The sequence below is a fragment of the Micromonospora carbonacea genome, assembly GCF_014205165.1.
Classification (GTDB): Bacteria; Actinomycetota; Actinomycetes; order Mycobacteriales; family Micromonosporaceae; genus Micromonospora; species Micromonospora carbonacea.
In genome coordinates this window covers 7,338,898-7,522,500 of the sequence record NZ_JACHMZ010000001.1, presented here as the reverse complement: position 1 = coordinate 7,522,500, position 183,603 = coordinate 7,338,898, and the positions used below count along the sequence as shown (strand labels likewise).

Sequence of the window (183,603 nt, the reverse complement as noted above, 5' to 3'; positions counted from 1 at the left end):
ACGGCGAACCGGGGCCAGATCACCCACGTCCACCCGCCGACCCCGACGAGGAAGAGCGCCCAGCCGCGCGAGAGCACCATGGTCCGCGAGTATGCCAGCGACCCCGCGCCGCGTACCCCGTTTCGGTCCGGGAGGGGCGCACGGACGGCGGCCCGGCGGTCTATCGTGGAGGCGTGGTCCGGCCCTGCACCCGCACGCTGGAGGGCGTCGACACCGTTGACGGTCTCCCCGTGGGTGCCGCTCCGGTGCCACCCGGCAGCTCCGGCGACGGCCGCGAGCGCATCCTGGACGTCCTGCGTGCCGGCGGAATGCGGTTCCGCGCCGGCGGGCGATGGCGCACCGGCTCCCTGATCTGACGAGCCGATCCAACCGACCTCCGACGGGCCTTCGCCCGAGGTCGGCGCGCGCCCGCGCGTCTCCCACCGCTTCCACGGCACGAAAGGCACATCGCCATGTCCGTCGCACGCATGCTCACCGGTGACCGCCCGACCGGGCGGCTGCACCTCGGCCACTACGTCGGCAGCATCGCCAACCGGGTGCGCCTGCACCAGCGCTACGAGAGCTTCTTCATCATCGCCGACCTGCACATGCTGACCACCCGCAACACCCGCGAGGACATCGCCGCGGTGTCCCGCAACGCCCGGGAGATGGTCACCGACGTCCTCGCCGCCGGGGTCGACCCGGCGCGGGCCACGTTCTACCTCCAGTCGGCCATCCCCGAGGTCGGCGACCTGAACACCCTGTTGCAGAACCTGGTGACCGTGCCCCGGCTGGAACGGGTGCCGTCGCTCAAGGACATGGCCCGGGCCGCCGGCAAGGAGGAGATGCCGTACGGGCTGCTCGGCTATCCCGTCCTCCAGGCCGCCGACATCCTCTGCGTGAAGGGGCAGGTGGTGCCCGTCGGGAAGGACAACGCGGCACACGTCGAGGTGACCCGGGAGATCGCCCGCCGGTTCAACCACCTCTACGGGGAGGTCTTCCCCGTGCCGGAGACGATCGTCGCCGAGACGCCGTCGCTGGTCGGCACGGACGGGCAGCGGAAGATGAGCAAGAGCCTGGGCAACGCGATCTCGCTCTCCGCCGACGCGGCCACCGTCCGCCGGGCGGTCATGGGGATGTACACCGACCCGAACCGGGTGCGCGCGGACGTGCCGGGCACGGTGGAGGGGAACCCGGTGTTCGCGTACCACGACGTGTTCAACGCCGACCGGGCGCAGGTGGCGGACCTGAAGGAGCGGTACCGGGCCGGGCGGGTCGGCGACGTCGAGGTCAAGGAGCAGCTCGCGGAGGCGCTGAACCGGTTCCTCGACCCGATCCGCGAGCGGCGGGCCCGGATCGAGGCCGAACCCGGCCTGGTCGACCAGCTCATCGTCGACGGCACGGAGCGGACCAGGGCCGAGGTGCGGCGCACCCTGGCCGAGGTCCGCCGGGCGATGGGGCTCACGGGGGCGTACCAGCAGGTGCGGCGGCGGGCCGAGCGCGCCCGCCGGGCCGCGGGCACCCGGACCTGACCCGTCGGGTACGCCGGGAGCGTCGGAGAGCGCGGCGGTCAGTCCTCCGGGTCGGGGTTGTCCCTGAGGATGCCGTTGAGGTAGAGCGACTCGCGGCAGGTGGTGGCGCGGGGGGCGTTGGCGGGGGTGCCGGGGCGGCGGCAGACGACCGTGAGGGTCACCCGGCCCCGGGCGGGTATCCGGATCGGGGTGACGGAGTGGTAGTCCTGGTTGCGGAAGTTCTCCAGGGCGTAGGTGACCACCCGCACCTGGTTCGCGGTGACCGTCAGCGTGCCCTCGTCGCCCTGCACGTTGTCGACCAGGAAGTCGGTGAGCAGGAACGTCTTCCCGGCCGGGACGGTGTAGCCGCGCTCCGCCGAGCCGTTCGGGCTGGTGCGGAAGGTGACGGCGACGGAGAACTGCTCGCCGCCCGCGCCCCCGGCGCCGGCGGGGCCGCCGGTCCCGCCGCCGTCGGTGCCGCCGTCGTCGGTGCTGCCGTCGCCCGGGGTCCCGCCGCCGGGCGGGGCCGTCGTCGGGGCCGGGTTCGGTGCGGCGCTGGGCACCGGCTCGCCCCGCGCGACCTGCCGGGCCTGCTCCGCCTCCACCGCCTCCCGGGCGGCGGTCTCCACCTGCGGGCGCAGCAGCCCGAACCAGAGGGCCAGCAGCGCCAGGAGCAGCGCGAGCAGGGCCGCCAGCAGCTTCAGCAGCCCGGCTGAGATGACCGGGCGCTGGACGAAGACGGCGTCGAGGCCACGGGCCCGGCCGTCCGAGGCGCGCAGCTCGACGGCGAACGGGTACTCCTTCGGTGCGCCCCACCACAGCAGCCGGCGGGCGCGTACCCGCAGCGGGGTCTCGGCGCGGGTGCCGTTGGGCACGGTGACCGGCTCGGCGGGCAGCGCGAACGTCACCTGGTCGGTGCCCTCGGCGGCGACGAGGCCGACCTGCTCGGTCAGGTTGCCGAGGTTGTCGGTGTCGATGCGGTAGCGGGCCCCGCGCAGCCCGCTGCGCGACGGCGGCTGCACCTGCGCGGCCAGCTCGGTGAACGGCTCGACGGTGAGGACGCCCTCCTCCACCACGGCGGAGTCGGGGTATTCGGCGGGGATCACCCGGACGCCGAAGGGCCGGTCGCCGGCGTCCACCCGGGCGGAGCGGGGCGGGCGGAAGGTGACGGTGACGGTGTCCGAGCCCGCCGGGTAGAGGTTGAGGGTGGGCGGCTGCACGGTCACCCACTCGTCCGGCACGCCGAGGACCTCGAACCGGTACGCCTCGACCGTGTCACCGGCGTTCCGCACGGTGACCGGGACCTCGACCTCGCCGCCGGGGGCGACGCTCACGGAGGTGCTGGCCAGATTCGCCGATGCGCGCATCTGCTGGAGCGTAGGAGCGCCACTGGGGCCTGTCAGGGGCCATCGGGGTACGACGACGGGCAGAGGTCGCTGCCCGCCGGGCGACGTTAAGTACACGCAAAGACAGCGCACCCATACTCGCCGTGCCGGCGGCGCGCGGACCGTCGGCACGGGGAGAGGAGGCGAGGATGCAGCGGATACCGGTCTACGTGCACGCGACCGATCCGATCTCGTGGACGGGGGTGACGGGCCAGCTCACCGGTCGTCCCGAGGTCAGGGTCCTGGCCCAGGCGGAGGCCGCCGACGCGGCGGTGACCCTGGTCGTCGTGGACAGCCTGACCCCGCCGGTGGCGCAGGTCCTGCGGCGGCTGCGCCGGGAGCAGAACCGGCTGGTGCTGGTGCCGGCCACCATCGACGACGCCCAGCTGTCGGCCGCCGTCGAGTGCGGGGTGGTGGGGGTGGTACGCCGCGGCGAGGCGTCCGCCGGCCGCCTGGTCGAGGTGATCCTGTCGGCGGCGCGGGGCGAGGGGAGCGTCCCCGCCGACCTGCTCGGCCGGCTGCTGAACCAGATGCGCCGGCTCCAGCGGGAGGTCCTCGACCCGCGCGGGTTGAGCCTGGGCGGGCTCAGCTCGCGGGAGGTGGACGTGCTGCGGCTGGTCGCCGACGGGTTCGAGACGCGGGAGATCGCGGCGAAGCTGTCGTACTCGGAGCGGACGGTGAAGAACGTGGTGCACGGCATGACGACCCGGCTGCACCTGCGCAACCGGGCGCACGCGGTGGCGTACGCGCTGCGGCACGACCTGATCTGAGCGCGCCGGGGTCCGAGCCGCGTCGGGGGCCGGCCGGGCGGGGGACCGGGGCCGCCGGTGCGGCGGGCGTTGCCCGTACCGGCGGCGGTTCTGCCCCCGTCCCTGGCCGGCGGGCCCTGTGCCCGGCGGTGGCGGGCGGCCACGATGGCCCTCTGGGCCGTGCGCGACGTGGCCGCCCGCCGTCTCCCGTCGAGGTGTCGATTGCGTCCCACCCGAAGGTCCCCCCTCGTCGCCGCCGCGACGGCGGTCGCCGCCTTGCTGGGCGCGTGGGCGCTGGCCGTCCCGCCCGACCGGGCGTCGTACGCCGAGCCGGCGGACCTGCCGCCGGTCACCGACCTGCGGGTGGCCTACCTGGGCACCGGGCACCGCAGCATCGGCGTGGTCTCCGGCACCGGGGCGGAGGCGACCGCGCCGCCGCTGTTCGGCGGCGGGCCGGCGCACTTCGACGACGAGGTGTCCGCCACGGGCGACGTGGTCGTCTGGGTCAGCCGGCGCGCGTCGGAGCTGGCCCAGCTCTGGGTGCGCCGCGGCGCGGAGGAGCCGACCTGCCTGGTCGACGACCCGGCGCAGGTGGCCGGCTCGCCGGCGGTGTCGCCGGACGGCACCCGGGTCGCCTTCGAGCAGACCCGGGAGGGCGTGGGGAGCTGGCACGACATCTTCGTGGTCGGCGTCGACGGCACCGGGCTGCGGCAGGTCACCGACGGCACCAACGACAACCGCCGGCCCACCTGGTCACCCGACGGCACGACGCTGGCGTTCGAGCGGCGCGACGACGCGGGCGTGCCGCAGGTGCACCGGGCGTCGGTGGACGGCGGGCCGGTGACCGCGCTGACCGCCCGGCCGGAGGGGGCCGGGGAGCCGGCGTGGGACCCGGACCCGACGCACGACCGGATCGCGTACACGGCCGCGCCGCAGGACCCGGACGCCCGGCAGATCCACCTGATCAACACCGTCGGGGGCGACGACCGGCTGCTGCTCGCCCCGTCGTGGGACAGCCACCAGCCGAGCTGGTCGCCGGACGGGACGACCCTGGCGTTCCTGAGTCGCACCACCACCGACGGCACGCGGGGGGCGGCCGACCTGGTCTACACGGGGGTGCCGCGCCCCGACTGGTGCCCGTGCGAGGCGGTGCTCCGCCTCGCCGAGGACCGCCTCGTCGGCGACCCCGCCTGGTACGTCCCGCCGGGTGCGGGCACGCCGGTGCTGGTGGTCAGCCGGACGAGCGCGCCGGACCGGTACACGGTGACGTTGCAGGACGTCCGCCCCGACGCCACCGACCCCCGTGACCTCGGGCTGACCGTGCTGCGGGAGGACCCGGGGGCGGCGACGGACCCGGACCTGCTGTGGCGGCCCGTCGACGGCGACCCGTGGACGGCCCGCCCCGACTACTCGCCGGACGGCCGGCGGATCGTGGTGAACCGGTTCGAGACCGTGGGCGGCAACCGGGTGTCCCGCCTCTGGATCGTCGACGCCGACGGCGGCGATCCCCGGTTGCTTCCCCTCGCCGGTCGCGGGGACACCGACATCGAGACCGACCCGGCGTGGTCGCCGGACGGCACCCGCGTCGCGTACGCGCTCGCCGGGCCGGGCGGGCCCAGCCGGGTGGTGGTGGCAAACGTGACCACCGGGGAGCACCTGCTCACCGTCGGGTCGGGCGGCGACCCGGACCGCTCCGACAGCCAGCCGGCCTGGTCGCCGGACGGGTCGAGGCTGGCCCTGGTGCGCGGGCAGCCGGAGGGGGCGGCCGCCGACAGCCACGTCTGGACGGTCGACGCCCGCGACGGCAGCGGGCAGCGGGACCTGACCGACGCCGGCTGCCCCGGGTGTGTCGGGGCGGACTACGGCCCGAGCTTCTCCCCGGACGGCGGCCGGATCGCGTTCGGCCGGGGCCCCGACGGGCTGGTCGTCACCGGCACCGACGGCGACGACTGCCAGGTGCTCGCGCCGCAGACCCCCGGGGTGGACTGCGCCGGCCCGCTGGTCGCTCCGCCGGACGGGCCGCACCGGCCGCGCGACGTCGCCTGGTCGCCGGACGGGCACCGGCTCGCCCTCAACTCGCGCCGGTACACCGAGCCGGCCAGCCCCGAGTACGTCAAGACGTACGACTTCGACACCGCCGTCTTCGACGGGCTGACCTGGGAGTTCCCCGGCCGGCACCGCAAGCCGACCTGGCAGCGGTCGGTGGACCTGGCCACGGCCGTCGAGCAACCGCCGGCACCGGTGCGGGTCGGCGAGCGCACCACGCTGACGCTGACGGTGACCGACCGGGGGCCGACCCCGGCGGCGAACGTCCGCCTCGACCTGCGGGTGCCCGCCGGGGTCCGGGTCACCGCGCTGGCACCGGAGGTGGGCTCCTGCCAGCTCGCCCCGCCGGGCTGCGACCTGGGCCCGGTCGGGCTGGGCAACACGGTGCGGGTCCGCGTGGAGCTGACCGGGGTGACCGCCGGGACGTACCCGCTGGAGTGGACGGTGGGGGGCTGGACGGCCGACGCCCGGCCCTCGGACAACACGGCGTCGGTGCCGGTGACGGTCGTCCCGGTCCCGCCGCCGACGACCACCCCGCCCCCGGCCACCCCGACGCCGACCCCGACGGCCACGCCGACGCCGACGGGCCCGCCGCCCACCGGCCCCCCGCCGGCGGGCCTCGACATCACGGTCACGGTCGACCCCGTCCCGGCGTACGTGGGTGGGACGGTCACGGTGACCTACACGGTCCGCAACACCGGCGGCCTGCCGGCGACCGGGGTCCGGATCACCCCCGCCCTGCCGGCCGGGGTGCCGGTGCGCACCCGGCCGGCGGGGTGCACCGCGACCTCCTGCCCGGTCCCCGACCTCGCCCCGGGCGCCGGCCGGTCCCTGGAGTTCGTGCTGGCCCCGGACGAGGCGACGGCGACGACGGTGCGCGGCACGGTGGCCGCCGACGGCGGTCTCGACGACACCGCCCAGGCGCCGCTGCGGGTGCTGCGACCCCGGATCGTCGCCGTGCCGGCCATCGGGCCGCCCGGCTTCGTCACCTCCGTGCGGGGCACCGACTTCCCGCCCGGCGTGCCGGTGCGGCTGGCCTGGGACGTCGGCCTGACCTCGGCGGCGAACCCGGCCGTGCCGGCGGCCGACGGCACGTTCGCCGCGCAGCTGCTGGTGGTGCCGCGCGACCAGCTCGGGCCCCGCCGGATCCTGGCCACCGGCCCGGGTTTCGGCACCGTCCGCGCCGACTTCCGGGTGATCCTGCCCGCCCAGCAGCCGCCCGGCCTGCTGTTCCGCGGCTGGTGAGGGGACGACGATGATCCACGAGGTGGACGAGGCGCTGCACGCGCTGCTGACCGACGAGATGCTCGCCGGCACCGACGTGCTGCTCGCCTTCGACGCGCCGACCCGGGAGTGGGAGGCCCGGCGCAACGCCCCGACGGTGAACCTGTTCCTCTACGACGTCCGCGAGGAGCTGACCCACCGCCGGGAGGGTCGGGTCGAGGAGTACGACTCCGCCGGCGCGGTCGTCGCGGAGCACCGCCCGCCCCGGTACTTCGCCCTGTCGTACCTGGTGACGGCGTGGACGGCGCAGCCGCAGGACGAGCACCGGCTGCTGTCGGTGCTGCTGGCCGGGCTGGTCGTGCACGACGTGCTGCCGCCGTCCCGGCTGGTCGGCGGGCTGGCCGCGCTGGGCCTGACCGTGCCGATGAGCGTCGCGGTGCCGCCGTCGCGGGACCGGGGGCTGGCCGACATCTGGTCGGCCCTCGGGGGTTCGCTGAAGCCGTCGCTGGACCTGGTGGTGACCACGCCGATCGCGGCGTCCGCGACCTTCGCTGCCCAGCCCGTCACCGACGGCCTCCGGCTGCGCGCCGGGGACCGGGCCGGTGGCGGGCCGGCGGGGCGGGCCGCGGAGGTCGAGGCCCGGCGGCTGCGCTACCCGGATCCCGCCGACGGCGTCACCCCCGTCGGGGTACGCCGGGCGCGGGGCACCGCCGCCGAGCGGCAGCGCCGGGAGGGCACCGGCGGGCCGATCCGGGGCGACCGCCGGTGACCGCCACCGTCGACGCGGATGCCCGACGCGGCTCCGACGACCCGGTGAGCGACGCGGATGCCCGACGCGGCTCCGGTGACCCGGTGAGCGACGCGCCGACCGCCGGCCCCTCGCTTGCCGGGCCGGAGGCGGCACGCGCCGAGCCGCCCGGCACCGCGTACCTGCGGGCCCGGTTGTTCCTGGCGGAGCAGCGGGTCCGGCGGGCCGTGCAGGCCGCGCGGGCGACCGACCCGGCCCCGGACGACCCGCTGCGCGGGCTGCGCGTCTCCGACGACGACGCCTGGCGGCTCGTGGACGGTCCCGCCCCGCCCGCCCCCGACGAGATCGCCGCCGAGGCGGTGGCGGCCGCCGACCGGTGGGCCGGTCGGGCCCGGGCGGCGGGCGCGCGGGTGCCGCTGGCGGAGCTGGCGGCGGACTTCGCGCTGGCCCCGCTGGACGTCGAGCTGCTGCTGATCGCGCTCCTGCCCGACCTGGACCGGCGCTACGAGAAGCTCTACGGCTACCTCAACGACGACGTGACCCGCCCCCGGGCGACGACCGGGCTGGCCCTGTCGCTCTGCGGCGTGGCCCCCGTCGCCGGGCCGGGGCGGGCGCGGCTCACCCCCGACGGGCCGCTGGTGGCCGGGGGCCTGCTCCTGGTCGAGGAGGCCGACCGGCCCTTCCTGACCCGCACCCTGCGGGTCCCCGACCGGGTCACCGGTCACCTGCTCGGCTCGGACGCCGCCGACGGGCGGGTCGACGGCCTGCTCCGCCGGCCGCCCGGGGTCGCGCCCGACGGGCCGGGCCCGGAGCCGGGGCGGGGTCGGTCGGCCGTCGGCGGGTTGGCGGCGGCGATCCGCGCCGGTGACCGGCTGGCCTACCTGCGGGAGGAGCCCGGCGGGACGGCCGAGGGGCTGGCCTGCGCCGCCCTCGCCGCCGCCGGCTGGTCGGTCCTGCTCCTCGACCTCGACGCGCTGGGCGGCAACCCGACGCCGCCGGAGTCCCTCGCCGCCGTGGTCCGGGAGGCCCGGCTGCGCCGGGCGGGACTCGTCGCCGGCCCGGTCGACGCCCTGGACCCGGCGGCGGGCCCGGCCCACGTCCGGCTCCTGCGCCGGCTCACGGCGCTGCCCGTGCCGGTGCTGCTCACGGGCCGGTTGCGCTGGGATCCGGACTGGGCCGAGGAGTCCCCGCTGCTGGTGACCGCCGCCCCGGTCGGCGCGCCGGAACGGGCCCGGCTGTGGCGGGACGCGTTGGCCGGGCGGCCGGTGAGGGTGGCCACCGACGTCGACCCGGAGCGGGAACTGGCCGCGTACGTGCTGACACCCGGCCAGGTGCGGCGGGCGGCGGTCGCGGCGGCGCAGCACGCGGTCCTCGACGGCGTCGACCGGGTCGCCGCGCGGCACGTGCGGGCGGGGGTGCGCTCGCAGAACGCGGCGGCGCTGGAGCGGCTGGCCCGGCGGGTGGAGCCCGCCGTCGGCTGGGACGACCTGGTCCTACCCGCCCCGGTCCGGGAGCAGCTCGCCGAGCTGGCGCTGCGGGTGCGGCACCGGGAGCAGGTGCTGGGCGGGTGGCGGCTGCGCCCCGGCGGGGGCCGGGGGCGCGGGGTGACCGCCCTGTTCGCCGGGGACTCCGGCACGGGCAAGACGATGTCGGCCGAGGTGGTCGCCGCCGACCTGGGGCTCGACCTGTACGTGGTGGACCTGTCCACGGTGGTCGACAAGTACGTCGGCCAGACCGAGAAGAACCTGGAGCGGATCTTCACCGAGGCGGCCGGGGTCAACGGGCTGCTCCTGTTCGACGAGGCGGACGCGATCTTCGGGAAGCGTTCCGAGGTCAGCGACGCGCACGACCGGTACGCCAACCTGGAGAGCGCGTACCTGTTGCAGCGGATGGAGTCGTTCGACGGGGTGGCCGTGCTGACCACGAACCTGCGGGCCAACCTGGACGAGGCGTTCCTGCGCCGGCTCGACGTGATCGTCGACTTCCCGGTGCCGGACGTGACGCAGCGGCGGGCGTTGTGGGACCGCTGCCTCGGCACCGAGCTGCCCCGGGCCGCCGACGTCGACCTGGACCGGTGCGCCCTGGACTTCGAGCTGAGCGGGGGCGGCATCCGGGCCTGCGCGGTCAGCGCCGGCTACCTGGCCGCCGCGGCGGGCGGCCCGGTGACGATGGCGATGGTGACGGCCGCCGCCCAACGCGAGTATCGCAAGCTGGGCCGGCTGGTCCTGCCGGCCGCGCCCCGAAACGGCGTGCGGCCCCGCCGGGCCTGACGGGTGCCGTGCGGCCGGGTCCCCCGGCGGCCCCGTCAGCCCTCCGTTCGCTGGTGGTCAGGTGCGCGGGGACGCCCACCCGGCTAGGTGGTCCCGTCCGCCAGCACCCGGGACGCGGTCGCCTCAGCCTCTCGTTCGAACCGGTCGCCGGGGTCGCTGACCCGCAGCCCGGTGCCGTCGTCGGTGCCCGCGACCGGGCCCAGTCGCTGCTGGATGACGTGGGTCAGCTCGTGTGCCAGGGTGTGCCGGTCGGCGCCGCCCTCGCCGAGCACCACATGGTTGCCGGAGGTGTACGCCCGCGCGCCCAGCTCCGCCGCCGACGTGCGCGCTGCCGCGTCGTCGTGGACCCGCACGTCGGAGAAGTCCGCCCCGAGCCGGCCCTCCATGTCGACCCGGGTCGTCTCGTCCAGTGGACGGCCTCCGCCGCGCAGCACCTCGTGGGCGGTGGAACGCTGGACGGCGGGGGCGTCGTGGCCGCAGCCGGGGGCGTGCCCGTGCCGATCCTGCTCGATCAGCCGGGCCACCGCCCGGTTGCCCATCGTCCGTTGCAGGCCGGCGAGTTCCTCCGGGCCGGTCCCGCCGGCCGGTGCGGGCGCGCCGGTGTGCCGGGTAGCCGGTGGGGCGGGGCGGGCCGGCTGCTGCTCCCGCGCGTCGGAGTCCTGGCCGGGCCGGATGCGGTGCATGTCGGGGACCTTCCTCGTCGCAGTCGGCGGCGGGACCGTATCGAGCCGCTGGCCTAGCCGCCGAGGCGGATGGTGAGGGTGAAACGGCCGGGAAACCGGCCCTCCCAGTCCCACTCGCGGTGAAAGCTCTGCTCGGGGTCGGCTGTGCCGTACATCTGGAAGTACCACTGTGGGTCGCCGGAGCTGAGTGTGGCGGTGCTCTCGTGCCGGGCGAAGTTCTCCATCGTGACGTAGTCGGTCCCGCTACGGGCGACGACGCCCGCGAAGTGGAAGTCCAACTCGCCCGAGCTGGCGTCCCGCTCCAAAGACTTGATCATGAGGACGTCGCCGATCTGCGGCGGCGGGGTGAACGCGTTCAGACCGAAGCGGCTGACCAGGTCCGGGAAGCGTTCGTCGGCCCGGAGGTCCATCACGGCGCCGATCTGGGCGGCGTACACAGCCGAGAGGGCGCTCACGTTCGCGGCGCTGGCGTCCCTGCTCGCCGCGGCTTTGGCCGCCTGCACCTGCTGCCGGTACGCGGCTGCCGACGTCGGGGTCAGCGCACCGAGGAGCCGGGCGATGGCGTCGAAGTAGCGCTCCTCCCCCTCGACGGCCAGGCCCTGTCGATTGGTCACCGCCGTGGCCATCTCGTTGCACCGCTGGGCGAGCCGAACATCGAGGCCCCGGCCCATCTCCACTCCCCCGACCGAGTAGCGAACCGGCTCGACCTGCCAGAGGGTCTGCTCCTGCTCGCCGATCTTGACCTTGAGGAACCGCCGGGTCCGCCGCAGCTCCAGGTAGTCGCTGCCGGCCTCGAACCGGACCCGCCCCTTCAGATTGGCGTTGGCCTCGGCTATGCGCCGCTCGGTGGCGAAGAAGGTCTTGGCCTGCCGCCAGGAGCCTCCGGTGTCCTCGATGGCCAGGTCGAGCTTGTCCGAGATCCGCAGGGGCGCCTGCCCCAGGTATTCGACGTGCAGCGAGCCGTCCGGCCCCACGTAGCTGTCGTCGACGGGCACCTGGGCGGGGAAGAAGTTCGGGTTCGGGGTGTCCGATTCCGCGGTGCCGAGCTGCGGGTACTCGGCCGCCCCGGGGGCGACGGTGAGGTACCGCTGGATCGGGGTCGGCGCGTCGTCGCGGCCCGCCACCGGGCTGCCGAGCCGCTGCTGGACGGCGTGGGTCAGCTCGTGCGCCAGGGCGTGCCGGTCGCCGCCGTCCGCCCCGCGCCGGGCCTCTGTGCCCGTCGGTGTGACGTGCCCGCACCCCGCGCCGTGCTCGTGCTGGTCCCACCCAATCGACCGGCCCACCGCGCGGTTTCCCACCGTCCGCTGCAACGCGACGACCTGCGCCGGGTCGTTTCCGGGGGCGTCCCGCCCCGGCATCGTGGCCTCGTCGCGCCGGCTGTCGGGGGACGGGGGCGGGCCCGGCCGCCGGTGTTCCTCGGGCCCCGGCGTCAGCTCGGTGCGGTGACGGCGCATGTGCTGGCACCTCCTCGTGACGCGGGTCCGAGTGGTACGCGGACGTCCGGTGGCGAGCGCGGGCTCAGCGTACGAGAGCTTCCGGACGCCCGGGGAGGACCACGCGGCCAGGAAGACGGCCCGCGCCCCTGGGCGGGGCAACGGGGTGCCCCTGCGGTGCGGGACTCTGCCCCCGCGTAGCCCGTAGGGACCTTCCCGCCGGTTCCCCGGCCGAGCAGGCTGGCCAGCGTCCGCCGACCTGGCAGAGGAGCTTGCATGCCGACGTACCTGTCCCCGGGCGTGTACGTGGAGGAGGTGCAGAGCGGTTCGCGTCCCATCGAGGGCGTCGGGACCGCGGTCACCGCCTTCCTGGGATTCGCCGAGAAGGGGCCCTTCCACGCGCCGACCCTGGTCACCAACTGGAGCCAGTACGTCCAGCTCTTCGGCGGGATGGTCGAGGGCGCCTACCTGGCGCACGCGGTGTACGGGTACTTCGCCAACGGCGGGGGCGTCTGCTACGTCGTGCGGATCGGCGACCCGTCGACCGGCCGGACGACCGGCGGCCGGGGCGGGCAGAAGGCGCTGCCCGCCGGGGAGCCGTCGGCGCTCGGCACGTTCCGGGTCGCCGCCCTCCCGACCGGCGGCGGCGGCGAGATCACCGTGGAGGTCGCCGACGTCGAGGGCGAGGGGGCCGGCGAGGACCGGTTCCGGCTCGTCGTGCACCGGGACGGCCAGGTGGCCGAGGAGTACGACGGCTCGTTCCGGCGCAACAGCAAGACCTCGGTGGTCAGCCAGGTCCGCGAGCGGTCCCACCTGATCACCATGGAGGAGGTCGGCCCGGCCAACGGGCTGGCCCGGCCCGCCAACCAGACCGTCGCCCTGGCCCCGGCCACCGCCCCCGGCGACGCCGTGCCGGCCGCCCTCACCGCCGGCGAGTTCGCCGGGGACGTCGACTCCCGCACCGGCCTGGCCGGGCTGGAGGCCATCGACGAGATCACCATGGTCGCCGCGCCGGACCTGATGGGTGCGTACCAGCAGGGGGTCGTCGACCTGGAGGCGGTCAAGGCCGCCCAGCTCGCCCTGATCTCGCACTGCGAGCAGATGGGCGACCGGATGGCCCTGCTCGACCCGCCGCCGGAGCTGACCGCCCAGCAGGTGCGCGCCTGGCGGCAGGACGAGGCCGGCTACGACTCCCGGTACGCGGCCCTCTACTACCCCTGGGTGAAGGTGTTCGACCCGAGCACCGGCCGGGCCGTGTTCCTGCCGCCGAGCGGGCACCTCGCCGGCCTCTGGTCGCGCAACGACACCGAGCGGGGCGTGCACAAGGCCCCCGCCAACGAGGTGGTCCGGGGCGTGGTCGACCTGCAGAACAACGTCACCAAGGGCGAGCAGGACCTGCTCAACCCGATCGGGGTCAACTGCATCCGGGCGTTCCCCGGGCGCGGCGTCCGGGTCTGGGGCGCGCGCACGCTCTCCTCCGACCCGGCGTGGCGCTACATCAACGTCCGGCGGCTGTTCAACTACGTCGAGGAGTCCATCCTCCTCGGCACGCAGTGGGTGGTGTTCGAGCCGAACGACCAGCGGCTGTGGGGCACGATCCGGCGCAACATCACCGCCTTCCTCACCGAGGAGTGGCGGCGGGGCGCCCTGTTCGGGGCGACGGCCGCCGAGGCCTTCTACGTCAAGTGCGACCAGGAGACCAACCCCCCGGAGGTGATCGACCGGGGCCAGGTGGTGTGCGAGATCGGCATCTGCCCGGTCAAGCCCGCCGAGTTCGTCGTCTTCCGGCTGGCGCAGTTCTCCGACAGCACCAGCCTGGTCAGCGACTGACCGGGCCAACCCTGACGAAAGGCGGCCACGATGGCCAGTGGTGACACCCTTATCGTGCACAGCTTCCAGGTGGAGCTGGGCGGCATCCAGGTGGAGCTGGTGCAGGAGGTCAGCGGCCTGACCGTCGAGCTGGACTCGATCGAGGTCAAGTCGGTCACCGCCACCGGCGAGCTGATCATCCGGAAGATCCCGGGAGCCCGGAAGGCCGGCGAGGTCACCATCACCCGGGGGCTCGACAAGAGCAGCGCCTTCACCGACTGGATCAAGGAGACGTTCCTGAAGGGCGCGGTGGAGGCGGCCCGGCAGAACATCAGCATCATCCTCAACAACGCCGACAAGTCCGAGACGCGGCGCTTCGACCTGTCCAACGCCTGGGTGAGCAAGTGGGAGGGGCCAGGGCTGAAGGCCGGCGACCCGACGGCGGCGACCGAGAAGGTCACCGTGGTCTACGAGGAGATCAGCGCGCAATGAGACGCCGTGGTGTCTCGGCCGGGGGCCTCGACACCCTCGTCGACCCGGCCGCCGGCCCGCAGGAGGCCGCCGCGCCGGTGGTCGCGCCGGCCGCGCCCGTCCGGCTCCAGACGGAGTTCACCTTCCAACTGCCCCGGGGGTACGTCGACGAGGACGGCACCGTGCACCGGGACGGCAGCATGCGGCTGGCGACCGCCCGCGACGAGCTGGCGCCCCTGGTGGACCTGCGGGTCAAGCAGAACCCGGCGTACCTGTCGATCGTGCTGCTCAGCCTGGTGATCACCCGGTTGGGCACGATCACCCAGGTGCGGGCGGAGGTCGTCGAACGCCTCTTCGCCTCCGACCTGGCGTTCCTCCAGGACCTGTACCGGCGGATCAACGCCGAGGGGCACACCCTCGCCGAGGTCACCTGCCCCGCGTGCGAGTCGGTCTTCGAGGTGGACCTGGCCGGTGGTCGCCCGGGGGAATCGTGACGTACGGGGCCGACCGGCTCCACGAGGAGGTCTCGTACGTCGCCTACCACTTCCACTGGCCGCGTACCGAGATCCTCGACCTCACCCACGCCGAGCGGGCCCGGTACGTGGCGGAGATCGCCCGCATCAACACCCGGATGAACGAAGGTCAGTGAGGCGTGATGGGGCTACGCGACAGGATGCGGCGGCTGGCCGCCGGCACCCGCGCCCGGGTGGCGGGCCCCGCCTCCGACGCCCGCCCGTCCTCCGCCCCGGCCGGGCCGACGGGCCCGACGCCGCCGCCCACCACCACCGCCACCGCCGATACCGGTGCTACCGGTGATCCCGGGTGGCGGGCGCTGCCGCCGCTGCGGCGGGCGGTGTCCACGGGGCCGCTCCAGGTCGCCGACCTGCCCCGGTTCACCGACCGGCTCGCCACCTACCGCGACCCGACCCTGCGTACGCCGCTCGACCACCTGGTCAGCGACCAGGCGCCGCTCGGGGTCGTGCACGACCTGGCCCGGCCCCGCCCGGCCCGGCCGGACGCCGGGCGGCCGGCTCCGCACCTGCCCGCCGTCCAGCGGAGGGTCGCCGGTCTCCCCGCCGGCGACCCGGGTGCGGGCCGCCCGGCCGCCGAGCCGGCCCCCGGCGGCGGCGACGCGCCGACCGTGCCGCCGCGTGCGCCGGGCCCGCCCGTGACGCTGGCACCGCAGCCGGCAACGGCCGCGCCCTCGGCGGCCCGGCCCCCGGTGCCGGCCTCGGCGTCGGCCCCGACCTTGGCGGCGGCCCCACCCCTGGCCCCGGCCCCGCAGCCGGCTGCGGCACCGGCGGACGCTGCGGCACCGGCGGACGCTACGGCACCGGCGGACGCTACGGCACCGGCGGACGCTACGGCACCGGCGGACGCTACGGGCCTGCCGCTGGCGGCGGCCCCAAAGCCGTCCGCGACCGCGTCGGCGGCACGGGCGGGGGCGCTGGTCAGCGCGCCGTCGCCGGGCCCGCTCCGCAGGCTGGCCGGCACGCCGCGCCCCGCCGTGCCGGCCCGTCCGCCGGTCACGATCCAGCGGGCCGCGCCGTCCGCGCCGGCGACCGCCGTCCCCCCTCCGACGGGCCGTGGCCCATCGGCCGCCGAGCCGCGCCCCGCCGGCCCCGCCGCACCGACCGGCGGCCGGACCCGCACCGTTCCGGCCGCCCCCGACCCCGCACCCGCCGACGCCGACGCCGACGCCGCCCAGCGCACCGGCCCGCCGCCCGGCGGTGCCGCCGGCAGCGCGCCGTCCAGCCGACCGGGTGCCACGGCTCCACCCGCCAGCGACCTACCGTCGGACGCCCCGGGCGGCGGGCCGGTGCCGCCCGCCGTCCCCGGTGGAGCCCCTCGGGGACACGGCGGGCCGCCGCCGGTGCGCCGTGCCGGCCGGCTGGGCCTCGGCGAACCGCTGCCCGCGCTGCCCGAGACCGCCCGGCCCAGCGCGGCCGGGCGGCCGGCCGTCCCCGGTGCCACCGCCGGCAGCCGGACGGGCCGGGAGCCCTCCGGCCCCCCGCCGACGGTGCAGCGCACGCCGGCCGCCCGGGAGCCGGCCGCCCCGAGCGCCGGCCCGGACGCCCCGCCGGGCGGCGATCAGCGTCGATCGGCCGACCCCGGGGAGCGCCGGCCCGTTCGCGCGGGCCTGGGGCCGTCGCTGCCCGCAGACGGTCCACCCCCGGTGGTACGCCCGACCCCGCCGGCCCGCTCCGGCGCGCGCCCGGAGGGTGCCCGACCGTCGCCGGCCCCGACGGCCGGCCCGCGTCGCGCCACGGGAGACGACCCGGGCCGCGCCCTGCCCCGACCGCCGCGTGCGCCGGTCCGGCCCCCGCTCGCCGGCGCGGCCGGGGGTGCCGCCGGGGCCTCGTCGCGGCCGGTGGTGCAGCGGCTCCGGTGGCGGCCCGCGCACCTGCCCGGGGCGGCAGCCGGCCCGCCGACGGCGGTCGCCCCGGCCGGCAGCTCCGGCCCGGGTGCCGCCGCCCGCGCCGTGCCGCCCACCCCGCCACCGCAGGACGTGTCGCCGGCCGGCATCGCGCCGCCCGCCGGGTTCGCCCCGCAGGACGCACCGCCGCCCGCGCCGGCCCGGCCCCGCGCCGCGCCGACGGCCCGGGCTCCGCAGGACCCACCGCCCGCCCCCGCTGCCCAGGACGCGCCGCCCGCCTCCCCTGCACGGGGCGCGGCCGTCCCGCGCCGGGCCCCGTTGCTGGCCGAACGCGGGCTGTCCCTGGTGACCGGGGCACCGGAGCCAGCCGTTGCGGCCCCGGCCGGCGCGCGGGCCGGGGTGCCGGTGACCTGGCGAACGCGCGGCGCGGACGACCCCGGCCCGGCCTCCGCAGGGCCGTCCGGCGGGGCGGGACCGTCGTCCGGCGGGGCGGGACCGTCGTCCGGCGGGGCGGGACCGTCGTCCGGCGGCCCGGTCGCCGTCCAGCGGTCCCCCCGGGCCGGCACGGGCGGCACGCCCCGTCCGGCGGTCACGGCCGACGGACGGCACGGCGGGGGGAATCCGGCCCGAGCCGGTCGGCACCGGCCGGGACCGGCCGGCGGGGGCGGGTCGGCCGGGGCCGGGGGCGGTCGGACACCGGGCGGGCCCGGCCCGGTCGGGTCCGGCGGGACCGGGCCCGACGACCGGGCCAGGCCGGGAGGGCCGGGCGCACAGGCGGGCGGTGGATCGAGCGCCGGGCGGGGCTCGGCTCCCGTGCTCCTCCTCGCCGGGCCGGCCACCCCGGCACCGCACGGGTCGCCGGGCACGTCGCGGCGGCCGGCCGGCTTCGCGGGCGTACCGCTGCCGACGCGGCGGGCGGCGGGCCCGGCGGCGGCCGGCGGACCGGACGACGCCACGGGCCCGGCGCGGCGGACGACCACGGTGAACGGCCCCTCCGGCGGCGCACCGGCGGTCCTCCAGCGGGCCACGGCCCGACCGGACGCGGCGACCGGCACCGGGACGACGCCCGGCACCGGGAGCCGGGCGGAGGACGACGGGCCCGCGCGGCGGGCCGCCCCGCCGGCCGCCGGGGTCGTCCAGCGGCGGACCGCCACCGGGACCACGGGAACCACCGGGGCCACCGCGACCGCCGGGACCGGGACCGCCGGGACCGCCCCGGAGCGGGACCCCGGGCTGGACCCGGAAACCCTGCTGCGGGGCTTCGACCGGCGGCACCTGGACGCCCTGGCCCACCGCCTCGTCGAGCCGGTGGGCCGACTGGTCCGGGCCGACCTGCGGGCCGCCCGGGAACGGACCGGCCGGTGGCGGGACGGCACCCGATGAGCCGGCGCACGGATCAGCACGAGAGGGGGGACGGCGATGGCCGGTGACGACCCGGGGACGAGCGTCCACTTCCGGCTCCAGATCGACGGCATCGACCTGGGCAACTGGAGCGGCTGCGACGGGCTCGGCTGTGAGGTCGAGCTGGAGCAGTACCAGGAGGGCGGCAACAACGAGTTCGTCTGGCAGCTGCCGTCGCGGCTGCGCTACTCCAACGTCACCCTGACCCGCCCGCTGACCCGGGACACCGCCAAGGTCTCCAGCTATCTCGCGCAACTGCCCAGCGGGGTGCGCCGGGGCACCGCGCAGATCGCGGCGCTCCGGCCCGACCTGGCGATGCTGGTGCAGTGGGGCCTGGCCGACGTGGTCCTGGTGCGGTGGTCCGGGCCGTCGTTCGACCCGAACCGCTCGGAGGTGGCCAGCGAGAGCATCGAGCTGGCGTACCACGGCTTCCTGGAGGTCGGCGGATGAGATCACGGGCCGGGAAGGTGGCGGCGAACCTGCAGCGGTACCAGCCGCCCACCTCGGGCGGGAACCAGCCGGGCGGGGCCCTCGGCGGGCCGATCACCTTCATGTTCAACCCGCAGCAGCTCGCGCTGACCAAGTCGGCCAACTGGATCCCGCACGTGGTACGCGGGGCGGCGGACGTCGGGGTCGCCGAGTTCAGCGGCTCCGGGCCCCGGACGCTGAGCCTGGAGGTCTTCCTCGACGCCACGGACACCCACTCCCGCACCGTCCAGGACCGGGTCGACGCCCTGCTCACCTGCTGCGTGCCGACCAAGGCGAGCATCGCGGCGAAGGCGCCGTCCCCACCGTGGGTGAAGTTCGCCTGGGGGCAGTTCCAGACGGTGTCGTTCTACTCGTACGTCAGCCAGGTCAACGCCACCTACAGCCTGTTCGACCCGGACGGCACCCCGCTGCGGGCGACCTGCTCGCTGACGCTCAACGAGGTCAGCGGCTCCACCCCGGGGCAGAACCCGACGTCGGGCAGCCGCACCGCCCGCCGGGTGCACCGGCTGGTCGCCGGGGACTCCCTGGAGCTGCTGGCCCACCGCGAGTACGGCGACCCGACCGCGTGGCGGGTCATCGCGGAGGCCAACGACATCGACGACCCGGTCCGGCTGCGCCCCGGCCGTCAGCTCCTGCTGCCCGCGCCGGAGGAACTGCGTACCGGGGAGGGCTTCGATGTCCAGCGGTGACCACACCAACAACCTGGTGGTGGGCCTGCCCGGCGCGCTGCCCCGGGCCTGGGCCGACCGGCTGGTGTCGGCGGTGGTGGAGGACAGCACGAACCTGGCCGCCACCGCGACCCTGCGCTTCCGCGACCAGCAGAGCCGGTTCCTGCGGGACAACGGGGTGACCATCGGCACGGACCTGACCGTCCGGGTCCGCACCGGCCGCGACGCCGCCCCGCTGCCGCTGTTCGCCGGGGAGGTGGTGACGCTGGAGTCGGAGTACGACGGGGTCGGCACCTTCACCACCGTCCGGGCCCTGGACCTGTCGCACCGGCTGATGCGGGGGCAGCGGGTGCGCAGCTTCGTCAACCGCAAGGCCTCCGACATCGCCCGGGAGGTCGCCGCCGCCGCCGGGATCCCGGTGGGCCGGGTCGACCCCACCCCCACCGTGTACGAGACGGTCACCCAGCCAAACGTCGACGACTGGGAGTTCCTCAAGATGCTCGCGGTCGACAACGACGCGGAGGTGGTGGTCGTCGACGGCCGGTTCTTCTTCCGCCGCTCGGTGCGGGCCGCCGCCGCGCCGGGGGCGGGGATCACCGCCGAGCAGAGCCCGTTCGTGGTGGAGATGAACGAGAACCTGCTGTCGGTGCGCTCCACCGTCACCTCCGTGGGTCAGGTGGCCGGGGTGACGGTGCGCGGCTGGGACGTGCGGGCGAAGCGGCCGGTGCGCACGGAGGTCGCCACCGACGCCAGCGACGAGGTGCAGATCGGCACCACCCCGGCGAAGGTGGCCCAGCCGTTCGGCACGGCCCGGCTCTGCGTGGCGGACGTGCCCTACCGGACGGCGGCCGAGACGCGGGCGGTGGCCGGGGCGGTGGCGGCCGACGTGACGGCGGCCTTCGCGGAGCTGGAGGTGGGGATCCGGGGCAACCCCCGGCTGCGGGCCGGGGTGCCGCTGTCGTTGCAGCAGGTGGGTGCCCCGTTCGAGGGGAAGTACACGATCACGGCGAGCCGGCACGTCTTCGGCCCCGCCCAGCTCTACGAGACGTGGCTGACGGTCAGCGGCCGGCAGGACCGGTCGACGTGGGGCCTGACCACGGGGGCCACCGCCCCCGCGCGGGCGGCCCGGATCCCGGGGCTGGCCGTCGCGATCGTCACCAACACCAAGGCCGACGTGGACCGCCGGCACCCCGAGCGGGTCGGCCAGGGCTGGGTGCGGCTGCGCTTCCCGTGGCTGACCGACGCGCCGGACTACGAGACGGACTGGGTGCGTACGGTGCAGCTCGGCGGCGTCGGCGGGGGCGGGGTGTTCTGCCCGGAGGTCAACGACGAGGTCCTCGTGGGCTTCGAGCAGGGGTTGCTGGACCGCCCGTACGTCATCGGGGGGCTCTACAACGGGGTGGACAAGCCGTCGGTGCACGAGGGCGCGCTGGTGGACGGCTCGTCGGGGCGGATCAACCGGCGCTCGCTGGCCTCGCGCCGCGGGGACCGGATCGAGTTCCTGGAGTCGGCGCTGCCCTCCGGCCCGCGCGGGATCCGGCTGACCACGGCCCGGGACCGGCTGACCGTGCACCTCGACGACCGGCGCACGGCCGTGGTGGTGCACAGCGACGGCAGCGTGGAGATCGAGGCCCGGCAGCAGGTCACGGTGAAGGGGCGGGGCATCACCCTCGACGCCGGGGCGGGCGAGCTGACCCTGAAGGGCCGGTCGGTGAGCATCGACGGCGGCACCCAGGTCGACATCCAGGCACCACTCGTGAAGCTCAACTGACCGGAGGGACGCTCATGCCGCCGGCCGCGCGCATCGGTGACAAGATCAGCCACCTGGCCACCGGGGTCACCCCGGGGCCGCCCACGGGGACCATCGGGCCGCCGGGCGGGCAGGCCCTGCCGCCGGGCACGCCCGGCGCCCCGCTGCTCGGGGTGTCCAGCGTGCTCATCGCCGGCAAGCCGGCCGCCGTGGTCGGCACGGTCTGCGTCTGCGAGAAGCCACCGCAGCACGCCGTGCTCCTGCTGACCAACCGGATCGTGCCGGCGGTGCCGCCGCCGCTGCGCCGGGTGCTGATCGGCGGACACCAGGCGGCCCGGCGCGGCGACGCCACCACCTGCAAGGCCGTGGTGAGCACCGGGGCGACGACCGTGCTGATCGGCGGGTGAGGCGGCGGTGGCCGAGCAGTTCATCGGGGCGGGCTGGGCGTTCCCGCTGCGCACCGACGCCACCGGCGGGATCGCCCTGGTGGACCGGGAACGGGAGATCGTCGAGGCGATCGGGCTCATCCTCGGCACCGCGCCGGGCGAGCGGCCGATGCGGCCGGAGTTCGGCTGCGGGGTGCACGACTACGTCTTCGCCCCGGCCGACGAGAACACCGCCGGGCGGATCGCCTTCGAGGTGCGCCGGGCGCTGGACCGGTGGGAGCCGCGCATCGACGTCACCGACGTGGTGATCAACTTCGACGCCGAGGACGCCGGCCTGCTCTACATCGACGTCCGCTACTCGATCCGGGGCACCAACGACCCGCGCAACCTGGTCTTCCCGTTCTATGTCATCCCCTCCCACGAGGAGAGCGCCCGCTCGCCCGGGGGAAGCAACCACGAGGAAAGCGCCGCCTGATGCCGCTGCCCGCGCCCAACCTGGACGACCGCCGCTTCCAGCAGCTCGTCGACGAGGCGAAACGCTTCATCCAGCAGCGCTGCCCGGAGTGGAGCGACCACAACGTCTCCGACCCCGGGGTGACCCTCGTCGAGACGTTCGCCCACATGGTCGACCAGTTGCTCTACCGGCTCAACCGGGTGCCGGAGAAGAACTACCTGGCGTTCCTCGACCTGATCGGGGTGCGGCCGTTCCCGCCCACCGCCGCCCGGGGTGACGTCACGTTCTGGCTGTCGGGCCCGCAGACGCAGCCGGTGGTGCTGCGCGCCGGCACGGAGGTCGGCACCGAACGCACCCAGACCGACGAGGCCGTCGTGTTCACCACCGCGGCGGACCTGGCGGTGGTGCCCTGCGAGCTGGCCCGGCTGCGCAGCCACCCCGCCGAGGGCCCGCCGGCGGACCGGACGGAGGAACTGCTCGACGGCCGGGACGTGTCCTGCTTCCCCGCCGTCCCGTCGGTGGGCGACGCCATGCTCGTCGGCCTCTCCGCCGCCGTGCCGTCCTGCGCGGTGCTGCTGCGGATGGACAGCCGGGTGGAGGGCGTGGGCGTCGACCCACGCCAGCCGCCGCTGGTGTGGGAGGCGTGGACGGGTGAGGGCTGGTCGCCGTGCGTCGTCGACCACGACGACACCGGCGGGCTGAACCGGCCCGGCGAGGTGGTGCTGCACGTGCCCGCCGCCCACGTCACCTCCGTGGTGGCCGGGCAGCGGGCCGGCTGGCTGCGGTGCCGGCTGGTGGCGGCCCGTCCCGGCCAGCCGTTCTACGCCGCGTCGCCGACGGTGCGTTCGGTGGAGGCGGCCACGATCGGCGGCACGGTCGGCGCCGTGCACGCCGAGACGGTCCTCGGCGAGCAGGTCGGCGAGGCGGAGGGGGTGCCCGGCCAGCGGCTGACGGTGGCCCGGCCGCCCATCGTCCCCGACGACCACCCGCTGGTGGTGGAGAGCAGCGACGGCACCGGGTGGCTGGAGTGGACGGAGGTGGAGACCTTCGGCGGATCCGGGCCGGGCGACCGGCACGTCGTCGTCGACCGCACCGCCGGGGAGATCCTGTTCGGTCCGGCGGTCCGGCAGCCCGACGGCACCCTGCGCCGCTACGGTGCCGTGCCGACGGCCGGTTCCCGGATCCGGGTGCGGCGCTACCGCACCGGGGGCGGGCACAGCGGCAACGTCGCCCGGGGCGCCCTGGCCGTGCTGCGCAGCTCGATGCCGTACGTGTCGCGGGTGGAGAACCGGGCCCCCGCCACCGGCGGCGTCGACGGGGAGACCGTCGCGGAGGCCCGGCTGCGCGGGCCGGTGCAGCTGCGGGCCCAGGACCGGGCGGTCACCGCCCGCGACTACGAGCTGCTGGCAAGGCAGGCGTGCCCGGCCGCCGCCCGGGTCCGGTGCCTGCCCGCCGGTGACGGCAGCGCGGCCGGCGGCGTACGCCTGCTGGTGGTGCCGGAGGCCGTCGCCGACGAGGAGGGCCGCCTCCACTTCGAGGACCTCGTCCCCCCGGACGGGATGCTCGCCACCATCGCCGAGCACCTGGACGCCCGCCGCCCGATCGGGGCGCGGCTGGTCGTGGAGCCGCCCTTCTACCAGGGCGTCACGGTCGTCGCCCGGCTCGTCCCCCGCCCCGACACCGCCGTCGCCCAGCTCCGGGCCGAAGCGACGGCCACCCTCTACCGCTATCTCGACCCGGTGCGCGGCGGGCCGGAGGGGACCGGCTGGCCGTTCGGGCGGCAGGTGCACTCCGGCGAGGTCTTCGGGGTCCTGCAACGGCTGCCGGGGGTCGAGGTCGTCGAGGAGGTACGCATGTTCCCCGCCGACCCGCTGACGGGCCGCCGGGGCGAGCAGGTGACCCGGATCGAGCTGGACCGGCACGCCCTCGTCTTCTCCCACCAGCACCAGGTCCGCGTCGACGAGCACCGGTCGGGTGCCTGAGCAGGAGGGGGCTCGCATGCGCGCCGCCGTCGAGGGGCTGGCCACGCCCGATCCGCTGGGCCGGCGGCTGCCCGCCGTCTACGCCGCCGACGACCTGGCCCAGCGCCTGACCGGCGCGTACGACCAGGTGATCGCGCCGGTGCACGTCACCCTGGACAGCCTGTGGGCGTACTTCGACCCGGCGCTGGCCCCGCCCGACTTCGTGGACTGGCTGGGCGGCTGGGTCGCCGCCGGTGGCCCGCCCGACGGGGCCGGCGACGGCCGTCGGCGGGTGGTCGCCGGTGCGGTCGCCCGGCACCGCGTACGCGGCACGGCCGCCGCGCTCGCCGAGGAGGTGCGACTCGCCACGGGACTCGCCGCGGAGATCGTCGAGAGCGGCGGCACCACCTGGTCGGCCACCCCCGGCGGCGAGCTGCCCGGCTCCCCCGAGCCGGCCCTGACGGTGCGGATCCGCGTCGCCGAGCCGGGCCCGGCCCTCGCAGCGCGGCTGCGGGCGGTCATCGAGGCGAACCGGCCGGCGCACGTGCCGTACACGGTGGAGGTGCTGCCGCCCGACGGCGGCGCGGCGACGGGCGGGGCGCGATGAGGACCTGCGACAACTGCGGCGCCGAGGTGACGCCCGGCGACGGTTTCTGCGGCAACTGCGGCGCGTTCCTCGCCTGGAACGACCCCGTGCCGCCGCCCGCCCCGGCGGCCACGGCCACCGCCGTCGGGGCGCCTGCGGCGCGGGACACCGCGACCGACGCCGCCCGGGACACCGGGGCCGGGGACGCCGGGGCCGGGGCCGGGGAGAGCGTGGCCGGGGACACCGCCGGGCCCGGCGCGGACACCGCCGCCGCGCCCGGCACCGCCGCCGAGGACACCGCCGCGCGGCGGGCCGCCGCGCTCGTCGTGCCGGTGCCTCCCGTCGACGACGACGGGCCCGACCGGTCCGATCCGGTGCCCGCGGCGGCCCCCGCCGAGCCGCCGCCCGCCGCCGACCAGCCCCGTGCGGTGCGGCCCGGGCTGCCCGTGGCCCCCGCGCCGGTGGTCCGCGACTTCGCCGGGGACGCCGCCGGCGCGCCCGACGACGTGGTCTGCCCGGCCTGCGGCACCGGCAACCCGGCCGGCCGGTCGTTCTGCCGCCGCTGCGGCGGGCCGCTGGCCGCGCCGGCGGGCCCGGCGGCGGCCGTGCCGTGGTGGCGTCGCCTGCGCTGGCCCCGGCGGCGGCCCGGCCGGGGCGGGCTGCGCCGGCTGCTCGCGGTGCTCCTCGTCCTGGCTCTGCTCGCCGCGGCGGCCTGGGCGGCGGTCCGGTTCGGCCCCCGGGCCGTCGACGCGGTCCGCGACCGCACGGCGACGCCCGAGGCCGTCCTGCCCAGCGCCGTGGTGGCCTCCAGCGAGGCGCGCGGGCATCCCGCCCGGTCCCTGGTGGACGGCCTCAACAACCGGTACTGGGCGCCCGCCGCCGACCGGCCCGCCACCGGGCAGTACGTGGAGCTGACCTTCGACCCGCCGATCCGGCTGATGGACCTGATCGTGCACACCGGGGCGTCGCCGCAGCAGGACGTCTTCGTGCGGCAGGCGCGGCCGGCCGAGCTGACGCTGACCCTGTGGACCGGGGACGGCCCGAGCAGCACCCGGCAGCTGCGCCTGAGCGACCGGCCGGGGCCGCAGACCTTCCACCACGTCGTCGGCGGGGTGACCCGGCTCCGGTTGACCATCGACGCCAGCTACGGTGCGCAGCGGGGACGGGAGGTGGCGCTGGCCGAGGTGGAGGTGTTCAGGCGGCCGTGACGTGCACGGGCCGCACGCCCGCCGGGCGGGGCACGCCCAGCGACCGGAGCACCCGCTCGTACGTCTGCTGGCTGCGCCGGGACGCGGCCACGTCGCCGGCCCGGCGCTGTGCGGCCACGAGCAGCCGCCAGCCGTCGTCGTGGTAGCCGTCCAGCTCCAGTGCCCGCCGGGCGGCCAGCGCCGCCGCCCGCGCCCGCCCCTGGTCCAGTTCCACCCGCGCGAGCAGCGCCGCCGCCTCCGTCGCCCGCGCGCGGTACCGCTCCCGGTCCGCGACCACCCATTCGGCGGTCCCGTCCTCCGGCAGCAGGTCACCCGTGTAGTGGTCGAGTGCGCCGCGCAGCGCCCCGGTGACCGCCGTGGCGTCGCCGGTCGGCCCGGCGCGCCGGGCGATGGCCAGCGCCGCCTCGAAGGCCAGCACGTCGCTGCCGCCGCCCGGCCCGGGGTCCAGCAGGTAGGAGGCCCCGTCCCGCACGACGAACCGGGACGCGCCCCGGGCCACCCCGGGCTCCAGGAAGGTGCGCAGGGTCGACACGCTCACGTGCAGGTTGTTGACGGCGGCCCGCTCCGGCAGCTCCGGCCAGAGCGCTGCCATGATCCGCTCCCGGTGCACGGGCCGGCCGGCCTCGGCCGCCAGGTAGCGCATCAGCGTCCGGACCCGGGGCCGGACGCCCGACCAGCCGACCGGGACGCCGTCCAGCTCCAGCCGGAACCCGCCGAAGCACCGCAGCCACAGGCCCGGATGTGCCGCCGGATCGATCGGGCGCTCCCTCGAAGTCATGTGATCCGTCTCCCTTGTCGCCACGGCGACGCCGACCGCGCGCCGGTCCGCGCCGGACGCCGGCACCGGGCCGCGCAGGCGACGACGCCGGGACGGCGCGGGCGGGACGGCCGATGATGGGAGGTGGCGACGTCGACGCCGCGGGGGACAGTGTGCGCGGCGCGCGGGGGACATGGACAGCCGTCATTTTGGGGACTTCTCCGGCATCTACCATCGGTAGCGCTCGGTACCCGCCGGGGTCCGGGCGTCCCTCCTTCCCGGGAGCAACCTGATGCCGACCGTCGATCCGCCCGACGCCGGCCCCGCGCCGGTCGTCGTCCGGTGGGACCGCCTGAGCGGCGAACGCTGGCCGGAACTGGCCGCGCTCACCGCCGACGGGCTGGTGCTGCTCGTGCTGCCCCGCGCCACGACGGTCGACCCGCTGGCGTTGCTCGCCGCCGGGGCCCGGGCCGTCCTGCGCGACGGCGACGGCGTCGACGAGCTGGAGCTGGCCCGCTCGGCGGTGCTCACCGGCGGGTCGTACCTGTCGCGGAGCGTGGCGACGCTGGTCGGCGGCCGGACCGACGGCGGCGGGTGGGCGGCCCCAGGCGCGCCGGAGGTGTCGCTGGGCCCCCGGGAGGTGGAGACGCTGCGGTGCATCGCGCAGGGCCTCACCCACCGGCAGGTCGCCCACCGCCTCGGCGTCACGGAGCAGACCGTCAACACGTACGCCAAGCGGCTGCGCCGCAAGCTCGGGGCCGCCAACAAGGCGGAGCTGACCCGGCGGGCGGTGGAACTCGGCTACCTGTCGGCGTGACGGGCGTTCTTGCCGGTCGTCTTGCCTCGCCCCGCCACCCGCAGCGTAGTTGACTGCTCACCGAGAGGTGGGCGATGTTCGACGTGTGTGTGGTGGTGGCCGAGCCGCTGGCCCGGCGCGGGGTGCGCCAGCTCATCGACGGCAACGACCGGGTGCGGAGCCTGCGCACCGTCGACGCGGTGAGCGAGGTGGCGGCCGGGACGGGGACGGTCGTCGTCCTGGTCGACCCGCCGGAGCAGGTGCTCCGCTGGTCCTGCGCCCGGCACCCCACGCTGGTGATGGTGCCGGAGTCCGCGAAGGGCGCGACACTGGACGCGATCCGGGCCGGCGCGCGGTCGGTGGTGAGCACCGCGACCGAGCGTACCCAGCTGGGGATCGCCCTCGACGTGGCGGCGGCCGGCGGGTTCTACCTGTGCCCGACGCTGTCCGCCCGGCTCCGGGCCTGCGCGGCCGGCCCGGACCCGGCGCGGCCGGCGGCCGGCGGCGCTCGGGGCCCGGCCGGCGGGGGGCCCACCTGCGCGCCGGGGCCGGGCCTCGGTCGCGACCGGGCACGTCTCCGGCCGCCCGGCCGGCCCGCGCTCGCTCCCCGCGAGGCCGCGACGCTGACGCTGATCGCCCAGGGGCTGACGCACGCGCAGGCCGCCCGCCGGCTCGGCATCTCCGAGGCGACGGTGAACACCTACCTCACCCGGATCAGGTCCAAGCTGGACGTCGGCAACAAGGCCGAACTGACCCGCGAGGCGATCACCCTCGGCCTGGTGCGGCGTCGACCGGGCAGCGCCGACCCGGTCACTTGAGGGGGTCGGCCCCCTCGGCCAGCGCGCCCCGGCTGCGCAGGTGGGCCGCCAGCCGGCACCGGGCCGCCTCCCGCTCCCCGATGGCCTCGTCACCGGCGAGCCGCTCGGCGGCGAAGAGCGCCAGCAGCGGGTGCAGGACGTAGCGGCCGGGGGCGGTGCCGACGCCGAGCATCCCCGCGTCGACCAGCCTGTCGAGCCGGTCCTCGGCGACCGGCACCGGCTCGCCGGACAGCGCCGCGGCCACCGGCGCGGTGTACTGCGCCAGCGGGGCCGCGCCCAGCAGCCGGAACGTGCGCCGGACGGCCGGGTCGAGCAGCCGGTACGACCGTTCGAACGCGCCGCGTACCTGGATGTCGCCGGCCCGCAGCAGGTCGAGCCGGCGGCGCTCGTCGCGGAGCCGCTCCACGAAGCACTGCGCGCTCCACTCGGGCCGGACCGCGAGCCGGTTCACGGCCGCCCGGAGGGCGAGCGGCAGCCCGCCGCAGAGCCGGCCCAGTTCCGCCGCCGCCTGGCTGTCGACGGCGATCCGCCCGCCGCCCACCGACGCGGCGAGCAGGGCGCGCGTCTCGGCGTCGGACAGCACGCCCAGCGGCATCCGGTCCGCCCCGACCAGCCCGGCCAGCGCGTTGCGGCTGGACACCAGCACCAGCCAGCCCGGTCCGCCCGGCAGCAGGGGCCGTACCTGCGCCTCGTCCCGCGCGTCGTCCAGCACCAGCAGGCCGCGCCGGTCGGCCGCGAGCGTGCGCCAGAGGGTCAGCCCGGCATCCGTGGAGGGCGGTGCGGCGGTCACCCCGAGGGCGGTCAGCAACTGGTCGAGGGCCTGCGCCAGGGTCGTCGGCTCGTCGTCCATGCCCCGCAGGTCCACGAACAGGGGCCCACCCGGGAAGCGGTGCGCCTGCTCGTGGGCGGCGTGCACCACCAGGCTGGACTTGCCGACCCCGGGCACGCCGCTGACGACCACGACCCGGCTGACCCCGGCCCGCCCGGCCGCCTCGGCCGCGCCGGCCAGCCGGCGCAGTTCCCCGGCCCGGCCGGCGAAGTCGGCCAGGTCACCGGGGAGGGAGCCCGCCCCGTCGTCCCACCCGCCCCCACGGGCGGCGGTGAGCAGCCGGGAACGGTCCGGCTCGGAGAGGCGGAGTCGGTCGGCCAGTTCCTGCACGGTGCGACGCTGCGGCCGGGCGACGCGGCCGAGCTCCAGGTTGCGCACCGTCCGCACGGCGACGCCCGCGAGGTCGGCCAGTTCCTCCTGGGTCAGGCCGGCGGCCGCGCGGTGCCGCCGCAGCAGGGCCCCCAGCCGACCGGTCATCCCGGCGCCCCCGGGACGCCGACCTCATCCGTGAACGTCACCCCACGGATAGTTACAGAAACCGCGGGCCGCTGCCCAACCCCGGCCTCGCCGACGGGGTCAGCAGGACGCCACGGACTCGGGCGGGCGCCACGCCCCGGCCCGTACCGTGGCCTGACCGCGCAGCCGGAGCCGGGCGGCGAACGCCGCCTGTCCGCGCGGTTCCCCGTGCACCAGCATCACCTCCGCCGCCCCGATGTCGGCGGCGATGGTGACCAACTCGTCCGCCGAGGCGTGCGCGCCCAGCCCGTAGCGGCCGATGTGCGCCGCGACCTCCACCGTGGCCGGCTGGTCGTCGCCGGATCCCGGCAGCTCGAACCGCCCGCCACCGGCGTCGGCGAGCGCGAGCAGCCGGCCGCCGGGCGAGTCCTCGTCCTGGTAGCCGACGACCATCAGCCCCGCCGAGGCGTCGGGCAACAGCTCCCGCGCCCAGGTCAGGGCGGGACCCGCGGTCAGCATCCCGGAGGTCGCGATCACCACGCCGGTACGCAGCCGCGCCAGCTCGGCCCGGGTCCCGCCGGGCGGCACCGCGCGCACCCGCGCCCCGAAGATCCGCAACGGGGCGCCCTCCGGCCCGGGGAACTGCTCGTACACCGTCGCGACGTCCCGGGCCAGCCCGTCGATCACCACGTCGACGTCCGGCAGGTGCTCGGCCAGCACGAGCGCGGCCTCCTGCGCCCGTCCGAGGGCGAAGGCGGGGATCAGCACCCGGCCACCGCCGGAGGTGACCGCCGCCACGTCGGCGACGAACCGCGCGATCGCCGCGTCCCGGGGCGTCAGCCGCCCGGCACCGGCGTACGTCGACTCCAGCAGCAGCAGGTCGGCGCCGCGGGCCGACTCCGGCACGACCACCCCGCCGACCGTGAGCTGCCCGGAACGCGACACGTCGCCGGAGACCACGACGCGGCGGTCGCCCGCGTGGACGACCACACCGGCGGCGCCGACGATGTGACCGGCGGGGAACAGCTCCACGTCGAGGACGCCCACCCGACGCCGTTGCCCGTACGCCGTCGTGGTCAGCCGCGACAGCGCGTGCCGTACGTCGTCGTGGGTGTAGGCCGGCGCGGTGACGGATGCCCCCTCGACGCCGGCGGCCCCACGCCGGGTGAGCACCTTGGCGGTGTCGTGCCACATGGTCGCGAGCAGGGCCGCGGTCGCCTCGGTGGCGAGGACGGGCACGTGGGGCTGCTGCCGCAGCAGCGCGGGCACCCACCCGGCGTGGTCGTTGTGCGCGTGGGTGACCACGACCGCGTCGATCCGGTCGGCGAGCGCCTCGGCGATCCTCGGCGGAGCCAGGCTCCCGGCGTCGGTGCCACCCGGCCGGCTGCCGGCGTCGACGAGGAGCCGGACGCCTCCGGCAGTGACGAGCACGCACGATGCCCCGATCTCCTGCCCGCCGCCGAGCACGTCGACCCGCAACCCCAGGTCGACGGTCCGGCTGACCGGCCGGGGCGGGGCCGCGTAGGCCCCCAGCAGGACCGGCAGCCACGCGTCGACGGTTCGCACCTGGTCGGCGGGGAGGCCGGCCGTGCGCGCGGCGGCCGCCCAGCGGTCGGGGTCCCTCATGACCGACGTCACCCCGCGCGCGGGGTCCACCCGCTGCGGTTCGCCCGGCCCGACGCCCCGCTGGTCGACGGCGCGGCCAGCCACCGGGGCGGGGGCGAGCGCGGCGGCCAGCGCGGCGGCCAGGAGCGTCGGATCGTTGGTGGCCCGCCGGGCCACGACCAGCCGGGCTTCGGCGGCCTCGGCCCGGCCGGTCAACGTCGCCACGTCCTCGGTGAGGTCGGCGAGGCGGGCCCGGAGTGCGGCGGCCTCCGCCTCCGCGTGGGCAGCGGCGGCCCGGGCGCGGTCACGGGCGGCGCGGGCCTCGGCCAGCCGCCGCGCCTCCCGGTCCCCCTTCCGCTGGTCGAGGTCGGGCCGCTCCGCGCGGGCCGCCTGGCGGGCCTCCCGCCGTACGCCACGGCGGGCGTCGTCGAGCAGCCGCCGGACGGCGAGCGCGCCGCGCGCCGCGGTCCCCGGATCGGCGGCGGTGAGCTGCGCGGCGAGGCCGTCGACGGGCCCGACGGGCAGGCTGGCACGCACCGCCGCCCGCAGCCCGGCGGAGCACTCGACCAGGCGGAGCAGCTCCGTCACGCCAGCCGGTTCCGCGACGACCCGCTCCGGCACGATCTGTTCGGCGGCACGCCGCGAGACGACCTGCGCGGCGGCCAGCAGCACCGCCCGCACGGGCTCCGGCAGCGCGGCGGCCACCGCCGTGGCCCGGTCGGTCATTCCTCGCGCACCGCGGCGGCGAGCACCGGCTCGGGACGCAGCCTCCCGTCCTCCGTCACCACGAGGCAGCCAAGGGCGACGAGGGTGTCGACGACCTCGTGCAGCGACCCGTAGCCCGCCTCGGCGGCCAGCCCCGTCAGGCGATCGTCGTCGAGTGCGAGCAGTTCGGCGAGGTCGCGCGGATCCTCCCCCGTCGAGGCGGTCAACGTCGCCGCGCTGGCGAACGCCGCCGCCAGGGCGGGCTGTGTCGGGCCGACGCCGGCGTCGGCGACCAGCTCGGCCCGGCCGGGGCCGGCCAGCCACTGCTCGACGTCGGCAAGGATGCGGCCGCTGCTCGCGGTCGGGGGCGAGGCGGCCACGCGCGCCACGACGGTGGGCCATCCGCCGGTGGCGACGAGCAGCCGGCTCCGCGCCTCGTCGTCGCGGAACGGCAGATTGTCCTCGTCGCACAGGAGGCGCATCCCGGCGCTGTCGACCCGGGCGAGCTCGATGCGCTGCGCCCGGGCGATCCACGCCGCAGCCCCGGCGACCCCGGCGCACACGGCGACGGTGACGTCGGGCCTGGCCAGCCGCACGGCCTCCGCCGCTGCGGTGAGGATCCCGTCCAGCGCCGGGGCGGACAACCTGCGTCCGTCCACCACGATCAGCGTTCCGTCACCCGCCGCCCGCCCGACGGCTGCCCGTACCCCCTCCGGGGTGGCGCTGCCGCAGTGCCGCAGCGTCCGGATCCGGGCGGCGCCCTCCTTCTCGGCGGTCTCGATCGCCGCGAGGACGGCGTCGATGCCGAGCACGGCCGATCCGGTGATCGGCACGACCGCGCGCCGCGCGGAGAACAGCTGGCCGAACTGCCGCTCGGTCAGCGGCGACCGGGTCGCCTTCCCCAGCCGGCGGCGGTAGGCCCCGCCGTCGGACGCGGACGGGACCGTGAGCCGCTCCGGTGCCGTGTACAGGGTCTCCAGCACCTCCTCCTCGGTGCCGAGCAGGCGCAGCACGGTGGGCGTCCGAAGGCGGTACCGGCCACCGTCGATGGCGAGCACCCCGAGGTCGACGCACTCCGTGACCAGTCCCCGGAACACGTCCGCGCCGCAGCTGCCGAACCCGGCGGGCCACCACATGCGACACGCCTCGGACAGCTCGACCATGGACAGGCTCGCGTCGATTCCCCGCTCGTGGGCCGCCTCCGCGACGCTGTAAGCGATCACCAGATACCGGTGGTCGAGGTTGAGGGTGAGCACGTACTTGTCACGGAACGCCTCGCGAAGCTCCGCGTCGTTGAACACCGCGTCGACGTCGGCCTGGGTGATCTGCTGCGGCGGGCCGTCGGTGGGCAGCGGCTGAGCGGTCAGGTGCGCGACGAGGGCGGCACCGAACAGTTGCAGCAGTGCCGGCATGTTGTTGGCCATCGCCAGGATCCGGGCCGGCAGCGCCTTGGGGTCCGCGAAGGTGAACCCCAGCGCCGCCAGGGGGCGGGCCAGCAGGTCGCAGGCGTGCTGCGGTCGCAGCGGCCCGACGGTGATCGGCCGGCCGAGGTGGGACAGCGGTTGGTTCGGCAGCGTCTCGAAGCGGGCGGTCCGGTGCAGCCCGGCGAAGACCATCTTGGCGCGGCGGCCCGAGTCGAGCATGATCCGGCGGCACCAGTCGACGTGCGTGAACCGGTTGCCGGCCGCGTCGGCGTCGAGGAAGGCGTCCGCCTCGTCGAGGAGGACGAGCAACGCCCGCGTCCGGTCGGCGTCGAGCCAGCGCAGGATCGCACCGTGCACGACCGCGGCGATGTCGGCGGCGGGTGGCGGCCCGTCGACGATCTCCCGGCCCTTCAGCAGGGGCCACAACGCATACCACAACCGCTCGGGGTCTCCGTCGCCACCGACCGTGAACACCGAGGTGAGGACTGCCTCGTGCTGCGGGCCGTCGCCGCGGAACCGGCGCTCGGCGGCGCGCAGCAGCGCCGACTTGCCGAGCTGGCGACCGCCCGAGACGAAGGACGGACCGTTGAGGTCGATGACCGCCGCGAGTTCCTCCGTACGGCCGTAGAACATCTCTGGCGGCGTGTCACCGGGCGTGTCCCGGTACGGGCTAGCGGCGGTGAACGGAAGCGAGGTCAGGGCGAACGTGCTGCGCCTCGGCTCGGACTGGCAGGCGAGGTAGACCAGCGCGGCCACGTCGAGCAGGAGCAGCGGCGGCCGGGGCCGGCCCCGGGCGGCGTTCGTGATGGCCCGGCGGTCGTCGGGTGACAGCGGGCCGACGAGCCACAACGCCAGGACGGTCTGGTGGTTCGGTTCGCCGCTCAGCCACTCGATCACAGTCGCGGGCGTCGGCGCGTTGTAGACCAGCAGGACGCGCAGGGTCGCCCCGTCGGTGCTCATGTCGGAGCCCAGCGTCGGGGTGACGGCCTGCCCGGTGCCGCGTACCCCGCTGATGCTCAACCAGCGTCGGCCCGGCTGGCCGCGCTCGGCCTGCTGGAGTTGGAGATCCGTGAACTCGAGGCCGGCCTGGGCGAGGACCGCGCGCAGCGCCGTCGCCACGTCCACCTTCTTGCCCCGGACGCTGGCGGCGAGGGCCGACCACGCCCCGATTGCGTGCCGGCCCGCCTCCCGCCGGGCCGCGGACAGGTGCGCCACGGCGACGCCGGTGCCGACGAGCGCGTCGACGGCGGCCCCGGCCGGTTCGCCGGAGAGCGCCGCGTGCAGCTCCTCCAGCAGGCGCGGATGCGTGGTCGCGATCCGGGGGACGGCGGGGAAGAACTGCCGCAGGTGATCGGTGTCGTCGGCGAAGTCGGGCAGCGCGCCGCCGGTGAGGGCCTGCTCGAGGTACTCCTCGGCGCTGGCGATCTCGCCCCGGCGGGCCAGCTCGGTGAGGAGTTCGGCGGCGTCCGCGACCACGGCGCTGTCCTGCGCGCGTTCGGCGATCCGGTCGATCGTCTCGTCGATCTTGCGCTGCTGCCAGACGTCGAGATCCGCGCTGATCTCGGCGGCGAGTTCCCGGATCCGGCCGAAGTCGCGACGGGTCAGGTCGTGCAGCCGTTCGGTGCGTGCCGCGAGGGCGGCCCACGGGTGGTCGTCGAGCGCGCCGGCCAGCCGGCGGGTGTCGATCCGGTTGCGGAGTGCGGTGATCTCGTCGTCGACCTCCCCGTGGGTGGCCAGGACGTCGGCGGTCCGCTGCCGGTCGAGCCCTGCGGCGACAGCCGGGTCGACGGCGCGGACCCCGGCGATGAGCACCGCCGTCAGGTCGTGGTCGCCGCGTTCGGCGCGGAACGCGTACGCCTCGTCCGCCGGCACGGGATCGGCGGCGGCGAGGTCCAGCAGCACGCCGACGTGTTGCGGGGTCAACCCGTCGTTCGGCAGCAGCGAGTCGGCGTTCAGCGGCAGCGGCGCGGCGAGCAGCTCGGCGTGTGCGGCGAACTCGGGCGGCGCCTCCTCCCCGGCCGGGGCGACACCGTCGCAGACCGCGAACGCGTCGGCGAAGAGCTGGCTCGCCGCCTCGACGGCCGCCGCGTCGGCCCGGTCCCCGGCGGCCTGTGCCGCGAGTTCGGCCGGCACGGCGTCGCGGACGGCGGCGAGCCGGTGCCGGAGCTTCGCCAGCGGCCCGGCCTGCCAGGCCCCGGCGTGCATGGCCGCGGCGTTCTCCGTCATCTGCTCGGCGTGCCTGGCCCAGCGGTCGGCCAGCTCGATCACCTCGTCCCAGCGGGCCACCAGCGAGCTGCGGGCACCGGCCCTGATCTGGTTGGAGCGGTTGTGCCGCTGGGCGGCGAAGGTCGTGTCGATCGCCTTGCTGGCCCGCCCCCGCAACCCGACTACCTCGTCACGCACCATGGGCACGGCGGAGACGTCGTTCGCGGCGACGAGGGCGAGCAGCTTGCCGAGCGGGCCGGAGCCGGCGAGCCAGGCCTGGTAGACGCCGTTGGCCGGGATGTACTTGATCGGCCGACGGCCGCTGGAGTCGAGCAGGCGGGCGGCGGCGCGGGCGGCATCGGCGGCGGCGGTCTCGGCGGCGGCCAGGGTGCCGACGACGTCGGCCGCCTCCGGCAGGACGACGATCCCGGCGCGACTGGCGTCGGCGAACGCGGCGGTCGCCTCCGACAGCGCCGGCTGGTCGCTCACGCACGGGGCGAGGTCGAGCAGCAGCGCCGCCGGGCCGGCCGACGGGGCCAGCAGCGCGATCCGCGCGGCGGCGGCCAGCGCGAGCAGCTGCCCCTCGCGGTCGTCGCCGAGGCCGTCGCGGCTCACCTCGGTCGCCAGCTGCGCGATGGCGGCGGCGATCGGGCCGGTGGGGGTGCGCACCGCCGAGGCGTAGGCGGCGAGACGGCGGGCCGCGACGGAGGCCGGGGACGCCCCGACGACTGCCATCAGGTCGGCGGCGAGGCCGAATCGCCGCGCGGAGAGCAGCGCGGTGAGGGCAGCGTGGGCCCGGTCGGCCGTCCCCCCTTCGCCGGCCCGGCCGGCGGTCACGTCGTCGGCTGCCGGCGCGACGGGCGCGGTGCGCTGGGCCGGGGCGAGCCGGCGGCGGGTGCCGCTCACGGCGGCGAGCGTGGCGGCGGCGCCTGCCGACAGGAGCCGGTCGAGATCGTCCAGGTCGGTGGCCGACCCGTCGCCGTCCTGCGGTGCCGCCTGTCCCTGGCCGGTCACGGCGACGCGCCGTGGGCCGGGGTCGGCCGGTCCGCCGTCCGCGTCGCCCTCGGGCGGGCCGAGGGCCACCGGTGCGGATCCGGTACCGACGGAGGGCTCGGGCCCGACGTCGGCTGCTCCGGCGGCGGCACCGGCCTCGGGGGCGGCGCTCTCGGCGGCGGCGGCGCTCTCGGCGGCGGCCCCGGAATCGGCGGCGGCCCGGTCCGGGTGGTGGTCGCGCCGGCCCTCGGCCCCCAGCCCTGCCGTCACGCTGGGGAAGGTCAGGGAATCGGACGACGGTTCGGCCGGTTCCGCCGGCGCCTCCTCCGGCAGGGCGAGCGCACCGTGCGCCGCGGCGGCCACCAGCGCCGCCGCGTGCGGCCATGCCGTGTTCGCGAGGTGTTGGGCGGCGGCGAGCGCGGTGAAGTCGACCGACGCACCACGCCGAGCCGCACCGGCAACCTCGATCAGGTCGCGCAACGCCACGAGCGGGTCGCGCGGGAGATCGGGATCGGCGAGCGCAGCGAGCGCGGCGACGCGCACCTCGGCCAGGCATCCGGCCAGCTCGACCGGCCCGGCCAGCTCGACGAGCCGCCCCAGCCAGTCGGCATCGGGGTCGGGCCGGGTGGTGAGCCGGTCCAGACCGGCGGAGAGCGCGGTACGGGTGGCGGGCACGTCCGTGCCGAGGTGGCGGCTCAGGTAGCCGGCCGCTACGGTGGCCGCAGTCGCGTGCAGGGAGAGCAGCTGGATCGCCCGGGCCGGTGGCACCTCGCCCCCACGGAGCCGCTCGGCGACGTCGTCTGCGGTGGCGACCATGCCGTCCCAACTGTCGAGCACCTGCTCCGTCCCGACTGCCACCGTCTCGTCGTCGAGCGGCCCCGGACCCACCAGCGGCCAGTCGGTCGCCTCGGGCCACGCCGACCCGTATCCGTCCGGGCTGCGGAAACCGTCGTCGGGGAGCGTCGCGACCACCTCGTCCTCCGTGTCGTCCTCCGCTGACGGCAGGTCGGCGATCCGCTCCAGCAGTAGCTTGAGCCTCTCCTCCGTGACCGGCGCGTCCTGCGGCAGCTCGCCGAGCGAGACGAACCGGGCGACCGGTCCCACCTCGGTCAGCGGACCGGCCGAGATCGGCGGCAGCGCGGGAAACCTCACCGCCAGCGCGGCGTGTGCGGTCGCGGCGGTGGCGTCCTCCCCCGCCAGCAGGGCCAGCGCGAGCGCAGCCCCGGGCCCGCCTGCGGCGATGCCGGAGGCGAGCGCAGCCCGCAGCAGGGCCGGCGCGTACTGTTGTGCGATGTCCGCCACCCTGGCGGCGATCTCGGGATGATCGGCGTACGCATCGAGCGCCGCCACGGTGTCCCGACCGAACATGGACGTCCACGGCACCGGTGCGACGACGTGGTCGAGCAGATCCCGCACGGGGATGGCGATGTCGTAGAGCAGCATGCCGGACGCGCCGCCGGGGTCGGCGCGGAGTCGGGCGAGCAGTTGCGCGGCCGTTCCCCGGTCGACGGTCACCGCCGAGCGCGGGCCGAGTGCACTGAGGACATACTGCCGATGGCGTGGCGGCATGCTCCGCAGCACGGAGAACATGTCGTCGGCTGTCGCCTCGGCGAGGGCCGCGGCGGCGACGGCGTCGAGATCGCACACCGCGGCGACGTCGGTGCTGGTCGGCCACGGGAGGACCACCGGGGAGACCGTGCCCGGATTGAGCTGCCTGGTCCGGGCCCGGACGGCACGACGCCGACGCTGACTACCCATCTGGGCCTCCTGGGGTGTGGACGCCGCTACGACGACGAGCGCCGCACGAGGGTTGCCGGTCTCGTCCAGTGGACTGCTCGCCGTACGGGCTTGCGGGCGGCTTGGTGTGGCAGATCCTAATCGCCGTGTCCCACGGCACTCCACTATCCACCGAACGCAATTCCTTGCCTGGGGAAAGATCGGACGATCGGCGCGGCGTCCGCAGCCCTTTGGTCACCCGAACCGCGCACGCCTGCTGTCGGATTCCCGTCACGGTGCCAATTCGACGCCGCATTGGCTGCCCCGGAGGGACCGACTGTGATGTGATTGCCGATCGCCCGGAAATCCCAGCTCACATCCGGGTTTCGACCGGCGCACCGGAGCAGGTCCGGGCTGACGCAACGGCCTTTCCCGCGACCGCTGCCGCCATTCGGGCCATTGCCGCCCATTCGGCGATTGCCCCGACCACAACAGCATCGGGTCGCCCCAGCCGAATCAGCGACGGATCCGTGGCCCGGATCCGGGTCGGCGGCATGCCACCCACCGGCCGGCGCGCGGGGTCCTCCGGGAATCGGCCCCGGAGCGCGACGGGGCCAGCGAACAGTGGGCCCGGAAAAATCGACCACGACTTATAGTGTGGCCATGGCCTGGCAACCGGTGATGGCGATCGACGAGGCGCGGGCGTGGCTCGCCGAGATCCTGGCCGGCGCCGACCGGCTCCGGGTGGAGGCGGTCGACGGCGGCCGGGTGGTCTGCGCCGCCGGGCCCGACGGGCTCGAACGCCGCATCGACGGGGCGCTGTCCGGGCCGGCGATGTTCTGGGCGATCGACCTGGCCGGCTTCGTCGCGGTGAACGTGCTGGTCGGGCCGACGCCCGCGATGGCGCTGGCCAACAGCAGCATCAGCTTCCTGGAGCCGGCCGAGCCCGGCGTGCTGCGGGTCGCCGCGGAGGTGGTCAGCCTCGCCAGCCGCTCGGCGGTCGTGGACGCGCGGGCCACGGACCACCGTGGCCGGCTGGTCGCCCTGGCCACGCTGCACTTCGCGCTGCCGTCGCGGGCCGCCCGGGCGGCCACGCTCGCCGCCCGGGCCGGGGCGTAGCCGCCCACCGGCGGCGGCAGGTGGCCGGCCGGGCCGGAGCGAAGCCGACCGGGCCCGAGCCGGGCGGAGGTGCCGGCCGGGGCGGTCAGGCCGGGGCGGAGAGGTAGGTGCCGCGCTGCCACGGGTAGCCGGGCAGCGAGACGACCGCCCGGCCGGGCGGGACCGGCACCGGCTCGTCCGCGCCGAGCGCCCGCACGGCCGGGTGGGTCTCGCCCGCGGCCAGGGCCGCCAGCGCCGTCGCCGCGCCGCCCGGGTCCGCCGCCTCGACCCACACCGCGTGCTTGAGCCGGGTACGGCCGCCGGTGGCGGTCGAGGCGAACGCCGGGTAGTCCGCCCCGGGCAGGGCGGCCAGGTGCGCCGCGTACCGGCCGGCGAGCTCGGCGAGCGCGCCCGGGGTGGCGGCCGACACGGGGAAGCCGCGCGGGGCGGGCACGGCGGCGCCCGGCTCGGGCGGCGGTGCCGGGGACAGCACCGCGAAGGCGTTGGTGCCGCTCATCCCGTACGAGCTCGTCGACGCGCAGGGGCCCAGCCGGTCGTCCCACGGCACCGGCGACCCCGGGATCTCGATGCCGGTGCCCGACAGGTCGACGCGCGGGTTGAGCGCCCGGTAGTTGGCCTGCGGGGCGATCGTGCGGTGGTGCAGGCACAGCACGGCCTTCACCAGCCCGAGCACCCCGGCGGCCGACTCGGTGTGCCCGAGGTTGCCCTTGACCGAGCCCACGTACAGCGGGCGGCCGTCGCGGCGGCCGAGCGCGGCCACGACCGCCTCCAGCTCGGCGGGGTCGCCCAGCGGGGTGCCCGTGCCGTGCGCCTCGTGGTAGCCGACGTCCCGCGCGGACACGCCGGCCGCCGCGAGGACGGTGTCGATGAGCCCCGCCTGCGCGGACACGTTCGGCGTCGTGAACGTCGCCGTGCGCCCGTCGTGGTTGATGCCGGTGCCGCCGATCACAGCGAGGACACGGTCGCGGTCCCGGCGGGCGTCGGCGAGCCGCTTGAGCAGCAGCAGGCCACAGCCCTCGCCCCGGACGAACCCGTTCGCGTCGGCGTCGAACGGGCGGGAGCGGCCCTGCGGCGACAGCGCGCCGGTCTGCGCCACCGCCCGGGTGGTGCCTGGGGCGAGGACCAGGTTGACGCCGCCCGCGAGGGCCATGTCGCAGTCGTCGGCGGCCAGCGCCCGGCACGCGGTGTGCACGGACACCAGCGACGACGAGCACGCCGTGTCCAGCGCGAACACCGGACCCCCCAACCCCAGGGTGTACGCGACCCGGCCGGCGGCGAAGGCGTGGCCGTTGCCGATGGTCCAGTAGGAGTTGGGGTCGCCGGAGAGCCACTGCCAGTAGTCCCGGCCGGTGATGCCGACGAACACGCCGGTGGACGCGGCGACGGCGGCGACGGGGATCGCCGCGTGCTCGAACGCCTCCCAGGCGACCTCCAGCAGCAGCCGGTGCTGCGGGTCGAGCACCCGGGCCTCCTTCGGCGCGATGCCGAAGAACTTCGGGTCGAAGTCGAACGCCGCGTCGAGGTAACCGCCCCGGGTGACCATGCCGTCCCACGCCGCGCCGAACGCGTCGCGCCGGTCGGCCGGCAGGTCGCCGGTGAGGTCGCGGGCGTGCAGGATGGCCGACCAGTACGCGTCGAGGTCGGCGATGCCGCCCGGCGCGCGGACGGCCATCCCGACCACCGCGATCGGTGTGCCCACTACAGGACCCGGTGCATCCAGCCGTGGGTGTCCTCGGCCCGGCCGTACTGGATGTCGAGCAGGTGGGTGCGGAACTGGCGGGTGTACTTGCCGGGGGTGCCGTCGCCGACCTCGGCGGCGAACTCCTCGCTCTTGAACCCGATGATCGGGGTGATCACGGCGGCGGTGCCGGCCGCGAACGCCTCCGTGACCGTGCCGTCGGCGAGCCCGTCGCGGATCTCGTCCATGCCGATCGACCGCTCCACCGGGTCGAGGCCGTGCTCGGCGGCCAGCGTCAGCACGCTGTCGCGGGTCACCCCGTCGAGGATCGTGCCGAGGCTCGGGGTGACGAGCTGCTGGTCGCGGGTCACGAAGAAGACGTTCATGGTGCCCGACTCGTCGATGTCGCGGCGCTGCTCGCCGCCCAGGTAGAGCACCTGCTCGCAGCCGTGCCCCAGCGCCTCGCGCTGCGGGGCGAGGCTCGCGGCGTAGTTGCCGCCGCACTTGGCCGCGCCGGTGCCGCCGATCGACGCCCGGCTGTACTTCGTGGAGATCCACAGCGTCACGCCGGTGACCCCGTTGGGGAAGTACGACCCGGCCGGGCAGGCGATCACGCAGTAGGTGACCTGCTGCGCCGGCCGCACCCCGAGGAACGCCTCCGCGGCGAACATGAACGGGCGCAGGTAGAGGCTCTGCTCCCCGCCGTACGGCGGCACCCACGCCTCGTCGGCGCGGACCAGCGCGGCGACGCTCTCGACGAAGGTCTCCTCGTCCAGCTCGGGCAGGACCATCCGGTCGGCGGACGCGGCGAACCGGCGCGCGTTGAGGCCGGGCCGGAACAGCCAGATGCTGCCGTCGGCGCGGCGGAACGCCTTGAGCCCTTCGAGGATCTCCTGCGCGTAGTGCAGGACGGCCGCGCCGGGGTGCAGGGTGAACGGGGCCAGCGCGGTGACCTGGTGGTCGTGCCAGCCCGCGTCGGGCGTCCACGTCACGGTGACCATGTGGTCGGTGAAGTGCCGGCCGAACCCGGGGTCGGCGAGGATCTCCTCCCGCGCCTGCGGGGAAGTCGGGTGGTCGGTTCGCCGCAACCGGAACTCGGCGGTCATCTGGGCTCTCCTCGGGACGGTGGCGCGGTGAAGACGGCGACGCAGTTCTGCCCGCCGAAGCCGAAGGCGTTGGTGAGCGCGGCCCGCACGGGCATCTCCCTGGCCTGGTGCGGCACGTAGTCCAGGTCGCACTCCGGGTCCGGCTCGTGCAGGTTGATCGTGGGCGGCACGACCTGCTCGCGGATCGCCATGGCGCACACCATCGCGCCGAGCGCCCCGGCCGCGCCGATCAGGTGGCCGAGCATCGACTTGGGCGCGCTGACCGCCACCCGGTCGGCGGCATCGCCGAACGCGGCGCGGATCGCCACGGTCTCCGTGCGGTCGTTGGCCTTCGTCGAGGTGCCGTGGGCGCAGATGTAGTCGACGTCGTCGGGGCGCAGCCCGGAGCGGGCCACGGCCTGCCGGATCGCGGCGGCGGCGTGCACGCCGCCCGGGGCGGGGGCGCTCACGTGGAACGCGTCGCTGGTCAACGCGCCACCGGCGAGGGTGGCGTAGGGGGTGGCCCCCCGGCGGCGGGCGTGCTCGGCCGACTCCAGGACCAGCACCACCGCGCCCTCGCCGAAGACGAAGCCGTCGCGGTCGGCGGCGAACGGCCGGCTGGCGCCGGCCGGGTCGGCGTTGCGCTCGGACATCGCGCCCATGCTCACCAGGCCGGCGAACATGGCCGGGGTGATCGCCGCGTCGGTGCCGCCGCAGACGACCACGTCCGCCTCGCCGCTGAGGATCAGGCGGCGGGCGTCGAGCAGCGCGTACGCGCCGCTGGCGCAGGCCAGGGCGCTGGCGTTGACGGGCCCGTGCGCGCCCAGGTCGATGGCGATCTCGCAGGCCGGCATGTTGGTCAGGGAGGACGGCACGAACTGGGCGCTGGGCGCGGACGGCACGGGCGCGAGGAGCCCCCGGGTGGCCGCCTCGACGGTGTCGAAACCGGCGACGGCCGCGTTGACCACCACGCCCACCCGGTCGGCGTGCTCGGGGTCGACGGCCAGCCGCGCGTCGGCGACCGCCTCCCGCGCGGCGACGACCGCGAACTGGCTGAACCGCGCCATCCGGCGGGCCCGCTTCGGGGTGAAGTGCGCCGCCGGGTCGAAGCCCCGCACCTCGGCGGCGATGCGGGTGGGCAGGTCGGCGGCGTCGAACGCGGTGATCGCGCCGACGCCGGACTTGCCGGCCAGCAGGCCGTGCCAGGTGCTCTCCCGGTCGAGGCCGAGCGGCGTGACGGCGCCGATGCCGGTGATGACGACGTCGCCCCCTACCATCCCGCCACGGCCCCACTTCTCAGGCATCGAACGACCCACCGCAGACTATCAATCGCCGTGTCCGCGCGGCAGTTGTCCGCACGGCGGTCGCCACCCACGCCACCCCTCCCGCCGGTCGCGCCAGCCCTCCCGCCGGTCGCCCGGACGGCCCCGCCGGTCATGCCGGCCGCCCCGGGCCACGCGCCACGACGGGCACGCCCCGCCAGGCGTCGGGCCCGGCCCCGGCGGGCGGGGCCGCCGCGCAGGCGACGTACCCGTCGGGCGCGGCCACGCCCGTGCGGCCCGGCAGCAGGTCCAGCACGCGCCGGTGCAACTCCTCGGGTACGGCCGACGCGTCGGCGACGTACGCCGTCAGCCCGGTGCCCGGCGCGGGCCCGGCGGGGAGGACGGCGACCTCGACGCCCCCGGCCGCCTCGCGGACCAGCTCCGCCACGTCGGCGGGGCGCACCCAGCCGGCGGGGGTACGCACCCAGTCCGCGCCCCGCACGGCGGGGGCGAGGCCGATCCGGCCGGGGATCTCGGCGACGCCGACCTCCTCGGCGACCGCGTCGCACAGCAGCGTCTCGATGCCCCGCACGATGGTCTCGCCGAGCGCGCCCGGCAGGTACGTCGTGTCCACCAGCAGGCCGAGGCGGCAGACGCCCGCGCCGCCGTTGCTGGCGGCGACCATGAACTTCATGTCGCTGCGCGGCAACGGGTCCAGCCGCGTGTAGCGGGACTCGCGGCGCAGCTCGGCGAGCCGGTCCGGCCCCGGTTCCGGGCCGGTGACCGCCCAGTCGTTGCCCCGGTGGCCGTTGTTGAAGTAGGTGGAGAGGTCGAACGACACGCCCCGCCGCCGGCCCGACTCCTCGACCACCGTCGCGACGGCGCGCGGGTCGCACTGCGCCCGGCGGTACGCGTCGAACGCGGGGCGGTGGGTCTGCCGGATGGCGGTGAGCAGGTCCACGTCGCGCGGCACGGTGAACGCCAGTAGCGCGTCCAGGGTGTTCAGCGCGATCAGGTCGCGGCTGCGCCGGTCGAGCCGGTTGCCCGTGATCAGCTTGAGCACGGCGGTGTCATGGCCGTTGTAGGCGGTCAGCACGAGCGTGGTGAGGCAGAGCAGCACGGTCGAGAACGACGTGCGGGTCCGCGCCGCGAGGGTCGCCGCCGCCGCGGCGACCGCCGCCGAGTCGAGCAGGTGCCGCTCGATGGGCTGGTCGCCGGTTGCCGCGCGCGGCAGGTCGAACATGGACGCCGGCGCGGTGGACAGGCCCTGTTCCCAGTGCCGCAGCCCGAGCCGGCTCTGCTGCTGACCGGCGGGTGAGCCCTCGAAGGCGGCCTGCTCCAGCGCCTGCGGCACGCCGGCGCCGGCCGACGGCTCGGCACCGGCGGGCGGCTCGACACCGGCGGGCGGCTCGACACCGGCGGGCGACGCCGGCTGCTCGGAATCGCCGCTGAGCCCGGCGCGCAGGAGGTCGACGAACGTGTTGAACGCCCAGCCGTCGAACGCCAGGTGCGACCCGACGAGCGCCACGGCGGTGACCCGGCGCTCCCCGTCGACGACGCAGCCGACCCGCAGCGGCCACTCGGCCTCGTGGTCGAACGCGGTCTCCGCCAGCCGCCCGGCCAGCTCCCCCGCGACGCGCGCCGGGTCGTCGTGCCCGTCGGCCACCGCCACGTCGTACCGCCCCGTGGCGTGGACCTCCTGGCGGGGCTGGCCCGACCGGGCCACGTACCGGGTCCGCAGCGTCTGGTGCGCCTCGACCAGGCCCCGCAGGGAAGCGAGCAGCCGGGCCTGCCCGACGGGCTCGGCGAGCACGAGGGGCTGGCCGATGTTGAACTGGTTCGCCTCCTTGCCGAACCACTGCATCGCGTCCCACATCACGCTCTGCGCCCAGGTCAACGGCCCCGACGCGGCCTCGCCCACGGCGAACGGCAGGTCGAGCACGGCCGGGTCCGGCGGGCCGCCGGTGGTCGCGTCACGCACGGTGCCCCCCGTTCACCGGCGCGGCGGCCGGGCGACCGCCCTTCGGGGTGAGGCGCAGCGGCAGGTGGTCGAGCCCCCGGAACGCCGGGCTGGGGATCTTGACCAGCTCGCCGATCAGCTCGATGTCGTCGGTGCGCTCGATGAGCAGGCGCAGGAACGTCGCCGCCTGGAGGCGGGCCAGGTGCATGCCGACGCAGGTGTGGATACCCGCCCCGAACCCCAGGTGCCCGTCGGTGCGGCGGTCGATCCGGTAGGCGTCGGGGTCGGGGAACTTGCGCGGGTCGCGGTTGGCCGCCGCGAACGACAGCTCGACCCGGGCGTCCCTCGGGATGGTGGTGTTGCCGACGACGACGTCGGTCGTGGCGGTGCGGAAGACGTTCTGCACGGGCGGGTAGAAGCGGGCCGTCTCCTCGATCGTCGCCGGGATCAGCTCGGGCCGGTCGCGCACCAGGCGGAACTGGTCGGGGTGGTTCAGCAGCGCGTCCAGCATGTTGCCCAGGAAGTGCGTCATGGTCTCCTGGCCGCCGACGAGCAGGGTGAGGCAGAGCCAGAGGATCTCGTTCTCGGTCACCCCGCCCTTCTCGGCGGCGGCGAACAGCTTCGACACCACGTCGCTGCGGGGCGGCTGCGTCCGGCGCTCCTCCAGCAGCCCGCCGAGGAACGTGGACAGGCCGGCGACGGAGGAGAGCGCGGACTTGGCGGCCCGCAGCCGCAGCGCGTTCTCGTCGGGGTCGTCCGGGGCGTCCTCGCCGACCTTGGCGTTGGCGATGAAGCTCTCCAGCACCCCGGCGGTCAGCTTGAGCTTGGCGAGGTTGTCGCTGGGCACCCCGACGATCGTGGTGACCACCTTGACGGGCAGCAGGATGATCGCCTGCTGGACGAGGTCGATGTCGCCGGTGGCGACGGCCTCGTCGAGCAGCTCGCCGCAGACCTGCTCGATGAACGGCCGCCAGAACTGCACGCCACGGGGCGAGAAGTCGTGCCGGATCAGGCCGCGCATCCGGGTGTGGTCGGGCTGGTCGAGCCCGAACAGCACGGGCAGCGTGGACCGGTGGTAGGCGATCCCCTCGGCGGAGGACAGCCCGCCGTGGTCCTTCGCCGCCGCGCGCACGTGGTCGTACCGGATGACCAGCCACATGTCGCGGTCGGCCAGGTACAGCGGCTCCTCGTGGCGCAGCAGCTCGGCGTACGCGGGATAGGGGTCGTCCATGGCGCTCGGGGAGAAGGGGTCGAACTCTGCGGTGTGCGTCGCGCTGGTCACTGACGGGTCCTCCGGACTTCGCTGTGGCTGGTGGGCCGGACCTCGGCGTCCGCCCCGGTCACCGGTACGCCCTCGCCTGTAGCTCGAACATCTCCGCGTAGAGGCCGTCGGCGGCGATCAGGTCGGCGTGGCAGCCCAGCTCGGCGACCCGGCCGTCGGCGAGCACCACGATCAGGTCGGCGAGCTGGACGGTGGAGAAGCGGTGCGACACGAACACGCTGACCGCGCCGGTGGCCGCGGCGACCCGGGCGGCCTGGAGCCGGTACCGCTCGAACATGGCGTGTTCGGCCTCGGCGTCGAGGGCGGCGGCGGGCTCGTCGAGGACGACCAGCAGGGGGTCGTCGCGCATGAACGCCCGGCCGAGGGCGAGCTTCTGCCACTGGCCGCCGGAGAGCTCGGCCCCGTCGGCGTACTCGCGGCCGAGCGGGGTGTCCAGGCCGGCTTCGAGCTGCCCGACGAGGTCGTCCGCGCCGGCACGCCCCAACGCGGCACGCACCGCCGGCTCGTCGTCGAGCCGGGGCAGGTCGCCGACGCCGACGGTCCGCCGGGCCGGCAGTTCGAGGCGTACGAAGTCCTGGAAGCCGGCCGCGATCCGGGCCCGCCACCCGGGCAGCGACAGGTCGGTCAGGTCGACGCCGTCGACGAGCACCCGGCCGGCGGTCGGGCGCAGCAGCCCGCAGACGAGCTTGACGAGGGTGGTCTTGCCGGCGCCGTTGTCGCCGACGATCGCCACGGTCGCGCCCGCCGGCAGGTGCAGGTCGAGCCCGGCGAGCACCGGCTGCTCCCCGCCGGGATAGCGCAGCTCGACGCCGACGAGCCGGATGCCGTGGCGCAGCCGCACCGGTGCCGGCGCGGCCGAACCGGCGGGGCCGGTCGGGTCGCCGGGGCCGGCGGGCAGGGCCCCGGGCCGGTCGGCGCGCTCCCCGGCCCGGACCAGCCCGTGCACCTCGTCGAGCCGCTGGTAGACGCTGCGCAGCCGCTGGAGGTCCTGGAGGACGCCGACCGCGGCCGCCACCTGCTGATTGACCTGCGCCGCGATGGTGATGACCAGGATGACGTCGCCCACGCCCCGGCGGCCGGCGACGGCGTCGCGCAGGATCAGGAGCACGGCGGCGATGTAGCCGCCCGCGAACGCCAGTTGCCCGAGCATGCGGACGAGGCTCGCCACGGCCTGCGTGCGCCACAGCCGCCGGGTGGCGTCCTGCCAGAACAGGCCGTGCCGGCGGCGCACCTCCTGCTCCAGGCCGAAGACCCGCAGCTCCTTGCCGGACGCGGCGTGGGTGGCGAGGCGGAACAGGCCCAGGGCCCGGCGGGTGGACTCGGCGCTGGCCTCCCGCGACCGGTCGACCATGCGCTCCGCCCACCGACCGGCCAGCAGCGGCGGCACGGCGACCAGCGGCAGCAACAGCAGCAGCGGGTGCAGCGAGGCGAGCACCGCCGTCGTCAGCGTCATGGCGACGGCCAGGCCGACGCCGGTCAGCACGGCCTGGAGGCCGACGCGGAGCTGCTCGACGTCCTCCTCCAGGATCCTGACCTTGTCGGCGAACTCGGGCTGCTCGAAGTGGGCCATCCCGGCCGAGCCGTTGGTGGCGTCCATCAGCTCCTGGTGCAGGTGCAGGACGTCCAGCTCCGACAGCTCGAAGTAGGCGATGTGCGCGAAGTGGCCGAGGGTCAGGCCGGCGATCAGCAGCACCGCCACGGCGACCCCGGCGAGGCTCGCGGCGACCGGCCGCCCGGCGTTCGCGGCCTCGAACAGGACGCGCAGCATGATCGCCACCAGGGGCCACGCCGCCGCGCCGGCGACGACGAGGACCAGCGCCGTGACGGCCTTGCGCCGGTCCTGACGCAGCGAGGTCCGCCACAGCGACCAGGCAGCCGACAACAGTCCACGACTCATCCGGGGCTCCGCTCCTGTCCGATCTCCACCGGCCCGCCGTCGCCGTCCGGGCGGTCCGGGTCGTCGCCGGCCGGGCGGTCGTCGAGGAACCGGGCCGCCTGCAACTCGAACAGCCGGGCGTACCGGCCGCCGTGGCGCAGCAGCTCGTCGTGCGAGCCCTGCTCGGCGACCCGCCCCTCGGCCAGCACGACGATGTGGTCGGCGCGGCGCACGGTGGCGAACCGGTGCGAGATGAGAACCGTGGTGACGCCCGCCGTGGCGGCGATGATCTCGTCGAAGAACCGCGCCTCGGCGCGGACGTCCAGGCTGGCCGTCGGCTCGTCGAGGACGAGCACCGACGCGCCGTGGCGGACGGCGAACAACGCCCGGGCGATGGCGAGCCGCTGCCACTGGCCGCCGGAGAGGTCCACCCCGCCGCGCAGCTGCCCGGACAGCGGGGTGTCCAGCCCCTGCGGCAGCGCGTCGAGCGTGTCCAGGATGCCCGCCGCCTCGGCTGCCGCCCGGATGCCGGCGAGGTCACCGGCGTGTCCGGCGGCACCGAGCGCGATGTTGTCGGCGGCGCTGGCCTCGTACCGCAGGTAGTCCTGGAAGATCACGGCGAGGTTGCCGCGCCACCGCGCCACGGGCAGGGCGTCGACGGGCTGCCCGCCCGCGGTGATCCGGCCCGACGTCGGGGTCGCCAGCCGGGCGAGCAGCTTGACCAGGGTGGTCTTGCCCGCGCCGTTGAGCCCCACGATCGCGGTGCACCTGCCCGGGGGCAGGGTGAGGTCCAGGTCGGTGAACACGGGCGCGGACCGGTGCGGGTAGCGGTAGGACACCGCCTCGAACCGGATCGCCGTCGGGGAGCGGGGGGTAAGCGTCTCCAGCCCCGACACGGCGGCGGGCGGCGGCGCGCCCGGCTCCCCGGCGGGGCGCGGCGCGGGCGGGAGCGCGGGTGCCGACGCCGGTGCGGGGGCGGGAACAAGAGCGGGGGCCGGAGCAGAGGCGGGGGCGAGGGCGGATCGGGCCCGCATGCCGGCGCGGAACTCGTCGACCGCCCGGTAGGCGTTCATGCCGAACTGGGTCTGCACGTCGGCCTCGGGATAGAACTCGCCGAGCTGGATCGCCGCCAGGATCGCCTGGATGACCAGCGCCAGCCGGGTGAGGTCGACCTCCCGCTGCCCGCCGGCCACGCCCAGCGCGGCGAGGACCGCGACGAGCACCACCAGCCCGAGGGCCGTGTAGCCGAAGTAGGGCCGCAGGTAGACGCGGCGGCGCTCGGCCCAGACCGGGCGCATCCAGTCCAGGTAGGCCGCCGCGTACTGCTCGCGCAGCCACGGCAGGAGACCGAAGACGCGGATCTCCTTGGCCGCCGGCCTGCCGGTGGCGACGGAGCGGAAGTACGTCAGCCGGCGCACCCGGGCCACGATCGTGCCGTAGATCGCCGCGTACTTGCGCAGGCCGCCGCGCTGGCCGTGGCGGAACGCCAGGACGGCGGCGAGCAGGCCCACGCCCGCGAGCCAGGAGAACACGACGCCGACGACCACCGCGTACCCGGTGAGCTGGCCGTAGCGGGCGAGCAACGCCAGCATCCCGGCGCAGGCGGCCCCGGGGCTCTGGATGCCCTGCTCCACCTCGCGGGACGCCTCGCTGAGCCGGTCGGTCAGCGCCCGGTCGTCGAGCGGTTCCATGCCCGGGCTGCTCAGCGCGGCGGCCATCAGCTCGTCGGCGACCCACCCGTCGACGCGGCGCTGGACCAACAGCCCGGTGGTGAGCTGGAGCTGGGCCAGCAGTTGCTGCGCGCTGAGCGCGGCGGCGGCGACGACGAAGGCGGTCACCAGCCGCCCGAACGCGGGCGAGTCCACCCCCTCACGGACGGCGGCGGGCAGCCGCCCGACGAGCAGGCTCGTCATCACGATGAACAGCACCGGCGCGGCGGCCAGCAGCACGTTGTTGACGACGGCGGCGGTCACCGCCGCCCAGCCCGCGCGCGGCAACAGCCGCACGATGCGCCACCGGTCCACGGCGGTGCGCCGCAGCACGCCGAGCGCGGGAAAGCGTTCCGGCCCGTCGACGGTCATACCCGTTCCTCGATCCCCGCGAGTTGGCCGGCGCGGTCCTGCCCGCGCCGGAACGCCTCCGCCGCCGCCGCGCCCTCGGCGAAGGCCCGCACCGCGTCCAGCCCGGCGGTGTCCCGCGCGCCGCCGACGACGTGGTGCCAGACGCCGGCCGCGCGCACCGTCGCCACGAGGCCGTCGTCGGGCACCTGCCCGGCGGCGATCACCACCGTGTCGGCGGGCACGGTGCGCGGCCGCCCCTCGGCGTCGGCGAAGCGCACCCCGGCCGGGCTGATCCGCAGGTCACGCACGCCGGGCACGACGTCGACCCGCTGCCGCCGCAGCTCGGCGAGCACCGCCCACCGGGTCGAGCGCCCCAGTCGGGCCCCGAGCCGGCGGCCCCGGTGCAGCACCGTGACCCGCCGCGCCGGACCGGCCGGGTCGCTGGCCAGGTGCGCCACGTCCACGGCGACGCCGCCTCCGCCGATGACGACGACGCGTTCCCCCAGCGCGCCGTCGGCGAAGGCCGCCGGGTAGCCGAGCACGTGCGGCAGGTCGACGCCGGGGATCGACGCGGGCCGGGGCAGCACGCCGGTGGCCACGACCACCCCGGCGTAGCCGCCGAGCAGGTCCCGGTCGGCGGCGGTGATCCGGCGGCCGGTGTGCAGCGCGACGCCGAGCCGGGACAGCTCGGCGACGAGGAAGCCGACCGCCGCCAGGTAGTCGGACTTGCCGGGCACCCGGCCCGCCAGCCGGAACTGGCCGCCGGGCTCGTCGTCGGCCTCGTACACGGTGACCCGGTGCCCGGCCAGCGCAAGCCCGTGGGCGGCCTTGAGGCCCGCCGGGCCGGCCCCGACGACGGCGACCCGGCGGGGCGACGCGGCGGGCGTCGCCGCCGGCTCGTGCTCGCGCCCGACGCGGGGGTTGACCATGCAGGACACCGGCTCGTCGGCCAGCGACCGGTCGATGCAGGCCTGGTTGCAGGCCACGCAGACGTTCACCGGCCGGCCGGCGCGGGCGTTGGCGACCAGCGCCGGGTCGGCGAGGAACGGCCGCGCCATGGACACCAGGTCCAGCGGCGTGCCGGCGAGGACGGCCTCGGCCTGCGACAGCCGGTTGATCCGGTTGCTGGCCAGCACGGGGAGCGCGCCGACGGCCGCCTTGACCGCCGCCGCCACCGGCACCCAGTGCCCGGGCGGGACCACGGCCTGCACGGTGGGGACCGGGGACTCGTGCCAGCCGACCCCGACGTTGAGGGCGTCCGCGCCGGCGGCGGCGAGCGCGCGGGCGTACGCCAGCACGTCGTCGCGGGTGGTGCCGCCGGCCAGCAGGTCGTCGCCGGTCATCCGCATGATCACCGGGAAGTCCGCGCCGACGGCCGCGCGCACCGCGTGGAGCACCGCCACCGGGAAGCGGGACCGCCGCTGCGGGTCGCCGCCCCACTCGTCGTCGCGGAGGTTGGTCAGCGGGGAGAGGAACTGGTCGAGCAGGTAGCCCTCGGAGCCCATGATCTCCACGGCGGCGAAGCCGAGGTCGCGGGCGTGGGCGGCCCCCCGGGCGAAGTCCGCGACCGCACGCGCGATGCCGGCGGCGTCGAGCGCGGTCGGGGTGTGCCGGGAGAACGCGCTGTAGACGGCGGACGGGGCGACCGGGTGGGGGCCGCCCGCCGGGGGCCGGGCGTACCGCCCGGCGTGGAACAGTTGCAGGGCGAGCAGCCCCCCGGCGGCGCGCACCTCGGCGGCGACGCGCCGCAGCCGGGCCCGGAACCGGGCGTCGTCGAGCACGCCGTAGCCCGGCCCCCCGGCGCCCTCCGGGCTGACGGCCGCGCCGCCGGTGACCATCAACCCGGCCCCGCCCCGGGCCCGCTCGACGTAGAACGCCGCCAGCGCCGCGCCGCCGTCGTCGCGGGCCTCCCAGCCCAGGTGCATGGCCCCGGTGACGACGCGGTGCGGCAGCGCCAGCCGGCCGATTCGGCCGGGGCGCAGCACGTGCTCCAGGCCGGTCGTCATGTCAGGGGGGCGGTCAGGTCCTGGACGAACGGCGGCGAGACGATCGACAGGCCGCCGTCGGCGACGATGGTCTGCCCGGTGATGTACTCGGCCGCCGGGGAGAGCAGGAACGCGACGACGTCGGCGATCTCCTGGGCGGTGCCCATCCGCCCCTTGGGGATCTTGGGCAGCACCGTGGACAGCGGGGCCATCCCGGGCACGTCGTAGAAGTACTGCGACGACTCGGTCTCGATGATGCCGCCGTTGACCGCGTTGACGTTGATGCCGCGTTCGCCGAACTCCAGGGCCATGTAGCGCACCCACGCCTCGATCGCGGCCTTGGCCGCGCCGAGGTTCGCGTACGTGGGGTAGGCGCGGATGCTGCCGTAGCTGGACAGGGCCACGATCCGGCCGCCGTCGGGCATCAGCCGCACCGCGTGCTGGCAGCCGAGCACGAACGCGCGCAGGTTCATCGCGTACGAGCGGTCGAGGTGGTGCACCTTCAGGTCCATGATGTTCTTGAACGAGCTGGCCGCCGCGTTGCAGACGAAGTAGTCGAGGGTGCCGAACTCCTGCTCGGCGGCGGCGAACAGCCGGTCGATCTCCTCGGGCTGCTCGACGTCGGCGGCCACGGTGAGCGCCCGGCCGCCGAGCTGCTCGATCTCCTTGCGGACCTGGTCGGCCAGCTCCGCGTTCTTCTTGTAGTTGACGACGACCGAGCCGCCGCCCCGGGCCAGGGTGAGCGCGAGGGCCCGCCCGATGCCCCGGGAGCTGCCGGTGATCAGTGCGGTCTTGCCGTGGTAGCTCGTCACCGTTGCCCCGCCAGGATCTCTCGTGCGATGACCGTCTTCTGGATCTCGTTGGTGCCTTCCTCGAAGCGCTGGGCGCGGGCGTCCCGGTAGACGCGCTCGATGGGGCTGCCCTCCCAGTAGCCGATGCCGCCGTGCGCCTGCAACGCCTTGTCGGTGACCCGGGTCAGCATGTCCACGGCGACCAGCTTGGCCATCGAGGACAGCGCGTCCGCGTCGGCGGCCCCCGCCTCCCACCGCCGCGCCGCGTGCAGGGTGAGCTGCCGGGCGGCCTCGATGTCGGCGGCGTTCTCGGCGAGCGCGAAGGCGATCGCCTGACGGGCGGTCAGCGGCTTGCCGAAGGTGACCCGGCGGCGCGCGTGGGCGACCGCCAGCTCCTGGGCGCGGCGGGCCAGGCCGACGCAGGTCATGGCGACGCCGATGCGGCTGGGCGTCAGGAAGCCGCCGAGGGCGACCGCGAGGCCCGCGCCCTCCTCGCCGAGCCGGTTGGCCACCGGCACCGGGGCCCCGTCGAAGATCAGGTGGGCGTGGTCGGTGCCGCGTACCCCCATGGTGTCGGCCATCGGCTCGACCCGGACGCCCGAAACGTGCCGGTCCACCATGAGCGCGACGGTGCCGTCCTTGCCGGTGGTGCCGGCGAGCCGGGCGAACAGCAGCCAGTAGTCGCAGCTCACCCCGAAGGTGATCAGGTGCTTCTCGCCGGAGAGGAGATAGCTGTCGCCGTCGCGGACCACGCTGGCGCGCAGGTCGGCCCCGGTGCCGGCGGTGGGCTCGGTGAGGGTGAACGCCACCCGCAGGTCGCCGGCCACCTGCGGGAGCACGAACCGCTTGCGCTGCTCGTCGGTGGCGAACTGGTCCATCGCCCGCCAGACGCCGTTGCAGACGTGCACGATCATCCGCAGCGACGCGTGGGACATGGAGAAGAGTTCGAGCAGCCGCAGGTACTGCGTGAAGGAGAGCCCGGCGCCGCCGTACTCGGCCGGGGCGGCCAGCCGCAGGTAGCCACGGTCGCGCAGGTCGTCCCAGAGCTGCGGCGGCACCGCCCGGGTGCGCTCGATGGTCTCGGCGTACTCCTCGCCGGGCCCGCGGACGAACGCCTCGACCTCGCGGGCGAGCGTCGCGAACGCCTCGCCGTCGTCGTCGGTCACGTGGCCTCCTTGCTGATGATCTGCTTGAGCTGGTCTCGCAGCACGAACTTCTGCACCTTGCCGACCACGTTGCGGGGCAGCTCGGGCACGGTCTCCAGCCGCTCGGGCCAGTACTGCTTGGCGACCTTGCGCCCGTCCAGGAACCGCCGCATCCCGTCGAGCGTGAGCGGTTCCGGCGCACTCCCCGGCCCGGCCGCCGCCGGTCCGGTCGCCGCCGCCGGTCCGGTTGCCTCCGGTGCCGGCTGCGGCACGACGAAGGCGCAGGCCCGCTCGCCCAGGCGCGGGTCCGGCATCGCGACGATCGCCACGTCGCGGACGGCCGGGTGGGTGTGCAGGAGCTGCTCCACCTCGGCCACCGGGATCTTCTCCCCGCCCCGGTTGATGACGTCGCGCACCCGGCCGGTGATCCGGACGAACCCGGCCTCGTCGATGACCGCCAGGTCCCCGCTGCGGTACCAGCCGTCGGGCGTCAGGGCGGCGGCCGTCCACTCGGGATGGTCGAGGTAGCCGGCGAAGAGGCAGTCGCCGCCGACCTCGAAGTTGCCCTCCGTGCCGGCGGGCAGGACGGTGCCGTCGTCGTCGGTGACCCGGATCCGCACGCCGCGCAGCGCGCGGCCGTCCGTGCCCCAGGCGCGGGCCGGCTCGTCGGTCGGCGCGGCGAGCGTGCCGAGGCAGGACTCGGTGGAGCCCCACGCGCCGCAGACCACCGCCCCCAGGGTGCGGGTGGCCCGCTCGGCGAGGGCGCGGGGCACCGCCGCGCCGGTGGCGACGAAGACGCGCAGCGCCTCGGGCGGCCCGCCGCCGGCCTCGACGGCGTCCACCAGGTCGGCGAGGAACGGCGTGGCGGCCTGGACGAAGGTCGCGCCGGTGCGGTGCAGGGTGGCCAGGGCGGCGGGGCCGCTCCAGATCGGCTCCAGCACGACCGGCGCGCCGAGGACGAAGCCGACCCACATGCCGTAGAGGAAGCCGGTCTGGTGCGCCAGGGGCGACGGCACGTACAACCGGTCGGCCGCCGTGAGCCCGAGGTGGCGGGCCTGCATGGCCGCCGCGCGGGTCAGCGTGTCGGCGCGGTGCAGCACGCCCTTGGGCTGGCCGGACGTGCCCGAGGTGAACATGAGCTGGGCGAGGGCGTCCGGGGCGGGCCGGCGGGCGGCCAGGGCCGCCGCGTCGGGGCGCTGGCGGGCGAGGGCCGCGCCGAACCGCTGCCACCGCGCGGCCGGGCGGCCCGCCGGTGCCGGACCGGGCGACGCCGGGCCCGCCGGCTGCGGCCCCGGGGACGCCGGGCCCGCCGGCAGCGGGCCGTCGCCGCCGACGACGAGGACGTGCGCCACGGCCGGCGCGCCGGGGGCGGCCAGCACCGCCGCGGTCTCGGCGACGTGGTCGCGCCCGCGGAAGGCGGCGGGCACCACGAACACCCGCGCCCGCGAGCGGCGCAGCAGGTCGTCGACCTCCCGCTCGCGGAAGAACGGCATCATCGGGCAGCAGACCGCGCCGACGCGCAGGGTGGCGAGGGTGAGCACGACGAACTCGTGCCAGTTGGGCAGCTGCCAGGCGACCACCTCGCCCGGGGCGACGCCCATCTCCAGCAGCAGCGCCGCCGCGGCGTCCGCGCGCCGGTCCAGCTCCCCCCAGGCGAGCACGCCGCCCGGCCGCCCCGGCGAGGCGGCCTCGATCACGGCGGCGGCGTCGGGGCGGGCGTGGGCGTGCCGGCGCACCAGGTCGGCGGGGCCGGTGGCGGCCAGCCGGGCCGGGGACGGCAGCGCCGCCGGCCGGGCCGGCTCCCGGTCGGCCGGCTCCCGGTCGGCCGGCGGCCTGTCGACCGGTGCCCGGTCGACGGACATGTTCAGGCCGACCGCGTTCATCTGGTCGAGGAACTGCGGGTAGGAGATCCGGTGGGCGTTGGGGTAGGTGAGCCGGCTCTCGCCGGAGGCCCGGGACGCGGCCACGGCCAGGGCCATCAGCACCCGGTGGTCGTTGAACGACGACAGGTCGGCCTCCCGCAGCCGGTCCACGCCGTCGCAGACGAGCCGGTCGGCGTCCAGCCGCACCCGCCCGCCCATCCGGTTGAGCTGGAGCATCGCGGCCACCCGGTCGGACTCCTTGAGCCGGACGTGCGCCACGTTCTCCAGGACGGTGCTGCCCCGGGCGTGGGCCCCGAGCACGCTGAGCACCGGGAGCATGTCGGGCACGGCGCGGCAGTCGACGCGTACGCCGGCCAGCCGGGACCCGTCGTGCCGCACCCGGGTCCAGCCGGTGGCCGGGTCGCGCAGCAGCGGCAGGCCCATCTCGCGCAGGTGGTCCAGCAGGTCGGCCTCGGGGTGGTCGACCTCGCCCGACGGGCCGGCCGGCAACCCCCGGAAGAGGACGTCGGACGGGTGCAGGGCCGCCGCCGCCAGGCCGAAGGCCGCCGCGCCGACGTCGGGCGGCAGGTGGATCTCGGCGGGGGTGGCCCGCTGCCCCGGCTCGATCTCGAACCGCCGCCCGTCCGCGCCGACGCTCACGTGCAGGCCGAACCGCCGCATCATCGCGATGGTCAGGTCGACATAGGAGCGTTCGTTGAACGGGCCGACGACGTCGACCACGGTCGGGCCCGTGGCGAACGGGCCGACCAGCAGCAGGCTGGAGATCCACTGCGAGAGGGTGCCCGGGATCTCCACCCGGCCCCCGGTCGGCGGGCGGGCCGGGACCCGGATCGGCAGGAGCCCGCCGGTGGACCCGATCTCCACGCCGATGCCGGCCAGCGCGTCGAGCAGCGGGCCGATGGGCCGCCGCCGGAAGTACTTCTGGCCGGTGATGGTGACCGGCGACCCGGCCAGCGCGGCCAGCCCGGTCAGGAAGTAGAGCGTCGTGCCGGAGCTGCCGACCGAAACCTCCGGCCGGACCGGCCGGTAGGGGCCGCCCCGCACCACGAACGTGTCGTCGTCGACGGTGATCGACGTGCCGAGGTCACGCAGGGCGCCGATGGTGTGGCGCACGTGGCCGGCGCCGCAGGCGCCGTGGATGCGGCTCGTCCCGTCGGCGAGCGACGCCAGCATCAGCGCGCGGTGGGCATGGTATTTCGATGCCGGTATGTCGAGTTCCCCCACGAGGGGTTCGCTGGTCCCCTTGATGACAAGACGCACGGTCGCTCCCCGCAGTGTGTGTCAGCCGGTCGCGGTCTCGCCGCGCGACGCCGTCGTCCCGCCGGCCGGTGCCGTCGCGGCGGGGGGCACGCCGGTGCCCGTCGCCGGCGACACGCCGACCCCGCCGAAGACGGCGTGCATGCCGCCGTCGGCGTGCACCACCTGCCCCGTGGTGTGCCGGGACAGGTCCGACAGCAGGAACAGGACCGCGCCGACGACGCGCGCCGGGTCGGCGCGGTCCCAGCCCAGCGGGGCCCACCGCTCGTACTGGTCGGCCAGCTCGGCGAAGGTGCGCACCCCGCGCGCCGACACGGTCTCGACCGGGCCGGCGGCGACCAGGTTGACCCGGATGCCGGACGGCCCGAGGTGCAGCGCGAGGTAGCGGGCGACGGCCTCCAGCGCCGATTTGTAGACCCCCATCCAGCCGTAGCCGGGCAGGGCGCGGGTGGAGTCGACGGTCAGGCCGACCGCCGCGCCGCCGCCCGGCGCGCGCGCGAGCAGCGGCGCGAGCGCGGTGGTGAGCTGCTGGAAGGAGTACGCCGACGCCCGGAACCCGTCGAGCACGCCGCTGGCCGGCGCGCTGACGAAGCCCGGGCCCAGCGCGTCGGGCGGCGCGGCGGCGATGCTGTGCAGCACGCCGTCGAGCTGCCCCCACCGGCTCTCGATCTGCTCGGCCAGGGACGCGACGCTCTCGTCGGACATGACGTCCAGGTCGAGCACCTCGGCCGGGGACGGCAGCAGGTCGGCCACCTTGCGGGTGATGCGGGCCACCCGACCGAACGAGGTCAGGACGACCTCGCAGCCCTCCCGTTGCAGGGCCGCCGCCACGTGCCAGGCGATCGACTCGTTGTTGAGGACGCCGGTGACGAGGTAGCGGCGCTTGTCCAGGCTGAGCAGGGAGGTCAATGTGACGCGCCCGCGACGATCCGCGTGACGAGTTGCCCGATGGTGACGTCGGCCAGCTCGCTGCGCGGGATCTCCACCTTGAACTCCTTGACGACCATGGCCATCAGGTCGGCGACGTCCAGCGAGTCGATGTCGAGCTGGTCGAACTTGGCGTCCGGGGTGATCGCCTCCTCGTTGACGCCGAGGTCGATCAGCTCGACGCGGAGCCGGTCGGCGACGACGGACTCGGTGATCGGGGCAGAGGGGGAAGACATGCGGGGCGCTCCTTCGATCGGATGGGTTGGCTACGCGGCCAGCGGCGCGCGGCGGGCGAAGTTGGCGTGGTGCCGCTGCGCCCAGTACCACTGCCGCCAGTAGCTCTCCGCCAGGTCCAGCCAGGTCTCCAGCCGGCCGACGTCGTCGAGGAACCGGTTGGCGCTGACCAGGAGCCAGCTGTAGACGCCCTGGCTGTCGCGGCAGTCGGCGCAGTTGCCGGACGTGCAGCAGAACTGGAGGGTCTGGTAGTCGGCGCCGTAGACGGCGAAGCCGTCCAGGACGGGGTTGCCGTTGGCGATCCGGTCGGCGTGGTCGGGGTGCTCGACGCTGATGCTCGGGCAGACGTCGTAGCCGAACTGGCCGCCCCAGTGGCTGCGCCCGGTGATCAGCGTCTCGATGAAGTACGGGTGGCTGACCACCGTCTCCGGGTACTTCTCCTTGATCCGCAGCGCCTCGGCGAGGGTGCGCTGCTCGTTGTCGATCCGCAGGGCGTGGTCGCTGCCGTGGTCGGAGTAGAAGTTGAAGGTGACCTGGTTGCCGTTGTCCTGGATGGCCCGCACCGTCGGCTCGACGTACTGCAGGCCCTCCTCGGACAACGCGTACACGAAGATGACGCGCGGGTCGTTGCGGTAGTGCCCGAGGGCGGTCTCGAAGAGCCCGGTGAACGCCGACCCGTTCGGGCGGTAGCCGCGCAGGGAGTCGTCGAGCGGGCCGCCGCCGAACAGGCTGATCGCCACCGCGACGGCCTCGAACCCGGCGCGCGGCAGCGGCCGGATCCCGTTGGTGGAGATCGTGACGTACGGGAGCCGCTCGACGAACGGCACGACCCGGTTGAGCACGAGCGTGGGCTCGCCGCCGATGAGCGTCGCCTGGGTGACGCCCCGGGCGACGAGCGAGTCGACGAAGTCGGAGATGACGACGGGGTCCGACGTCTCCGGGACGGCCGCGTCGAAGCCTCCCTCGAAGTACCAGCAGCCCTTGCAGCGGATGTTGCACGTGGTGGTCAGGTGGACCTCGGACGCGGTGACCCGCAGGCCCATGTCCCGGACGGCGGCGAGCCGCGCGGCCAGGTCGGGGCGGCCGGCGAGCAGCGCCTGGAGCCGGGCCTTGGCCTCCTTGCGGGACGGCGGGCGTGGATTGATGGCGACAGGGGTGGGCATGACGCGGTCGTCCCTTCCGTCAGTCCGGTACGACGAGCCCGAGGGAGTGGATGCGGGGCGTGACCGTCTGCAACCACTTCTCCAGGGCCTCGCGGTTGGTCGTCCGGCGCAGGCCGAACCGGACCGCCCGCTTGGAGCGCTCGGAGTCCGGCGTGCCGAAGAGGCCCTGGAACACCGGCCACAGGCGGTCGAGGCCCGCCTGGAGCTGCTCGCGGCCCTCGTCGGTGGTGGCCAGGTTGCGGCAGACGCGCGCGCCGTGGGCGATGTGGATCTTCTCGTCGAGGATGATCGTGCGGACGGCGTCGGCCCAGGGCTTGTAGCTGCTCTCGGCGAACTCCCTGATCATCAGCAGGGCGCTCTCCTCGCCGATGTAGGAGTAGATCCCGCGCTCGGCCCACGTGGTGCACTGGTGCAGGCGCTTGTCGGAGAAGAGCCGCCGCTCCTCGATCGTCTGCTCCTCCATGTAGGTCGTGTCGATGCCGATCTCGGCGAGGACCCGCTTGCCGATCTTGTAGTGGTCGTACTCCTCCGCCGCCCGCTCGGCGCACACCTGGCGTTCCTCGGCGTTGGGGGCCAGCGGGATGAACATCATGGTGTAGTCGTCGCCGCCGGAGAGCTCACCCTCCGTATTGATCATGACCTGGCTGATGAGTGCCTTCTGGTACGCCCGGGGCATGCGCTTGAACTCTTCGGGGGTGCGCACCACGACTTCCTCGTCGTCGAGGATCTCGACTGACATGACAAACCACCTCCTGTCGACTAAAGCCCGAATGGTGCCGGCCGGAAAGAATGGGATCTGCCGCACCGTTACGGCATTCCCGCCGAATCGCGTGGAGTTCTGGTGGCCCGAATCAGGTCCGGATCGGTGCAAGGCTGTCGACCGCCAGCCGCTGCACTTCCGGCCGCTGGATCTTCCCGAGCGGGGTACGCGGAAAGGCGTCGACGCCGATCTCCTTGAGCGCGACGAACCTGCGCGGCACCTTGAACGGGCTCAGGAACCGCAGCAGCGTCGCGCGCCAGGCGTCGTCGTCGGCGACGGCGCCGGGCAGCAGCGTGTAGACGAGGATCAGCTCCACGCCCGTGACCGGGTGCGGCAGCGCCGCGACGACGGCGTCCTCGACGCCCGCCAGGTGGGGCACGGCGTTCTCGATCTCGGCGGGGTAGACGTTCTCGCCGCTGACGATGACCATGCTGTCGATCCGGTCGACGATGGACAGCTCGCCGCGCTCGTCGAGGTGCCCCAGGTCGCCGCTGCGCACCCAGCCGTCGTCGAGCCGCTTCGCGGTGAGCTCCGGCGCGGCCTCGTAGCGGGTGAAGATGCTCGGGCCGCTGAGCAGGACCTCGCCGTTCTCGCCCGGCGGGGCGTCCCGCCCGTCCGGGCCGACCACACGCACCCGGGCGAACGGCACCGGCAGCCCGGCGGTGCGGCGCTCCCCCGGCCGGCGGTCGCGCGGCTCCACCGTCGTCAGGGAGGTCATCTCCGTCATGCCGTAGACCTGGTGGACGCGGATGCCGAAGGTGTCCTCGAAGCGGTGGATCAGCTCCGGGCCGAGCGCCGAGCCACCGGCGAGGACGCCCTTGAGGCTGCCGGTCGCCGGCCGCTCCGGCCGCTCCACCAGGTTGGCCAGGTAGGCGTTGACGACCAGCGTCCACGTCGGGCGGTGCCGGTCGACGTAGTGCCAGAACCGCACCAGCGCCGTCTCGGACCGCACGCAGACCGACCGACCGCCGCTCCACAGCGGCGTGAGCGTCGGGAACCCCTGCCCACCGGCGTGGAACAACGGGACGACGTTGAGGAAGACGTCGTCGGGGCCCGCGTCGGCCCACTTCACCATGGCCAGGGAGTTGGCGAGCAGGCTGCGGTGCGACAGCACGACGCCCTTGGGGACCCCGGTCGAGCCGGAGGTGTAGACGATCTCCGCGTCGCCCGCCCCGCCGTCGCGGGGCGCGGCCAGCTCCCCCCGGTACGCCGCGCCGCGCGCCAGCACGTCGGCCAGGAGCGCCTCGGCGTCGTCCACGGCGACCCGGCGCGGCCCCGGGCCGATCTTCGCGAGGACCGGCGTGGGGGCGAGCACCAGCGCGGGCGCGCAGTGCCCGAGCAACGCGTCCAGCTCGCCGGGACCCGACTTCGGGTTGAGCGGCACGAGCACGCGCTGCGCGGCGATGACGCCGATGAACAGCAGCGCCGTCAGCGAGGTGTTGTGCATGACGACCGCCACCCGGCCGCCCGGCGGCACGCCGTGCTCGTCGAGCAGGGCGGCGCAGCCCCGGGTGAAGGTCAGGACGTCGGCGAAGCTCGCCGTCCGGCCGCCCGGCTCGGCGGGGACCAGGTAAGGGCGGTCGCCGTGCCGCTCGGCGGCGGCGCGGACGAGGTCGAGCAGGTTCGTGGTGACCGCGAGATCCGGCTCGTCGAGCGGACTAGGCATGTGTGCTGTCGCTGCCGGCGGCGGCCCCCACCAGGTCACAGAGGCGGTTCACCGTGGGGTTGTCGAAGATGACGTCGACGACGTCGACCCCGTAGGCCGTCTCGACGCGGGTCACGATCTCCACCGCCGCGACCGAATCCATGCCCAGCGCGACGAGGTCCTCGTCCGGGCCGAGGGTGGAACGGTTCAGCACGTCGGCGCAGATGGATGTCATCTTCAGTTGCAAATCGGTCATAGTCACTGAAGCGGCCTCCATGTCAATGTGATTCCACGGGCCACCGCGACCTTGCAGCAGCGAGCGAATCCCACGCTTGGGAACTCGTCGGGACCATACCCAGGGGGGCTGACGCTGTCCAGAAGGGACATCGATTCGTCCCACCACCTGCGACGTCCGGATATCTGCGCCACAAATTCGTTTACATATATGTACGATCGGCCGCATGGGGGGAAGAGGTCGGCCGAAGGCCGAGCTGATGCTGAGCGACGAGGAGCGGGCACGGCTGGCGCGGGGCGCCCGGGCGGCCCGCTCGACCCAGGCGTACGCGCTGCGCTGCCGGATCGTGCTGGCCTGCGCCGACGGGGCGAGCAACGCGGAGGTCGCGGCCCGGTTCGGCGTGTCAGCGCCGACCGTGGGCAAGTGGCGGTCCCGGTTCGTGGCGCGCGGGCTGCCGGGCCTCGCCGACGCGCCGCGCGCCGGCCGGCCCCCGACGATCGGGCCGGGCCGGGTGGAGCAGGTGGTGGCCGCCACCCTGGGCGCGCAGCCGGAGCGGGCGGCCCGCTGGTCCCGGGCGTCGATGGCCGCGCACAGCGGGCTGTCCGCCTCGACGGTCGGGCGGATCTGGCGACGGTTCGAGCTGCGGCCGCACGTCCAGGACGGGCTCCGGCAAGCCGCCGACCCACGGTTCGCGGCGCGGGTCGGCGGCCCCTGTCGGCATCCGCCGGGACCGTGAACGAACTTCCGGCGTGCGGCTGCGCCGGACAGGCTCAGGGCTTGCGGGCCACCCCACCGACGATGGTGTGGTAGGTGGCGGTCTGCTGGCGGTCCTCCTCGCCGTCCGGACGCCACTCCGCCAGCGGGACCAGCCCGGGCGGCAGCAGCTCCAGATCGCCGAAGAAGCCCATGATCTCCGCCCGGGTGCGCCACCGGCCGGTGCCGAGGGTCTCGTTGAACACCTTCTCCACCGCCCGCGCCCGCTCCGAGACCTCCGGCTGGGCCTCGCCCGGGTCGTGGAAGTGGGAGATGGCCAGGTAGCTGCCGGGAGGCAGGGCGGCGACGAGCCGCCGGGCGACGCCGGCCGGGTCGTCCTCGTCGTTGAGGTGGTGCAGGATCGCCAGCAGCAGCAGGCCGACCGGCTGGTCGAAGTCGATCAGCTTGCGTTCGGTGAGCTGCGCCAGCAGCTCGTCGGGCCGGCGGGCGTCGCCCCCGAGCACGGTGGTGGTCCGGGCGTCGGCGAGCAGGGCCCGGCCGTGGGCGAGGGCCATCGGGTCGTTGTCCACGTAGACCACCCGGGCGTCCGGGTCGACCTCGTGGGCGATCTCGTGCACGTTGCCCTGGGTGGGCAGCCCGGAGCCGATGTCGAGGAACTGCCGGATGCCGGCCTCGGCCGCCAGGAATCTGACCGAACGTCGGAGGAAGGCCCGGCAGGCCCGCCCCGCCTCGGGACCGTCCGGCGTGACCTGCATGGCCATGTGGGCGGCCTGCCGGTCGACCGCGAAGTTGTCCTTGCCGCCGAGGTAGTAGTCGTATACCCGGGCGATGCTGGGCCGGGTGGTGTCGACGCCCGGAGGCGCCACCTTTTCGCTGGTCAACGCTTCGACCCCTCCGTACACGGCCATGGTCGCTCACACACTGGCGGGGAGACCACACACGACACCCATGGCTGCCGAACCGACGCCGGCCCACGAAAGATGGGACCGGATGTGCCCTGAGGGTAGATGAGCAACCCCGAAACGTCGATTCCACCCACGACAGTCCGGACGGCCGGGGCACAGAAGTTGCCCACCCCGAAGGCGACCCATTGAAGCGTGGCGATATTACCGGGCCATTTCGCCGAACTCAAGCGCTGCGACCCGCCCCGCCCCACATGGGAAGTTGGCGGCAATCAAATCATGCGGATCGATGGATTAGGACTTATGCTGCCCGATGTCCCCATCGCGCCCGACGGGCCCGCCCGCCACCACCGGAGCCACCCGGCGGATTCGTCGCCGCGCCACCCCGCGCCCGCCAACGGCGGCGGGCCCTCGCCGATCGGAGCCCCCGATGGTCCCGACTCCCACACTCGCCGCGCTGGCCGGCCTCTGCCTCGCCCTGTCCGCCGCCGTCCCGGTGGGCGCCGCCGCCGCGCCCCCGCAGATTCTTCGCGCCGGCCATGTGAGCGCTCACACCACGACCGCGCTGGCCGGGCCACCCGGGGCGCCGCCCGGTGTCTGCCCGGCCGACGCCAGCTACGGCCCGCCGCTGCCGGCGACCTCGGTCACGGCGGCGAAGATCCGGGGCGGCTTCTCGTTCCTCGAAGGGCCGGTCTGGCTCGCCGACCGGGGCTACCTGCTGGTGTCCGACATGGGCGCGGCCACCGGGCCGGAGCGGGTCCAGCCGTCGACCATCCGCCGGTTCACCCCGCCGGCGACCTTCGACACGTTCCTGGCCAACTCCGGCAGCAACGGGCTCGCGCTCAGTCCCGACGGGCGGCAGCTCGTCGCCGCGACGCACGACCAGCGCAGCGTCTCGTCGTACCGGATCGACGACCTGACCCGCGGCGTGGTCGCCGCCAACTACCAGGGCCGGGCGTTCAACTCCCCGAACGACGTGGCGGTCCGCTCCGACGGCGTCGTCTACTTCACCGACCCCAACTTCCAGCGCGGGGCCCGCGCCGACCAGATGGGCGGACGCACCAGCGTCTTCCGCGTCTCGGGCGGGCAGGTGTCGCTGGTCGACGACGCGCTGCGCCAGCCCAACGGCATCGCGCTCTCCCCGGACGGCGCGACGCTCTACGTGGGCGCCTACGGCGAGAACAAGATCTACAAGTACGCCGTCGCGGCCGACGGCAGCACCGGCCCCCGCAGCGTCTTCGTCAACTACGTCGGCGGCCCGGACGGCGCGACCGTCGACTGCGCCGGCAACGTGTACTGGGCGTCGGGCTTCGACGGCCTGGTCCACGTCTACTCGCCCACGGGCGTCGAGCTCGGCACCGTCCGCTCCGGCGCCTCGGGCACCACCAACGTGGCGTTCGGCGGCTCCGACCGGCGGACCCTCTACGTCACCTCGGGCCCGACCAACGACTCCGGGCTCTACAGCGTGCGGCTCAACGTGCCCGGCTACCCGTACTGACCGCCAGGCTCCACCCCCCGGAAGGGACGACCAACGTGCCAACCCGCTCCCGCGCCACCCTCTCCCTGCTGGCCGGCGCCTGCGCCGTCCTGGCCGCCGCGCCGGCCGCCGCCGCGCCACCGCCGGCCGGCGGGTCGACGGCCGCAGCCGTCCGGCCCGCCGCCGACACCAGGCCGCCCACCCCGCCGACCAACCTGCGCAGCAGCAGGCTGACCTGCCAGTCCGTCACGCTCACCTGGTCCGCGTCCCGTGACGACGTCGGCGTCACGAACTACGACGTCTACCACGACGGTCAGCTCGTCACCTCCGTCGGCGGCAGCACGCTGACCGCCACGCTCACCGTCGCGCAGGGCGTCACCTGGGGCTGGTACGTCAACGCCCGGGACGCCGCCGGCAACGTGTCGCAGGCCAGCGCCACCCTCACCGTCACGCCGCCGTTCTGCCAGGTCGACACGTCTCGGCCCAGCACGCCGACCAACCTCGCCGCCACCGCCAACGGCACGGACGTGCGCCTGACCTGGTCGGCCGCCACGGACAACGTCGCCGTCACCCGGTACGACGTCCTGCGCGGCGGCACGACGGTCGGCTCCGTCACCGGCACGGCCGCCAACCCGCCCGCCACCACGTTCACCGACACCGGGTTGGCCGCGAACACCCAGTTCAGCTACACGGTCGTCGCCCGCGACGCGCAGGGCAACGCCTCGGCGGCCAGCGCCGCGGTGAGCGTACGCACCGGCTCGGCCTGCACGAGCGCGGTCTGCGGCACGACGGTGGTCACCACCGAACGGGACCTGCCGTGGGGGCTGGTGCAGCTCTCCGACGGCACCGTCCTGTACGGGCGACGCGACCTGTTCGACGTCGTCGCCATGAACCCCGACGGCACCAACAAGCGCAGCATCGGCACGGTGCCGAACGCCGCCGGCACCAACGGCGAGGGCGGCGTCCTCGGGCTGGCCGTGGCGTCGACCTTCGCCACCGACCGGTGGCTGTACATCTACCACACCACGGCGACCGACAACCGGATCGTCCGGATGCGCTACGACGGCACGCTCCAGACCAGCAGCCTCCAGGTGCTGGTGACCGGCATCCCGCGCAACAAGTACCACAACGGCGGTCGGCTGCGCTTCGGCCCCGACGGGATGCTCTACGCCGCCACCGGCGACGGGCAGACCCCGGACCGCGCCCAGGACGTCAACGACCTGGCCGGCAAGGTGCTGCGGATCCGCCCCGACGGCACCGTGCCGACGGACAACCCGTTCGGCAACCAGGTGTGGAGCTACGGCCACCGCAACCCGCAGGGGCTGGCCTTCGACTCCCGGGGCCGCCTCTTCGAGCAGGAGTTCGGCAACAACGTCATGGACGAGACCAACATCATCGTCCGGGGCGGCAACTACGGGTGGCCGGCCTGCGAGGGCACGGTCGGCGACTGCGCCAACCCCAACTACCTCGCGCCGGTACGCACCTACCCGGTCGCCGACGCCTCGTGCAGCGGCCTCGCCATCGTCCGCGACGTGGTGTACCTCGCCTGCCTGCGCGGCAACCGGATGTACCGGGAGGTGATCAGCGGCGACACCCTCACCGACGTGCAGCAGTACTTCGTCGGCACCTACAGCCGCCTGCGCACCGTCGAGCCGACCATCGACGGGAACCTGTGGCTGACCACGAGCACCGGCGGCGACAAGGACAGCGTCCCGAACAACAGCAACGAGCGGATCCTCAAGGTGACCCTCGGCAGCTAGCCCGCCCCACCATCCCGTCCCACCAGATCGGAGCCCCATGTCCGTGAAACGTCTTCTCAGGGCGGTGGCGGCCCTCGCGGTCGTGCCGCTGCTCGCCATGACGGTGCTGATGGCCGCGCAGCCGGCCTCGGCGGCGGCCCTGACCCAGGTCACCAACTTCGGCAACAACCCCAGCGGCCTCAACATGTACCTCTACGTGCCCGACAACGTCGCGCCCAGGCCGGCGCTGCTGGTGCTGATCCACTACTGCGGCGGCTCCGGGCCGGCGATCTTCAACGGCAACGGCCGCGACTACGTCACCGCCGCCGACCGGTACGGCTACATCATCGTGCTGCCCGAGGTCACGCGCAGCAGCAAGTGCTTCGACGTCTACTCCCCGCAGGGGCTGCGGCGCGGGGGCGGGAGCGACTCCGACGGCATCATCTCCATGGTCAACTACGCCAAGCAGCGGCACAACGTCGACCCCGCCCGCGTGGTCGTCAGCGGCTTCTCCTCCGGGGCGATGATGACCAACGTGATGGCCGCCGAGTATCCGGACGTGTTCGCCGCCGGGTCGGCGTTCAGCGGCGTGCCCGCCACCTGCTTCGCGACCGGCAGCAGCACCAACACCTGGAACAGCCAGTGCGCCGGTGGGCAGATCACCAAGACCGCCCAGCAGTGGGGCGACGCCGCCCGCGCCATGTACCCCGGCTACACCGGCCGGTACCCCCGGATGCAGTTCCTGCACGGGACCACCGACACCACCCTGTCGTACGTCAACTTCGGTGAAGAGATCAAGCAGTGGACCAACCTGCACGGGTTGAGCCAGACGCCGGCGTTCACCGACCGCCCCCAGTCGAACTGGACCCGCACCCGGTACGGCGACACCGGCACCCGGGCGACGGTCGAGGGCATCAGCATCAGCGGCGTCGGGCACGAGCTGCCGCAGGCCGGTCAGATCGCGTACTCGATCGCCTTCCTCGGCCTCGACGGCACCACCACCACGCCGACCCCGACCCCGACGACCCCGCCGCCTACGACCCCGCCGCCGGCGGCCGGGGTGATGGTCGTCGGCACCCAGTCGGGCCGCTGCCTGGACGTGCCGACCAACGGCGGCAACGGCGTCCAGATCCAGCTGTGGGACTGCCACGGTGCTACCCAGCAGCGCTGGACCTACACGGCGGGCAGACAGCTCACGGTGTACGGCACCAAGTGCCTCGACGCCAGCGGCGGCGGCACCAGCAACGGCACCCAGGTGATCATCTGGGACTGCCACGGCGGCACCAACCAGCAGTGGAACGTCAACGCCGACGGCACCATCACCAACGCCCAGTCCGGGCTCTGCCTGGACGCCAGCGGGTTGGGCACCGCCAACGGCACGAAGATCATTCTCTGGTCCTGCGGCGGCCAGGCCAACCAGCGCTGGACGCTGCGGGCCTGATCCACGCGCCTCGGGGGGGTCGGCCGGACGGCCGGACGACTCCCCCGGAGCGGCCCGGGCGGGGCGGGGTCGCGTCGACTCCGCCCCGCTAGCCCGGCCGCAGGCACGGATCGGTGACCGGGTAGGACGGGCTCTGCGCGGTGCGGCCGTCGGCGGCGGTCGCCCGCACCGTCCAGGTCAGGGCCGACGCGCGGAGCTGGCCCACGCTCGCCCGCGCCGTCGACCCGTCCACGGCCATGGCCCGGCTCGACGCGGTCCCGCCGGACGCGGTCCAACGCACCTGGGCCGCCTCGATCGCGGCGCTGCCGGTGGCCTGCACGACCAGCGTGTAGGTGTCCGCCCCGCAGCGCACGTGCGCGCTCGCCCGCAGCGTGAACGCCGTGGCCAGCTTCGGCGTGCCCGTCGGCCGGGGCGCGACCGGCGATCCGGTCGACGAAGCCGTCGGTCCGGGCCCGGGGCCCGGACCGGAGACCGGGCCGGTCGCGCCGGGCGGCGGCGCACCGGGCGGGACCGCACCGGTGGGCGTACCGCCGGCGCCGTCCGGCCCGGGTCCCGCCGGGGCCCCGGAACCGCCGGGCGCGGCGGCGTCGGTCGGGCCCGCCGAGCCCACCGGCCCCGACCGGGGCGTCGCCGGTCCGTCGGCCGCCGCTCCGGAGGTCGCCGCCACCCGGTCGGCGGCCGGGCGACCGGGCCCGAGCGCCCAGGTGCCGGCCGCGGCGAGCAGCACCAGCAGCCCGGCGCTCGCCGCCAGCCGACGCCGCCGCCGGGACCGCGATGCCGGACGCGGAGACTCCGACCCGGCCCGCGGAGCCGCCGCGCCGCCCCCGGCCAGCGCGGTGGCCGGCCCGGCGGGGGGCCGCTCCGCCGACCTCGCGGTGTGCCCGCCCTCCGCCGACGCCGCGCCCTCCGCCGGCCCGGCCGTCTGCGGCCCACCGTCCGGCCCGGCCGTCTGCGACGGGCCGGCGGGCTCGACCGGTGCCGGCGGCGGCGCGGTCGCCGCGTCGGCGGACGCCCCCGACCCGCCGTCGGCCGCCCCGGTCACCCCGCCGTCGGCCGCCTCCGCCGGCCCGCCGTCGACCGACCCCGGCCACGCCGAGTCGGCCAGCCTCGGCCACACCGTGTCGGCGACGACCAGGAACCCCGGAGCCGTGTACGCGGAGAGCAGCGCCGCCGGGTTGAGCTGCTCGCGCCGGAGCAGCCCGCAGGCGGCGCAGCCGTCGATGTGCCGGGCGACCCGCTTGCGCAGGGTCGGGGTGAGCCGCCCCTGCCAGCCGTCGAGCAACCCGGCGAGCGCCGCGCAGTCCCGGGAGCCGCTGCGCGCGACGAGCAGCGCGCCGAGCGCCCGTTCGAGCTGCGACCGGGCCCGGGACAGCCGGGCGTGGGCGTGGTTGGCGGGCACCCCGAGCGCCGCGCCGATGTCGACGGGGGACAGGTCGTGCCGGATCGCCAGGTGCACCACCTCGCGGTCGCCCGGGTTGAGCGCCGCCGTCGCGCTGTGCACGAGCTCCCGCACCTGGTCGGCGTTGACCCCGGCGCCCGGGTCGACGGTGTCGGCCACCGGGTCGCCCGCCTCCTCCAGCGCGGAGGAACGGGACCGCTCCCGCAACTGCCGCAGGCATTCGTTGCGCACGATCGCGTACAGCCAGGGGCGCAGCCGGTCGGGGTCACGGAGCTGGTCGATGCGCCGGCTGGCGGCGAGGAACGCGTCGTGGACGACGTCCGCGGCGGCCTCCGGCTCGCGCACCAGCACCCGCGCGTACGTGTAGAGCCGGTCGGCGTACCGCCGGTACATGCCCTCCAGGCCGGCCCGGTCGCCCCGGCGCACCGCCTCGACGAGCGCCCTGTCGTCCTGTGCCGCCGTGTCCATCCGTGCCCCCACCGTTCTCCGACCGGTCCAGTAGAACGGAAAAGATAAATCCCGGTGCGTTTCTGTTGGCATGCCGACCCGCCCGTGCTCCCACCGGTGTCAGCGCACCGCAGACACCGAGGAGACGCTCATGACACCGACGCCACCCGTCCGCCGCCCCGCCGCCGGCCCACGCCGGACCCTGGCCGCCCTCGTGGCGGCGGCGCTCGCCGCCGGCATCGTCACGACCACCGGGCCGGTCGCCGTCGCCGCGCCGACGGCGGCCGGCCCCACCGCCCCGGGGTCAGCCGGCCCGACCGCGTCGACGCCCGCCGGCACCCGTGGCGAGCCACTGGCCGTCCGGATCGATCCGGGGCTGTCCGCGCCCCGGCTGCCGATCGACCCCGTGGGCCGGCTCGGCACCGACCGGGAGCTCGGGGTGGTGGCCGGACCCGACGGTTCGCCCGCCGGCCTGGTGCTCGACGAGGTGATGGTGCGGGTCGCCGACCAGGCCGAGTTGGACGCCTTCCTGACCCGCTGGGGCGGTCAGGTGCTCGACTCGTTCGCACCCGACGGCCAGGGACAGGACCACCTGGTCCGGGTGGACGCCGACCGCGCCGACCCGGCCGGGCTGGTCGACGACCTGCGGGCCGCCGAGCCGGGCCAGTCCGGCACCTACCGCGTCGGCGACGAGCGGGCGCTGCGACTGCTCGCGCTCGCCGCCGCCGAGTGGCGGGCGGGGACCGAGCTGGTCCTCGACTGGGTGGTGGAGCCGACCGGCATCGTCGACGGCGAGGTCTACGAGGCCCCCGACATCACCAACAACGTCTTCGACTGGATGTTCATGAAGTACGGCGGCGCGATGGACATCGGGGTCGCGCCGGCCTGGCAGTTGCTGGCGGCCAAGGGCAAGCTGACCAAGCAGGTGAAGTACCTGGTGCAGGACGGCGGGTTCCAGTCCAACCCCGACTTCCCGACGAAGGTGTCCCTGCACTCGGTGGAGTGGGGCAAGACCAACACCAACGACTGCACGGGCGGCAATCCCTGCCCGTGGCACGCCACGGACGTGGTGCTCGCCGCGATGGGCCGGGTCGACAACGGCTACGGCACCGCCGGGCCGGCCGGGCCGGTGGTCGACGAACTGGTCGCCGTGCGCAACGGCATCGACTACTGGACGGTGCTGCGCCGGCTGGAGAAGGCCGCCGAGGCGAGCCACCCGGACGTGGTCAACCTCAGCTTCACCCGGGACGTGAACCTCGGCAAGTCCCACGCCAGCACGTGGACCGACCGGCGGATGAAGCACGTCCGCGACACCGGGGCGCTGATCGTCTCGTCCGCCGGCAACGACGCCGCGAACATCGACGGCGACACCCTCTACGTGCCGTGCGAGAGCACCCACGTCATGTGCGTGGGCGGCATGAAGACGGACGCGACGCTGGGGAACAAGTCGAACTTCGGCACCAGCGACCTGACCACCTCGGTGGAGATCTACGGCCCGGTGTGCGTCATGGGACTCAAGGACCCCGGCAACCCGGCCGTCAACGAGACCCGGTCCGACGCCTGCGGCACGAGCGTCGCCGCGCCGTTCGTGGGCGGCGTCGCCGCGCTGGTGATGGCCGCCGACCCGAGCCTGACCGCCGCGCAGGTCCGGGACATCCTCAACGACACCGCGCACGTCGGCGGGCTCGGCGCCAAGGTGACGGGCAGCCAGCGCCGGGTCGACGCCCTGGCCGCCGTCGCCAAGGCACTGGGGGTCAAGGTCGACGAGCCCGCGGTGAGCATCAGCGCGCCGACGACCGGGCAGCACGTCGGGGTCGGCCAGTCGGTCGACCTGTGGGGCAAGGCGACCGACTTCCTCGGCAAGGAGCTCCCGATCACCTGGATCAGCAGCCGCGACGGTGTGCTGGGCCACGAGTCGCAGACGTTCGTGCCGGCGCTGTCGCCCGGCACCCACGTCATCACCGCCAAGGCCACCGACGACCTCGGACGCACCGGCTCGGCGACCGTCTCCGTCACGGTGGTGGACAGCCCGACGACCGCAGCCGTCATCTCGCCGCCGGTCGGGCTGACGCTCGCCCCGGGCCAGTCGGTCAGCCTGGTGGGCACCTCGCACGACCCGGACGCCTTCGGGCCGGTGCCCGACGCCGAGGCGTCCTGGACGGTCCGGCGGGGCGGGACGGTGGTCCACGAGCAGACCGGGCACCTGGCGCTCCTGCCGGCGGGCAAGGTCACGGCGGGGTCGTACACGGCGACGTTCACGGCCGGCGGCGCGAGCGCGCAGCGCAGCTTCACGGTCACCGCGCTGCTGGCCGGGCAGCACCGGCCGACCGCCACGATCACCAAGCCGGCGACGGCGCTGGACCTGACGGCGATCGACGGCAAGCCGAAGCTCGTCGCGTTCGCCGGCACGGCCACCGACGTGGAGGACGGGACGGTAGCGGGGACCCGCTACCGGTGGACCGCGTACGGCGACGGCGGCGTCAAGAAGGTGCTCTGCCAGGGCAGCGCGGTGCCCACCGGCGGCCCGGTCGACGACATCGTCCTGCCGCAGAGCTGCGCCGGATTCAGCGCGGAGCTGGGCCTGGGCAAGGGCAACGTCACCACCTGGTCGGTGTGGCTGGAGGTCTTCGACTCGGCCGGGCTGGTCGGCGTGGACTCCGTGCCGGTGCGGATCCAGGTGGCCACGCCCTGACCCGGCGACCGCCGGCCACCGGAGGATCGGTGTGACGCGGACGACGGGGGCCCGGCCGAACGGCCGGGCCCCCGCCCGTGCTTCTCCTTTCGTCGCGGGGAGACGCCCGGGCCGGGGTGGCATGATCCTGGAGTGACCAGCGGTGCCGCCGAATCCCAGCGCCTGCGTGACCTCGCGCGGCTGCGGCGGGTCCGCGACCGGATCGACCGGGACTACGCCCAGCCGCTGGACGTGGAGGCGCTCGCCCGGGGGGCGAACATGTCGGCCGGGCACCTCAGCCGCCAGTTCCGCCTCGCCTACGGCGAGTCGCCGTACTCCTACCTGATGACGCGGCGCATCGAGCGCGCGATGGCCCTGTTGCGCCGCGGCGATCTCAGCGTCACCGAGGTCTGTTTCGCGGTCGGCTGCGCGTCGCTGGGCACCTTCAGCACCCGCTTCACGGAGCTGGTGGGGATGCCGCCCAGCAGCTACCGGCAGCGCGCGGCACTCAGCACCGTGGGGCTGCCGGCCTGCGTGTCGAAGCAGGTGACCAGGCCCGTCCGGGATGCTCCCCGGTCACCCCGCAACCAGGCGACCTGACCGGGGAGCTCCGGCGGCTTCCGGTGGGCGACACGCCGACGCGGTTCCCCCGCGACCGCGACACCGACCGCCCCACCGGGCCGGGTCAGCGCCCGGTGTCGCCGAGCAGGCCGTCGATCTGGCCCAGGGCCTCGCGGAGCCCCTCCTCCATGCCCATGTTCACCATCCGCTCAAGCTGGTCGGCGTCGACGAACCGGGTGACCAGCGTCAGCCGGGTGCGCGCGCCGTCGGCCGTCAGCGTGGCGACGGCGTGGGTCGGCCGGTCGGCGTCGATCGGGTTGCCGTGCTCGTCCGAGAAGCCGTCGTCGAACTCCAGCCGGTGCGGCGCGTCGAGCGCGGTGATCCGCCACCAGCCGCGGGCCTTCTCCCCCTCCGGGCCGGTCATGTAGTAGTGGGACCAGCCGCCCACCACGAAGTCGTGCTGCTCGAACGTGGCCGGCCAGGTCGGCGGTCCCCACCACCGCTCCAGCTGGCGGGCGTCCGCCCACACCTGCCACACGCGCTCGACCCCGGCGTCGAACTCGGCGACGAAGGTCAGGGTCAACGCCTCGACGTCCTTCTGGATGCTCGTCACGGGCATGGTTCGGTTCCCTCTCTCAGTCTTCGGCGATCAGCTGGTCGATGCGGGCCACACGTTCCCGCCAGATCTCCTCGTACGCCTCGAGGAGCCGGGCGGCCCGGCGGAGCACGGTCATGTCCGCGTGCACGATCTGCTCCCTCCCCCGCCTCTCCTTCGTCACGAGCGAGGCCCGTTCGAGCACCGCGACGTGCTTCTGCACGGCCGCGAAGCTCATCGGGTAGTGCCGGGCGAGCGCCGAGACGGACTCCGCGTGGCGGATGACCCGGGCGACGATGTCGCGCCGGGTGGCGTCCGCGAGGGCGTGGAAGATGCGGTCGGCAGGCTCCCCGGTCACCACTTCTACAACCATATGGTTGTACGTTAGTGGCGGTGGACGCCCGACGCAAGCGACTCGGCGGCACCGGCGTGACCGGCGGCGGACCCGCGCCGGTCCATCACGGACGGGGGCCGATCACGGCTCTGTTAGGGTCGATTCGTGGTAAGCCCCGACGTCATCACCGACCGGTCGGATCCGGCCGTGCAGCGGATCGCCGACGTCACCAAGCACTCGCGATCCGTCGTCCGCACCGTGCTCATCGAGGACGCCGAGCCGCTCGTGGAGTGCATCCGCGCCGGGCTGGAGTTCATCGAGGTCTACGGGGTGGAGACCACCCCCGTCCCGGGCGAGGTGCTCGCGGCCTGCCGGCAGCGGGACATCCCGGTCCGCCTGGTCGGGGCCCCGATCATGAACGACCTGTTCAAGACGGACAAGAAGCCCAAGGCGTTCGGGATCGCCCGGGTGCCGAGGCCGTGGAGCTTCGACGAGCTGGCCCGCACGACGGGCGACATCGTCGTCCTCGACGGCGTGAAGATCGTCGGCAACATCGGCGCCATCGTGCGCACGTCCTTCGCGCTCGGCGCCGGCGGCATCGTGCTCGTGGACAGCGACCTCACCACGATCGCGGACCGGCGCCTGGTCCGGGCCAGCCGGGGCTACGTCTTCTCGCTCCCGATCGTGCTCGCGTCGCGCGCCGACGCGATCGACCACTTCCGACGCACCGGTGTGCCGCTGATCGCCTTCGACACCGAGGGCGACCTCGCGGTCGGCGACCTGCGCGACGCCGACGAGCAGCTCGGCCTCCTACTCGGCAGCGAGAAGACCGGCACGTCGAGCTCCTTCGAGAGCGTCGCCAGCCACACGGTGTCGATCCCCATCAACCCGGCCGCGGAGTCGCTGAACGTCTCCGTCTGCGCCGGGATCGCGCTCTACGAGCGTTCCCACTGGAACCTCGTCGACCGACGGCGCGCCCCGCAGCCGCCCCGGGCCCCGCAGCCGCCCCAGGCCCCGCGGCCGGCCGCGGGGCGCGGCGCCGGGCGGCCCAGCCGACCGGCCTTCCCGGGCCGCCGGAGCCGCTGACCGCGCCCCGTCCGCGCTACCTCCCGGCGGGCACCTGCTCCTTGACCTCGTCGTAGCCGACCTTCCCGGGCGTCGTGGTCGGGGCGTAGATCACCCGGAGCACGCCGGTCGGATACGCCTCCGTCGCCGTCACCCTCAGGTGGTACGGCGCGTCGCCCTCGTCGAACAGCCTGCGCCCCTTGCGCGCCGCCACCGGATGCACCAGCAGCCGCAGCTCGTCGACCAGCCCCGCGGCGAGGAGCTGCTGCACCACGGAGATCGACCCGGGGACGAGGATGCCCCGGATGCCGGCGTCGGCCTTGAGGGCGGCGACCGCATCGAGGAGGTCGCCGTCGACCAGCTCCGAGTTGCGCCAGGAGAACTCCAGCGGCTGACGGGAGACGACCACCTTGCGCATGTCCCCGAGCTGCTTGGCGAACGGCGCGTCGTCGCCGCCCGCGGCCTCGCGGTCGGGCCAGGCCCCGGCGAAGCTGTCGTAGGTCTCGCGGCCGATGAGCAGCACGTCGGCGGCGTCGTAGTCCTCGCCGACGGCGCGGCCCATGTTCTCGTCGAAGTACGGCATGTGCCAGTCGGGATCGATCTCGGCCACCCCGTCGGCGGAGATGAAGAGTGTGGAGATGACCTTTGCCATCGGCGTGCTCCCTTCACGAGTCAAGAGGTAGACCGACGCATCATCGCAAACTCGTCGGCGGGCCCCAGGGTAGTCGCGACTTCGGCCAGGCTTTCGCGTTCGCCGGGTGGACACCCGGCAGGCACCCGCCCCGGCCGCTCGCCACAATCTCACTCAAGGAGCGGTCGAAACGCACTGGAGTACCAGCCAAAGAATAGACGCCGGTTGACATATAACTGAGCGCGATCCTAGGCTCGCCCGCACACCTGACCGTTCCACCGCCGTTCCCGGCGCCACATCGAACGACTGAGATCGACGTCCCGGCACTTCGCCCATCATCCGTTCGTGAGAGGAACCGAGTGGCTGACATGACTCTGGCCGACTACCTCGAATTCGTTGGCGATCCCGGCCGGGACGACGTGGAAGGGTGGCTCTACCCCACCGACGCCCACCTGCTCAGCGTCCTCAACGATCTCCAGCTGGGACGGGGATTTCGTGGCGACGTCCTGGAGATCGGCGCCTACAAAGGCAAGAGCGCCATTCTGCTGGGATTCTTCCCCGGCCCGGATGAATCGTTGTCCGTCTGCGACATCTTCGATTCCGGCACGCGGATGAGCGGCGAGAACGAGCAGGAGAACACGGCATTCTATCCCGACCTGTGCCAGGCCGACTTCGAAAAGAACTACCTGCGGTTCCACGACCGGTTACCGCGAATGCACGTCAGGCCGTCCGAGGGGCTGGCGGAAGCGGTGCCAGCGGGCTCGTGCCGGCTCGTCCACATCGACGGTGGGCACACCTACGGGGTGGCCCGCGCCGATCTGGAGACGGCCCGCCGAGTCCTCGGCCCTGCCGGGGTGGTGGTGGTCGACGACTGGTCGAGCGCCCACATCCCGGGTGTGGCGATGGCACTGTGGGAGCAGTACCTGACGGGGGAGCTGATCCCGTTGGCCTTCACCAAGGGCAAGTTCTATGCCACCTGGGACCCGGCGGGCCTCACGGCCGGCGAGGTGGCGGAGGCGGTGGCGGCCCGTCCGGGCATCGAGGCCAAGGCCACGCTCCGGCTCGGCCGGCACACCGCAGCCAACGTCACGATGACGCCGGACGCCTGGCAGCGCTACAACACCGGCCTGCGGGCGGTCTACTCGAAGCTCTACTCCGGCGGCGGGGCCGCGCCGGCACCCCAGCTGGTCGGGTTCTGACATGCGCGTCGCCGTCACCACCCACCCGAACCCGAGCCACCTGGTCGGCGCCCTGGCGGCGGCCCGCGCCGCCCGACACGCCGGCTACGAGGTGGCCGTCGTGTCGGGGCCCGGGGTCACCGACCTGATCGAGGCGGCGGGGTTCCCCGCGCTGACCGTGCCGAGCATGCAGACGATAGACGAGCTGCTCAGTGCCCGGGCCGCCGCCGCGCAGGCTCCGGTGGCCCCGCGTCCGGTCGGCGGCGGGAGGTCGCCCGCGTCCGCCCACCCCTTCATCACTCCGCACACCGGTCGGCAGGCGGCCGAGGTCGTCGAGCTGCTGCGCCGGTGGCAGCCCACCTGCGTCCTGCGGGAGTGCACCGAGCTGGGTGGCTACCTGGCGGCCGAGACCCTCGGGGTGCCGTACGCCACGGTGGACATCGCGCCGCTGTCGCCGTGCTCCCGGCCCGGCGCCCTGGACGAACTCAACCGGCTGCGGGCCGAGTTCGACCTGCCCGCCGTCGACGACCCCTGGCACCCGGCACGGCCGTTCCGGGTGGGGCTGGTGCCGGACATCTTCTACCCTGCGGAGCTGCGCTGGCCCAGCGCCACCTACTACCGCCCGGCCACCGAGGACGAACAGGTCGACCGGGCGGCAGCCGCCGGCGTCTCCGGGCCCGACGGTGAGGAACCCCTCGTGCTGATGAGCCTGGGCATGAACGCGCCCCGCTTCGACCCGAGGGCCGCGAGCCTGCTCGACGCCGCCGTCGAGGCGCTGGGGCAGCTTCCGGTGCGGGCCGTGGTGGCGATCGGGTCGGGGCACGACCCGGACGGTTGGGACGGGACGCGGGCGGCCAACGTCCGGCTGGAGTCGTTCGTCCCGCAGCGCCAGCTCCTGCCGTCCTGCGACCTGTTCATCACCCACGGCGGGTTCAACGGTGTCCGGGAGGCCATCGACTCCGGCGTACCCATGGTGGCCCTGCCCCTGTTCGGCGACCATCCCGCCAGCGCCGCGCGGCTGGCCCGGCTCGGGGTGGCCGTGGAGCTGGACGCCGACGCCGTGACCGCGGCGGCGCTCGGCGCGGCGATGACCACGGTCCTGCGCGATCCCGGATACCGGACCCGCGCCGCGGACCTGCGCCGCCGGATGCGGGCCCTGCCACCGCTGGACCGTATGGCCGCCGACCTGCGGTCGTTCGTCGCGGCCGCGGCTCGGTGATCGAACCCGTTCGGCCGTGAGCAACCGTCGAGTGTGGAAAGGACTGCCATGAAGGTCGGTGTGACCGGAGGTTGTGGATTCATCGGCACGTACGTCTGCGAGGAGCTGGCCCAGCGGGGCCACGAGCCCGTGGCCTTCGACCGTCAACGCCGGGCGTCGGCCCCGCCGTGGGAGGTGATGCTCGGCGACGTCCGGGACGCCACCGCCATGGTCGAGTTGGCCGCGCACTGCGACGCCGTCGTCCACCTGGCCGCGGTGCTCGGCACCCAGGAGACGATCAGCAACCCGCGCCCCGCCGCCGAGATCAACGTCCTCGGCGGCCTGAACTTCCTGGAGGCGGTCGCCCAGTACGACCTGCCCGGCGTCTACATCTGCGTGGGCAACCACACCATGAACAACTCGTACTCGATCACCAAGACCACCATCGAGCGGTTCGTCCGGATGTACAACGCGGAACGCGCGACCCGGATCAGCAGCGTCCGGGTCGTCAACGCCTACGGGCCGCGACAGCTCGCGGCCGCGCCGTTCGGGTCGAGCAAGGTTCGGAAGATCACCCCGGCCGTGGTGTGCCGGGCGCTGTCGGGCATGCCCGTGGAGCTGTACGGCGGCGGGCACCAGGTGTCGGACATGGTGTGGGTCGGCGACGTCGCCCGCGCGCTGGTCTCCGCCCTGGAGACCGTGGCGGCCGGGCAGGTCGTCGACGTGGTCGAGGTGGGTCCCACCCGGTCGGCCACCATCCGCCAGCTCGCCGAGATCGCGATCGGGCTGGCCGTCGACCGGGGCTTCGACCCGGTCCCCATCGTCGACCTGCCGATGCGTCCCGGCGAGGACCCGAAGACGCCCGTCACAGCGGACGCGGAGACGCTGCGCGCCATCGGCATCGATCCCGGCTCCCTGCGGAGCCTGTCCGACGGTCTGGCCGACACGGTCGACTGGTTCATCAAGACCGAGGGCGAGCACTGGACCGCGCCGAACGGCCTCCGCCGCGCCGGCTGACCCCGCCCGACCCGCGCCGCCGAGAGAGGACCCACGACCGTGACAGATTCCGTACGCCCAGACCCGCCCCGCGACAGCGCAGTCCAGCTCTACCTGGACCTGCTCAAGCGGTGCGTGACGAACGTGATCTACCAGGACCCGCCGATCTCCCCGCCGTGGGCACCGCAGGTCCCGTTCGGTCTCGACGCCCGCGTCGAGGGGCTCGACTGCCCGAGCCAGGCGCACACGATGGTCGGCTTCGCCCGGCTCGACAACCTGCGCGAACTCACCGAGCGGGTGCTGCGCGACGGCGTACCTGGGGACTTCCTAGAAGCCGGCGTCGGCCGCGGCGGCGCCATGATCTTCCTGCGCGGCGTGCTCAGGGCACACGGTGTCACGGACCGCCGGGTGTGGCTCGCCGACTCGTTCCAGGGGTTCCCGGAGCCGCCCGCCGAGGCCCGCTACCAGCTCAAGGACGTCTACCCGGAGTTGGCCGCCGGGGCTGACCACGGCCGCCGGCAGGCCGCCGAGGCGATGAAGGCGCTGTTCCTCCGGGGCGGTTCGGAGGACGACGTACGGGAGAACTTCCGCCGCTACGGCCTGCTCGACGACCAGGTTCAGTTGCTGCCCGGGTGGCTCGCCGAGACGCTGCCCACGGCGCCGGTGCGGAGGCTGGCGATCCTGCGGGTGGACAACGACCTCTACGACTCCACCCACGCCACCCTGGAGCACCTGTATCCCCGGGTCTCGCCCGGCGGCTACGTCATCGTGGACGACTACCACTTCCTGGACGAGTGCCGGCAGGCCGTGCACGACTACCTGAAGGCCTCCGGCACGCCGGAGCCGGACCTGTTCACCATCGACCGGTGCGGAGTCTACTGGCGCAAGGAATCCTGACGGGTCCTCCACCGCGGGTCCCCGTCCGCCGTCCACCCGGACGGTCGGGCGGGGACCCGCCGCGTCCGCCCAATTCAGTCGGCCCGCAGCCGCACGTCGAGCCGGGCCGGTCGCCGGTTGAACCGGTTGCTGACCATGACCACGTCAGCCACCGGGGTGGCCAGCGCGAGGTCGGGGAACCGGGCGAACAGCCGGCCGAGGGACTCCTGCAGCTCGACCCGGGCCAGCGGCGCGCCCAGGCAGAAGTGGGCACCGACCCCGAACGCGAGATGGCTGTTGACCGACCCACGGGAGAGGTCGAACGACTCGGGATCCGGCAGCCGCAGCTCGTCGCGCCCCGCCGAGTCGATCGACACGAACACCGCCGCCCCGGCCGGGATCACGACGTCAGCGACGGTGACGTCGCAGGTGGCGTACACCATGCCGGCGAAGCCGGTGCTGGCCTGGGCATAGCGGAGGATCTCCTCGACGGCGTCGTCGGACGGCTGCTCGCCCGACCGCAACCGGGCCAGCTCGGCGGGATGCTGGAACAGCGCGAGCAGCCCGTTGCCGAGCTGGGTCGCCACGGTCTCGTAGCCGGCGATCGCCAGCAGGAGCACGGTGGAGACCAGGTCGTCATCGGACAGCGCGCCCGGCTGCCGGATCAGCTGGGACAGCGGGCCGTCGCCGGGTCGGGCACGCCGGGCGGCGACCAGCTCGACGGCGGCGCGGTGCAGGCCGGACATCACAGCGCCGAAAGCCGCCATCGACGCGCCACTCGCCCGCAACGACGCCGCCCATTCCTCGAAGGCGGGGCGGAGGTCGTCCGGCACCTCGAACAGGGCGCACAACACTCGCAGCGGCAGCTGGAAGGCGAAGTGCTCCATCAGGTCCACCGGCTGCGGGACGCCGGCCAGCTCGTCGAGCAGGTTCTCGACGAGCTGCGCGACCCGGGGCCGCATGGCTTCGGCCTGCCGAGCGTTGAACACCTGGTTGACGTGCCGCCGCCAGCGGGCGTGGTCCGCCGGGTCGGCGACCGACAGGCCGAAGTCGAAGGCGGGCGCGGCGGGACGGGGAGGGCCGGCGGGCGGCCCACCCGGCCGGCCAGCGTCAGGCCCGCCCGGCCGACCCTCGGGTGGTCCGCCCCGTTGACCCTCGGGCGGTCTGCCCAGCTGGCCGTCGACGGCCCGGGCCCGCACCGGCCGTCGGCTGAACCGCTCGTCGGTCAGCACCTGCCGGACATGCTGGTAGCTGCTGACCAGGTATGCCGGCGTGCCGGTGGCGAGTCGGACCCGCGCGACCGGTGCCTCGCGGCGTAGGCGGGCCAGCTCCGGCGGGAGCCGGAAGGGGCACTCGGGCGCGAACGGATACGCCGGCGTCGGGTCCACCGGCGACCCCGGAGTGGCGGTTTCCGGGGTGCCGCCGTCGGCTAGGGTTCTTTCCGTTTCGGTGTTCATCTCAACTCCGCTGACAGGAGGCGAATCCTCTGGCCATGAGATCGGGGCACGGAACGAGCAGGGAGGATGCCGGTCGATGGGTCCACAAGATAGCGCGGCAATCTGTGCACCACAAGCCGGTCGACGATTATCCGGGTCAATAGAAAGACGCGTTGAACGCGTCTTTAGCGGGCGTGTACCAGGCCTTTAGCTGAATGGAGACGCCCGCACCGCCAGCTGCTGGCCGCGAGCCCACCGACCACGTCGGGCACTGTTCGCCGACCTGTTCTTCTTCTAGGATTGCCAGTGACGGCCGCTTATCGAGGGGGACTCCGTGGCAGACGACCGCCTATACTGCTCCATCATTCTGTGGAATCTCTCCCAGTCGGAACAGACGGTGTCCTCACTGCGGGAATATCTTCGCGACTACGCCGTCGACGCATATTCACAGGTGCCCGGACTGCGACAGAAGATCTGGGTCTCCTCGACGGGTCCGGAGGGCGAGACCTGGGGGGCGGTCTATCTGTGGGACAACGAGGAGTCCGCGTACGGCCGGCCGCCGGCGGCGTCCCGGGTGGGCGAACTGATCGGCTACCGGCCCACCCGGCGGGAATACTTCTCGGTCGAGGCCGCGGTCGAGGGGGCCAGCGCGGTCGGTGCGCTGATGGCCGGCCTGGGAATGGCGTACCAGGACCCCACGGCAGTGCCGCTGACCCGGCCCAGGGAGTACGTCCCCGGCGGTGCGGCACCGCTCATCCCGATGCGGGGGGACGGGCCAGGCCCGCTCTCCTGACGCCCGGGCGGAGCCTCACCGGCCGGTCGACGCCGCGTCGGTCGAGTGGGCCGGCGCGGACAGGCTCTCCAGGACCGACAGCGCGTCGGTGCCGCTCAGCGTCTCGCAGCCACGGCTGACCAGATAGCAGAGGAGGTAGCGCTCGGCCATCGTCAGGCCGGCCGAGTGCAGCCCGAGGTAGAGCAGGCTGGTGCCGAGGCGGACGGCCAGGAAGGCGGGGTCGCCCTGGATGTACCGCTGGAGCGTGTCGGAGGCGGCCGCCCTGCGGTGGAAGCCGCTCCGCGCCAGGTCGTTGCCGTGGGTGCTGGGATCGGCCGGCGCGGCCACCCGCACGTCGCCGGCCCGGAAGGCCCCCTCGAAGTCCCGCCGCGCGGCGCGGGCGACTGCGTACCACAGCCCTGCCGGCCCGTCCCGCAGCAGGCCGGCGTCGGCCGCCCGGAAGACGCCCGCCACCGTCGAGTCCACGAGGGACCGCGCGCGCCGGTAGCGTTCGTCCATAGAGGCACGGGCGGCGGCCGGATCGCGGCACGTGCTGAGGAACGCCTCGGCATGGGACCGGAAGCTGACGAAGCCCAGGGGCACCCCGTTGAGCGCCAGCTCCGAGGCGCCCGGCGCGGCCGACGGTCCCTGCGCCGCCAGTTGCGCCGCCATCACCGACAGGGCCTCCTGCACGAGCGACTGCCGCTGCCGGCGGCCGGCGGCGGCAAGCTGCACCAGCACGGGCCCGACCTGCCGCAGGAAGGCACGAGTGAGGGCCGGCAGGGCCGACCCGCCGAAGACCGGGCCGGCAAGCGGGACGAGGTTGGCCGGGCGTACCACGGCGGTGGCGGCGGTCGCCACGGCACCGGACGTCGTCGAACCCGACGGCCCCGGCAGGTCGAAGATGACGTCGGTGGCGATCGGGAACGCCCGTGGCAGCCCGCCGAGCAGGGCACGGTACGCCTCCGCCAGGTCACCACCGGAGGCGGCCCGCGCCTGCACATACAGCGCGGGAACGCCCTGGGCGGTGACGTCGCGGACGAGGAGGGCGTCGGCGATCGGGGCCGCGTCGCCCCGAGTCGTCCGCAGCAGCGAGCCACCCACCTCAGCGACGGTCGCGCACCAGTGCTCCGCCGGGACGACGAGTTCCAGCTCCCACCATCGGCGGCCGGTGTCGGTCACGCGAGCTCCGGCTGGGACATCGCCATCTCGAAGGCGAGCTCGATGAGCGTCACGCCGACGTTGCGCATCGGCAGCCGGATGCCGCGTTCGTCGCAGATGAGACCGCGTCCCCGCAGGAAGTCGGCCAGCGGCGCGATGGCCGGGCGGGCGAGCACCTCGTCGAGGTCGGTTCCGGTGGAGACGCGCCACTCGTCGCGCAGGACGCCGTCGAACATCGCCAGGCCAGCCTGGAGGAACGAGATCAGGACGCGGTCCTGGCTGGCCGGCACCGCGATGTCGAAGCTCGTGGGCGCGTCGACGTAGCTGTGCAGCAGGCCCTTGCGATGCGACAGGAACTGCCGGTTGACCAGGGAGATGGCGCCGGAGCCGAAGCCCACGGTGTCCGCGCGCAGTTGGAAGTACATCGCGGCGAACGGCGACACCTTCCCGAAGTAGCCGGACGCGTACTCGGTCAGCCCGGCAGCCGTGATGAGCCGGCGGGCCTGCGTGAACAGGTGCTTCTGGTCGCGGAGGTAGCCGCGTTTCTCGTCGGGGTTCATGCGGCGGCGCATGAACGTGCCAGGGGTGGGGCGGAACGAGTACAGCGACAGGTGGTTGATCGGCAGCCGCACCGCCTGGTCGACCGTGTGCCGCAGCTCGTCGAGATCCTGGTCGGGGAAGCCGGACATGATGTCGATCGACACGTCGTCGAACCCGACCTCGCGGGCGGCATGGGTGAGCCGGACGGCCTGGTCGGCGCTGTGCCGGCGGCCCAGCTGCCGCAGCCGCTCGTCGTCGAAGGACTGCACCCCGCTGGACACCCGGTTGAAGCCGAGCTCCCGGAAGAAGGCCAGCTTCTCCGCGTCGACGGTGTCGGGGCTGCACTCGATGGTGGCCTCGGCGACCGCGCTGAGGTCGAACGCGTCCCGCAGGGCCGTCATGACGCGGGTTGCCTCGTCGTTGTCGAGGCTGCTCGCGGTCCCCCCGCCCCAGTAGATGACGTACGACATCGCGTCGGTCCCGGCCAGTTCGGCGCCGCGCTCGCGGATCTCCCGACAGAGCGCGTCGATGTACTTCTCACGAACGGAGTCGCCGGGCTTGCGGAGCAGGTCCCGGTTGGGGATCGCCTGCACCCAGTCGCAGAACGTGCAGCGTGAGTGGCAGAACGGCACGTGCACGTACAGCATCAGGACGCGTCTGTCCGCAGTGCTGCTGGGAAGGCCGAGCTGGTTGTCGGCGGCGGGAGCGATCGTCATCAGCCGGTCCTTTCGAGCGTCTGCGGCATGGCTGCCGTCCAGGCGTGCCCCGTGACGCCGGGGCCGTCTGGCCACGGGACACGCCCAGCCGTGCGAGCTTTCCCTACGCCGGGTCACCGGCGGTGTGTCGGCGGACCCGGGCGATCGGGGGTGATCAGGAGGAGCAGCTGCAGCTGCACTCGCAGGTGGTGCAGGACGCCGACATCACCTTCGCGACGACCTCGCTGTCCTCGAGCCGGCTCTCGTCCAGGAACTCCGAGATCTCCAGGTCGTCGATGTCGAGAGTCGAGAGTTCGTTCTCCATATTCGCCACCTCTTTCTAAACACGGTTCCCAATGTGGCCCCGGAGACGAAGTTATGAATCGCCCGGGCACCCTGTCAAGGTTCTCGAAACAATTATCGACAAAGTAGATTCTGACTACAAAGGCGCTATAACCCTGTTATCGAGCGGCCACAACCATGGCATCGAAGACGTCAAGCATCGACACGGCGTGAGCATGTCTCCGCAGCTAGAGCCCATACGATCCGACAATCGATCAGCCCTTACCTAGACCTTTACGCATTGTCAAGGGTGGTTGTATCCGGCAACTCTGTCGAGGTAGCGTCACCGAAGCCACCCAGCGGAGCGCATCAATTCCGCAAAAGGGCGTCAACGGCAGATTGCGCCACCACCGACCGCCGGAAGGGAATGTCGTGAGGGATCAGCACGCCACAGCCTCATCGAATTTCGTTAAACCGGACCTCGCGGCAGTGCAGAAGGAGGCCGGGACGGTCGACACGAGGGCCGCGCTGGCGCTGCCCGTCGGCCAGGAGCCTGCCGTCGGCCGGCCGGCCGTGGCCCTCGCCCTGTGGCAGGACCGGACGATCTCCACCGGGGAGCTCATCGCCGCCGCCGAGGCCCGGTGTGCGGTCCGCGAGCCTCGGCTGCACACGTTCGTGCCGCTCTACACCACCAACCACTGCGACTCCGAGTGCAAGATGTGCTCGATGCGCAAGGGGAACACCCGGATGGAGCGCAAGTTCTCGGGCCGCACCGAGATCCTCGAACAGCTCGACATCCTCTACACCCACGAAGGCATTCGCGGGGTCGGCTTCCTGACCGGCGAGTACCAGGACAAGTACACCCGGCTCAGCACGGCGTTCCGCATCGGCTGGGCCATGCGGCAGGCGCTGGACATGGGCTTCGAGCGCATCTACTTCAACATCGGCAGCATGGAGCCCGACGAGATCGACGTCCTCGGCGAGTGGATCCGGCCCGCCGAGCCCGTCACCATGTGCGTCTTCCAGGAGTCCTACGACCGGGAGACGTACAAGCGGTTCATGGGCCGGACGCCGCAGGAGGTGCCCAAGGCCGACTTCGACCGGCGGGTCGTCTCCTTCGACCGCTGGCTCGACGCCGGCTTCCGGTACGTCAACCCGGGCGTGCTGGTCGGCCTGCACGACGACTTGGCCGCCGAACTCGTCGACCTCGTCGCGCACGGCGCCCACCTGCACGCCCGTGGCGCGGTGGTGGACCTGTCGCTGCCCCGCATGCGCCCCGCGAACGCCTCCCGCGACACCACCCGGGTGACCGACGACGACTACCTGCGGATGCTCGCGGTGGTGGCGTTCACCTGCCCCGAGCAGCGCCTCGTGCTCACCACCCGCGAGCCGCAGGAGTTCCAGGACAAGGCCGTCGGCCTGGCCGGGGTCTTCAGCCCCGGCAGCCCCGACGTGGCGCCCTACCGGGCGGACACCCAGGCGCAGAACGACGCGAACACCTCCCAGTTCCTCGTCGCCGACCTGCGCCGACCACGACACATCCTCAGCCGGTTGCAGGCCAACGGGATGCGGGTCGACCACTTCGTCGATCCCGCCGGCGTGGCGACCGTCGCAATCGGTTGAACCGGCAGGCCGACCAGCCGCCCGTGTACCTGCTGCATGGGCTGCTGGGCACCGGTTACGGACACTTCAGCGGGCAGATCCGCGCCTGGGAGGGGCGGTACCGGGTGGTGCCGGTCGACCTTCCCGGGCACGGCCGGTGCCGCCTCGACGCGGACCCCGACTATCTGGACACCGCGCTGGACTACGTCACGAGCGTCATCGAGCGGTTCGGCGCACCCGCACGGCTGGTCGCCGCGTCGTACCTCGGCGGGCCGCTGGCCGTGCGGTGCGCAACCGCCCGGCCGGACCTGGTCGAGTCGCTTGTCCTCACCGGCTTCGCGCCCGGCCTGCGGCGGGACGTCTTCGTCACCCTGCTGGCCGGGTTCGGCCCGTTGGTGGACAGGGACCCCGCACTGGTCGCCGAGTACGACCGCCTGCACGGCGCACGGTGGCGGGCGACGCTGGCCGCCTTCACCGCCCACGTCGAGCGGGCGTACGAGGAGACCGCGCTCGTCCGCCCGGAGGCGCTGGCCGCGCTCGACACCGACACCCTGCTGATCAACGGAACGCTCAAGTCGGTGGAGCTGGCGGCCGCTCGCGACGCGGGCCGGTTCGGACCACGGGTGCACGGACATGTCATCGACGGCGCAGGACACATCGCCAGTCACGACGCGCCGGACGAGTTCAACAGCGCCGTCGAGGCGTTCTGGCGAAAGGAGCCGCGGCAGTGAGCGATGACCTGCGAGCCCAGCTCACCCACCTCGTACAGGAGGAGGACCCCCATCGCACCCTCGACTCGCTGGAGTCGGTGGTCATCCGGACGTACCTGACGAACCAAGGCTACGGCACGCCTGCCGAGGACGGGCCGCTGACCATCGAGGGGTGGGTGGCATGGGTCGAGCAGCATTCCACCGTTTCCTGACCGCGCCGTCCGCCACCGGCGGCGTGCGCTGGGGTGGCGAGCACGCGACGTGGCGGGACCTGGCGGCCCACCGGGTCGCCGAGGTGCGACCGGGCGGGGCGTACCTGGTCGATCCGTCCGTCGGCCTGGCCTCGGTGGCGGCGCTGCTCGCGGTGGCGTCCGTCCCGGACACCACCCTGCTGTGGGCCACGCCCGACAGCGTCGGCGCCGAAGGCCGTCGCATCGCTCCCGGCCTGCACCACATCGGCTCGCCCCTGCCGAGCCCCACCGACCGCCCGCTCTGGGGGGTCGCCACCTCCGGCAGCTCCGGGACGGCGAAGATCGCCATCGGTCACGCCGACGCCTGGGAGCTCGTCGCCCTGCACTACGAGCGGGCGATGTTCCAGCCCGCGTTCGACGGGCGCACCCCGCAGGTCCTCGCCACCTGCCTGCCGCTGCAGTTCTCGGCGGCGTTCTTCATGGTCATCCTGCCCGGTCTGTTCCTACAGCGCGACGTGGTCGTCTTCCCGCCGCACGACTGGGCGTCGGTGGCGCAGGCGGCGCGGGACGCCTTCGTGCTGAGCGTGCCGGCGGTGACCGCCGCGGCCTGCGTCGGCACCGCGGCCCCCGTCGACATGCGGCACGTGAGCCTCTTCCTCGGCGGCGGCCACGTCACCAAGACCCGGGTCGACCTGATCCGGGACCGGTTCCGGGGGGTCTCGCTGGCCAACCTGTACGGGACGGCCGAGACCGGGGCCATCGCCGTGGACCACGACCCCGGCCACAACCAGCACGTCGGCCAGCCCATCCCCGGCAAGACCGTGTGGATCGACCAGCCGGACGAGCGCGGGGTGGGCCGGGTCGCGGTGGCCGGGCCCGACTGCTGCCGCTACCTGTGGCGGCCCGGTCAGTCGCCGCAGGCCACCGGCGACCACGTCGCGAGCACGGACTACGGGCGGCTCGACGCCGCCGGCAACCTGTGCCTGGAGGGTCGGGTCGACGGCGGCGAGAAGCTGCGCGGGGTGCTCGTCTATCCCCGGGCGATCGAGCGGCACCTGTTGGTCCTGCCTGGGGTGTCGGACGCGCGGGTGCTGGTCGAGCGCCGGGACTCCGGCCTGGAACGGCTCGTCGCCCGGATCGTGGGCGACGTCGACCCGGCCGCCGTCCACGAACACTGTCGCAGCCTCGCCGAGCTGGAACGGCCGGCCGACGTGCAGGTCTTCTCCGAGCAGGCGGCGGGTGCCGCGTACAACGCGCACGGGAAGTTGCGATGATGACACCTGACTCGCGGCGGTTGCGCATCCGGCCGGACGCGTTCTTCGTCCGGCGGCCCGACGGGGTGCGGCTGAGCAACAACGCCGGCTCGTTCACGATCCGCGGCGGCGGGGCGTACCGGCTCGTCGCCGCCGTCTTCGGCAACCTCGACGGCGAACGTACGCTGGACGACCTGGTCTGCGGGCTGCCCGACGTGGCCCGCCGCTCGGTGCTGGAGCTGGTCGCCACCCTGGACGCCAACGGTTTCCTGGGCGAGGTGCGGCACCCGACGGAGCCGGTGCCGGACCGGCTCCGCCAGCTCTACCCGGCCCAGCTGGACTTCCTGGACCTGCACGCGGACCGGCCGGTGGCGCAATTCCACCGGGCCCGGTCGGCACCGCTGCTCGTGGCCGGCCGGGGCGTCGCCCTCACCGCGCTGCTCGGCGCGCTGACCGATTTCGGGCTGGCCCGCCTGCACCTCGTGGTGACCAAGTCGGACGACGAGCGGGTCGCCGAGGTTCTCGCCGCGGCCGAGAGCCGGGACGCCCAGGTGCGGTACGACCTCCACCACGTGGACCAGATCCAGCCGGCGGAGCTGGTCGACCGGGCCGCGCGGCTGGACGCGCCGCTGGTGCTGCTGGCCGACGAGGCGGACGGCGACGATCCGACGGTGGTGTCCCACCTCGCCACGGCCCAGGCCCGGCTGCGCGACGAGGGTCGGCTCCTGTCGGTCCTCGGCCGGTGCGGCGACTTCACGGTGGCCCTGCCCGGCGGCGCGGACGGCTGTTGGGGTTGTCTGCACCGGTGGACGGCGGCGCGGGCGGCGGCGACCACCGCTGACCCGTTGCCGCTGGCGGCGGCCCCCGCCGCGATCGCCGCCCTGCACCTGGCGCAACACGCCTTCACGGTGCTGGCAGGGGTGCCGCAGCCCGCGTTCGCGCGGATCACGACCGTCGAACCGGTCGCCCCGGTGGTGCGCTCGCACCAGCCGCGCCGGCACCCGCGCTGCCCGTCGCACGGGCCGGCCGCGACATCGCCGCGCGCCGCATCCCGGTCCCGGCCGGAGCCCTCGGGCGACGAGAACGACCTCGTCCGTCCCGACGTGCCGGCCCCCGAGGACACGGCCGACGTCCTCGCCGTCGCGGACCGGATCGTCACCGCCTGCGCCGGCTGGACCGACCCCGTCGTCGGGCCGGTCCTGGCCCTCGGCGAGGAGGACCTCGACCAGGTGCCGCTGGCGGGGAGCGCGTGCCGGATCGCCCGACCCGACAGCAGCGTCCGGACGCCCCGCGTCACCCGCATCGTCTGCCGCGCGGTGTCCCCCCGCGAGGCCCGCAACCAGGTCGTCCTGGCGGTCTGGGAGGAACTAGCCCGGGAACTGGCCGGCCCCGCCGGGCTGCTCGCCGACGGCTGGCGGGTCGGCGCGGGCTGGTCCCGGGCGGAGGCCCGCTACCGGGCCCGGCTCGCCGTCGCGGAGGCCGCCCGGCCCGAGGCGGTGCGGGGCCGGGCCCCGGCCGCCGTGGCGGAGGCCGCCCCGCCCGGGGTGCCGCCGGGCCGCGCCCTGCCCGCCGTCGACGAGGCGCCGGGGCCGGTGGGCACGTTCCTCGCCGACGAACTCGCCACCCGCGGCCCGTGGCGGATCACCGCCGTGACCGACGACGTGACGGGGTTCGTCCGAGTCGTGCTCGACACCCCGACAGGGACCGTCACCGGCCTGGGCCTGACCGTCGGTCACGCCCGGGACAACGCCCTGCTGCGGGCGGTCGCGGACGACCTCGTGCCCGCCGTGGACGGCGGGCCGGTCCGGGCCGCCCAGCTGGCCCCGCCGGTGCGTACCTGGTCGGAGGCCCTGGCCCGGCTCGACCGGCGGGCCCGGTGGTCGCCGGGCCTCGATCTGGGTCACCTTCTGGGCTTCCTCGACGACCAGGCGTACGTGGTGGCCGTGCCGGGGGTGCCGGCATGACGACGACGGTGCCGTCGGTGGACGTGGTCGGGGCTGGTCTGCTGGCCCGGCACCTCGCCGCGCGGCTGAACCGGCCGGCCGACCCGGGCGCCGGGGTACGCGTCCTGGTCGCCGAGCTCGACGCCGTCGACAGCCACCACGACACGATGGTGGAATGCGTCGGGCTCGGCCAGTCCCTGCTGTTCGTCGGCACGTGGCGCGCCCTGGTGTACGTCGGTCCGATGTGGACGCCGAGCCGGGCCGGCTGCCCCCGCTGCCTGGTGAGCCGCGTGGCGAACTCGCCGTTCGGGCCGGACCTGGACGGCGACGCGATGCCGGACTCGTCGGGCCGGGACACCCGAACGTGGTCGCTGCGCCCGGCCGCCATGGGGATGGTCGAACGCTACGCGCAGGCCGCCCTGGACGGCGTCCTGCTGGACCCCGGGCGGGTGCTCGTGCTGGACACCGAGGTCGGCACGGCCGAGCCCCAGGTCCTGCTGCCCGACTCGACCTGCGCCGGCTGCGGCCGGCCGGCGACGACCACCGTGCCCTCGTTCGCCCCGGTCGACACCGCCCTGCCCAAGCTGACGCCGACGACCCTGCGCACCCGACAACTGGACCCCGCGACCCTCGGCACCGACTACCTGTTCTCCGGGCTCGGGCTGTTCAAGGAGCTCCGGCAGGACCTGCAGAGCCCGTACGGGGCATGTTCCGTCGAGCTGTCCACCCGCTGGGGACGGCGGGAGCCGGCCATCGGCCGGGCCCGCAGCTACGCCGACAGCCGGAGCATCGCCGTGCTGGAGGGCCTGGAACGCTACGCCGGCCTGCACCGGGGCGGCCGGCGGGCCCCGGTGCGCGCGGCGTACGCCGACGTGGCGGACCGGGCCCTGTACCCGCCCCGCCTCGGCACCCACCCCGCGAGCTCGTACGCCCGGGAGGACTTCCGCTACCGGGCCTTCGACCCGCGCACCGTCGTCGACTGGGTGTGGGCGTACTCGTTCCGGACGGGCCACCGGGTCCTGGTGCCCGAGCGGTCCGCGTTCTGGGGGCCGCGGCACGACCAGGAGGTGTCGTTCTGCTACGACACGTCTAACGGGTGCGCCCTCGGCAACTCGGTCGAGGAGGCCATCCTGCACGGCCTGCGCGAGGTGGCCGAGCGCGATTCGTTCCTGCTCACCTGGTACCGGCGGCTGGCCCTGCCGGAGGTCGCGCTGCCCACCGACGGCGAGCTGGGCGCGCTGCTGCGCAAGGCCCGGCTCTTCACCGGCTTCGACGTCCGCTGCTTCCAGTCGACGATGGAATACCAACTGCCGACGTTCTGGCTGGTGGCGTGCCGGGCTCGGCCGGGCGACGGGCCGGCCGTGCTCGCCGGCTCCGGGGCCCACCCGGATCCACGGCAGGCGGTCACCGGTGGGCTCCACGAACTCATCGGCAGCATCCTGGCCACCCGGCACAGCTATCCACGACGGCGGCCGGAGGCGTTGCGGATGCTGGACGACCCCACGCTGATCCGCCGGATGGAGGACCACTCCCTGGTGGGCGCGCTGCCCGAGGCGCGCGACCGCTACGCGTTCCTGCTCGACGCCGCCCGGCCGACCGTCGCGCTGGACGAGATCCCGGGCACCCTCGCCGAACACGACCCGGACATCCGGGGCGATCTGCACCGGGCCGTCGGCGACCTGCTGGCCGTCGGGCTCGACGTGCTGGTCGTCGACCAGACGATGCCCGAGCTGGCCCGCAACGGTCTGCACTGCACCCGGGTGATCGTACCCGGCCTGGTGCCGATGACGTTCGGCCACCTCAACCGGCGCACCGAGGGGCTGCCACGCCTCACCGCCGGGGCGGGCCTGCCGTACCGCAGTCAACTGGCCGCCGAGGAGGAGGTGGGCGTTGTCCCGCACCCCTTCCCCTGAGCGGATCCCGGAGCACCTGCGGCGGCTGCGGGAGGACCCGCAGTCGGTCAACCCGCCCGACTGGCGGGTGGACTATGCGGACGGGCCGTGGCCGGTGAAGGTGCACCAGGGCGGGACCCGGGTGGCACCGGAGGGACCGCTGGCCCGGGTGCTGCGCGGGTCGGTCGCGGTCACCGCCGTCCGGGGCACGCGGGCGACCCTGCGGCGCGCGGTGCCCTCCGGCGGCGCGATGCATCCCACCGAGGTGTACGTCGTGTGCGCCCGCACGGAACGGCTCTGGCACGTCGATCCGTACCGGATGGAGTTGCTCGCGATGTCGGCGGACCGGCCGGGCCGCCTGGTGCGCGCGGGCCTGCGCCTGTCGCCCGGGGCCGCCCTGCCGCCCGTCGTGCTGGTCCTGACCAGCCGGTTCTGGAAGAACTTCTACAAGTACGGCGACTTCTCGTTCCGCCTCGGGGCCGTGGACGCCGGCGTGGTGCTCGGACGCGTGCTGCGGCTGGCCGAGGCGGAGTTCGGGACGGCGTGGGTCCGCACCGACTTCGTCGACGACGCGCTCAACGCCGCGCTGGGGCTGGACGGCCGGGACGAGAGCGGCTATGCCGTCGTCGGCTGTGGCCACCCGGAGGAGGCCGGCGGGAGCGGGGTGTCCGCGGCGTCCGGGCCGATGCCGAGCGAGGCGCCCAGGCTGCGGGAGCGGTCCCGGCGGGTCAAGCGGTCCCCCGTCTTCGACCTCGTCCAGGCAAGTGCCCACGTGGTCCAGGCAGGCACCCAGGTGCCGCCGTCGGGTCCGGCGCGGGCCCCGGCGGCTCCCGACGCGCCGCCGGGGGTGACCCGTGCCGGGGCGGTGGCACTGCCGCCTTCGGTGCCGGTGGACCTCAACGACCCCCGGGTGATCGTGCGCCGCCGCTCCGGCGGCCGGGCGTTCACCGGCCGGCCGGCCGAGCTGGCGCAACTGTCCACCGTGCTGCGCCACGCCGACGCGGCGGGGACGCTGCTGCGGGACCGCGCCGATCCGACGGTGCCGCGGGTGCGGCTGTTCGTGGCGGCGCACCGGGTGCGGGGCGTGCCGACCGGTTGGTACGAGCACCTCGGCGACCTGCTCGCGCCGGTCGGCCGGGGGCTCGACCCCCAGCTCGGCCCCCGCCTCCAGGACGCCCTGTTCGGCAGCGGCGTGAACGCCGAGCTGGCCGCCTTCACCGTGCACGTCGTCGCCTCTCCGGCGCAGGGGTGCCGGTCGGCCCGGCACTACCGCACGCAGCAGTTGGCGGTGGGCGTGGCGATGGAGGCGACCGTCCTCGCCGCGACGGCCGTGGACCTGGGTAACCACCCGTTCCTTGGCTTCGACGCGCCTGCGGTCGACGCCGCGTACGGCCTGGACGGGCAGGACGACGGCGCGCAAGCACAGATCTGCGTCGGTGCCGTACGTGCCGACGACGAGTGGGAGGTGGCGGTGAGGCCCCGATGACCGGTGACTTCAGCCCGTACATGCTGTTCCGGCGGGGCACGTTGGGCCTGCCCGCGCTGCGGGGCCTGGTGCCGGAGCGGTTCTGGGCGCTGCGGGACGAGGTGGAGGAGGCGGCCCGGCGGCGGGCTCCGCTGCGCGAGAAGCTGGCCGACGCGTTGTACGCCGCCGTCCCGCTCAGCGCCACCGAGCACCGCCGGGAGCTGCTGGCGATCCGCCGGGCGGTGCACAACGACCGCACGCCGCCACCGCCGTCCCGCCCCGACCTGCTGCCCGGGCCGGTGCGCGGCCTGCTCGACGAGTGGTGCGCCGAACGCGCCACCGCCGACGCGCTGGCGGCCACGGTCGACGAGGTGCTGGCCACGGAACTGGCCGAGGGGCGGCACGCGCTCGCCGAGGTCGCCCGGGGCGAGGACTTCCAACGCGGGGTGCAGCTGTCCGGCGAGGACGTCTACCGGGAGGTAATGGCCTACGCGTCGAACCCGTTGGAGGCCAGGCGCAAGGCCAGCCGGACGCGCCGGGCCGAGAGCACGGTGACCAGTTTTGCCTACCGGGTCGCGCTGAAGCCCTCGCCGTTCGGCGCGTTCACCGAGATCGGGGCCGGGCCGTGGCAGGCGGGGGGCCCGACGGCCAGCCGGCGCACCCAGGTCCGGCTCAGCGTCGGGCTGGTCATGTGGATGCTGCACCAGCTGCACCGCATCGACGGGGCGGACGACCTGCTCCGGGTCCGGCTGAACAACTCGCTGTCGGTCCGCGACGGTCAGGCGGTCTTCGTCCGCCGCCCCATCGAGGGGTCCGAGGACGGGTTCGAGCCGGACAAGGTGGTCGTGGCCCGGCACACCGACCTGGTGCGCGCCCTGACGGCGGCCCTCGGCGCGGGCGACCTGACCGTCACCGAGCTGTGCGGACGGCTGGTGGTGGCGGGGCTGCCGGAGGCGTCCGCTCGGGACACCGTGGAAAAGCTGATCCGGCTGGGGCTGTGCCACCGCGGGCTCGGGCTGCCGGACCAGACCACCGACCTGGCGGGCGAGGCGGCCGTCCGGCTGCGCGGCCTCGGCACCCCGCAGGCGCTGACCTGCGCCGAGCTACTCGAACGTCTGCGGGCGATCGAGCGGACGTACGGTGCCGCGGGTGCCCGGCGGCGCACCGACCTGCTCGCCCAGCTCAGGGCGCTGGTGCACCGCTTCGCCGAGGTGTGCGGCGGCCCGCCCCCCGCGCCGGAGGCGATGCGAGCGGCGCTCTACGAGGACGTCGGCACCACCGGCCGGCCCGGCACCTGGCGGCCGCAGGTGCTCGCCGCCAACCGCGACAACCTGGACCTGTTGCAGCGGCTGGTGCCCGTCCTGGACGACGCCACCATCGAGAAGGTGGGCCTGTACGGGTTCTTCGTCCGCCAGTTCGGGGCCACCGCGCAGGTGCCCCTTGTCGAGGTGTACCGGAGGTTCGCCGAGCTGCCGCCGGCCGAGGCCAGTGCGGTGATGTGCGGCGTCGCCGATCCCACCGCCGAGACGGTGCACGGGTTGCGCGAGGACTTCTTCGGCCTGTTGCGGTCCCGGTTGGCCGCGGAGCCGGCCGCCGAGCAGCTGGTCCTGGATCCGGCCGAGCTCACCGCGTTCGTGGACCGGCTGCCGCCCGCCGTGGCGCCGTGGCCCTCGGCGGCGTACCGGGTGCAGTTCGACGCCGGGAGCGGCACCGCCGTCGTCAACGGCATGACCACCGGACGCGGGGTGTTCTTCTCCCGCTTCTGCGACCTCCTGGAACCCGAGGACGGCGACGGCTGGAGCCTGGCGGCGGCGCTGCGCCGGCACATCGCCCGCACCGGCCCCCGGCAGACCGACGTCACGGTGGTGCTGGGCCTGAACTTCAACCTGCATCCCCGGTTGAGCCCGCTGGAGCTGGTGTACCCGGGGTCGGTGCCGGCGCCCGACGCCCCCGCGCCGCTGACCCTGGCCGACCTCACCGTGCGGGCCGACCCGCAGGGGCACCGCCTGGCGCTGGTCTCCGGGCGGGACGGGCAGCCGATCGACCTGGTGCCGTTGAACTTCCTCTACCCGGCGGCGGCACCGATGCTCTACCGTTTCCTGTGCGTCTTCGCGCCGACCCGCACCTACCGGGGCGGGCTGTGGGACCAGCTGGACCGCGCCGACGGGCCGTACGTGGGGCCGCGCCCCCGGCTGCTCCTCGGCGACCTCGTGCTTAACCGCCGGTCGTGGCGGTTCGACGTCCACGACCTGCCGGACCTGGCGCGGCTGGAGCGGTACGAGGCACAGGGGCTGGCCGACTTCGACGGCTGGCGGCGGTCCGTCGGCCTGCCTCGGCAGGTGTTCTTCCGGCTGGTGCCACCGCGGGCGGTGCCGCACGGCGAGCGGGACCTGCTGGCCGAGACCCGGCAGTGGGCGCTGGAGGCGCGCAGCGCCCGCCTGCACAAGCCGCACTACCTGGACACGCGCAACCCCTTCCTGACCCACGTGTTCGCGAAGCAGGCGAGGGCGCTGCGGGGCGGATCCGTGGCGTTGCAGGAGTGCCTGCCCGGGGCGGCGGACCAGGACGGGGCGACCGGAGCCGAGGAGTTCTTCGTGGAGTTCAACCGGGGGGTGACCGATGTCGGGTGACGTCTGGCGCAGTGTGCACGTCCACCGGCTGGACGGGCAGGACGTGTTCCTCACCGAGGGGTTGGGCCCGGCGCTGGCCGACCTGCGGGCGCAGCGCCGCGTCCGTCGAGCGTTCTTCCTGCGGTACTGGGAGGGCGGCCACCACGTCCGGATACGGGTCCGGTGCGCGCCGGTGGACGCCGACGCCGTCGTGGCGGACCTGTCCGGGGCGCTGACGCGGTACCTGCGCGCACATCCGGAGGAGCACTCGTTCGACCTGGACGAGTTCGCGCGCACGGCACAGCCCACGATGGCCGCCCTGGAGGGCGTCGCGCCGGGCGGCACGTACCCGCCGGGCACGGTCCGGGAGGCGCCGTACGTCCCCGAGCTCGACAAGTACGGCGGGCCGGCCGGGGTGGCCGTCGCCGAGGAGTTCTTCGACCGCAGCGCCGCGCTGGTGCTGGACGCTCTGCGTCGGGTCATCGAGCGGCCCGGCCGCCGCCTGGGCCTGGGATTCACGATGATGCTGCGCGGACTCGACGCGGCGGGGCTGTCTCCGGCGGAGGCGGCCGCGTTCCTGCGCCACTACTGCCTCATGTGGTCGCCCTACATCTTCGACGAGTTCCTCGACACCTGGCCGCGGCTGCTGGCGGAACGCCGGGAGCCGGTGGCCGCCCAGACCAGGCGGCTGCTCGCCGCGCGCCCGCTGGCCGACGGCTACAGCTCGGCCGTACGGGCGGCCGTCGCCGCGGCGGACGCTGATCCGACGGTGCTGCCGGCGGTGACGTTGGCCGGCCCGGACGCGGACCCGGCGCGCCGCCGCCGGGTGCTGCTGGTCAGCTATCTGCACACCCACAACAACCGGCTCGGTCTGGCCCCGGAGCAGGAGGCGTTCCTGGGGTTCCTGGGGCACCACGTGCTCGCGGAGTGGGCGGGCACCGCCCCGGAGGAGGACCTGCTCCAGCAGACCCGCGCCGAACGGGCGCAGCGCCTCGGCGCCCTGATGCACACCGCTTCCTGACCGACCCCACGCCGGAGGATGACCATGGACGTGACCGCCACCCCGTACCCGTTCGCCCGCACCGAGCCCTTCCTGGAGCCCCCGCAGTGGGGTTGGATCCGTGAGCACTCCCCGGTGACCCGGGTGAAGTTGGCCAGCGGCGACCCGGCCTGGCTGGTCACCCGGTACGAGGACGTCCGCGCCGCCCTGGTCGACTCCCGGTTCAGCCGGTCCATCGACCAGGCGGGCGCGTCCCGGGTCGACACGGGCTACCAGGCCGACCGGTCGGGCCCCGCGTTCACCTTTGGGTCCTCGATCTCGGAGCCGCCGGGGCACACCCGCTGGCGGCGGATCGTGGCGAAGGCGTTCACCCAACGGCAGGCGGACGCCATGCGGCCCCGGATCGCCGCGCACGTCGAGGAGATCCTGGACGGGATCGTCGCGCGGGGCGGCGAGTTCGACCTGATGGCGGACTTCGCCTACGAGCTACCCATCCGGGTGATGAGCGACCTGCTCGGCGTCGAGGTCGAGAACCGGCCCGAGTTCGTCGCGCTCGCGGCCAAGCTCACCCGCCGGGACATGCAGTCGTCGTTCGCCGAGTTCGGCGAGGCGATGGGCGGCATCGGCCGGTACGCGGCCCTGCTCATCTCGCGCAAGCGCCGCGACCTGGGTGAGGACCTGCTGAGCCGGCTCATCACCCTGCGCGACGAGGACGAGTCCCAGCTGTCCACGGAGGAGCTGATCTCGACCGTGATCCTGCTGCTCATGGCCGGGTACGAGAGCACGGCCGTGCAGCTGGGCAACGCGTTCTTCGCGCTGTTCCTCAATCCCACCCAGCTCACCCTGCTGCGGGAGCGCCCCGAGCTGATCGGCAACGGGGTGGAGGAACTGCTGCGGTGGGCGCAGATGGGCACCGGGTTCGCGGTGGCGAAGCACGCCACCGCCGACATCGAGGTAGGTGGGACGACGATCCCGGCCGGCGCCACGGTCTTCGTCTCGCTCGGCTCGGGCAACCGCGACACGTCCGTCTTCGGCGTGGACGCCGACGTGCTGGACCTCACCCGGCCGTCGGCGGCCAACCAGCTCGCCTTCAGCCACGGCCCGCACTACTGCCTCGGCGCCGCGCTCGCCCGGTGCGAGATGCAGGAGTCGATCTCCCGGGTGCTGGCGCGCTTTCCGCAGCTCCGCCCCGCCGAGGACCTCTCCGACGTGGTCCTGGCGAGCAACCTGTTCACCTACTACCCGCGCGGGCTGCGGGTGACGGCCGCCGGGGACGGGCGATGAGCGCCGGCCCGCTGGCCGTCGGCACGCTCCCGACGGGGCTGGTCTGGGACGCCGGCCGGGGGCGGCTGAAGGTACGGGACCCGGGGCTGGCCGAGATCGTGCTCCGCGACCCGCACATCATCACGGGTGTCGACCACGGGAAGTCCGGCAGGGCGGGGGAGCTGCCCCCGCCCGGTCAGGCTCCGACGATCACGCAGTTCTTCGAGATGTGGTACACGGTCGGCGAGCACTACCCGGTGTTCAACAGCGAGCTGCGCAAGGCGTTCACTCCCCGGACGGTGCAGGCGTTCGGGGCGGCGTTCCGGGCCGAGGCGGACCGGCTCGTGGTCGGCATGCCGTCCCGGGGCGACCTGGCCCGCGACTACCTGTCGCCGTACCTGACGCACAGCACCTTCCTGTTGCTCGGCGTGCCGGAGCGGGAGTGGACCCGGCTGGCCAAGGTCTCCCGGCTCGTGATCCACCTGTTCAAGCAGCAGCTGCTGGGCGTCACCGAGTACGGCGAGCGGGAGCGGGCGGCCTTCGCCACCACCATGCTCTACCTCAAGCGGCTGACCGACGAGCTGCTCGCCGGCCCCGGCACGGAGCCGTTCCTGGTGGCCGCCCGCCAGCTCGCCACGGTCGACCCGGGCGGCTGGCCCATCGCCGCCCTGATCGGGCAGCTGCTGATGGCCGGGATCGAGCCGATGATCGTGGGGTCGAGCATCGCCTGCCGCGAGATCTGGTCGTCCCCCCACCTGCGGGAGTCGATCCTGCGCGAGACGGTGGACACGGGCGAACTCGCCGAGGAAATGCTGCGCCAGCACCCCCCGTTCGGCAACATCTTCCGGTTCGTCAGCGAACCGTGCGACTGCCTCGGCGTACGCCTGCCGCCCGGCACGATCGTCGCCGTGGACACGGCCGCGGTCAACCTGAGCCACCATCCGGCCGTCGACCCGGCCCGGGGCTGTCCGGTCCGGCCCAGTGAGCTGCTCACCTTCGGCAAGGGCACGCACTACTGCCTGGGCGCGCACAGCGCGCGACTCCAGGTCGCCACCGGGCTGCGTCAGCTGGTCCACGGCGTTCCCGGGCTGGAGGTGGACATCGCGGCCGTCCACATCGACACGAGCAACAACCTCAAGGAGGTACGGGCGGTCCCCTACCGGATCGGGGGCGACGGTGTCGGCTGAACCGGACCGGGGCCCGGCGGCCGTCATCACTCCGGGCAACGGCAGCGGAGGCGGGCCGGGCGACGGCGCGGGCGGTGCCCGGCCCCTGCCCGCCGGGCTGTCCTGGCGTGCCGACACGAGGCAGTGGCTGGTGCACAGCCACGACCTCGCCGATGTCGTGCTGCGGGACCCGCACGTCGGCATGGAGCTGGCCCCCGACCGGGTGCCCGTGCCGCTGCCCACCCCGGACGAGGTCCCGTCCGTGGCCCAGTTCTTCGAGTTGTGGTACCAGCGGGGCGCGAACCAGCCGGCCTTCGGCCGGCACCTGCGGCGCGCGTACGCCCCCGCCGCCGTCGCCGGCTTCGCCGCCGGATTCGCCGAGTTGGCCGAGCGCCGGGCCGCCGCGCTGTCCGGCGCGGGTGACCTCGTCACCGACTTCGTCGAGCCGTTCTGCCTGGACAGCACGTTGCTGCTGATGGGGTTCCCCCCGGACCGGTGGCCGGCGCTGGCCAAGGTCTACCGGATCGTCATGTCGGTGATCCTCGCGCGTTCGCGCGGTGTCCTGGACCTGCCGGCCCGGCAGGCGGCGGCGTTCACCACGGCGCTGCGCTACCTGCGGACGGCGGTCGACGAGCTGACCGCCGGCGCGGCGGTGACGCCGGTCGTGGCGAGCTTTCAGGCACACGCCGAGACGGAGGGGCCGAATCCGTGGGCCGACGTGGCGGCGGTGGCGCAGCTCCTAGCGGCCGGGGTGCCGCAGGTGACGACGGGCACCGCCGTGGCCTGCCGCTGCGCGTACGGCGATCCCGCGTTGCTGGCCGCGCTGCGGGAGGGCACGGCCGACACGGCGGACGTCGCCGAGGAGGCGATGCGGCTGGCGCCGCCCTTCCTCGGCGTGTACGGCTGGGTGCTGGCGGACTGCGACTGCCTCGGTGTCCCTCTGCGTCCCGGTGAGGCGGTGGTCGTCGACATCGTGGCCGTCAACCGCGACCCGAATCGGATGGCCGATCCCCTCGCCTTCTGCCCGGGTCGCAGCCGGAGCCTGAACATCACCTTCGGCAAGGGTGCCCACTACTGCCTCGGCGCGGCCAGCGCCCGGTTGCAGGTGGTGGCCGGGCTGGTCGGGCTGGTCGGCAGCCGGGGCATCCACCCGGACGTGTCGGGTTTCCGGCTGGCCGACGACGGGTTCGCCCAGACGGTGCGGGCGTTCCCGTACGGGATGGGGGGCGGCTGAGACGGCCTCGATGGGCGGCCGGGCGGCTCGATCTGGGCCGGGCAGCGGCGGCACTAGTTCGGGCCGCCCACCGACCACGGCATCGTCGCGACGTCGGCCGGGATCCGCTGCTGCGGTGCGGGCCGGTGCGGCGCGCCCTGCGTACCCTGCCAGGGCTCGACCAGGTCGGTCGTCGCCTGGTCCGCGCTGAGCATCGAGCGGTGCAGGCGGCGCAGGGCCGGCGAGGGCTCCAACCCGCGCTGGTCGGTAAGGTTGGCGCGGAGCCGCTGGTAGGTCTCCAGTGCCTCGCACCGGCGGCCGGACCGGTAGAGCGCGAGCATGAGGTGGGCCACCAGTCCCTCGTGGGTGGGGTGTTGCGAGGTGACCACGGACAGTTCCCCGATGAGCTCGTGGTGCCGGCCGAGGCGCACGTCGGCCTCGATCCGGCAGGAGAGGGCGTTGAGCCGGCCCTCGCTGAGGCGTTGCGCATAGAGCCGGAGTCGCCGGCCGGCCTGGACGTCCACGAGGGCGGGCCCCCGCCACCAGCTGAGCGCCTCGGCGAAGGCCCGGGCGGCAGCTGCGTGCTCCTGCCGCTCCCGCGCCCGGTAGCCGATGTTGGCCAGCCGTTCGAAGTGGCCGGCGTCGACGGAGTCGCGGGGCACCCGGAGCAGATAACCGGCGGGGGTCGTGACGAGGACCTGCTTGGAGTCGTCTGGCTTGTCCACCGCCGCGGCGGCACCCTGCATCAGTTTTCGCAGGCCCAGAACGTACGTCTGGATGGTGGTGCGCGCATGTCTCGGTGGCGAATCGGGCCAAAGCTCGGAGATCAGAACATCCACCGGAACCACATCATTGGCATTTACAGCTAATACGCCCAGAACCGTTCTCGGCTTGACTGCGGTGGGGACGACCGGCTGACCGTGGTGAGTCGCAGCGAGCGGGCCAAGGATTGCAATACGCACGGTCACTCCCCGAATGCAACGAACGCGGCCAGTTTCCCGCCAGCTGGAGACAACAACGCTGGCGGCACCGCCGCCCATTGTAAGCCGCAGGCGCACGTCGACAGCCGGAACATCTTGGACCGAAACCCCAGAACGCTTCACTCTGACCAGCAGATGATGTAACTCCTTATTCAGGACAAAAACCCTCGTTCGGCCGGCCACAAAGCGCGAAACCGTCACCGAACGTGGTCATCTCAGCACATGCTGACAATTTTTCGCCGCCGCCACCACCCACCCCGACGCGGGTCCACCCCGCGAGCTCGCGCCCCGACTCGACAAGCAATTGAAGCATGTCGATTAGTTGCGAACGAAAGCAAATTCCGGACTGCGCGTCGCCGAGTTCGCTCTCGCCGCCCGACCGGCGCGGGCCTGGATTGAAGCGGCGCGCCTCGCCGCCGTGAAAGGTGGTCACATTCGTTCGGTGCTGCTGGAAATTGGCCGGCATGCGATCCGTCCGGCCCGCCCGTGCGCCGTTCCGGCTGGTTTCCCGCACCCCGAAGCGGTCCCGGTGGCGCGGTGGTCACGGGCGGGCGCCGATGGTGGCCACGGCGCGCAGGTGGGAACGGTCGACACCGGCCAGGCCGGCCACCTCGGCGTCGTCCAGCGCCCCGCAGTCGAGCCCGCGCAGCAGGAATCCGGCGAGCGCCCGGGCGGTGGCCGGCTCGTCGAGGATGCCGCCGTCGACCCGGTCGAGGTACGCCCGCAGCCGGGCGGCGGCCGCCGGCAGCCCGTCCCGGTAGAAGGCGAAGGTCGCCGCGAATCGGGTGGGCAGTTGCCCGGGGTGCAGGTCCCAGCCCTGGTAGAGGCCGCGTTCCAGGGACCGGCGGACCAGCCGCAGGTGCAGCGCCCAGCCGGCGTGCACCGCCGCGCGGTCGCCGGTCGGCAGCACGTTGGTCGACCCGTCGCTGACCGCGACCCCGGTGCCGGCTGCCGCCACCTGGAGCACCGCCTTGGCGTGGTCGGCCACCGGATGCTCCAGGCTCTGCTGGCCGGCGGCGACACCCAGCGCGGCCGAGTAGTCGTAGGTGCCGTAGTGCAGCCCCACGCAGCGTCCGGCGGCGGCGTGCACCATCCGGGCGACCGTCGCGGTGCCGTCGGCGCCGAGCACGGCCTGCGGGGTCTCCACCTGGATCTCGAAGCGCAGGAGCGACAGCCCGTGGGCGGCCTCCAGCTCGGCGCAGAGCTGCACCATCGCCTCGACCTGGGGCAGCGACGTCACCTTCGGCAGGGTCACCCGGAACCCGTCGGGCAGGGGCCGGTGGCGCAGCAGCGCGTCGAGGAAGAGGTCGAGGGTGCGTACCGCCCGGCGGCGCGTCGCCGGCTCCAGCGACTTGATCCGCAGCCCGACGTGGCGGGTGACCGGCCCCCGGGCGAGCGCGGCGGCGGCGGCCCGGACGGCGGCGTCCTCCTCGGCGTCGCCCCGGACGCCGTACCCGTCCTCGAAGTCGATCCGCAGGTCCTCGACCGGCTCGGCGGCGAGCTTGGCGCGGACCCGGGCGGCCAGCGCGTCGGCCACGCCGGGCAGCGGGCCGTGCCGGTCGAGTGCCGCGAGCGCGGCGGCCCGCCACTCGTCGACGGTGTGCGGGCCGTACCGGTCGGCCGGCACGTAGACGGTGTGCACGGCCTGGCCCGTCGGCGCCAGGCCCGGGTAGCGCGCGGCCCGCTGCCGGTCGTCGTCGGCGAGGAGGGCGTCGAGCCGGCGCAGGACTGCGGGGTCCAACATCTATCGATCATCCCGCATGCGGGCAGGGCGAGGAAGCCCGGCGACGCGGTCGCCGTGGACCACCACGACGATGCGGCGGGCCCGGCCTGCGCCGGACCCGCCGCTCGATCGAACTCACGCCGGCCGCTGACGCACGCCGTCAGCGTCGGTTCACGCGGTCAGCGTTGCAGGGTCAGCAGGCCCGGCCGGTACGGCAGGAGGCCGTAGTCGCCGCCCGAGTTGGTGGCGCGGCCTTGGTACAGCAGCTGCAAGTTGCACGGGTCGATCGTGTTCGTCTGATCCGCGCTGGTGCGCAGCAGTTCGCCGTGGCTGATGTCGTTGGTCCAGGTGGCGCCGCTGTTGGCCTTGCCCGCGAACGGGTTGTTGTAGGTCGTCGCGTTCGGCGTCCAGGTGCCGCTCAGGCTGGTCGCCGTGAACGAGCGGAAGTAGCGCTCCCAGGAGCTGGTCCTGGCCTCGATGATCATCAGGTACTGGTTGCGGCCCTGCACCTTGTAGACCTGCGGCGCCTCGAAGATGTTCTCCGAGGTGTCGCTCATGATGGTCGTGTAGCTGGAGCCGAAGCTGCCCGGGAAGTTCCCGATCGGCATGATCTGGCGGTAGATCTTGCCGTTGTCGCCGGCGAAGAACAGGTACATGTTCTGGTCGTCGCCGATGATCGTCTGGTCGATCGGCCCGGTGCCGGAGCCGGTGATCGCCGCAGTCGACAGCGTCTGCGGGGCCGACCACCCGTTGGCGTTGGCCGGGTTGGTCGACGTGCGGTAGGAGAACGCCGTCCCGCCCCACTGGTAGGCCAGCACCCAGATGTTCTTCGGCGCGAAGTAGAACAGCGACGGCGCCACGGTGCTCTGGCTCATGGTGTTCTGGGGGGCCGAGCCGAGCTGGTTGAGGTTGTCGACCAGGCCGAAGTTCATCGAACCCCAGCCGCCGGTGGCGCTGCTGCTGTGGGTGGTGGCGTACACCAACTGCTTGCCCTGGTAGGGGGCGATGGTGAAGTCCTTCAGTGACGCCCAGCCGGCCTTCGGCTGCGCCAGCGGGCCGGTCGACGACCACCGGTAGGACGTCGGCAGCGCGCAGGAGGCCGGCGGGGTGGTCGGCGGGGGCGTCGTCGGCGGGGGCGTCGTGGGGGGCGGGGTCGTCGGCGGGTTGGTCGGGGGCGTCGTCGGCGGGGTCGTGGGGGTCGTGCCGCCGTTGCACGCCACGCCGTTCAGGGCGAAGCTCGTCGGCGCCGGGTTGCTGCCCGACCAGGACCCGTTGAAGCCGAACGACACCGAGGCGTTGGTCGCGATCGACCCGTTGTAGCTCACGTTCTTCGCGGTGACCGCGGCGCCGCTCTGGGTGACCGTCGCGTTCCACGCCTGCGTGACCGTCTGGCCCGCGCCGTAGGACCACGTCAGCGTCCAGCTGCTCACCGGGTCGCCCAGGTTCGTGATCGACACGTTGGCGCCGAAGCCCTCCCCCCACTGGGACGACACGGCATAGGTCACCGAACAGCCGGCGGCTGCGGCGTTGGCCGGCAAGGCCACGGCGACCGTCGCCGAAGCCAACAACGCGACGCCGGCGGACAACACGCCGACATTGGTCGCTTTGGATCTTGCCATAAGGCATCCTCCTGATGGGACGGCGGCTCGAAATTGGTGGTGGTCCGACAATGTGACCGTTAACAGCCGCGTCAGGTATGTTACGGGAGCGCTCCCATCGCCTCAAGACATTGATGCGCCTGCCATCCGTGCAGACGCGCCACCCTGATCCTCGACTCAGCCCGGGGCGGTCGCGCGCCCGGGTCCGGCCACGCAGCGGCACCGGTACCGCTCCGGCCCGAGGCGTTCGGGGCCGGAGCGGTACCGGTGCTGCCGGTCGTGCCGATCAGACGAAGTTCACGTCACTGCACCACATGTAGGCCTGGTCGAGGTGCGACGCCTGCCAGATGACGAAGACGATGTGGCGGCCGGTGTAACCGGACGTCGAGACGTTGAACGTGATGTTCTGCGCCGGCGCGTAGCGCCCGGTCTGCGTGATGAAGTCGAGGTTCCCCCAGCCGAGGCTCTGGGTGGTGGGGTTGAACCCCTGCTTGCTGACGTAGACCCGGAAGTAGTCGGCACCGTGGCTGGCCTGGTCGTAGAGCTGGACCGAGAAGTTGCGACTGATGTTGCTCGCCTTCCACGCACCGGGCCTGTTCAGGCTGTCGTTCCGGCTGAGGGCGTTGCTGCACAGCTGCCCGTCGGGAGTCTTGGCCTGGAACTGGCCACCGAGGCCGTCCCGGAGCGCGCTCATCCAGTTCCACATGGTGTCCGGGTTGGCCTGGAACGCCTGGTAGCACATCGGATCCTGCTGCTGCATGGCCGGGTCGGTGTGATGGCTTCCCCAGGCCTGCCAACACTGGTAGGCGCGGGTCGCCGGGCTGACGATGGTGCCGTGCGCCTGGGCCGCGCCGGCCCAGGTCAGCGTGCCGGCCAGCATGGCGAACACCATGACGAGCGCCTGCACGGACCGACGGACCGCCGACCGGGAGGGGCGACCGGATCGATCGGACTGGTGTGGAAACACTGCACATCCTCCTTCTCCGGCGCTCAATATCGGGTTAAGAGCGCTTTACACCAGCATCGCACCGATAGGTCACTATATCAATGATCATCTATTGATATCCCACGATGAATTATTCCACTGAGTTTGCTGAGAAATTTCGATCACGCCACAGGGAGATCGAAAGGGAAACCGACCTCCGGCGCGATTCCCATCCTCGGCACAACCTCGGCGCGGGCATCCCGGCAGGAACCCGGTCCGTCCGCCGCGACCACCGTGGCGCGTCGCGGCGGACGGGTCACCGCTCCTGGAGCAGTCCGCGTGCGGCCATGAAGGCGCGCAACGTCTCGGCGTCCTCGGCGGACATCAGGCCCCGGGGGATCACGGTCGCCGGCATCCGGCCGACGTACACGATCCAGAACTCCGGGGTGACCCGCACCTGGTCGACCCCGTCCCACGCGATGCCGCCGGACTCCGAGCCGCTCCGCATCATGATGTTGTCGTCGGTGATGTCGTAGCCGCCCTCGACGGCGTAGCGGCCGGACCGCCGCCGGGCCCGCCACCGCACCCACGGCGCGTACAGCATCGACAGCAGGCCGCCCACGAGCAGCGACAGCCACAGCGACGAGAACTGCTCGCCCCGCGCGGACCCGCGCGAGACGGCGAACCCGACCGCGCCGACCACCAGCAGCACCGCGCCGACCTGCCCGTACCTCCGCAGCCGGACGCTGCTGAGCGCGGCGGCCACGCGGCCCGGGTAGCCGGGATCGGCAGGTACGTCAAAGCGGATGTGCACGCCCGAACGATAGTGCCCCCCCACCCGCCTCAGCAGCCGAGCCGGTTGGTGGCCAGGGCGATGTCGTCGATCCAGAGGTCGAACTCGCCCGGCGTGGTGCCGCCCTGGTAGAGCTGCCAGCCGATCTTCACCGTGTCGACCGCCGGCAGGACGAAGGGCACGTCGTTGCCGCCGTGGTCGTTCGTGGAGGCGGTCAGCTCCGGGTTCGCCACGCCGTCGATCCACACCGCGACGCGGTTGTCGGCCGGGTCGAGCTCCCACTCGAAGCACTGCCAGGTGTCCTCGGTGACCGGGGCGGACTCCCGCCAGTTGGTCCAGTCGCCGGTCGGGCCGCCGTCGGCGCCCACCCCCCAGAAGGTGCCGGGCACCGTGGGCGCGTACTGGCCGCCGACCGGGCGCACGACCTCCGAGCTGCCCGCGCCGGTCGCCTCCACCAGCGTGAAGTGCGCCCAGTCGGGGGCGGTGGGGAAGGCGTCGACGCGCAGGCGCATCCGGCCGAAGAAGCGGTTGCCCGGTGCGGCGAAGTCGTCGACGCGCAGGAAGGCGCGCCCGTTGTCGACGGTGCGGACGTGCAGCACCTGGTTGCCGTGGCGGGCCCGCTCGACGGTGAGCGTGCCGTTGCGGGTGTCGACGCCCCACTTCAGGGTGCTGGGACCGCCCGGGGGCAGCCGCTCGAAGTCTTCGCAGAAGAGCAGGCCACGGTCGCACGCCCGCGGGGAGGCGGTCGACGCGCCGGCCGGGACGCTGCCGGCCGCGCTGCCGAGGATCAGGGCGGCGGTGAGCACCGCGAGGTAACTGCGCATGGTCATCCTCCATGACGTCCGCGGCTCGGCCGCCCGTGGCGGGTCGGAGGCCGGACGTCTCGGTCGTGGCGGGACAGGGCGCCGACGACGGGGCTCCTGCCCGTCGTCGCGGAATCGGCCCGGCGATGCGGCGCGCGCCCGCCGAAGCGGCGCGTTCCCGGCGCTGCGATGCTCCCGTGCTCACCGTTTCCCAGCGCGGTTGCCCCCGTGCTGCGGCGATGTGATCCATTCCAGCACGCCGCACGCGTTCCGGCAACATCGACGACGATCGACGCCATCCCGGCCCGGCGGCGCGACCGGCAGGGCCACGGCACGCCCGGAGGCGGTGGGGCCGGCGCGGCCGTCGGCCGACCCCACCGGGCTCACCCGGCGGTCACCCGCACGTCGGCCGGACGGAAGCCGCCCGCGCCGGCCCGGACCGGCAGCACGTCGCCCGACCGGGCCGGCACGTCGAACGACACGGTGCCGTCGGTGGCCGTCGTCGCGGTGACCCCGGCGACCTCGACGGCGGCGCCGGCGACCGGGCGGTACGCCGCGTCGGCCAGCACGCGGCTGTCGACCGTCGCCCGGATCCGCGCGGTGCCGGCCGTGACCGCGGTGGCGGTGAGGCGCAGATCGGGCTGGTAGACGCCGAGGACGACCGGGCTGGGGGTGGCCATGCTCTCCGAGCCGTCGAGGAAGGTGACGCCGTCCTCGGAGTAGTGTGCGCCTGACCGGCGCGGAGCACGGCCGGCCGGTGGTCACCCGGCGATCGGCCTGGCCGCGCTCCGGGCCCGGGTGTCGGCCCGCCGGTACAGGTGCATCTGCAGCAGCACCCAGCCCAGCGAGACGAGGCCGACGAGCACGTACGCGAGCTGGCTGGCGAAGGTGTCCCAGCAGGCGTGCAACGCCACCGCGGCGACGAACGTCGCCCCGAACACGAGCACCCGGCGCGCGCTGGGCGCGGCGGCGAGGGCGAACAGCGCGCCTGCGGTCAGGCCGGTCCAGGACAGGTGGGCGGCGGGGGCGGTCAGCCCGCGCACGAGCAGCGTCTGCTCGACGTCGCCGAGGTTGCCCTGGGACTGGACGAGGGCGGTGAAGGCGTACCCCATGGTTTCCAGGGCGGCGAAGCCGGCGCCGCTGGCTACGCCGATGACCAGGCCGTTGCCGGCCGAGCGGTGCGGCCACCAGAGCAGCAGGATCAGCACGGGGACGACCAGCTTGGCGGTCTCCTCGATCAGCCCCACGAACAGCATCGGCAGGACGCCGAGGCCGCGCAGGGTGTCGTACTCCAGCCACCCGGCGGCGACCACCCCGATGATGCCGCCGAAGAACGCCGCCGCCGCGATCACCGACCCGGGCACCTGCCACTGACCCGTGCGCCCCTGCGCGAACGTCAGGAACGTCGCGGGGGCGATGGAGGCGCCGAGCACGATGAGCGCCGGGATGAAGTTGATGTTCCGGGTGTCGACGAGCGTCGCCAGCACCAGCAGGTAGAGGGCTACGCCGAGCACGAGGACCGCTACCCACGCCCACCGGCGTCCGAACTTGGCCATGGCGGAAGTATTCCAAGGTCAGGGTCGGGGCGGGAAGACGCGCCGGCGTCCCGGTGCGGTCACTCCCGCCCCGGCGACGGCGCGCCCGACCCGGCCGGTCGTCAGACTGCCGCGCGCGACCACTGCTGGTTGGCGCCGGTGTTGCACGGATACTGCTTGAGGACCACACCGTCCGCCGTCGACGCGGCCGGCACGTCCACGCACTTGCCGCTGTGCCGCGCCCGGAGCTGGAAGTAGCTGCCGTTCGTGACCAGCTGGAACTGCTGGTTGGTGCCGCTGCCGCAGGTGTACTGGATGAGTTCGGCGCCGTCGGCGCTGGAGGCGCCCACCACGTCGAGGCACCTGCCGCTGTGCCGGCTGACGATGCGCCAGTAGCCGCTGCCGGCGTCCTGGAACTGCCACTGCTGCCACGCGTTGCCGCCGTACGTGTACTGGCCGACGCGCGCGCCGTTGTCGGTGTTCGGTTGCTGGACGTCCATCGCCTTGCCGCTGTGCCGCACGTCGATCCGGAAGAACGTCCCCGTCGTCGGCGGCGGCGTCGTGGGGTCGCTGCCGATGGCGTCGCCCCAGCCGTACCGGATCCGGTCGGCCCCGGAGGGGTTGCGGACGGTCAGGTTGAGGTCGGTGCCGCTCCCGCTGAGCGAGTACATCGAGTACCAGTCGTAGCCGATGCTGCCGGGCTTGCCGCCGAGGGCGGGCCAGTAGGTGCCGCCCATCTGGTTGTCGCGCATGACCTGGGCCATCGCGCGGATGTAGCGCACGAAGTTGTCGGTGCTGTTGGCGTCGGCGTAGTTGCGGCCGTCGTTCATGGGCGCGCCGAACTCGGTGGCGACCGCGCGGGAGGCGCAGTTGCCGAGGCGGGCCTGGATGTGGCTCCGGAAGGCGTCGTAGGTCATCTCGCCGTAGAAGAAGGCGTAGTAGTGAAAGGACAGCAGCGTCGCGTTGAAGCGACTGTCGGTGCAGATGTCGCGCAGGTCCTGGCTGAAGCCGGTGCCGCCGATGAGCACCCGGCCGGGCACCGCCGAGTAGTGGTAGCTGAGCCAGTTGGCCGCGACGTTGCGCCACTCCGCCGAGCTGTAGCCGTGCGGCTCGTTCATCGGCTCGAAGTAGACGTTGGGGTTCGTGCCGTAGGTGTTGGTCACCGTGGACCACATCGCGTTCCAGGCGGTGAGGTTGGTGATCCTGCCGCCGGAGGCGGCGCCGTCCTCCCAGTAGGCCAGGATGACCTTGAACCCGCGGGCGGTGGCGGCGTCGATGGCCCCCCGGTAGGCCTCCCACCAGGCCGTCCCCACGGTGTGGGTGTTGATCGGCAGCCGGACGGTGTTGACCCCCATGGTGGCGGCCATGTCGTCGTAGAGGGCGTTCGCCTTGGCCCGTACCGTCGCGTTGCTGTCGGACGCGCTCAGGCCCTGCACCACGAGGGGGCCGGTGCTGAAGTTGTCGCCCAGGACGGCCCAGTTCATGCCCCGGAACTGGTTGGTGGCGGCAACGGCCGGGCCCGACGTGACGACGACGCCGACCATCGCCGCCACGGCGGTCGTCAGCGTGGTCAAGGCGGCCAGCAACCGACGTGCCGGCCGGCGACGCCGTGACGGGGCCGGCGCGTGGCCGTCGGGCGGCGTGAGCCCGGTCGGGAATTGGCCGGTCGTCCGCGCCGCGCGCCGTCGAACCAGGGTCACGACGTCCTCCCGGGACGCTGGGGGCAGCATGTTATCTGCCTGTTAAGTCCGCGTTGCAGCTCAGTGTTAGCGATCTCATCCGGGGTGTCAAGGCATCGAGGATGCTCGCTCGATGCGTCGCCAGCCCCCTCGACCGACGGGCGCGGGGACCCGGCGCCCCGACATCGACAGAATGAACAGCCTCGATGAACTCGACCCGCCAACGGGGCGGCGAACCCGGCCGATGACATTGATCTTCGATGATGACATTCCTGTTTCCAGAAATCGTTTCAGCTCTAGGCGCGACTTTCCGAAATGGGTAAAGTGAGCGCACCGCCGGGCAGCCGACGTATCGGGCCAGCGGCGCATGTCCCGGGACTGGTCGGGGGAGGGCCGCCGCACACCGGGGCAATTTTCCGATGACTGCGCGGCAGAGGCCGGCTGCGACCACCCACCCGACCGGGCAAGCGCCCTCGCGTGCGGATGGTGGACGCCCAGTGGGAGGCAGCAGACCTCTCGGCCGCCTTCGACGTGCAGTGGCGAGGCAGAGGAGGCGACAGGCCATGGAGGACAACCCGTTACGTACCCGACGCGGCTTTCTGGGCATGGGGGTGGGACTGCTCGGCGCGGCCGGCCTGGCCGCATGCGGGGACACCGGGCCGTCGACGCCCCGGGTGCAGGCCGCGGTCCCGCAGGAGCTGATCGACGCCGCGGCGGAGTTGCGCGGTTCCTCGATGGGGATGCTGTCGCAGAAGCTGTACTCGGAAGCGGCCAACGCGGCGCTCGACAGCTCGATCAAGAACTTCGCCGACGTCACCGGCACGAAGATCGGAAACAGCCTGGTACAGGCCGACGCCGGCGACGCGGTGGCCAAGATCCACGCCGAGGTCGAGGGTGGCGTGGCGCGTGACCTCGCGTTCATGACCGACTCGCGGTTCGTCGCGCAGTTCCAGGCGCTGGGCGACCTGGAGGACGTGACGGACGTCGTCCAGGCGCTGACGGCAAAGTACGGCGAGCCCACCGCCGAGTCCAAGAACTACTGCGTCTTCGACGGCAAGTGGTTCGCCATCCCCTACCACTTCATCGGGATCGGGTCGTTCCTGCGCAAGGACTGGATGCAGGACAAGGGCATCTCCCCCAGGGACGTCTACACCTGGGAGGAGCTGCGGGACCTGTGCCTGGCGATCTCCGATCCGGGCAAGCGCCGGTTCGGCTGGGGCATGACCGTGAACCGGTCCGGTGACGCCAACGGCATGATCGAGGCGGTGATCAACGCGTACGGCGGGGCGATCGCCTCCAACGACGGCCGGAAGGTCACGTTCGACTCGCCCGAGACGGTGCAGGCGGTGACCTTCCTCGGTGACATCTACACCAACCCGAGGTTCAAGCCGATGCTGCCGCCGGGCGTGGCCGCCTGGACCGACTCCAGCAACAACGAGAACTGGCTCGCCGGGATCCTCGGCTACACCCGCAACCAGTTCAGCGTCTACGCGGACGCCAAGACGAAGAAGAACCCCGTCTACGCCAACACCCACGTCTTCGCCGACTGCACCGGGCCGGCCACCGACAACTCCCTGCTGCTCGGCCAGTCCCAGTGCTTCGTGATCTTCAGGGGGGCCAAGAACTCCACACTCGCCAAGCTCCTGGCGCAGTACCTGGTCACCGCGCCCGCGCTGCTCGGGGTGGCGAAGGAGGCGCCCGGCCTGGCGCTGCCCGCCTGGGACAAGGTCTGGGACGCCGACCCGTTCTTCACCAGCGGTGACCCGGCGTTCCCCGTCATGCGCAAGATCACCCAGCAGAAGCTCCCGCTGGTCACGAAGAACGGCCTGAGCTTCCCGCAGAAGGCCAGCGCGGGCCAGCAGGCCGCCGTCGGCGCCTACGTCCTCACCGACATGATGCAGCAGGTCATCCAGGGCACGCCGGCGGCGCAGGCCGTGCAGGCCGCCCACGCCAAGATGGTGCAGATCTTCACCCAGCAGGGGCTGCCGCAGTGACGTCGACCCGATCGGCACCGGCCCCGGCGGCGGCCCCGCCGCCGGGGGCCGGCTCCCTCACCGCCACCCAGCGACGACTGGGTCGTGACTGGCGGCTGGCGGCGCTGTTCCTGGCGCCCATGGCCGTGCTGGTCGGCAGCCTCATCCTCGCGCCGATCGCCTGGTCCGTCGTCACCAGCACCACGGAACGGCACGGGCAGGACAGCGTGTTCGTCGGCCTGGCCAACTACGCCGCGCTGGCCGACGACGAGCAGTTCCGCACGGGCGTGCTGAACTCGTTCGTCTTCACCGCCTACGCCGAGGTCTTCAAGGTGGTGCTGGGGCTGTCCGCAGCCCTGTTGCTGCACCGACTGCGCCGTGGACGGGCCGTGTTGGCCGGGCTGCTCCTGTTGCCGTGGGTGGTGCCGACGGTGGTCACGGCGTTCAGTTGGCGCGCGCTGCTCGACCCGATCTTCGGCAGCGTCAACACACTGCTCACCGACTCGGGGATCGGGCCGCTGCTGGCCAGTGCGCACCTGGTCGACGCCTGGCCGGCGGGCTGGCTGTCCGAGGCGTCGCTGGCCATGCCGTCGGTGATCCTGGTCAACGTGTGGAAGGGCGTGCCGTTCTTCACCGTCGCGTTCCTCGCGGGGTTGAAGGCCATCCCGGCGGACCTCTACGAGGCGGCGACCGTCGACGGCGCGTCGCCGTGGCAGCGGTTCGCCCACGTGACGCTGCCCGGGCTGCGTCACGTGATCACCGTGACGGTGACCCTGTCGTCGATCTGGACGTTCAACAACTTCGACCTCATCTGGTTGCTGACGCAGGGCGGCCCCGGCAACGCGACGGCGCCCTACGTGCTGGTCGCCTACTCGAAGGCGATCCTGCAACTCCAGTACGGGGCCGGGGCGGCGGTCACGCTCGTGATGCTGCCGGTCATCGGCGGACTGGTGTTCGTGCTGGTCCGGCTGTTGCGCCGGGACATCGGCACCGAGCCGCCCCGCCGGGTCCGCGCGGCGCGGACCACCCCACGGGCCCGTACCCTGCGGAAGGCCCTGCCGTGGGCGGTCGCCACGGCGGTCGTCGGCCTGCTGGTCTGGGCGTCGCCACACATCGCCTGGAAGGCGGCCGTGGTCCTCGGGGCGTTCCTGCTGGTCGCGGCGGCGGTCGGCCGGGTGGTCTCGGCGCTCGGGGCCCGGGGGAGCCGGCGGTCGTCGTCGCTGGTGTCCGCCCTGGCGTCCGGTGCCGCCCTGGCCGTGTTGCTCGCCTTCGTCCTGGCCCCGCTGTACTGGATCGCCGTCACGGCGTTCAAGTCCGAGGGGCAGATCGTCATGCGCGTTCACGACCTGTGGCCGACGCCGTGGACCCTCCAGCAGTTCACCGACCTCTTCGCCACCAAGCCCTTCGGCCGCTGGTACCTCAACACGGTGCTCGTGTCCGTGGCGTCCACCGTGGTGGCGCTGGTCTGCGCCGCCCTCGCGGGCTACGCGCTGGCCCGGCTGCGGTTCCGCGGGGCGCAGAGCTTCACCGTCACGGTGCTGATCACCTACGTCATGCCGGGCGCGCTGCTGTTCATCCCGCTCTACCAGCTGCTCATCGGGGTGCGGCTCACCGACTCGTTGTGGTCGCTGGTGGTGACGTACCCGACGTTCACGCTTCCGTTCGCCACCTGGCTGCTGACCGGCTACTTCGCGTCGATCCCGGTCGAGTTGGAGGAGGCCGCGCTGGTCGACGGCTGCACCCGGCTCCAGGCGTTCGGCCGGGTGGTGCTGCCGCTGGCCAAGCCGGGACTGCTGGCGGTCGCGCTGTTCACCCTGACCAACGCCTGGAACGAGTTCCTCTTCGCGTTCGTGTTCATCACGAAGGACGAGTACAAGACCCTGCCCGTGGGGATGCAGTCGATGATCACCGGGGACGTCGTGCCGCAAGGACAGCTCGCCGCGGCATCGCTGCTCGTCAGCCTCCCCGTGGTGATCATCTATGCCTTCGGGCAGCGCTTCCTGACGGAGGGGCTCACGGCGGGCGCGGTGAAGGGCTGAACCGCGATGGCGTCGCCGTCGCAGGTGGGGCGGGGCACCGCCCTGGTCAGGCGACCACGGCCACCCCCGACTGGGACTCGCCGAACTCCCAGCCCGCCAGCAGCTTGCGTCGACCGTCGAGGGCCGAGGTGCCGGTCGGCCACTCGTTCGCGCCCAGGTAGCGGGCCCCCGCCGCCCGCGACGAGAACGGCTCCAGGCAGTGCAGGCTCAGGTGGTCACGCAGCTCCGGCGGCTCGACCGCGGCCAGCGCCTCCGCCCAGCCCGGCTCGACCCGCCGCCACCCCTCGTCGCCGAACGGGACCAGCGCCGGCAGGCGGTGCGTGAACGTCGCCATCCGCATGGCGTCGTGAAGGGTGCCGTCCGTGGCCAGGCGCAGCAGCGGCGAGATGCGGTAGCTCAGCCGCCCCGCCGACTCGGCCGTCAGGTCGACGCCGTGGCGGGCGAGCAGCACGCCCAGGTCGGCGCCGCCGACGAGCAGGTCGGGGTCGGCCGCCCGCGCGTCGGCGAGGAACGCCGCCGGCAGCACGTCTTCGGCCCACTCGATCGCAAACAGCGAGCCGGCCAGGTCGAACTCCCAGGCCAGGTCCGCGTGGTCGTCGTCGAGGAAGCAGGCGTCGACGTCCGGCAGCGCGACCGGGGCGGACGACGCGAGGGCTGCCGGCGTGAGCCAGGAGGCCGGGAGCAGGAACTCGTCGAGGGTGTCGCCGCCGTAGTAGGCGTCGTAGGAGCCGGCGGGAGAGTCGGACCGCCCGAGCAGGGCGGCGAACGCGAGCGTCAGGTCCACGCCACGCAGTCTGCACCCGGGGTACGACTCCGGCGCGGCGGCCACCTGCCGGCCCGGACCACCCGGGCGGCGGGCGGACCGACACCTCCGCCGACCCCGGTCCGCCGCCACCGGTCGGCCCCGGACAGGGCGGGCCGGTGGCGGCGACTGATCAGAAGTCGCTGTCGGTGTCGTTCCGGCCCCCGTTGGGGATGTCGTCGATGGTCTTCGACGAACCGCCGGCGTCCCGCCTCGGCAGGCCGCCCAGCATCCGGGCGAGCTGCTCGTCGGCCAGCTCCACGCCGTCGGCCGGGATGGTGTCGATCCGCACGGTCCTACGCCTCATGTCGTACCCCTTCTCACCCTGACTGACCGTCCGGCCGCACGGCCGGACGCCTAGCAGTGTGTGCCGTCGGGTGCCGCGTACGGACCGGGGTTCTCCCTGGTCCGGGACCCCAGTCTTGGCCGGCGGCCGGGCGGCTCCCGACCAGGGGACGCGCCGGGCGGGTGCCGCACCCGGCGACCACTCTTTGCGTGACACGCATTTTTGCGTTCCACGCAACTAATGCTAGGGTGGTCGCATGACAGGGCTGCGGGAGCGCAAGAAGGCCGAGACGCGGGCGGCGCTCGGCTGGGCAGCTATCCGCCTCACCGCCGAGCGCGGCTACGACAACGTCCGCGTCGAGGACATCGCCGAGGCGGCCGGCGTTTCCCCGCGCACCTTCAACAACTACTTCTCCAGCAAGGCGGAGGCGATCGCCTCCCGCCACCTCGACCGCAGCCTGCGCACCGCCGCCGCGCTACGCGAACGCCCCGCCGACGAGCCGCTCTGGGCGGCGCTCACCGCGGCGGCGCTGGAACAGTTCACGCCCGGCCCCGAGGTCGAGGCGATGCCGTCCCCCGCCCATGCGCAGTGGGTGGCCGGCGTGCGGACCATGCTCGCCGAGCCCGCGCTCCAGGGCGAGCGGCTGCGCGCCGCCGCGATCGCCGAGGCCGGGCTGGCCGCCGCCGTCGCCGAGCGCACCGGCACCGACCTCACCACCGACATGTACCCACGGCTCGTCGCGGCCGCCGCCAGCGCCGCCGTCGCCGTCGCCATGCAGCACTACCTCGACAGCGCCGACCCGCCCACCCCGATCGAGCGCCTCATCACCGACGCCTTCACCCAGGTCGCCGCCGGCCTCCCGACGCCGCCCCGCTGAAGCCCGGCCCGCCCGAGCCACAGTTCCACCCCGTCAAACCCACGCCTCAGCCGCGTCACAGCTCCGCGGCGGGCCGGCACTGCGCCGCGCCCGTCGTGGCGACGACGCGCACCCCCGAAGGGACCACGATCATGATCGACGTCCTCATCGCCGGAGCCGGCCCCAACGGCCTCATGCTCGCCTGCGAACTGGCCCTCGCCGGCCTCCGCCCCGTCGTCCTCGAACGCCGTGACACGCTCGGGGGCGAGCCCCGCGCCAACGGCCTCGTCGGCCAGGTCGTCCGCCTGCTCGACCGGCGTGGCCTCTACACCCGGCTCAGCGGCGGGAACACCCCGCCGGCTCCGCAGCCGGCCTTCACCTTCGGCGCGTTCCCGCTGGACCTCACGGTGCTCGCCGACAACCCGCACTACGTGCTCGGCGTGCCGCAGGCCCAGCTCCAGGCCACCCTGGCCGCCCGGGCCGCCGAGCTCGGGGTCGAACTGCGCCACGGCCACGACGTCGTCGACCTCCGCCAACGGCCCGACGCGGTCGAGGTCCACCTCGCCGACGGTACGCAGCTCACCGCCCGGTTCCTCGTCGGCGCCGACGGCGGCCGCAGCACGGTGCGCCGTCTCGTCGGCATCGACTTCCCCGGCGTCACCGACGACCGGTCGACCTCCCGCACCGCGACCGTGGCCGTCCCCGCGTCCTTCCTCGACCCCGCGACCGGCGGCCTGCGTGTCCCCGGGTACGGCGTCGTGCCGCCGTTCCAGCACACCCGCACCCCGCGCGGCCTGATCGCCTGGGCCCCGTTCCCCGGCCGCCCGGCGCTCCTGACCACGACGGAGTGGCCCGACGCGCCGACGGACGACGAGACCCCGATGGACCTGGCGGAGCTGCGCGCCAGCGTCGCCCGGGTGCTCGGCGCGGACGTCCCCTTCGGCCCTGCCGAGGGCCCCGGCCTGCTGCGGCGGCTGACCGGTCGCAACACCCGGATCGCCGCCCGCTACCGCGCCGACCGGGTGCTCCTGCTCGGCGACGCCGCGCACGTGCACCCCGCCATCGGCGGTCCCGGCCTCAACCTGGGCCTCCAGGACGCCGTCAACCTGGGCTGGAAGCTCGCCGCCACGGTCCTCGGCTGGGCACCGCCGGGCCTGCTCGACACGTACGAGACCGAGCGTCGACCCGTCGCCGAGCGGGTCGTCATGTCCACCCAGGCGCAGTCGGCGCTCACCGGCCCCGGCGACGAGATCACCGGCCTGCGGCAACTCTTCGCCGAGCTGCTCCGCATGCCGGAGGTGACCGGGCACATCGCGGCGTTGATGTCCGGCGCGGACACCCGCTACCCCGCCGACCCGGCCGACCCGTTGGCTGGCCGCTACGCCCCCGACGTGGTCGTGCACGGCGCGCACGGGCCGACCCGCCTCGCCGAGCTGACCCACGCCGCCCGGCCGCTGCTGCTGGACTCCACGGGGGCCCACGCGGAGACCGCCGCCGGGTGGCGCGACCGGGTCGACGTGGTCGCCGGCCCGCTGGAGGGCACGACCGCGACCGCGCTGCTCGTGCGCCCCGACTGCTTCGTCGCCTGGTCCGCCGGCGACACCGACACGCTGCGCGCCGCGCTCGCCCGGCACTTCGGCCCGCCACGATGACCATCGCCGTCCGGGTCGCCCGCGAAGAGGCTCTGCGGCAGGCCCGCGCCGACCGTCACCACGGCTTCCGCGGCTGCACGACCATCGGCAGGCGCTCAAGATGAACGATGCTGCTCACCACCGTCCTCGCCCGGAAGCCGTCGGGCAACGCGAGGCGGCATCCGCCCACGATCGCGGCGAGGGTGGTCTTCATCTGGTTCCAGGCGAACCTGTCGCCGAGGCACTGCCGGTTGCCCAGGCTGAAGGGCACGAACGCCCGCCGCATGGCCGGGGTCGCCGCCCCGTCGAGCCACCGACGCGGGTCGAACCGCAACGGGTCGGGGAACACGGCGGGGTCCCGGTGCATGGCCGCCGGACTGTAGATCACCTCACCGCCCGCCGGGATGTCGACGCCCCCGACGGTCACGGGACGGACGGCCCGCCGCATCAGCATCCACAACGGATGGTGGAGGCGGAGGGCCTCGTGGACCACGGCGTCGGTGAGGCGCAGCCGGGGCAGGTCGTCGACCTCGATGACGCGCCCCTGCGCGCCGCCGACCTCGGCGACCTCCCGCTCCAGCCCGTCGCGCAGCTCGGGATTCCGGGCGACCTCGTACAACGCCCAGGCGAGCACGGTGGCCGGGGTCTCGATCGCGGAGATCAACAGGGTCATGACGTGGTCCCGGATCTCGGTGTCCGACATCGTGACCCCGGTCCGGGCGTCCCGGGCGCGGACGAGCATCGACACGAAGTCGCCGAGGTCCCCGTGGATCTCGCGGTGGGCCGCCACGAGCCGGTCGCACGCGCCGCGCACCCGGGCGCAGGCGGCGTCGTAGCGGCGGTTCACCGGGACGGGCACGCGGGCGAAGACGTCGGGCATGAGGGTACGCACGCCGAGCCCCCGTACGAGAGTGGGCAGTTCGTCGCGGGCGGCCTGGACCACCTGCCGGGCCTGCGGCGCGCGAAACATCGTCCGGCCGATGATCTCGCTGTGCAGATCGTGCATCGCGCGCTCGATGTTGACGGTGCCGTGGGTCGGCCAGGCGGCGACCTGCTCCCGGGTCACGTCGTGGATGACCGCGGTGTACCGCCCGACCTCGGCGGAGCCGAAGGCCGGCTGCACCATGCGACGCTGCCGGTGGTGTTCGGCGCCCTCCGCGGTGTACAGCCCCTCGCCGACGTACGGCCGGGCCTTGTCGAAGATGCGGCCCCGGTCGAAGTGCCTGCCCTGCTCCACCAGGACGGCGTGCACCAACTCCGGCGCGTTGAGCACCAGGAACCGGCGGGCGCCGAATCGGACCCAGCACGCGTCACCGACCGCCCGCAGGCCCGTGACGTAGCCGAGGCGGTCACGTCGCAGCAGCGACAGGGAGTGCCCGAGCAGCGGCAGCCGGCCGGGAGCGTCGGGGGCCTCGCGGGACAACGGCATGGCCATGGGGGTCCAATCGTCGGCGGGTGTGGTGTGCCACGCGCTCGTCCACGACCGGTGGACGCGTCGCGTGGGGACCGGCGGTCCGGCTCGCGGCCCGCCTACGTGTCGGGGAGGAGGTCCTCGACGTAGGGGGCGACCCGGCCCGCGCCGGGAGAACCGGCGTCGGCGAAGCGGATGGTGTCGGTGCGGTCCCAGGTCTCCATGCTCGCGGCCCAGGACTGCTGGTCCCGCACGCAACGCAGGACGGCCCCCTGGTCCGCTGCGGGGACGCCCAGCTCGTCCATCGCCGCCGGAAGGCTCCTGGTCGCGGCGAGGAGTTCGGCCACCCGGCCGGCGACACGGGCCGCGACCGCGTCGACGGCCCGCTGCGTGCCGAGCCCCAGGTGACGGTCCAGGACCGTGACGAGGTTCATCGGGTCACCCCTCTCCATGTGCCACGAGTGGATGTCGTTGACCCAGCACATGACGTCCGCGGTGCCGAGCACCAACGTCTGGTACTGCGGCGAGAGGTAGAGCCGCTCCGGCACCTCGGCGCCCTCCACCAGCTCCACGAGATCGAGGGTGGGCAGCACGGTCGACGCGTCCCGCCGCAGCAGGACGTACTCGTCCGGGCCGGGCACGGTGCCGCCGGTGCGGTGGGCGTTCTCCCGCAGGTGGCCGTCGAGCCACCGTTCGAGGTGCCGCCGGAACCGGGCGACCCAGTGGCCGGGACGGCCCGGCAGCGAGCGGCGCAGGAGGTCGCGCAGCGCGACCACGAGGGGATGGCGGTCGTGTGCCGTGGGCCGGACGTCGCCGCCGACGATCCGCCGCATGCTGGCCACGAGTTCCTCGTACCGGTCGGCCCGGCCGGTGGCGCACGCGACGTTCTGCTGGTCGTCGGTGACGAAGAAGAGGCTGTTCCAGTCGGTGACCAGGGACAGCCCGTCGAACGGGGCGTACGGGCAGAGCGTCGACATGAGCCGGCCGTAGCCCAGCGCGCGGAACGCGGCGACCGCCTCCGGCGAGCGCAGCAGGCCACAGCGGCGCGCCCACGACTCCGTCGACTCCTGCGCCCGGCCCGACCAGGGATGGACGGCCCGCGCGAAGGGCAGGCTCAGGTCCGCGGCGCGGTAGGTGTTCATCGCGGCCCGGCCGGGGTGGGCCGTTCGCCGCCGCCCCGCAGGTGGACGGTCATCGGCAGCTCACTGGGGCGCACGAGGGCGCTGGCGACCTCACGCACGGCTGCGCCCGGCACCGGTCGCAGCGTCCAGCGACTGAAGATCACCGCCGTGATCATGACGAGTTCGGAGATCGCGAACTGCCGGCCGATGCACTGGAAGGAGCCGGCCGCGAACGGGATGTAGGCCCCCTTGGGGACCTGCCGCGCGTTCGCCGGGAGCCACCTGTCCGGATCGAACCGGGCCGGGTCGGGAAACCAGCGGTCGTCGTGGTGCAGCAGGTACGGGCTGTAGACGAGTTCCGCGCCGGGCGGGATGATCGACCGGCCCACCCTGGCCGTGGTCACCGTGCGGCGGGAGAAGAGCAGGGGCGTGTGCAGCCGCAGCACCTCGTCGACGACCCGGCCGGTGTACTCCAGCGCGGGCAGGTCGTCGTGCTCCGGCGTCCGGCCGCCGAGCACCTCGTCGAGTTCGGCGCAGACCCGGCCGGTGACCTCGGCGCTGCGTCCGATCTCGTACAGCAGCCAGGCCAGCGTCGCTCCGGGGGCCTCCACGCCGGTCAACGCCAGCGTCGCCACCTGGGCGTGCACCTCCTGGTCGGACAGGCCGACGCCGCCCTCGTCACGTGTCATGAGCAGCGCGGAGAGCACATCGCCCCGGTCCTCGCCGGCCTGGCGGTAGGCGGTGACGACCTGGCCGACGGCCCGGTTCATCCGGGCCATCGCACGCCGGAACCGGATGTTGCCGAAGGTGGGTACCCGCTCCCACTCCGCAGGCAGCACGATGCGCTGGAGCAGACCGTGGGTGAGCATCCGCATGCCGTGCTTGACGGCCTCGGCGGTCTCGGCGTCCGGGGTGAACCTGAACAGGCTCCGGGTGAGCGCGGCCAGCGCCAGGTCGTCCATGACCTCGTCGGCGGCAAGCTCCTGGCCGTCACGCCAGGCCGCGGTCGTCTCCTCGGCCACGGTCCGCATGATCGACGAGTATCCGGCGAGGCGTTCCCGGCTGAACACGGGCTGGAGCAGCCGGCGCAGCCGGCGGTGCTCGACGCCGGACGCCGTCGCGATCCCCTGGCCGAGCCCGGGCTCCAGCCGGTCGAAACAGATCCCGCGCTCGAAGTCGACGTCCCCCGGCACCAGCACGTCGCGTACGGCGTCGGGGTGGGTGACGACGTAGACGGGGAGCCGGCCGAAGCGCACCCGGACGACGTCCCCGTGCCTGGCCAGGCCGGGCAGGAAGCCCAGCGGTTGCCGGAGCATGGGCACGATGTGGCCGAGTAGCGGCCAGGCTCCGGGCGCCTCCGGGACGTCCTGCGGTGGCGGGGGGTGCTGCGCGCCGACGGGCGTGCCACCGTTGCCGACCATCGTGGTCGCGTCCACCCGGACCGGTGCGGCGCCGTCCCGCAGCAGCCCCTCCCCCGCGTTCTCGACCAGCTCACAGCCGTTCACCCGCCCCGACGATCCGGCGGTGAACCAGACCCCCGGCCCGCCGCTGTGGTGCACCCGGCTGCGCAGCAGGGTCAGGTGCGCCCCGGGCTGCACCAGGATGCCGGCGCCGTGGGCGGCGCCGACGTCCGACCCGGTCACCGTCGCCGCGCCGTCGAGCTGCAACCCGAGTCCGCAGTCCCGCACCGTCGACTGGTCCACGGTGAGCGTCGCCCCGGCTTCGACCAGGAACCCACCGGCCACGCACCGCTGCACCCGGGTCCCGTGGACCACGGGCCGGGCCTGATCGAGCAGTTGCACGCCGTACTCGCCGGCCCCCTCCACCACGCAGTCCTCGATCAGCGGCGCGGCCGACCCGCCGACCACGATCCCGGCGGGCCCGCCGCGCACGGTCAACCGGCGCAGCACCCCCGTCGCCTCGCCCTGGAACAACAGTGCCCCACCCGGCCCGCCGGCGACCTCGCCCCCGTCGATCAGCGGCGCGGCCGAGCCGGTGACCACGACGGCAGCCGCCCCGGCGTCGACGATCGTGCCGTCGGCGAAGGTGCCGGTGGCCTGCTCGCTCAGCAGCAGGCCGTAGCCGGCGGCACCACGCACCGCGCAGCGACGGAACAGCGGGTCGGCGGTCCCGGAGACGACGATCGCGTGCCCACCGACCGCGCGGATCTCGCAGTCCTCCAGCGTGCCCCGTCCGCCGCCGGTCGACAGCACGCCCACGCCGCGGAGATCGACGAGGGCACAGCCGCGCAGGACCGGGTCCGCGCCGTCGGCGATCACCACCCCGTTGTGCGCGCCCCGGACCGTGGTGGCGCTGACCGTGCCGCCACCGCCGCGCTCGAACCGGAAACCGTCGCCGCCCGGGTTGCCCACCTGGCAGTCGCGCAGGTCCACCTGCCCACCCGGCACGTGGACCGCGGCGGAGCCCCGGCCGGTGATCGCGCACCCGGTCGCCCGCAGCGTGCCGCCCCCGACCTGCACCGCCGGTCGGGTGGCGGAACCGCCGCGCACCGTGAGCCCGCGAAGCGTCGGCTCTCCCCCGCCGACCAGGACCGCCACCCCGTCCCCACCGTCGATGGTCACCGTTCCCGGGCCGTCCTCGGCCACCACCGTGACGTCTCCGGTGAGGCGCACCTGCTCCCGGTACGTGCCCGGCCGAACAACGATCGTGGCGGTGCGGCCGGCCGCCGCCAGCGCCGCCGAGATGCTCGGCAGGCACCCCGGCTCGGTCTCGGAGACCGACAGCATGTTGGTCACGCTCGTCCATCCTCGTCAGCGGTGGGGCACCGGCACCTGCCGGCACGCGGCAGGGGCGCTCCGCGTCGGCCCGTACGGTGGCGGCCCGGCGGTGTCCGGGCGCACGACGCCGTCCCTCCCGCTCGGGCCACCCATGCGGTCGGACCGGACACCCCTGACGACGGCTGCGGTCGCGGATCCTTCAAACGTCCCGGTCGGAACACGCCCGCCGCCGGTGCGCGACGGTCACCGGGCCCGTGCGCACCGACCCCCGTCGATCAACAGCCGAGCCGGGCCCGGACCTCGGCCAGGACGGCGGCGTGCACCGGGTGCATCGCCTGCTGCTCGGACTCCGAGGGCAGGTCACCGGCGGCGGCCCGGCGCAGGGCCGCCACGAGTGGCACCATGTCCGGCACGCCGGCCAGCCCGGCGAGGGTCGCCTCGACGGCCGCCCGGTCCCCCTCCCCTCGGGTGGCCGCCGCGACCACCACGGCGATCTCGTCCTCCAGGTCGGCCACCAGCCGGTCGAACGCGAACAGCTCGGTCAACGGGATGGCGTACGCCGCCCGCACCGCCGCGGCCAGCCGGTCGGTCGCACCGTCCGGCGTGCCGATCACCCGGGTGACCAGGTGCCCGAACCGCACGCCGGGCACACGTTCGATCTCGGCCACGAGCATCGGCAGGGTGACCGCGAGCCGGGTGCCGTCCGCCTGGTAGAGGTGCGGCGCGGCGTGGCGGACCGTCAGGGCGGCCGTGTCCCGGTCGCCGACGCGCGCGCAGATGAGCGCCGCCGCGAGCAGGTGGGCCGCCTCCCCGGCCGGCTCGCCCTCCTGGCCGAGCCGCTGGCCGAGCACGACGTGCTGCCGCGCGACCAGCCTCGGGTCGAGGCCGCCACCGGACAACCGCCGGTACGCCTCGGCCAGCGCCTCCGCGGCCTTCGTCGTCCCGCCGGCCAGCGTCGCGTCGTACGACGCGACCTCGACCGCCAGCGCCGGATCGTCCCCGCGCAGCAGCGGCCGGATCTCGTCGAGCTGCGAGCGCGCCTCCGCCGGCCGCCCGAGGCCGATCAGGCACCTGACCCGGTCCAGCCGGAGCTCCGCCAGCTCGGCGGCGTCCGCCCCGCGCAGCTCCGCGCTGGCCGCCCGGTCCTCGTGGAAGCCCAGCGCCAGCTCCCAGCGCCCCAGGGCCAGGGCGGCCTGCTGGCCGAGCGTGAGCAGGTTCTCCCGCACGACCGACGGGTTGGCCGGATCCGCCGGGGTGGGCAGGTCCGGCTCCCCCCGCAGCTGCGGCCGCAGCGGTTCCAACGCCGCGAGGACCTCCTCCGGGCGTCCCAGGTCCGCGACGAGTTGCAGCCGGCGGCCGAGGTTGAACCGCTGCCGCCACGGCCCGAATCCGACCCGCCGTTCGTGTGCGATGGCGTCGTCCGCGTACCGCAGGGCGGCCGTGAACTCCTGCCGCGCGCGAAGCAGCCCGCTGAGCTCGGCTGCGCGCGTACCGGCCCGCAGCCGGTCCCCCTCGTCGGTCGCCGCCCGCAGATCCGCCTCGGTCAACGCGAACCGCTCGGCCTCCGTGGCGGCCCCGGTCACCTTTGTGTGCCAGGCGATCGCCGCGAGCGCCCGGCGGACCACGGCGGCGTCGGCCGGGTTCAGGCCGCTGACGAGGGCGCTCTCGTCGTGTTGGCCGGCGATGATCCGCCGGAACGCGTCGGGCAGCCCCCACCCGCCGGCCCCCTTCTCCGGCGACTGGACCGTCAGCGCCATCGGGCGGGTCGCGCGCTCCTCGCCGGCCGCCGCCGCGGCGATCAGCGGCATCCGGCTCTCCCACCGCATCAGGTAGCCGGTGGCGTCGTACCCGGCCGAAGCGCTAGACGTACGCCTGCTGGAAGGCGCGGCAGAAGCCCTCTTCGGTCACCATGCCGTTGCCGCCACCACCGACGGAGTAGCCCTGCTGCGACAGGGTCCGGATCGGATCGAGCACCTCCCTCATGAAGTGCCGGGTCCACTCGCTGACCTCCTGTCTGTCGTGCAGGGAGAGCGGGGCCAGGATGGCCAGGCTTCCGCCGGGCCACTTGAGCGCGCCCCAGAAGACGCGGTAGAGCCCCACGCGGCTCACGATCAGGCCGTCGGCTCTGACCTCGTGGTCCTCGGCGAGGCGGGGCGCGACCGTCACCAGGTCGCCGACGATCCGCCCGAGATCGCCGGAGCCCTGCACGGTGATCACGAGGCCGACCGCCCCGACGATGCGGTGCAGGGTCTCCACGGGCGTGCCCTTGGCCTGCTGCGACAGTTCGAGTGGAAACATGGGGTGGTCCTCCGTGGTCTAGTCGGCATCCGTGCCCGTGCTGCCCGGTGCCCGGTCGGTTTACCCGGGTCCTTCCTCTTCCGGGTGGCGGCTCAGCAGCGGGATCAGCGACACCGCTCCCCGGCGCAGGGGAAGGGTCGTCGCCCCGGTGACGGCGACGATCTCCTCGGCGCGGGCGACGGCGTCGACCAGCGTGGGCGGCCAGCCGCAGTCGATCCACGGTGGCGCATCGCAGGGCGCCTCGTCGGCGGCCGACGAGGCCGCCCAGGGCACGACCGGCCCGGCGGAGAGGGTCATCGACGGTAGCGGCTCGACGAACGGCGAGTCCCGGTCGGCCTCCTCCTGACTCGCCGGAGTCAGGGGCGTCGGAGACAGGGGCGTCGGCGCGACGCGGCGCAGCGTGCCGGCGATTCGCAGCGACTCGACGAGCTCGGCGAACTGCCGGTCGCGGCCACCGAGCCGAGCCGTCTCCAGGACCTCGTCGTTGGCGTGGTCGAGGGCGGCGCGCCATGCCGCCCGCTCGCTGACGTGCGCCAGCCGCCACGACATCGACTGCATCGCCGCCCACGCGCCGGCCAGCAGATCGAACCTCCGGTCGCTGTCACCCGGATGGGTCAGCCCCTCGTTGAACGCGGCCTGGGCGTAGGCCAGCCACTGCCCCGTCCTGCGGTAGTGCTCCTGTGCCTGCCGGAAGTTCGACCGGGCTGCGCGCACGTCGCCCCGGTGGCGGGCGACGGTCCCCAGGCCGAGCCTGGCGTCGGCCGCCTCGTGCTCGTTGCCGACCGTGTGGAAGTGCTCCAGCGCGCGGGTGTACCTGAGCTGTGCCTCCGGCAGGTCGCCCGCGCGGAACGCGACGAGCCCCAGGTTGTGGTTGGCGCGGGCGGCCCGCTCCGCCGACGGTTCGTCGCTCTGCCAGTGCCGCAGGGCGGAGAGCAGGTGGGCGCGGGCGCGCTCGAAGGACTTCGCCCCGGCCAGCGCCAACCCGGTGTTCTGGTCGAGTTCGGCGAGCTTGCCGCCCAGTTCGCTCTCGTCACACGTCTCCCGGTAGAGGGCCCCTGCCTGGTCGAGGTGTCCGAGGGCGACGTGCGGGCGGCCGAGTTCGATCAGGACGGCGCCCAGGTTCACCAGCGTGTCCGCCGCGTGCCGCCGGAAGTCACCCCTGAGCAGGGCTTCGGCGGCGGCCCGGTACTGCTCCGCGGCGACGTCGAGCTCCCCGCGCTGGAACGACACGTTGCCCAGGTTCTGCCCGACGACGGCCACCTGCCGATCGAGGTCGAGGTCCCGGTACAGCGGCAGCGCCGTCCGGTACCGGTCGGCGGCCTCCTCCAGGTCGCCCAGGAAGTAGGCCGTGTTGCCGACGTTGGTCGTGGCGTCGGCGACGCCCTTCAGGTCGCCGCAGGCGGTGAAGGCGGCGAGGGCGGCGAGGTAGTGCTCGCGCGCCTCCTGCCAGTCGGCGCGGCCGAACGCCGCCACGCCGGCCGCCAGGCTGGTCTTCGCGACCTCGGCGGCGTCGCCGGCGGGCGGCACCCGGGGGGCGTCGTGACGTGGCGACCCGGGCGCCGGCCGCCGCGTGACGGGCTGGTCCTCGGCCCCCGGGATCGCGCTGACCGCAGCGTCGGGAACGTCGTACGTGACCAACGCCGACCACACCAGCGGTGCGTGCAGGCGGCGGGCGGCGTCGCTGCGCGCGGAACGCCAGCAGGCGAGCCGGTCGCGTTGCCACTCGCCGATGGCCCCGACGGGATCGGTCGTGCCCAGCGCCGCGTCGACGGCCAGGGCGAGCGCGGTCGTGGCCGAGCCGATCGGCGCCCCGCCGGCCACCAGGCGCTCCGAACCGTCGCTCGGCAGGCTCCAGCGGGTCGCGACCACGGTACGCGCGCCCGCGTTCAACGCCGCGAGGGTGAGGCCGATCTGCTCGGTGTAGCCGGCGTCGTCGGACTGGCAGGCGACGAAGCCCACCCGACGGGGGGCGGGCCACCGGGTGGGATCCCTGAGCCACTGCCCGGCGGTGAGCCGTGAGTCCCCGGTCTCCCCGTCGCCGGCCAGCTCCAGCCCGGCCGAGGTCGGCATCGCCGGGTCCGTGGCCGAGGCGTGGCCGACGAACACCAGGCGGGACCACTCCTGCGACTGGAGGGCGGCGGACAGTTCCGCGGGCGAGCAGCCGCCCGCCGCGCCCGCGCCGAGCAGCGCGTCGCCGTCGCCGGTGCGGCTGCGCCACGCCTCGGGCACCCCGTCGGGGTAGATGCGCCCGCCCCCGGTGCGGCTCCCGGCCGCGGTGGGGTCGACGACCCGTACGGCCCGGCCGCCCCCGGCCCGGGACGCCGGTCTGGCCAGGTTGACCAGCATCGCCGGGCTGACCCCACCGAGCACGGTGGCGCGCTCGACGAGACGGACGTCGTGGTCGTCGTCGACGACGAGAAGCTCCCACGGCACGCCCGACAGGCCGGGACCGGGGGCCACGACGAGCGTCGTGTCGGCTGCGTGCGCCGTCCTGAGCCGGTCGCGGAGTTCCTGCGGCAGCAGGATGCCGCCCAACTCGCGGAACAGCGCGAGGTTGCCGGCCGGGTCGACCATCGCGCCGGTCCAGGCGCGGCGTGCGGCGGCACCGAGCACCGCGGCCCGGTCACCGAGCAGCTCGATGCGGGTCGCGATGGCGGACGCCGTCGAGGCGGGGTCGTCGCCCCGGGGAAGCGTGTCGGCGATGCGGCGGTCGACGTCGACGAGGGCCGCCCGTTCCGTCGCGACGAGGCCCGGGAGCGCGGCCGCCAGAGCGGCCAGGGGCTCGGTCAGCCGGTCGAGCTCGATGGAGCCCACGGCCAGGGGGTCGGCGCGGTCGGGCAGGCGCACGTCCGCGCTGAGCCACCAGTGGGCGTGCCTGGCGGTCTGCCAGAAACCGAGCCACCACACGCTCCCGGATTCGGGGCCACCCCCCACCCGGTCCTCCCTACGATCACGGTGCGCGGATCTGCCAGCATGTGCGCATGACGCAACTGATCGTTCCGCTGGATGACGGTTCCTCCCTGGTGCTGGACGGAGTCGCCAAAGAGGAACTGTCCGGGGCGGCCCACACGCTCGACGTCGCCGATTTCCTCCGGGACGCCGTCCTGGCTGGCGTGACCGGCAACTTCACCTACGACGTGCTGAAGGCCGTGGCGCTCCAGCTGCGCGCACGCGGATTCCTGGCGCAGCGTCCCCCGGCGAGCGCTGTCAGCATCGCCTCGGCGATAACGGTCCACCTCACCTCGGTCGGATACCGGACGATCGAGATCCGACAGGTCGCGCAGCTGGTGGACAGGTCGTGGTCTGCGGAGGGAATCGCCGACCAGCGCCCGTTCGAGGTCCGCACCGACCCCGAGGGGCAGGTCATGCAGATGCGGGTGCGGTAGCGGATCCTCACCCGTTGCCGCAGTGCGGGCACTTGCGCACCCGGTCCGACTTGGGCTGCCCGCAGTAGGCGCACTCCACCGTCTCCGCGATCATGGTGTTCCTCCCGACGCCGCCTGAACCGAGGTCACCGCTCCTGAACCGTACGCTACACGCCCGCGTCACGGCGGGCGTCGATCGATGGGGCGAGGTTCCGGAGACGGTCCTGATACATCGGACAGGAACTCTCCCCACCCCGAGCACAACAAGACGCACGTCGATTGTTCGAGTGCCTTCCTGCATGGAAACCTGCCCGATGTCCGCTGGGAGAACCCATGGGAGGGCTGGGAGATGAAACTCCACTGGCACACGATCTTCGGGCGCGCGCATCGGGCCGGCGCGGCCACGCTCGGCGCCGCGGTCATGCTCCTGGCCATGGCGGCCGGCCCCGCCGCGGCGGCATCCGTCGCCGACCCGGCGGCGGTGACGACCGGCGTGCTCCTCGACGCCGGCCACGCGGAGCGTGTGCCCGGCAGCTACGTGGTCGTCCTCAAGGAGGGCGCGGGTTCGGCCGCCGATCGGCGCACGGGCGTGACCCGCCTCGCCGAGCGGTACGGCCTCCGGCCGGACCAGATCTGGCGCGACGCGCTCAACGGCTTCTCCGTGCGGACCACCGAGCCGGTGGCCCGCCGGCTGGCCGCCGATCCGGCGGTGGCGGTCGTGGAGCAGGACCGGTTGACCAGCCTGGCCACCACCCAGCCGAACGCCCCGTGGAACCTCGACCGGATCGACGCCCCGCTGGGGCTCACCGGCACCTACAACTTCACCAGCGTCGGGACGGGTGTCCGCGCGTACATCGTGGACAGCGGGATCCAGATCGGCCACGCCGACTTCGGCGGCCAGGCGGTGTACGGCTACGACGCCGTCGACGGCACGCTCCCGGCGAACGACTGCACCGGACACGGCACGCACGCCGCCGGCACCGTCGGCGGGACGACGTTCGGGGTGGCCAAGAACGTCGTGCTGGTCGCGGTCAAGGTGTTCGACTGCGCACTGCCGAGCACCCTCTCGATGTTGATCAACGGAATCAACTGGATGGTCGCCAACCACCCCGCCGGGCAGCCGGCCGTGGCGAACATCGGCGTGCTGACCAGCCCCACCGCCGCGCTCGACGCCGCCGTGGCGAACGCGGTCGCCGACGGCATCACGGTGACGGTCCCGGCCGGAAACTCGAACGCCAGCGCCTGCAACGTCTCGCCCGCGTCGGTGCCGACCGCGCTGACGGTGGGCGCGACGCTGACCAACGACAACCGGGCGAGCTGGTCGAACTTCGGCCCCTGCCTGGACATCTTCGCCCCCGGCGAGCGCATCACCTCGGCCTGGTGGAGTTCGACCACCGCGACCCAGACGCTCAGCGGCACCTCACACGCCGCGCCGCTCGTCGCCGGCGTCGCCGCCCGGGTGCTCGGCAACAACCCGACCTGGACGCCGGCGCAGGTGTCCAGCTACCTGTTCAGCGTCGCCAATCCGGCGGTGCTCAACCCGGGTGCCGGCTCGCCCAACCGCCTCCTGTACCTGTCCCCGGCGCTCTGACCTCTCCGGCCGCCGGCCGGGCGCGGTGGCGGCCCGACCCCGGATCAAGTTGACAGGCATCGATGGATTGCCGCATCTTTGACGCATGGTAGGCGTCCACTCGCACTCGCGGCGTCGCCGCGTACGGTCCGGCCTGCTGGCCGCCGTCGTCTCGTCGGTCACGATGCTCGGCGTCGGGCTGGTCACCGCACCGGCCGCCGATGCCGGCACCGCAGCGCGCACCGCGACGGCACCCGTCGCCCGCCCCGCCCCCGCGCCCGGCGCGGCCTCGGCGTCGATCACGGGGGCCGCCGCGACCACGTCCCCGGCGCCGACCGGGCCCACCGCGCCGAACCCCTCGCCGTTTCCGCCGAGTACGCCCACGAACGTCACCGCCACCGACGTCCGGACAGGGTCGGTCACCCTCACCTGGACGGCGTCGACGCCCGGCTGCTGCCCCGTCACCGGCTACGACATCACCTACTACATGGCCTTCGACGACGTCGTCTTCTCCGCCAGCGTCGGCAACGTCACCACCACCACGATCAGCAACTACATCGGGCCCGGCCGGCAGTACCAGTTCCGGGTCTCCGCCAAGGACGGCTTCGGGCACCGCTCCAACTCGTCGGAGCCCGTGACCGTGGTCACCCCGGTGACCGACACCGGCCCGGACACCACCCCGCCGAGCGCGCCGCAGAACCTGACCATGGGCGACGTGACCGAGTCGACCGCCGCCCTGTCCTGGTCGCCGTCGACGGACGACGTCGGCGTGCGCGGCTACAACGTCTACCGCTTCGACGGCTGGTTCACCTCCGTCGTGATCGCCACCGTCACGACGACGACGCACACGATTGCGCTCCCGTCGTCGACGCCTCCGCTGCGCAACCTCTACTACGTGCGGGCCCGGGACGCGGTGGGCAACCTGTCGATCGCGTCCAACACCGTCACCCCGCCCACCGTGCCGACCCCGCCCACCCCACCCACCCCGCCACCGTCGACCTGCCGCGTGACCTACCAGAACCAGTCCGAGTGGCAGGACGGATTCGTCGCCGCGGTGACCGTCCAGAACACCGGCGCGGCCCCGATCGACGGCTGGGTGCTGACCTTCAGCTTCCGGGGCGACCAGCAGGTCACCTCCGCCTGGAACGCCACGGTCAGCCAGAGCGACACCACGGCGACGGCGCGTAACGTCGACTGGAACCGCGCGCTGGCGGCGAACGGCTCCGCGACCTTCGGCATCCAGGGAAGGTGGGGCGTCAGCAACGCGCCGCCGACCGGCTTCGCCCTCAACGGCGTCCCCTGCGTCACGGCCTGAGGCGGCAGCCCGGCCCGATCGGCGGCGGCCCGGTCGGGCCTGCGCCCGGTGGCGGCGTCAGCGCCGCCGGGCCGGGAGCCCCGGCTGCCCGGAATCGGGTGGTGACACGGCGTCGCGGTGCTGCTGGGCCACGATCCCGGCGGTGATCTCGTCGGGCGGCACCGGGCGGCCGAAGTGCCAGCCCTGCCCGTTGTCGCACCCGGTCGCGGCCAGCCGGTCGGCCTGCTGGGCGGTCTCGATGCCCTCCGCGGTCACGACGAGGCCGAGCTTGTGCCCGAGCGACACGACGGTGCTGAGGAACTCGTCGTCCGTGCCGGGGCGGCGGGCCCCCGGCCGCCTGGCCGGCTGCGCCGACGAACGGGTCAGGCTCGCGTCGAGTTTGAGGCCGTGCAGGGGGAGGGAGCGGAGATTGGCCAGGTTGGCATAGCCGATGCCGAAGTCGTCGATGACGATCCGGACCCCGATCTTCATCAGCGCCGCCAGGGTCTCCGTCACCACGCCGGTCAGATCGATCACGGCCTGCTCGGTGACTTCGAGCTGGAGCAGGTGCGGCGGCAGCCCCGTCCGGTCGAGGATCTGCGCCACCGCCCCGGCCAGGCCGTTCTGGCGGAGCTGGCGCACCGACACGTTCACGCTCACGTACAGGCCGGGTTGGATCCGCTGCCATCGGCTGGCCTGTCGGCACGCCTGCTCCAGCAGCTGGGCACCGAGCGCCACCACGACGCCGGTGCGTTCGGCGAGCTCGATGAACCGGGCGGCGCTCAGCAGGCCGAGCTGGGGATGCTGCCAACGGGCCAGGGCTTCCACCCCGGCCAGCCGCCCGGACCGCAAGGCGGAGATGGGCTGGTAGGCGGCCACGAACTCGCCCCGGCGCAGCGCCGCCGGCATGGCCGCCGACAGGCGGTAACGCGCGGCGTCGGCATTGCTGCGATCCTGGTCGAACTGGCGCAGGGTGGCCTTCCCGTCGGCCTTGGCCCAGTGCAGCGCGATCTCGCTGGCGCGCATCAGGGCCGCGGCGCCACCGTCGGCGACGGCGCCCTCGGCCACTCCCGCACTCGCCGTCAGGGGCACCTCGGTGCCGTCGACGCGGAACGGGGCGGCGAGCGCGGCGAGCGCCTGATCGGCGATCTTGACGGTGTCCTCGGCGCAGGTGGTGTCGCGGACCAGGATCGCGAACCGGTCGCTGTCCAGGCGCGCCACCAGGTCGATCCGCCGGTCGGTGAGCGCGCCGAGCCGACCGGCGATCTCGCGGAGCAGCAGGTCGCCCACCTGATGCCCGAGCACGTCGTTGACCGCCGCGAAGTCGTCGACGTCGAGGCAGCAGACACCGACCCGGTCGATCGGCTCGTCGGCGGCGGACAGCCGGCCCAACCGCTCGGTGAACAACGTCAGGTTGGGCAGCCCGGTCAACTGGTCGTGGGTGGCGAAGCGGCGGAACCTGGCCTCGCTGACCCTGAGCGCCTCCTCGGCCTGGTTGCGGGCGGCCAGCGCGGCCAGCCGGACCGTGTCCTGGGCTCTCAGGATGCGGTCGTGCGCGGCCGACGCGAAGCCCGCCGCGAGCTCGGCCAGCAGGCCGGTCAGCCGGGCGGCGCGGGTGGGGTCGGCGGCGAGGCCCAGCTCGCCCAGGAACCGCGAGCCGACGACCGCGATCGTTCGACCGAGCGCTTCCGGCGACCCGAAGCCGGCCGCCACCAGATCCTCGCCGATCCGCCGGCCGTCGCCGGGCTCGGCCGGATCGGCGAGCACCGCACTGACCAGACGGTCCGCCAGCCCGGTCACGATGCGACGCCGCCGCCCGGCGCTGATCGGCACGTAGTGGGCCCGGTGCAGGGCCGCAGTCCACGCCGTGACGAACTCCTCGATGCCGGGGCGACGCCCGTCGTCGAGGCCGTCGGCGGCGGACCGACCGCTCACCCGCGGCGTCCGACTCCGACGTAGAAACTCATCCGCTCCGGGTGCTCCCCGACATCCGTCCGCGACTCGGGACGCCACAGCGGGGACCACACCACGCCGGGTTCCACCAGTTCCAGGCCGGCGAAGAAGTCCTCCACCTGAGCGCGGGTGCGGGCGGTGACCGGCGTGTTCGTCCGGCCGCTGAGCCGGGTGCCCTCGCCCATCTCGTCCGGCCGGCTGTCGGTGGTGACGTGGCTGATCGCCACGCAGCTCCCCGGGGCCAGCGCCGTCCACAGCCGCTTGATCAGCCCGTACGGGTCGTCGTGGTCGGGGACGGCGTGCACGACCGAGACGAGCAGCAGGCCGACCGGCCGGTCGAGATCCAGCAGCCGGCGGACCTCCGGGTGGCCCAGGATGGCCTCCGGGCGGCGCAGGTCTTCGAGCAGCGCGATCGCGTTGGGCTGGCCGGCGAGGATGTGCGTGCTGTGCGTCACCGCCACCGGATCGATGTCCACATAGACCACCCGGGTGTCCGGATCGACCTCCTGGGCGATCTCGTGCACGTTGCCCACCGTCGGGATGCCGGACCCGATGTCCAGGAACTGCCGGATCCCCTCGTCGAGCATGAACCGCACCGCGCGATGCAGGAACTCGCGGTTGGCGCGCGCGACCAGGCGAAGGTCCGGCACCGCCGCGAGCGCCTGGCGGGCGAACTCCCGGTCGACCTCGAAGTTGTGCGAGCCGCCGAGCCAGTAGTCGTAGGCTCGCGCCACGCTCGGCCGGCTGAGATCAACATCTGCTGGCGCCCACTCCGGCCGTTCCATCGCCGCCCTTCCTCACCACCACGGTCACGTGGCCGCCGCCACTGTAATCGGAGTTTACCGATTCGTTTGATCGCACCGAAATCACGCCGCCGGCACACCGCCCGACCTGGGACCGCCGGGGCGGCGCCGCGCCGCACCACTGCGCGCCGCCACGGTGCCGGTACGCGGGGACCGGATCGCCCCGGGATCCGCCCGGACCGGCCCGGCGTGGCCGTCACCCGGGGTACGCTGCCGTGGTGGACCGGCGTGCTCAGTACCGGGCCGAGCTGCGCAGGTTCGATCCGGCGCGCTGGCCGGACTTCCTCCGGGAGCACTCGGGGCTGCCCGGCCCACGCGCCAACATCGCGCTCGCCGAGGCCGTCGCCGACGAGGGCGAGCCGGCCTCGTTCGATCGGTTGATCTCCACGGACGACGAGTACCTGGTGTTCTGCGGGGTGCTCGGTCTCGGCCGGCTGTTGGCCACCGCCGCGGACGCGCGGACCCGCGCGGCCGTCGAGGCGCGCCTACGCGACCACGCCACCGACGCCCGTTGGCGGGTGCGCGAGGCGGTGGCCCTGGCGTTGCAGCGTCTCGGTGACGCCGACCTGCCGCGCCTGCTCGCACTCGCGACGGCCTGGGCCGCGCGCCCGCACCCGTTGCTCCGGCGGGCGGCGGTCGCGGGCGTGTGCGAGCCGCGCCTGCTGACCGCCCCGGACGCCGCCGCCCGCGCCGTCGCGCTGTGCGAACGGGCGACCAGGGGGCTGGCCGACCTCTCGGCCGAGCAGCGGCGTGCCGACGGCGTCCGCGCGCTGCGTCAGGCGTTGGGCTACTGCTGGAGTGTCGCGGTGGCCGCCGATCCGGCGGCCGGCCTGCCGCGCTTCCAGGCGCTGGCGGCAGTCGACGACCGCGACGTGGCCTGGATCGTCCGGGAGAACACGAAGAAGAACCGACTCGCGCGACTGCTCTGACCGTCGCCGGGGCCGCCCCGGGCCGCCACCGGTGTCGTCGCGCACCGGCACCACGCATGTCACGTCCGGTCGGACGACGCCCTGTTCCGGCGGTACGGCCACGCCGCCCCCGATACCGCGGCGTCGGCACGGTCGCGGCTGTTGCCATGCGCGCGCCGGTTGTGCGACGGTGGTCGCCTGCCTGCCGGTCCGGCCGTCGTGCCGCCCGCCGGCAGGGCCGGTTGGAGAGGCGCTGCGACGGACCCGGTCCGCCACGCTCCATCTCGGTGTCGAAGCAAGGGCGCCTCCGATCCGGGAGGTGGTCATGGCGATTCCCCGTCCAGCATCGGACAGGCCGTTCGGCGAGAATGCTCGGCTGGTGGGCCGGGTGGCGGCGCTGTGGCGTTATCCGGTCAAGTCCATGGCCGCAGAGGAACTAGGTGCGGTCGACGTCTCCTGGCACGGCCTGGCCGGCGATCGTCGTTGGGCGTTCATCCGCGACGGCCAGGCGCGCAGCGGGACGCCCTGGCTGTCGATCTCGCGGCGGCCGGACATGGTCCACTATCGCCCCTGGTTCGCGAAGCCCGACCGGCCCGACGCGTCCCGCACCATGGTGTGCTCCCCATCGGGTCAGGCGTTCGACGTCGTCGATCCCGCTCTGGCCAGCGAGTTGGGCGGCGGACTACGGGTGATCAAGCTGGATCGCGGGATCTTCGACGCCATGCCGTTGTCGGTGATCACGACGCAGAGCGTCGCCGGCATCGGCGAACTGATCGGCGCGGAACTCGACGCCCGACGCTTTCGTCCCAACCTTCTGATCGAGGCGGTCGGCCCGGCCGCCTTTCCCGAGGACGCCTGGGTGGGCCACGTCCTGCGGGTGGGCCGCATGCGGATGCGCGTCGACGCGCGCGACAAGCGATGCGGCGTGGTCGACGTCGACCCCACGACCGCATTGCGCGATCCGGCCGTCCTGCGCGCCGTCGCCCACCACCGCACGGTGTGCCTCGGCGTCTACGGCTCGACCGTCGAGCCCGGCCACGTCGACGTCGGCGACCCCGTCTTCATCGACACGTGAGGCGTGGGGCGCAGCCGGCGGGCGGCCCCCGCAGCGGAAACCCCGCCCCCTGACACCGCGACCGCCCGAGGCGGGTTGTCCTCGGACCACTACGGGCGCGTCGAGGTTGTCGGCTAGCCGCGCGCTTCCGGCTTCGGGGTGGCGCGGACGTGTGCGCGTTCGCCCTGTCTGCCGACCAGGCTGAGGAACTCGACGGGCCCGGAGCTGGTGGCGCCGAACCAGTGCGGGGTACGGGTGTTGAACTCGGCGGCCTCCCCGGGTCGCAGGATGAGGTCCTCGTCGCCGAGAACCAGACGAAGGCTGCCGTTGAGGACGTACACCCAGTCGTAGCCCTCATGGGTGCGCAGGTCGGGTACGCGTTCGTCGTCGCCGGCCGGCAGGACGAACTTGTATGCCTGGATGCCTCCGGGCCTGCGGGTCAGGGGCAGGATGGTCGCTCCGTCGCCGGCGGCGACGGGGCGCAGGTTGATGCGGGGATCGTCGATCGTGGGGCCGGCCGGTCGCGCATGGTCGAGCGGCACCGGACGGTGGCGCAGCGCAGGCGCGGGTCATCGACGCCTGGGCAGTCCCGCCATGCGAGGGTCGCCCTGCCGGCCGCCCCGGCCGGGGCGACGGCCAAGGTGAGGCAGGCGACAACGACAGCGCCCACCGCGCGCACGACATCCCCCGAACATCGACTCGCGTACATCTGCACCGCACCCGCTAGGGCGCACGTGCCCACCCCGCAACGTGGCTCTGATCGGTGCCTCTTTTGCCCGTCCTGGTGCCATCTGAGGCCGGGTCCGCCGACGGTATTTCCCGGCCCGGTCGCAACTCTTCCCCGGTGTCATCGAGCCGACGCGGCATCGGAACACGCCGGCTCCGGCGTCCCCGTCGATGGGAGAGAACCTGTCATGGGCAAGGTAGGGAAGCGTTTCCGTCGCTCGACGCTGGCCGTACTCACGGGCGCGGCGCTGGCCGGCCTGCTGGCGGTCACCGCAGCCGCCGCAGCACCCGGCGAGGCACCGCAGGAGAAGGCCGCCGCGGCGGCCCGCACCGACGTCTACATCAAGGACGTCACCGCCGACACCGGCGTCCAGCCACACTCGTACAGCCCGCTGTGGGCCAGCCCCGACATCAAGGTCTGCCCCACTGCGGTGGAATGCGCCGTCAGCCAGAACCCGATCGTCGGGGTCACCAACTACCTCTTCGTGAAGCTGCGCAACAACGGGCCGTACGGCTCGGGCATCGACAACGGGGTGCTGCGGATCTACCGGACGACCCCGGGCGGCGGCGCCACCTGGCCGACGCACTGGACCCAGATCGGCGCGGCCAGCGTGACCGTCTATCCGGGCGTCACCACGGTGACGATCCCGTGGACGGGGGTGCCCGGACCGGGCCACTTCTGCCTGCTGGCGCGCTGGGTGTCGCCGACCGACCCGATGACGTTCGAGGGTCCGAGCAACAGCGTCAACACCCTGCACAACAACAACATCGCCTGGCGCAACGTCACCTCGGTCCGGCTGACGCCGGGCGGGCCGCGGGTCGTCCGGCCGTTCGCCATCGGCAACGTGACCGCCCTGGAGACCAAGAACGACGTGGTCTTCACCCAGCCGGCGGAGCCGGTCCGGGGTGCCCGGGTCTTCGTCGACCTCGGCCAGACCCTGTTCGAGCGCTGGCAGGCCACCGGCAAGGTCGGCACGGGAGTACGCCAGGTCGGCCAGACCGAGTTGGAGATCGTGGATCCGGCGAAGGCCAGCATCAACGGGCTGGTCCTGAAGCCCGGTGAGCGCCTCGAGTTCTCACTGGCCTTCTCGGCCGACGCCGCCCTCGCCAAGGGGGCCACGCTCAACGTGACCCAGTTCGGGCCGGACGCCGACGGCACCGCGCGGGCCGACCTCGGCGGGGTGCAGTACCTGCTGGAGAACGGGCAGGAGGGGTAGCGCGGGTCGTCGCCGCCCCGGGTGGGGTGCGGGCCTGATGGTCTGCGCCCCACCTTCGTCGGTCCGGCCCGGGCCGGACACCGGACATCTCCGGGCCGGAGGAACCGGGTGACACGCGGTCACGTGTCACCCGGCATCTGCCTTACCGGGGCACCCAGGCGCTTTCGGGCGCGAACCCCCCGAAGTCCGACAGGGAGCTGTTGCCCGGGACTTCGAAGGCCCCACCGACACAGTCGTCGTTCATGAACATCGCAGCGCTCCGGCTGTTGGTGTTGATCGCGGAACGCGCGCGGTCTCCCCAACCGGCGTCCACCAGACTCACGCAGGTGCCGGGCGACACCAGAGAGCTCAGGGTGAGACGCGCGCCGGTGAAGTTGGTGCCCTCGAACAGGCACAGCGTGTTGACGAACGGGCAGTCGGCAGCGGCCGCCGTGCTAAGCGCGGCGGGGCCCGGGCTCGCCGCGGCCGGAGCCGGGGCCGTGCCCAGAACCGCTGCCAGGAGGCCGACCGCCACCAGGGCGCGTGGCACCCGCCGAACGGTCGGTGGAACGGGCTGATTCAGCATCCCAGTACCTTCCTCTGCTCGCGATCGGTCTCGATGCCGCGCCTTCGGCTGCGGTGGCGCGGACGGATGACGAACCCGGGTCGGGCGGGTTCAAGCTGAGCGAAGACGCGCGGATGGTCCACTGACGACTGCCGGGGTAGGAGTACGCGTCGGGCCACGCGTTCGTGGTGTCGGAAAGTGAGGACTTGCACCAATTGCTCCACTGTCATCGAGGGTAGTCGATGCTTCGGTGGGTCGCAACTTCTGTGGCCGTTCTCCGGCCGCGCCCAGCGTCCGCCGGAAAGTCCGTCGCCACGTCGCGCAGGCCGGGGCGACAATGCCCGCACGGGAAGGCGGGTCGACGGTTGGTCGAGAGGATGCGGCTGGAGTGACTCAACGGCTGGGCGGCCGCAGATGGCCGGTGACGATCAGCACGGTGCAGCTCGGACACCACCGGTACCGGGTGCTGCGGCCCGCCGGGCCGCCGAGGTTCGCCGGCCTCTACGAGGGCCGCCTCGGCGCGCAGTTCTGCCTCGACAAGGAGACCGCGGCGACGTTCGCCCTGGCATGGGGCCTGGCCGCCCGGTCACCACGAACGATCATCTACCTCCCACTGCGTCGCGCGGAGCTGCCGACCGACCACGCCTGGGGACGCCCGCTCGACATGGTGCTGCTGCACCACCGGCTCGCGTTCCCGCCGTCACGCTGGAAGCAGGTCCGCTCCCGGCTCGGGGCCGGCAGGCCGCACACCGTCGTGCTACCCGGCCGAGCCTGGCCGGCACGGCCTGCCGGCGACCACCTGAAGACCTGGCACCGGGAGTTCCGTGACCACCTGCGGTGGGACGTCGCCGCCGACACGCTGGTGCTCACCGGCAGCCGCGAGGCGTTCGAGCGGCAGGCCGACGAGGTCCGCGCCCTGGCCGAGGAGTGCCCGGCACACCGCGCCCACGACCCTGAGACGCACTGCTGCGCCGAGATCAGCATGGGCAGGATCCGACGCCACCCCGACGACCGCCGCCCCTACGCCGAACTGCACGCCGAGTACACCCGGTAGGGCCGGGGCGACCGTGACGGCCCGAAGCGCATCCGGGCACCGGAGCAGACGGCATCCGGCATCATCGCCGGGAGGACGGACCCCGGGCAGTGCCGCTGCAACCCCGGCCGCACACATGTCCGAGCGGCAGGGCCGCCGTTACCGTTGACCGGTGATCGGCAACCTTGAGACGCTCCAGGACGAGTTGGCCGCCTGCGGGTTTCCGCCGCTGGTCAACAGGCTGGCCGGGGCCGGCTTCCGGGGCCGGATCGCCACCCGTGACCTCGGGCCGCTGCGGTTGGTCTCCCTCGACACGCCCGCGAGCGCCTGCGTCGGGCGGAAGCGCGACGCCTCCGACGGCGACCACCTCGCGGTCAAGGTGATGACCCGGGGCCGGACGCGGATCGAGCAGGGGCGCGGCGACGCCGAACTCGGGCCGACCGACCTGGTGCTGCTCGACCCCACGCGTCCTCTCCGGTTCGAGAGCACCGCGGCGACGCACGTCACCGTCCTGGTTCCGCGCCGGGAGCTCCGGATGCGGCCCGCGCAGATCGACCGGCTCATCGGCGTACGCATCGACGGCAGCCACGGTCCGGGCGCGCTCGTCTCCGTGCTGGCCCGGGAGTCGGCGCGGTCGGCGGCCGAGTTCCGCGAGGCGGAGGCGCTGCGGTCGGCGGCGGCCGTCATCGAGTTGATCGCGGTCGCGCTGGAGGCCAGGCTGGGCGACGAACAACCGGCCCCCGACGAGCGGCTGCGGAACCGGATCGCCGGCTACATCGAGGCCCGCCTGGCCGATCCCGGTCTGTCCCCACCCGGCATCGCCGCCGCCCACCACATCTCCGTACGCCGGCTGCACAAGCTGTTCGAGGACCAGCCGCTCACCGTCGCGGCCCTGATCCGCCGTCGCCGCCTGGAACGCTGCCGGGCAGAGCTGACCGGAGGCGGACGTACGGTCACCGCCGTGGCCGCCCGGTGGGGATTCTCCGATCCCGCCCATTTCAGCAAGCTCTTCAAGGCGACGTACGGCTACAACGCCCGTGCGCTGACAGCCAACAACCGTGCACGGACGACCAGGACGCGCGCAGCCGGCCCGGAACAGGATGGTGGTCACCAAGGCCGGCAATAGATTGGGAGAACGTCGTGGCGAAGGTGAACATCGTCCGCCCCGGTGAGGGCGAGATCCTCGGCAGCGGGGCGCAGCAGATCCGCATCCTGGAGAACGGCGAGCACACCGACCACCGGCTGGGGTTCGCCGAGGTCACCATTCCACCGGGCACCCCGAGCCCGTTGCAGCACCGCCACGCCCAGCACGACGAGGGCTTCTACGTGCTGGCGGGAACGTTCCGGTTCACCGTCGGCGAGGACCAGTACGACGCCGGGCCGGGCACCTGGGTCATCGTGCCGACCGGCGCGCCGCACACGTTCGCCAACGTCGGCGACGAGAACGCGGTCATGCTGAACACGTTCACGCCGGACCTGTACGTGCAGTACTTCCGCGACTTCAAGGCCATGATCGATTCCGGGCAGCCCGTCAACGCCGAAACCATGACACCGCTGTGGAAGAACTACGCCACCGAGATCTCGGACGAATACGCCTCGTGAAGCGCATTCAGGCTGAAGCCCGGCGGCCGACCCGGCACCGGGGTGACGGCCTCTGGCCTGGGAGACAATCGCGTCATGCAGATCCGGCCATCCGGCGACGACTACGCGTGGCGGCTGCTCGTGCTGCTGTCCGCGACCGTCCTTCCGCCCGGGACGTTGGCCCTGCTCGTGGCCATGGCGCTCAGCGGGGCGGACACGGTGCAGCTCGTGGCGGTGGGAGTGGCGGCGACGGTGCTGCACATCACGGCGTGGCGGGCGGCTCCGCAGCCTGTCAGGGCGTTCGTGGCGGCGGCTCTTGCCATGGTGGTCCTGGCGCTCGTGCCGATGCCGGGCTGGTCCAGCGGGGTGCTGACCCCGTCGTCCCTGTGCTTCCTGCTCGTCTTGTGGCGGCTGGTAGCGGTGGGGCCGGACCGGTGGGTGGTCCCGGCGCTGGCGACCGCGGTGGCGGGCGTGGCGCTCACCGGGACGGCCTCGACGCTCCGCGAGCCGGCCGACGCGCGGCTGCCGGTGTGGATGCCGGTGCTGGAGGCGACCCTGCTCCTGGCCGTGGTCGTCGGAGTGTGGGTTTTCGCCCGCGTCGTCCGGGCACAACGACGACGCGCGGTGATCCAGGCGTCACAGCGACTTGCCGCCGCCCGGCGCACCGAGCGCGCGGAGATCCGTCGGGACCTGCACGACGTCATCGCGCACTCGCTCACCCTGGTCGTGGCACAGGCGGAGGCAGCGCGGGTCGGCACTGCCGAGCGCGAAACCGAGCGGGCTCTGGCTCAGGTGGCGGACACGGCTCGCGCGGCGCTGTTGGGTCTGCGCGGGATGCTGCGGGTGCTCGATGCTGCCCCCAGCGCGGCGGGTGACGTCGTCCCGTCCCTCGACGGGCTGCCGGCGCTCGTCGCGGCGGCGACGACAGCGATGCACCGGGTGACCCTGACCCAGCGCGGGGACCGGCGCGCCATGCCGGCCGATGCCGAGTCGGCGCTGGTGCGGCTGGTGCAGGAGGGCATCACCAACGCGCTGCGGCATGTCGAACCGCCGCTGAGCGTGGCGGTGGACGTGGACTGGGATGTCGAGCTGGACGAGGGCGGGGGTCGCGACGTGGTGCAGGTGCGCGTGCAGGACGACGGCGGTTCGGGACCACGCGCGGCAGGCGACCCAGGGGGGTCTCCGGGCACCGGCTCCGGGCTGGCGGGGGCGGCGAGGCGGGTCGAGGCCGCGGGCGGTGAGTTCGCAGTCGTGCGCGGGCGGGGCTGGACGCTCTGCGCGCGGCTGCCGACGGTGGGTGCGGCGTGACGCCGCCGGTGCGGGTGCTGCTCGCCGACGACCAGGCCCTGTTGCGCGTGTCGCTCGCCACGGTGCTGGGAGCCGACGAGCGGATCGAGGTGGTCGGCACAGTCGCCGACGGCCGTGCCGCCGTCACGGCGGTGCAGCAACGCTCAGTCGACGTGGTGCTGATGGACATCCGCATGCCGGTGCTGGACGGCATCGCCGCCACCGCGCAGGTCGTGCGCCTCAGCCCGCGCACCCGCGTGCTGGCCCTGACGACGTTCGACCTGGACGAGCTGGTCCTGGCCGCGCTGCGCGCCGGGGCCAGCGGATACCTGACGAAGGATGCCCGCCCTGCGGTGCTCATCGACGCGATCTGCGACGTGGCCGCCGGCAACTCAGCCCTGGCGCCCGCGGCGGCGGCTTCCCTGGTGGAGCACGTGCGGCGGACGGCAGAGCCCCGGCCCCAAGCGGTCGCGCAGCTGTCCCCCCGCGAACGGGAGGTGTTCGACCTGATCGCTGCGGGGCGGTCGAACGGCGAGATCGGCGCGCAGCTGCACCTGACGCAGAACACCGTCAAGACACACGTACGCGCGGTCCTGACCAAGCTCGACCTGCGTGACCGGGTACACGTCGTGATCTTCGCCTACGAGAACGGTCTAGCCGGTCCCCCTCACCCCGCGGGGTGAGGGCCACCCGCCAGCCGGGGTGAGGCGGCGGACGGTTCCCCACTGCGAGGCTCGACGGCGAGGGTCACCGTGACCCGGCGAGGAGACCAGCACCATGACCGCACCGCGGAGCCGCACCTCCGGGGACACCGTCCCCGGCACGACCGAGGCGACCTCGTCCACGGCCCGCGACCCGCGACGGGTCCTGGCGTGGTTCGTCGGGACGTTGACCGTCGTCACGGCGGTCGTCCTCGTGCCGCTGTTCGCCGGCGGCGCGGACGCCGACACCTTCAATGCCACCGTCCCCCTCCTGTCCTGGGCGCCGGCCTTGTCGGCGTTCGTGGCACACCTGGGCACCGGTCGCCGCACGTCCTTCCTGACCTGGTCGGCGGTCCGTCCGCTGCGCACCGGACGTGTGCTGCGCACCGGCGCGCTGATGCTCGCGGTGTTCGTGGCCATCCCGGCGGTGATCACCCTGCTGGCCCTGGCGCTGGGCGTCGTCGCCTGGCAGCCGAGCGGGGAGGCGCTGCGCCTGGTGCCGCTGGTGCTGCCGTTGGCCCTGGTGGGCATGCTGACGGTCACGGGTGAGGAGATCGGATGGCGCGGCGCGCTGCACACGAGCCTGGCCCGGTACGGGCTGGTTCGCGCGAGCGCCTCGATCGGCGGCCTGTGGGCGCTGTGGCACCTGCCGTTGCTGCTCGGATACCACCTCGACGGAGCGATGGCGGGGCGGGAGGTCGTCGCCACCACGGTCAACCTGCTGTTCGCAGCGCTCGTGCTGAGCGCGGCGCGGGCGTTGTCGGCATCGGTCTGGCCGGCAGCGTGGGCCCACGCGCTGATGAACACCACTCTGGTGTTCACCTCCTCCAATCTTGTCACTCCGGCCACCGAGCTGGCCGACGGCGCGTTCTGGACGCTCCAGTTGGTGACCTGGGTCGTCATCGGCTGCGCGGGCGCGTTGCTGCTCCGGGCGGCTGCCCGAAGCTCCACGCACCTCACGCCGACCCGCTCGTAGGGGACCACACCCCGCTACCTGGCCCCGCTGCACGACAAGCGGACGGCCGTACGGATCCTGGTCGCCGCCGGCGCGGACCCGAACATCGAGAGCGGACGCGGCGACGAGGGGCCCTTCAGGAGGCGTCGCGGGCGAGCAGGCCGTCGACGAGCAGTTGCAGCATCCGGCTGGCCTGGTCGATGTCGGCGGCGGTCAGCATGATGCCGGCCATGCTGGCGGACACGTCGGCCGGTTGGACGTCGGCACGCAGGCTGCCGTCGGTCCGGCCGGCGTCGAGGATGGTGGCGATGGCGCCGTCGAGGTGTTCGCGGGTCTGGCCGGAGCTGATCGCACCGCTGGCGATCACCGCGCGTAGGGCCTCGGCCATGCCGTGTTTGGTGGCGACGAAGTCCTGGTAGCAGCGCATCCATTCGCGCATGGCATCGGCTGGCGGGTGGTCGGCCACCAGTTGCGTGGCGACGGCGCAGAGGTGGGTGAGTTCGCTGCGGTAGACCTCCTCGACCAGGGCCTCGCGGGACGGGAAGTTGCGGTAGAGCGTCCCGACGCCGACTCCCGCCTCACGGGCGATGGTCTCGATCTTGACAGGGTCCGGACCGGTGGTGAGGGCGCGCTTGGCGGCCTCGATGATGCGCTGCCGGTTGCGCTGGGCGTCCCTGCGCGCGCCGGGGCGTCGCTCGATCTCGGAAACCATGATCACCTCTTAAGCGGAACCGCTTCCGCTTCTGCTAGGGTCGAGCTGAGACAAACGGAACCGGTTCCGCTTGCGGTCATCGTATCTGGAGGTCCACGACCATGACCACATCGCAGGGGTACGCGCACGGAAAGCTGGGCGATCACGAGGTCCTGCGGGTCGGCTTCGGCGCCATGCAGCTGGAACACGCCGACCCCGCGGATGCCGTCACGGTGCTGCGCCGCGCGGTCGAACTCGGCGTCGACCACATCGACACGGCCCAGTTCTACGGCACAGTCAACGAACTGATCAGGACCGCTCTGCATCCGTACACCGGAAGCCTGCGGATCGTCACCAAGGTCGGCGCGGTGTCCCACCCGACCGAGCGACTGGTCGCCGCCCAGAAGCCGGCGCAGCTACGGGCGTCGGTCGAGGAGAACCTGCGCACCCTCGGCACCGAACACCTCGCCGTGGTCAATCTTCGCCGGGCCGACGTGCCGCCGGGCATCACCGTCACCGGCGACCAGGTGGTCGACCTGGACAGCCAGCTCGCCGAGCTGATCGCCCTACGCGACGAGGGCAAGATCGGCGGCATCGGCCTGAGCCACGTCAGCCTCGTACAACTGCGGCAGGCTCTTCCGGCCGGCATCGTCTGCGTGCAGAACCTGTACAACGTCCTCACCCGTGGCCAGGAGGACGTGCTGACCGAATGCGCCGAGCAGGGCGTCGCCTGGGTGCCGTACTGCCCGCTCGGATCGGCCTTCGACTGGCTGCCCAACGTCACCGACAACCCGGTCGTCACCGCGCACGCCCGACGCCTCGCCATCACCCCGGCTCAGGCCGGCCTGGCGTGGCTGCTCGGGCACAGCTCGGCCACACTGCTGATCCCCGGCACCCGCAACCTCGCGCACCTGGCCGACAACATGGCGGTCGCCCGGATCGAGCTGGACCGGGAAGCCACGACGGCCTTCGACGCACTGGCCCAGGACACGACCGCCTGAGCGGAAAGGCGCGAGGAGAGCGGTTCGAGAAAGCGAGTCGGAAAGCCTGTCGGATGAGCGTGCTCGTTGATGCGGAATCCGGGTGGAACGGTCGGATGACGTACCGCTGCGGCTGGGCCACCAAACCGGGCCAGGAACGCGCGCTGTCCGTCGAGCACGGCTATCCTCTCCCAAACCGGATCGCCGACGGCCTCAACGCCAGCCCGGACGTCGGCGCTCGGGAGAACCCCGAGCGGCAGCGCCAGCATTGACAGGCCAGGCAGCAAGAAGGGCCCTACCCGCGTTCCTCGGTCCAGACCCCTCATGATCTGGCGCCGGGCAACGAAGGCCCTAAATGGTTTGCCGGTGCTCGGCGGGCGCTGGGATGCTGCGGCCGACCGGGAGCGGGGAGGCGCCAGCATGCAGTCGGAGTCCGAGCCGGAAGTGCGTACCGTGGTCGGTGTCCTGCGTGGCGGCCGGGAGGCGGGCCTCGCCGTGTTTCGCGGCATCCCGTACGCCGAGCCTCCGGTTGGCGGCCTCCGGTTCGCCGCGCCGCGGCCGGGGCGCGGCTGGGAGGGCGTGCGTCCGGCGGTCGCCTACGGTCCGCCGCCCCCGCAGCCCGGCGCGTTCGGGATGTCCCCGCAGGGCGTCGGCGACGACTGGCTGACGCTCAACGTCTGGACGCCGGACCCCGACCCGGCGGCGCGGTTGCCGGTCATGGTGTGGATCCCCGGTGGTGGTTACCTCGTCGGCTGTTCCGGCCTTGCGGAGTACGACGGCGGGCAGCTCGCCCGCAGCGGAACCGTGGTGGTGACGCTCAACTACCGCCTCGGTTTCGAGGGTTTCGGGATGGTCGACGGGGCCCCGGCCAACCGGGGGCTGCTCGACCAGGTCGCGGCCCTGGAGTGGGTGCGGGACAACATCCGTGCCTTCGGTGGTGACCCGGAGCGGGTGACGGTCTTCGGGCAGTCGGCCGGCGGCGGCTCGGTCGCCGCGCTGCTGGCCATGCCGCGCGCCGCCGGACTGTTCCGGCGCGCGGTCGCGCAGAGCATCCCGGGTACGTTCTTCTCGCCCGAGCTGGCCGCCGACGTCACCGCCGCCTGCGCCGCCGAGCTGGGGGTACGACCGACCCTGGCCGACCTGTCGACGGTGGCGCCGGACCGGCTGCCGGCCGTGGGCCAGGCGATCTCGGCCAGGATCGTCCAGTGGCGGGAGCGTTGGGGGCGGATCACCCACCGGCCGATCCCGTTCGCGCCGGTCGTCGACGGCGACGTGCTGCCGGCGACCCCCTGGCGGGCGCTTGCCGACGGCGCCGCGCGGGACGTCGCGCTGCTCGTCGGACACACCCGGGACGAGCACCGGCTGTTCAGCCTGCTCGACGGCGTACTCGGCCAGGTCACGCCGGAGCAGGCCGAGACCGCGCTGCGGATGTTGGCACCGGGCCCGGACGGCTCCAGCCGATACCGGGAGGCGTTCCCCGATGCGACCGATGAGCAACTGTACGAGCTGGTCAACGCGGACTGGCTGTTCCGGATGCCGAGCCTGCACCTGGCCGACGCGCAACTCGCCGCTGGCGGCCGGGCCTACCTCTACGAGCTGACCTGGCCGGCGCCGGGCCTGGGCGGCACCCTGGGCGCCTGTCACGGCCTGGACGTGCCGTTGGTCTTCGGCAACCTGACCAGCGGGCAACCCGCGATGCTGATCGGTGATCCGCCCACCCCGGCGGCGCAGGAACTGTCCGGGCAGATTCGCGGGGCGTGGACGGCGTTCGCCGCGAACGGCGGCCCCGGCTGGCCGTCGTACGACGCCGGTCGCAGCACGCGGATCTTCGACGAACAGCCGGTGGTCGTCGCGTACCCGGAGGAAACCTCACGGCGACTGTGGCAGGACCACACCTTCGCCGCGCTCCCGTTGCTCGTCCGGTAGCCCCGACGCCCACGACGGCGGCAACCACACCCAGGTGTTGGAAGACCGAAACTTCCGCGACGAACGGCAGCACGGGAAGCCCGAGCCGCGGCGCGATCGGCCGCGCGGACCGAGGGCGGTCAGCCCAGTAGGCGATACTGGTAAGGGCTCGTCGAGCCACAGACACTCGTGGACCGGACCGAGTCGTACGTCCAGCCAAACGGGATCGCGCAGGCCCACAGGCCGCTGACCGGGGTCCGCAGCCGGTAGCGGTACGAGAGCGATCCGCAGGTGCCGGTGGGCTCCACCTGGTCCCAGGTGTAGCCGCTCGGGACGTAGCAGGACCAGGTCCCGTCGAGGCCGAAGGCCCCCGGCGCGGAATTCCCATTCAGGGCGATCTTTTCCGACACCGGATTCGCATTGGCGGGAATTGATGCTGGGGCGATGATGAGCGAGACGGCCGCCAGGGCAAGAACGGCTAGGATTCGACGCAGCACGGCATTCCTTTCGGTCATCGAGCACCCGTCCGGTAACGCTGAGATCTTCCCAGATCAACTGTCGCACATCTATTTTTCGATATTGGTGCCGAGCGGATCTGGAGCGCAGGCACGGCTGAGCGCTCGCGTCGCTCCGCCAGGGTCCGACCTACCCGCTGCCGGCCGTCCAACCTGAACGCCCAAAGATCTGGTCGAGCGGGCCAACGGCTATCCGGAGACCTGCCGCCTGCCCGGAGGACGCTTCGCCCCGCCTGGCGACCAGAACCGACGGGACGGCCGGGCCGGAAGGGAATGGCCGGCGACGTATCATCGCGATGAGGGTGAAGCACCAAGCCGAGACTCCGGCAGCGGTGTGCGGGAGGGGGCAGGGTGTTCGGTTCGAAGAAGAAGCTCAACGATCTGATGGCGCAGCTCAGGCCCGACCTGAGTCGGGAATCGCTCGGCGTCGGGCCCGACTTCCCGGGCGTCGCCCCGAACCCGCTCCTGAGCAGTGATGCCCGGAAGCGCAACGCGGAACTGCGCACGGGGGCGCTCGCGCTCGGCGTTCTCGTCGACTGGCGGGAGGTGAACAGCAATCCTCGCGTGGTCCTGATGTTCGACGTGGAGACCGCCGAGGGCATCTCGTTCCGCGGTATCGCAGACGAAGACCTCACGATCACCGAGCTGACCCGACTCGCCCCAGGACAGACGTTGCCCGTGCGCTACCGGCCGGCCGTCATGGACCACTACGTCGCCCTCGCCCGGGACGCGGACCCTGCCCTCGTGCGGCAGCTCTCCGACGAGATCGCGAGGCGCAAGCGGGCCTGACCGAAGCCATCGGCCGGATGCGGCCGGCGTCCTGGGTCGCCATCGGCCGCCGGGGTTCTGCGCTCTTTCGTTGCACCACCACAGGTCCGTGTCCACTCGACCGACGATCGCCCGCGACCCTACGGTGCTCAGCCTGTTACCCGGAAAGCCCTCATCGAGCCACCGGCAGCCTGTGCACGGGCTTCCTCCAGCGGTCCTGGGCGGAGCGCTGTCCCACCGGATCCCGACTGCCACCGAGGGCGGTGCGGCATTGTACCGCGTGGCGCTCGACCTTCCCATGATTCGATAGATCCTGGCCAATGGGTTGGCGGCCGGACCCCCCGTTTGTAGCGTCGGGTAGTCATCGGAACACTTTCCGCTCACGAGGGGGAGGTTGTGCGTGGCCGCCATCGAGCCCGCGTTGCTGGACAAGCCCACGACCATCAAGATGCTCCACGATGCTTGCGAGCTGGAACACATGCTCTGCGTGCAGTACCTGTACGCGGCGGCGACCCTGGCCCACGGCGGTGATCCCGGGATCACCGCGGTCCGGGCTGCCCTGACCGAGCAGTGGAGCCATCAGCTCACCCGCATCGCCGTGCAGGAGATGTACCACCTCACCCTGGCCAACAACATCCTGATCGCGCTGGGTGCCCCGCCGTTGCTGTGGCGGCCCAACTTCCCGCAGCCGGCCAGCCGGTACTCGGACATAAACCTGCCGTCCACGTTGACACCGTTCGACCGGGACACCGTCAACCGGTTCCTGTGCTGGGAGAAGCCGGAGCCGGACGGCTGGTGGGACGCCTTCTGCGCCGAGTGCGGGCGGCAGGCGCACGCCCGGCTGAACCTGGCGATGCCCCCCAGCCAGGAGCGGCCGTACGGCTCGATCGCCGAACTCTACGACCAGATCAAGAAGGCGATCCTGGGTCATCCGGAGTGGATCGACCGGGCGTCCGCGACCCGGCAGGTCACCAGCGCCCTCATTCCGCTGACCCCGACGCTGGAAGCGATAACCACCGCCGAGCAGGCCGCCCGGTACATCGACCTCATCGTGCTGGAGGGCGAGGGCGTGCCGGACTGGCAGTCGAACTCGCACTTCGCGTACTTCCACCAGATCGCCGACCAGTTGGACGGGCTCAACCGCACGCAGCCGGACTTCGTCCCAGGCTGGCCGACCGTGGAGAACCCGGCCTACGACGCGACGAGCACCGGCGGCACCCTGATCACCGACCCGGCGGCGCGGTCGGTCGGCGCCGCCTTCAACGAGCTGTACCTGCTCTTCGTGGACATGCTGACCCGGCTGTTCACGCCGGACGGCGAGAGCGCCGCACAGCGGCGGGGCCTGGCGCGCGTGATCACCGCTCTGATGCCGCTGGGCATCAAGCCGCTCGCGGCGCTGCTGACCCGGCTGCCGGCCGGCGCGGACCACCCGGGCCGGTACGCCGGACCCAGCTTCGAGCTACCGCAACCCCAGCCGACCGGCCCGCCGGCCACGATCGACGCGCTGGCCGGACGACTGCTCGCGGTCGCCGGACGGTGCCGGGTGCTCGGCCTCACCGGCTCCGGGATCGGCGCTGAGGCGCAGGACGCGCTGGCCACCATCGCCGCCCGGCTGGAAACGCTGGTCCCGCTCTTCGCCCCGTCGTCCGTGGAGTTGTCCGCATGAGCTATCTGGCCCGGCCCAGAATCGGGTTCTTCGGCACCGACGCGATGGTCAACCCGTCCACCGCCAACAACGAGAACATCGTCCATCTGCTGGACTACGACCGGGTCCAGGTGTTGAATCCGCCGGTGGTGGAGGGCGCGACCCTGCCGGCGATGGACGACGCCGCGTACCGGGAATGGATGACCAGCCTGGTGGTGTACGCGGACCCGGACACGGCGGCCACGCCCAACCCCAACTGGCAGTCCGGCATGCCGGGCTACTGGAACTACTGGGGTGACCACCTCGCCACGTTCGGCAACGCGCAGGCGACAAGCGTGTGGGTGGACGACCAACCGGTGACCAGAGCCGCCCGGGATCCGCTGCTCAACGCGTATCTCGCGTTCAACGCCCGGATCGTCGACGTGAACCCGGCCGACAGCTACGGCACCCAGTTCGTGGCGGCCGGCTTCCGGATCATCGGCCCGGACCGCGACGGCGAGCCGACCGAGCTGGTGCGGGGGGTGCCGACCACCTCGTTCACCAGGTGGCTGAACTTCTTCCGTCCCGGCGGTGCCGGCTCCTTCCAGGCCGTCATCCCGAACTCCACGCTGGTCTTCGTCGACCCGGAGCGAGCGCCGGACTCGGACGGCCTGCGTGCTCTGCGCGAGGGCGCTGCCGACGGCGGTGGTCTGCTGCTGCGCTGGTGCTTCTACGGGATGCGGACCAGCTTCGACCAGATGACCATGTACGACAAGTTCCAGCGGGGCGAGCGGGCGATGAACCCGAAGATCGGTCGGGTGGTCGGCACCGTCGGCGTGTGGAACGGCACCGACATGATCTCCGCCCCGGTCGGCCGGGCCCTGCACCAGCCCGGCCCGCCCTACTTCCCGGCCGACGGGGGCGCCCCCCGGGCGGTGACCCGGATGCGGGTCAAGACCCACGAGGACGTGGAACGCGTCGAAATCCCCGGCACCACCCTGAACGCGCTGAGCGCGTCGAGCGCGGACGCGGAGCTGGTCGGCCCGGCCATGGCGTACATCGACGAGAACCGGGTGGTGCTCGACCTGGGCACCGCGTTCCCTGAGGTCGGCGGCGGCGACTTCAGCAAGATCGATTTCGACGGGGGCGTGTTCCTGGAGCTGCTCTACGAGGTCGGGGGCCAGCAGCGGCGCACGATGATCGGCGTGGTGGACTACGAGCAGGGCCCCTACGAGACGTACGGCGGAGTGGTCGAGTTCGACTTCAGTCCGCGCAGCGAGATCGGGCAGCACATCCACGACGGCGTGCTGCAACTGCGGGCCTGGGTCGACCACCGTCCCGTGCTGCTGCTGCGGGAGATCGGGACGGTCCAGGTCGCCACCGACGACCAGGCGGTGTACCTGGACATGGCGCCGGACGGCCCCGGCCAGCGGGCGAAGGGGACAGCCGCGCTGCGGCTGTTCCGCAAGGGCGAGCCGATCACCGAGCCCCTGACCCTGACCGTGCAGGTCTGGCGGGACGTGCAGACACCCGGCCGGGTGAACTCGGTGAACCCGCTGGTGCTGACCGCGACCTCACTCGGTGAGGAGAAGGTCGGCGAGTTCACCGTGCGGGTGCCGGCCGGCGGCCGGGTGGACGTGCCGATCGAGGTCGACGCCCCGGCCTGCTACAAGCTGCGGTACCTGCCGCCGGACACCCACGCCGACCCGGACAACCCGGCCTGGGCGGTGGAGTACTTCTCCACGGTCCGGGCACTGCCGTACGACGACTACAGCGGCATACCGGACGACCAGCTCACCTTCGACCTGGTGTACCGGGAGGTGTTCAGCTACTACGCGCTGCTCTACCCGATCATGGGGACGATCATTCCGTGGGGGCCGGCCAACACCCCTCACGATCCGAACCGGGTGACCCACTTCGCGGGACTGATGCTGGACGTGATCGACGAGAGCCGTCGGGGCACCGCCCTGGAGATGCCGATCACCCGGGAGCTGTCCGCGGGTAAACGTGCCCTGGTGCGACGCTGGTGCCGTAAGGAGCTGAAGATCTGACCTGAGGGCCGCCACCCCGTCGGTTCCCACACCGCCGACGTGACAGCTCCGGACGACGACCCGCCACCGGTTTCCGGCCTGGTGGCGGGTTGGCCCGATGGCCCGATGGCGACAGAGCCCAGTGGACCGCCGACGACAGCGTGACCCTTCGAATCCCTACGGCGCCTACCAGTCCGCTGACGACTCGGGCGGGCGAATCCCGTCTCATCGATCCGCTGCTTGGCGCGCCGGCCGGATCGCGCGGGCCTCGAATGGTCGATTCCGGCAGCGAACCCCCGGCACTAAACGCCACCGACCCCTGACTTTCCGTAGGACCCCACGGGCTTCGGGTGAACCCGATGATGGAGGGATGCTGGAGCAGATCGCGGTCAGCGGCACCGGCCCGTCGGCGAGGCTCGCCGCCCGAATCCTGTGTAGACGACTGAGGCACCCGTATGTCCGCAACGTCGCTGCGGTGGCCCGGCTGATGGCGGGGGCGCGAGACGAGCGGGTCGCGGCGATGGCCGAGGAGGCCCTGGCCCTGGCCTGGGGCAACGACCAGAAGGTGACCAACCACGTCTGGGACGCCCTGACCGCCACGCCGGGGCCGGCGTTGCGGTTCCTGCTCGCGCCCGCGCCGGACTGCCCGCACGAACCACGGGTACGACTGGTCACCGCACCACCGAACGGCAGACGGGTGCTTGCGGCAGCCCTCAAGTCCGCCGATCCCGAGTTGCGCGGGGCGATGGCCGACCTCCTGCGCGTCACCGACCACCCGGTCCTCCTCGGTGACTTCGAGTACGCGCTGAGAAGCTGGCCGATGCCGCGCAGTCCCGGGGACGTGGAGCTGGAGGCTCGCGCGGTGCTCGATCTCGCGCTGACCAACACCCATCTGTGCCAGCCCGCGCCGGTCGGCAGGAGGCGCACGGGGCTCGCCGTCGTGGCGATCCTGAAGGGGCGGTTCGACCTGTTCGACAGCTACGACCCGGCATCCCTGGTGGCAGAGTTGGTGCGCCTCGACGACAGGGGGTTCCCGGCACCAGCGACCGAGGGGTGGCGCCGGTGGCTACGTGCCCTGGGTCCCGGCCCGGGCCGCGAGCGACTGTGCGAGCTCGTCACCGATGGCTTCTTCGAGGCGCTGGCTGCCGTCGCGGACAGTGGCCAGGAGCCGGACTCGCCGGACCTGTTGCCGGCCTTCCTCTTCTGCACCGAGCAGTGGGAGCGGTACGACGCCCTGGACCCCGACGGCACCCTACTCGAGAACTACATCGTCAAGGAGTGCGACGACGTCGGAATGTACTTGTGGACGGTCGCGGAGCGCAACGGACGCCAGTTGCCAGCCCCGAGGGGCCTCGCCGCCGACCCCGGGTTCTGACGGTGGGCGGGCGTGAGTCCCCCCACGTTGCTGGAGCGGCGGTTACCCGCCGCCGGCTGGTACAGGGGTGGCGATAGGTGGTTCGGCTGGTCCCGACGATCCGGCGGGAGAAGCGTCGCGGACGGCAGCGAGTCAGAACACGCCCTCGCCGCAGGGGATGCGGGTGGCGTCGGCGACCCAGAGCCGGTTCGGTCCGCCGGCGGCGAACTGCCGGTTGACCAGGTCCGGCGCTGGTGTGCCGGGGATCCCGCTTCGTGGAGCCGCCGCGACGCGCGGTCGTCACTCGGCCTGGCGAGCGCGGTCCCGGCCGCGGACGATGTGGCGAGGCGGAGTCCTGCCTACCCGGCCAGCAGTTCCTTGATGCGGTCCAGGGCGGCGATGGCGGACGGCCGGTCGCGGCGCCCGAGCCCGCAGCTGGTGGAGACATCGGCGGGGGCGCCGAGGGCGTCCTCAAGGTAGCCGCGGATGCGCTGCTGGGTGCTCAGGTTCTGCCTCTCGTGCGCGTAGCCCGCGATGAACCGGGCGCCGCCCAGACGCAGGTCGCGCAACGGGCGGTAGAAGGCGGGATCGTCGGCCGGGGGAAGGTCGGCGGCGGCCAGCGGGCCGTGGACGTAGCGCAGCGGGCGGCCGGCGGGCCAGCGGGCGGCCAGCGCGTTGGCCAGGTCGACCACCGGCCGGGCGTCGTTCAGCGCGCCGAGGGCCCGGTGGTTGAGGTCGCCGAGGCACAGATGGACGCCGAACTGGGCGCCGGCCGGGGCGGCGCCGGCGAGGGCGCCGACGCGCTTGGCCAGCAATCGGGCGAGTGGCTTGCGGGAGGGTCCGGGCATGCGAGTGAGCAGAATCAGCTCGACCGGGATCTCGATCTGGAACAGGACGTCGCCGGCCGTCGCGTGGACGTCGTGCATCTCGCGGGTGAGGGCGTCGGCGAACCGGTCCGCGTAGCGCAGCATGCCGGCCGGTCCGAAGGCGAACATGGCCAGGTCGAGGGCCCCGGGGATGCCGATCTGAAGCCCGCCTCCGCCGATCGTCCCGCGCTGGTCGAGATACGCCGGTAGGGAGGCTTTCGCGGCGGCGGCGATGCCGAGGTCGATCGTGTCAGCGTCGAGCCGTTCGCCGCGCCGCACCCGAAACCGTGGCGTCGACTCGTAGCTGGACCAGTCGCCGGGCCGGCTCAGTTCCAGCGCCGGGTGGTGCCGGAACCGGTCGATGGTGGTGGTGATCCAGGAACGTCGCTCGCCGGTCTCGCCGTCGGGCAGGTAGTCCAGACTCGGCCCGAGCCGGGTGGCGACGATCCGCATCGCCTCGGCAGCGTCGTCGGCCGGGAAGCTGCCGACCAGATGCGCGCGGCGGACGGCGGACATGCCTTCGCCGTCCGCGGGACGGTCGGATGACGTGGTCCGTGCAATCACGGACCGCAATCTATCCCCCACTCACAAGTGTTGGTGGACGCCTGGAGCGCTGGTCAACACCAACCAGCACGAACCCCTGCCGAACCAGCACATCGACCACGGAGCACCAGATTCCAATTCATGGGACCATCCGTCCCAACCCGCGAAAGCGATCAAGGCCGCGACCGGCGTTTCCGCTGGTCACGACCTTGATTGTGAAGTGCGCCCGAAGGGACTCGAACCCCCAACCTTCTGATCCGCAGTGAGAAGTGTCAATGCATAAATAGTCCAGCCCAGCCTGGCCGCGTACAGCCCAATCCAGACACGTTATCGCTGGTACAGGATCAGCACGATGGACATCAATCAGAGGACCATTGTGAATAGAGTCGAAAATCCGGCGCAGTCCAGCCTACCCACCCACAGTTCGCCGACGTCCGAGCACCCATGGAGTACCCATGCGTGCGCCCGACCGGGCCGGATCAGGGTCGGGTGCGAGGGCCGCGCTTCGCCGAGCCAGGGAGTCGCTGGTGACGGACCGCAGCGTTCAACCAGTCACTGGCAGCGGGCCGCTTCACATCCTCGCCGTGGTCAGGCTTTGACTGGCGTGTTGTCGCAGGCGGCGCGGGATGCGGCGATCAGTGGCGCGCCGAGGTTCGCCGCTTTCTGAGGGGTGAGCCGGATCGTGGCGCGGTCCCAGAAGCCCGACAGCAGCGATGCGGCCAGGTTCCGGACCGTGTTGTCACTCATCCCGTCGAGCTTGGTCATGTCGGTGGGGCGCTGTTCCGGGTTGTCGATGGCCAGCGTCACCGAGGGCGGCTCGTCGTACCCGTCGGGGGAGTTGAACGCCTGAAGGTCGACCGTCGCGACCTTGATGTCATTGGCACATTCGTGGCGCTGACCGCACACGGCGGCCGCGTCCGGGAGTCGACGGTACGCCGGGCGCAGCGCGCCGAGGTCGCCCTCGGCGCGCTGCTCGGAATCATGCTGATCGGCCTGGCCGCCCTGATCGGCCGCCTCCCTTCGCTGCGGCTTTTGTCAGAATTGATCGCCTTTCAGGCTTCGACGATAGATCGACGATCGCAGATCATTGACTTAGTGCTCGTGTTGCCGGTTAATCACATCTACATGTCGGCCGTGTTCACCCTCCCGGGTGGTCGACGACACCGGCCGGTCGTCGAATCGATTCGATTACAGCCGGCACGTGCACCTTGACTCGGAGTCATAAGGACTGTCGGGTGAGTCACAGGAGGTAACCGTGCATCGTACGAACGTCCGCTGGTGCGGTCGATTGTCGGCGTCGGCCAGAGGGCTGGCCGCGACCGTGGCGCTCAGCCTGCCCCTGACGCTGGGCGGCCTGACCCTGGCAACCCCCGGGCCGGCCCTGGCCGCGCCGGTCGCGACGCAGAGTATCGCGGCCGCCGGACTTGACGGTGTGGCGGCCGGGAACGCCGCGATCACCTCGGTCGATCTGAGCGGGACGTGGAGCTTCACGCCCGCGGGTCGGGCAACGACCTCGATCACGGTACCCGGCGGCGGCTGGTACAAGCAGGGCTTCACCGACGTAAACGAGGCGGTGTACTCGCGCAGCATCACCGTGCCGGACACGGGGCAGCCGCAGTCGACCTGGATCGAGTTCGGCGCCGTCAACCACCAGGCGACACTGTCGGTCGACGGCCGGGTGGTGGCGACCCAGACCACCGCGTTCACCCCATCGAACTTCGACATCAGTAGCTACGCCGCACCGGGCACCACCCACACGATCAGCGTGCAGGTGAAGGGCCGCGGTGCGTTGAGGTCGTCCGACGGCAAGTACCTGGTCCCCATAGCGGCCGACTGGTCCGAGGCGATACCGCAGGGCATCTACCGGTCCGCGTCCCTGCGGGTGTACCCGGCGGTGTACGTCAGCGACGCGTTCGTCCGCACCTCGGTGGCGAACCGCACCATCAGCTACGACGTGTCGGTAACCAACTCCTCGGCCGCGACCAGAACTGTCACCCTGACCGGATCGCTCGCGTCCGACGGGGCAGGCTCCTTCAGCTACCCGCAGCTGCCGCAGCAGACCGTGACGGTGGCGGCCCGGTCGACGGCGAAGGTCACGGTGGGTCCCGTAGCGTGGGACCTCGGCACCACCTCGTACTGGTGGCCCAACGTGCCGTACCGGCCCGGCTACCGGGCCCAACTGCACCGCCTGGCGATCCACGCCACCGTTGACGACGGCCGCACCAGTGATGCCACGTACCGCTTCGGATTCCGCGAGAGCACGCAGAACGGCGAGTACTACTACCTCAACGGCGTGCGGGTGAACTTCCGCGGCGACAGCCTGCAGGGCGCCAACTACGACCGGGTCAACAACGGCGGCAAGGGCGACGCGTACGACACCCTGCCCGGCTTCCTGCCCCCGTCGTCCGGCAACGGCGGCTGGCCGCAGGCGGTGGACAACTACCAGCGCCTCAACTACAACGTGGTGCGCATCCACATGGAACCGGCCAGCCCCTACATGCTCGACGTGGCCGACGAGATGGGCCTCATGATCATCGACGAAACCGCCATCCGCAGTGGTTCCCAGGACTTCGTGTCCGGACGCAACAACATGGTGGCCCACGCGCGTGCGCTGACCCTGCGCGACCGCAACCATCCGGCGATCATCCGCTGGAGCCAGATCAACGAGCCCAGCTCCAACAACAACGACTCCCAGCAGTTCCAACAGGACCTGTACGCGGCGATAAACGGCAACGACGGCACCCGGCCGATCAGCATCGACGCCGGCATTGGCGCGGACTCGCCCAGCCGGTACCCGGCCATGACCTACCCCAACTTCGCCATCTTCGCGCACTACCTGGACGGCGTCGGCCGCTACGGCGAGGCCCTGAATCGCCATACCGGGCGCCCGGACGGCGAAGGTGAGTACATCTGGCCCGCCTGCAGCACCAGGCAGGGCTTCACGTGGTTCGCCACCGCGACTGCCGCCAAGCGCGGCAAGGACGCCAGCGACCTGCGCCCGTACACGCTGCTGTCCGCCTGGGCCAGCGTCGTGCCCGGCGTGCGAACCACCGACTTCACCACGGAGGAGAACTCTCGCCCGGTCTACGGCGTGGACAACCTGCCCGACCCGTGGGGCAACCCGCAGATCCAGCGCGTGCAGGCGGCGTTCAACCCGGTGGCCGCGGTCGACCTCCCCTACTGGTCCGCCTCCGGCAACTCGGACTCGAACGGCACCTTCCCGCTGCCGCAGGCGGTGCCCAGCTACGCCCGCAACGCCACGGTGACCCGCACCATCACCGTGTTCAACGACGACCTCACCGACACCTCGGTGGGCTTCACCTGGACCGCACGGCTCGACAGCCCGACCGGCGCGGTCGTCGCGTCCGGCAACACGACCCTGACCGTCCCGCTCGGCTCCCGGGTCACCCAACCGGTGACCTTCACCACCCCCGCCACCGGCAGCCGCGTGTACCTGCAACTGTCGACCACCAAAGCCGGCAGCACCGTCTTCACCGACGCGGTCGAATACTTCAACCTCAGCGGAGGCAGCGGAACCGGACCCACTCCCGGCACCTACCGCATCGTCAACCGCAACAGCGGAAAGCCCCTCGCCATCGCCGGCAACTCCACCACCGACGGCGCCAAGACGATCCAGCAGAGCGGCACCCCCACCTGGACGATCAGCGCCACACAGGACGCCTACACCCTGCGCTACACCACCTCCGGAAAGGTGCTCGACGTCAACGGCGGCAGCACCACCCAGGGCCTGCAACTACAGCAGTGGTCGGCCAACGGCGGCACCAACCAGATGTGGTACCTGCGGCCCACCGGCGACGGCTACTACACCATCGTCAGCCGCGGCAGCGGACTGGCAGCCGACGTCTACGGCGCGGCGACCAACGACGGAGCGCAGGTCGTACAGTGGACCGCCACCGGCGGCACCAACCAACAGTGGCAGTTCGTACCCGCCTGACCAGCACCAAAGGCGAGTTGGCAAGTCCGACCGCCGGCAACCAGCCGACGATCGTGGTGATGTCTACTCGGGCGTGGGGTTCCCGTGCCCGAGTAGACCACGACCCGATCTCAACAAAGCTGACGTGTATCAGCAAAGTGGTCATTCTTGTCGATTGTCCGCGCGGACAGCCGGCCGCTGGCGCACGGTTTCGGTACTGATCAGAGATAGACGAACGCCAGGTCCGGCGCGGTGGCCGGGCACAGCGCTGTGGATGCCGATAACCCCATCCACCCTGGCCACAGCCACGTGATCACCAAGCATTGGAGCGGCCGGTCCTGGCGCGGAGTAGGCCGGCTGAGTCGCGGCAGCGGTCGACGTCGTGTGCTGCATGACGATAGGGGTGTGCTGTTTCGATAGCTTTGCGCCGACCATTGGAGGCCGAACCTGCCGGGAAAAGGCTCTACCCGCTCGTGAGCGAGCTGGCCGCCGACGGGATCCCCGTCGCGGTGACGTGCCGGGTGTTGAACATCGCTCGTCAGCCCTACTACCGGTGGCGTGCCCAGCCCGTCGGCGACGCCGAACTGGCTGCGGCGTACCGGGCGGACGCGTTGTTCGACGCCATCGCGACGACCCGGAGTTCGGCTACCGGTTCCCGGCCGATGAGGCCCGCGCCGCCGGCCAGCCGATGGTCGAGCGCACCGCCGCATGGGCTGGTAGAGCGCGTTCAGCAAACGCAAGCGTCGGGGCAAGGGCGGCAAGGTCGGTCCGCCCGTGCACGACGACCTCGTGCGCCGCAAGTTCACCACGGACGGCCCGAACCGGTTGTGGCTGGCCGACATCACCGAACACCGCACCGCCGAAGGCAAGCTCTACCTCTGCGCGATCAAGGACGTGTGGTCCCACCGGATCGTCGGCTACTCCATCGACTCACGGATGAAGTCCCGCCTGGCCTGATGGTGCGGGCCCGAAACGTCGGCCGGGCACGGGCCGTCGCCGATGCCGGCTGTCCTGTGCGGACCAGTGCCCGCCGTCATGGCCGGGCCGCGCACGGCTTCGCCAGCTACCTCGACGCCCGCGACGACCGGCCCGGCCCCCCGGCGACGGTGGAGCCGGAGCGGACGCCGTGCGGCGGGTGAGCCGTGACGTGACGACCGGCCCAGCGCCCGGCGGTGCGCGTACCGGATAGGTCGGAGTCGCTCCCGGCCAGGGTCGGGTGGGACCCTGGCCGGGAGCATCCGGTCAGCCGATGCGGCCGGCGCGGTGCCGGCGGCGGGTCAGCACGACGAGGACGGTACCGAGGAGCGCGAGCATCACCCCGACGGTCAGCGGCGCGGTGAGGGCGTCACCGGTCACCGGCAGGATCCCCCCGACGTAGCGGAAGGTGATTCCGTTGGAGGTGCCGCCGCCGGTGCTCACCGTGATCGTGGTGTTCCCGGCCGCGCAGCGCGGTGTGCGGAAGGTCAGCGAGCGGCCGTCCGGCGCCACGGTGACCTGGTCGGCCGGGATGGTCGTGCCGCAGATGGTGACCGTGGTGCCGCCCGGTACGAACCCGGAGCCACCGACCGTCACGGTCGTGCCGCCCCCGGTCGGCCCCTGTCCGGGGTTGACGGTGTCGATGCGCGGCGGGACGGGTTCGTAGGTGAATCCGTCCGGTGCGGTGACGTCGTCACCGGGCAGCAGGACGGTGACGTCCACCGTCCCGGGCGAGCCGGGCGGGGTGACCACGGTCAGCGAGGTGCCGTCCGGGTTCACGACCAGGTTGGTGCCGGGTGTGTTGCCGAAGTTCACGCCGGTGGCGCCGGTGAGACCGGTGCCGGTGATGGTCACCGTGGTGCCACCGGCGGTCGGTCCGGTGTCCGGCACGATGGAGGTGATCGTCGGTGCGACGTACGTGAAGACGGGCGCGGTGGCGGTGCCGGCGGGGAACACCAGTCGGACGTCTGCCGGCCCGGCCGCGTTCGGCGGGGTCACCACGGTGATCGTGGTGCCGGCCGGGTTGACGGTGAACCCGGTGCCGGGCACCCCGTCGAAGTTCACGCCGGTGGCGCCGGTGAACCCGGTCCCGGTGACGGTGACCGTGGTGCCGCCGGAGGTCGGCCCGCTCGTCGGGGTCAGCCCGGTCACGGTCGCGGCGCTGCCGTCGGCGAGGTAGGTGTAGTCCAACGGTGCCGCCGTACCGCCGCCGGTGCTCACCACCACGACGGCTGGTCCGACCGCGCCGGGCGGGGTGACCGCCGTCAGGGAGGTGCCACCCTGGGCGACCGTGACGTTGGTGGCCGGCGCCCCGTCGAAGGTGACGGTCGTGTCACCGGGGACGAAACCGGTACCGGTGATCGTCACGGTCTGTCCGCCCGACTGGGGACCCGCGTTCGGGGTGATCGACGCGACGGTCGGTGGCGCTGCCACGTAGGTGAAACCGTCCGGGGCGGTCGCGTCCGCGCCCGGCAGGAGCACGGTGACGTCCACCGGGCCGACCTGACCGGGCGGAGTGACCACGGTCAGTGAGGTGCCGCCCGGGTTGACCGTGACGTTGGTGCCCGGGGTGTCGCCGAAGGTCACTCCGGTCGCCCCGGTGAAGCCGGTGCCGGTGATGGTCACCGTGGTGCCGCCGGCGGTCGGTCCGGTGTCCGGGACGATCGAGGTGATCGTCGGCCCGAGGTAGGTAAACGTCGGCGCGGTCACCCGACCGGCCGGGAAGACCAGTTCGACCAGGGCCGGGCCCGCCGGGCTCGGCGGTGTCACCACGGTGATCGTGGTGCCGGCCGGGTTGACGGTGAACCCGGTGCCGGGCAGGCCGTCGAAGTCCACGCCGGCCGCTCCGGTGAAGCCGGTGCCGGTGATGGTCACGGTGGTGCCGCCGACGGTCGGCCCGGAGGTCGGTGTGAGGCCGGTGATGGTGGCCGCGCTGCCGTCGGCCAGGTACGTGTAGCCCAGCGGGGCGGCCGTGCCGTTCACCGTGCCGACCACGACCTCGGCGGGTCCGACCGCGCCGGGCGGGGTGACCGCCGTCAAGGAGGTGCCGCCCGGTGCGACCGTGACGTCGGTCGCGGGTACGCCGTCGAAGGTGACCGTGGTGCCGCCCGGGATGAAGCCGGTGCCGGTGATCGTCACGGTCTGGCCGCCCGACTGCGGGCCCTCGTCCGGGGTGATCGTCGCGGTGGTCGGTGCCGCCGGCGGACGCTCGCAGAGTGCCTCGGCGACGATGACGGTTCCGACGGGGATGGTGGTCGGGACACCGAGGATGCTGCCCGACAGGGTCAGCACGGCCCGCACGGTGATTGCGGTGGCACCGGTGGCGGTGGTCGTCTCGACGCGGGTCAACGAGGCGTTCAGGCTCGCGTCCAGCAGCCCCGGCACCACCACCGCCGCGCTACCCACGACGGCGGGGGTGTTCGCCGTCAGCGTCACCGCCGAGCCGAACAGTTCCAGCCCGACGAGCGTGGTGTCCGCGCTGGTCGCGCCGACCTGCGGACAGACCGCGGTGGCGGTGACCTCCGTGGCGTTCAGCACGTCGATGCCGAGCACGGCCAGGTTGAGCCCGTTGACGCTGGAGGACGCCGACGACCCGTCGTCTGCCCGGGTGGCGGTGACCTCCTCGACGGTGCCGCTGGCGGTCACGCCGACCGCCCCCGGTATCGAGATCGCCAGCAGCGTCTCGGTGTTGGTGCCCCCTCCGGCGGGCGCGGCGGCGGTGCCGATGGTCGCGTCGGCGCTGATCACGGCTATCCCGGCCACCTCGGCCGAAAGGTCGACGACGACCCCGCGGGCGCTCGCGTCGCCCGGTGCCGCCAGGGCCGGCGTATCCAGGGTCAGGGTTGCCAGGCTGGTGACCAGCAGCGCCGTGGCGGCGCTCGTGGTTCTTCGCAGGACGGTCCTCACCAATTCCCCCGTCCAGATGAATGACGGGCCTGCGTGATGTGGCGGCAGCCGTCACCGAGTGAACGAAAGCAAATCGGGCAAGTTACGCATTTCGCATCCTTAGGGTTTGGCGACCGTGGGCTGTCGGCGTGGTACCCGACGCCCCGACCGGCCGGACATGGTGGACGCACCCGTGCCCGACGACCCCGGACGGAGGGCTTGATCTGGAGTGCGCTCCAGGTGTCAGGGTCGACGTCATGGCAGGGGACAGGGCAGCGGCCCGGCTGGTGCTGGGGACGATGAACTACGGCACGACGGTGGACCAGGAACGCGCGTTCGCGCTGCTGGACAGGTTCGTGGAGGTGGGCGGGGAGTGGCTCGACACCGCCAACTGTTACGCGTTCTGGTCCGACCCGGCCGGTCTCGGCGGGGCGAGTGAGCGGGTGATCGGGACGTGGCTGCAGGCGCGTCCGGGTGGGCGGGCTTGGGTGCGGATCGCGACGAAGGTCCGGTACGACCCGCTGGTGGCGCACCGCTGGCCCGAGTCGGCCGAGGGGCTGTCGGCCGGGGCGATCGTGGCGGGTCGAGCAGGCCCGCGCCCTGGCCCGGGACCACGGGGTGGCGCAGTGGTCGACGGTGCAACTGCGGCACTCGCTGGCCCGGCCCAGGCCCGGTGCCGTGCTGCCCGACCAGGGCCACAAACTCCTCACCGCCGACGACCTCGACTACGCCCACACCGAGGGCCTGGACGTGTGGGCCTACACTCCGTTGATCAACGGTGGCTACGTGCGTCCCGACAAGCCCCTCCCCGAGGCCTACGCCCACCCGGGGACGAGCCGGGTCCTCGGCGCGCTCGACGAGATCACCGTCGAGACGAGGGCGACGCGTAACCAGGTGGTGCTCGCCTGGCTGCTGCGGCAGGGCATCCGACCGATCGTCGGCGTGAGCAGCCTCGCGCAACTCGACGAGGCCGTCGACGCGGTGGACGTACCGCTGGAGGACGGGCACATGGCCCGACTGGCCGACGCCCGCTGAAACAGGTACCGGCTGGAGTGTCTTGCCCCGAGCGGGTGCCGCCGTCGGGCGACGGCGGCACCGGCCGGCCTGGTGGACCGTCAGGTGGCGAGGGTGGCCAGCGGCTTCAGGCCGTAGGTGCGGGCGTAGCCGTTCTCGATGCCCACGACCAGGTCGACGACCTCGAAGTAGCGGTCCCAGAAGGGGGTCTCGCGCAAAGCGTCGATCAGCAGCCGGTAGGCGTCGTGGTCATCCGCCTCCCAGACCCAGATGTCGGTGACCCGCGCCGAGTAGAACTCCGTGTCGTAGAAGCGGGAGCGGACCCCGTGGGTGCGGGCCTGGATGACGGGCAGAACGTTGGTGGTGAAGGCCTGGATGCGTTCGGCAACAGTCATCGCGAGCCACTCGGGGGTGGTTTTGACCAGCATGAAAGCGGTGACCGGCGGCTCGGTCCGGTCAGCGGGCATCGGCGGCCTCCTGCGCGGTGAGAACGGCGGGTCGGAGCGTTCGGGCGCACCAGTGCGCGAACGTGGTGCCCGGCCCCGCCTGCGGTGAGCGGTCGACGCCCGAGTCCAGGCCTTCGTCCTTGGCGCGTTTCATGTCGACCATGGCCTCGACGAACGCCTCGTTGAGGCCGTAGCCGAGCATGGTGGAGCGCAGTTCGTCGAGCGACTGGCGCTGGTAGCGGACCGGACGGCCCAGCTGCTCGGTCATGATGCGGGCCAGGTCGTCGGGCGAGAGGTCCTGCGGGCCGAGCACCGGGACGTCGCCCACCCCGGTCCAGGAGCGGTCCAGCAGCAGCACGGCCGCGGCTGCGGCGATGTCGGCGACGGCCACCATGGGGGCCGGACGGGCCGCGGCGACGGTGTCGGTGAAGACGCCGTCGTCGCGGATCGCGTCGACCTCCTCCAGCAGGTTCTCGAAGAAGGACGGGCAGATCAGGGCGCGGTAGGCGACGCCGGAGCCGGCGATCAGGTCGTCCATGGCCAGGGAGGCGGTGACCAGCCCGGACCGGGCGGCCTGCGGGGTGCCACGGCCGAGCGCCGAGACGCCGACGACATGGCCGACGCCGTGAGCGGCGAAAGCCCGCGCGGCCGGTCGGGTGAAGCCGCTGTAGGCTTCGTCGGGCGTGGCGGAGGCGTCCGGCGGCACCAGCCAGAACACGGCGTCCGCCCCGGCGAAGGCACGCTCGACGGTCGCGGCGTCGCCGTGCGAGCCGACGACCACCTCGACCCGTCCACGGACGCCTTCGGGTAGCCGGGCCGGATCCCGGACGACGACACGTAACTCCTCACGGCCTGCGGGTGCGGCCTCGATCAGCAGCGACAGCAGTTGCCGCCCGATGTTTCCGGTGGGGCCGGTAATCACGATCATGAAACCTCGATTGTCGGATCGGCAGGACTCACTCATCGTGCGGAGGGGCACTGCATTGCCACAATGGGAACTTCAGCATCCAATCATTGCCTGAAGTGGAATAAATGCGGTGAGCAGCCCAGCCCCGAACCTTGACGCCAACCTCGCCGTCGCTCTCGACGCCCTACTGACCGAGCAGAGCGTCACCCGCGCCGCCGCGCGGCTGCAGACCTCCCCCGCGGCGATGAGCCGAACCCTGGCCCGGTTGCGCCGGGTGCTCCGAGATCCACTACTGGTGCGGGCCGGACAGCGGATGGTGCCCACTCCGCGCGCCGAGGCGCTGCGGGACGAGGCCGGCGCGGTGGTACGCCGGCTAGAGGCGTTGCTCGCCCCGAGCGGCGGAATCGATCCAGCGGCACTGCGGCGCACCTTCACCGTCCAGGCCGCTGACCTGGTCGGTGCCGCAGTCGCGCCCGGTCTGCTCCGGCTCGCCCGACGGCGGGCGCCGGGCGTCTCGCTGCGGGTGCTGGCCGAGGAGTGGGAGGCGGGCCCCGCGCTGCGTGACGGACGGATCGACCTGGAAATCGGGGCCATCGACCACGTCGACCCGGAGACGCGCGTCGAAGAACTCGTCACCCTGCGGATGGCGGCTGGCGTCAGGGCCGGGCACCCCCTCACCGAGGGCACGCTGACCGCCGCCCGGCTCGCTGCGGCCGAGCACGTGGCGGTCAGCCGCCGCGGACGTTTCACCGGGCCGCTGGACACGGCCCTGGCCGCGCAGGGGCTCAGCCGGCGGGTCAGCGCCGTCCTGCCCGGACACCTGGCCGCGATGATGCTGGCCGCAGCCGAGGACGTGGTCTGCCTGGTACCGACCGCGCTGCCGGGTGAGCCGTCGTCACGGCTCAGCGACGCGGCGCACGCGCTGGGACTGCGCCTGCTGGAAATCCCATTGCCGCTGCCACCACTGACGATCGGCATGGCCTGGCACCCACGGCACCGCGTCGACGGCGCCCACCAGTGGCTGCGTGACGCCGTGCGCCACGTGCTCCGCCCCGCCCGAGCGGAATAGGACCCGCGCATCAGGCCGGGTACACGTGCCCGTCGGGGCGAGCGGCACGGCCGTGGAAGACCTGAACGCGGTGGCGGGTCTGCGTGTGCGGACGCGGCGGACCACCGGCGACGGCGTCGCCGGCTGGCCCGGCACCCGGCCCGCCGGCGTCCCGAGCTGGTCGCCGACCGGCCGGGGCAGGTCTACACCTGGGACATCACGAAGCTGGCCGGCCCGGTGAAGGGCGTCTACCACGACGCCTACGTGATGATCGACATCTACTCCCGGTACATCGTCGGGGCACGGGTGCACGCCCGCGAGTGCGGCCCCCTCGCGGAGTCGATGATGCGCGAGGTCTTCGGTGTCCATGGCGTCCCGCACGTCGTGCACGCCGACCGGGGCACGTCGATGACGTCGAAATCGGTGGCTGACCTACTCGAAGACCTCGACGTGACTCGCTCGCACTCCCGGCCGAAGGTGTCCAACGACAACCCGTACAGCGAGGCCTGGTTCAAGATGTTGAAGTACGCGCCAGTCTTCCCGGACCGGTTCGCGTCCCTCGCCCACGCGCGGACGTTCATGAACGACTTCGTGACCTGGTACAACCACGCCCACCGGCACTCCGGGATCGGCCTGCACACCCCCGCCGACATCCACCACGGCCGTCACCACACCGTCCGCGCCAACCGCGAGGACACCCTCGCCGCAGCCCGCACGGCACACCCGCAACGGTTCGGCACCACCCAGCCCGTGCCCAAGATCCTCGACCTGCCCAAACAAGTCTGGATCAACAAACCCGAACCGCACCAACAAGCCGCTTAACTCCCGTTGGCCTCATTCCCTTGACACGTTCCGTCTGGCCGCCGCCCGGGATCACGGCATCATCGAGGCCCTGGCCAGCGCGGATGTGATGACCTTCGCGGACAAGGGGTATCAGCGTGCGCGAGGTAGCGTGCGCACACCGTTCAAGCGGCGCCGCTTCCGGCCGAAGCTGTCACGCCGACAGAAGGCCGTGAACCGGGCGCACGCGAAGATCCGTGCTCGCGGTGAACGCGCGATCGCCCCACTCAAGACCTGGAAGATCCTGGCCAAGCTGCGCTGCCGCCCACACCGCGCGACCGCGATCGTGCAGGCCATCCTCGTGCTGCACCACGTCGAAGCCAACCGCTACGCAGGATGAAAATGGCTCACAGGAAGTGCGCTCACCCAGCTCACCCGCGACTAGCATCGACATCCGCAGCTACCCGGCCGACGCCGGGAAGGCGTCAACCACGGCGATGAACTGCGGAAACTCCAGATCAGGCAGGTGCGGCTGGAGTACTAGGCACGTCGAGCGCGGACTGCATCCGGTCGAGTTCGGGGTCGATGTCGGCGATCGTTTCCTCGTTGCGGAATCCGATGTTGTTCGCCTGCTCGCCACGGCCGTGGGTGCCGCGTGTCCCCGGACCGGGTCTGGCCGGCGAGCGTAACCCGGTATCCGGGCCAGCGAGCTGGGCAACCTCCACGCATAGGGCGTTCCGGTCGGGTTCCGACACGTGCCAGCCGTGGCCGGTCAACTTCAGCCCGCCTAGGACAAAGCATCACAATACTGCACATGGTCGATGGCACTATCGCTCAGGGTGGGGAATAGGCTACATTCAGTGCTCAACGGAAAGTGGGCGTCCGATCCTGAACCCCGAGTGAGGGGAAGCGGCTCGCGGTCGAGCGTCACCAGCCGGCGTCAAGGTCAACTGTCGCCGCCGTTGACGTTGCGTACGCCATCGCGAGCGAAAGGGTCTAATTCACCCGGACCTCAGGGAGCTAGCATCGCGGCCATTATGCGATTATCGAAATATCCGCCCTTCGATACAGCAACAATCGCGCATGGAAAGGCGTGGGATGAATAAATCAAAAGCCGTTGCCTTGTCTACTTTATTCACGACCCTGGCCTTCCTTTTGGGATCACCAGCCGCCGCTGCGGCGAATTCATCCCTCCAGGGAACTGGGCCCGCGTACGCCCCCTGCGGGAGGGCTGGAAGCCACATCGATACAAACCCTTGGGTCAAGACCGGGTCCGGCGCCAATATTCGTACTGGATCATCGACTTCATGCGCATTGGCGGGTACCGTTACTAGCGACTGGATTCTCGACTACTACTGCTACACCCTTGGAGACGACGGCTATACCTGGACCTATCTCTACGTCGTAAGTACGGGTGCCCGAGGTTGGGTACGCGACAACCTGTTGACCGATAACGGTAGCCAGCACTATTGCGGCTGGTGAATCGAAACACTGCCCCTTGAAGAACTCCGCCACTCAAGGGCGAGGCGGCGGGTGATGTGCGCGCAGCCGGCGCGGATTGAACCGGCACGGCCTCGAACATTTTACTGGCCTTGGCCCCACCATGTCTTCTACTCCAACCTCAGGCACACCAGCCACTGCTGCTGTAACAAAAACCCATTGGCTGAGCAGCTCGACAACATCCTTCTCGTGAAAGGTCTAGAATGAGAAAGCTATCCACCTCTGTTGTGCTAGCCATCTCCATGACAACGAGCGCCCTTCTGGTAGCACCGGCCAGCGCCAACGCCGCAGTCAGCACGTTGGCCGAGTCGAGGCCGGGTGCCATGCACGCTTCCTGCGGGGTAGGCGCACCAGACTTGGACTCCACTGCCTACATAGCGAGCGCAGCTGGAGCCAACATGCGAACCGGGTCCTCCACCGGGTGCCCGTCACCAGGCATCGCCAGCAGCGTCGACGCCCTCAACTACTATTGCTTCACCCGCGCAGACGATGGCTACACGTGGACATTTCTTTACAACTTTACGACGAGGAAGTACGGCTGGGTGCGGGATATATTGCTCACCGACAATGGCAGCCAGGCATACTGCGGATTCTGACGCAACGCACCTACCTCGCGGCGTGATGCACCCGTAAGCACCCCTAGGCCGTGTTTCAGAGGTGGGTGCGCTGGTGGGTGTGGCTGTGGTATGTCGCTGATCGGGATGTGAAGAGGTCTCCGGTAGGTAGTTCATCGACCAAGACGAACTTCAGACCGGAGACCTCGTGGCCACGATACCGGCGACGAGGCGGCACGATCTGACCGACCGGCAGTGGACGGCCCTGGAGCCGCTGCTGCCGGTGGGTAAGAAGCCGGGTCGGCCGCCGAAGTGGAGTAGACGGCAGCTCATCGACGGGATTCGGTGGCGCACGCGGGTCGGGGCGCCGTGGCGGGACGTGCCGGACTGCTACGGGCCCCGGCAGACCGTGTACGGGCTGTACCGGCGTTGGCAGCGTGACGGCACGTGGCAGCGGATCGTGACCGGGTTGCAGGCCTGCGCTGACGCCGTCGGTGCGATCACCTGGGACGTCAGCGTGGACTCCACCAGCGCCCGGGCGCACCAGCACGCCGCCGGAGCCCGCAGGAGAGCAGACCTGCAGAAGGAACCACCTGGCGGGGCGGGTGAGGAACCGGCCGACCATGCGTTGGGCCGGTCACGGGGTGGGTTGACCACGAGGCTGCACCTGGCCTGTGAGCAGGGGCAGAAGCCGCTGTCGTTCGTGTTGACCGCTGGGCAGCGTGGTGACAGCCCGCAGTTCGTCCCGGTGCTGGCCGGTATCCGGGTGCCCAGGCCCGAGGGTGGCAGGCCGCGTACCCGTCCGGATCGGGTTCTGGCGGACATGGCCTACAGTTCGCGGGCCAACCGTGAGTACCTGCGCCGTCGGGGCATCAAGGCGACCATCCCGATCAAGGTCGACCAGGCGGCCAACCGAAGAAGGGTTCCAGGGGCGGCCGGCCGCCGGTGTTCGACCCGGTGACCTACCAGCAGAGACACGCCGTGGAGTGCGGCATCAACCGGCTTAAACGCCACCGCGGGGTAGCCACTCGGTACGACAAGCTCGCCGTCCGCTACGAAGCCACCATGCACATCGCAGCGATCAACGAGCCCTTTTCATCGTGGGTTCCGGCTGGTCTGGACGTGATGTAGGACGAGGATGGCCTGCACGATCGCGGTGACGCGTCGGGGGCAGCAGCGGAGCTTGGCCAGAATCTTCCAGGCTTTGAGGGTGGCGACGGCGCGTTCGCCGACGGCCCGGATCTTGGCGTGGTGGCGGTTGACGGTCTTCTGCCGGTGGGACAGTCGGGGTCGGTATCGGCGGCGTTTGAACGGCGTACGGACACTGCCGCCAGCGCCCCTGGTACGCCTTGTCGGCGAAGGTCATGACGTTGACGCTGGCCAGCGCGTCGATCAGGCCGTGGGTGCGGGCGGCGGTCAGGTCGTGCACCGCGCCGGGCAGAGCGGGTGAGGCCCACATCAGACGCCCCTTGCAGTCCGCGATGACTTGCACGTTCACTCCGTGGCGCTTGTGCTTTCCGGAGTAGTACGGGCACTGGTCCGCGACCCGGTCGATGGGGATCAGGGTGCCGTCGAGAATCGCGTAGGCGAGCCGGCCGATGCGCCGCAGGGCCGCGTTCAGATGGTCGGCGTGCGTGGCGAGTAGGTCGATGGCTTCCCGGACGTACCGCTAGGCCGTGGTGATGCTGACCGTGAATCCGCAGGCCAGGCGGGTGATGGTGTCGCCGTTGCGGAGGTGGGCCAGCGCGAGCAGGGCATGTCGGCCGGCATCGAGGCGCCACCACCGGCCCCGGCGTCGAGCGCGTGCGGCGCGGATGAGGTCGGCGAGGTGGTTCAGGGTACGGCTGGACAGCGCGATCGCGGACGGGTAAGACAGCACAGCGAGGTTCCCGGTTGGGGCATCGGATCTTGGTCGACTGCTGTCTTACCGGGAGCCTCGACCTATGTCGACACCAGCTTTCCTCCACACCCATCGCGACCAGGCCCGTCACGATGAAAAGGGCTCAACGAGTGGCTACCCCGCTTCTGAAACGCGGCCTAGTACTGCAACGGCAGTAGGCGAATCACCTTCGGGTCGGGTTCGTTGGTCAGGTCGTGGCGGACGTTGATGTCGATCGTTGGTATGCGGAGTTGGATCGGCTTCATGCTCGGATCGGGGTGCGGTTTCGCCGGTCGGAGCCGCGTCGGCGGGCGCGGCAGTACCTGTGTGGGCTGGTCTCGGGCTTGGTCGGAAGAACGGCTGGACCTTGGCTGAGCAGGCCGGGGATGTGTCGCCGGACGGGATGCAGCGGTTGTTGCGGTGGGCGGACTGGGACGTCGACGCCGTGCGGGATGACGTGCGCGACTACGTGATCGAACACCTCGGCGACCGGCAGGGCGTACTGATCGTCGACGACACCGGGTTCCTGAAGAAGGGCACACGGTCGGCCGGGGTGCAACGCCAGTACTCCGGCACGGCTGCGCGGACCGAGAACTGCCAGGTCGGGGTGTTCCTGGCCTACCGGTCATCCCAGGGACACGCGTTGATCGACCGGCAGCTCTACCTTCCGACCTCGTGGACCGATGACCGCGACCGGTGCCGGGCCGCGGGCATCCCGGACGAGGTGGAGTTCGCCACGAAGGTGCAGATGGCCCGCCAGATGCTCGCCCGCGCCCTGAACGCGGGGGCGCCGGTGGGGTGGGTGACCATGGACGAGGCCTACGGGCAGTCGAAGTCCCTGCGGGTGTGGCTGGAACAGCGGGATGTGGGCTATGTGGTCGCGACCCGCCGCAACGACGACATGATCACCACGACGATGGGGACTGCCCGCGCCGAGGAGTTGATCGCCGCCCTGCCCGCTCGGGCGTGGTGCCGACTCTCGGCCGGCGCCGGAGCGCACGGGCCACGCGAGTACTGGTGGGCTCGGGTGGAGTTGCGGATCTGCTGGCGGCCGGGCCGCGGACACTGGCTCCTGGCGCGGCGCAGCATAACCACCGGTGAGATCGCCTACTACGTCTGCTACGGGCCTCGCCGCACCCGGCTGGTCGACCTCGCTCGTGTCGTCGGGGCGAGGTGGGCGATCGAGGAGTGCTTCCAGCAGGCCAAGAACGAAGCTGGCCTCGACGAGTACCAGGTGCGTGACTGGCTCACCCTCGCGATGGCCGCCCACGCCTGGCTGTCCGTGGCCAGATCCCTTGCGGCAAAAGGGGATCCAGCGCCGGCGACGGCATGATGATCGGCTACACGGTACCGGAGATCCGAAGACTCCTCACCGCACTCGTAGTGCGACACGTCCATGAACCCGAGCACACCCAGGCCAAACACGGAAAACTACGCAGTCCCGCCAACCCCGATCGCCCGGGTCCCCCGGGGAGGCGGGGCTGCGGCTGAAGGATCCGGCCGGCCTGGTCGCGGTACCCGTTCTGACTGCTTGGCGGGGTCGACGCCGGGGTGACCGATCGGGTCTCGCCAGAATCGATGTCGCACATTCGACTTGGCTACGATGCGCGCGGGAAGTTCTGATCTGGTATCGATGTTGCGATGAGCTTCCGCAGGCAGCCGATAGTGGACCTCCACTCTTGAGCCGCGTCGTGCCGGACGAGGCGGATGAGCCGGACGAGGCGGCCGAAGCAGGCTTGAACGCGCAGGGCGAGCGGTCGGTGGTCGGCGGGTCGATCAGCGACAGCATCATCGTGACCGGCGACAACCCCAAGGTCACCCTCAACAGCTATCCGAACAAGCTGCCGCCGGTACGGACTGTCGGCGCGCGGGAGATCTGGATGCCGCCGCGGCGGCCGTCGACGATCTTCGTCGGCCGAGGCGAGGCGTTGAGCGAGCTCGAACGGGCGATGTCAGCCGGCGGCGGGGTCGCCGGGCGGAGTGTGATCGGGCAGAGCGTCGCCGGGCTCGGCGGGGTGGGCAAGACCGAGCTGGCCCTGCAGTACGCGGCGAGCAAGCGGGTCACCTACACTGCGGTCTTCTGGATCACCGCGGACACCCGGGCCGCCCTCACCGAAGGGCTGGCCAGGGTGGCGCGCAAGTTGGTGCCGGGGCTGACCGCGTCGCCCGAAGCGGCCGCGGACTGGGCGACCGAGTGGCTGCAGCGGAATCAGGGCTGGCTGCTGGTGCTCGACAACGTCGAGGCGCCGGAGGACGTCAAGGAGTTCCTGGCCGGGGTCGACAGCGGGCATGTGCTGCTGACGACCCGACGGGATCGGGACTGGACGGACGACGGCCTCGGGTCGGTACGGCTGGGCATGCTCACCATCCGGCAGGCGGTCGACCTGTTGATCCGTCGGACCGGCCAAGACGACCGCCCGGCCGCCCGGCGGATGGCCGTCGCCCTCGGTTGCCTGCCGTTGGCCCTTCAGCAGGCCGCCGCCTATGTCCGCGCGTCGGCCGAGCCACTGGCCACCTATGCCGCCCGGTTGGACGGCGAGCTGGCCGAGGCGATGGCCGAGATGGCACCCAGCGCCCAGCATGAGCGCGCGGTCAGTGAGGTCTGGAAGATCACCCTGAGGGCGCTGCTCGGCAAGGATCGACGCGCGGTTGAGCTGCTCGACGTCCTCGCCTGGCTCGGTCCTGACGATCTGCCCCGCGATCTCATCACGAAGTTCGCCGGCGGGAGTGTGCTGGTGGCGAACCGACTGCTCCTGCTACTGAACTCGTACAGCATGGTCACGCTGACCCACGAGTCGGTCAGCATCCACCGGCTGGTGCAGGCGGTACTGCGGGTTTCCCAGCGCGAGCGCACCGACTCGGGCCTGGCCCCTGCGGGCAGCCGGGCGGTCGACCTGATCGGCGGCGCCGCACCCCCCGACCCGAGCGACAACATGGACGGTTGGCCCCGGTGGTGGAGCCTGCTGCCGCACGTGCACGCGCTCGCGGACAACATCGGGGGCGACAACCAGGATGTCGAACTGCGCAAGCTGCTCAATCAGGCCGGTCTGTTCACCGCCCGACAGGGCCGGTACACCGAGACCGCGAAGCTCGCCGAGTTGGCGTTGAAGATCGGCCGAGCGGGGCTCGCACCGACCGATCCGGAGTTGGCGACGTTGCTGGGCAACCTCGGCGCGGCGTACTCGAGTCTCGGCCGGCACGCGGAGGCGGTCGAGTTCGAGGAGCAGGCGCTCGGCATCACCGAGGGGGAGTCGGACCCCGACCAACTCGCGATCGCGACCCGGCTCAGCAACCTCGCCATCTCCTACAACGCACTCGGCCGGCCTGGTGAGGCGATGCCGCTGATGGTCCGGGCGGTGGACGTCTCCGAGGCGGCCTACGGCCCCGAACACCGGGCGGTCGCCGGCTTCGTGGCGAACCTGGCGTCCATCCACACCGACCTCGGCCAGACCCGGGAGGCGCTGCCGCTGCGACAGCGCGCGTTGTCGATCACCGAGCAGCGGTACGGGCCGGAGCACATCCTGGTGGCGTACCGCTTGGTCGACGTGGCCAGCAGCTACCGCGAGCTGGGGCGACTCGTCGAGGCGTTGGAGCTGGGCCGGCGGGCGAGTGAGATGGCCGAGCGCCTGCTGAAGCCGGACCATCCGGATCTGGCGCTCTTCCTGGGCGGGCTGGGGTCGACCCATCGCGCGATCGGCGAGTACGACGAGGCGCTGCGGCTCGAGCAGCGCGGGTTGGACATCGTCACCGCCGCGATGGACGGAGACCATCCGGACGTCGCCCTTCAGCTCGGCAATCTGGCCGCCGTCTACGGTGACCTCGGTCGGAACGAGGAGGCCGCCGAGCTGGAGCAGCGAGCGCTGCGGATCGTCGAGGACTGCCTCGGCCCGGACCACCCGGATGTCGCCGTCCGGCTGGGCAATCTCGCCTCGACGTACCGCGCGCTGGGTCGCGCCGAGGAGGCGAGGCGGCTGGACCAGCGGGCGCTGACCATCATCCAGACCCAGCACTCACCCGACCATCCGGCGGTGGCGCAACGCCTCGGTGGTCTGGCGAACAGCCTGTACGCGCTGGACCGGTTCGAGGCAGCCGCTCCGCTGCTGACCCGGGCCATCAACATCATCGAGTACAACTACGGCGACCGGCACCTCGACCTGGCCATCCTGATGGGCAGCCTCGCCCAGGTGTACGGCCACCTGGGGCGGCTGACCGAAGCGGTGCAGCTCAGCCGGACCGCGCTCGTCATCACCCAGACCCTTTTGTCCGGCGACCACCCGGACGTGGTGTACCGGCTGACCGCCTTCGCCTCGGATCTGCGGGCACTCGGTCGATGCGACGAGGCGCTGCCGCCGCTCCGCAGGGCACTGCAGATAACCGAGTACACCTACGGGCGGGTGCACCAGGAGGTGGTCGACCAGCTCGACGAGATCGCCGCGACGTACACGGAGATGGGCCGGCACGACCAGGCCGTACCGCCCCGGGTGCGGGCCGTGGCCACCTGCGAGGCGCTGTACGGGCCGGATCACCCGAGCGTGGCCGAGCAGCTCGGACTGCTCGGTGAGAGCTACTACCACCACGGTCGCCTCGAGGAAGCGGCCGCGGTGGAGACCCGGGCGCTGGCCGTCACCATGGCCTCGCCCGTCGAGAAGCGGGGTGAGCTGTCGCTCCGGTTGACGAACCTCGCGATGACATACCAGGAGATGGGCCGACTCGAGGATGCCCTTCCGCTCTGGGAGCGGGCCGTCGCGGTCGGCACCGAGCAGGGCGCCGACTGCAGTACGGTGCTACGCGATCTGCGGCGACTCGGCCGGGCGTACCGTGAGCTCAACCTGCACACCGAGACGATAGCGGTCTGCCGCCGGATCCTCGGCATCATCGAGACCGCGGCCGAAGCTGATCCGATGGAGGTCGCGCAGTGGCTCGGCCGGTTGGGAGCCGCCCACTACCACCTGGGGCAGTACATCGCGGCGGTCCCGTTCGAGAAGCGGGCGCTGGCGCTCGTCGAGGCGACCCTCGGCCAGGACAACCCGGAGCTCGTGCAGTTTCTGGTCAATCTGTCGGACACCTACCGGGCCATGGAGCGGTACACCGACGCGGCGCCCCTGCTGCGTCGTACGGTCGCGTTGATCGAGGTGTCCAACGGGCCGGACAGCCTCGACCTGGCCCACAGGCTGGCGGCCCTCGGCAACACCCTCTACCGGCAGCACCTGCCGGGCGAGGCGATCCCGGTCGAGGAGCGCGCGTTGGCGATCACCGAGGCCGCGCTGGGTCCGGACCACATCGGCCTGGTGCTCAGGCTGGTGAATCTCGCCGCGAGTTACCAGTTGCGGGATCGGGGCGGTGAGGCGGTCCCGTTGCTGAAGCGGGCGCTGCGGATCGCGATGGACAACTTCCCCCCCGACGATCCGACCATCGCCGACATCAGGCTCCGACTCGATGACGACTGACGCCGGTTTCGTGGATCTTGGTGGAGCGAGGCGAAGGCCGAGCGGCGATCCGGCAAGGCGGAGGTCTCTCCGGAACCCGGTGATGCACCCGGACGGGCCGACAACGCCGCCGGTCGTCGTCCGGGCCCACCGCGGCCCACCGGAAGATCCGCGAGAAACGCCTTTAGCCTCGGTCTTTCATGAGTGTTTGATCTTGGTTTTGTGGGTGTGGCTGGCGGTATTTCTGCCGGTAGGCATGGTGTGGGCGCTCAACGCGTGCCCGGGTTCCTCGGAGCTGTTGCAGGGGTAGGGATTGTGGTTCAGTCAGTGGTCGGGGCAGGCTGGCGAGCCGCGTGAACGCGGTGATGATCTGATCGGCCCAGGGCCGGCCGTCGGGGATGCGCAGCCCGGTCCGGCGTGCGGTGCGGGTGATCCGGGCTGGGATGTGCAGGAGCCGGTAGCGCAGCATCTTCGGTTCCGCGCGGGCGAGGTCGCCGTCCAGCAGCAGGGTTTGGGTCCAGGCGAGCAGGTCAATGCCGGTCAACGCCAACTGTAGCCAGGCCTGGTTGATCGCGAAGATCCGTGACGAGAACCGGCCGAAGCCGGTGGTTTTGCCGGTGCGGATGCGGTCCTCGACGCGGGCGTGGGCGCGGTGACGGGCCTCCAGGAACTGCAGGGATCCTTGACCGGGTGGGGTGTCGGTGGCGATGACCTGGTGCCGCAGACCGTTGGCGGTGTCGAACAGCGACAGTTGGGCGCCGGGGTGTGGTCGTTCCCGGCGGGCGATCAGGCGGGTTCCGGCTGGGAAGCCGCTGGTGTCGGCCAGTCCGGTGAGTTCGCAGATTTCGGCGCCGTCACGCAGGCCGCCGTCGGTGTTGATCGCGGGGATCCAGTCGCCTGCCTGCTCGATCGCCGCCCGCACAGGTGCGGTGATCGCGGTGCCCACACTGAATCGGGCGTCGATGCCGTGCTCGCGCAGACCTCGGATGTGGGCGAGGAAGCCGTGGGTGCTGCCGGCGCCGTCGGTGCGGATCAGTAGCGGTGTTCCGTGCCGGTGGACGTCGGGGATCTGCGTGAGGGCCTCATCCAGGACGGTGATGTGGTCGGCGGTGGTGTTCGACCCGGCCCGTCCTTCGCGTAGCAGTCCGGCCAGGGCTTCGCCGGTGCTGTCGAGGAAGCACAGCAGCGGGTGGTAGCCGAATGTCTTCTTCACGTCCGCGTCGCCGATTCCTTCTCGGAATGGCAGATGACCAGGGTGGCGTCCATGTCCAGGACCAGCCCGGGGACCTCGCGGTCCGCCGCGACCGAGGCGGGCAACCAGCCGCGGGTCTCACAGGTCTGCGCCGACGCGACTTCCCGCGCTGCCGCCCGGGCCTGCCACAACCGGGCCAACGCTGCCGTGTCGAGGCTGTCCAGGACCCGCCACCCGGTCGCGTCCGATGCAACCTGCCCAAACAATCCGGGCTGATGGCGCAGCACGCCCAGATCGGCGATCGCTTCGCCGCCGTCGGCGAGCATCACCGCCAGATCGACGGCGACCCGGCCCGGCTCATGGACCGGGCGTCGCTGCCGCAACCCGGCCAGCGCATCACCAAACCCCTGGCCAAACCGGTCACCTCGGCGACGTCGGCCAGCAGGCGGGCGCCGGCGTGACCGACCACGCCCGAACCCCACCAGAGACCGCAAGCTTGGGACGCATGCCGGTACGCTGCACCTTGAAAGTGCCTTCCGTGGATGGATGAGACCCTAGACAAGTCACATCGTTCCAGATCAGAAGGCACTTTCGCGTCCCCGAGACCACCGCCGCGCAGCCCTTAACGAAGGGCCGAGGTTAGTGCCACCGAACGACAGGTCGGTGGAAACTGCTCAGACAACGAAGAGTACTTTGTGGACGATGCTGATCAACGCCCGACGTGGCTAAGGTCGACGTGACTACAGTCGACAGTCCGACCAGCAATTTTCCTCAGTAGGCGCCGACGTCCTCCAGGAGCGCAAATGCCGGCTGCACTATCGACGTCAACACCGGACGACGACCGGTTCGCCAACGTGGCCGGCCTGGAGCCGAATGGGCCCGATGCGGCTGGCAAATTGCGCAAGGTGTACGACCAACTGGTGGCCCTGGGCGCCGGCGCCGACGCGGAGCGGCTGCTGGTGCTGGACCACGCCGCCGGACGCCGCGACTATGTGGCCCTGGAACGAATGCTCGCCATCGAGCACCCGCTCGACCAACTGTCGGAATTGCAACACAGCCGGCTCCGCAACCTGGTCGGTTGGCGTAACGCCGTCGTCCTGGTTCCCCTGCTGTTCACCTGGCTCGTCCTCGGCTGGGCGAGTTGGCGCTACCACGAGCAGCTCAAAGAGCACCCGAACCTGTCCACCCAGCCGTTCCTGGTGCTCTGGGAGCAGCGGTTCGGCGGCGAGTTCATCCCCACCTTCTCGCTGACCGCGGTGTTGGCGTTCGCCTTCCTGACCCTGGTCCTGCTGCTGACCGTCTGGGCGCACCGGCGGGAGACCCGGTCGAACCGCGAGCTCGCCGAGGTCCGTGCGCAGCTCGACGAGGCGATGAGTGCGCTCGCGCTCGCCACCGAGACGAGCTCGATCCGGCCGCCGGTCTCGGCCGAGGAATGGGCCGAGGCCGCACAGCGGGTGCTCACCGAGACCCAGCGACTGATCAGCGCGGCCGTCGAGGACACCCGGGCACTCGCCGAAAGCAACCGACAGATCGCCACCAGCGGTCGGGAGGCCACCGAGAAACTGCACACCGACGGCCTGGCGGCGATGACCGCGCAGCAGGAGCAGGGGCGTGAGTTCGTCGGCAACCTGGCCACCGAAACCCTGACCACGATGGCGGCGGTACGGACCGAGAATGCTCAATTGATCGCCGGCACGACAGAGCAGGCCAAGCTGGTACTCCAGCGGGCGGGGGAGGCCAACAAGCAACTGGTCGAGCAGCAGATGACTCCGTTGTTCGAGGGATTCCGGAACTCGCTGCAGGATTACCGATCCGATCACAGGGTGTACGCGGAAAGCGCCGCCGCGATGGCCAGCGGCGTCACCGAACTGACGGCCGCGGCGCGTACTCTCGGCGAAAGTGCCGGGACCTACTCGACCATCGCCGCCTCCATCGACAAGCATCTGCAACAGATCGAGACGACGCAGTCCGGTTTCGTCAAGCAGGTCACCGAGAACTCGCAGAGCATGACCACCGCCGCCACCTCGATGCGCGAGGTGACGGAGTTGATGAGTGGGCGGATGCGCGGCGACCTGGAGGCGCTCGCCCGCAACGTGGTCGATGCCAGCGGGCGGCTGAAGGAGATCGATCGGGAGCTGGTCTCGACGAGCGCGGCACTCGAGGCGACCACCGCCGCACTCCAGGCCACCGCGACGAACCTGGCAGCCGTCTCGGCCGCGCTGACGGCGCCCCGCGCGCCGCGCCGGCCGAGGACCTGGCGGGACCGCATCACCGGCCGTTGACGCGGGACCCACCCCAGGGCAGGCCGGCGCCCGCCGGCGAAAGGAGAACGTTGTGTGGTTTCTGGCCCGTAGGCGCCAGCGACTGGCTGGGCGGGACCCGGGGAACGTCGTGTTCGGCACGATCGGTTGGCTCTTCGCCGATCTCATGTTCGCGCTCGCGATGAGCTTCCTGGTCGCCACCACGGTCGGACAGCCGCCGCCACCGCCGGAGCCGGCGGCCTCGCCCTCGGCGTCGCCCACTCCGTCGCCGACCCCCGAGGCGGTGCTGGAGCTGGAACCGGTCAGCATCAAGCTGAGCACCGTCGACTGGCGAGGGCTGCTTGCCAACCAGCCCCGGGCGGTCCGCGGCCTGCAGGCCAGGGTGCGGAGCCATCCGGGCCTCAGTGGCCGGCGGGCCGGCCTGGTACTGACCTTCGGTGGCGCGGCCGGCGGTAACACCGGCCGGGGGATGGCCATCGCGCGGCAGGTCAACCAGGCACTGGCCGGTCTGGGCACCCAGGGGTTCGTCTTCCGGGGTGCCGTCTACCGGCCGTTCATCAGCCTGGCCTCCCCGCAGGGCACGCTCACCATCGACGTGTACCTGTTCAAGATCTGAGTGGCGGGCCGACCAGCTCCACCGCCGCGGTCTCGGCTGACGCGGCGGTGAAGAGCCGGTAGTGCAGCGCCCTGTTCCCAGGGCTACGCGGCAGCCGAATGTCCTGCTGCCCACCGAGGGTGGGTGGGGTGCTGAGCGCGATCCGCTCGCCGTCGGCGGGCACCTTCGGCGTCCGATCGGGGTTGCCGACCAGGACCAGCTCGGGGGCGGTCAGCCGTCCGTCGGTGTGCAGCAGCAGGTTGCCCCCGCGTCGGCCCTGCCGCACCTCGTAGTACACCCGGGAGGTCGGCCGGTGGGCCCGCAGGCGTACCCCGGAGGTCACGAAGTCCACCCCGTCGCGGCGCACCACGCTGGCGATGACCAGGTGAATGTCGTCCGCGCTGACCGGCAGTTCGGCGCTCCCGAAGGGCTCGACGTCCACCCGGTTGACGGTCGACGGGTCAGCCGCCGCGGTGGGATCGACCGGTGCGCCGGCGGGGTCGTGACCGATCAGGACGGCCGAGACCTGCTGGGGCCAGGCCCAGCCGATCCGGACCTCCGCTCCGGCGAACTCCACTCTCAGCTGCGTCGGCTCGTCGACCTTCGCATAGCGCCGGGCCTGGCCGACATGTCCCGAGCCGTCGACGACCAGGACCGGAAAGTAGGAACAGACCACCAGGTCCGAGAGCCAGATGTCACTCGCCGGGTAGTCGTCTTCGAGGACCACCCCGTCCCGTCCCAGTGCCTGGATCGTCCCCTGGTCGCCCTCGCGTAGCGAGCCGACTCCCAGCTGCCTGACCACCTTCACCGTGCCCATCTCGGGGGTGGGCCAGCGGAGCAGGGTCCGGTGGTTAAACATCCCGGTGGTCGACGCCTCCCCGGTGATCGTCAACGGCCCGGGCGGCGCCGGCCGCCCCATCGGAGTCGCGGTGCACGAGACCCCTGGCGACCAGCAGATCCGGCCGGCGAGATCCCGGTAGCCGACCCGGATCGTGTAGCGGTACCGCACACCGTTGTGGACCAGCTGATCGTCGACCCGACCGGGTTCGACGCAGGCCACCAGCCGGGTGTCCGCGGCGGAGCCGAAGTCGG

140 protein-coding genes and 9 pseudogenes (2 of these 149 cut by a window edge) are annotated in these 183,603 nt (G+C 73.3%); 82 read left to right on the top strand and 67 right to left on the bottom strand.

Annotated elements, in window-relative coordinates; genetic code table 11:
- A protein-coding gene (locus HDA31_RS31700) for an SCO4848 family membrane protein (protein ID WP_074474910.1) crosses the window boundary here: on the bottom strand, positions 1 to 80 show its 5' portion. Its footprint begins 175 nt before the window's first position; 80 of the gene's 255 nt are visible here — the first part of the coding sequence; it begins with the start codon at positions 78 to 80; the stop codon falls past the left edge of the window.
- 93 nt (positions 81 to 173) lie between these two features.
- Between HDA31_RS31700 and HDA31_RS31695 the strand changes: the two genes are divergently transcribed.
- Both HDA31_RS31695 and trpS read left to right on the top strand, forming a co-directional pair.
- Positions 174 to 356, top strand: coding sequence for a hypothetical protein (locus HDA31_RS31695; protein WP_074474909.1), 183 nt, complete (start codon positions 174 to 176; stop codon positions 354 to 356).
- A gap of 96 nt (positions 357 to 452) precedes the next feature.
- Positions 453 to 1,511: a tryptophan--tRNA ligase gene (gene trpS / locus HDA31_RS31690; protein WP_178066714.1), complete on the top strand. Its 1,059-nt coding sequence runs from the start codon at positions 453 to 455 to the stop codon at positions 1,509 to 1,511.
- Between the two features lie 38 nt (positions 1,512 to 1,549).
- Here the strand turns inward: trpS and HDA31_RS31685 are convergent, their stop codons facing one another.
- Positions 1,550 to 2,857 carry a COG1470 family protein gene (locus HDA31_RS31685; RefSeq protein ID WP_178066715.1) on the bottom strand — a complete coding sequence of 436 codons (1,308 nt, stop codon included), beginning with the start codon at positions 2,855 to 2,857 and terminating at the stop codon, positions 1,550 to 1,552.
- Positions 2,858 to 3,024: 167 nt separating this feature from the next.
- On the opposite strand from HDA31_RS31685, the gene HDA31_RS31680 reads away from it, so the two are divergent.
- The 4 genes from HDA31_RS31680 (at position 3,025) to HDA31_RS31665 (ending at position 9,912) form a co-directional block, all read left to right on the top strand.
- Positions 3,025 to 3,645, top strand: a complete 621-nt coding sequence (locus HDA31_RS31680; RefSeq protein WP_074474905.1) for a helix-turn-helix transcriptional regulator — start codon at positions 3,025 to 3,027, stop codon at positions 3,643 to 3,645.
- A gap of 201 nt (positions 3,646 to 3,846) precedes the next feature.
- A complete protein-coding gene (locus HDA31_RS31675; RefSeq protein ID WP_178066716.1) occupies positions 3,847 to 6,915 on the top strand; it encodes a DUF11 domain-containing protein in 3,069 nt (1,022 codons plus the stop codon).
- Positions 6,916 to 6,925: 10 nt separating this feature from the next.
- Positions 6,926 to 7,663, top strand: a complete 738-nt coding sequence (locus HDA31_RS31670) for a Pvc16 family protein (protein ID WP_178066717.1) — start codon at positions 6,926 to 6,928, stop codon at positions 7,661 to 7,663.
- Entirely contained in the window at positions 7,660 to 9,912 is a 2,253-nt protein-coding gene (locus tag HDA31_RS31665) for an ATP-binding protein (RefSeq protein WP_246384196.1), read from the top strand. Before HDA31_RS31670 ends, HDA31_RS31665 begins: the two co-directional genes overlap by 4 nt.
- 83 nt (positions 9,913 to 9,995) lie before the next feature.
- Here the strand turns inward: HDA31_RS31665 and HDA31_RS31660 are convergent, their stop codons facing one another.
- On the bottom strand, positions 9,996 to 10,595 hold the full coding sequence (locus tag HDA31_RS31660; protein WP_178066718.1) for an eCIS core domain-containing protein: 600 nt from the start codon (positions 10,593 to 10,595) through the stop codon (positions 9,996 to 9,998).
- A 53-nt stretch (positions 10,596 to 10,648) separates the two neighbouring features.
- Complete coding sequence (locus HDA31_RS31655; RefSeq protein WP_178066719.1) at positions 10,649 to 12,049, bottom strand: hypothetical protein; 1,401 nt, start codon at positions 12,047 to 12,049, stop codon at positions 10,649 to 10,651.
- Positions 12,050 to 12,304: 255 nt separating this feature from the next.
- On the opposite strand from HDA31_RS31655, the gene HDA31_RS33290 reads away from it, so the two are divergent.
- From HDA31_RS33290 to HDA31_RS31590, 13 genes are read left to right on the top strand one after another with little or no spacing between them, the layout of a single operon-like run.
- Complete coding sequence (locus tag HDA31_RS33290; protein WP_178066720.1) at positions 12,305 to 13,858, top strand: phage tail sheath family protein; 1,554 nt, start codon at positions 12,305 to 12,307, stop codon at positions 13,856 to 13,858.
- Between the two features lie 30 nt (positions 13,859 to 13,888).
- Positions 13,889 to 14,329, top strand: a complete 441-nt coding sequence (locus tag HDA31_RS31645; protein ID WP_043960741.1) for a phage tail protein — start codon at positions 13,889 to 13,891, stop codon at positions 14,327 to 14,329.
- Complete coding sequence (locus HDA31_RS31640) at positions 14,326 to 14,802, top strand: hypothetical protein (protein WP_074474899.1); 477 nt, start codon at positions 14,326 to 14,328, stop codon at positions 14,800 to 14,802. Before HDA31_RS31645 ends, HDA31_RS31640 begins: the two co-directional genes overlap by 4 nt.
- Positions 14,799 to 14,957 (top strand): DUF6760 family protein, encoded by a 159-nt coding sequence (locus HDA31_RS31635; RefSeq protein WP_176734857.1) that lies wholly within the window; start codon positions 14,799 to 14,801, stop codon positions 14,955 to 14,957. The genes HDA31_RS31640 and HDA31_RS31635 overlap by 4 nt, the downstream gene beginning before the upstream one ends.
- 6 nt (positions 14,958 to 14,963) lie before the next feature.
- On the top strand, positions 14,964 to 18,068 hold the full coding sequence (locus tag HDA31_RS31630; RefSeq protein WP_178066721.1) for a hypothetical protein: 3,105 nt from the start codon (positions 14,964 to 14,966) through the stop codon (positions 18,066 to 18,068).
- A gap of 36 nt (positions 18,069 to 18,104) precedes the next feature.
- The gene (locus tag HDA31_RS31625) at positions 18,105 to 18,536 is read left to right on the top strand and encodes a phage tail protein (RefSeq protein ID WP_178066722.1); all 432 of its coding nucleotides are present in this window, start codon (positions 18,105 to 18,107) and stop codon (positions 18,534 to 18,536) included.
- Positions 18,533 to 19,264 (top strand): CIS tube protein, encoded by a 732-nt coding sequence (locus HDA31_RS31620; RefSeq protein WP_178066723.1) that lies wholly within the window; start codon positions 18,533 to 18,535, stop codon positions 19,262 to 19,264. The genes HDA31_RS31625 and HDA31_RS31620 overlap by 4 nt, the downstream gene beginning before the upstream one ends.
- Positions 19,251 to 21,014 carry a VgrG-related protein gene (locus HDA31_RS31615; protein WP_178066724.1) on the top strand — a complete coding sequence of 588 codons (1,764 nt, stop codon included), beginning with the start codon at positions 19,251 to 19,253 and terminating at the stop codon, positions 21,012 to 21,014. The genes HDA31_RS31620 and HDA31_RS31615 overlap by 14 nt, the downstream gene beginning before the upstream one ends.
- A 14-nt stretch (positions 21,015 to 21,028) precedes the next feature.
- A complete protein-coding gene (locus HDA31_RS31610; RefSeq protein ID WP_178066725.1) occupies positions 21,029 to 21,400 on the top strand; it encodes a PAAR domain-containing protein in 372 nt (123 codons plus the stop codon).
- Positions 21,401 to 21,407: 7 nt separating this feature from the next.
- Positions 21,408 to 21,854, top strand: a complete 447-nt coding sequence (locus tag HDA31_RS31605) for a gp25 family contractile injection system sheath assembly initiator (RefSeq protein ID WP_178066726.1) — start codon at positions 21,408 to 21,410, stop codon at positions 21,852 to 21,854.
- Positions 21,854 to 23,815 carry a putative baseplate assembly protein gene (locus HDA31_RS31600; RefSeq protein ID WP_178066727.1) on the top strand — a complete coding sequence of 654 codons (1,962 nt, stop codon included), beginning with the start codon at positions 21,854 to 21,856 and terminating at the stop codon, positions 23,813 to 23,815. Before HDA31_RS31605 ends, HDA31_RS31600 begins: the two co-directional genes overlap by 1 nt.
- A 16-nt stretch (positions 23,816 to 23,831) precedes the next feature.
- Positions 23,832 to 24,401: a phage tail protein gene (locus HDA31_RS31595; protein WP_178066728.1), complete on the top strand. Its 570-nt coding sequence runs from the start codon at positions 23,832 to 23,834 to the stop codon at positions 24,399 to 24,401.
- Positions 24,398 to 25,588, top strand: a complete 1,191-nt coding sequence (locus HDA31_RS31590; RefSeq protein WP_178066729.1) for a zinc ribbon domain-containing protein — start codon at positions 24,398 to 24,400, stop codon at positions 25,586 to 25,588. Before HDA31_RS31595 ends, HDA31_RS31590 begins: the two co-directional genes overlap by 4 nt.
- Here HDA31_RS31590 and HDA31_RS31585 read toward each other — a convergent pair.
- On the bottom strand, positions 25,575 to 26,366 hold the full coding sequence (locus tag HDA31_RS31585; RefSeq protein WP_178066730.1) for an AfsR/SARP family transcriptional regulator: 792 nt from the start codon (positions 26,364 to 26,366) through the stop codon (positions 25,575 to 25,577). The genes HDA31_RS31590 and HDA31_RS31585 overlap by 14 nt on opposite strands.
- Before the next feature lie 271 nt (positions 26,367 to 26,637).
- Here HDA31_RS31585 and HDA31_RS31580 point away from each other — a divergent pair, with 271 nt between their 5' ends.
- A complete protein-coding gene (locus HDA31_RS31580) occupies positions 26,638 to 27,162 on the top strand; it encodes a helix-turn-helix transcriptional regulator (RefSeq protein WP_178066731.1) in 525 nt (174 codons plus the stop codon).
- Positions 27,163 to 27,236: 74 nt separating this feature from the next.
- Positions 27,237 to 27,959, top strand: a complete 723-nt coding sequence (locus HDA31_RS31575; RefSeq protein WP_178066732.1) for a helix-turn-helix transcriptional regulator — start codon at positions 27,237 to 27,239, stop codon at positions 27,957 to 27,959.
- On the opposite strand, the gene HDA31_RS31570 is transcribed toward HDA31_RS31575, so the two are convergent.
- The 3 genes from HDA31_RS31570 to HDA31_RS31560 form a co-directional block, all read right to left on the bottom strand.
- Positions 27,952 to 29,265, bottom strand: coding sequence for an XRE family transcriptional regulator (locus HDA31_RS31570; protein ID WP_178066733.1), 1,314 nt, complete (start codon positions 29,263 to 29,265; stop codon positions 27,952 to 27,954). The genes HDA31_RS31575 and HDA31_RS31570 overlap by 8 nt on opposite strands.
- Positions 29,266 to 29,364: 99 nt before the next feature.
- Positions 29,365 to 31,575 (bottom strand): MBL fold metallo-hydrolase, encoded by a 2,211-nt coding sequence (locus HDA31_RS31565; protein ID WP_178066734.1) that lies wholly within the window; start codon positions 31,573 to 31,575, stop codon positions 29,365 to 29,367.
- The gene (locus HDA31_RS31560; protein ID WP_178066735.1) at positions 31,572 to 37,934 is read right to left on the bottom strand and encodes a hypothetical protein; all 6,363 of its coding nucleotides are present in this window, start codon (positions 37,932 to 37,934) and stop codon (positions 31,572 to 31,574) included. Before HDA31_RS31560 ends, HDA31_RS31565 begins: the two co-directional genes overlap by 4 nt.
- Positions 37,935 to 38,555: 621 nt before the next feature.
- Here HDA31_RS31560 and HDA31_RS31555 point away from each other — a divergent pair.
- On the top strand, positions 38,556 to 39,011 hold the full coding sequence (locus HDA31_RS31555) for a PaaI family thioesterase (protein WP_178066736.1): 456 nt from the start codon (positions 38,556 to 38,558) through the stop codon (positions 39,009 to 39,011).
- Positions 39,012 to 39,096: 85 nt separating this feature from the next.
- Here the strand turns inward: HDA31_RS31555 and HDA31_RS31550 are convergent, their stop codons facing one another.
- From HDA31_RS31550 to HDA31_RS31470, 17 genes are all read right to left on the bottom strand, one after another.
- The gene (locus HDA31_RS31550; protein ID WP_246384197.1) at positions 39,097 to 40,710 is read right to left on the bottom strand and encodes a beta-ketoacyl [acyl carrier protein] synthase domain-containing protein; all 1,614 of its coding nucleotides are present in this window, start codon (positions 40,708 to 40,710) and stop codon (positions 39,097 to 39,099) included.
- Entirely contained in the window at positions 40,710 to 41,795 is a 1,086-nt protein-coding gene (locus tag HDA31_RS31545) for a branched-chain amino acid aminotransferase (protein WP_178066737.1), read from the bottom strand. Before HDA31_RS31545 ends, HDA31_RS31550 begins: the two co-directional genes overlap by 1 nt.
- Positions 41,792 to 43,078 carry a beta-ketoacyl-ACP synthase II gene (fabF, locus tag HDA31_RS31540; RefSeq protein WP_246384198.1) on the bottom strand — a complete coding sequence of 429 codons (1,287 nt, stop codon included), beginning with the start codon at positions 43,076 to 43,078 and terminating at the stop codon, positions 41,792 to 41,794. Before fabF ends, HDA31_RS31545 begins: the two co-directional genes overlap by 4 nt.
- Positions 43,079 to 43,208: 130 nt before the next feature.
- The gene (locus tag HDA31_RS31535) at positions 43,209 to 45,017 is read right to left on the bottom strand and encodes a condensation domain-containing protein (protein ID WP_178066738.1); all 1,809 of its coding nucleotides are present in this window, start codon (positions 45,015 to 45,017) and stop codon (positions 43,209 to 43,211) included.
- Positions 45,010 to 46,278, bottom strand: coding sequence for a cytochrome P450 (locus tag HDA31_RS31530; RefSeq protein ID WP_074474879.1), 1,269 nt, complete (start codon positions 46,276 to 46,278; stop codon positions 45,010 to 45,012). Before HDA31_RS31530 ends, HDA31_RS31535 begins: the two co-directional genes overlap by 8 nt.
- A 58-nt stretch (positions 46,279 to 46,336) precedes the next feature.
- Positions 46,337 to 48,175 (bottom strand): ABC transporter ATP-binding protein, encoded by a 1,839-nt coding sequence (locus tag HDA31_RS31525; RefSeq protein WP_178066739.1) that lies wholly within the window; start codon positions 48,173 to 48,175, stop codon positions 46,337 to 46,339.
- Positions 48,172 to 50,235, bottom strand: coding sequence for an ATP-binding cassette domain-containing protein (locus tag HDA31_RS31520; protein ID WP_178066740.1), 2,064 nt, complete (start codon positions 50,233 to 50,235; stop codon positions 48,172 to 48,174). The genes HDA31_RS31525 and HDA31_RS31520 overlap by 4 nt, the downstream gene beginning before the upstream one ends.
- A complete protein-coding gene (locus tag HDA31_RS32810; protein WP_178066741.1) occupies positions 50,232 to 52,220 on the bottom strand; it encodes an oxidoreductase in 1,989 nt (662 codons plus the stop codon). Before HDA31_RS32810 ends, HDA31_RS31520 begins: the two co-directional genes overlap by 4 nt.
- Complete coding sequence (locus tag HDA31_RS31510; RefSeq protein ID WP_178066742.1) at positions 52,217 to 53,011, bottom strand: SDR family oxidoreductase; 795 nt, start codon at positions 53,009 to 53,011, stop codon at positions 52,217 to 52,219. The genes HDA31_RS32810 and HDA31_RS31510 overlap by 4 nt, the downstream gene beginning before the upstream one ends.
- The gene (locus HDA31_RS31505; RefSeq protein WP_178066743.1) at positions 53,008 to 54,156 is read right to left on the bottom strand and encodes an acyl-CoA dehydrogenase family protein; all 1,149 of its coding nucleotides are present in this window, start codon (positions 54,154 to 54,156) and stop codon (positions 53,008 to 53,010) included. Before HDA31_RS31505 ends, HDA31_RS31510 begins: the two co-directional genes overlap by 4 nt.
- On the bottom strand, positions 54,153 to 57,278 hold the full coding sequence (gene aroA / locus HDA31_RS31500) for a 3-phosphoshikimate 1-carboxyvinyltransferase (protein WP_178066744.1): 3,126 nt from the start codon (positions 57,276 to 57,278) through the stop codon (positions 54,153 to 54,155). Before aroA ends, HDA31_RS31505 begins: the two co-directional genes overlap by 4 nt.
- 21 nt (positions 57,279 to 57,299) lie before the next feature.
- Positions 57,300 to 58,184 (bottom strand): SDR family oxidoreductase, encoded by an 885-nt coding sequence (locus tag HDA31_RS31495; RefSeq protein ID WP_229405818.1) that lies wholly within the window; start codon positions 58,182 to 58,184, stop codon positions 57,300 to 57,302.
- Positions 58,181 to 58,438, bottom strand: a complete 258-nt coding sequence (locus HDA31_RS31490; protein ID WP_178066745.1) for an acyl carrier protein — start codon at positions 58,436 to 58,438, stop codon at positions 58,181 to 58,183. The genes HDA31_RS31495 and HDA31_RS31490 overlap by 4 nt, the downstream gene beginning before the upstream one ends.
- 30 nt (positions 58,439 to 58,468) lie before the next feature.
- Positions 58,469 to 59,599, bottom strand: a complete 1,131-nt coding sequence (locus tag HDA31_RS31485; RefSeq protein WP_178066746.1) for a radical SAM family protein — start codon at positions 59,597 to 59,599, stop codon at positions 58,469 to 58,471.
- Positions 59,600 to 59,618: 19 nt separating this feature from the next.
- Positions 59,619 to 60,338: a Phenylacetic acid catabolic protein gene (locus HDA31_RS31480; protein WP_178066747.1), complete on the bottom strand. Its 720-nt coding sequence runs from the start codon at positions 60,336 to 60,338 to the stop codon at positions 59,619 to 59,621.
- Positions 60,339 to 60,450: 112 nt separating this feature from the next.
- Positions 60,451 to 62,025: a class I adenylate-forming enzyme family protein gene (locus HDA31_RS31475; protein WP_178066748.1), complete on the bottom strand. Its 1,575-nt coding sequence runs from the start codon at positions 62,023 to 62,025 to the stop codon at positions 60,451 to 60,453.
- Entirely contained in the window at positions 62,018 to 62,260 is a 243-nt protein-coding gene (locus HDA31_RS31470; RefSeq protein WP_074474870.1) for an acyl carrier protein, read from the bottom strand. The genes HDA31_RS31475 and HDA31_RS31470 overlap by 8 nt, the downstream gene beginning before the upstream one ends.
- A gap of 205 nt (positions 62,261 to 62,465) precedes the next feature.
- On the opposite strand from HDA31_RS31470, the gene HDA31_RS31465 reads away from it, so the two are divergent.
- On the top strand, positions 62,466 to 62,975 hold the full coding sequence (locus tag HDA31_RS31465) for a helix-turn-helix domain-containing protein (protein WP_178066749.1): 510 nt from the start codon (positions 62,466 to 62,468) through the stop codon (positions 62,973 to 62,975).
- A 34-nt stretch (positions 62,976 to 63,009) separates the two neighbouring features.
- Here the strand turns inward: HDA31_RS31465 and HDA31_RS31460 are convergent, their stop codons facing one another.
- The gene (locus tag HDA31_RS31460) at positions 63,010 to 63,834 is read right to left on the bottom strand and encodes an SAM-dependent methyltransferase (protein ID WP_178066750.1); all 825 of its coding nucleotides are present in this window, start codon (positions 63,832 to 63,834) and stop codon (positions 63,010 to 63,012) included.
- 451 nt (positions 63,835 to 64,285) lie between these two features.
- On the opposite strand from HDA31_RS31460, the gene HDA31_RS31455 reads away from it, so the two are divergent.
- The 3 genes from HDA31_RS31455 to HDA31_RS31445 are packed head-to-tail and all read left to right on the top strand — an operon-like array spanning position 64,286 to position 68,512.
- Positions 64,286 to 65,353: an SMP-30/gluconolactonase/LRE family protein gene (locus tag HDA31_RS31455; RefSeq protein WP_178066751.1), complete on the top strand. Its 1,068-nt coding sequence runs from the start codon at positions 64,286 to 64,288 to the stop codon at positions 65,351 to 65,353.
- Positions 65,354 to 65,388: 35 nt separating this feature from the next.
- A complete protein-coding gene (locus HDA31_RS31450) occupies positions 65,389 to 67,092 on the top strand; it encodes a PQQ-dependent sugar dehydrogenase (protein ID WP_246384199.1) in 1,704 nt (567 codons plus the stop codon).
- Between the two features lie 43 nt (positions 67,093 to 67,135).
- Complete coding sequence (locus HDA31_RS31445) at positions 67,136 to 68,512, top strand: extracellular catalytic domain type 1 short-chain-length polyhydroxyalkanoate depolymerase (RefSeq protein WP_425488119.1); 1,377 nt, start codon at positions 67,136 to 67,138, stop codon at positions 68,510 to 68,512.
- Between the two features lie 88 nt (positions 68,513 to 68,600).
- On the opposite strand, the gene HDA31_RS31440 is transcribed toward HDA31_RS31445, so the two are convergent.
- Positions 68,601 to 70,379: an RNA polymerase sigma factor gene (locus HDA31_RS31440; protein ID WP_178066753.1), complete on the bottom strand. Its 1,779-nt coding sequence runs from the start codon at positions 70,377 to 70,379 to the stop codon at positions 68,601 to 68,603.
- Positions 70,380 to 70,509: 130 nt separating this feature from the next.
- Between HDA31_RS31440 and HDA31_RS31435 the strand changes: the two genes are divergently transcribed.
- Both HDA31_RS31435 and HDA31_RS31430 read left to right on the top strand, forming a co-directional pair.
- Positions 70,510 to 73,050, top strand: coding sequence for a S8/S53 family peptidase (locus tag HDA31_RS31435; RefSeq protein WP_178066754.1), 2,541 nt, complete (start codon positions 70,510 to 70,512; stop codon positions 73,048 to 73,050).
- Between the two features lie 132 nt (positions 73,051 to 73,182).
- Positions 73,183 to 73,629 carry a helix-turn-helix transcriptional regulator gene (locus HDA31_RS31430; protein ID WP_178066755.1) on the top strand — a complete coding sequence of 149 codons (447 nt, stop codon included), beginning with the start codon at positions 73,183 to 73,185 and terminating at the stop codon, positions 73,627 to 73,629.
- A gap of 85 nt (positions 73,630 to 73,714) precedes the next feature.
- Here the strand turns inward: HDA31_RS31430 and HDA31_RS31425 are convergent, their stop codons facing one another.
- Together HDA31_RS31425 and HDA31_RS31420 are read right to left on the bottom strand one after the other, a co-directional pair.
- On the bottom strand, positions 73,715 to 74,209 hold the full coding sequence (locus tag HDA31_RS31425; RefSeq protein ID WP_178066756.1) for an SRPBCC family protein: 495 nt from the start codon (positions 74,207 to 74,209) through the stop codon (positions 73,715 to 73,717).
- A gap of 16 nt (positions 74,210 to 74,225) precedes the next feature.
- On the bottom strand, positions 74,226 to 74,543 hold the full coding sequence (locus HDA31_RS31420; protein WP_246384200.1) for an ArsR/SmtB family transcription factor: 318 nt from the start codon (positions 74,541 to 74,543) through the stop codon (positions 74,226 to 74,228).
- 141 nt (positions 74,544 to 74,684) lie between these two features.
- Here HDA31_RS31420 and nshR point away from each other — a divergent pair, with 141 nt between their 5' ends.
- A complete protein-coding gene (gene nshR, locus HDA31_RS31415) occupies positions 74,685 to 75,605 on the top strand; it encodes an NshR/TsnR family 23S rRNA methyltransferase (protein ID WP_178066758.1) in 921 nt (306 codons plus the stop codon).
- 16 nt (positions 75,606 to 75,621) lie between these two features.
- Here nshR and HDA31_RS31410 read toward each other — a convergent pair whose 3' ends face one another.
- Positions 75,622 to 76,236: a dihydrofolate reductase family protein gene (locus HDA31_RS31410; RefSeq protein ID WP_178066759.1), complete on the bottom strand. Its 615-nt coding sequence runs from the start codon at positions 76,234 to 76,236 to the stop codon at positions 75,622 to 75,624.
- Between the two features lie 347 nt (positions 76,237 to 76,583).
- On the opposite strand from HDA31_RS31410, the gene HDA31_RS31405 reads away from it, so the two are divergent.
- Genes HDA31_RS31405 through HDA31_RS31390 form a run of 4 tightly spaced genes read left to right on the top strand, consistent with a single transcriptional unit; the run spans position 76,584 to position 80,484 of the window.
- On the top strand, positions 76,584 to 77,414 hold the full coding sequence (locus HDA31_RS31405) for a class I SAM-dependent methyltransferase (RefSeq protein WP_178066760.1): 831 nt from the start codon (positions 76,584 to 76,586) through the stop codon (positions 77,412 to 77,414).
- 1 nt (position 77,415) lies between these two features.
- The gene (locus HDA31_RS31400) at positions 77,416 to 78,612 is read left to right on the top strand and encodes a glycosyltransferase (RefSeq protein ID WP_178066761.1); all 1,197 of its coding nucleotides are present in this window, start codon (positions 77,416 to 77,418) and stop codon (positions 78,610 to 78,612) included.
- A gap of 48 nt (positions 78,613 to 78,660) precedes the next feature.
- Entirely contained in the window at positions 78,661 to 79,608 is a 948-nt protein-coding gene (locus tag HDA31_RS31395; RefSeq protein ID WP_178066762.1) for an NAD-dependent epimerase/dehydratase family protein, read from the top strand.
- A 39-nt stretch (positions 79,609 to 79,647) separates the two neighbouring features.
- Complete coding sequence (locus HDA31_RS31390; RefSeq protein ID WP_219824964.1) at positions 79,648 to 80,484, top strand: TylF/MycF/NovP-related O-methyltransferase; 837 nt, start codon at positions 79,648 to 79,650, stop codon at positions 80,482 to 80,484.
- Positions 80,485 to 80,558: 74 nt separating this feature from the next.
- Here the strand turns inward: HDA31_RS31390 and HDA31_RS31385 are convergent, their stop codons facing one another.
- The gene (locus tag HDA31_RS31385; protein ID WP_178066763.1) at positions 80,559 to 81,920 is read right to left on the bottom strand and encodes a cytochrome P450 family protein; all 1,362 of its coding nucleotides are present in this window, start codon (positions 81,918 to 81,920) and stop codon (positions 80,559 to 80,561) included.
- 430 nt (positions 81,921 to 82,350) lie between these two features.
- Between HDA31_RS31385 and HDA31_RS31380 the strand changes: the two genes are divergently transcribed.
- Positions 82,351 to 82,692: a hypothetical protein gene (locus tag HDA31_RS31380; protein ID WP_178066764.1), complete on the top strand. Its 342-nt coding sequence runs from the start codon at positions 82,351 to 82,353 to the stop codon at positions 82,690 to 82,692.
- 15 nt (positions 82,693 to 82,707) lie between these two features.
- Here HDA31_RS31380 and HDA31_RS31375 read toward each other — a convergent pair whose 3' ends face one another.
- The 3 genes from HDA31_RS31375 to HDA31_RS31365 form a co-directional block, all read right to left on the bottom strand.
- On the bottom strand, positions 82,708 to 83,853 hold the full coding sequence (locus tag HDA31_RS31375) for a hypothetical protein (protein ID WP_178066765.1): 1,146 nt from the start codon (positions 83,851 to 83,853) through the stop codon (positions 82,708 to 82,710).
- On the bottom strand, positions 83,850 to 85,088 hold the full coding sequence (locus HDA31_RS31370; protein ID WP_178066766.1) for a coproporphyrinogen-III oxidase family protein: 1,239 nt from the start codon (positions 85,086 to 85,088) through the stop codon (positions 83,850 to 83,852). Before HDA31_RS31370 ends, HDA31_RS31375 begins: the two co-directional genes overlap by 4 nt.
- A gap of 154 nt (positions 85,089 to 85,242) precedes the next feature.
- On the bottom strand, positions 85,243 to 85,392 hold the full coding sequence (locus HDA31_RS31365; RefSeq protein ID WP_089009173.1) for a thiocillin/thiostrepton family thiazolyl peptide: 150 nt from the start codon (positions 85,390 to 85,392) through the stop codon (positions 85,243 to 85,245).
- A gap of 446 nt (positions 85,393 to 85,838) precedes the next feature.
- Here HDA31_RS31365 and nocL point away from each other — a divergent pair, with 446 nt between their 5' ends.
- From nocL to HDA31_RS33285, 12 genes are read left to right on the top strand one after another with little or no spacing between them, the layout of a single operon-like run.
- Positions 85,839 to 86,972: a 3-methyl-2-indolic acid synthase gene (gene nocL, locus HDA31_RS31360; RefSeq protein WP_178066767.1), complete on the top strand. Its 1,134-nt coding sequence runs from the start codon at positions 85,839 to 85,841 to the stop codon at positions 86,970 to 86,972.
- A 23-nt stretch (positions 86,973 to 86,995) separates the two neighbouring features.
- Entirely contained in the window at positions 86,996 to 87,682 is a 687-nt protein-coding gene (locus HDA31_RS31355; protein ID WP_178066768.1) for an alpha/beta fold hydrolase, read from the top strand.
- The gene (locus tag HDA31_RS31350; protein ID WP_178066769.1) at positions 87,679 to 87,873 is read left to right on the top strand and encodes a hypothetical protein; all 195 of its coding nucleotides are present in this window, start codon (positions 87,679 to 87,681) and stop codon (positions 87,871 to 87,873) included. Before HDA31_RS31355 ends, HDA31_RS31350 begins: the two co-directional genes overlap by 4 nt.
- Positions 87,843 to 89,126: an AMP-binding protein gene (locus HDA31_RS31345; RefSeq protein WP_178066770.1), complete on the top strand. Its 1,284-nt coding sequence runs from the start codon at positions 87,843 to 87,845 to the stop codon at positions 89,124 to 89,126. The genes HDA31_RS31350 and HDA31_RS31345 overlap by 31 nt, the downstream gene beginning before the upstream one ends.
- The gene (locus HDA31_RS31340; RefSeq protein WP_178066771.1) at positions 89,123 to 91,069 is read left to right on the top strand and encodes a hypothetical protein; all 1,947 of its coding nucleotides are present in this window, start codon (positions 89,123 to 89,125) and stop codon (positions 91,067 to 91,069) included. Before HDA31_RS31345 ends, HDA31_RS31340 begins: the two co-directional genes overlap by 4 nt.
- On the top strand, positions 91,066 to 92,961 hold the full coding sequence (locus HDA31_RS31335; protein ID WP_178066772.1) for a TOMM precursor leader peptide-binding protein: 1,896 nt from the start codon (positions 91,066 to 91,068) through the stop codon (positions 92,959 to 92,961). Before HDA31_RS31340 ends, HDA31_RS31335 begins: the two co-directional genes overlap by 4 nt.
- Entirely contained in the window at positions 92,939 to 94,426 is a 1,488-nt protein-coding gene (locus HDA31_RS31330) for a nitroreductase family protein (protein ID WP_178066773.1), read from the top strand. Before HDA31_RS31335 ends, HDA31_RS31330 begins: the two co-directional genes overlap by 23 nt.
- Positions 94,423 to 97,035 carry a lantibiotic dehydratase gene (locus HDA31_RS31325; protein ID WP_178066774.1) on the top strand — a complete coding sequence of 871 codons (2,613 nt, stop codon included), beginning with the start codon at positions 94,423 to 94,425 and terminating at the stop codon, positions 97,033 to 97,035. The genes HDA31_RS31330 and HDA31_RS31325 overlap by 4 nt, the downstream gene beginning before the upstream one ends.
- Positions 97,025 to 98,035, top strand: a complete 1,011-nt coding sequence (locus HDA31_RS31320; RefSeq protein WP_178066775.1) for a lantibiotic dehydratase C-terminal domain-containing protein — start codon at positions 97,025 to 97,027, stop codon at positions 98,033 to 98,035. Before HDA31_RS31325 ends, HDA31_RS31320 begins: the two co-directional genes overlap by 11 nt.
- 24 nt (positions 98,036 to 98,059) lie before the next feature.
- Complete coding sequence (locus tag HDA31_RS31315; RefSeq protein ID WP_178066776.1) at positions 98,060 to 99,298, top strand: cytochrome P450 family protein; 1,239 nt, start codon at positions 98,060 to 98,062, stop codon at positions 99,296 to 99,298.
- Positions 99,295 to 100,464, top strand: coding sequence for a cytochrome P450 (locus HDA31_RS31310; protein ID WP_178066777.1), 1,170 nt, complete (start codon positions 99,295 to 99,297; stop codon positions 100,462 to 100,464). The genes HDA31_RS31315 and HDA31_RS31310 overlap by 4 nt, the downstream gene beginning before the upstream one ends.
- On the top strand, positions 100,454 to 101,677 hold the full coding sequence (locus HDA31_RS33285; RefSeq protein WP_178066778.1) for a cytochrome P450: 1,224 nt from the start codon (positions 100,454 to 100,456) through the stop codon (positions 101,675 to 101,677). Before HDA31_RS31310 ends, HDA31_RS33285 begins: the two co-directional genes overlap by 11 nt.
- Before the next feature lie 53 nt (positions 101,678 to 101,730).
- Here HDA31_RS33285 and HDA31_RS31300 read toward each other — a convergent pair whose 3' ends face one another.
- From HDA31_RS31300 to HDA31_RS31255, 10 genes are all read right to left on the bottom strand, one after another.
- Positions 101,731 to 102,381: an AfsR/SARP family transcriptional regulator gene (locus tag HDA31_RS31300; RefSeq protein ID WP_219824965.1), complete on the bottom strand. Its 651-nt coding sequence runs from the start codon at positions 102,379 to 102,381 to the stop codon at positions 101,731 to 101,733.
- Between the two features lie 403 nt (positions 102,382 to 102,784).
- Entirely contained in the window at positions 102,785 to 103,069 is a 285-nt protein-coding gene (locus HDA31_RS31295; RefSeq protein ID WP_178066779.1) for a hypothetical protein, read from the bottom strand.
- A 108-nt stretch (positions 103,070 to 103,177) separates the two neighbouring features.
- Positions 103,178 to 104,380, bottom strand: coding sequence for a DUF6986 family protein (locus tag HDA31_RS31290; protein WP_178066780.1), 1,203 nt, complete (start codon positions 104,378 to 104,380; stop codon positions 103,178 to 103,180).
- A 158-nt stretch (positions 104,381 to 104,538) separates the two neighbouring features.
- On the bottom strand, positions 104,539 to 105,978 hold the full coding sequence (locus HDA31_RS31285) for a non-reducing end alpha-L-arabinofuranosidase family hydrolase (protein WP_178066781.1): 1,440 nt from the start codon (positions 105,976 to 105,978) through the stop codon (positions 104,539 to 104,541).
- A 265-nt stretch (positions 105,979 to 106,243) separates the two neighbouring features.
- Positions 106,244 to 106,864 (bottom strand): lytic polysaccharide monooxygenase auxiliary activity family 9 protein, encoded by a 621-nt coding sequence (locus HDA31_RS31280; protein WP_246384201.1) that lies wholly within the window; start codon positions 106,862 to 106,864, stop codon positions 106,244 to 106,246.
- A 334-nt stretch (positions 106,865 to 107,198) separates the two neighbouring features.
- Entirely contained in the window at positions 107,199 to 107,696 is a 498-nt protein-coding gene (locus HDA31_RS31275) for a YcxB family protein (protein ID WP_178066782.1), read from the bottom strand.
- Between the two features lie 29 nt (positions 107,697 to 107,725).
- On the bottom strand, positions 107,726 to 108,499 hold the full coding sequence (locus HDA31_RS31270; RefSeq protein ID WP_178066783.1) for a hypothetical protein: 774 nt from the start codon (positions 108,497 to 108,499) through the stop codon (positions 107,726 to 107,728).
- A gap of 362 nt (positions 108,500 to 108,861) precedes the next feature.
- Positions 108,862 to 109,158, bottom strand: coding sequence for a hypothetical protein (locus tag HDA31_RS31265; protein ID WP_178066784.1), 297 nt, complete (start codon positions 109,156 to 109,158; stop codon positions 108,862 to 108,864).
- A gap of 81 nt (positions 109,159 to 109,239) precedes the next feature.
- On the bottom strand, positions 109,240 to 110,034 hold the full coding sequence (locus tag HDA31_RS31260) for a PrsW family intramembrane metalloprotease (RefSeq protein ID WP_178066785.1): 795 nt from the start codon (positions 110,032 to 110,034) through the stop codon (positions 109,240 to 109,242).
- Positions 110,035 to 110,135: 101 nt separating this feature from the next.
- A complete protein-coding gene (locus HDA31_RS31255) occupies positions 110,136 to 111,557 on the bottom strand; it encodes an RICIN domain-containing protein (RefSeq protein ID WP_439822726.1) in 1,422 nt (473 codons plus the stop codon).
- Between the two features lie 698 nt (positions 111,558 to 112,255).
- Here HDA31_RS31255 and HDA31_RS31250 point away from each other — a divergent pair.
- The gene (locus HDA31_RS31250) at positions 112,256 to 113,686 is read left to right on the top strand and encodes an ABC transporter substrate-binding protein (protein WP_178066787.1); all 1,431 of its coding nucleotides are present in this window, start codon (positions 112,256 to 112,258) and stop codon (positions 113,684 to 113,686) included.
- Positions 113,683 to 115,704: an ABC transporter permease gene (locus HDA31_RS31245; protein WP_178066788.1), complete on the top strand. Its 2,022-nt coding sequence runs from the start codon at positions 113,683 to 113,685 to the stop codon at positions 115,702 to 115,704. Before HDA31_RS31250 ends, HDA31_RS31245 begins: the two co-directional genes overlap by 4 nt.
- Before the next feature lie 46 nt (positions 115,705 to 115,750).
- Here the strand turns inward: HDA31_RS31245 and HDA31_RS31240 are convergent, their stop codons facing one another.
- Together HDA31_RS31240 and HDA31_RS31235 are read right to left on the bottom strand one after the other, a co-directional pair.
- Entirely contained in the window at positions 115,751 to 116,488 is a 738-nt protein-coding gene (locus tag HDA31_RS31240) for a hypothetical protein (RefSeq protein WP_178066789.1), read from the bottom strand.
- Positions 116,489 to 116,639: 151 nt separating this feature from the next.
- Entirely contained in the window at positions 116,640 to 116,813 is a 174-nt protein-coding gene (locus HDA31_RS31235) for a putative ATP-grasp target RiPP (protein ID WP_178066790.1), read from the bottom strand.
- A 235-nt stretch (positions 116,814 to 117,048) separates the two neighbouring features.
- Between HDA31_RS31235 and HDA31_RS31230 the strand changes: the two genes are divergently transcribed.
- Together HDA31_RS31230 and HDA31_RS31225 are read left to right on the top strand one after the other, a co-directional pair.
- Entirely contained in the window at positions 117,049 to 117,669 is a 621-nt protein-coding gene (locus tag HDA31_RS31230; RefSeq protein WP_178066791.1) for a helix-turn-helix domain-containing protein, read from the top strand.
- Positions 117,670 to 117,800: 131 nt separating this feature from the next.
- On the top strand, positions 117,801 to 119,300 hold the full coding sequence (locus tag HDA31_RS31225) for an FAD-dependent monooxygenase (RefSeq protein WP_178066792.1): 1,500 nt from the start codon (positions 117,801 to 117,803) through the stop codon (positions 119,298 to 119,300).
- 55 nt (positions 119,301 to 119,355) lie between these two features.
- Here the strand turns inward: HDA31_RS31225 and HDA31_RS31220 are convergent, their stop codons facing one another.
- The 6 genes from HDA31_RS31220 to HDA31_RS31195 all read right to left on the bottom strand — a co-directional run bounded on the left by HDA31_RS31220 (position 119,356) and on the right by HDA31_RS31195 (position 129,781).
- Positions 119,356 to 120,714: a cytochrome P450 gene (locus tag HDA31_RS31220; protein ID WP_178066793.1), complete on the bottom strand. Its 1,359-nt coding sequence runs from the start codon at positions 120,712 to 120,714 to the stop codon at positions 119,356 to 119,358.
- A gap of 95 nt (positions 120,715 to 120,809) precedes the next feature.
- The gene (locus HDA31_RS31215; protein ID WP_178066794.1) at positions 120,810 to 121,832 is read right to left on the bottom strand and encodes a terpene synthase family protein; all 1,023 of its coding nucleotides are present in this window, start codon (positions 121,830 to 121,832) and stop codon (positions 120,810 to 120,812) included.
- On the bottom strand, positions 121,829 to 124,558 hold the full coding sequence (locus HDA31_RS31210) for a cytochrome P450 (protein WP_246384731.1): 2,730 nt from the start codon (positions 124,556 to 124,558) through the stop codon (positions 121,829 to 121,831). Before HDA31_RS31210 ends, HDA31_RS31215 begins: the two co-directional genes overlap by 4 nt.
- Before the next feature lie 266 nt (positions 124,559 to 124,824).
- Positions 124,825 to 126,357 carry a hypothetical protein gene (locus tag HDA31_RS31205; RefSeq protein ID WP_178066796.1) on the bottom strand — a complete coding sequence of 511 codons (1,533 nt, stop codon included), beginning with the start codon at positions 126,355 to 126,357 and terminating at the stop codon, positions 124,825 to 124,827.
- A 52-nt stretch (positions 126,358 to 126,409) separates the two neighbouring features.
- Positions 126,410 to 126,847, bottom strand: a complete 438-nt coding sequence (locus HDA31_RS31200; protein ID WP_178066797.1) for a hypothetical protein — start codon at positions 126,845 to 126,847, stop codon at positions 126,410 to 126,412.
- Between the two features lie 60 nt (positions 126,848 to 126,907).
- The gene (locus HDA31_RS31195; RefSeq protein ID WP_178066798.1) at positions 126,908 to 129,781 is read right to left on the bottom strand and encodes a CHAT domain-containing tetratricopeptide repeat protein; all 2,874 of its coding nucleotides are present in this window, start codon (positions 129,779 to 129,781) and stop codon (positions 126,908 to 126,910) included.
- 47 nt (positions 129,782 to 129,828) lie between these two features.
- On the opposite strand from HDA31_RS31195, the gene HDA31_RS31190 reads away from it, so the two are divergent.
- From HDA31_RS31190 to HDA31_RS31180, 3 genes are all read left to right on the top strand, one after another.
- The gene (locus HDA31_RS31190; RefSeq protein ID WP_178066799.1) at positions 129,829 to 130,233 is read left to right on the top strand and encodes a hypothetical protein; all 405 of its coding nucleotides are present in this window, start codon (positions 129,829 to 129,831) and stop codon (positions 130,231 to 130,233) included.
- Positions 130,234 to 130,561: 328 nt separating this feature from the next.
- The gene (locus tag HDA31_RS31185; RefSeq protein ID WP_178066800.1) at positions 130,562 to 131,803 is read left to right on the top strand and encodes a S8 family peptidase; all 1,242 of its coding nucleotides are present in this window, start codon (positions 130,562 to 130,564) and stop codon (positions 131,801 to 131,803) included.
- 85 nt (positions 131,804 to 131,888) lie between these two features.
- Positions 131,889 to 133,097: a cellulose binding domain-containing protein gene (locus HDA31_RS31180; RefSeq protein ID WP_178066801.1), complete on the top strand. Its 1,209-nt coding sequence runs from the start codon at positions 131,889 to 131,891 to the stop codon at positions 133,095 to 133,097.
- 57 nt (positions 133,098 to 133,154) lie between these two features.
- Here the strand turns inward: HDA31_RS31180 and HDA31_RS31175 are convergent, their stop codons facing one another.
- Together HDA31_RS31175 and HDA31_RS31170 are read right to left on the bottom strand one after the other, a co-directional pair.
- Positions 133,155 to 135,011: a putative bifunctional diguanylate cyclase/phosphodiesterase gene (locus tag HDA31_RS31175; RefSeq protein WP_178066802.1), complete on the bottom strand. Its 1,857-nt coding sequence runs from the start codon at positions 135,009 to 135,011 to the stop codon at positions 133,155 to 133,157.
- Entirely contained in the window at positions 135,008 to 135,814 is an 807-nt protein-coding gene (locus tag HDA31_RS31170) for an SAM-dependent methyltransferase (protein WP_178066803.1), read from the bottom strand. The genes HDA31_RS31175 and HDA31_RS31170 overlap by 4 nt, the downstream gene beginning before the upstream one ends.
- A gap of 236 nt (positions 135,815 to 136,050) precedes the next feature.
- On the opposite strand from HDA31_RS31170, the gene HDA31_RS31165 reads away from it, so the two are divergent.
- Positions 136,051 to 136,761 carry a HEAT repeat domain-containing protein gene (locus tag HDA31_RS31165; protein ID WP_178066804.1) on the top strand — a complete coding sequence of 237 codons (711 nt, stop codon included), beginning with the start codon at positions 136,051 to 136,053 and terminating at the stop codon, positions 136,759 to 136,761.
- A 304-nt stretch (positions 136,762 to 137,065) separates the two neighbouring features.
- The gene (locus HDA31_RS31160; protein WP_178066805.1) at positions 137,066 to 137,815 is read left to right on the top strand and encodes an MOSC domain-containing protein; all 750 of its coding nucleotides are present in this window, start codon (positions 137,066 to 137,068) and stop codon (positions 137,813 to 137,815) included.
- 113 nt (positions 137,816 to 137,928) lie between these two features.
- Here the strand turns inward: HDA31_RS31160 and HDA31_RS31155 are convergent.
- Positions 137,929 to 138,357 (bottom strand): annotated as a pseudogene (locus HDA31_RS31155) (cupin domain-containing protein); the annotation flags it as partial.
- A 351-nt stretch (positions 138,358 to 138,708) separates the two neighbouring features.
- Between HDA31_RS31155 and HDA31_RS31150 the strand changes: the two are divergent.
- Complete coding sequence (locus HDA31_RS31150; RefSeq protein WP_178066806.1) at positions 138,709 to 139,737, top strand: hypothetical protein; 1,029 nt, start codon at positions 138,709 to 138,711, stop codon at positions 139,735 to 139,737.
- 142 nt (positions 139,738 to 139,879) lie between these two features.
- On the opposite strand, the gene HDA31_RS31145 is transcribed toward HDA31_RS31150, so the two are convergent.
- Complete coding sequence (locus tag HDA31_RS31145) at positions 139,880 to 140,302, bottom strand: peptidase inhibitor family I36 protein (protein ID WP_178066807.1); 423 nt, start codon at positions 140,300 to 140,302, stop codon at positions 139,880 to 139,882.
- A gap of 400 nt (positions 140,303 to 140,702) precedes the next feature.
- On the opposite strand from HDA31_RS31145, the gene HDA31_RS31140 reads away from it, so the two are divergent.
- From HDA31_RS31140 to HDA31_RS31115, 6 genes are all read left to right on the top strand, one after another.
- Positions 140,703 to 141,335 (top strand): hypothetical protein, encoded by a 633-nt coding sequence (locus tag HDA31_RS31140; protein WP_178066808.1) that lies wholly within the window; start codon positions 140,703 to 140,705, stop codon positions 141,333 to 141,335.
- A gap of 151 nt (positions 141,336 to 141,486) precedes the next feature.
- On the top strand, positions 141,487 to 142,440 hold the full coding sequence (locus tag HDA31_RS31135; RefSeq protein WP_178066809.1) for an AraC-like ligand-binding domain-containing protein: 954 nt from the start codon (positions 141,487 to 141,489) through the stop codon (positions 142,438 to 142,440).
- Between the two features lie 14 nt (positions 142,441 to 142,454).
- A complete protein-coding gene (locus HDA31_RS31130) occupies positions 142,455 to 142,916 on the top strand; it encodes a cupin domain-containing protein (RefSeq protein ID WP_178066810.1) in 462 nt (153 codons plus the stop codon).
- Positions 142,917 to 142,991: 75 nt separating this feature from the next.
- Positions 142,992 to 144,203, top strand: coding sequence for a sensor histidine kinase (locus HDA31_RS31125; protein WP_178066811.1), 1,212 nt, complete (start codon positions 142,992 to 142,994; stop codon positions 144,201 to 144,203).
- Complete coding sequence (locus HDA31_RS31120; protein ID WP_178066812.1) at positions 144,200 to 144,865, top strand: response regulator transcription factor; 666 nt, start codon at positions 144,200 to 144,202, stop codon at positions 144,863 to 144,865. The genes HDA31_RS31125 and HDA31_RS31120 overlap by 4 nt, the downstream gene beginning before the upstream one ends.
- Before the next feature lie 94 nt (positions 144,866 to 144,959).
- Positions 144,960 to 145,859, top strand: coding sequence for a CPBP family intramembrane glutamic endopeptidase (locus HDA31_RS31115; RefSeq protein WP_178066813.1), 900 nt, complete (start codon positions 144,960 to 144,962; stop codon positions 145,857 to 145,859).
- A 115-nt stretch (positions 145,860 to 145,974) separates the two neighbouring features.
- Here HDA31_RS31115 and HDA31_RS31110 read toward each other — a convergent pair whose 3' ends face one another.
- Positions 145,975 to 146,550 (bottom strand): TetR/AcrR family transcriptional regulator, encoded by a 576-nt coding sequence (locus tag HDA31_RS31110; protein WP_178067928.1) that lies wholly within the window; start codon positions 146,548 to 146,550, stop codon positions 145,975 to 145,977.
- 101 nt (positions 146,551 to 146,651) lie between these two features.
- On the opposite strand from HDA31_RS31110, the gene HDA31_RS31105 reads away from it, so the two are divergent.
- From HDA31_RS31105 to HDA31_RS31095, 3 genes are all read left to right on the top strand, one after another.
- Positions 146,652 to 147,530 carry an aldo/keto reductase gene (locus HDA31_RS31105; RefSeq protein WP_178066814.1) on the top strand — a complete coding sequence of 293 codons (879 nt, stop codon included), beginning with the start codon at positions 146,652 to 146,654 and terminating at the stop codon, positions 147,528 to 147,530.
- A 53-nt stretch (positions 147,531 to 147,583) separates the two neighbouring features.
- Complete coding sequence (locus HDA31_RS31100) at positions 147,584 to 147,781, top strand: hypothetical protein (RefSeq protein ID WP_178066815.1); 198 nt, start codon at positions 147,584 to 147,586, stop codon at positions 147,779 to 147,781.
- 148 nt (positions 147,782 to 147,929) lie between these two features.
- A complete protein-coding gene (locus HDA31_RS31095) occupies positions 147,930 to 149,435 on the top strand; it encodes a carboxylesterase/lipase family protein (protein ID WP_178066816.1) in 1,506 nt (501 codons plus the stop codon).
- Between the two features lie 119 nt (positions 149,436 to 149,554).
- On the opposite strand, the gene HDA31_RS31090 is transcribed toward HDA31_RS31095, so the two are convergent.
- Positions 149,555 to 149,929 carry a hypothetical protein gene (locus tag HDA31_RS31090; RefSeq protein WP_178066817.1) on the bottom strand — a complete coding sequence of 125 codons (375 nt, stop codon included), beginning with the start codon at positions 149,927 to 149,929 and terminating at the stop codon, positions 149,555 to 149,557.
- 351 nt (positions 149,930 to 150,280) lie between these two features.
- Here HDA31_RS31090 and HDA31_RS31085 point away from each other — a divergent pair, with 351 nt between their 5' ends.
- The 4 genes from HDA31_RS31085 (at position 150,281) to HDA31_RS31070 (ending at position 155,726) form a co-directional block, all read left to right on the top strand.
- A complete protein-coding gene (locus tag HDA31_RS31085; protein ID WP_178066818.1) occupies positions 150,281 to 150,718 on the top strand; it encodes a hypothetical protein in 438 nt (145 codons plus the stop codon).
- A gap of 379 nt (positions 150,719 to 151,097) precedes the next feature.
- The gene (locus tag HDA31_RS31080; protein ID WP_178066819.1) at positions 151,098 to 152,363 is read left to right on the top strand and encodes a ferritin-like domain-containing protein; all 1,266 of its coding nucleotides are present in this window, start codon (positions 151,098 to 151,100) and stop codon (positions 152,361 to 152,363) included.
- Positions 152,360 to 154,372, top strand: coding sequence for a hypothetical protein (locus HDA31_RS31075; RefSeq protein ID WP_178066820.1), 2,013 nt, complete (start codon positions 152,360 to 152,362; stop codon positions 154,370 to 154,372). Before HDA31_RS31080 ends, HDA31_RS31075 begins: the two co-directional genes overlap by 4 nt.
- Positions 154,373 to 154,721: 349 nt before the next feature.
- On the top strand, positions 154,722 to 155,726 hold the full coding sequence (locus tag HDA31_RS31070) for a hypothetical protein (protein ID WP_178066821.1): 1,005 nt from the start codon (positions 154,722 to 154,724) through the stop codon (positions 155,724 to 155,726).
- A gap of 338 nt (positions 155,727 to 156,064) precedes the next feature.
- Here HDA31_RS31070 and HDA31_RS31065 read toward each other — a convergent pair whose 3' ends face one another.
- A complete protein-coding gene (locus HDA31_RS31065; RefSeq protein ID WP_178066822.1) occupies positions 156,065 to 157,087 on the bottom strand; it encodes a hypothetical protein in 1,023 nt (340 codons plus the stop codon).
- A 615-nt stretch (positions 157,088 to 157,702) separates the two neighbouring features.
- Positions 157,703 to 158,020, bottom strand: coding sequence for a hypothetical protein (locus tag HDA31_RS31060; protein ID WP_178066823.1), 318 nt, complete (start codon positions 158,018 to 158,020; stop codon positions 157,703 to 157,705).
- Here HDA31_RS31060 and HDA31_RS31055 point away from each other — a divergent pair.
- The 3 genes and pseudogenes from HDA31_RS31055 to HDA31_RS32800 all read left to right on the top strand — a co-directional run.
- A complete protein-coding gene (locus tag HDA31_RS31055; RefSeq protein ID WP_178062722.1) occupies positions 158,003 to 158,326 on the top strand; it encodes a hypothetical protein in 324 nt (107 codons plus the stop codon). The two genes, HDA31_RS31060 and HDA31_RS31055, sit on opposite strands and share 18 nt — an antisense overlap.
- A gap of 43 nt (positions 158,327 to 158,369) precedes the next feature.
- On the top strand, positions 158,370 to 161,069 hold the full coding sequence (locus tag HDA31_RS31050) for an RICIN domain-containing protein (RefSeq protein WP_178066824.1): 2,700 nt from the start codon (positions 158,370 to 158,372) through the stop codon (positions 161,067 to 161,069).
- A gap of 434 nt (positions 161,070 to 161,503) precedes the next feature.
- Positions 161,504 to 162,002, top strand: a pseudogene (locus HDA31_RS32800) (transposase family protein); the annotation flags it as partial.
- A gap of 288 nt (positions 162,003 to 162,290) precedes the next feature.
- On the opposite strand, the gene HDA31_RS31040 reads toward HDA31_RS32800, so the two are convergent.
- Entirely contained in the window at positions 162,291 to 164,930 is a 2,640-nt protein-coding gene (locus HDA31_RS31040) for an IPT/TIG domain-containing protein (RefSeq protein WP_178066826.1), read from the bottom strand.
- Between the two features lie 236 nt (positions 164,931 to 165,166).
- Between HDA31_RS31040 and HDA31_RS32795 the strand changes: the two are divergent.
- Positions 165,167 to 165,373: pseudogene (locus HDA31_RS32795) on the top strand (aldo/keto reductase); the annotation flags it as partial.
- 154 nt (positions 165,374 to 165,527) lie between these two features.
- On the top strand, positions 165,528 to 165,944 hold the full coding sequence (locus HDA31_RS32790; protein ID WP_246384203.1) for an aldo/keto reductase: 417 nt from the start codon (positions 165,528 to 165,530) through the stop codon (positions 165,942 to 165,944).
- An 80-nt stretch (positions 165,945 to 166,024) separates the two neighbouring features.
- Here the strand turns inward: HDA31_RS32790 and HDA31_RS31030 are convergent, their stop codons facing one another.
- Both HDA31_RS31030 and HDA31_RS31025 read right to left on the bottom strand, forming a co-directional pair.
- The gene (locus HDA31_RS31030) at positions 166,025 to 166,390 is read right to left on the bottom strand and encodes a darcynin family protein (RefSeq protein ID WP_178066827.1); all 366 of its coding nucleotides are present in this window, start codon (positions 166,388 to 166,390) and stop codon (positions 166,025 to 166,027) included.
- Positions 166,380 to 167,297, bottom strand: coding sequence for an NAD(P)H-binding protein (locus HDA31_RS31025; RefSeq protein WP_178066828.1), 918 nt, complete (start codon positions 167,295 to 167,297; stop codon positions 166,380 to 166,382). The genes HDA31_RS31030 and HDA31_RS31025 overlap by 11 nt, the downstream gene beginning before the upstream one ends.
- Before the next feature lie 109 nt (positions 167,298 to 167,406).
- On the opposite strand from HDA31_RS31025, the gene HDA31_RS31020 reads away from it, so the two are divergent.
- The 3 genes and pseudogenes from HDA31_RS31020 to HDA31_RS31010 form a co-directional block, all read left to right on the top strand.
- On the top strand, positions 167,407 to 168,345 hold the full coding sequence (locus tag HDA31_RS31020) for a LysR family transcriptional regulator (RefSeq protein WP_219824969.1): 939 nt from the start codon (positions 167,407 to 167,409) through the stop codon (positions 168,343 to 168,345).
- Positions 168,346 to 168,453: 108 nt separating this feature from the next.
- A pseudogene (locus HDA31_RS31015) lies at positions 168,454 to 169,146 on the top strand (transposase); the annotation flags it as partial.
- A 34-nt stretch (positions 169,147 to 169,180) separates the two neighbouring features.
- A pseudogene (locus HDA31_RS31010) lies at positions 169,181 to 169,504 on the top strand (transposase family protein); the annotation flags it as partial.
- A 118-nt stretch (positions 169,505 to 169,622) separates the two neighbouring features.
- On the opposite strand, the gene HDA31_RS31005 reads toward HDA31_RS31010, so the two are convergent.
- Positions 169,623 to 169,829: a hypothetical protein gene (locus tag HDA31_RS31005; protein ID WP_178066829.1), complete on the bottom strand. Its 207-nt coding sequence runs from the start codon at positions 169,827 to 169,829 to the stop codon at positions 169,623 to 169,625.
- Between the two features lie 1,537 nt (positions 169,830 to 171,366).
- Between HDA31_RS31005 and HDA31_RS31000 the strand changes: the two are divergent.
- A pseudogene (locus HDA31_RS31000) lies at positions 171,367 to 172,289 on the top strand (IS5 family transposase).
- Here HDA31_RS31000 and HDA31_RS30995 read toward each other — a convergent pair.
- Positions 172,254 to 173,037 (bottom strand): annotated as a pseudogene (locus HDA31_RS30995) (transposase family protein). The pseudogenes HDA31_RS31000 and HDA31_RS30995 overlap by 36 nt on opposite strands.
- A 215-nt stretch (positions 173,038 to 173,252) precedes the next feature.
- Between HDA31_RS30995 and HDA31_RS30990 the strand changes: the two are divergent.
- Together HDA31_RS30990 and HDA31_RS30985 are read left to right on the top strand one after the other, a co-directional pair.
- Positions 173,253 to 174,370 (top strand): annotated as a pseudogene (locus HDA31_RS30990) (IS701 family transposase).
- Positions 174,371 to 174,716: 346 nt separating this feature from the next.
- A complete protein-coding gene (locus HDA31_RS30985) occupies positions 174,717 to 178,484 on the top strand; it encodes a tetratricopeptide repeat protein (protein ID WP_178066830.1) in 3,768 nt (1,255 codons plus the stop codon).
- A gap of 301 nt (positions 178,485 to 178,785) precedes the next feature.
- Here HDA31_RS30985 and HDA31_RS30980 read toward each other — a convergent pair.
- A pseudogene (locus HDA31_RS30980) lies at positions 178,786 to 180,162 on the bottom strand (IS1380 family transposase); the annotation flags it as partial.
- 296 nt (positions 180,163 to 180,458) lie between these two features.
- On the opposite strand from HDA31_RS30980, the gene HDA31_RS30975 reads away from it, so the two are divergent.
- On the top strand, positions 180,459 to 181,937 hold the full coding sequence (locus HDA31_RS30975) for a hypothetical protein (RefSeq protein WP_178066831.1): 1,479 nt from the start codon (positions 180,459 to 180,461) through the stop codon (positions 181,935 to 181,937).
- A 109-nt stretch (positions 181,938 to 182,046) separates the two neighbouring features.
- Positions 182,047 to 182,532: a hypothetical protein gene (locus HDA31_RS30970; RefSeq protein WP_178066832.1), complete on the top strand. Its 486-nt coding sequence runs from the start codon at positions 182,047 to 182,049 to the stop codon at positions 182,530 to 182,532.
- Here the strand turns inward: HDA31_RS30970 and HDA31_RS30965 are convergent.
- A protein-coding gene (locus tag HDA31_RS30965) for a coiled-coil domain-containing protein (protein ID WP_178066833.1) crosses the window boundary here: on the bottom strand, positions 182,522 to 183,603 show its 3' portion. 1,936 nt of this gene lie beyond the right edge of the window; only the last 1,082 of its 3,018 coding nucleotides appear in the window; its start codon lies off the right edge, out of view — the gene reads right to left on this strand; its stop codon occupies positions 182,522 to 182,524. The genes HDA31_RS30970 and HDA31_RS30965 overlap by 11 nt on opposite strands.

Excerpts from the sequence above, each read along its gene's own strand:
- trpS (WP_178066714.1), top strand. The coding sequence starts at position 453 with ATGTCCGTCGCACGCATGCTCACCGGTGACCGCCCGACCGGGCGGCTG.
- HDA31_RS31685 (WP_178066715.1), bottom strand. The coding sequence starts at position 2,857 with ATGCGCGCATCGGCGAATCTGGCCAGCACCTCCGTGAGCGTCGCCCCC.
- HDA31_RS31680 (WP_074474905.1), top strand. The coding sequence starts at position 3,025 with ATGCAGCGGATACCGGTCTACGTGCACGCGACCGATCCGATCTCGTGG.
- HDA31_RS31670 (WP_178066717.1), top strand. The coding sequence starts at position 6,926 with ATGATCCACGAGGTGGACGAGGCGCTGCACGCGCTGCTGACCGACGAG.
- HDA31_RS31660 (WP_178066718.1), bottom strand. The coding sequence starts at position 10,595 with ATGCACCGCATCCGGCCCGGCCAGGACTCCGACGCGCGGGAGCAGCAG.
- HDA31_RS31655 (WP_178066719.1), bottom strand. The coding sequence starts at position 12,049 with ATGCGCCGTCACCGCACCGAGCTGACGCCGGGGCCCGAGGAACACCGG.
- HDA31_RS33290 (WP_178066720.1), top strand. The coding sequence starts at position 12,305 with ATGCCGACGTACCTGTCCCCGGGCGTGTACGTGGAGGAGGTGCAGAGC.
- HDA31_RS31645 (WP_043960741.1), top strand. The coding sequence starts at position 13,889 with ATGGCCAGTGGTGACACCCTTATCGTGCACAGCTTCCAGGTGGAGCTG.
- HDA31_RS31640 (WP_074474899.1), top strand. The coding sequence starts at position 14,326 with ATGAGACGCCGTGGTGTCTCGGCCGGGGGCCTCGACACCCTCGTCGAC.
- HDA31_RS31630 (WP_178066721.1), top strand. The coding sequence starts at position 14,964 with ATGGGGCTACGCGACAGGATGCGGCGGCTGGCCGCCGGCACCCGCGCC.
- HDA31_RS31625 (WP_178066722.1), top strand. The coding sequence starts at position 18,105 with ATGGCCGGTGACGACCCGGGGACGAGCGTCCACTTCCGGCTCCAGATC.
- HDA31_RS31620 (WP_178066723.1), top strand. The coding sequence starts at position 18,533 with ATGAGATCACGGGCCGGGAAGGTGGCGGCGAACCTGCAGCGGTACCAG.
- HDA31_RS31615 (WP_178066724.1), top strand. The coding sequence starts at position 19,251 with ATGTCCAGCGGTGACCACACCAACAACCTGGTGGTGGGCCTGCCCGGC.
- HDA31_RS31610 (WP_178066725.1), top strand. The coding sequence starts at position 21,029 with ATGCCGCCGGCCGCGCGCATCGGTGACAAGATCAGCCACCTGGCCACC.
- HDA31_RS31600 (WP_178066727.1), top strand. The coding sequence starts at position 21,854 with ATGCCGCTGCCCGCGCCCAACCTGGACGACCGCCGCTTCCAGCAGCTC.
- HDA31_RS31595 (WP_178066728.1), top strand. The coding sequence starts at position 23,832 with ATGCGCGCCGCCGTCGAGGGGCTGGCCACGCCCGATCCGCTGGGCCGG.
- HDA31_RS31590 (WP_178066729.1), top strand. The coding sequence starts at position 24,398 with ATGAGGACCTGCGACAACTGCGGCGCCGAGGTGACGCCCGGCGACGGT.
- HDA31_RS31585 (WP_178066730.1), bottom strand. The coding sequence starts at position 26,366 with ATGACTTCGAGGGAGCGCCCGATCGATCCGGCGGCACATCCGGGCCTG.
- HDA31_RS31580 (WP_178066731.1), top strand. The coding sequence starts at position 26,638 with ATGCCGACCGTCGATCCGCCCGACGCCGGCCCCGCGCCGGTCGTCGTC.
- HDA31_RS31575 (WP_178066732.1), top strand. The coding sequence starts at position 27,237 with ATGTTCGACGTGTGTGTGGTGGTGGCCGAGCCGCTGGCCCGGCGCGGG.
- HDA31_RS31570 (WP_178066733.1), bottom strand. The coding sequence starts at position 29,265 with ATGACCGGTCGGCTGGGGGCCCTGCTGCGGCGGCACCGCGCGGCCGCC.
- HDA31_RS31565 (WP_178066734.1), bottom strand. The coding sequence starts at position 31,575 with ATGACCGACCGGGCCACGGCGGTGGCCGCCGCGCTGCCGGAGCCCGTG.
- HDA31_RS31560 (WP_178066735.1), bottom strand. The coding sequence starts at position 37,934 with ATGGGTAGTCAGCGTCGGCGTCGTGCCGTCCGGGCCCGGACCAGGCAG.
- HDA31_RS31555 (WP_178066736.1), top strand. The coding sequence starts at position 38,556 with ATGGCCTGGCAACCGGTGATGGCGATCGACGAGGCGCGGGCGTGGCTC.
- HDA31_RS31545 (WP_178066737.1), bottom strand. The coding sequence starts at position 41,795 with ATGACCGCCGAGTTCCGGTTGCGGCGAACCGACCACCCGACTTCCCCG.
- fabF (WP_246384198.1), bottom strand. The coding sequence starts at position 43,078 with ATGCCTGAGAAGTGGGGCCGTGGCGGGATGGTAGGGGGCGACGTCGTC.
- HDA31_RS31525 (WP_178066739.1), bottom strand. The coding sequence starts at position 48,175 with ATGAGTCGTGGACTGTTGTCGGCTGCCTGGTCGCTGTGGCGGACCTCG.
- HDA31_RS31520 (WP_178066740.1), bottom strand. The coding sequence starts at position 50,235 with ATGACCGTCGACGGGCCGGAACGCTTTCCCGCGCTCGGCGTGCTGCGG.
- HDA31_RS32810 (WP_178066741.1), bottom strand. The coding sequence starts at position 52,220 with ATGACGACCGGCCTGGAGCACGTGCTGCGCCCCGGCCGAATCGGCCGG.
- HDA31_RS31490 (WP_178066745.1), bottom strand. The coding sequence starts at position 58,438 with ATGTCTTCCCCCTCTGCCCCGATCACCGAGTCCGTCGTCGCCGACCGG.
- HDA31_RS31485 (WP_178066746.1), bottom strand. The coding sequence starts at position 59,599 with ATGCCCACCCCTGTCGCCATCAATCCACGCCCGCCGTCCCGCAAGGAG.
- HDA31_RS31480 (WP_178066747.1), bottom strand. The coding sequence starts at position 60,338 with ATGTCAGTCGAGATCCTCGACGACGAGGAAGTCGTGGTGCGCACCCCC.
- HDA31_RS31475 (WP_178066748.1), bottom strand. The coding sequence starts at position 62,025 with ATGCCTAGTCCGCTCGACGAGCCGGATCTCGCGGTCACCACGAACCTG.
- HDA31_RS31470 (WP_074474870.1), bottom strand. The coding sequence starts at position 62,260 with ATGACCGATTTGCAACTGAAGATGACATCCATCTGCGCCGACGTGCTG.
- HDA31_RS31465 (WP_178066749.1), top strand. The coding sequence starts at position 62,466 with ATGGGGGGAAGAGGTCGGCCGAAGGCCGAGCTGATGCTGAGCGACGAG.
- HDA31_RS31455 (WP_178066751.1), top strand. The coding sequence starts at position 64,286 with ATGGTCCCGACTCCCACACTCGCCGCGCTGGCCGGCCTCTGCCTCGCC.
- HDA31_RS31440 (WP_178066753.1), bottom strand. The coding sequence starts at position 70,379 with ATGGACACGGCGGCACAGGACGACAGGGCGCTCGTCGAGGCGGTGCGC.
- HDA31_RS31435 (WP_178066754.1), top strand. The coding sequence starts at position 70,510 with ATGACACCGACGCCACCCGTCCGCCGCCCCGCCGCCGGCCCACGCCGG.
- HDA31_RS31425 (WP_178066756.1), bottom strand. The coding sequence starts at position 74,209 with ATGCCCGTGACGAGCATCCAGAAGGACGTCGAGGCGTTGACCCTGACC.
- HDA31_RS31410 (WP_178066759.1), bottom strand. The coding sequence starts at position 76,236 with ATGGCAAAGGTCATCTCCACACTCTTCATCTCCGCCGACGGGGTGGCC.
- HDA31_RS31405 (WP_178066760.1), top strand. The coding sequence starts at position 76,584 with ATGACTCTGGCCGACTACCTCGAATTCGTTGGCGATCCCGGCCGGGAC.
- HDA31_RS31400 (WP_178066761.1), top strand. The coding sequence starts at position 77,416 with ATGCGCGTCGCCGTCACCACCCACCCGAACCCGAGCCACCTGGTCGGC.
- HDA31_RS31395 (WP_178066762.1), top strand. The coding sequence starts at position 78,661 with ATGAAGGTCGGTGTGACCGGAGGTTGTGGATTCATCGGCACGTACGTC.
- HDA31_RS31385 (WP_178066763.1), bottom strand. The coding sequence starts at position 81,920 with ATGAACACCGAAACGGAAAGAACCCTAGCCGACGGCGGCACCCCGGAA.
- HDA31_RS31370 (WP_178066766.1), bottom strand. The coding sequence starts at position 85,088 with ATGACGATCGCTCCCGCCGCCGACAACCAGCTCGGCCTTCCCAGCAGC.
- HDA31_RS31365 (WP_089009173.1), bottom strand. The coding sequence starts at position 85,392 with ATGGAGAACGAACTCTCGACTCTCGACATCGACGACCTGGAGATCTCG.
- HDA31_RS31345 (WP_178066770.1), top strand. The coding sequence starts at position 87,843 with ATGGGTCGAGCAGCATTCCACCGTTTCCTGACCGCGCCGTCCGCCACC.
- HDA31_RS31340 (WP_178066771.1), top strand. The coding sequence starts at position 89,123 with ATGATGACACCTGACTCGCGGCGGTTGCGCATCCGGCCGGACGCGTTC.
- HDA31_RS31335 (WP_178066772.1), top strand. The coding sequence starts at position 91,066 with ATGACGACGACGGTGCCGTCGGTGGACGTGGTCGGGGCTGGTCTGCTG.
- HDA31_RS31325 (WP_178066774.1), top strand. The coding sequence starts at position 94,423 with ATGACCGGTGACTTCAGCCCGTACATGCTGTTCCGGCGGGGCACGTTG.
- HDA31_RS31320 (WP_178066775.1), top strand. The coding sequence starts at position 97,025 with ATGTCGGGTGACGTCTGGCGCAGTGTGCACGTCCACCGGCTGGACGGG.
- HDA31_RS31315 (WP_178066776.1), top strand. The coding sequence starts at position 98,060 with ATGGACGTGACCGCCACCCCGTACCCGTTCGCCCGCACCGAGCCCTTC.
- HDA31_RS31310 (WP_178066777.1), top strand. The coding sequence starts at position 99,295 with ATGAGCGCCGGCCCGCTGGCCGTCGGCACGCTCCCGACGGGGCTGGTC.
- HDA31_RS31290 (WP_178066780.1), bottom strand. The coding sequence starts at position 104,380 with ATGTTGGACCCCGCAGTCCTGCGCCGGCTCGACGCCCTCCTCGCCGAC.
- HDA31_RS31285 (WP_178066781.1), bottom strand. The coding sequence starts at position 105,978 with ATGGCAAGATCCAAAGCGACCAATGTCGGCGTGTTGTCCGCCGGCGTC.
- HDA31_RS31270 (WP_178066783.1), bottom strand. The coding sequence starts at position 108,499 with ATGCGCAGTTACCTCGCGGTGCTCACCGCCGCCCTGATCCTCGGCAGC.
- HDA31_RS31265 (WP_178066784.1), bottom strand. The coding sequence starts at position 109,158 with ATGGCCACCCCCAGCCCGGTCGTCCTCGGCGTCTACCAGCCCGATCTG.
- HDA31_RS31260 (WP_178066785.1), bottom strand. The coding sequence starts at position 110,034 with ATGGCCAAGTTCGGACGCCGGTGGGCGTGGGTAGCGGTCCTCGTGCTC.
- HDA31_RS31255 (WP_439822726.1), bottom strand. The coding sequence starts at position 111,557 with ATGGTCGGCGTCGTCGTCACGTCGGGCCCGGCCGTTGCCGCCACCAAC.
- HDA31_RS31250 (WP_178066787.1), top strand. The coding sequence starts at position 112,256 with ATGGAGGACAACCCGTTACGTACCCGACGCGGCTTTCTGGGCATGGGG.
- HDA31_RS31235 (WP_178066790.1), bottom strand. The coding sequence starts at position 116,813 with ATGAGGCGTAGGACCGTGCGGATCGACACCATCCCGGCCGACGGCGTG.
- HDA31_RS31230 (WP_178066791.1), top strand. The coding sequence starts at position 117,049 with ATGACAGGGCTGCGGGAGCGCAAGAAGGCCGAGACGCGGGCGGCGCTC.
- HDA31_RS31225 (WP_178066792.1), top strand. The coding sequence starts at position 117,801 with ATGATCGACGTCCTCATCGCCGGAGCCGGCCCCAACGGCCTCATGCTC.
- HDA31_RS31220 (WP_178066793.1), bottom strand. The coding sequence starts at position 120,714 with ATGGCCATGCCGTTGTCCCGCGAGGCCCCCGACGCTCCCGGCCGGCTG.
- HDA31_RS31215 (WP_178066794.1), bottom strand. The coding sequence starts at position 121,832 with ATGAACACCTACCGCGCCGCGGACCTGAGCCTGCCCTTCGCGCGGGCC.
- HDA31_RS31210 (WP_246384731.1), bottom strand. The coding sequence starts at position 124,558 with ATGCTGTCGGTCTCCGAGACCGAGCCGGGGTGCCTGCCGAGCATCTCG.
- HDA31_RS31205 (WP_178066796.1), bottom strand. The coding sequence starts at position 126,357 with ATGCCGCTGATCGCCGCGGCGGCGGCCGGCGAGGAGCGCGCGACCCGC.
- HDA31_RS31200 (WP_178066797.1), bottom strand. The coding sequence starts at position 126,847 with ATGTTTCCACTCGAACTGTCGCAGCAGGCCAAGGGCACGCCCGTGGAG.
- HDA31_RS31190 (WP_178066799.1), top strand. The coding sequence starts at position 129,829 with ATGACGCAACTGATCGTTCCGCTGGATGACGGTTCCTCCCTGGTGCTG.
- HDA31_RS31185 (WP_178066800.1), top strand. The coding sequence starts at position 130,562 with ATGAAACTCCACTGGCACACGATCTTCGGGCGCGCGCATCGGGCCGGC.
- HDA31_RS31180 (WP_178066801.1), top strand. The coding sequence starts at position 131,889 with ATGGTAGGCGTCCACTCGCACTCGCGGCGTCGCCGCGTACGGTCCGGC.
- HDA31_RS31170 (WP_178066803.1), bottom strand. The coding sequence starts at position 135,814 with ATGGAACGGCCGGAGTGGGCGCCAGCAGATGTTGATCTCAGCCGGCCG.
- HDA31_RS31160 (WP_178066805.1), top strand. The coding sequence starts at position 137,066 with ATGGCGATTCCCCGTCCAGCATCGGACAGGCCGTTCGGCGAGAATGCT.
- HDA31_RS31150 (WP_178066806.1), top strand. The coding sequence starts at position 138,709 with ATGGGCAAGGTAGGGAAGCGTTTCCGTCGCTCGACGCTGGCCGTACTC.
- HDA31_RS31145 (WP_178066807.1), bottom strand. The coding sequence starts at position 140,302 with ATGCTGAATCAGCCCGTTCCACCGACCGTTCGGCGGGTGCCACGCGCC.
- HDA31_RS31125 (WP_178066811.1), top strand. The coding sequence starts at position 142,992 with ATGCAGATCCGGCCATCCGGCGACGACTACGCGTGGCGGCTGCTCGTG.
- HDA31_RS31115 (WP_178066813.1), top strand. The coding sequence starts at position 144,960 with ATGACCGCACCGCGGAGCCGCACCTCCGGGGACACCGTCCCCGGCACG.
- HDA31_RS31110 (WP_178067928.1), bottom strand. The coding sequence starts at position 146,550 with ATGGTTTCCGAGATCGAGCGACGCCCCGGCGCGCGCAGGGACGCCCAG.
- HDA31_RS31105 (WP_178066814.1), top strand. The coding sequence starts at position 146,652 with ATGACCACATCGCAGGGGTACGCGCACGGAAAGCTGGGCGATCACGAG.
- HDA31_RS31100 (WP_178066815.1), top strand. The coding sequence starts at position 147,584 with ATGAGCGTGCTCGTTGATGCGGAATCCGGGTGGAACGGTCGGATGACG.
- HDA31_RS31095 (WP_178066816.1), top strand. The coding sequence starts at position 147,930 with ATGCAGTCGGAGTCCGAGCCGGAAGTGCGTACCGTGGTCGGTGTCCTG.
- HDA31_RS31090 (WP_178066817.1), bottom strand. The coding sequence starts at position 149,929 with ATGACCGAAAGGAATGCCGTGCTGCGTCGAATCCTAGCCGTTCTTGCC.
- HDA31_RS31075 (WP_178066820.1), top strand. The coding sequence starts at position 152,360 with ATGAGCTATCTGGCCCGGCCCAGAATCGGGTTCTTCGGCACCGACGCG.
- HDA31_RS31070 (WP_178066821.1), top strand. The coding sequence starts at position 154,722 with ATGCTGGAGCAGATCGCGGTCAGCGGCACCGGCCCGTCGGCGAGGCTC.
- HDA31_RS31065 (WP_178066822.1), bottom strand. The coding sequence starts at position 157,087 with ATGTCCGCCGTCCGCCGCGCGCATCTGGTCGGCAGCTTCCCGGCCGAC.
- HDA31_RS31030 (WP_178066827.1), bottom strand. The coding sequence starts at position 166,390 with ATGCCCGCTGACCGGACCGAGCCGCCGGTCACCGCTTTCATGCTGGTC.
- HDA31_RS31025 (WP_178066828.1), bottom strand. The coding sequence starts at position 167,297 with ATGATCGTGATTACCGGCCCCACCGGAAACATCGGGCGGCAACTGCTG.
- HDA31_RS30975 (WP_178066831.1), top strand. The coding sequence starts at position 180,459 with ATGCCGGCTGCACTATCGACGTCAACACCGGACGACGACCGGTTCGCC.